Genomic DNA, 230,686 nt, shown 5'->3' on the forward strand with positions numbered 1-230,686 from the left:
ATGGCCTACATGAAAAAAGCCGTAGAAGAAAGCTTACAAGAACACGGTATTTCTGATTTTAAGGTAACCTTGAGTTTTGACCAGCCCTGGAACTCCAACAGAATTTCGGAAAAAGGAAAAAAGGCGTTGCAGCAATTCGGCCTGGCTCCCCCTCCCTCTTATGATCGCATTTTGGATTTAGAAATTTTAGAACAAGCTATTTGCCCTCATTGCCAAAGTACCAACACCACTTTACGAACGCCTTTTGGCCCTACCCTTTGCCGATCCATGCATTTCTGCCACAATTGCCACCAATCATTCGAGCAGTTTAAACCAGTTTAGTTGTTAGTTGCTGGTTTTTAGTTGTTGGATAATGGCTATGAAATTTACATTGCGGCAGGTTTAAACCCACCGCAACGCATGCAATTTACTATACTATCAAACTCTTACCAGTTGCAAACGGCTTGGCTGTATAGGTACCAGTTACGCGAAAGCAACTCTGCCTAAATGAGTTTAACTAACTATTTAACCATATATCCAACTAACAACTAACAACTAACAACCAGCAACTAAAGCTTCGCCATTTCCTGCCGGACAAAATCGGTCAGGCTTTTAATGTAGGCTTCCGAAAAATCAAATTTAATGTTAGCGGCGGCGTACACTTCGCCAATCGAAGCAGTATAGCCTAAAGCCAAGGCATTTTTGTAGCCTTGCAAGGCGGCTTTCGGATCTTCCTTAAAGTTTTTCCAGACGGCAATGGCTCCCAACTGCGCCATGGCATATTCGATGTAGTAAAAAGGCACTTCGTAAAGGTGTAGTTGCTTTTGCCAGATGTAAGGTTTTATATGTTCTAATCCTTCCCAGTTTACTTCGTGCTGATTAAAATCATCGAATATTTCTACCCATTTGGCTTGGCGTTCGTCTAAGGTGTGCTGCGGATTTTCGTAAACCCAATGCTGAAACTTATCAATGGTAGCTACCCACGGAAAGGTTTCGAGTACACTTTCCAGGTGCATTTTCTTGGCCCGGCGTAATTCATCGGCATCCGGGAAGAACAAATCCCAATGATCCATCGAAATCAATTCCATCGCCATAGAAGCCAGTTCCGCTACTTCGGAGGGAGTTTGTTTAAACGCGTTTAAAGGCAAAGTACGCGTTAAAAACGAATGCACCGCGTGGCCTCCTTCATGCAGTAAGGTCACCACATCCCGCAGCGACGAAGTAGCATTCATAAAGATAAAAGGCACGCCAATTTCTTCCAGAGGATAATTGTAGCCTCCCGGTGCTTTGCCTTTCCGGGATTCTAAATCCAAGTGGCCCATCCGCTGCATGGTTACCAGGCAATCACCCAGAAAGGGATCTAAAGCGTAAAAGCATTGAATGGTTTTGGCTAGCAACTCCTCCCCGGTTTTAAAGGGTTCTAAAGGCGGTTTGCCCGACTCATCTACGTCTAAATCCCAGGGCTTCAATACCTCAAGTTGCAAGGCTTCTTTCCGCTGTTTGTCTAATTCATCGTTTAAGGGTACTACGTATTCCCGGATGGCCGCGTGAAAACTAAAGCAATCCTGAGGGGTATAGTCGAACCGGCCTAAAGCCGCAAACATATAATCGCGAAAATTCGCAAAACCGGCGTTTAAAGCTACCTGATGCCGTAATTGAGTCAGTTCGGTAAATAAATTATCCAGCTGATCTTTGTCTTGCAACCGTCGGTCCTGAATAGCTAGGTAGGTTTCCCGCCGAACATTTTGGTCTAAACTTTTCAAACGGTCGGCTGCGCGCTGCAACGTCATTTCCTGGCCGTCTAAGGTAACGGTCATGGTGCCGGTAATGGCCGCGTATTGTTGCTGTTTGGTAGTTATTTCGGTTTTAAGCGGAATGCTTTCTTCCCGGAAAATTTCCAGTTGCCGCTGCACCGAACGTAAATAAATGCGGTACTTTTCCTGATCTAATTCTTTCAGGTAAGGCGATTGTAGTAACTTCTGATTGAGGGCGTGGTCGTAAGGGGCTACTTTCGGTTCAATTTCCGTAACAAAGAATTGGAAAGCTTCGGTGGCTGCTTCGTCCTGGGTATCAATGGTCATCCGGATATAACGCCAACCCATTTCTTCCCCGAAAATACTTTCCAGTTCGCTCCGGTCCAGCATCCATTTTTCTAATTCAGCCGCTGAATGGATGGGCCTATTTTGTAATTCCTGCAGGTAAGGCTCTAAGGTTGCCCATTCTTTCAGCTCAAATTGTTCGGGGATAAAAAAGCGCGGTGGTCGCTTTGGTATTTGGAGGGTTGGTATCGTCTCATTCATTGTTTTAGAAATTAGTAAAAAACTAATGTTAACAGAAAAACCATTGTACCAATTCTTACTATTTTACCAATTAAAATAGATTTTGATTAAGGCTTATTACTATTTAAAATATACTCTCTAACTTATTTATAGCATTTTTATTGTTTTAAATAAAGGCCCGTTCAAACTTCTAGTTAGAGCTTGCTTCTCTAATTTAAGTTCAGGAGAATAATGCTTATCTCTCCTTTTTTAATTAATAATCTAAGAAAAATCAGCCAATTTCAATAACAACATTATTAGTAAGCGGGTGGCCCACGCAAGTTAAAACGTAGCCTTCGGCCATTTCGGCATCCGACAAACCTTCGCGTTCATCTAAGTGTACCTTACCCGAAAGGCATTTACCCCGACAGGCCGTACATAAACCCGCCTGGCAGGAAAAAGGCAAATCAATATCCTGGTTAAGCGCGGCTTCTAAAATAGTTTCGCTCTTAGGCACCTCTAATACATATTCACTGCCTTCGTATAAAATAGTTACTTTTTGGTCCTGAATTTCATTCGATTCCGCTCCTTCTAAGGCAATTCCAGCTCCGGCATCCGCAGCGTTATGACCCGTACTCACAAAGCTTTCTTTAAAAATCTGGCTGGCTGGCACGTGCAGAATCTGCAAGGCCGCTTTCGCTTCTTCCATTAATCCATCGGGGCCGCATAAATAATAGTGCGTATTGGTAAGATACATTACCTGAAGTTCTTCTAAAATTTTGATCAGCATAGCCCGGTTCAAGCGCCCGGTGTAACGAGGTAAAATTTCCTCCGGCGAAATCTCTGTGGTTTCTTTGCTTTTGCCAAATAATTTGCTGAATAACGAACCAGAGGATTTGGTTGGGGTTTCGGCTGGTTGGCTGTAAATATGGGTAACCCGAAAACGATCGGGATATTCTTGTTCCAGAACTTTCAATTGTTCTTTAAATATGACGGAACTTTCGTTTCGATTGCCATAAATAAGCATTACTTGGCTAGCCGTTTCACCTTGTAAAACCGATTTAGCAATGGACATCAGGGGAGTGATGCCGCTGCCGGCCCCAATTAGCACCATGGTACGATTTGAGGTAGAATCCGGAACAAAGTTAAAATTACCCATGGGGGCCAGCACCTCCAGGGTATCGCCTACTTTCAGTTGGTTTAGCAAGTAATTGGAGAGTAGGCCGCCCATTACACGTTTTACCGTAACCGAAAGGCGCGGTTGCTCCCCCGGAAAACTGCATAACGAATACGCCCGCCTTTCTTTTTTGCCGTTAATGGGAACCATCAAAGTTAAAAATTGACCTGCCAGGTAGGGAATATTAATTTTATCGGGATGTTCTAAATGAATGGTAATGGCATCCGACGTTTCCGGGGTAATAGCCACCACCTTCAAAAAGAGGTTAGGTTGACTCATAATTCATTCTTTCCGCAAAGGTAATTTTACCTGCTGCAATTACCAATTAACGTTTGGTAAACTGCTTTTTGATTTAAAAGTTTATTTTTTTTTAACTTCCGCCGGTAATTTCACGCCTATGTCGGTTGCTTTATCTGCCTTATTAAGTAAAAATCAAAATTTCTTTGGCCCAGTTCTGCCTTTCAATTTAAATGGTCCGGAAGTATGCCGTTTAGATTTAACAGCCCAAAATTCCATATTAATCCATCAAAATTTAAAAAATACCAAGCAATTTGCATCTTTGATAAACCAACTACTGGAAAAACAAGGAGCTACTATAGGAGTGGGTGGCTACCTGGAAAATCGGATTATTTACCGCCGAAGCGCTTTATTTTCGGATAATCAACTAAATCGGAGTATTCATTTGGGGGTAGATATTTGGGCACCGGCCGGAACGCCAATTTTTGCACCCTTGCCCGGAGTAGTTCATTCGTTTGCGGATAATGCGCATTTCGGCGATTATGGCCCCACCATTATTTTGCAGCACTCCCTCCAAGACTGTACTTTTTACACGCTTTACGGCCATTTAAGTCGCTATTCCTTAACCGACTTACAGGTTAGTCAGCTGATAAATAAAGGTCAGGAATTTACTACCATTGGCCCTTATCCCGAGAACGGAGATTGGCCGCCACACCTTCATTTTCAGTTAATAACGGATATGCAGGGCTTAGCCGGAGATTTCCCGGGGGTTTGCCGCTTAGAAGAAAAAGCAGCTTATTCTCAAATTTGCCTGGATCCTAATCTTATTTTGCAGAGCCGTTATTTAGCAGCTTTTTAATAATTACTTGCGTAAAAGGCTTCATTAAACCTACAAAAGCATTTTTTTAATTACCGAAAACATGAATGGTCTGTTCGATTTTGCCAAATACCGCGAAACTTTAACTACTTTTTTTATTACCTACGGCGCTCGCTTTTTAGTAGCCACCTTGCTATTATTTATTGGCTTGTGGGTAATAACCCGGCTGGTTAGGTTCCTCGACCGCGAAATGATAACGCATCACGTAGATCCCTCGTTGCGGCCTTTTTTACGGAATGTGTTAAATGTGTCCTTAAAAATATTGCTGCTCATTGCCGTTATTGGTCAGTTAGGGATGGAAATGACGTCCATTTTCGCGGTGTTAGGTTCGGCAGGTCTGGCAATTGGGTTGGCTTTGCAGGGGAGTTTGGCAAATTTTGCGGGTGGCGTTTTAATTTTGGCTCTTAAACCTTTCCGGGTGGGCGACTACATCGAAGCGCAGGGAGTAAGCGGTAATGTAAACCTGATTAACATTCTAAATACGGTTATAAAAACCTCCGACAACAAAACTATTTATATCCCGAACGGACCTTTAGCTTCGAGCACCATTGTAAATTATGACGTGGAAACCAATCGCCGGGCCGACGTTCGGATTTTGGTACATTACGGCAACGACATAACATTGGCAAAAGAATTAATTACCCAAATTATTACGCACGATTCCCGGATTTTACCCCAACCTGCCCCACAAGTGGTTACCGAAAATACCGATTTAGGCGTAAATATTTTTACTCGGGTTTGGGCCGAACGCGGAAATGTCGGGGGCATAACCAATGATTTGCACGACTGGATTCGGGCTGCTTTCGAGAAGAACGGAATTACAATTGCTTACCGGGAGCCAGTTGTTAATAGTCGATAGACGATAGTCCACAGACGATAGACGATGGTTGAATTGCTGGATGGTTAGTTACTTTATTTAATCCCAATCCGTCAGCTACAAACTGGCAATTACGTTTAGGTACTAGTTGGGCAAAATGGAAATAAGTAAAGGGAAATTAAGCACATTGAATAATTAGGCTAATGAAAAACTGTCAGGCATTCTTATTGGCTTTTTTATGCTTAGGCTGCAAAATTCATCAATCAAATAAGAATCAAGCTGTAGGTATTGTGTATGATTGCCGTTTAGTGAGTGCTGAGTTTGATGAGCTGCCTTATGTGTTAGGAAAAGCTATTGAACCTGCTTACCGTAAATTCAAGAACAGCGTTGAAGATGGCGTGTTTTTTACCAGCCGTTATTTCAACCATTCAAACTCTACTAAAGCCATTGTGATGGATTTAAAGATGCAGGAACAATGGAATTATAGTACAGATAGCACGACTAAATCTTCCATGAATAGTCAAACAAATTTTGATATAAAGGAATTAGTAGCGAAAGTAGAAAAAGGCTCTTTTCGGCAAGCTTGCATTCAGGGGTCAAGTGAAGGTTCTATGTCCCTTTTACTGGTAAAAACAAATGGCAGAATAACTTTCAAGTTTGAGGCAAGCCAACATGATTATAGTTATTTAAATAAATCGGAGAAGGGAGAAATTAAGAACGCATTAGAACTAATCAGCCTTTTAGATAAATAAAATTAAAAATCACTTTTTCCAACATTGTGTAAATGCTAGCCTTCGGCCGCCGCTTACAAGAGACCGTTACGTTGCGCTAAACTAGCGCCAAATAAAACTTACCTAACCATTCAACAATTTAACCATCGTCTATCGTCTGTGGACTATCGACCATGGACCATCGACCAACTAATCAAATTTAATAGCGGCTACTGGTTTTATTTTAGCAATCATAAAAGTTGGAATCATGATCGCTAACATCGTGAGGAGAAGGGTAATTACATTTAAAATAATAACTATAATGGGGTTCCAGGCAATGGGTACCGTATCCATGTAATAGTTTTCCGGATCGAGGGGAATAATTTTAGTAAAATATTGAAAAGCACAAAAGCCCAAGCCAATTAAGTTGCCGTAAATCAGTCCTTTTAAGGTTAATTGCAAACCTTTAAAGAAGAAAACCTGCCTGATTTGCGGATCGGTGGCTCCTAAGGCTTTGAGTAAGCCAATCATGTTGGTCCGTTCCAGAATCATGATAAATACCGAAGAAACCATGTTAAAGGTCGCCACAAAAATAATCAGGATAAGAAAAATAATCACGTTTTGATTCAGGAGCTTCATCCAATCGAAAAGTTGCGCGTACTGGTCGGTAACTTTTTCGAGTTGTAAATCATAGTTCATGTGGTTAAAAACCGTAGAAGCCACGGTATCAATTTTATTAAAATCTTTCAGCATAATTTCGTAGCCGGTAACCACGGTATCGCTCCATTTATTTAAATCCCGGATATGCTGCATGTCGGCTAAAACGTAAACCTGATCAAATTCTTCTAAACCGGTTTTAAAAATACCGGTTACGGTAAACCGCCGCGCCCGGGGTGGATTCTGAATAAAAAAGAAACTAACCTTATCGCCTAATTTAATACGTAGTTTATTGGCGACCTGGCTGCTGATCATGATATCGTTAGAAACCGCCGTATCGGAAAACGCAATAATTTTACCCGCTACCAGGTTTTGCTGCATGGGTTTAAAGTCATAGCTTTTATCTACTCCTTTTAATACCACACCGTAAACTTCTTCGTCGGTTTTAATAATGGCCGTTTTAAAGGCGTACGGCTGATAATGCTGAATTTCCGGAATTCCTTTTAAATTTTTTACTACCGCACTGGTACTGATCGGTTTGCCTTCGAAAGAATTATTGGTATCGTACTTACTAATTTGCAGGTGAGCCCCGAAAGAAAATATCTTACGTTGAATTTCATTCCGGAAACCTTGCAGAATAGAGAAGGAAACTATCATGATGGCCAAACCAACCGCTATGCTAATAATGGCTATTTTGGTAACCGAAGAGGTAAAAGAATCGCCACCAGTCTCCCCTATCTTGCGGGATATATATTTGGAAATGTTCACGCGTCTGTTTTAGGTACCAAATATAGGTATGAATTTCTACTTATAAGTAAACGACTAAATCAAAGTTATCCGGTAATGAACCAGAAATAAGAAAAATTTACCCTTTAATTTTTGAGGCAAAAGCATCTGATTTACTCGTTTACATAACTTAAATCGGATTAAAAGCTTTTAAGATTTTTTTTTCAAGGTTTGACTATTAAGCGATTAGTCCGCCTCTTCCTACGCAAATTCTTCCGAAAGTTGCGTCCGGAACTGTTAAAAATTTGCTTTTATGAAAGAGTACTATAAAAAATAATCGTTTACAACTTGCTTCGACTAGCAAATTTCGCTTGCGATTAAAAAGACAGGTAAAATTTTGTAGTTTATTTTTACCGGAACCTGAAGTAGCCCGTTAAATTTTTGAATAAATTCTTTATTAACCTAGTTGGTACCCCTACCTTGCGAAAACAAATTTCAGCGGACAAAATTGAAGAACAATTCAAAGCGGATGGAGTTACGGTTCTTTAATAATGTTAAGAAAAAGCTCCGCCCATATTTTCTTTACCCGGATTTTAAATAATTGCTATGCCACAAGCCTTCAGAATTATTTTTATGGGTACGCCCGATTTTGCCGTACCAACACTACAAAAACTGGTCGAAAATCAGTACCCGGTGGTAGCTGTAATTACCGCCCCGGATAAACCAGCCGGACGCGGCTTGAAGCTGACTCATTCCCCGGTGAAAGAATTTGCTCTTTCCCAGGGTATTCCGGTGTTGCAACCGACAAATTTAAAATCAGAAGCTTTCCAGGAAGAGTTACGTAGTTATCAGGCTAACCTGCAAATAATTGTGGCCTTCCGGATGCTGCCCGAAGCAGTTTGGAGTATGCCGGCCCTTGGCACGTTTAACATTCATGCTTCTTTATTGCCGGATTACCGCGGGGCAGCACCCATTAACTGGGCATTAATTAACGGCGAAAAAGAAACGGGTGTCACTTCTTTTTTCCTGCGTCACCAAATAGATACCGGGGATATATTGCTCCAGGAAAAAATTATTATTCAGGAAGAAGACGATTTTGGGTCGCTGTACGATAAATTAAAACACCTGGGTGCTGATGTGGCACTGAAAACAGTCCGGGCCATTGAAGCGGGGAATGTACAGCCCCAACCGCAGCCGCAAAGCATTGAGTTAAAGGAAGCGCCTAAATTATTTAAAGAAACCTGTGCGATAAACTGGCAACAATCCGCCGGGCAAATTCAAAATTTTGTGCGGGGTTTATCTCCCTTTCCGGGAGCCTGGACCCTAATCAACGATAAAATTGTAAAAATTTACCGTGCCAAGGTTTTACCAGAATTATCCGCTGAAGAAGAGCCACAAGAACCGGGTTCCTACCGAACCGATAATAAAAAGTATTTGCATTTTTACACCGGTCAGGGAATTTTAAGCATTACAGATTTACAACTGGAAGGCAAAAAGCGCATGCACATCGACGAACTGCTGCGCGGGTATAAATTTTAATGAGTGAATGGTAGAATGAGTGAATTTTGAATGAGTGAATGAGTGAATTAGATTGAATAAGAAGTTTTTATATTCATACTTTTTTATTACAATTCCCCTGACTATTCATTGACTCAATTGCTCATTCTACCATTCACTCATTCAACCATTCACTCATCCACTCATTCCAAAATCACTCATTAAAAAAATGATCGCCTCCATTTTTGCCATGTCGGAGAACCGGGTAATTGGGTACCATAACCAGTTACCGTGGCATTTGCCCGCCGATTTAAAATATTTTAAATCGGTTACCACGGGCCACCCGATTATTATGGGCCGGAAAACCTTCGAATCTATTGGCAAACCTTTACCGCAACGTACTTCTGTTATTATAACCCGGCAACCCGATTACTCGCAACCCGGTTGCCTGGTCGTAAACAATGTAGCGGCAGCCATTGAAACTGCTCAGAAAATAAATAACGACATTTTTATTATTGGCGGAGCCGAAATTCTGCAACAAGCCCTGCCTTACATCGACACCATGTTTCTTACCTTGATTCACGAAAAGTTTACCGGCGATACTTTTTACCCGGAAATTAATTCAGCGGATTGGCAGGAAGTAAGTCGCCAGGATTTTGAACCCGACGAGAAAAATAAATACGCCTACAGTTTCATAAAACTGCAACGAGTTATTTAATTAAACATTTTGCTTTTACTGCAACAAGTTGAATTTAATGAGATGTATTTGATAACTCTCTTATCAACCAAGATAAACGGCAGCTAAGAAAGATAAACACTAGTTTGGCGGTGGAGGGTCTTCTAAGGTTCCGGTGTGGCGTTTAACCACATTCCGCAGCAAAGCGAGGGAAGGAGGCTTAGACCAGCATATAAGCTCCCCCTCTCCCCCGGAGCTACGATTAGTGCATAAAAGAGAAATAAAGTAAAAATCAGGAAAGCAGGAGCTAAAAGAAGTTGACAACAGTCGGGCAGCGAGGCCCGCCGGCCTAGAGGCGAACTTAGGCAGTTCCATCCGCATAAGCGCTGTTCAATTGAGACTGGCACAGTCTCAACGGATAAGCAGTTGATTTTAGCAAAACCACTTTCGGATTTCAATCTTGTATTAAGGGTACTGGAAAACTCGAAATTCAAACAAAGAAGTTTATTTCAGAAATGTAGCTGGAACTCACCTTTCTTGCACTGCTTCTGTTACCTGCTTGCGGGTGCCGCGGTACAACTCATACTTTAATAACCGGCATTCAATAGGGCCATTGTACAAAGGAATGCGACGCGAAGTTTTCAGGCCGATATGCTTGGCTGCGTCCAGGTTACCGGTAAAAACAAAAGCATCATAACCGGCAAAATTAGTTTTAAAAGTGTCGCCAATTAACTTATATAATTGATTTAAGTTTTCCGGATGGATCCGTTCCCCGTACGGAGGATTAACTAACACTACTCCTTTCTCTCCGATTCCCTGCGCGTCTTTTAAATCCCGAACGTGCACGCGTATATAATCCTCCAGACCGGCATAGGTGATGTTTTTTCGGGCGGCCTCAATGTAATCTTTATCAATATCGGAACCTACAATATCTACTTCTTTGTCAGGTAGTTGAGCGGCTTCGGCGCTGGCCAAAACTTGCTGGTATACATTCTCGTCGAAGTCGGGCCAGTTCATAAAACCAAAATGATTCCGGCGGTACAGACCGGGAGCAATATTATGCGCTAACAGAGCCGCTTCGGTTAAAAACGTTCCGGAACCGCACATGGGATCAATCAAAGGCACTTTTTTATCCCAAGCCGTTAACATCAAAATACCGGCGGCCAGTACTTCGCTTAAGGGCGCTACGTTGGTTTGCTGCCGGTAACCGCGCCGGTGCAAAGAATCGCCGGAAGCATCTAATGAAATCGTTACTCGGTTTTCCAGCATGTATAAATTCAGGCGTACATCGGGGCTTTCTACGTTCACGGAAGGCCGCTGCCCGGTTCGATTCCGAAACTGGTCGACAATAGCATCTTTTGTTAATTGCGATACAAACAAGGAATGTTCAAAGGTAGACTGGCTCACTACGCTCTGGATGGCAAATGTTTGATCAGAATGTATATAATCCGACCAGTTTATTTTACTAACCTGCCGATATAAATCGCGTTCGTCGCGGACCGTAAACGTGCGAAACGGCTTTAAAATTCGAATGGCCGTGCGGCACCAAATGTTCGCCTTGTATAATAATGGCTGATCGCCGCTAAATTCTACGGCTCTATTCCCAAGGCGGATATTCTGGGCACCAAGCGCCTCTAGCTCCTGGGCCAATACATTTTCTAAACCAAACAAAGTAGTAGCCAGGTAAGGAGTTAAAACCGGGGAAGAAACAGGAGAAAATGCCATAGGAAACTAATTAGACGGTAAAGGTGCAAAATAAATTTAATTCGAAGCCAGGACTATTCCGGTACAACAACTAATTTAGGTTACTCCGTTGTACTGAGCTTAGTTTAGGATTGCGTATTTTTGCCCAGGAATTTTTATTATGGAATTACAAAAAGATATATCGCTTAAGCCCTACAATACTTTTGGGATGGAGGTGAAGGCGCGGTATTTTGCTACGTTTTCGAGTGTGGCCGAACTGCAGCAATTATTGCAATTACCCGAAGTACAAAACCTTCCCAAACTTATTCTAGGGGGAGGCAGCAATATTCTATTTACCCAGGATTTTGACGGTGTTATTCTAAAAAATGACATTCTAGGCATTCGAATCACTGACTTAACCGACGATTTTTCCTTAGTAAAGGCCGGTAGCGGAGTGAACTGGCACGAGTTGGTGCTGTATACAATTGAGCAAGGCTTAGGCGGACTCGAAAACTTATCGCTTATTCCGGGAACTGTGGGGGCTGCGCCTTTGCAGAATATTGGAGCCTACGGAGTAGAGTTGAAAGATATGTTTGAAAACCTGGAAGCGGTGCATATTAGCACCGGCGAGTTAAAATCGTTCACGGCGGAGGAATGTAAATTTGGTTACCGCGAGAGTATTTTTAAACATGAAGCCAAAGGCCAGTATATTATAGTAAGTGTAACATTGCGGCTGCACCGGAAACCGGTATTTAATACTTCCTACGGCGCTATCACGCAAACTTTGGCGGCCATGCAGGTAGAAAACCTTAACCCCAAAGTAATAAGCGAAGCCGTTTGTCAAATTCGTCGCAGCAAACTCCCCGATCCGGCTCAAGTTGGAAATGCAGGCAGTTTTTTTAAAAATCCGGAAATTCCGTCAACTCAGTTTGCGGAGCTTCAAAAGGAATATTCTACTATCCCCAGTTATCCTACTTCGCCGGGTAGGGTAAAAGTGCCCGCCGGCTGGTTAATTGAACAGGCTGGTTGGAAAGGTCGCCGGTTCGAATCATATGGCGTGCATAAAGATCAAGCATTGGTATTGGTAAATTATGGCGGCGCTCAAGGCACCCAAGTACGGGAATTAGCTTTCCAGATCATCGATTCGGTGCAGGAAAAATTCGGCATTCAGTTGCAACCGGAAGTGAATATTTTATAGTTGGTATTACAGCAAAAAAGCCCGTTACGTTAAAACAAGCCTTTTTGCTGTAATTAAAACAAGGATACTACTAAATAAATAACTGCAGCTGCCCAATGTAACTTCCTCGTCTGCCGTTAACCTGGTTATTAAGATTAAAATAAGGCCGGTTCTGGTAATCGAAAGACAGCTTCACTTTATGACTGCTGATCAAATAATTGATTCCTATATCATACACATTTACCGGATCGTTCAGTAAGTTAAAATTAGCGCGGTAAAAGGTGGCGTACGGCTGCAACTGACCATGTCCTTGTCCCAGTAAATTTTTGTTCATTAAATAGCCTAATTGGCCGTAAATAATATTTCCCGTACCCATCATCGGAAAACCATTACCTCCTCCGCTCACCGAACTTACATTTGGGTCGATGGAAGCAGCATCGGCCGGGTTCATTTGCGCTACGGTCCGGATATAATTGGGGCCGAAATCATAATTATAATAACCCAGGTAAGCGGTTAAAGCAGTACCCGCCTCGGTATTGAGCGGAGTATCTATAAACGCCTCCGTTGACCAGAGCAGCATATTATGCAGTTTCGTAGAGCCATTCGCTTCTTTGGTCCATAGAGCATTTTTCTGGCTCATTATTCCTGCGGCTACGTTCAAAACTTTCTTTTTACCTAAATAAGAACCGGTCATATATGGCGTGTTATGGCCTTCCATTTCCCAGAAGTTATAAGCCAAGTAGCCTTGATATTGTTTATGATGGTCTCGACCAGAAAAAGTAGCATTGGTACTCGCTACCGGCGTACTGCCATTAGTGTTAATCGGGAATGGATCGCTGATAACGGCCCGGTAATCGAATTTACCAATTTGGCCCCGCGCAAAAACACTTAATTTACGCGAGAATTCATCCGTTTGGTCTACGGTAGCCTGGGCAAAAACCGGTGCGTCCAGCGCTAAAAGGGTACCGATACTGGGCTGCGAAAAACGCGATAATCCGTTGGCAATGGTTAACCCTCCTCCCAGTTTCAGTTGGTTACCTTTGGTAATCCGGTACTCTCCCATGGCATCGTGAAAGAAAGCGGCTATTTTACGGTTACCGGCAATTTGGGAATTAAAATTAAAGTTGTTTTGGCCAAACTGAAAATACAAAAAAGCCCGATCTGAGATTTGTCCGAAAAGTTGAATCCGGGTGCGGCGTAAACCAATATCAAAAGTATGAGCGGCGGGTTCGCCTACAACGGTAGTACCCGGATTACTCTCGTTATACCGAAACCAAATCTGATTTAAAAAAGTAGCCTGAAAGTAGTGCGTACCGTTTTCGTTAAGGTTAAATTTTATAGGTTTATCTTCGGTAGCAGCATTTTTAACAGGAGTTATTGTTTCTGGTGCTGGGGCTTGTTGCGTAGAATCGGTTTGCGCTTGTAAAGTACCCATGCTAATGGCAGCGCCAAAAAGCGAGAAAAGTAATTTCTTCATTACGTAATTAATTGAATTCTTATTGGAGAAAAGTAAATACTGTGGAAAAGAACCGGGTAGAAAATTCCGGATTTTCCATAAATTTTTAAGGTTTTCCGGGTCAGTAGAAAAGGATTGACCGATAAAAAGAGAAAGGCAAAAAGTACGTAAGGAATTACAATCGCAGGAGTCGATTAAGTAAAAAAAGCGGAATGCCTGACAAATAGCCCAGGATGAAAGTATTACCCTCGGACTTACTTAGGTAATTATTATAAGCAAACGTAAAAGCCTGAAATACTACTGGTCCTTTGTAGAGCTTACTTATTACGTTAGGAGATTTTGCAACTTCTGGTGAAATATAAACTTTAGTTGCCTGAATAGGTGGTGTATTAAATTGCCAATGGGCAAAGCTTACCTCCGACGCTAACTGACTGGATGCTTCTACTACAACAAAATCAAAATCCAGATAAAAAAATTCGCCTACCTGGAACAGGAGCAAGCCCAAAAACCAGGTTATGAAAAATAGAAGCCAATTTTTCACGAATTTTCTGTTATCAAGTTAAGTTTTAACTGGTAAAAGTGGTCGCAAACATACGTAAGTTAAAACCAAATTCCTGTTCAAAATTCTAATTTTTGTATTCTAGAAAATTATCTGGCAGCAAATACCAAGTGCATAAGGATCTGCTTTCATAAGTCTTACTTTGAACAAAAAAAGCTTCTCCCGACGTACGAAAGAAGCTTTTAAGAAAATAGATTAGAATTAAAATATTACTTAAGCACTACCAGGCTAACGCCATCGCCACCCCGCTCAATGTGCTCGTCGCTGATACTGGCGACTTCGCGTTGCGAGCGGAGGTAATCCCGAATGGTTTGCTTTAAAATGCCGTTTCCGCGGCCATGAATAATTTTAATTTCCGGTATTCCCAACATAACGGCATCATCCAGAAAACTCATTACCCGGGTTAGCGCCTCTTCGGCTCGTTCCCCGCGCACATCTACCGTGGTACTAAAATCCGACATCCGCTGGGTAAGATCCATACCGCGGGCAAAACCAGGAGCAACTACTTCTTTTTCTTTCTTGGCTTTCTTAACCTGTCCTTCTACTCTTTCCAGGTTAGCTATTTTCACAATTGTTTTTAAATCTCCGAAAAGAACCTCAGCGGTATTTCCTTTCACGGATACAATTTCTCCCACCGATTCCTGGCCGATTAAAGCTACTTTATCGCCGGGTTGCAAGGCTTTGCTGCCCAGGCCAGTCCGTAAAACCGTTCTGGGTTCCAGTTTTAATTCCTTCTCGACGAACTGTTCCAGTTCCTGCCGGACTTGCTTGGTAGTTTCTTTCTCCGCGTTGGCATCCCGTATCTGCTTAATGGTAGCCTCTATCTGTTTGTTTGTATCCTTAAGTAAAACCTTGGCCTTTATTTTTGCTTCCCGCAGAATATCATCTTTATTTTCTTCGATGTGCTTTTTTAACTCGGTATATTCTTTGGCCGAAGCCCGTAATTTACGTTCCTGGGTTTCCAGTTCAAGGTTTCGCTTTTCAAAAATATTCTTTTCGTTTTCCAGCTCTTCTAACAACCGGTCGTACTTAATTTTATCTTTACCTACCAGCTTACTCGCTTTATGCACTATTTCTTTAGGCAAACCAATTTTACGGGCAATTTCGATCGCGAACGAAGAACCAGGTTTACCAATATCTAACTGATATAGCGGTTGTAATTCTTTCGGGTCGTAACGCATGGCCCCGTTTACAATGCCGGGAGTGCGTTCGGCATAATTTTTTAAATTGGTATAGTGGGTAGTAATCACTCCGTAGGCCTGGTTCTCATTTAATTTTTCCAATACGGCTTCGGCAATGGCTCCGCCTAACTGCGGTTCGGTACCCGTACCAAACTCATCGATTAAAATCAAACTTTTTTTGTCGGCAAACAGCACAAACTGCTTCATGTTTTGCAGGTGCGAGCTGTAGGTACTTAAATCATTTTCGATGGATTGTTCGTCGCCGATATCAATAAAAAGATTTTCAAAAATCCCTGCTTCCGAACCTTCCGCTACCGGAATCAGCAACCCGCATTGCACCATGTACTGCAGCGTACCCACCGTTTTTAAGGCAACCGATTTACCTCCGGCGTTCGGTCCGGAGATTACTAAAATGCGTTGCTCGCCGTTTAAAGATATGGTAAGCGGTACCACTTGCCGTTGCTGCGCTTTTAAGGTTAAGTATAATAGTGGATGCCGCGCTTCTTTAAAAGCCAGCCGGGGTTGTTTATACAATACGGGCAAAGCCGACTCGGTACGATTGGCAAAAATAGCCTTAGCCCGAATAAAATCGAGCAACCCTAAATACTGGTAAGCTTTACGCAAATCCGGAATGTAGCCCCGTAAAAGAGTGGTTAGTTCGGTTAAAATCCGGATCAACTCCCGGTTATAGGCATTTTCCAGTTCTTTAATATCATTGTTTAAACCAAATACCACATCTGGTTCAATGTAAACGGTTTGCCCTGTAGTAGATTCATCGTGAATCAAACCTTTTACCTTGCGCTTGTACTCGGCAATAACCGGAATAACAATGCGGCCACTCCGGATGGTTGGTTCGGCATCACCAGGAGTCCAGCCTTCATTTTTGGCGTGCCGCAAAATGCTTTGGATTTGCTTACGCAGAACGCCTTGCTGCTGAATCAATTCGCCTTTCAAACGGCTTAAAGCCGGCGAAGCCGAATCTTTTACCGCCCCGTTATCATCTATTACCTTATCCAGGCTAATGGTTAATTTTTTATCAATTTCAATGTTCGCGCCCAAACTTTTCAGGTAAGGATACAGACCATCTTCCGATTCGTAAAAGAAGCCTAAAGCCTGCCGGATGGTACGCAACGACATTTTAATCTGAAAAAAAGCATTCACATCCAAAAAGCTGCCTTCTATAGCGGCCCGGTTTAAAGATTCTGTCACATCAAAATAATATTGCGTCGGAAAGTCCGCATCAGCAGCCAATAAACTCTTAAATTCGTGAGTTTGCTCCAGGAGCTTATGAATTAAATCGTGCCGGGTTAAGAACTGCATCCGGGCCACAAATTGCCGCCCCAAAGGACTTAAGCAAGCCTCGGACAAAATTTCCCGGATTTGGGTAAAACCTATTTTTTGCTCAAAATTCTGAGGATAAATCAAAGCTTATATAAATTTGTTTAGTAACCTTATGTAACGTTTAGAGGCCGGTATTATGTTCCGGTTTTATTTGGTTTTCGCTTTAAAATCAACAATCATCTTGTAACCGGAAGAATCGCCTTCGTAATCTATTTAATTATATTCCATTAATTTACAAAACTATGATTTTTGACCATTTAAATAATGCCTCCCGCTACCATGCCTTGCACCCTGATTTTGCCCTAGCTTTTGATTTTTTAAAAAATCAGGATGTAACCCAATTAGCTACCGGTAAACATGCGTTGCGGGACGAGGAAGTATTTGCTCTTCTTTCGGATGATTTTGGTTTTGGCGGCCGGGAACAAGCGCGCTTGGAATCGCACCGGCGTTACCTGGATATTCAGGTGGTATTGGCCGGCACCGATTATATGGGCTGGCAGGATATTGCTGCCTGTCAAAACGTAACGGAACCTTATACGCCTGAGCGCGACGTTATTTTTTACGGCGACCAACCCCGCGTGTGGCTGGAAGTTCCCGCGCAGCATTTTGTAATTTTTTACCCCGAAGACACGCACGCGCCATTAGCAACTGCCGAAAAAGTTAGAAAAATCGTGTTTAAAATAGCGATTAAGGAATAATCGGTTGCCTATTTACAAGCTAAAGAAAGTTACGGCTGGCTTCGTAATTCTTGTTCCGGATATCTGTTAAGGATTAACGAAAGTGAAAAGACAATTGCAAATAGCAGAGAATTTGCAACTTATTTCATTTGTCGGTTAGCCAACGTTTATTTTAAGAAATTAAACATCTAAATTTAGCTAATAAATCAGGTTTAGTTGATCTATATCTGTTTTATATAGTTTATACGTTAATAGAAACAAATTCACAGACCCTTAACATGCCTAAAATCCTGATTATAGATGACGAACGCAGCATTCGCAGCACTCTTAAAGAAATTCTGGAATACGAAAATTACACGGTTGATGAAGCTGCCGACGGCGAAATTGGCTTAGAACAACTGGGCAAGAATAAATACGACGTAGTACTGTGCGACATAAAAATGCCCAAAATGGACGGGCTGGAAGTACTGCAACGGGCCCGGGAGGTAGCCCCCGATGTACCATTTATTATGATTTCGGCTCACGGCACCATTGATACGGCCGTAGATGCCACTAAGAAAGGCGCCTATGATTTTCTGCAGAAACCACCGGATTTAAACCGCTTACTGGTAACCGTACGGAACGCCTTGGACAAAGCTAATTTGGTTACGGAAACTAAAGTTTTAAAGAAAAAAATTTCGAAAAACTTTGAAATGGTGGGCAACTCGCCGGCCCTGGAAAAAGTGCGTCGCGCTATTGATAAAGTAGCCCAAACCGATGCCCGCGTATTAATTACCGGCCCGAACGGCGCGGGTAAAGAAATGGTAGCCCGCCAATTGCACGAAAAAAGTAATCGGGCCAGCGGCCCAATGATTGAAGTAAACTGCGCCGCTATACCCAGTGAACTCATCGAAAGCGAATTGTTTGGGCACGAGAAAGGCTCTTTTACTTCGGCGGTAAAACAACGGATTGGTAAATTTGAGCAAGCCAACGGCGGTACCCTGTTCCTCGACGAAATTGGGGACATGAGTCTATCGGCCCAGGCCAAAGTGTTGCGGGCGCTGCAGGAAAATAAAATTACCCGGGTAGGCGGCGAGAAAGAAATCTCGGTAGATGTGCGCGTGGTAGCGGCTACCAATAAAGATCTGCTGAGAGAAATTGAAGAACGTAACTTCCGGGAAGACCTTTACCATCGCTTGGGCGTTATTCTTATTCACGTACCGCCTTTAAACGAACGCCGCGAAGATATTCCGGATTTGGTGCAAAAATTTCTGGCCGACATTGCCCGCGATTATGGTTCCAAACCCAAACGCATTACTCCGGCGGCTCTCACCTTCCTGCAGCAACTAGACTGGCGCGGTAATATTCGGGAACTGCGCAATGTGGTAGAACGCCTGGTAATTATGAGCGACGACGAAATATCAGAAGAAGATGCCCGCTCCTTTGCCCGCCCGGCAGTTTCTTAGTTTTTAGCGTTTGAACGTAAGTTGTTACTATTATTACAATAATAAAATTATTATCATAATTGTCCTTCAGGAGAATTCTATTTTGCCTTACTGCAAATAATTTCTTTTGAAGGACTTTATTATTTAATGGTTAAGGATGTCTTATACAAATAAACTTTAATTAACGGCATCTTACATGCAAAGCCTGAAGCAAACAATGGTTACGCATGGACTATTAAATAAACATAAATTTTATAATAGGTCATTAGCTATATAATATTCTCTGTCTTCTTTTACAAAATTAGGTTCTTTATAGTACTTATTGCTGTTTTTCAAAGCATTCCGTTTATAATCAACTGGCTCGTCAATATATTCTTCTACATCTCTGAGATTGATAGCAATTGTGTCATTTACTTTATTCTTAAAGTCAGGAATAAGGATGAGTAGTTTATCTTGATGTACCTCAATGTCACCTACGTAAGGAGTCGAGTAAGATCTAAAAATCAGGTCTTTACTGCTTTCTCCTTTTTCAGAGAACATTATTTTCCAAAGGTAGGAAGTGGTGGCTCCTCCATCTAAAACTTCCCATGTGATAGTATTTCCTTTCCAGTTAACTGTTTTCAGCACTTTAGTCTCTCCACATGAGATTAAGAAAATCAAAAACCACAAGTATCTTACTTTCATAAACACTCTTAATAACTAACTTACCAATAAATTACACCCCCTAATATCCGAATTATCAAAACGACCCAGTACTTCAAAAGAACCGTCCGGGTGCTGTTTTCCTAAATCCTTCGTTTCGATAAAGGCGCAGGAATCTACGTTGGCTAAATCGATAATATTAATACCTCCGGTTTTTAAGCTAGAATTTCGGTCTAAAGGATCATTTGGGTCACGCAATATAATTTGCATGGTAGGTGAGCAATAAAAAACTCCCCGTTCTTTGGAATAAGCCTGCGACAACAACTCCGTCATGCCGTATTCCGAATGAATGGAATGAACCCCGAAAGCTTGCTGCAATAAAGCGTGTAATTCGCGGCGGATCATTTCCCGGCGCCGGCCCTTCATGCCCCCGGTTTCCATAATTATTACTTCCTGAAATAAGCTGGATTGATGATTCTCTTGAACAAAATCGGCTAAGTCGAGGAGCGCATAAGTTACTCCAAATAAAACTACTTTTTTGCCACTCTGTTTGGCTCGTTGTAATGCCGTCAACAAAGCATTTTGGTCATGCAGGAAAAATCCGGGTTCCGCCTGACCAGATTTTTGCATAAAATAATCGACCATTGCAACCAAAGACGAGTTTCCTTGCTCTATATAAGAGGGTAACAAAGCTAAAAACACGTAATCGGCAAGTGATCCGTATTGACTCTCGAATAGCAATTGGGTGTTATGGAGATAAAAAGTTACCTCCGGTAACAAATGGCGGCTCCGTTCCGTTTGGGTAGTGCCGCTACTCCGGAAAATGGTTTGTGGCGTGAAAGTACCCGTTTGGACGGCTTGCGTTTTAAAGAATTCGATGGGTAAAAAAGGAATTTCGGCTAGAGATTTTACTCTTTCAGGCTTAATTCGTAATCCGTTAACATAAGCCTGGTAAACCACATTATGGCGTACCTGGTACTGAAATAAGGTTAAGGCTCGTTCTTCAAAATCACTTTTACTCGCAGGAATTTGAGAATGAAGTTGATACTTAAAATTTTGTTTAAAATCCATTAAGCGGCGGTAAAACAATTACCCTTTTCGATCGTTAAAAATTTAGTAAATGTAACTGTCTTTAAGCTTAATTTAGTATTTTACTAAAATTAGAATAGTCTTTAAGAGTTTTAAATAACTAGGCGATAACTTAGTTTAAACGTATACTTTACAGCGTAAAACGTACTACTTACTTAGAATGAAAAATACTTTATCTGTTTTTTCTTTGCTCTTGCTTTTTACCGGCCTGTTGGGTTCTTGTCATAACCCACCCAAATTTCCCATTGAGCCAAATATAAGTTTTAAAAAGGTGGTGCCGTACCATTTCACCGAAAACGGTCAGCCAAAAGATTCTGTGGTGGTTATTATCCGGTTTGAAGATGGGGACGGGGATTTAGGATTAACCGATGCCGATAACCAACCACCCTTTAATCCCTCCGGGCCACTTGTTCCTAATGGGCCTGTTGTACCACAGGGAGAGTTTTTTTACAATTACTTTATCAAAATGTTTATTAAGCGAAACGGTCAGTTTGAGGAATTTCAATTTCCGAGCGCGGGAGGTTTAAACGGTCGTTTTTTTCCTTTAGCGCCGGATGGTCGTACCGGGCCTTTGGAAGGTGATTTAAATTATGGCTTTATTATTCGACCGGGCCGGAATTTTGTGGTAGGCGATGTGGTAAAATTTGAAGTGTACATTGTAGATAAGCAACTGCATTCAAGTAATAAAATCACCACCGACGAAGTAACCCTGTTTCAGTAACTTACTTTCCTCTGTAAAAACAAAATGCCACTCTACTAGGGGGTGGCATTTTGTTTTATAATCCATTACGGATTTTTCAAGAGATTTTAAAAACGTTAGGCAGAATACCTTTGGTGGTAAAATTAACTTGCATCCCGAAAAAGTAAATTATATTTGCCGCCGCACCGAACCGACCGGCCTTAACCCCGTACAGGGTATCCGGTAACTAAATAGACCTACTTGTACTTTATGATTGAAGCAGTTAAATTCTGGAACGAACCAAACAATAAATCACACTGGGATCCTTTGCTCGACCCCGAATGGCGCATTTACGGCGAAATGGTTAAATTAGCCGCTGCCGCCGTTAAAGCCGAAAAGCCCGCTATTTTACGGGTTTTAGGTGGTATCTCTCCCATCGACCCGTTTTTTATTCAACGATTAATAAATTACGGCACCTTAGAAAATTTAAATGCCGTAGCGGTGCACGGCTTCCCGCTGGACTGGAACCTTTGGCAAATTCATGAATGGCCAGCTAAAATTGCCGAAATTGAAGCTGTTACGCATTTACCCGTGTGGGTTACCGAAGTGGGAATTTCTAGTTTTGGCGCCGAAGAAGTGCAAGAGTTTGGGCTACGTCGTACTGCTGAATTGTTGTTAGGCCGGGTAGACCGGGCGCATTGGTATAGCCTGTACGATTTACCGCGCAACTGGGAGGCTACTACCCGCCACCGCGAAGCCGAAGGTTCGTCTTATTACCGTCATTTCCATATGGGTTTGCTGCGGGAAGATGGCTCGCCGAAGCTCGCTTTAAAGCACTTCTCCGATTTTACCCCGGAATTTGGTATTTGTCAATGGTTTCATTTTGAGGACCACCGCCTGGATGATGCTATTAACTGGCTGCGGAAGTTAGGAGTAAAACGTTTGCGAACCGGCTTAAGCTGGGCCGACTGGTTAAGACCCAACGCCGAAGTATGGTTTGATCATGTCATGAAAAAGCTGGATGAATTCGATTTAACGGTAACTTTTTGCTTTACACCGGAATCGAAGGGAATTCAGCCACACCATACCAGCCCACCGCAAAACATAGAAGAATTCGCCGATTTTTGCGTTACGATGATGCGCCGTTATGCTTAAAAAGCCAATTTTCACCTTAACGGGTAAATGGTTAAATTTTTTAATTAAATAACGGAATGAGTCAAGAAGTTCAGGAAGCCCTTACCGACTTGTGGATGTATCACATGCGCCACGGGGCGTTTGAAGAAGCCTGGAAAAAAAGTGATAAAGACCTGAAAGCCCGGGTCGGCCAACCCTGCTGGCATTGGCCCCGGCATTTTCAATATATTTGGGACGGTACTCCGCTCGCCGGCAAACGGGTGCTCGTAAGGTGCTACCATGGTTTAGGCGATACCATTCAGTTTATCCGGTACGTGCCATTATTAAAGGAAATGGCCAAAGAAGTAATGGTGTGGGCTCAGGCACCTTTGATACCGCTTTTAGAAACGGTACCGGGCATTAACCAACTTTTACCCTTACACGATGGTACCCCCGAAGTTGCTTACGAAGTAGATGTAGAAATCATGGAACTGCCGCATGTTTTCCGAACTACCCTAGCTACCATTCCTGCTCAATCTCCCTATTTGCACGTAGACTCCATTCACCTTTCTCCCAATAACGGACTAACCAAAGTGGGACTCGTTTGGAAAGCAGGCGATTGGGATGAACGCCGATCCATTCCGTTTTCCTATTTGGCGCCTTTAGCTGAGTTAAGTGGTATTCAACTGTATATCCTGCAGGCCGATGCCCCTGCCAATGGCTGGGATGGCAAATCGGGTATTTATCCGGGCAATTTTAATCTTTCGGACTATGCTCGTTTGGTAAAAGGCTTAGACTTAATGATTACCGTTGATTCTATGCCGGCGCATTTGGCGGGAGCTTTAGGTATACCGGTTTGGACGTTGCTGCACCTCGAAGCTGATTGGCGCTGGATGGTTAACCGAAACGACAGTCCCTGGTACCCTACCATGCGGCTCTTCCGGCAAACGGAGGCCAGCGATTGGACAGGTGTTATCCAGCGAGTGGCGAACGAGTTAAAGAAAATTAGTAAATAAACATTTCTTAGTGAGCTGCCAATTAAAGAAGCTACCATTATTTTAAAGCAGCTTTAGGCTGATAAACTGTTGCTAACTGCACGAATAAAGCAAGCTGCTCTCGCCGAGGAACAATAGATATAGGCTTTTTATCCCAGCATTGCGGATTTTAGTTTACTTCACTCTCTCTATTAAACTACCTACTGGAATTTCGGCCCCAAATGTTAATTACCAAACCTAAGCTAAACACCGAATAACCCGCTGTTAAAGCTTTCCGGTTTTTCAGACCAAAATTACCCCCACTGGTATATTGCAACTGTACTGCCGGGCTAAAGGCCAAACGGGTGTAAAAAATGGGTTCTACAAATATATTATCTTCGGTTGGCTTTATTTCACCGTTGCGTACGTGGCGGTACATATCTATGTAACTCATGCGCAAAGCAGTACCATAATTAAGCGGAAAACTATTCCCGAATAGGCGCAAATCTTTTTTCTTTTTAGAAGTAAAGTTTACCTGCAGAAAGTATTTGTCGTAGTTACCCGATATCCGATTGTAAGTAGTTATTTCTTCGGCACCGGTTTGTTTTTCGGTGCGGTCGCTACTACCCCGGCCAATACCGGCATACGCTTCCAGCACCCTGTTTTTATCTGTACCAAAGCTGGTAAAATAACCTCCGCCTACTTCAAACAAGTTATGCCGGAAATCTTCTTTCTTGCGGTGGTTATTTAGCCGGGAACCGTTCATCATGACGCCAAAGTGATTTGAAACCGCGTAGGCGCCATTAATACTAAAATTTCCTTTAAGGGTCGCGTGCCCTCCCGCGCTAATTTCGCCCTTTTGGGTAAACATGGGAGTGTTGGGTACATTAGGCATATACACCGAGGAACATCCTGATAATAACCAGGCACAACCCACTAAAATGCTCAAAAATCGATAAGTATTTCTCATAGCGGCAGACGATTTAACGGTTCTATCACGCTGCTAACTTGCAACTAAAATCGCAACCGGCCTCTATCCTAAGGTTCCTATTTATACAATTTTTATACAACCGTTATCCACCTATTTACAAACATTTAATTTTCAAAATATTCAGGAGTTTAGTCCATAGACTACCGTTATAATGTATTACCTGCAAGTCTGTTACAGGCTAAACAAACCGGTATTTTCTACTAAACTGCATATTTGAATTTTGCCGCTTTTACTAATTATCTCTTCCAGCAAACAACTGGTGCTAGTTAAGTACAGCAGGTTTCTGGATATGTTAACCAGTTAACAATTGGCTATCCAGGCAGATAGTCCGAGCAGAAGAAACTTTACCAACACTAACTTTCTACAATAAAAAAGCCCTGCTCTCGAAGAAAAAAGCAGGGCTTCACTAAAATTTAAATCTAACTTATTTCGCGTAGCTCACGGAACGCATTTCCCGGATAACCGTAATTTTTATTTGGCCGGGGTACTGCATTTCTTTTTCTATTTTTTGCGAAATATCAAATGATAGTTGCTGAGCGCGTTCGTCGGTTACATTATCGGCATCTACCATTACGCGGAGTTCGCGACCCGCCTGGATGGCGTAGCATTGGTTTACGCCTTCAAAACTTACGGCGGTTTCTTCCAATTCTTTTAAACGCTTGATATACGATTCCATTATTTCGCGGCGGGCACCCGGGCGTGAACCCGAAATGGCGTCGCAGGCTTGCACAATTGGCGAAATCATGGCGGTCATTTCCATTTCATCGTGGTGGGCACCAATGGCATTTACTACATCCGGATGTTCTTTGTATTTTTTAGCCAGCTCCATCCCTAAAATAGCGTGCGGCAATTCAGGCTCATCGGGGGTTACTTTACCAATATCGTGGAGCAAGCCGGCGCGTTTAGCGTGTTTTACGTTTAAGCCCAATTCCGCGGCCATAGTGGCGCACAGGTTGGCTACTTCGCGAGAGTGCTGCAGTAAGTTTTGCCCGTACGATGACCGGAAGCGCATACGGCCAACCATTTTAATTAACTCCGGATGCAAACCGTGAATACCTAAATCAATAATAGTCCGCTCCCCAATCTCTACAATTTCTTCTTCAATGTTTTTCTTGGTTTTCGCTACTACTTCCTCAATCCGGGCCGGGTGAATACGCCCATCGGAAACTAAACGGTGCAACGATAAACGGGCAATTTCGCGGCGAACCGGGTCAAAACCGGAGATAATAATGGCTTCCGGAGTATCATCCACGATAATCTCCACCCCGGTAGCGGCTTCCAAAGCCCGGATGTTCCGACCTTCCCGGCCAATAATTTTACCTTTTACGTCGTCGGATTCAATGTTAAAAACGGATACGCAGTTTTCAATGGCGTGCTCGGCGGCTGTCCGCTGAATGGTTTCCAGAACCACTTTTTTCGCATCTTTCGAAGCAGTAAGCTTGGCTTGGGCTACTACATCTTTCACGTAAGATGAGGCCTGAATTTGAGCTTCATTTTTCAGAGTTTCCACGAGTTGCTCGCGGGCTTCGGCGGCGGATAAGTTGGCAATATGTTCCAGTTGCCCGATAATTGACTGGTGTTCTTTTTCTACTTCTTCTTTGCGTTTTTTTAGACCTTCGGCTTGAACCGCTAGTTGCTCTTTTAAAATATTTAATTCGTTCTCCTTGCGTTTTATCTGCTCGAGCTGCGTATTTACCTGTTGTTCCCGTTGTTTAACTTTAGCTTCGTTTTGAATAATTATTTGTTTCTTTTTGTTTGAATCTTCTTCAAATTCGGCTTTCAGGCTGAGGAATTTTTCTTTGGCTTCGTGAATACGATTTTTTTTGATGCTTTCGGCATCCAATTCAGCTTCTTTAATAATGAGCTTGGCCTTTTCGCGGGCAGCATCCTGGTGTTTCTTAAACACCTGGTTTAATAACACCCGGCCAATGTAAACGCCCACGCCGAGCGCCACCAAAGCCGTGATGATAATATAAAGAGTAGTAGACATAACTATAATTTTTAGGGTTTATTAAAAAATTATAGCAATAGGCCGCCATTAACAGGGTAACAACCGGTAAATAAACAAGAAAAGGACAAGTGGCAAAACTCGCTAATCTAATTTAAGAGAGGCTAAAAGCTTGTTTAAATGAGTAAGTTTATCGACCAGGGTGCTTTCATTCTCCGCTTTACTTTGCGCCGAATGTATTTTATCGGCCAAGGTTTCCAGAGCAACCATGGCCAATAAGTCTTGTTTATCCGCAGTACCGAATTGTTCCCGAAACGCTTTCAGGCGCTCGTTGAGCATTCGGCCCGCGGCCCGTAGTCTTTCTTCTTCTTCCTCATTTACCCGCATTGGATAATCGCGATCCGCTATTCTTATTTTTATAGACAATTCACTCATTCCGTTGCGTTTTACTGGTTGTTTTTGGGTTGCCTGTTCTTTTCGCCCGTCAGTCAGGGCAAAGTGTTTGGTTTAAAACTGAATGCTTACTTTCTTTATATTCAACAACAAACAATTTATTTATTCCGGTTAAACAACCAGGTTTAATCTCTTAGATAAGCTAAGCACTTATCAATCTCTCTAATATACTCGTTTATTTTAAGTTTTAATTCTGTCGACTGGGCAGGCTCTGCTGCTATTGTATTTACAATTTTAGAAATATTATCTTTATTTTGAAAATTTTTTATTTCTTCGTCTTTTGTATCAATTACTGTCTGTAAGTTATGAATAATATAACGGGCCTGGTCCAAACTTTCCCGCACGGAATGATAACTAGCGATTAACTGCGTTATTCGCTGTTCTAAAAGCGCTATCTGTTCTAACTCCTGACCAGTACTCATACTATTTTCGAATTACAGCTCCTAATTGTCGTTCAAATTGTTGCATTAACCGGTTCATGGTACTGTCAATTACTTTATCAGTCAGGGTTTGCTGTTTGTCCTGCAAGATAAAGCTCATGGCATAGGCCTTTTTACCGGCCTCAATTTTATCGCCTTCGTACACATCAAATACATTTAATTGCTGCAGCAATTTGCGCTCAGTGCGCCAGGCAATGGTTTTAATCTGCTCAAAGGTAATATTCTTATCAATTACCAGCGATAAGTCGCGGCGTACTTCCGGGAATTTGGCTAATTCTTCGGCTACCAAATTATTCGAATAATTCCGGATCAAATAATCCCAGTTTAACTCGGCATACCATACTGGTTCCTTTACATCCAGCTTCTTCGTAATAGATTCGTTTAACAATCCCATCTGCACCATCGGCACCTCATTCCGGTAATAAGTTACTCCATTTTTAATATAACGATGCTCTACCGGTTGTACGTTCATTTGGTCGCGGGTAAGTTTTGTGAATAGATTTTGCACCACCCCAGCCAATTGGTGAAAAGTTGCTTTTTGCGAGGCTTGCTGCCAGGTTTCGGCGGTGGCGTTGCCCGTCACAAATAACGCTAGTTGCGTTTTTTCCTGATATTTATCTCCCGCTTTAACATACACTTTACCTAACTCATAAAATTTTAAATCTTTCTGCCGGCGGTTCATGTTGTGCCGCAAAACTTCTAATCCCGAAAACACTAAAGTCTGGCGCAGCACATCCAAATCGGCGCTGTTATAGTTCACAATGCGCACCAAAGAGGCATCCGGCTCTCCGCCAGCAACTTCGTAGTAATTTGAATTGGTAAGCGAATTGGTAATAATCTCGGAATAACCAGCGCCGGCCAGCATCTGACCCATGCTTTGTTTAATTACTTCCGGGTCAGGCTTCGGGAATTTAGCCAAGTAGCTCGTAGCCAAGTTAGGTGAAAGTGCGATATTGTTATACCCGTAAATCCGGAGAATTTCTTCTACAATATCGGCCTCGCGCTGCACATCTACTTTAAAAGGCGGCACCGAAAGCGCCAGTTCTGTTTCTGATTCTTCGGTAATACTAATGCCTAGATCCGTTAAAATTTCTTTGATGCGTTCCTGACCAATAGGCTGACCGATTAATTGGTTTATCCGGGCAATACTTACTTTTACCGTAAACGGCTGCACTGGCTGCGGATAAACATCTACTATTTCGGAACTTACCTCTCCGCCGGCTATTTCCTGCACCAAAAGCGCGGCGCGTTTCAAAGCCAGAATTACCCTATCCGGGTCGGTACCGCGTTCGAACCGGAACGATGAATCCGTTTTAATGCCGTGAATTTGCGAGGATTTACGGATAGAGGCCGGCTGAAAATAAGCAGCTTCTAAAAAGATGGTAGTAGTTTCAGAGGTAACGCCCGAATTTTTGCCGCCAAACACTCCGGCTATTACCATAGGTTCTTCGGCGTTGCAAATCATCAGGTCGGTAGAGCGCAAGGTGCGTTCCACGCCGTCCAGAGTAACAAACTTGGTTCCTTCTTTGGCTTTCTGCACAATAATTTTATCACCCGTAATTTTATCGGCATCGAAAGCGTGCATGGGTTGCCCGAGTTCGTGCAACACGAAATTAGTAATATCTACCACATTGTTAATCGGTGATAAACCAATAGCTCGCAGCCGGTGCTTTAGCCATTCTGGTGATTCGGCAACTTTTACCCCCGAAATAGTTAAACCCGCGTAACGCGGACAAGCTTCCGAATCTAACACTTCCACCGAAATATGGCGGCTGGTAGTGTTAATTTGAAAGCTATCTACATTGGGTAAAGTATAAGGTACTCGTAAAAGCGCTTGTACGTCACGGGCTACCCCCAGGTGAGAAGCGGCATCGGCCCGATTAGGAGTTAAGCCAATTTCAAATATCTCATCGGATTGCAAATTAAAATACTGGGCAGCCGGAGTACCGTTCGGTAAATCGGTGTCCAGCACCATAATACCGGCGTGCGACTCTCCCAAACCAATTTCATCTTCGGCGCAAATCATTCCTTCGGAAGCCGCGCCTCTGATTTTAGATTTTTTAATCTGGAAAGGTTCGCCGGTGAAAGGGTATAAAGTTGCTCCTTCGGTGGCTACCACCACTTTTTGACCCACCGCCACGTTAGGCGCGCCACACACAATTTGCTTGGGAGTTTCACCTCCAACATCAACCGTAGTCAGGCGTAGTTTGTCGGCATCCGGGTGCTTTTCGCAGGTTAATACTTCGCCGATTACAATGCCTTGCAGACCGCCTTTTACCCGTTCGTACGGGTAAAGTCCTTCTACTTCCAGGCCCGCACCCGTAAGTAAGGCTGCCACTTCAGCAGCCGGTTTATTTATTTGAATTAATTCTTGTAGCCAGTCGTATGAAATCAGCATGTAAATTTAGTCGCTAGTCAATAGTCCACGGTCGATAGTTGATAAGCTATGGTTTGTGAACCGCGAACTATTGACCGTATTAAAAAACAAATTTAGATAATTTAGAATTATTACCGGTTAATTTATTTTTTGGCATAACTCTTTTCGCCGGCCCGTACCGCGATAGGCAACCGGTTTTCGGCGGGAGGAATAGGACAACTATAATTGTAATTAAACACGCAGAAGGGATTATAAGCTTTATTGAAATCTAAAGTAATTATAGATTCGCCGGGAGCCGGCTTGGGAATATCCATAAAACGGCCACCTTCGTAGGTTTCGGAGCCATTCGTTCTATCCGTAAAAGGCACAAAAAAAGTAGAATCTTCTGCATTTGCCTTCAAAAATAAGGTAAGTCCTACCCGTTGCCCATCGAGGTTAAAGTGAGCCTTGGCAAATCGTAAATACGCTTCGGAGTTGCCGGTAGTCATGGGAATTTTAATCGTATCCGGTTTAGGCAATGGCTCATAATCGGCATCGACCTGAAATTTACGATCGGCGGGAAAGTAATTCAAACTATCAAAAGTAACTCTTTCGGCTTCTTCTAAAGGGGAAGACGAGCTTTTAAAACTTTGATTTTTTTCTATGCGTCCTTTTTTAATACTCGCCAGGTACGCGTCGTCGCTGAATACAGCCTCTTTGAGAAAATAACCAATAATAATAACCAGGCCAAGCAAAACTATCAGGCGGAGCGGTTTGGACATAGCAATACAATTTAGAAGAATACAAATATAACCAGAATCTGGTAAACCCGTCTGCCCTGAAGGGCATCTTCCCTAAAACAGGGGAGAAGATGCGGCCTTAGCTGCGTAGCTAATTTATGATGTACGCTGAATATAATGTCTCTGAATAAGTATTCAGGGATTGCGGCAAGCTTGGCTGAAAGACAGATTTACACCAGTACACTTGTTAAAATTCAAAAAATTAAACTAGCAGAAACAAAAAAGACGCAAATTATTGCGTCTTCCGGATAGAAGTTTATCCACTTCTACAACCTTTTACCCTTTCAACTTTCCAACCTGCAACTTGTAACCTGCAACCAACTACAAAAGTCCTTCGTCGGCAAAGCTGTAGTACGATTGGTCGGCAAAAATAAGGTGGTCGAGAATGGGTAAATCGAGCAAAGCGCCGGCTTCTTTTACTTTTTTAGTTAAAGCTATATCGGCGGCGCTGGGCTTTAAATTCCCGGAGGGATGATTATGGACCAGAATAATGGCGCTAGCCAAATGCTCGATGGCGTGTTTAAATATAATTTTGGGATCGGCTACCGTACCGGCTACTCCGCCCATACTTACCGGTATTTTTTTCATAATCACGTTCGCCCGGTTTAATAAAATAATCCAGAACTCTTCGTGGGGCAAATCCAGCAGGTGTGGCTTCATGTAATTATAAATATCGGTAGAGCAAGTGATAGTGGTACGGGCAGCGGCAGCGGTTTCTTTCCGTCGGCGCCCTAATTCCAGGGCACTTACAATACTAATAGCTTTGGCTTCGCCGATGCCTTTATGCCTCATTAAATCCTTTACCGACAATTTGGCCAGTTCATTCAGGTCGTTACTGACAGCTGCTAAAATTAATTTGGCTACATCTACCGCGGTGAGCTTCGGCGTGCCCGAACCAATTAAAATTCCAATTAATTCCGCATCGCTTAAGGCAGCTTTGCCTTTTAGAAGTAGTTTTTCGCGGGGACGGTCTTCTTCGGCCCAGCTTTTGATGGCGAGTGATGGAACTTGACCGTAGTGGTTAAGAGTGTCTGTGATTGTCATAAATATTTTTGCAAGAGAAACCTTATTTAGGCAAAAACAGTGCTTTTTTAGAGTAATTAGAAGCTAAAAACTCAACTTTTCGGGCTATTCTTGGTTAAATCATACACTTACATTTATTATTTCCTTACACGATGCAACGTTTCTTATTTATAGCTACTGCCATTTTATTAGTATTTGTCGTCGACTGGTACGTGTTTCAGGCCATCCGGACAGTAACGCAACATGCTTCTATTCGCACCCAAAAAATAATTTATATCATTTACTGGGCCTTATTTTTAATTACGTCGGGTACTATTCTTTTATTTAGTCTTACCCGCGGCACCCCTCCTACTCCTTTTCGCACTTACCTAGTTAGTACCGTTTTTATTTTATTTGCCAGTAAGTTAGCCGTGATTTTATTTCTGCTGGTAGATGATGCCATGCGGTTGTTGAAATTTATTGTGTTTTATTTATTTAAAGGTCCGGAAACCACTACTTCCGAAGTAGATAAAATTACGCGTAGTGAGTTTTTAAACAAATTAGCTTTAATTGCCGGCGCCATTCCGCTTACTGCTTTTATTTACGGCATGGTACGGGGCGCTTACCAATACCAGGTAAAGCGGGTAACGCTGCGTTTCCCTAATTTACCCAGCGCTTTTTCCGGTTATAAAATTTTACAGATTTCGGATTTACATACGGGTAGTTTTAATTCGACGCATCCTCTGGAGAAAGCAGTGGCGTTAATTAATAAACAAAATGCCGATTTAATTTTCTTTACCGGAGATCTCGTAAACAACGTAGCAACTGAGGTAGTACCCCATATTCCTACACTGCAAAAGATTAAATCTAAAGATGGAATTTTCTCCATTTTTGGCAACCACGATTATGGCGATTATGTCAGTTGGGAAAGCCGGGAAGCAAAAAGCCAAAATCTTCAAACTCTGGCTAAGCACCACGCCGAAATTGGCTGGCGCTTGCTCCTGAACGAGAACGTAGCCATCCGTAAAGATGGGCAGCACATTTCGGTACTCGGCGTTGAAAACTGGAGCACCCGCATGAATTTTCCGCGGTACGGGAACCTGGCGAAAGCTTATACGGGTACGGAGCAATCACCTTTTAAAGTTTTACTGTCGCATGACCCATCGCACTGGGATGGGGAGGTAAATCAAAAATACCCCGACATTGATTTGATGTTAGCGGGTCACACGCACGGCATGCAGTTTGGTATAAATGTTTCAGGCATTAAATGGAGCCCGGTACAGTACGTATATAAACAATGGGCCGGTCTGTATAAACAAGGCATGCAACACCTTTACGTAAACACCGGGCTAGGATTTTTAGGCTATCCGGGGCGGGTAGGGTTTTTACCTGAAATAACCGTATTTGAACTACAGAAAGCCTAAACACAACTTACAATCAGACTTGAATAGAATTTGCAATGGAATGCACAAAAAATTTAAAGGTGCAACTCAAAACTTTTTCTTAGCTCGACTTTGGTTGAATTTATTTAAATGTATTCCAACTAAGGATAGGTTAAACTTAGACGTGTTATCTAATTAGCTCTTCATTTCCATCAGTAGTCCCTCCAAAATAGATTTTATGGTAAGTCTTATGAATAAAGTAAATAGTAAGTCTCCTATTCTTATTTCTAATTTCTGATTTTTTAAATTTGGATAAGAACTAGGTAAGCTCTTTTATTTTTTAACTCAACGGGCAAAAAGCCTCCCCGATAAAGTTATATTTAATAATTTTACTAAAAGGGCTGATTTCTATTCTGTGGCTTGGGTAAAAAGATAAATCAAGCAAAATTAATCGTTGGGTAACCAGCCATATTCATTGCCATTATTTTAAGTAAAACATTCTTTATTTGTGAATTTAGCAGGACAATTGTCCGTATAAATACTTAAAATTGCGAATTTTATTGTAATATTTCTTACCTGCCAAAATAAATTGCGTAAGAAGCCTAGAATCAAAACAAAGAGTTACTTCTAAATTCAAACACTAAACTTAAAAATCAAAAACTATGAAAAAGGCAATGTTGCTGTTATGTTGCGCAGGCGCGTTAACATTTTCTTCATGCAGCCAGAATAAATCAACGGAAAGTACGGATACTTCCGGAACTGGTACCGGTTCAGAAAGTGGGATGAGCAGTGATTCCAGTATGGGTGCTGGCTCCGATATGGGAGCTTCTACTTCCGGTGATGCCGGAACTACCGCTGGCGGCACTACCGACGGTACTACTACCGCTGGAACTACTGGCGGAACCACATCGGGCGGTACAACAGCTGGTGAATCTACCAGCGGTACTACCAGTGGCACAACTGCCGGCACTACAACCGGTACAACTGGAACGGATGGGGGTACTGGCGGCACAACTGCTGGTAGTGGAACAACTGCTGGTGGCTCTACCGCCGGAGGCTCTACTGGTGGAACAACCGGTTCTTACTAATTTAATACGTTTTTTTAAACTAGAAAGGCTTGTACTCCCGGAGTACAAGCCTTTTTGTTTTTAACCTATATCTTCTCCTTACTTGATTTCAATTAAATTTCTAACACACAAATCAAGAATTTAGGTAGGCACCCACCAAGAAAATATTAAACTTTTGTAAACGGCATGCAACCAAAGGCAAAAAGAAAATAATGAGAATAATTAGAATAATATTTTTAAAGTCTTTAAACCAAATCTGCATTTAGGCATCGAAGTATAACGCACGGCAAAGGCTTAAACTCTGCTCTGAACCTGGAAAGTGCTTTTGCTTTTATAGCGATAAAAAAGGATATTTAGAAAATTTTAAATTAGAGAGTTACTTTATCATTCTTTTTTGCATCTGGTAGGTAATTAGCTATATTTTGCTTTGTATGCAGCGTCAGTTTTTATTTTTTTTGGTTTTTCTGGTTTTAGGCTTATTTGTTACCGGCCGCGCGTGCGCTCAACAAAGCACCAATATTCAAGTGAATGGTACGGTAGTAGCCGCTACTACTAAAAAACCACTGGCTAATATCACGGTTATCAGTAAGCGGCTATGGCGCGGAACCATTACGAACGAGTTGGGCCAGTTCCGGATTACGACGCTGCCCGGCGATACCCTTTATTTCCGGTCGGTGGGTTACATAACCAAAATGTACCCCATTACTAGCAGCACCCCCGACGAAACTACTATTACAATTAACCTGGAAGAAGGCAATGTAATGCTGCAGGAAATTGAAGTAACCATTGGTCCGGATTATGAAAAGGTAAACCGTTACTTACGCAACCAAAAGAAAAAACCCGAGCCACGGGCAGTAGTTAAACCGGCGCCTCCCAAACCGCTTTACGAAGAAAAAGTGTTCACGCCTCCGCCGGCTTCCATTGCCAATCCCATCAGTTTTATTTACGACCAGCTCTCGAAAGAAGGCCGGGACCGGCGTAAACTACAGGCCATACTGGACGAAAAAGCAGCAGTTGAAAAAGGAAAACGCGACCGAGCGGCTCAGCAAAAATACGACAGCCTTTTTCTGGATCACAACCAAGGTTATAAACATCCTGAATAATCCGGCCAGATTATACCCATCTTTACAGAGTTTACCCAGCATTATTTACGTAAGCTAAATTAGAAATTTTAACCAAAACTCGGATCGTGCGTTTGTTAAACCACTAAACTTTCTTATTTAAATAAAACACCTTATGAAAATTGGGTATCCGTGCATTAACAATGGAATGGACTGTACGCCGGCCACTACCTTCCGGCTGGCTTCTTATTCCGAAGAACGCCTTATTTCCACTACCGCCAATAATTTTGCCTGTTTAAAAAAAATCCTGGAATATAATGTAAAGCATAATCTGCTTTTTCTGCGGATGAGCTCCGATATGGTGCCTTTTGCCTCGCACCCGGTAAATACCTATAATTGGCAAACTCACTTTCAGGGTACTTTAAGAGCTTTGGGTCGTTACATAAAAGCGCACCAAATGCGGATTTCCATGCACCCCGATCAGTTTGTGGTGATCAACTCGCCGAATACTACTACTTTAAACAATAGTTTTGCCGAATTAGAATACCAGTGTGCCATTATGGATATAATGGAGCTCGACGAAACGGCAAAGTTGCAAATTCATGGGGGCGGCGTATACGGCGACAAACCAGCCGCTATAAAACGTTTTGTAGAAAATTATTTTTTACTGTCCGAAAATGTCCGTAAACGTTTGGTAATTGAAAACGACGACCGCTCGTACAGCTTAAGCGATTGCCTGGAAATTCACGAGCAAACCGGTATTCCCATTTTATTCGATAACTTTCACCACGAATGCCTGAATAACGGCGAAACCATGACGGAGGCTCTGCACCTGGCCGCCGCTACCTGGCAGGAAAAAGATGGCATAATGATGATGGATTATTCCTCGCAGTCGCCGGGGGAGCGCAAAGGCAAACATACCGCCAGCATCGTAGAAGATCTTTTCCGCGATTTTATTCAACAACTCGACGGGCTGGATGTAGATATTATGCTGGAAATAAAAGACAAAGAATTAAGCGCGTTAAAGGCCGTTGAGATTTTAGAAGAAATGGGAGTGATAAAAGTTTAAATATTGGCAGGAAGAAAAATACACCCGTTACTCTGCCAGCAATTTAATTGGAAAACTACTCGGGAACAACCGGTGTATTTTGATTTTTATTTACTCCGCACTGGCTTTATCCAGTAAATCAATAGCTTCTCTATCTAACGGCACATTGGCTGCTTGTATTAACGATTGTAGCTGATCCGGACGGGTGGCACTAGCAATGGGAGCCGTAATACTGGGCCGGGCAATGAGCCAGGCAATGGCAATACGGGCCTGGTCCGTGGCATATTGTTTCGCTAATTTATCCAGCACACTTAAAATCCGGAAACCCCGATCGTTGAGGTATTTTTTATTCCCCTGCCCTCTTTTACTTTTAGCTAAATCGGCTTCGGAGCGGTATTTACCGGTTAAAAAGCCGCTGGCCAGCGAAAAATAATTAATTATGCCTATATTATTTTCCCGGCAGAGCGGCTCCAGTTCTTTTTCAAAATTAGCCCGGCTGTACAAATTATATTCCGGTTGCAGGCTGTCGTACCGCGGCAAGTTATTTTGTTTACTTACTTGCAAAGCTTCGGCCAGCCGCTCGGCACTATAGTTGGAAGCGCCAATAGCCCGTATTTTACCTTCTTTTATGAGTTCGCCGTAGGTCTCCAGAGTTTCTTCTAAGGGAGTAGCCGGATCGTCGTAATGCGATTGGTACAGGTCGATGTAGTCGGTTTGCAATCGTTGCAGCGACTCTTCTACCGACTGCCGGATGTGCGCTTTGGAAAGGCCCTTTTTACCCGGACTCATCTCCCCTCCTACTTTCGTTGCAATCACTACTTTATCTCTTTTGCCCGATTGTTTCAGCCAGTTGCCGATAATAGTTTCGGATTCGCCGCCCTGGTTGCCTGGTACCCAGTTGGAGTACACATCGGCCGTATCAATCAAGTTAAAACCAGCTTCGGTAAAGGCATCCAATAAAGTAAAAGAAGTGGCCTGGTCAATGGTCCAGCCAAACACGTTGCCGCCAAAGGCCAAAGGTGCTACTGTTAGCCCGGAGTTTCCTATTTTTCTTTTTTCCATAAGTTCTGCTTTAAAAGTGGCTTTTGTTTACGCAGAAAACAAGCTGGAGGTATAGAAATCAAGCCTCAATCAAAATCGGAGCGATTTACAGAAGATTTTACCAAAAAGGGTTTGCGGGCAGCCATTTTATTAAAAAATGGCAGAAATAATGAGTAACCAAAGAATATTGGGGCGCTAAATGGTAATAAAATAATTGATAACAGAAGAATTTACCAAACTTTGAAGTTATATAACCAATTTCTCAAAAGGAAAGGAACCTATGGCGCTAATACATATATGAAAATTCTTAATAAGTAATACCCAATAGTATGAGTTACCTTCCATCAGGTTGATTTAAAAAATTGCGCCAACCCGCCGGGTTTTATTTCCTGCGTTATGGCCGCTCCTTGAAGCGACTGGGTATAAATGGACAAAACGAAATATACTTGTTTGTAACAAATTAAAAGGTAAAAACTCCCCGTATAAGTTTAGCAGGGACAGTTGATTTTTAAACACGCATTATATAGTTTAGTTTGTCCTCGTACTTAGGTCCATCTTCTATAAATAAGCCATAACGGTTTCGCGGCATGTGAAGTTGCCAATGGATTAAAACTGTGTGTTTTCGGCAACTGCGAAGCAAGTTATGAAAAAACCTGTAACGGCTTAACGCTCGCCGGCAATTTCATATACGTGTGTTAACGGGCGTTTGCCTAATCTACATAGGTTTCTTTAATAACTTCTTTGACTTTTACAATTTCTTTTTCATTCAAGCTATTGAAGACTTTTATAATACTTTGTCTATCCACAGTTCTTATTTGATCCAAAGCAATTTGACCTTTTGTATTATTATGCAAAACTTCAACTCTTGTAGGATGTGATTTGTCACTGCTCGTCATCGGTGCGACAACGATAGTCTGTAAATATTTATTCATTTCGTTTGGCGAAATTATAGCGCATGGTCGAGTCTTCTTGATTTCGCTTCCAACAGTTGGATCGAGATTTACCAATACGATTTGATATTGCTTTAATTCCATTCATCCAGATTTTCGTCTTCAAAAACATCATTAATAAGCAAGTTGTCATCACCATTTTCATGCATTTTTTTGAAAGCCTTTTCCCAACCGTTTCTCGGTTCTGATTTGGGTTTTAAAATGATATAACCTTTTTCCAAGATAAGTTCAACCTTATCGGTTATATTATATTTTTCAAGTAATGTTTTTGACAAACGAATGCCTTTTGAATTACCAATTGGAATGACAGAAATATCCATAGTTCAATATTATTTAGTAATCACAAAGTGATTACTTTTTTTTGAAAGAGCCAAATTTTTAGGAGAAAGTTTATTTAAACGCCCATAACGTATGTGGCTAAGAAGTGCTTTAGTGCTTTTTAGGTGTGGTTGGAGGTAGTTGTTTTTTATTCTTTTCAGTTTCTGTATCTTCCGCTATACTTAAGAGCGTATACTTATCATAAGCCATGACATCAAACACTTTTGAATATCCCGTTTTCAACCACTTTTTATAGATTATCTTACCATTTACGTATAGGTAAAACTCATCTCCAATAATTTCTTTTTTTAAAGTCATTTTGAATTTCAATTGCTGCCAGCGTTTCGACGCTTAAACAAGTAGCTGAGTTCGGAGATAGTTTTCTCTGCATAATAGAAACTAAGTTATGGAAATTGGAGGTTCAATTTACTGTAAATGAGCCATTTTTTTAGTGGCTGTTGGCGATAGTTGATTTTAGTAAACTATTTTATTGATATAGAAAAGGAATTCTAATCCACAAAACAACGAAAAAATCAAATAGATTAAAAACAAGTAGAAAAAAGGATATTTCTTGAAAACACCTTTTAAAATATTTTTAAACAATAAAAAAACTATAGCTGAAAACAGCAACGCTAGAAAACCTTGTTCAGAAAACCATTCAGCAATAAACTGAATATACGCTTTATGGGAATAGTTTTCAATCAGTTGTTCTGAGCTAGGTGATAATGGTCTTATTGATAGAAAATAGATTATGTAACCAAACAAAAGATTAACTGGCCAGAATAAAAATTTCAAAATTGTAGCCATACCTTTTATGCTAGTTCTTCAGATTCAATTACCGCCAACGGTCGGGCTATGGTGCGTTTTAATGCGCTCTAGGTTTTGTTGGCGAGAATTATTTTTTATAATCCTTAATGAATCCCAAATTCTTTTCTAAACTTTTCAGGTATATCTGTATGCTTTTGGGCAGCAAGTACCATGTATTTTTTAGCTTTACCTTTATTGTTTTGTTCGTAATATACAAGTCCTACCATTAAAGCTGCATCACCAGAAGCCATAAGAGTAGAATCACGTTGTTCTTCCTTTTGGTAAATTTCAAGGGCTTTAAGTGAATTTGCAAGTGCCTTATCTAGTTGGTCCAATTTTAAATATGCCTCAGCAGTCCCAGAATAGGGTACAGGGTCATTCTTATAATATCTACCAAGTTCCTTAAATTCTTGTATGGCTTCATTGTACCTTTCTTGGCGGGTATATAAAGCCCCAAGGTTTGCCCGTGAAATCCAAGCGGAAGGATTGTGGTTTAGAGCTTGCCTTAAATAGAATTCTATTGAGTCTGCTTGATTATTATAAGAATAAACCTCAGCAACTTTTTCATAGGAGTCAATAAATCCAGAATCAGTAGCTATTGCTTTCTTATAAAGTCTGATTGCTTTAGAATAATCCTTTTCTTCAAATTGTGCTTTCCGACCAAGTAAGTGAAACCTTTCTGCTTCGGAAGCTAATTTTTTGCTTTTCACTTCTTCGTCCTTACCTTCCTTGCTGTTGTCATATTGCCCACAATTAGTTAACAGAAGAATCAGACTTAGAAATAATAGAGAAAGGTGTTTTGTCATAATTGATTTTATAATAGTGTAATTACCGCCAACGGGCCGTGGCTAAACGACGGACGAGGCCATCGGCCGATGGATGACGTTTAGGCGTTGTTAGCCAAAGTTGTTTATTTTTAATTTATACTATTGCAGGGCTGAATACTTCTTTTATACTTAATCGTGTCTTGTTTTGGGATAAAAGCATAATTCAAACCCTCACCAGTCCATTTTACTATATTTTTTTGCTTATTCATGTACTTCATTGAGAAAGTAACTGCTTGGGATGTATCAAAAGGTAAAACAGTTTTAAAATTAAAGCTATCACCTTGAAGAACGATATTCCTGATAGCATACCATTGGCTCTCTGTTCCGAAATTACATAACAAAGCATCTTGGCCGTCAATTTCAGTTAAATCAACTGCGAATAATTCTCTGTTATTCTTACAAGGAATTGAATAAACAAAATTGTCTTTGTTATCAGTTATTTCAATCCATTGTTTTGGTATATCTAGCTTAGAAAATGAAATTTCTTTTAACATAGAGCCAATCTTTTCTTTTTTACTCGTTTCTGATGAGCACCCAAAAAGAAAAGCTAAAGAAAAAATACAAATTGCTTTGTTTATCATTTTACAATTATGGCTAATGGGCCGCGGCTAATAAGCGTTTTAATGCTTTTTAGTCTGTGTTATGCCCAGGTATTAATCTCCTGTTGTTACAGATTCAAATTTATTACTCTTCCAATAATAGGTTACAGCCGCTGTTTCAAAGAAACTCACTTGTATTCCGGGGCATTTTAATTTAATCGGCTTTGGGTTGTCATTTTCAAAGTCGATGTAAAACAATGGTCCTTTAGGTACCAATTCTATTCCGAACTGCAATGGTTGTTCAGATTCTCCTAAATCATGTAATTTTATAACCGATAATTTTCCTTGTTTAGATTGCAAAACCCAAACAGCATATTGTTTATTGTTTTTATTTTGAAGTAAAAAAGCATAATCAGATTTACTATCACAATTAAAGTCACCTGAAAGATAGTTTACTAAAACACTGTCATCTTTATACTCTTTGAACCAAAAATTCTCCCATTGAATTGGCTCTGGTAGTTCCCAGTCGGGTAAGCTTTCTCTTAATTCTTGGAAAACGGATCCACTGATATACTTTGTATAAACCTTATTATCATAGCTTTTAATAGTGTCAACAAGATTGAGTTTAGGTTCAACTATTTCAAATTTTGAAGTATTAGTTGAAAGAGAAGCTCTTTTAACTTTGGGCTTAACCTTTCCTTCCCCACAAGCCAATAAACCTATTGCAAGAATAAAAATTAATAGAAGTTTTCTCATTTATATAATTAGGCATAACGTTCTTGGCTAAGACACGCCTTGGTGTGCTTTAGGTGTGGTTAGTGGAAGTTATTTTTTCACAAATACCATTGTGTCATCATAGCATTCATAAGCATATGAAGGTTTGGTCCGACATTCAAAAATGATTGAATCTCCAACTATCTTTCCTTTGAACATCTGCCTATAATTGCTTCCTCCTAATTTAGGATTACCTTCAATTCTATTAAAGTTATTTAAATTAAAAGGTTTCTGATAATAGGTCTTTTCGACGAAGCTGAAAGAGATAGTATTTTGTTCAACCATTAAACTGTCCAACGATTCGCTAAAGTAAAAAAGACCATGCTCCTCTGCTGGGTATGGTCCGAACATGTTAGCCCCTACTTTACCATTTGTGCATTTGAACACTATTGTAAATGCTAAACTATCTGGGTCACGAGGTTCTCCTTTATACTGATAAACTTTCTTATCCCAATCTCCACAATTTAACGCTGTAACGGATTTAGCATCCATTTTAATTAAGCTTTGGCTTTTTGTTTCTGTTTTATTACATGAAAGCATTAATAAACAAAATGGAAACAGGAGAGCCTTATTCTTTGACATTCTTTTTTAACTTTTATTACCACTAACGAACGGGTATATGCCAAGCCCTAATCAGAGCAAGGGTTTGGTATATATTGTGTTAGTGATTGATATTTTATCTTATTTTATTAAATTTTTCGGAAAATCTTTCTTTCCATTCTTCCGCATTTAGCCACTCTATACTTTTTATATGGGGGCTTAATCGAAGTATATCATCAATTATTTGAATTAACCCCTTGTACTCTGATTCGTCATTCTTACCTAAAATCTTTTCAATTTTATTCAAGGTAGATGTTATGGATAATGCAAACCTTTTTTCAAGAATATCGACAGCTTTAATTATTAAATCGAATTCAAAACCATTAAACTTGGAGCGAAACACAAAACCCCAATCTATGAATGATTCTAAACTTACGACTAATCCCCTTGTTGCAATCTCATTTGCTATGTTTTGGCCTAATAATTCTTCCTGTTCTATATAACCATTCTTCTCAATTATTTCGGGGTACTTACTGCATTGAAAGGTTACATAATTTTTTACCATCTTAATTGATATTAACCACTAACGTCTCTGCTAAACGACGGGTGAGGCCGTCGGCCGAAGGCTGAAGTTTAGGTTTTGTTGCCAGAAGTGTTTTTTACTTTATCTGTTTGCTTATCCACCTGTCACTCGGTCCTTCTCCCTCGTAATAGACCATATTTGCGTTTCCAAATACTAGAAGTGTTCCAGAGCCGTGACCAATGATTTCGCTAAGGGCAAGCTCAATATTCAACCTTCTTGCATCGATTTCTCTGTTTTCTGAAATAACGTAGCAGTCAGTTGGATTCCTAAGTTTCTTTAGTTTCTCTTCTAGTACTTTCCACACATTACCTTTAATTTCTTCAAAGTCCTTAAGTTGAGAAGTAAAGTGAGATAATTCGTCTATGAATTTACTCCTAGTTTTTTCCGCCTGGATAAATGTTAGATACCTTTCTTGCTTTTTATTTATAATAAATCGCTTGATAACTTTTTCTTCTAGTTCTAGGTCCATTTCTGTTTAACATTACTGGCAACGGTTTGGCTAAAAGTAGTGCCGGAATTAATAGCACTTCCCTGTCCTGCCAGTACTAATGTAATAAATTGCCGAACTTTTGCCTACGCACAAACCTCCGGCGTTACTTTTAGCCTTTGTTAGTTGATGTTTTTATTTAATAATCAAGTCTTTTGAAGTCCTTTTTATTCTCGCCATACCAGTACGGCTAGAATTGCATTCCTTTCTAACTATACGTAAACTAGCTTTTTCGGTATGATATTTCCTAAACTCATTTGTCCAAGATTCGTCCTTGAAAACAATATGATTTTGGTCGTTTGATGTATACTCAATAGACTCTAAGTCAATTCTATTTACTTCTTTAAATCGGTCAACAATGATAGAGAAGGTATTTGGTTGTCTGTGGTCGACTACTAACTCGGTCCATTTTGAAAGTAAGCCCGTTTCTTGACATTTCACCTGCCCTTTAATTGAATGGTTGTCAAAATGAATTTGCTTTACAGACCTAATATCACTATGAATTGCGTTTCTACAAGCGATGCTAAACAGTTTTTCAGGACTGTGTTGAGTATTGTTAATTATCATTAAGTAAGAAATGTAACAGCTTGTCTTGTCATTATATACGATTTCAAAACATTTAGTATTGAACTGCACACGAGCCACTCTAATTTCTTCGATTGACAAGCCTTCATCGGCTGATTCTTCAGTTGACGCTTCGTTACTTTCAATTTCTTCGTTACCATCATCTCCAGTTGATTCAAGTTCAGCTAGGTAATTGAAATGCTCATAGTCCAAAAGGTCAATTAAGTCGTTAAAATCTGCATCATTCAGTGATTGTCCAAAGTCATATGAGTTCAAAATAGTCCTGTAGTGAGCAACAGCGTCTTTTTTGAATTTATATTCTTTCTCTCCGATTTTGAAGGGTTTTCGCATTGGTCAGGTTTTTTAAAATATCAACTAACGTCTTGTGCATAAGACGTGCAAGGCTGGCAGCCGCAGCATGGTTTATGCGCTTGGTTAGGCACCGTTATTTCTTTTTCATGGAATATTTAAAGTATTGATGAAAAGCAGTATCGTATTGCAATCCTCTTTTATCCTCAAATTGGCAAAGAGTAGCAACAGCCCAAGTTTTTGTAGCAACATTTTTCAATTTTAGAGAATTGTTTAGATGAAATATGTATTCTGCCGTATCTTTAGGAGAGGTGTCCACTTTAAAAGCCTTATCCCACCCAAAATCTTCAGATTGTCTTACAGTATCAAGATAGAAGGTTTTTTTATACTTAAGTTCTTCTTGGTTAGATAAACGCTTAAAAATAGAGTCATCAAGCCAAAACTTGAAGTTTATAGTTTTAAAGACAGCTATTGTATCATCAATAAAACCTCTTTTTTCAATTCCTTGGCCTATACTTGCTTGCACCATCGGTTGATGGACAGGATAGTGAATGGATTTGGAGATGTTCAAATATTCTTTTCCGTTGATTGTAACTATAGGAAGGAGTTTTCTTTCAATAGGAGGTTTGTCTTCTATTCTTGTGGGAGAATTGCATGACATTACCAAAAATGTAAACCAGGCAATCAAAGAAAAATTTTTCATGATATTTATGTTGCCTAACTATCAGATATACGGAACTGTTCCGGTTATCGGCAATATAATTTAGCTACTTATTCCATATATCCGCCCAAAAACAACCGATAACCGGAACTGCAAACTCAAATATACTTTATATTTAAGAGCTAATACTAAGCTAATCCATTTCGTAAATTAATCTTTTTCCAAAATGAAATAGCTAAATAATAAAATAAAGGATAGTTGTAGTACCTACCAAACCGGGGCTAATTTATTATCTTTTATTTTATTTAATTACCAGTTGTTAAAATTACTAACTTAACCGGCTATGAAATGGATTACGCGGGAGTGCCCTAAAATAGACCGGATTGCCTGTCCTTGGCTGATTCGGCGGTTTATTGACCCGGAGGCCGAAATTATTTTCGCGCCTTTCGCGGATATACCTCGGTTAGCTACCGAACTTGCCGCTACGCCTTTTGATATTCCCGCTACCGAATTTACCCACTACGAAGACCGCTGCACCTTTGATTATTTCCTGGAAAAATACCAGCTCACGGACCCGGCTCTGCAGCGCATAGCCTTAATTGTGCGCGGCGCCGACACCGACGATCACTCCGTAGCCAACGAAGCAGCCGGTTTATGGGCCATCTCGGCGGGCCTGGCCTACAATACTACCAACGACTACGAACTGCTCGAAAAAGGCATGGTTATTTACGATAGCTTATACAGTTGGGCAAAGCACTTGTACAAAGAAAAGCATACCCAAAACCCCACCGAAAAACTGCTGCTCCAAATTTTTAATACCTACCTGCATCAGAAGAAAACCGAAAAAAAGAAAATACCGGCTTGGGCTACCGAACTGAAAGATATTATTCAGGACCAGATGGATACCAACCTGAGCTTGAGTTTAAAAGAAATCTCGGAAGACTTAAACGTTAACCCGGCGTATTTATCCCGGGAGTTTTCGAAGTATTTTGATAATTTAACGTTTGGCGAGTACATCCGGAAGCTGCGCATCGAAAAAGCCGTGCAGTTACTCAACTCTCCCGGAAATTCTCTTTCTGAAATTGCTTACCTCACTGGCTTTTCGGACCAGAGCCATTTTACCCGCATTTTTAAAAAACACACCGGTCAGAATCCTTCGGAGTACCGCAAAAATAAAGTAAAAAGTAAAACAGATACAAAAGGTTAATTTTGTTCTATTTTACCAGTTATTCTCTTGCTACACTTGTAACAGGATAAATGGTTGCACCTGATTTATTATGCGTAACTCTTTAAGCGAAACCCCCACTATTAATAAACCCAGCTTTAAAGAAGCTTTTCTCTTCTGGCTGAAATTGGGTTTTATCAGTTTTGGCGGTCCGGCCGGTCAAATAGGTATTATGCACGAATTTTTGGTAGACCAAAAAAAATGGATTTCCGATAAAAAGTTTTTGCACGCGCTCAATTACTGCATGTTGTTACCGGGTCCGGAAGCCCAGCAATTAGCTACCTACATTGGCTGGTTATTACACGGTACTATTGGCGGTTTAGTGGCCGGTATATTTTTCGTATTGCCTTCGGTTTTTATTTTATTGGGCCTGAGCATTGCTTACGTTTTGTTCGGGAAAATTGCCTGGGTTGTTGCTTTGTTTTACGGCTTAAAACCAGCGGTAGTAGCTATTGTAATTCTGGCTTTAATTAAAATCGGAAAAAAGTCACTCTTAAGCTTATTCCACTATGTTATTGCCGCTTTAAGCTTTATCGGTATCTTTTTCTTCGATATTCCTTTTCCTTATTTAATAATTGGAGCCGTGCTGTTAGGTTGGCTGGGTAAAAAAATATTGCCGAATTTGTTTAATCAGAAGCAAGGCGGCGCCCAAAAACAATCCGACGAAAGTGGCTATTATTTACACTCCGGCAGTAATATCCCGGGTACCGGCTTTTCGACTAAACGGCTTGTGCTGCAGGTAGCTATGGCCTTGTTACTCTGGGTGGCGCCCTTTGCTTTCTTTTACACCAGCACCGGCCAGGTTTTCTGGCAGCAACTAGCTTTGTTTTTTACCAAAGCAGCCCTGGTTACTTTTGGCGGCGCATACGCCGTATTACCCTACGTAGCACAGGTTACCGTTGAAAAATTTAACTGGCTGAGTAACTTACAAATGATAGATGGCCTGGCTTTGGGTGAAACAACCCCCGGGCCGCTGATTATGGTGCTGGCTTTTGTGGGATTTATGGCGGGCTATCATCATTTTCAGAATTCAGTTTTAATGGGCAGTCTGGGCCTTTTCTTAACCACCTATTATACTTTTTTGCCTTGCTTTTTATTTATTCTGGCCGGGGCACCTATTATTGAAAAAACGCAGGATAATCCGCAGGTGAAAGCTTTACTGAGTATTGTAACGGCGGCAGTGGTAGGTGTCATTTTAAACTTAACCATCTACTTTGCGCTGGCGGTAGTAGCCCCACAGAAAAGCATCAGCAACATCGATTATTTTAGTCTGGCTTGGATTGTTGTATCGTTTGTTGCGATGTACCGGTTTAAAATCGGCATGATTACCTGGATTGGCGTAAGTGCCCTGGCGGGCTTCATGCATTATCTGTTTACCAACTATATCTTTTAATTATTAATCATCCAGCCAGCTAAAAATACTCTTTAAACAATTAAGATAGAGATTAAATAAAATCAGATATAAATAAAAATTCTTTCCTGAAAAGGTAAAAATTCTACAAAAGGTTAATTGTATTCTATCTTTCTAAAAGATGGTTGCTTAGCATTGCAATGAAAAATTATTTATCGTATGCTTCTGGAACACGTTTCATTTATCCAACTACCTTATGTTACTTTTTTTAAATTTTTATTCAGATTTCTTCTTTTAAGTGTATGGGGACTGCTGCTTACACCTAATGTAAGCCAAGCCCAGGCACCGCCACCCGTTACTTACCCCAAAGTAGCCGGCTACGTGGGCATTATTCATCCGCTGGTAACTTTTAGCAACGAGGGTACTTCCACCAATTTCGATGGCTACTACGTAGTGGGGATGCCCACCGGGATTAATATCTGGAAAAGTGCCAAGATTGGATTTTCGGCGGAGTTTGTCCCTTTTGTCCGGGCCGAAAACGGTACGAGCCGCATGAGTAATTTTCTATTTCATCCGGGGGTATTGGTGGCCCTGGGACATGGTTTCACCTTTGCGGGGCGAGCGGCTTTTGAAACCTCGGGGCGTTACGGATTCACGCCGGTGTTAAATTATGCGGTGAAGAAAAACGCGAATAGCAATTACTTTGTAGCGGTGCCCCTACCCGTGCGGTTCGGCAACGACCACCCAACGAGTTTAACCATTGGCTTTCAGTTTGGCTTAGCCTTTTAAGACTGGCCTTATAAAAAGCGCTTTTAAAGCAGTAATTTGTTTAGAAGCGCCTTCTAGAAATTATAAAAAATAACTTAGTAGAAAAGCGTGAAGCTAAAATACCAGAATGATGAGAGTATAGAGGAACCGAAGCAATTAGATTAACTCATCCTGCCTGTTTTTTAAATACTGTCCTATTCCTCAGTAAACAAGGTTATTTTGTTATATATAAGCAAGTTAAATAAACGCATAACCTGCCTCTTGCTCATCAAAGCAGTTGTTTTAAAGCTTGCCCAAGCTGCGGATATTTAAAAGGAAATTGTTTTTCGGCCAAGATTGTAGATACCACTCTCCTACCAGATAGCACCAGTTCGGCTTCGGTGCCGATAAACAAAGCGCCGAAGCGCGTTAAGAAAGCCGGATTAGGTAACCCGATGGGTACTTTTAAGGCCTGCCGGATTGCCCGCATGAATTCTTTGTTCTTCACCGGAAAAGGACTGGCCGCATGTATGATTCCGGTTACCTCATTGTTAATTACCCAATGGATTAAATTCACAAAATCTTCTTCGTGAATCCAGGTCATATACTGGTCGCCGGAACCAATTTTTCCACCGAAGCCGGTTTTAGCTAGGTTAGCAAAAGGTTTTAATACGCCTTTATTCGCTTGCAGCACCAAACCAATCCGCAAGAAAACTTTTCGGGTACCGGGAGTGGCTACACTAAAAAATGCCTGCTCCCACAACTTACAAACCTCCGGCGAAAAGCCTCCGCCCGTTTTCGAACTTTCATCTTTCAGCTCCTCGCCCGAATTGCCAAAAATAGCCGTAGAACCAGCGTTTATCCAAACGGCTGGTTTTTGCTTTAAACTTTGAATGGCTTGCCCAATGACTTTGGTGGAATCTACCCGCGAACGAATAATTTCTTGTTTATTTTTGGCGGTATACCGGCAATTTACCGATTTACCCACCAGATTAATGACGGCCGTACTCTCTTCCAACTCCTGGGCCCAAGCGCCGAGGGATTTAGCATCCCAGGCCACATACCGGATGTTTTTATCGGTTGGCTTAGCAGTTCGGCTTAATACTATTAATTCGGTTTCGGTATTGTAATATCGTTGGATGATGGCACTTCCTAAGGCACCGGTGCCGCCGGCAATCAAAATTTTTCGCATGGTATTCCATTAAATTAGCAGGAGCATAAAGCTAGTTTTTCTGCCTTAAAGGCAAAGTAGTTTTGTTGATTTTTAATGGCGCGAGCGTCCTCGCTCGTGCTTACTATTTGCGAGGCCTCTGGCCGGGCGAACAGATAAACTTAAATTAAAATAATAGAATGCCATTACCGGCCAGAGGCCGGACAATGAACATCACGAGCGAAGACGCTCGCGATAGCTAAAGGTTAAACTACTCTTTCTTAAAAAGCACTGAGGGTAGTTTGTCTGCCTTCCACCAATGGGTACTTTTTATCTACTTTATCCAGCACCACGTAAATAGAATCGTTAAATTCATTCCGGCCAGTTAAAATAATGCGGTTAGCACTTGGCCGGCTGTAATGTAATTCCTGGGTTTCAGTGGCGTGGTTTTTATTTTTGTTCTGCAAATGCAATACTTGTTTTTCCGGGTCGGCCTGGTAAAAGAAATAACGGCGCTCACCGGCCATTCCCCCTACTTCCCAACGGGTAACGCCTAAATCGCGGTTCAGTTTCTTTTTGGCGAGCTGGTCAGAATCTTGGGTATTTACCTGGTTTAATTTGGTGTTCTTTTTATCGTTTTTCACGCGCAAAGGCGAATAGCCAATCATGCGGTCGGCAATGGCGCCGCGGTTGGTGCGGTAACTTAACGACGACCAATCTTCGAAAATAGCATCCTGCCACCGGATAGAATCGGTGGGCGAATACGGCAGCACCTGGTTGTTTAAACGAAACTCCGTAACGTTATATAGACCTTTGGTACTGGGTAAACCGGGCGTACTCGGAATATTATAATTATTGCCGTTAAAAAATCCGTAAGCCCATAAGCCCGCAGCCACCGGCACAAACACAATATTAAAAGTCCATTTTACCCCGTTTACCAGGTACTTCTGCCATTTTTGGGTGAAAACCGGGTTAAAACGGTAAGGCTGCAAGATGTCTCTTTCGTTAACCAGTAAGTTCCAGATTTTAGGCAAATCGTACCAGGCAATAAAAATCCCGATAATGGCAAAATAAGCGGCTGGCACGGCTACTCCGGCATCGTAGGCGTGGTTGGCAATGCAAATATTAAAGGTTACCACAGCGGCCAGGGCGGCTCCTAAAACAGAGGTTTTGCGGTACAATAAAAGTAAGCCGGGTAAAATCTCAGCAAAGCCTAGAAACACGGTATATTCAAAGGAAATACCTACGTGCGACCAGTATAATTTTTTTTCCGCGAAATCGATAAAAGGGGTATTGAGCATACCCACCGTGGGGTAAACCATTTGCATCGGGAACGCTTTTTTCAATCCCCAGCCTATCATGCCGTAAGCCAACCGGTAACGAGCCAGCACCCGAATCCAATAATACAATTTGCTGTACTGGGTCGATTTTTTATCCAGCAGCGTCCAGATAGTACCGCCGATTACGGCTCCCACAAACACTAAAATTAGGTTAATGTAATTGAGAATACCAAATACGCCTTCTTCCGACTCAATCAATACAATTTGCGGCGGCCAAAAAGCCACGATACTTTGCCAATCGTGGTAGGTTATTTTGGAGAATTTTAGCTCCAGCAAATCCGTGTAGAATTTAGGATAAGTGGGAATACATAAAAAGAGGATGTACAGAAAAGCAATCCGGAAAGCAATTTTTTGCAGATTAGTCCATTCACTTGGTCTTTTTATTTCCGTTACGGTCTTAGCGACTGGTGGCAATTTCTCCACGTAAGGAGCCTCTAAGCTTATTTCGTTTGCTGCCATAATAATTCGTTTATAGATAACTGAATGGTTTTTTAAATTTTCACCTCTTTCCGCCGCCCTTCGAAGAACATGTATTTTTTGTTTACCTTATTCAAAACCACGTGAATCGAATCTTTATTTTCGTTAATACCCGCCAGCACCAGGGTACTGTCGTTGGGTTGTTGGTAAGTAAGAAAAAGCTTTTCGGCGCGGTGATTTTTGTTTTTATTCTGGAGAGCCAATCTATGGTTTACCGTGTCGGCTTCGTAATAGAAGTAATGCCGGCCCGCATGCCCGGCCAGTTCGTAATTGCGGTCAATATCTTTTTCGTGCACGGCTTCACCGCTGGTAAAGTCAATTTTTACCGGCCGGTTTACTTTAATGGTTAACGTCGACCATTTTTCAAAAATAACATCCTGCCAACGGTTGGGGTCGGTTTTGGAATACGGGATGGTGTCCTGGTTTAAAATAAATTCTTTTACCCGGTAATAACCGTAAGCATTATGCAAGCCCGGCGTGCGCGGAATTTTGTACGGGTCGGTAGTATAATTTTCAAAAGTTTTGTAGGCGAAAAGAACTACAAACACCAGAAATGCGCTTCTCAAACCCAACCGGAAGTTCCTCAGTACATTATCGGAAAAATCAGGAATAATTTTGTTGGCGTACGTAGGGCCTTCTTGAATTAATAAACTATACAACCGGGGCACATCGTTGGCCAATAAAAAGGCGGCCAGCAGCACAATAAACGTACTGAGTACCTGCTCGCCCACATCGTACAAACCATTTACTACCGCCACGTTCCCGATAAAGCCGAAAATTAAACCAACGCCAAAAGTAGTGGTGCGCCGGTTGAACAGTAAAAAGGCGGCCAGTATCTCCACAAAACCCAGAAAGGATTGGTATTTAGGAGCAATGCCCACGGTCTGGAAGTAAATTTTCCAGGCAAAAAAGTCGCCGTAGTTCGTAAACAGATTGCTCAGCGACGGGTACGGCATTTGTAACGGAAACACCTTGATAAAGCCGTAAGTAATTAAAACGATAGCCAGTCGGTAACGCACTAGTACCCTCAGCCAGTAATATAAAACTGTGTATTCTTTCCGGTTAAAATCTATCCTACTCCAAATAACGGCCCCTACTAAGGCAATTACCAGGGCGATAGTCCAGTTCGCAAATTGGCCGATTCCCCATTGCGGTAAATGCTCCGCCGAAATAAACTGATTCTGGTAGCGGGACAGGCGGAATAAATCGTGAAAATGCAAATGTGCCCAGTCGATGGAAAAAAGCTCGCGATAAATTTTCCAATCTATCGGAAGAATGAGTAAGCTGAGAAAAAGGAAAAAAAAGCGAAACAAGTGCTTTTCCCAAGGCTTCCATTCTGGTTTGGGTTGGTTGGGCTTGATAATGCTCCCGAAGTGACGCCGCACTTTCGCCCAAACGGAATTGGTATTTGGTTGTATACTGCTCATAATCAAGTAATCAGTTTTATGTTTTAAATATTTTAAAATTTCGCAAACTGAGCTATGCTCTTGGCGCGAGCGTCTTCGCTCGTGTCTAACTATGTGGTAGGCCTCTGGCCGGGTTAACTGATAAACAGTAATTAAAAGCACATCAGCCGGCGAGTTCCAACCGGCCAGAGGCCGGACGATCATCATCACGAGCGTGGACGCTCGCGATAGAATTAAAACTTAAATCTCCTACTATAGGCAAAAATTTAAAAAATCAATTGCCGTAGCCGGGATTTTGAGTTAAAGAAGGATCCGCTAAAATTTCACCCGCTGGAATCGGGAAGATGTATTTATTCGGATCGTTCAGGTTATAAACCGCCGGAGCCCGGCCAGTTCTCACAATATCAAACCAGCGGTGCGGCTCCAAAGCAAATTCTACCCGACGTTCGTTCTCTATGGCTAGTAAAATTTCTTCGGGAGTAAGGGCGGTACTGGTAGGCACATTGGCGCGAGCCCGCACGGCGTTCAAATCGCTTAATGCACCAGCTACATCCGGATTCGCTTTTTTCACGCGGGCTTCGGCTCTTATTAAGTATAATTCGGCCGTCCGGATGCCATAAGCCGCAGAGGTATTCGTGGGGTAGATACCGCCAATAAATTGGCCTAAGGCATTTTGCACGGATAATATTTTCCGGTCGCCGCCTACATTTGAGTCATTTAACAAGTTATGCAGCTCGGCTTTAGGTTCTAATTGGCGGTTGCTGGTGTTCCATAAGCCATAACCGGTATTTAAATCGGTAACACTGTATGAAAACTCCAGCACTGACTCAGTGGTACCGGCGGCCAGGTTAAAGGGCTTTACAAGTTGATAATTGGTATTCGCTAAAATACTGTTGGCGTCATTTTCGGCGGCTTCAAAGTTATTTTGGTAGAGGTGCAAACGCGCCCGGAGCGCATAAACCGTGAATTTGGTAGCCCGGTTCCGAACCACCGTGGCGGGCAGGAAAGTTTCGGCTTGATTTAAATCGGCTAGTACCTGGGCGTACACCTCGGCTTGCGAGCTTTTAGGTACTCCCAGTTTATCGGCTACTACTTTGGTGGGCGTCAGGAAAACTTGAACGTTGCCGAATACCCGGGCCAAATCGAAATACGAGTACGCCCGGATGAAATAAGCTTCGCCCAGAAGCTGGTTTTTCAAATCAGGGGTGAGTTTTACATCATTCACCAAAGGCACCTTTTCGATGACGTGGTTAGCCCGGTTAATGGTATTGTAAAAGTTGGCCCAGTACGTTGATAAAAACCCGATATCCGAACGTAAATCATAGTTTATGACATTTAAGTCGGTTTGGGCATTGTTTAACGACCGAACATCGCCGCCCGATTGCAGAATGGTATTCTGAAAACCACTGCTGTAGTTTAAACTAGCCAAAGAACGGTAAGCGCCTCGTACGGCAGTTTCGGCGGAGGCTTTGTCGAAGATGGTATTTTCGTCGGATACTTTGTCGTAAGACTCTACATCCAGATAATTTTCGCAGGAGGATAGCAAGATGCTTACGAAAAGCACCGGCCAGATAAGTAGCTTCTTCATGGTAATAAATTTTTAAAAAGTAAGGTTCGCACCAAATTGAAGTCCGCAGGGTTGCGGTGGCGTAGCGGTATCTAAACCATCCAGGTTTTGCCCCGCGCTACCCGAGGATTCGGGGTCAGCTCCGGTATATTTGGTAGCAATCCAGAGGTTGGTGCCTAAGGCGTACAGCCTTACTTTATTTAACTTTAAGCGATTGGTTAAACTTGGCGGCAAGGTGTAGCCCAACGTAACAGTTTTTACTCTTACAAAAGAGGCATCTTCCAGGTAGCGGCTGTTTTGCTCCATGTTGTAGTTATTGCCCACGCTTGTTACCCGCGGGGTATTGGTAATATCACCCGGTTTCTGCCAGCGGTCTAGTTGGCTTTTCAGAATAGAACGGGAAGCATCGCGGGTACCGCCGCCTTCCAGGATGTATTTATTAAAGTTAAAAACCGAGTTGCCGTACTGGTAGGTGAGTAAAACGTTTAAATCAAATCCCTTGAAAGAAAAACTGTTGGTAAAGCCGCCGTAGAATTTCGGAATTAAATTACCTAATAATTGCCGGTCGGCCTGGGTAAGTTTGCCGTCTTTATCTACATCATCAAATACCGCATTTCCGGTTTCCGGGTCAACGTACAATTGTTTATATAACCAGAAACTGCCCAGAGCGGCGCCTTCCTGGGTGCGGCGGTATTCGCGGGCTTCGAAGGTGATGGGGCTCACCAGCTTTTCGGCGCGGTTTACGTTGCGGGCAAAGTTAAAATTAGACGTCCAGCTAAAGCCGTTGCCCTGGTTTTGGATGTTTATCGTAGAAATGCCGAGTTCAATCCCTTTATTGCTTACCTCCCCGGCATTAGCCAGAGTACTGCCGTAACCCGTAGACGAAGGTACCGGCAGGTAAAGTAGAGCATCGGTGGTATATTTATAGTAGGCATCCACATTCACGAGCAAGCGGTTGTCGAATAATCCTACATCTAAACCAGCGTTATAGGTGGTGGTTTTTTCCCATTTTAAATCCGGGTTTTCGAGCTGCGAGGGAGCAATACCCGGCTTAGGGCCACTGGTTAAATTATCCGGGTACTGGGCAATGCCCGTCCATAAGCCGCGGGAAGCGTAATCGTTAATGCCGTTTTGATTACCCGCCGAACCGGCACTCACCCGCAGCTTTAATTCGGTTAACTGGTTTAAATCCTGCAGAAAATTTTCTTGTTTCAGGCGCCACGAAGCCCCAATTCCCGGAAAATATCCCCAGCGGTTATTTACGCCAAACTTGGAAGAACCATCGGCCCGCAGGGAGCCTTCCAGAAAGTATTTATCCGCAAAACTATAATTAATCCGGCCGAAAAAAGAAGAAATGGTAGACTTTGATTTTCGTTGCTCCGAAGTACGAATTGAAGCCGCCGATATTTGCTGAAAAGAATTATTGGGAAATCCAGACCCGGTTTGCGCTGCTAACTCCTGCGTCGTGCTTTGAGTACTGTTACCCAACAAAACGGTAATAGCGTGTTTAGTGCCTAAGTCTAAATTATAAGTTAAAGTCTGCTCATTTTGCAGTAAGGTTAAATTGGTAAAAACCTCGTTCACGTACCCCGGCGGATTGGGCGCTCCCCCAATAATGGTTTGGTCGTTAAAGAACTCGCGTTCGTTGTAATGGTTATAATCCAGGCCCACCGAAGTTTTAAAGCGAAGCCCCGGCAAAATGGCCACTTCCACAAATTGGTTACCAATGTAGCGGATGCTGCGGGTAGAAATATTGGTAATATCGGTATTGGTTAAATTATCGATGTTTTCGTAAATGGACCCCCGGGCGGGTGTCCCATCCGGATTGGTGAGCGGCAAATAAGTGGGATGATGCAGCGCGGCCAGTAAATGCCCGGCTTGTTGGCCGGCCCCGCCCCTTACCTGCTGCCGGAACGAACGGTAAGCCCCATTACTGGAACTAAAGGTTATTTTTTTGCTTAGTTTGGTATCCAGGTTAAGTTTAAAACTAGCCCGTTCAAATTTGGCCGGTTTTAATATTCCTTCCTGATTCGTATAACCAGCGCCTAAATTGTACCGGATATTTTCGCTGCCGCCCTGAATGTTTAAATCGTAATTTTTAGTTTGCGCCGTCCGGAAAACCCGGCTCATGCGGTCGAAGGTTTGCTGTTCTTCGGGAGTGCCGCGACCCGGTACGCCATTAATTACTTCTTCTTTTGGGCGGAAAGGCCGGTTAGCGTAGGTTTGATTTAAACTGGGCTTATCAATGCCGGAATTTATCCATTGCTCGTTCACGAGTAAAGCGTGTTCCGGACCGGTAGTTAATTCCCATAACCGGCTTTTATCGGCTTGTTGCCATCCCTGCGAAACATCCAAGCTATATCGGGTTTTACCGGCATTATACTCGCCCCGCTTGGTAGTCACTAAAATAACGCCGTTTGCTCCCCGCGACCCGTAAATGGCAATGGCACTGGCATCTTTCAATACTTCAATGCTTTCAATATCGGCGGGGTTGATATCGGCTAGCGGAGAAGTTTTTTTATTTCCCAGGTCAATGGAAGCCAACGAGTTATTATTAACCAGTACCCCATCAATCACATACAAGGGATCATTACTGGCATTAATGGAAGCGGTTCCCCGAATTTGAACTTTCACGCCTTCGCCGGGAGTTCCGGAAAACGTATTCACCTGGATACCTGCCGCTTTGCCCTGGAGTTGGGCATCGAAACTAGCTACCGGGGTTTGTTTGGTTTCGGCGGGGTTTATGGTAGTAATGGCACCTACCAGGCTTTTCCGGCTCTGGGTTCCGTAGCCTACCACCACCACTTCGTTTAAAGCCTTGGTATCTTCCTGTAAGGTTATTTGGAAATTACTTTGGTTTTTAATTGGAATTTCTTTGGCAACGTAGCCAATAATTGAGAAAACCAGTACATCAGAAGGATTTGGAACCGTTAGTTGGAAGGAACCATCAGTAGCAGTAGTAGTACCTATATTTGTATTTTTAACCAGCACTGAAACCCCGATTAAGGGTTCGCCGGCTTCCGTTACTACTTTACCGGAAATAGTTTCTGTAAAGGAAAACTTTGGTTTTAAAACTCTTTTCGTTTTAGCAAGTGGAGGAAAAAAATTGGCTGTAGCCGCTAAAGAAGTAGATTCATAAAGTGCCAGCAATAGCAATAACTTACTACTCTTTTGTAGTAGTTTTTTCATATTTTACGTATTTTTGGGTTAACAATTATTTACCGGCTTTCCCGATTCTTTGCCTGGTCCAGAGGCGTTGCAGTCGGGAAAGCTATTTTTTATCATTACCGGCAAACCACTTCTTGCTGGTAATTTTTTAACGTCTGTCTAACTTGTATTTTATAGCATAGGCATCTTTCAAATCAGGTTATTTATAAAAAAAGAATCATCCTCCGAAATTTTATCTCCGGCTACAATAATCTTTATAAGTACGGTGTCTAAATGAATTTACCTACTGCGGATTAAGCATTTGGCTAGGAATAAACCAAAATAGATAAGGCAAAAAACGCCGGTTACGGTGTAGATAAGCGGGTTTTCAACAAAGAACAATTTTAAATTTTACACTTGTCTTGTCGATTAATAGGAACTCAAAAGTAAATGTTTTTACAGTAACCATGTTCGTATAAAATTTATAGAGAAAGTTTCTTCTCTGAGGTTAAAAGTATAATTCCTGAATGCTAATCTGCGCCCTGGCATGCCCTACTTAATTAGGTTGCGGGGTAGTACGTAGGTAGGGCTTCACTATCTTAAACCCTTTTGGAAAAGTAGTGGCTAATTCTTCGTCTTTTACGACGGGCAGCACGAAACAGTCATCCCCATATTCCCAATTAGCCGGGGTAGCTACCTTAAAGCCATCTGTCAGACGTAGCGAGTCAATCATCCGCAATATCTCGTGAAAATTGCGGCCGGTATTGCCCGGGTAAATTAATATGCTCTTAATGCGTTTATCCGGTCCTATAATAAAAACCGACCGGATAGTATCGTTGTGACTGAAAAAAGGATGAATCATATCGTAGAGGTAAGCTACCTTTTTGTGCGGGTCGGCAATAACCGGAAAATTGACGGTAGTTTCCTGAGTTTCTTCAATGTCAAAAATCCAGCGCCTGTGCGATTCTAAGGTACCAATGCTGATGCCCAAAACCTTAGTCTTTCGTTTATCAAATTCAACTTTCAATTTGGCAACCGCGCCTAGCTCGGAAGTACACACCGGGGTAAAATCGCTGGGGTGAGAAAACAAAATGGCCCAATGGTTATGAATATACCGGTGAAAAGATATAATTCCCTGGGTAGATTCGGCTTTAAAGTCGGGAGCAATTTCTCCAATACGAAGTGCCATAACTATACTTTTAAATGAAAAAATAGATTTGCGTCGCGGAACGGACTCGAACCGTTGTACAAGATTTGGCGAACCTTTGCCTAGCCACTCAGCCACTGCGACGGGTTTTATTTTGTTTGATTTTAATTATTATTTGAACAGTAACCAGCAATTTTAACAACTTGCCAGACCGTAAACATATTGGTAATAGGTTTTCTTTAACCGGGAAAAATAGACAATAGAAAGTACCAAGTAAAGCAGAAGCACCACCGGAATAATTAAGTAGGAATGGTACATATAAATGGTAAATAAAATGAATATAACCCGGCTGTACTCCAGGTAAAACACCCAGGCCCGTTGCTCCAGAATGGCGCCGCAATTAATAAGGGTAAGTAAAATGCACACACCAACGGCTACGGAAAAACCCAGCGATACCTGATATTGAAAAAAGATAATTCCAAAAGAGCGGCTAAACTTATTATTAACTGTCCGCTTACATAGCGTCGTAAATTAGCAGTAATCGGAAAGGTAACTTTAGGCGGCAGTAACTGTTGCTCTAACCGGTCGCGCCAGTATTCGGGTACCTGGTCTGGCTTGCCGAATAATATCCGGATTTTGTGGCGCCATCCCGATGCTTCGCCGGTAGCAAAAAGCAATTCGAGTAAAAAATGAAAATGCTGCCACAAAAAGCTGTGGCTTTTTAATGGCTTGGTTAAGCCATAAACGGGTTCTTCTTTTTCGGGGGCAAAGGTGCCAAATAAACGGTCCCAGATAATTAAAATGTCGCCGTAGTTTTTATCGAGGTATTGCGGATTTGAGGCATGATGTACCCGGTGGTGCGAGGGCGTAACGAAGAACCACTCCAGAATACCTAAATTTTTAATGTAACGGGTATGCAGGAAGAACGGATAAGCCCCATGCATCAACAACAGCACGGATAACATATGGGCCGGGAAACCAATTAGGGGTAAAACACTCCAAAAGGCGGTACGGAAAATCGACTGAAAAATGGTAATACGGGCCGATACCGTTAAGTTAAATTCTTCGCTGGTATGATGCACAATATGCGCGCTCCAACCAATATTTACTTCGTGCCCAAACCGGTGGTACCAGTACCAGATAAAATCGACCAGGAAAAACAAAAACACCCAATTGTAAACCGAAGCTTTTATATCAAATAAAGCGTAATTGTCGTGGAGGTAATCAAAAATGCCGTAAAAAGCACCGGCCACAAATAAGTTCATCAAGCGATCGGCAATTCCTACGCAAATATTTAAAACCGAATTCTCAAATTTATAGTAGCCTTTTTTCTGCCGGATACTCCAAAATAATTCCAACCCTATGAACAGGAAAAACACGGGAATAACAAAAGCCATGTAGTTAAATTTCATCTGTCGGAGGTTTTAAGTTTTAGGCGATTGACCGGGGGTTCATTTAAAAAATCTTAAATCCGCAGGTCTAGGTTTCTATTTTTAACTTAATCTTTTCCTTGCAAAATAATTAATTCGGGTATTCTGGTTATTACTGCCCCCTCACTCCTACAAATATCCAAAACTGCACTTGGGTTACTTCTGCGACAAATATATAAGTCACTTTTGTAAAAACAAATAATCTCTATAGAATTAGTAGAGAAATATCTGTTTTTATTTACTTTTGACTCCATCAAATCCTTTATTCTCCAAAAGAAAACTATGAAACTAGTATTTACCTTCCTTCAATTTGTAGGGCTGCTAACTTCCACCAGCTTATTAGCGCAGACTAATCCTTTGTGGCACGAACAAAAAATTAAGAATTACTTACCCCACATGACCGTACCCGAAGTGCGGGAATTACTAAACAAAACCGACATGGTAATTATTCCGGTAGCGGCTTTGGAGCAGCACGGCCTGCATTTACCCATCGGCACCGATTTTTTAAACGGCGTAGAAGAAGCCAAATTAATTGCCCAACAAACTGATGTATTGGTAGCTCCCGTTTTACTAGCGGGCCAATCGCCTTACCATATGGGCTTCCCGGGTACTATCTCCATTTCTTCCGAAACTATTGTGCAGGTGCATCTGGAAGCGGTGAAGTCTTTGTTGCAGCACGGTTTTAAACGTTTTTTAATTTTAAATGCGCACGCCGGTAACCGGGCCACCAGCTCTTTTTTAATAGATAGAATTAATCAGGAAACCGCTGGCATTGCGGTAGATTTAAGTGAAGGCGCCGCTCCTTTCCGGCAAAAATCCGCTACGCCCAAAAGTACCGTTTTCGACCGCCACGCCGGGGTAGGGGAAACTTCGTCGGCCCTTTATTTAATACCCAGCCTGGTAAATTTACCACAAGCCGAAAAAGCGAAACTGACTTTACCGCCTCACCTGCAAGCTATGCTGCCGGCCGTAGTAGCCGGCGACCCCACGGCTAATTTAGTTTTTCTGGCCGAAGGATTAAAAGCGAAAGAAACCGGCAAAAAAACCTCGTCGGCCGAAATGTCTACTACGGGAGTTTGGGGAATACGAGATCCCAAAGAAGCAACCGCCGCGCAGGGCCGCGCCGCCACTGAAAACTTTGTGAACGCCGCCGTAGCTTTTATTCAAAAATGGAAGGAATTAAGACCCACTAAATAATCTGCCTTTCACTTTAATGATTCGCTTCTGACTCAAACCTGCATGGAAAATATAAATTTCAAAAAATTACTCTTCACCCTTATTTTTTCATTTACTATTTGGTTTTTACCGGTACCCGTTGGCTTAAAGCCGGAAGCCATCTATTTATTAGCGGTATTTCTGGGTATTATTCTGGGCATTATTTTAAAAGCGGCGCCTATGGGAACCCTTTCGATGTTAGCCATTGCCGTGGTTACGCTTACCGGAATGCTGGCCCCCGATGACCCGGAAAAAGCCATAAGCCTGGCCCTAAGCGGCTTTAGTAATACCATTATCTGGTTTATCACGGTTTCGGTATTTATTGCCCGGGGATTCATCAAATCAGGACTGGGAACCCGCATTGCTTATTTTTTTATTAAGAAATTTGGCCGCACCCCGCTGGGTTTAGCCTACAGTTTAAGTTTCGCCGACTTTATTCTGGCGCCGGCCATTCCGGGTAATACCGCCCGCGCCGGTGGTATTATTTATCCTATCATGCAGTCGATTGCCGATAGCATGGGCTCTACCCCCGACTCGGAAGAGTCGCGGCACCGCATCGGCACTTTCCTGACACTTTGCTGTTACAACGCTACCTTAATTACCTCGGCTATTTTCCTGACGGGTACTTCCAGTAATTTGATGTGCCAGAAGTTTGCTGCTGATTTAGGGATATCTATTTCCTGGGGTTATTGGGCTTTGGCCGGCATTTTCCCGGGTATCATCAGCTTGTTTGTAACCCCCGTAATTATAAAAAAAATAGTACCTCCGCAAATAAAAAGCACCCACCAGGCCGTAACCGCCGCGGCTGAATATTTAAAAAAACTAGGCCCTTTGCAGCCCGAGGAAAAATGGATGGTAATAACCTTTTTAGTTTTATTGTTTTTGTGGATAGCTGGTCCGCTCTGGAAAATAAACGCCACCACTTCGGCTTTTGTGGGTTTAGCCTTATTGTTACTCACCCAAGTATTAACCTGGGAAGATGTGAAAAAGGAACAAGCCGCCTGGGATAGTTTTATTTGGTTTTCGGCTTTGGTGATGATGGCTAGTGGCTTAAATACTTTAGGATTTTTTAACTGGTTAGGAGAATTGATAAAATTGTACCTGGCGAATTTATCGTGGTTGATTGCCTTTCCGGTTATTGTACTGGTTTATTTTTACAGTCATTATTTATTTGCCAGCGCCACGGCGCACGTGGCGGCCATGTACGCGGTTTTATTGGGTTTAGGCGTTTCGCTGGGAGTACCGGGCACGCTACTGGCTTTAATGCTGGGATTTACCGGCTCTTTGTACGGCACGCTTACCCAATACGGCCACGGTCCGGCCCCCGTGTTGTTTGGCAGTGGCTACGTAACGGTAACCGAATGGTGGAAAACCGGTTTTTTGTTAAGCGTGTCTTTTTTGTTAATTTGGTTGGTGTTGGGAGGGGTTTGGTGGAAAGTAATTGGTGTTTTTTAAAATTTAAACGCTAATTCGTGTTGCTGATTTTAGGTAGTGTCCGTGAAAAATAAATTAAGCCCGCATATAAGGCAATTCAGGTACAGTTTGTTTTTGATTAGTTTGTGGTGGATAGCCTGCAATAAACCAAACAAACCAGAGGTGGACCATCCCCGCCGAAGAATGGACTATATCCGAAAAATTCCCGGAGAAAGTAAACCAATTCCCGCCGAGGCAGTCCAGAAAGGAGAAGTTTATATTGCTTATTCCGATTGTTATACCTGCCATAAAGAAGACAAAGATTCGGTAGGTCCGGCATTTAAAGATATTGCCGAAAGATATCCGGTCCAGCAAGCTTATATAGATATGCTGGCGCAAAAAGTAATAAACGGCGGAAAAGGTTCCTGGGGACATGCCACCATGAGTGCTCACCCGAAAGTATCTAGGGAAGAAGCCAGGTTCATGGTCAGTTATATCCTTTCCTTAAAGAAAAACCAGTAAAATAAATCTTTACTAAATTGTACCTGGCTGATTTTGAGTAAAAATCAATATTTTGGATTAGTTACTAAAAACATAAAAGCTACAGCTCAGAATAGAAAAGTCTTAAAATCAAGAAACTCAAAAGTAAATCCATGGAGGTAACCAACTGGAATGAACGACTTAACGAAACAGAATTAAAGGTGCTTGGCTTTGTAACAAAACACCATGGCGAACAGAAACGGAAGTACACCCATGAGCCTTATGTAAATCATTTAGTGAGAGTGGCGCTACTAGTAAAAGATTATCCCGATGACAGCCGAATGGTAATGGCAGCTTTATGCCACGATTTATTGGAAGATACCGAGTGTACGATGGCGGAACTTTATCAATTTCTGTCCGGCATTGGCTTAAATGGTGCGGATAGTGATTATATATGCTTTTGGGTGAAAGAATTAACCGACGTGTTTACCTCGGAGGCATATCCTCAATTTAACCGAAAAACCAGAAAAGATTTGGAAGCAGCCCGACTATGGGAAATCTCACCGGATGCCCAAACCATTAAATATTGCGATTTGATTGACAATACTACTTCCATTGTGGAACATGGAGGTGGGTTTGCCAAAGTATATTTGAAAGAAAAGAAACGGATACTGGTTAATATGAATAAAGGCAACCAGGAACTTTATCAGAAAGCTAGTTCTATTGTGGAAAAGATATAAACGTCGTTGAATATTCCTTTTATACTTCTGTCCTTCAGGAGGAAACTATTTGGCTACGAAGCAGAATAGTTTCCTCCTGAAGAACAAATATTTTAAATTTTTGAACTGCACTCAGCCTGATAAATCTTACAAAATTCCAAAATCACAGCCTAATATTTTGCTTACCGCAGATGCTGTAAATTATCCACTCCCAAAAAGCGTTGGCAGGTAAAACCTTCGGCGAACGGGGCGTTAATGTACTTGCCAAATTCCCGGGCGCGGCCTTCGTGAATGAGGAAAAAATCGGGCGCGGAAATATAGGTTACAGCGGGTTCGTTGTAATCCGGGTGGTAAAACTGACTCCGATAGGCCTGGATAGCAGCTAATTTTAAATCCCAGTAATTGGTAATATCCACCAGAATATCGGGTTTGATGTAGGTATTTTGGATGTATTGCAGTACCAGTTCGGGGCGCCAGGCTTCCTGGGGTTCGCCGTCGAGTTCGGTTTTAATTTGCGGTAAGCCCGCGATAAAAGCGGCTTCAGTTACTAATTTACAGGCCCGGCCGTGGTCCGGATGCCGGTCGTGGGGCGCGTTAGTCAGTACAATTCGCGGTTGGTATTTGCGTACCGCCCGGATAATCTGCATGGTATGGGCTTCGTCGATCACGAAAAAACAATCCCGCATCCATAAATTTTCACGCACCTGCAAACCCAATAATCTTTTTGCTTCTAACGCTTCTGTTGCCCGGATTTCGGCGGAGCCGCGCGTGCCCAGTTCACCACGGGTCAGATCGATCATGCCTACTTTATCGCCGAGCGCTACTTGTTTTAAAATGGTACCGCCGCAGCCCACTTCCGCATCGTCCGGATGCGCCGAAAAAACCAAAATATCTAACTTCATAAAAGCGCTGCTTCTGCTTGCCCGGCAAGATACTCTTTTTTATTTATCCGGTTTGTTTAAAACCTGACCATCCCGTTGAATCAGCCAGGTAGTAATGGGGTTGAAATGGTAGCCGCCTTTGTTGTCGCCGCGGGCGGCAACTAATTGGCTAAAGGTGGGTTGGGTATAACCGGTTTCATCGACGGCCCGGCTCATGATTTCGGTTTCGTTGCCGTTCCATTGCCACAAATGCCGGAAATAGGTATGCGCTTTGTCCAGCACCGGGTCTTGCAATCGGGCCAATTGCCAGGTTTTGCCGGCGTCGGTACTTACTTCTACTTGGGTAATTTTGCCCCGACCGCTCCAGGCAATGCCGCGGATTTCCATCCAGCCTTTTTCGACCTGCACCGGGTAAGCCGGGAAGGTAATGATGGAACGGGCATCCATATCGAAACTAAATTGCCGGATTTTGCCGTCTTTTACGGGTTCGGTGTATTTAGAAGTTTCTTCGCGCGTCATAAACGGCGCATCCGAAAACTCAATACGGCGCAACCATTTTACGCTGGTATTGCCTTCCCAACCGGGTAAAAACAAGCGGGCCGGATACCCTTGCTCCGGACGAATAGCTTCGCCGTTTTGGGAGTAAGCAATCATCCCGTCCTGTAAGCCTTTTTTTACCGGAATACTGCGGGTCATGACGGCAGCATCGGAACCTTCGGCCAAGAACCAGGTAGCATTGGGTTTTACGCCTACTTCCCGGAACAAGGTAGAAAGCAGCACGCCGGTCCATTCGCTTTGGCTGGTTAAACCGGCAATTTCCTGGGGCGTTATTTTACCGGCCGGGTTACTCCGGAAATTGCCCGAACATTCTAAAAAGCAAATCCGCGAAAAAGCCGGGAACCGCTTTAAATCTTGTAAGGTGAATTTCATGGGCTTTTCCACCAATCCGTGAATATACAATTCGTACTCTTCCGGGTTAATGGTGGGCACACCGCCGTGGTGCCGTTCGTAATGCAAGTCGGCGGGCGTAATGGTGCCGTACAAATCCTGCAAAGGCGTGCGCGAGGACGTGTCGGAGGGTTTCCGGACCGGCTTTTCGTACCCCGACCGGGTGCCTAATTCACTAGGCAAAGGCCCTTGTTTTTTAGTAGGATCATCTGGTATTACGGCGGCTTCCGGTATGGCCGCCTGCACGGTTTTCCCAACTGCAGTTTGTACCAATACTACCGCCGCAGTTGCCGCTCCGCCCAACAATTGCCGGCGACTCAGCGGTTTATGAAACAAAGGCGTATCTTCCGTTTCCGACTTCACTTTTATTATGTTTTTTAAATATTTTTAAATTTTCAGCTTGCTACAAACTTTGTAAGAGTTTGATTTAACGAACTTCCGGACCACCTTTTCGGTCGTCGGGCACAAAAAGCTTTTGCGCCGGCATCACTACTTTGGGTAAAGTTTCGGCGTTCATGAAGGCTTCCGCGGGAATAATTTTATTCGCGTTGAGCAGAAAAGCCGTTAAGGCATACACTTCTTCGTTGGTTAAAGAACCGGGAGCGTTAAACGGCATGGCCCGGCGAATGTAGTCGAACAAGGTGGTGGCGTAAGGCCAGTAATTGCCAATAGTTTTTTCTTTATTATTCTCGGTTCCGGCAGCATCGGTTTCCACAACCGAAACCAGGCGGTTATTAGGTCCTTCCACTCCGGTTTTTCCGTGACACGCCGCACATTTCACGGCGTAAACGGCCTTACCGGCCAGTACCGTTCCGGAGCCGCCAGGTAATCCTTTGCCATCGGGCCGCACATCTATGTCCAATAAGGCTATTTCCTGAGCAGTGGCCGGTTTCCCAAAACCAAAGCTAGTCGGCCAATTTTCTGAATCAGCTTTTGTTACTTGGGTTGATGGAACAACAGCAGTGGCAGAAGATTTATTTGCTGTTGGGGAACGGGTACAGGCTGCTCCTAGCAAAATCAGTCCGGTTAAAAGCCAGTTGAAGCCCGAATTTTTTAAAATTTTTAAATTTTTCATTAACTGTTTAGGAGGATAGCTTGCTTTTATAACCAAGCTAGTTTTTAATACAATTTTCTGCTTTTCCGTGGTTAAATAATTGACGCTGCAAACATTAAGTTTCATCTTGAATATCACTTAGCTAAGTTTTCTGATATTATTTGCTTCGTCAACTCTTGATGTTCTCCTAATTCCAACTTATTTGTCGGATTTAAACAAACACAAGCCAGTAGCAGCCGTAACAAGAAGAGTGAATCATTTATTTTCCACTTAAAAGTTATAAGCCATGACCAAAGGACACAATAAAGACATGCACGAGGATGAAAATACATCTCAAACAAACAAAGACAAAGGCCAAAGCACCAAGCTGAAACACTCCAAAAAAGACGACAGCCCGAACCAGGGCCGCCATGCCAACCCGGACCAAAGCGGTGGTACCAAAGGAGCCAACAGCATTTAAATTTAAAAAATTTGTTTTAAACCCAAGAATCTAGTTTATTCTGGTTCTTGAGCTATTTTTAAATTATTTAAAGTTTTACAATCTTGGAGGTAGTCCCCCTTTGGAGGGGGTAGGGGGAGAATTTATATATTTGATAATTTAAAACAAGTTTTAATCCATGCAGCTTTCCAGAATAAGGCCTTTTATTGATCACGTTAATTTATCCTCCCCCTACCCCCTCCAAAGGGGGACTTCTCTCCTGGATCAAAAATAAAAGTAAATTGTTACTTACCGCCGAATAAAACAAAAGCAATTACCAGCGTAATGAAAATGTTAAAAGTTTGCGCAATTAAAAAGGCGTAAAGCGGTTTCTTGCTTTGCTTGTTAAATAAATCAGCAAAATTGGTTTCCAGGCCAATGCTGGTGAAAGCCAAGGCAAACCACAAGCCTTGCAGGTTTTTTAAACTATCTTTCACCTGAGCGGTAGTTTCGGGCGAGATGAAGAAAGAAAAAAGCAACGAAGCGCCAATAAAACCCAGTACAAACTTGGGAAAACGTTCCCAGATTACCCCTAAAGTTGGCTTGCTGTTTTGCTCTTCTGAATTGGGATGTTTGGTATAGGTCCAGTAAACCGAAATAGCGAAAGCCGCTAAACCCAGCAATACGTTCTGCGAAAATTTTACAATCGTACTGATTTTTAGAGCCGTTTCGCCCACCAGCGTACCCGAAGCCACTACGGCTCCGGTAGTATCAATGCTGCCGCCTAACCAGGCGCCGGTAACTTCCTGCGGAAAGTTAAAATACTGGGCTACGTACGGCATAAATAGCATCATCGGGATGGCCGTAATTAACACCATGGAAATCACGTAGGACAGCTTTTTGGAATCACCTTTAATCGCGCCGGAAGTAGCAATTGCCGCTGAAACCCCGCAAATAGAAACGGCGCTGGAAATCATCATGGTGAGTTCGTCGTCTACTTTCAATTTCTTGCAAGTCCAGTAAGCCAGATACCACACCGATACGACTACCAGCAAGGCCTGAATTAAACCTAAGGAACCCGCCTTTAGAATATCGGAGAAAATAACGCTGGTACCCAGCAGCACCAAACCAATTTTCACGAATAACTCTGTCGTTAGCGTAGACCGAAACCAATCGGGTAATTTGAAAAAGTTGCCGATGATCAAACCAATGGATAAACTAAAAATAACGGCTTCCAGGTTTAAGGCTTTTACCTGCTTGTTCCCAGCCAGAATTAAGGCCAGAATAGTTAGTACATAGACCACCGGAAAAACGAGCAAATACGATTTCAAGGGCTTACCAATCAGGGTGGCGCCCAACCCACCAATGGTAAATACCAGCAAAAACTGCAAAGCAATTAAGCCTAGGTTACTGGCATTTAAAACTTTAGCGGTTAATTCCGCAGGATTACTCCAGCCAAATACCGGCACCGGCAGCAAAAATCCAGCAATGGCTAACAAAATGATTAATCCGCCTAAAATTACAACGGTCCAATCTTCCGAAACGGCAAACCGGGTTTTGGGCGGAGAAGTAACTGTTGCTTGGGTTGAAGACATAAATTTTAAATTTTCTTTTATGTATATAGATGTAGTAGACAAATCTATTGCATAGTTGCCACTTTCGCTATTATTTCTTACAAAAGTTGTTTAAAGTTATGGTATGGGTTCTGTTTGTATTGGTAATTTTACTCTTCCGCCCGAAAGGGCACCTTCCCTAAAAACAGGGAAGGAGAGGCGGCTTTTTACATTTACCAATTACCATTTACCAGTTAATAAGTACCAGTTTGTAATTTAACTGAGCAACAGATAGCTAGGCAACAAACTCCTATGGCGCGGATTTACTTCCGTGACTTGCTTATTCTATATTAGAAATGGCTGCTTTTTCCTAAGTTAAAAAAGGCACGGAAGTAAATCCGCGCCATAGTGCGGCTATAGGAAAGCTCCCCTCCTAATCTTAGGAGGGGCAGAGGTGGTTGACCCTTTGCACAATAACTTTTATACTTAACTTATTTTAAAAACATCCTTTAAAGCCCGGTTAGCCGCATGAAACCCGCACATGCCGTGTACTCCCCCGCCTGGCGGCGTGGAGGAAGAACAGATATAAATACCTTTGGCCGACGTGCGGTAAGGTGATAAACTGATGGTAGGACGGGTATATAATTGCTGCACGTCGATAACGCCCCCGTTAATATCGCCGCCAATGTAATTCGGGTTGTACGCTTCAATCTGGGCGGTATTCATTACGCTGCGGCCAATAATTAAATCGCGGAAACCGGGTGCAAAACGCTCTACTTGTTTTTCAATTATTTCGGTCCGGTCGAGGGTGGAGCCGTTGGGTACGTGGCAATACGCCCAGGCCACCTGCTTGCCGGCCGGGGCGCGGGTTGGGTCAAACAAACTTTGCTGCGCTAATAACACGAATGGCTTATCGGGGTGCTGCCCGCTGGCATTTTGCTTTTCTGTGGCCGCAATTTCTTCGAAGGTATTGCCAATGTGGATGGTGCCGGCGTTCCGGCATTCGGGGGCGGTAAACGGAATCGGACCGTCCAGGGCCCAGTCAATTTTAAAAACGCCCATGCCGTAGCGGTACCGGTTAAGCTGCCATTTATAAATGGATGAAAACTTGTGACCGGCAATATCTAATAATTGCCGTGGCGTTACATCTAGCAAAACAGCCCGGGACGAAGGCAATTGCTCTAATTTTTTTACATAGTAACCTGTTTCGATCTTCCCGCCCAAAGAAACAAAGTAAGAAGCCATGGCATTGGCCATTTGCTGCGAACCTCCTTTGGGAATCGGCCAACCGCGTAAGTGCCCTACGGCCATTAATACCAATCCAATGGCCGAAGTAGCCAGATTGTTTAGTGGCTGAATGTTATGTGCCGCCATTCCGCCCCAAAGCCCCCGGGCTTCCATGGTCCGGAAACGTTTGGCCAAGAGAGTAGACGGCGGCAAGGCTTTTAAACCAAACTCCGCCATGGCAATCGGGTATTTGGGAATCGGCAAAGGCCCTAGAACATCCGGAGCCAGCTTAGGCCAGTCCCGCACGGTAGGCTCCATCAGACTGAGGTAAGTCTGTTTATCTGCCCCCAACAATTCAGCTGTTTCTGTTATCGATTTTTTTAATACGGCGGCGGTGCCGTTATCAAAAGGGTGCGCTGCAGCAATTTCCGGATAAATAAATTCCAGGCCGTGTTCGTGCAGCGGCAAGGTGCTCATGTAAGGCGAACCGGCCGCCATGGGGTGAATGGCCGAGCACACATCGTGCACAAAACCGGGTAAGGTTAATTCTTTTGACCGTAATCCGCCCCCGATTGTGTTATTGCCTTCTACTAATAATACCGAAAGTCCGGCTTGCTGCAACCGGATACCGGCGGCTAGTCCATTGGGTCCGGAACCTACTACTACGGCATCAAAATCTGTCTTCGTCACAAATAATGTTTAGTTGGAATAGGTTAAGCCATTTAACTGTACTTATCCTATTCTCTTAATCTGGTTTGGGAGGATAATGTTTCAATAAACTTTTACGCTACAATAAGCGGTTTGCTCTTTTTTTAAATTTTTAACCAGAAAGTCGACCACCCCTGCCCCTCCTTATCCCAGGAGGGGCGCTTAAACTCAAATAATCCAATGGCATTAACTTTTAATAAAACTATGGCGCGGATTTACTTCCGTGACTTGCCTAAACTTAGCTACTTTGCATGGTAAAGAAAATAGCACCACTTTTATAGCAGCAGATTCAACTTTCTTGTTTTAATCTGTTAGGCACGGAAGTAAATCCACAGCGTAAATACTATAGATAAGATATTTCTAAAATTTTTATCTTTTAAACGGCAACTTTAAAAACTTCCCTCCTTGAATAAGGAGGGATTGGGGTGGTTGATCTTCGAGTTTAGCTTTTTATCTCTTACTAATACTTACCGGCTTCCAAAGTGCTTGCGGAAAGCGCGTATTGCTTATTGGCTTTATCCAGTACAATGTACACGGAGTTTTTCCGGTCGTCGGTGCCGGTTAAAATTACCCGGGAACCATCCGTGGTCGCGTATTTTAAAATCATGCGATTGCGTTTCTCGTTTTTAGGAGCATCGGCAAACTCGCGGTCGCGGCGGGTAGAAGCGGCTCTTTTATCAATTTTTGAATTTTCGTCGCCAATGTTGGCCAAAGCTTCTTTAGGTATCCAATTATCATCGTACACCGGCGCTGCTTCTTTTTTCTTCTGTTGTTTTTTTGCGTTATCCTGGCCACCATCGCCACCTACTCCGGCTACTTTGTTTCGGCGACCTTGGAACAGGAAATACTTATCCTGCAGGTATAACACCTGGTTCACCGTATCGGCCTGGTAGTGGAAAATGCGTCGGCCGCCGCCCACCCCGGAAATTTCGAAGGTACGGTTAATATCGCGCATCGGGTCGCCGCCACCATTCGACAAATCTAATGGCAAAGGCCGGTTTACTTTATACGTCAGGGTGGTCCATTTCTCAAAGGTTACGTCTTGCCACCGCACCGAATCTTCCGGGGAGAAAGGCAGGACCTGATTGTTAATTCGGAACTCCGTTACATGATACGTACCACGCAATTTCTTTACTCCTGCCGTTGAGGGCTGCTTATACGGGTCGTACAAAAAGTTAATGAGTTGCAAATAAAACAACACTCCCAGAAATAAGACAATCACGGCAGTTTTTAAACCAATGCGGGTATATTTCTGCCAGGTTTGCGCGAAAGCGGGATAAAAATTAACCGGTACCGTAAAGCGCTCCTGAATGAGCAAGCGGTATATTTTCGGAATATCGTGTACCAGTAGAAAGGCCGCCAATAAGACAAAATAAGAGCTGTACACGTGCACGCCGCCATCGTACGCAAAATTCACGTACACAATATCGCCCAGAGCGCCAAATAACAAGATAGCGCCCAGCGTAGTAGTTCTCCGGAAGAATAATAAAGTACCCGCACTTACTTCTACTACGCCGGCAAAAATTTGGTACCAGGGCACAATGCCGATCGATAACCAGTAAATTTTTTGGGCAGTAAAATCACCCAGATTGGTTTCCAGCAAACCAAAAGAAGGATATGGCATTTGCACCGGTAGTAATTTGGTAAAACCAAACCCGATAATACCAATACCGGCCCGGTAGCGTACAATTACCCGCAGCCAGTAGTACAGTAAGTTGTAATTTTTAGGCGTCGGAATTCGCTTAGCATCTACCCAGGTCCAGATTAAGCCGCCCACTACGGCTACCAAAAAAGTAACAATCCAGTTGGCATAGCCATTCAGCCGGCTACCAAATAAAGTATTGCCGAACAAATCAATGCCCGAGCCGAAACGGGCAATGTCGTATAAATCGCGGTAATGCAGGTTGGTCCAGTCCAGGTTAGCGACGTGCTTGTACCACTCTACACCGTTCGGAATGGAGAGGCAAACAAAAAAGATAAAGGCCACCCGGAAAATTACTTTCTGAGTTCTGGTCCATTCCGAGATTATCGGAGAATTCGATATGGTTCCAATCCCGTTACCCGTATCCGGGTTAGTCTGCCGGTTGGTAATAGGCTCGATGGTTTCTATTGTAGCCATGGTAATTTTTAAAAATTGTAAGGGGAATTTATCTACTTATAACTTCATCGGTTTTTGGCGGCCTTCGCGGGCAACTTCATCCAGCAGGTATTTTTTATTTATTTTTTCCAGGACTACGTACACCAGCTCATTCTTCTCATTCAGACCCGACAAAATAATCTGGTTAGCATTTGGTCGCTCGTACTTCAAAGTTAATTTCTCGTTCTGCCGATTTTTGTTTTTGTTTTGCAGAATCAAAGTTTGATTAGCGGCATCGAACTGGTAAGAATAATACTGCCGACCGCCGGAACCGGCTTCTTCGTAATTCCTTTCCTGGTCGTTCAGAAAAATTTCTTCGGTTTTGGCGTACTCTAATGGTGCTTGCTGGTTAGAGCGGATACTGATAGTAGCCCATTTTTCAAAAACTACATCCTGCCAGCGAATGGGGTCGGTAGCCGAATAAGGTAAAACCTGGTTATTAACCCGGAACTCTTTTACATTGTACAAGCCACTAGTATTCGGTAAGCCGGCAGTTTTCGGGAAGTGATAAGAGCCTTCTTTTTGGTAAACCGCGTATGTTTTATACCCATACAGCAATACAAACACAAACACAAAGCTGCTTTTTAGCACCAAACGCGCACTTTTTTGCCAATCAGTAAATTTAGGATGAAAGCGGTTGGGCAGCGTAGGTTGCTCTAGCGTGAGTAAGGTAAAAAGCCGTTTGCCATCGTAAGCAAACAAATATAAGGCAATGGTAATCAGGTAAAAACTGTACACGTATTCGCCGCCCTCATAAGCCAAATTCGACATAAACACGTTACCGGTAAAAGGTAATACCAGAAAAGCCCCAATGGAAGCGGTTTTGCGGAAAAATAACAAACCCGCCGCTAATAACTCCACCAAGCCTAAAAATGACTGGTAATCCGGCACAATACCTAAAGTAAGCGAAAATATTTTCCAGGCGTTGAAATCACCGTAATGCGTATTCAGGTTACTAATAGAAGGAATTGGCGCCTGCATCGGGTATATTTTAATGAAAGCATAGGCAATTAAACCAATGGCTAAGCGATAACGCAGAATAACCCGTACCCAATAATACAATTGATTATATTCTTTTCGATTTCGGCCCACAAGCGACCATACCACTGCTCCTACCACCGCAATAGCCAAAACTATTCCCCAATCAGCAAAAGAGCCGATGCCCCAGCCACTGGTATTTTCCGGGGTAGAAAAAAACTGCGGCGTGTACCGGCTCAAATAAAATATATCCCGGAAATGTAAATCGAGCCAGTTAATGGAAAACAGATTGCGAAAGTACTTCCAGTCGAGTGGTACCGCTTGTATAAAAAAATAAATAAAGAAAAAACGAAATGCTGCTTTCTCTAATTTATTCCAATCGGAAGATGGAACCGGAGGCTCTGGCACATTCACCTTTTCAAAGGCTTTCTTTTTAGAAACAGGTAACGAAATTTCTGCAGTAGCCATATTTTTTAAATTTTTGGAGTATCAGATATCAGCACTCTATTTTTTTAATTACTGGTTCTGTCGCAAACGTCTTCGTTTGTGACGACTTTAGGTAGGCGTCCCGCCTACGCTGGCCAGAGGCCAGCCCATGGGAACCACGAGCGAGGCGTGCTCGCGGTATGCGAAAAACTTAAAAATTCACCTCAATTAATAACCCGGATTTTGTTCCAAAGCTTTGTCGGCATTTAGCTGGTCGATCGGGATGGGCAGCACATATTTATTCGCATCGGTCACTCCCAGAACTTCGGCCACGCGGCCGGTCCGGATTAAATCAAACCAGCGGTGTGGTTCAAAAGCAAATTCTACGCGGCGTTCGTTTTCAATGGCCAGCAATACTTCGGGTTGCGTAATGGCCGGACTAGGCGCTAAATCGGCGCGGCTGCGTACTGCGTTTAAATCCGCTAAGGCTTCCGGAAGTTTATTCAATTGAGCCCGGGCTTCGGCCCGGATTAAAAACAATTCGGCAATCCGGATGACGAAGGTAGGATCGGTAGCGGGGCTGCGGTAATACATGTTGCCGTACCACAATCCTTGCGCAGTTTTCGCGACTAAGGCGTTGCGGTTCCCTCCTACCGTGGGGTCATTTACCAAGTTTACAAAAGCATCGTTGGGCGCCCATTGCCGGGTACCGCCATTGGCGGGTGGTTGCCAGCTGTTGCGGTGCGTGTTGGTGGAAGTCGGGCTATAGTAAATTTCAAAAACAGATTCTTCGGTACCACGGGCATTGTTGGCGAAGAAAGCGCTGTAGGGTTTTACCAGTTTGTAATTCGCGGCGTCGTCCACTAGTTTGCTCGCGTAGGTTTCGGCTTGGGCCCAGTCTTTTTGATACAAATAATAACGCGCGAGTAAAGCCCAAGCCGTTTTTTTGGTGGCCCGGTAGCGGTTGGTCGTTTCGGATAATAGTTTTTCGGCCTCGGTTAAGTCTTTTAGAACCTGGGCGTAAGTTTCGGTTACCGAACTGCGGCGAATGCGCTCGTTGTCGGTGAGTTCTTTGGTGGGCGTGAGTACTAACTGTACACCACCCCAGGTACGCGCCAAATCGAAATAAGCCAAAGCCCGCACGAAGTAAGCTTCGCCTAATAACTGGTTCTTTTTCTCCTGGGTAAAAGTAGCATCCGTTACGGCCGGCACTTTTTCGATAATATGATTCGCGCGGTTGATGGTCTGGTAAATAGCGGCCCAGGTACTGGCTACCGTAGCATTATCGGCGGTTACGTTATGATTGATAAATTGCGCCACGATAGACTGCGAACCCGTCCATTGAATATTATCGCCCTGAAAATAACCGATGGATTGAAAATTGGTGCCGTAATAGTTTGCCCCCGCCAGCGCTCCGTATAAACCCCGCACGGCCGTTTCGGCGGTTACGCCATCCACAATGGTTTGGTCGTCCACGATGGCTTGGCGCGGCTCTACTTCCAGGAAATTATCGCAGGAAGCTAAACTCAGGGTCAGCACGAAGGGCAGTATATATCTGGTATTTTTAAAAAATTTCATTTTTCTAGAAACTTAAATAGAAACTTAAATGGTAATGTTAATTCCGAATTGAATGGTGCGCGGCTGCGGCGGCGTTCCCAGGTCAAGCCCTTGCGTATTCTGGTCGGTGTTGGTCACGTTCGACTCGGGATCCGGACCGGTGTATTTGGTGAGCAGGAACAAATTGCTACCCACTACGTACAGGCGCAGATTGTCGACCTTAACCCGGGATAAAAGATTTTTGGGCAGCGAATACCCGAGGGTAAGCGAACGAAGGCGCAGGAACGAGCCATCTTCTAAAAAGCGGCTGTTTTGCTCTAAACGGTAATTGTTGCCGATGCCGGTTAAGCGGGGAACGTCGGTTTCGTCGCCGGGCTTTTGCCACCGGTCTAGCTGGCTGGCAAAAATTACCCGGTTGGCATCGCGGGTACCGCCACCTTCGCCGAAGAACCGGTTGTGGTTCCAGACTTTATTGCCGTATTGGAACGAAATCAGCACACCGGCATCAAAACCTTTGTAAGTAAAATTGTTGGTGAGTCCACCAAAGAACTTAGGCGATGCGGTACCTAAAATTTGGCGGTCGGCGACGGTGATCTGGCCGTCTTTGTTTACATCTTCGAACACCGCGTTGCCGGTTTGCGGATCTACGTACAGTTGTTTGTAGGCCCAGAAGGAATACATCGGGTAACCTTGCTGCGCCCGCAGTAAATCGCGGCTACCGTAAACGGTCGGGATGGGCAGTTTTTCAATTTTGTTGCTATTCCGGGCCAGGTTGAAATTGGTGTTCCAGGTAAAATCGCCGGCTTGAATGTTAACCGTGTTGAGGCCTAACTCAAAGCCTTTATTACTGATTTCGCCGGCGTTGGTAATGTAGGTCGAGAAACCGGTGCGGGCGGGTACGGGTAATTGTAACAAAGCGTCAGTAGTATATTTGGAATAGTAATTAAACTCCAGACCAATACGACCCTCGAACAAACCAACGTCTACCCCGGCGTTTACCTGGCGGGTCCGCTCCCACTTTAAGTTCGGGTTAGCCACTTGCTGCGGGGCAATGCCCGGTTTATCGCCGCTAGTCGCATTATCGACGTAACTGACGCCACCGGCCCAAAGACCCAGTGGGGCGAAATCGTTAATACCGTTTTGGTTACCGGTTACCCCGAAGCTACCCCGCATTTTTAAATCGCTCAGGGCCCTTACATTTTTCAGGAAATTTTCTTCTTTTAAGCGCCAGGCGCCACCAATCGACGGGAAGTAGCCCCATTTATTATTGCCCCCGAAGCGGGAAGAACCATCGGCCCGGATCGTAAACTCCAACAAATATTTTTCATCAAAATTGTAATCCAACCGGGAGAAGAAAGAAGCCAGCGAATTTTTCGTCCAGGTTTGCGTAGAGGTACGGGTAGCTGCATCCGAAATTAGGGTAAACGAGTTACTCGCGAAGTTACTGCCTTGGGCCGAAGTATTATTCAACACATCGCTTTGCAAGGTATTCCCCACTAAAGCGCCAATGGTATGTTTACCGCCAAAGTTTTTGCGGTAAGTAAGGGTTTGCTCGTTCAGCCAGGAAGTTTTTTGGGTTAAGCCGGATGTGGCTAAACCATTAGTAGGAGCTGCGCCGAGCTGGGTTTTATCGTTCCAGTATTCCGATTCGTCGTAGTTATTATAATCTGCTCCCCAACTGCTCCGGAATTTTAAACCCGGAATAATTTCGGCATCCACGAACAAGTTGCCAATGTACCGCAAGCTGGTAGAGTTTACGTCGTAGTTATTCAGGAGTACATCCAGGTTATCGAAACCGGCGTACCGAGCCGGGCTGCCATCCGGGTTGTTCTTGGGCAGGTAAGTAGGCGTATGCAGCGCCGATTGCAATAAACCACCCTGCGGACCGTCGCCGGCGCGGGCCTGGTTGCGGTAAGTGCGCGACACGGTATTACTCACGCCTACTTGCACTTTGTCGTTTACCTGCTGGTCGATGTTTACTTTAAAGCTGGCGCGTTGCAGGTAAACGGGCTTAATGATAGCTTCTTGTTTGGTGTAACCGCCCCCGATGTAATATTTGGTATTGGCGTTGCCGCCCTGCAAAGATAAATCGTAGTTCGACAAGGTAGCCGTTCGGAATACATCGCCTAAACGATCGTACGTTTTTTGTTCTTCGGGCAAACCTCTGCCACCTTCGGCCACGGGCCGGAAAGGGCGGTTTTCAAAGGTTTGCTTTAAAGCCGGATTGTCCAGGCCGGTATTTATCCAATATTCGTTAATTAAAGCAGCGTGTTCCGGACCAGTGGTTAAATCCCAAAGTTTGGCGGCTTTGGCCCAGCCCTGCGAGGTGTTGAAGGTAACTTTAGGTTTGGTATTGTAGCTGCCGCGTTTGGTGGTAACAATTACTACCCCGTTGGCTCCCCGGGAACCGTAAATAGCGGTAGCATTGGCATCTTTCAACACTTCAATGCTCTCTATATCGGCGGGGTTAATATCCGCAATGGGAGAAGTAGCTTTACCACCGGTGTTTACCGTTTGTAAACTGGTGTTATTCACGAAAACCCCGTCAACTACGTACAGCGGGTCGTTGCTGGCGTTAATGGAAGTAGCGCCCCGCACCCGGATAAAAATTCCCTCGCCGGGTACGCCGGTGCTCGACGTAATCTGCACACCGGAGGCTTTACCCTGCAACTGAGCCGCAAAGTTACCACCCGGTATGTCTTTGGTTTCGGAAGGGTTTACTTTACTAACCGAACCAACCAGGTTTTTGCGCTCCTGGCTACCATAACCAACTACCACTACCTCGTTCAGGGCTTTGGTATCTTCGGTTAAGGTAACCTGCACGGAGCCTTGGCCATTTACCGGAATTTCTTTAGTGGCATAACCAATAAACGAAGCCACCAAAGTACCCGAGCCATTCGGTACGGTTAACTGAAAGGAACCATCGTTGCCGGTGGTAGTACCAATGGTAGTATTTTTTAAAACAATGGTTACGCCGGGTAATGGTTCGCCACCCGGACCGGTTACTTTTCCGGTAACCGACACGTCGGGCAGGTTTAATTTCCGGATAGTAAAACCAGCAGGAAGAGCGTAAAAAGAATTGGCTAGTAAAGGTGTTCCATAGAGTGTCAGCAATAAGAAGACTTTACTGCTACGGGAGAGCAGCTTTTTCATAAGTTTTGTATATTTGGTTTAACAATTAATTCTTGGACTTTCCCGGTAATGCCTGGACCAGAGGCGTTGTAACCGGGGGAGTCCTTTTTTTATTTAGAGGCTATTTGTAGCCGATTATATTCACTTATTTTCTAAAAATTCCTGCTTGTCCTCTACGCTTCAGCGGTTTTGCCATTATCTAGTACTGGAATCGGCATCATCTCTTCATCTATTGGTGGACGAAGCCCAAAGAAGCTGGCTTTTTTGTGTAAAAGGACCAGTAAGCTTAAGAATAAAGTTAGGCTGATAATATCCATTAGGGTATGAGAATAAAATTTAAAATCGAATAATTAAGTAATTAGAAAGCTGTATGGTTTTACTAGCATGAGCAACAACCGCGCATCAGAGGGCAACCAATTAAGCCAGGTAATTGGTTTTTATTCCGGAAAGTAGTTCTTCCCGCCTTGGCATGTAAAGCTATTTGCGTAGTAAGTTCCGGTTTATAATATATTGTCTATAGAAATTATAGACAAATAAAGAGAAGCTTTTTTTTACTTCCAAATTTTATTTTACTTTTTTCTACTTATAACCCAATGCCGTATTTGTATTTAATTATCGCATGGAAGTTTATGGGCTTTCCTTGGGCCTGGATATTTCTTAGCCTAACCGCTATTATTTAATAAGTGGGTATGGCATTGCGCTACGAAGGGGTTAGAGTTTTCCATTTCCCAACAGCTTGGCAAAGGATTATAGAAAGCTAAAGTAACCGACTATCCCGTAATAGTTAATAAAATAAAGTAAGCTAAAGAGCGGCTGATTCGGCCATCCGATGCTGATAATCTTTCAGTACGGTTAACAAGAAATCAGCGGGGGACAGGTTATGAGTTACACGCATGGTTTCCTGCGTTTTTTCGGCTACCCGTTCCAGTAAAAGGGTATTTTGGTGTTGGCGGGCTTTAAAGAATAATTTGCGAATAAGGGCCACATCGGCATCGGTCAGTTCCTGCACTTCCGGAAAAACTACTTGATAATTTTCTTCGGGTTGAATAGCCAGTAAGGGATTACGTTTAATCGCGCGAGTACGAATGACGGTGGTGCCGGCCGCCAAATCGCCTAAGCGCTGCCCCCGCCCGTTGGCAGCCAGGGTAATAATAGCAATAATCCCGAAAGAAGCGAGAGTATCCACAATCAGGAAAACCCACCGGAGGAGGTAATCGCCGATGCTGGGAGAGCGACCATTGAGTTTAATTACTTTTATATCTTGAGCTTTCTTGCCAATAGTTTGGCCATTCAGAAAAATCTCGCATAATAAACTGTAAAATAGTAATGGCAGGTAAAATAAAATAACCAATATAGGGCCATAACCTATTTTAAACACGGCAAGAATCAGCCCAACGGCCATGAACCAGCCCATGTAAACGGCATAATCTATCAACTGGGCCAAAATGCGATTGCCAATACTAGCCGGTTCGTATTCCAACTCCACGTTCTGCGACGTGTTTATACGAATAGTATTCATTAAATTAAATATAGAGCTTTAATAATTAGGCTAATTTAAGTATATTTGACAGGAATAAAAACCCAGACGGATGCGTGAAGCTGCTTTTATCAAACAAAATTCGGCAAAATGGAAATCTTTCGAAAACCAGGACTTTCTGGACCCCGACTTACTGGCCGACCGTTTTATTCAACTAACCGACGATTTATCTTTTGCCCGAACTTTTTATCCTGACTCAGATAATACGCTGTACCTGAATGCTTTGGCTGCCAGAGTGCACCAGGCCATTTACAAAAATAATCGTACGCGCCGTAATAGGTTCGGGCAATTCTGGCGTTACGAGTTGCCATTCCTGTTCTGGCAACATCAAAAGCAGTTAATTTTTGCCTTTATTATATTCACCGCCGGGGCGGCCATTGGGGTGCTCTCGGCGGCCTTCGACGATACCTTTGTCCGGTTAATTTTAGGCGACGGTTACGTAAACCAGACTATTGCCAACATTAAAAAAGGAGATCCCATGGCCATTTATAAGCAAGACGGGCAAACCGAGATGTTTTTATTCATTACCCTCAACAACATTAAAGTGGCTTTTTTTGCTTTCGTTTATGGAATTTTCTTTTCGGTGGGTACTTTCTGGATTTTGCTGAGTAATGGTATTATGCTGGGGGCATTTCAGTATTTTTTCTATAAACAAGGGTTGCTCCTCCCTTCCGTGCTCACGGTATGGATTCATGGTACTTTAGAGATATCGGCCATTGTAATTGCGGGTTGCGCCGGGTTTGTACTGGGCAACAGTATATTATTTCCGAAAACATATTCGCGCCTGGATTCGTTTAAACGGGCTTCCCGCCAAGGATTGAAAATAACCGTTGGCCTGGTACCAATATTTATAACCGCTGGCTTTCTGGAAAGCTTTGTAACCCGCCATACCGAAATGCCTCTGGCGCTAAGTTGTTTTATTATTCTGGCTTCTTTGTTTTTTATTCTTTTGTACTTTATTTATTACCCGCAGGCCCTTCACGCTAAAAATACCCATGCCCAGTTATCTTCTTAATTTCCGCGAAGAACGCGATTTAAGCCAGAAAATAAACGCCACTTTCGGGTTCATCAAACAGCACTTTAAACCCCTGTTCCGACTCTTGCTATTTATAGTAATGCCATTCGCCTTAATTGGAGGCGTATTTCTGGGTATTTACCAGCGGCGGGCCCTCACGCTGAACCGGGGCGAACGCGATATTGAATACGGTACTTATGCCGAGTACGAATTTTATAATCAGATTAGCTCGTTTAATTATCTGATTGGGATTTTCTGCGCTTATGTGAGCTTCCTGCTCATTAGCCTGGTTATTTATAGCTATATTCTGGAGTACATGGATAACGAGGGACAGATTGCCCCCGGAAGTGTTTGGAACCGCGTGAAAGACAATTTTCTGCGGGTGTTTTTTGCCTCCTTCGGAATATTTTTACTTTGTGCACTTGGTACTGTTTTGCTCGTTGTACCCGGTATTTACCTAAGCGTAGCTTTAAGTTTTTTTATGATGGTAATGCTGCGCGAAGATTTGGGTTTTGTAGATACCGTGGAGCGTTGTTTGTATTTAATAAAAGGTAATTGGTGGAGTACCCTGGGAATGTTGTTTATTGTTTCTTTTATACAGGCTCTATTAGCGCTGGTATTAGGGTTTCCGGTTTGGGTGCTACAGATTATGCAGGTACTAAACTTACCCGGGGTAGATAACGATTTACTAATGATTAGTGCCAATACCTTGTCGTCGGTGTTGAGTATATTTATGTACGTCATTATTATTGTGGCGCTGGCCTTTCAATATTTCAACCTTGTCGAAATAAAAGACGGTATTGGCTTCCTCGAACAAGCCGAAATGATTGGTACTCGCCGTACTCTTGTAGCCGATGAAGGGGATTTTTAAATATTTTATAATTTTTCTGATGTTCGGGGTATGTCGTTCGGGATACGCCGTCTCCGTTCGCTCACTTACTGATTCTATTCATATTGCCGCTGATACCAGCCGGGTAGTGGTGCGAACTTTGTCAGCCGACCAGTTAAATGCCTACCGCGCGGATCCTGATTTTCAGTACGGTACCGATGTACGCCCTTTGACCTCCGCCTGGGATCGTTTCTGGCGACAAGTTCGGGCGTATAGCTGGGAAATTCTGCGCAACCGTTCCTACGAGGGTTTCTGGAAATATGTGATCTACGGGGTTGTGGTTGGTCTCACGATTTTTGTGGTGCTTAAATTACTTAAAATAGAGTTTACTGGGCTTTTGGGTAAAAAGGCAAAGGCATTTGCGGTACCCTACGAAACCCACGCCGAAAACATCCACGCACTCGATTTTACCTCCTTGCTCGACGAAGCCGTCCGGCAAAAAGATTATCGCCGCGCTATTCGGTTGTATTATTTACACACCCTGAAACAACTCACCGACCAGGCGCTCATTGATTGGCAACCCGGTAAAACCAACCGCAGTTACATTCGCGAAATCCAGCCCCAGACTCTCCGGAAAGACTTCGAAAAAATTACGGCTTTGTTTGAATATGTGTGGTACGGTGGTTCCCAGGTAAATGAAGCGCATTATAATACCACGCGTCTGGCATTTATAACTTTTAATCAACTTATCGGCCGCCATGCGTAATTACCGGATGAGTTTGGCTTTGCTGGCGGTATTATTTGCCACGCTCGTAGCCGTTGAATATTACCAGCCCAAACCCGTCGATTGGCGGCAAAGCTTCGCGAACAAAGATAAAATACCGTACGGTACCTACGTGCTGTATCAGTTGCTGCCCGATCTGTTCCGGAATCAGGATATCACCACCGTACGGCAACCTATTTTAAACCATTTAGAAGAAACCCCTGTCCGGCATACGAATTATATTTTTATTAACGACGAGTTTGTTTTAGATTCTTTAGACCAACAAGCCTTACTGGCTCACGTAGCCCGTGGCAACCAAGTTTTTATTGCTGCCGAATCTTTTGCCGAAAAGTTTAAGGATATACTTCATTTTGATAGCCACTTTACCTATACAAAATCGGTTAAAGATCGTTTAGGGGTATACTTTGTCAACCCTAAACGGGGTAAGCAGCGGTATTATTTTGAAAAAAGAAAGTCGGAGGGGTATTTTACGCTCCGGAAAGGAGCGCAGGTAACGGCCTTAGGCAGAAATTCGGCAGGTTTACTTAACTTTATTTCCATCCGGTTCGGGAAAGGTGTATTCTATTTAAATACCGTGCCGGCCGCATTCACCAATTATTACGTACTCTCGCCCAAACACACCCGCTACGCCGCTACGGCTTTATCTTACCTGCCCGTGCAACCCGTTTTTTGGGACGAGTATCAGAAACAAGGTGGCATGGGTGAGCAATCGGTTTTTCGGGTTCTATTGGCGCATCCGCCGCTGCGTTGGGCTTACTACATTACATTGGTTGCCTTGGTGCTATACGTGTTGTTCGAAGGGAAACGTACGCAACGTATCATTCCTATTCTGGCGCCATCCACCAACGAAACGCTGGCTTTTGTGCGGGTAGTCGGTAACTTATATTTCAATAATCGTAATCATAAAAACATTGCCGAGAAAAAAATTCGTTATTTCCTGGAGTATCTGCGGCTGCACTTCTACGAATCATCACCGATCAACGATTCTGAGGCCCAGGAGCGCATTGCGGCCCGTTCGGGAGTTGCTATTACCGAAGTAAACAATTTATTTTATTTGCTGCAGAAAATCAGCAATGTACCAATTATCACCGACGAAGATCTGAGGCAACTGAACCAACAACTTGAGGCATTTTATAATCAAACCAATCGTTAATGAATGATGAAACATAACCTTTCATCGGGCAGAAAAGTTAAGTACCTCTCACTATTCTGAGTTACTTTACCGGCTAATTAAAAAACATAGGTGTCTGGTGTAAATACACTTGGATAGTACATGTAACTTTTAAGTAGTTGTGGGTTATTCGTTGTTCGACTAATTAATTTTTGAGGATCAGTAAGTTATCTCAAATGGTAGTCTCAACTAATTTCGTTGAAGTACTTAATTCTTTTTAAAACAGGATAAAAGATAAAATCCTGAACTAGTAAATAAATACTTAATAAATATATCTTTAACCGCCTTAAGCTAACTAAAATAAACTCTTACCAGCCAGCCGGAACTGCGGCCGCGCCACTACCTGTAGCTTAGTTATATTGCCTTTACTTTTATGGAAGAAACCCTCACTGAATTAGAACCCCGCGCGCAATTTTCAGAATTACAGGAATCTGTGCAAGAGATAAAACAAGCCATTGGCCGGATAATAGTTGGGCAAGAGGAAATGATTGATCTGCTTCTGGTAGCACTGCTCGCCGACGGTCACGTATTGATTGAAGGCGTACCCGGTATTGCCAAAACACTAACGGCCAAACTGCTGGCCCGCACCATTGCCGTGCCGTTTAGCCGCATTCAGTTTACACCCGATATGATGCCTTCGGATGTGCTGGGCACCTCGGTGTTTCATCCCGGTACCGCCTCCTTCCAATTTAAGCAGGGGCCGATTTTCTCGAATATAGTCCTGATTGATGAAATTAACCGGGCGCCCGCCAAAACCCAGGCTTCGTTGTTCGAGGTGATGGAGGAACGCCACATTACCCACGACGGCGTAACCTATCCGCTCACCGAACCATTTACCGTACTGGCTACTCAAAACCCGATTGAACAGGAAGGCACCTACCGTTTGCCCGAAGCCCAGCTCGACCGGTTCATGTTTAAAATTATCGTACCCTACCCCAACCTGAACGAAGAAGTAGCCATACTAAAAGTACACCACACCCAGCCTGACCTCAAAAATGACTTGGATACTATAAAGCCGGTACTCAGCGCCGAGAAGATGGCCTCGTTGCGCCAGCAGGTGAAAACGGTGCATCTCGACGAAAAACTCCTGGAGTATATTGGTCAATTGGTCGTACAAACCCGGACCCACAAAGCCTTATACCTGGGTGCTTCGCCGCGGGCCTCGCTGGCTATCCTTCATAGTTCCAAGGCGTTGGCGGCTACTCGGGGCCGGAGTTTCGTAACCCCCGAAGATGTGCAGGAGTTGGCGCCCGCCGTGCTGCGCCACCGCATTTTGCTTACGCCCGAAAAAGAAATGGAAGGCGCCCAACCCGACGACATCGTAAAACAAATTATTCAGAAAACCGAAGTACCGCGCTAGTGCAGTTTGTTCGTCAGCTCTATTTTACCTCTCGCTGGTACTACAGCCTCGCAGCTTTAGTAGGTTTGTTGTTGCTGGCTTTTTTCTTTCCGGCTTTATTTGGCGTTGCCCGGGTGCTGTGCGGTGTGTTAGCGTTGCTGGTGCTGCTGGATGGAGTGTCTTTGTTCCGGACCAACCGGGGGGTATTTGCCCGCCGCCAACTAGCCGAAAAGCTTTCGAACGGCAGCGATAACGATATAACTATTTCCCTCGAAAACCATTACTCTTTTCCCATAACAGTAGAGGTGATTGATGAATTACCGGTGCAACTGCAGTTGCGGGATACTGTTTTTAAAGTACGCGTACCTACCGGCGAAACTCACCTGATTACCTACCAGATCCGACCGGTGAAGCGGGGAGTATATTCTTTTGGGGCAATAAATGCGTTCGTGCGCAGCCCTTTGGGTTTGGTGCGCCGCCGTTACCAGTTTGCGCAGAACCAGGAAGTGCCCGTTTACCCATCTTTTATTCAGATGCGGCAGTTTGAATTGCGGGCTTTTACGAGTCAGTTAGCGGAACATGGCCTGAAAAAAGTACGCCGCGTGGGCCACCAGGCCGAGTTTGAGCAAATCCGGCCGTATACCCCCGGCGACGACCCCCGTGTGATTAACTGGCAGGCCACGGCTCGCCGTTCCGAGTTGATGGTGAACAGTTTCCAGGACGAAAAATCCCAACCGGTTTACTGCCTCATTGATAAAGGTCGGGTTATGAAAATGCCGTTTGAAGAGTTAAGTTTACTGGATTATGCTATTAATGCTACTTTAGTGCTAGCCAATGTTGCCCTTAAAAAACAGGATAAAGCTGGTATTATTACTTTTGCCGAAAGAGTAGGCACTGTTTTACCCGCCGAACGAAAAGCGGCTCACCTGCAAAAAATTCTGGATTTATTGTATCACCAGAAAACACGCTTCCTGGAGTCGGATTTTGAAAGCTTGTACGCGACTGTGCGCACCAAAATAAAACACCGGAGCTTGCTGGTATTATTTACTAATTTTGAAACCTTACAGGCAGCGCAGCGCCAATTACCTTATCTGAAAAAGCTGGCTCGCTACCATCTAATACTGGTAGTATTTTTCGAGAACACGGAACTGCGCACTTTGCTCGATGCACCCGCCCGCACTACCGAAGAAATATACCTGAAAGCCATTGCCGAAAAGTTTGATTATGAGAAACGGCAAATTGTAAAAGAATTTAACCGCTACGGACTGCACGCCTTACTAACTGCTCCTCATTCGCTTACAGTAAATACCCTTAACAAATACTTAGAGTTTAAAGCGCGCGGTTTATTATAGAAAGGTAAATTTTTGATGCCAACAAATTCTTCGTTTTTTGAAAACGGAAGTTCGCTCTAGTTGCATTTAAGAAGGACATTTAAGCTCTGTTTTAAGTCCTGAGTTTGAAAAGAAAGAGATTGGGAAACAACTCCCCCGTAAAGTGCTTAGTTGGACTTTTCTCAATCAAAAAATCAAGGTAGAAGTGAGTACGTCACTCGATACCAGAGCGGAAGCTTTTTTATAGAAAAACTTACTGTCAGGGAGCGGGTAGTAACGGGAAAGCAAATTAAATTTATAATAACTTTTGATAACTACCTTGAACTAGTTCGTATATGCTAAAAACTACCTGCTTCCTTTTCTTGCTCTTGGTTAGTTATTCCTCGTGTTTTAGTCAAAAATTAATTGGCGGTACTGCGGTTACTCCCAGAATGCGGGTTATTATAGACAATGATTTTAGCGGCGACCCGGATGGATTGTTTCAATTAGCGCACCTTTTGTTATCACCTTCCGTAGAAACCCGGGCGATTATTGGTTCGCACTTGAAAGTGGGAGATGGTTTTGATCCTTCCAAAACCCAGGCTCAAAATGCGGCCAACCAAGCCAAAGAACTAGTAAAAGTAATGGGCTTAAAAAGCAACGTTCCGGTTATTGCCGGTTCCAACATGGCTATGCCCAACGATAGCACCCCGGTAAAAAGCGAAGCCGTAAATTTTATTATAAAAGAAGCCTTACGCACCGACACAAAATTGCCATTATACCTGCTTTGCGGCGCCGGGCTCACCGAAATTGCCTCGGCTGTTTTAACTGACCCGCAAATTGCCGATAAGCTTACCTTAATATGGATTGGCGGTCCGGAGTACCCCGATTTGGCAGTTCCCCCACCTAACTATTCTAACCCCGAATACAACCTTAATATTGATATAGCCGCGGCTAGAGTAGTATTTAACCAATCCACTATCCCCATCTGGCAAGTGCCCCGAAACACCTACCGGCAAGCGATATTACCTTATTCGCAACTACTTCTAAAAATAAAACCCCAAGGTAAAGTAGGCAGTTATTTAAGCGGTATACTAGAAAACTTAATGACCCGAATTCAAAAGTTTGTCAACATTGGTGAAACGTACATTCTGGGCGATAGTCCTTTGGTTTTACTTACGGCCCTGCAATCTTCTTTTGAGGCCGACCCTTCCTCGAGTACCTACGTTATGAAAATGGCACCGAAGATTAACCCACAAGGAGCTTATGATTTTAACCATAAAGGCCGCCCCATTAGAGTGTACACGCAATTAGATAGTAACCTTATGTTTAATGACTTTTTTGCCAAACTGGAATTGCTAAACCAATAAGCCCACTTGATTTACCCGCATAGAATCTGGAAAAAGGTAACAAAATTCCAGCATAGTGGAATCCATTCCGATGGACCTTATCTAAAGGTAAAAGAGTAATCCTAGCTACATAATTTAAATCAGCATAGGGTTCCTTCCGGGAGTATAAGAAATAAAAAAAGCCTTCCTGGTTAGGGAAGGCTCTCCACAAAAAACATTTTACTATACTTACTTATTCATCGGTATCTCGATGTCGATGTTGTTGAATTTGATTTTATCGTCTTCCAGCACCGCTTCTACTACCGCATCTTTCCGGATTTCGCCGGACAAGATGGCTTTCGACAACTCATTCAAAATACGGGTTTGCAACACGCGTTTTAGCGGACGAGCCCCAAACTGCGGATCGAAACCTTGTTCAGCCAGGTACTCGAGTACTTCCACGGTAGCCTCCAGACGAATACCGGCTTCGTTTAAGCGCTGCTGAATATGACGAAACTGAATTTCCACAATTTTGTAGATTTCATTCTGGCTCAATGGCCGGAACATAATCAGTTCATCAATTCGATTCAAAAATTCCGGCCGCACCGTTTTCTTCAGCAGTTCAAAAACTTCGTCTTTGGTGCGCTCAATTACATCCTCGCGGTTGTATTGGTTCAGTTCCGCAAAATTCTCCTGAATAATGTGCGCGCCAATATTCGACGTCATGATGATGATGGTGTTCTTAAAGTTTGCTACCCGACCTTTGTTATCGGTTAAACGGCCATCATCCAGCACCTGCAACAAGATGTTAAACACATCCGGATGCGCTTTTTCAATTTCATCCAACAATATTACCGAATAAGGCTTGCGACGTACCGCTTCCGTTAACTGACCACCTTCGTCGTAACCTACGTATCCCGGAGGCGCACCAATCAACCGGCTTACCGCATGGCGTTCTTGGTACTCGCTCATATCGATCCGGACCATGTTGTTCTCGTCGTTGAACAAGAAATCGGCTAACGCTTTGGCTAATTCAGTTTTACCCACCCCGGTAGTTCCCAGGAAGATAAACGAACCAATCGGGCGTTTGGGATCTTGTAAACCCGCCCGGCTCCGGCGTACCGCATCCGAAATAGCCGCTATGGCTTCTTCCTGACCAGCTACCCGTTTACCTAACTCTTCTTCCAGGTGCAATAGTTTTTCGCGGTCGCTTTGCAGCATTTTACTTACCGGAATTCCTGTCCATTTGGCTACTACTTCGGCAATATCTTCAGCCGTAACTTCTTCTTTCAGCATGGGGTTACCATCTTGGTTGGCTTCTACTTGCTGTTGCAGTTCTTTTAATTTCTGCTCGGCTTCGGTAATTTTACCGTAACGTAGCTCCGCTACCCGGCCGTAATCGCCTTGACGCTCGGCTTGGTCGGCTTCCAGTTTAAATTGCTCAATCAGCTCTTTTTGCTTCTGAATGCCTTCGATTACCTGCTTTTCGTTTTGCCATTTCGCTTTTAGGTCGTCACGTTTGCCGCTTAAATCCGCAATTTCGCGGGACAATACTGCTTCTTTATCTTTATCGTTTTCGCGCCGGATAGCTTCGCGTTCAATTTCCAGCTGCATAATGCGCCGCTGCAATTCGTCTAATTCAACCGGCAAAGAATCAATCTCGATGCGCAATTTAGCGGCGGCTTCGTCCATTAAGTCGATGGCTTTATCCGGCAGGAAACGGTCGGAAATATACCGGCTGGACAACTCCACCGACGCAATAATAGCATCGTCTTTAATGCGCACCCCGTGGTGCAATTCGTATTTATCTTTAATACCACGTAAGATCGAAATAGCATCCGGAATGCTGGGTTCATCCACCGTTACGGCCTGGAACCGGCGTTCTAAGGCTTTATCTTTCTCGATGTACTTTTGGTATTCTTTTAAAGTAGTGGCACCAATCGCGTGTAACTCACCGCGCGCTAATGCTGGTTTCAACAGGTTAGCCGCATCCATGGCGCTTTCACCGCCGCCACCCGCGCCAATCAAAGTATGCATCTCGTCGATGAAGAGAATAATTTCGCCTTCGGAATCGGTTACTTCTTTAATTACCGCTTTTAAACGTTCTTCAAACTCACCTTTGTATTTGGCCCCGGCTACGAGTAAACCCATATCCAGGCTCATCAAGGTTTTAGATTTCAGGTTTTCGGGCACATCGCCGGAAACAATACGCTGCGCTAAACCTTCTACAATTGCGGTTTTACCAACGCCGGGCTCTCCCAACAATACCGGGTTGTTTTTGGTACGCCGCGATAAAATTTGTAGCACTCGCCGGATTTCTTCGTCGCGGCCAATTACCGGGTCTATTTTACCGGACTGGGCCAGCTCGTTCAGGTTCTTGGAATATTTTTTAAGCGAATTATATTTTGTTTCGGCGTTTTGGTCGGTAACTTTCTCGCCGCCGCGCAGCTCTTTAATCACCGCTTTTAAATGTTTTTCATTAAAGCCAACGTCTTTTAACAAGGCAGCTACATTATCGCGACCCGCCAGAATACCTAACAAAATATGCTCGATGGCCACGTACTCATCCTTAAACTCTTTCAGGTAACTGGTAGCTTTTTGCAAAGCCGCCGCGGCATCATTACTTAAATAAGGGCTACCGCCGCTTACCTTCGGGTACTTCTCGACAATTTCGTCCAGCTTGGTGGTCAGAATATTCTGGTTCACGCCCAGCTTCTTTACCAGGAACGTAATTACGTTCTCGTCAGTCTGGAGAATGCCTTTTAGAATATGGCCGGTTTCCACGACCTGCTGCTGGTTACCACCCGCAATTTCGGTTGCTTTCTGGATGGCTTCCTGCGATTTTATGGTATAATTATTAAAGTTCATAGCTCTATTTTCCTACGCTCACAAGTTTTACCTCTTATTATCAAATTACTTTCCAAGGGCCATTTATGTTTAAATCCGGAAAAATTGTCCTAAAATTTTTAGCAAAATTTAGGGATTTAAGACATTTTGACTGCATCTTTCCGCCTAAAGGCACCTCCCCTAAAAACAGGGAAGGAGAGGCCGTTTATTGCATTAAAGGTCCGCAAAATACCGCAGATTGCGTTCCCGGAAATGAGGAGTAAAGGCAGCTTGTTAAATTAAAGGAAGTTGTTCCAGTTTAATAAATATTAGATATGCATGTTTGGGCTTTATCGACTAAATCTTTGAGAATTAATCCTCCGAAATTTTAAATTAGAATTACGTGTATAAATAAACCATAAGTCTAATCTACGCAGCTTAGACGGCCTCTCCTCCTCTGTTCTTAGGGGAGGTGCCTTTAGGCGGAGGGGTTACCCCATGGCAGATGAGCCAATAGCATAACCAATAAAAACCAAGGCGTAAATGGCCAAGATAACAAGGAGAAATATGCCCCAGAATTTAAAGAAAGACTTGAGCCGGGAAAAGGCATACGCTAAGTTAACCTCTTCGCCGTATAGAAGGGCGGCTTTGGTTTTGGTGGAAAATTGGTATAAATACAAAGTGGGAAAAAAGTAGAGAACCGCGAAAAACAGCAAATAGATGGTCATGATGACACTGGAACCACCGGGTATACTGGTAGGAGCGCCGGGAAAGTTTGCCATCATCGAACGCATAATGGCGCCAAAAGTAAAAGCCCCAATTACCATCAGGCCAATAAATACAAACCCGACAATGGCCAGGAATCTCGTCCATTTTGCCGTTAGAAGTAAATAATTCCGCATTTGAGCAGTTACCTGCAGCTCTGACCGAAGTGGTTCTAAACCACCTCCTGGCATCTGGTTATCCATTTCCATATTTTTTAACTTATTTGGTAAGCTACTAAAATTTCAGGAGGGTAATTTCTAAATTTTACACCTAAAGAGATTCATTTATCATTCGCTAATAACTAAAAATTTACGGAGCTAAAATGTAAAAAAGCTTTCGGATAGATAACCGAAAGCTTTTTAGTGTCATTATGCTGCAAAAGAAAGGTAAATTTTTTCTTATTGCGTTTTCTTGGTGCTTCTTTTTGGCTTAGGAGTAGGGGTTGAAGCTGCTTCTAAATTAGTAGCCGTTAAATCAGCGGCGGTTAAACCCGTTGCGGCAACGGTAGGATCTAAAGCACCGGTGGTGTCTAAATTTGTAGTGGTGGTACTTTTAATGTTTTTTTTCCGGGCAGTTGAAGCTGGAGCGGGTGTTTCTGTTACGGGTAAGCTGGCACTTTCGGGAGCTACCACCGGTGTGGTACTAGCTTTTTTAGACGAAGATTTCTTGGGTTTGGTGGTCTCTTCTGATTGTTTGTGCATGAGAGTAGCATTCAAGGCATCGGGCAAAATAGCACTTTGCGCCACCTGCAATTTGGCTTTAAAAGTAGGTATGGCGCGTTTGTCGCCGGCCATTAAAGCTTGGTAAGCAGTGGTGGCCACTTCTTCGGGAGTAGCCAGGTTGCCCTGGGCTATTTTACTGTCCTGGGCGCCTGCCACGTTAAAAAAGTTGGTATCGGTAGCCGGTGGGCACAGAATAGTAACGGTTACCGGCGAGTCTTTTAATTCTTCCTGCAAAGCTTCGCTGAAAGATAAAATAAAGGCCTTGGTAGCGCCATACACCGATTGTAATGGAGTAGGCGTAAACGAGGCGACGGAACCCACCTGCAATATTTTACCGGAACCCTGATTAAGCAGGTAAGGCAAAAACAATTTAGTAAGATGTACCAGCGAGATAATATTCAGGTGAATCATGGCTAATTCTTTTTGCAGATTCGATTCTGTGAAAAGACCATATTCCCCGAAACCAGCGTTGTTTACCAATACATTTACCTGCCAGCCTTGTTGCCGCACGTGATCGAACAGCCGGCTGGGGGCATCGTCTTTACTTAAATCTATCGCAATAGTATTTAACCGGACTCCGCTGAACTCACTTTGCAATTGCCAGGCCGCCTGGTCCAGTTTATCTACGTGGTGCGCTACCATAATAAGGTGGTAATTATTCCGGGCAAATAACCGCGCTAGTTCGTACCCAATGCCGCTGGAAGCGCCCGTAATTAAAACTGTTTGACTTTGTACCGTTTCCATAGTTAATATTTTATTTAAAGGGAAAAGCTCCCGGTACGAAGCCAGGAGCTTTTAGGTTTTACTCTTTTACGTTTTCTAATTGTTTCTTGGTTATTGCCGCATTCCATGAATCCGGCAAAGTAAGGCCTTGGGCGGCGTACATTTTGGCTACCAAGGTTGGCAATACGCGGGCATCGCCATTCATTAATCCTTTGTATCCTTCTTCGGCTACATCTACCGCCGATTGCACCTGCGAAGAATTCGCAATTTTGGTATTTTCCATGTGCGCTACTTCAAAAAAGTTGGTTTCAGTGGGCGGCGGACACAGAAGGGTTAACGAAATACCGGTATCTTTTAACTCTACTTGCAAAGCTTCGGTAAAAGAAAGAATAAAAGCTTTGGAGGCGGCGTAAACGGATAACAGCGGATGCGGAATAAACGAGGCCACCGAACCTAATTGCAGTATTTTACCTGAACCGCGTTTTACCATATCCTGAACAAAGAATTTAGTTAAGGACACCAGGGCAATTATATTCAGGTGAATAAGAGCGATTTCTTTCTCCAGGTCCGTTTCCAGGAAAGAGCCGCGTTCGCCGAAACCCGCATTGTTTATTAAAAAATCAATTTGCTGGCCACGTTGCTGCACTTGCTCGTACAATTGCTGCGCTGCGCCATCCTTACTTAAATCGCAGGCAATGGTATCGACCAGAACTTCCGGAAATTCCTGCTGAATTTTCTGGGCGGCATCGGTTAATTTATCGGGGTAATGTGCTGTCATGATAACGCCGTACCCATCGCGGGCAAAGCAGCGGGTAAGTTCAAAACCTATACCGCTGGAGGCTCCGGTTATTAAAGCTATTTTACTTTGTGTTGCATTCATAGTTTTTTAGAAATTTTAAGTTCACTGATTTTACCTTTACGGGATATTTGGCTCAGTGATTCCTTTTTTTGCCGGAAGATTTTCTCAAATAACACAAAATCAGCCTGCTGCCAGCCTCAAACAAGCCTAGCAAATCAATTAGAAAAGAAAACGTACCTGGAATAATTCAAATCCTCAGATGATCAGGTAACCCTGAAATGTTTTTCTAGCTTTTGAAAACTATTTTTTTAACGTATTAGCCATAGTTACCAGTACGGCTTACTTTATTGTAAATCTTGGAAATAGAAAGCTGCTAAATATTACCATAGAAGGTAGTTTTTGTCCCATAAAACAAGCTCCCACCTATTCTATCTTTGTATCATAAATAGGTACAATAAACCATTAAAACTATGACTAATTATAAGCAAGCTTGGATATATAGTGTAGCCACGGCAAAATGTCCGCGCTGCCGGGAAGGACGAATGTTTCCGGCAGGAACCTTGTATAGTCGTCGGTTCGCTGATATGAATACCCATTGTTCTTGCTGCAGCCAAAACTTTGAACCCGAACCAGGTTATTACTACGGCGCTATGTTTGTTAGCTACGCTTTTAGTACGGCTATTTTCCTGGCGGTAATTTTTGGTTTAAGTTTATTCGTGAAAGAAGTAACTACTACTATGGTTTTCATGACCATTCTGGTGATTGTAGTGGGTTTGCTGCCCGTTACTTTTCGTTTATCCCGGGCCTTATGGATTAATATTTTTATTCATTACGAAGGTCCCTGCCCCTCATTTGCAAAAAACAAGATAGGTGTAAACAGATTGAATAATGGCTGATTCTTCCGCTTTTTACTTTATTTAATATTGGTATATTTAGGCGGTACAAACTGCTTTTTATTTTATGCCGAATAATCCGTTACCACTGTACAATATTCAAGATTTTGGCAAAATAGACGCGACTCAAAAACCGGAATTTTACCTGAATCGTTTTGAAAAGCATTTACAGGAGCACGCTTTTATTCAACCGGCTCATAAACACGATTTTTTTATTATTCTCCTGGTTACTCAAGGTACCGGAACCCATACCATTGATTTTAAGTCGTATCCGGTAATTCCCCAAACAGTATTTTTCCTGAGCCCGGGGCAGGTGCATGCCTGGCAGTTATCTGATGAGTCGGCGGGTTATATTTTGTTCTTTAACCGGAATTTTATTTGCACCCAACCAGAACAAAAAGAAATTTATAGATTTCCTTTTTTTAATGGGTTGCTAAATAAGCCGCTGGTTTATCTGCCTGCTGAACAGCTATTACCCGTTACCAAAACAATAGAAAACATGGAGCAGGAGCATCGCCAACACGGGTTCCGGTGGCAAGATGCAGTTCGTAATTATTTAAACATTTTGTTAATCCGATTACACCGGGTTTATCAAATGCAACAGCCAGATCCGGAAACAACAATTAATCATCATTCTCTTTGGCAACAACTGGATAACTTAATAGAGCAACACTTTAAGCAACACCAACAGATAAGTTTTTACGCCGAACAGTTACATCTTACGGATAAACAATTAAACGAAGCCTGTAAAAGTACTTTCGGTAAAACTACTTCTGCGTTGCTACAAGACCGGATTATTTTAGAAGCAAGCCGTTTGTTAATTCATTCTTCGCTTACCATTACCCAAATTGCCGCCGAGTTAGGTTATTTTGATAATTCGTACTTCGGCCGGTTTTTTAAAAAACACACCGGTAAAACGCCGGAACAATTCCGCCAGACAGGTTAAGTAAGCGGCTAGTGCTTATTTTTAAACTTACGGCTCCCGAAAACTTATACCTTATACAGATTGGCTAAAAAACCAGGATAAGAATCGGATTGATTTGATTGCAGGCTCGTAACGTTTATTTCGGGTAGAATGTAATTAAGAACCTGATCCAGATTTTGTTTTTCCCGCTGGGTCTTGCTGAAAGCTTCCAAGCCAAACGTATAATATTCCTGCTGGTTCACTTTAATTTTCGTTAGCTCTACACCGCATCCCTCGTCCGGCCAGGCATCTTCCGAAGTTACAGAAAGCGTGTCGTTAGCCTCATTTAGGGAGTATTTTACCAATAAGCGTTCTTTCTCTACCCGCACCCAAAGATTTTCTTTTGTCTCCGCTAATGGCTGACTAAATTGTTCCAGTAAAGCTTTGTTTTCTGCATCCGTTTCTTTCAGCTCAAAACTGTACTTCACCCAATCATTGCCCAGGCCGGAGTTTGTGGAGGGAATGGTTACTACTCCCCTATCTTGCAGTAAAACTTTTACCTCTACTTTGCCTTCTCTAATTTTTACACTATGCGTTCTTAAATCGGCTTGCCGCAAATAAATATCCGCCCGGCCCCATTGCCCGGAGAAAAATTTTTGCTGCGCGTTAAACCACTTTTCGATGGTAGAAACTTCGGCTAGCGCATTAAAAAACCAGCGGATTTCGGAACTGTAAACCATATTTTTTTTAAAATCTTAAATAATCAAACCTGGTAAAATTAATTAACAACCAATAAGGCAATCTTGATAAATCTTAGACCTTAAAATCAACTAACCCGGAATCGGCTCTTTACTCGTTGGTAAATAGGTTTTTCGAATAAATAATAAATAAGGATGGCTATTGCCCAAAAAATTACAAAAAGCAGCAAAGCAGAATGGGTGTAGTTTATTTCGAGCCAGTTGCGCACCCACCCAATATGAATCAGATAAAAGGCGTAAGAGGCATTTCCTAATACTTTAAATAACCGGGTGCTTAAAATTTTACTCACAAGAGTTTTTTCCTGAATTAAGCCGGCTAACCAAATAAAACCGCTCACAGGCATGAATGCATGATGCAATACTAAACCAGGCCAGTTGTGAATGCCGGTAGTTAATGATAATAGGCAAGTACTAAGCACAAATAAAACTATTCCTCCATACGTAAGTGGCAAGCCAAATGGTAAAGGAAATGGCAAGTGTTTTTTGAACCTTACAACCTGAGCTAAGTACATCCCGGCAAAAAACTCGGGCGCTCGCCCAAAAAAAGTTTGCCAGGCCGTAAAAAGAATATCCGGCATAAAGCCCAAAATATTCCCATCAAGTTTAGTTAAAATAACACCCAGGCCCGTTAAAAGTAAACCCGCTGAAAAGGTAAAAACTAAAGTAAGTAGATAAGAAAATTTCCGGACCAATTGAAAAAGCAGCGGGGCCAGAGCATAAAAAGTAAGCTCTACCGTTAACGACCAAGCTTGCATTACGCCGGTAGAATTTAATTTCTTAAAAAAGCCCATGAGCAGGCTGACATGCAAGAAAAATTCGGGAACAGTAAATAACCATTGTGTGTATAATACGGCCAGAATTAGTCCGTAAACCGGCCACAAACGTAGTAACCGTATTGTTAAATACGCTCCATAAATTTGGATGGTAGGAAAGGAAGTTTGTTGATAGCGATGAGCAATCAGGAAGCCGCTGAGGACAAAGAAAAGGCTTACCCCAGTATGCAAGTTGGCTAAAAAAGGCGCGAGCAGTTCCGCCAGACCCGGCGAAAGTTTATCTTGAAAATGATACAAAAAAACCAGGGAAGCCGCCACCATGCGTAGACCCGTTAAAGCAGGAAAATACGTGGAGGTAGGCGGCACCGGCAAAGGTTTAATCATCGTCGCGGTCGCCGCGGCGGAGTTCCTGAACGGAGCGCATTACTTTTTCGCGCAAGGAATTCCGGTGTTTTTCTAACCGGTCGGCAATAGCGGCATTATACGTTCCTAAAATTTGCGCCGCCAATAAGCCGGCATTTTGAGCCCCGTTTAAGGCTACCGTTGCCACCGGAATTCCACTGGGCATTTGCAGGATAGATAACATAGAATCCCAGCCGTCTATTGAATTAGTTGATTTTATGGGTACTCCGATTACGGGAATGGTAGTTAAAGCGGCTACCATGCCGGGCAAATGCGCAGCGCCACCCGCACCAGCTATAATTACCCGCAAACCTCTTTTACGGGCATTTTCGGCGTATTCTACCATACGGTGGGGAGTGCGGTGCGCCGATACAATGGTTAGTTCAAACGGGACTCCCATTTGCTCTAATATTTCAGCCGCTAATTCCATAACTTTTAAATCAGACTGACTTCCCATAATAATGCCTACTAAGGGAGTTGTTTGGCTATTTCCGGATACCTCGGTCATGCTTTTACTTTTATCACTTCTTTAATACTAGTTGCTTTTTGGGTAGCCTCCGCTACCGTGCCAGCAGTAATGGTAACGTGCCCCATTTTGCGGGCCGGACGGGTAATTTTTTTTCCGTATAAATGAATGCTTACGCCCGGAACAGCCAAAGTTTCCTGCAAACCTTCGTATTTCGCCTCCCCGGAAAAGCCGGGTTCCCCGAGTAAATTAAGCATTACCGCCGCACTGTGTTCTTGCGGATTGCCTAAAGGTAAATTTAAAATAGCCCGTAAATGCTGCTCAAACTGCGACGTTAAATTAGCTTTAAAGGTATGATGCCCGCTATTATGCGGCCGGGGCGCTGCTTCATTTACCAAAATCTGGCCGTCTTTGGTCAGAAACATTTCTACGGCGAGTAAGCCTGTCATGTTAAAGGCCTGAATTACCTGCTCGGCAATTTCCTGGGCCTGTTGGCTTATTTCGGCGGAAATATTAGCCGGAGCAAATAAATAATCTACTAGGTTATGAACCGGATGAAAAACCAATTCTACCACCGGAAAGCAACTTACTTCCCCTTTTTCATTACGGGCTACCAGCACCGCTAGTTCTTTTTCGTAATCCACCAGTTTTTCCAGTACCGAAGGCGCTTCAAATCCTTTGGCAAAATCGGCGGAGCTGGCAATTCTGGTTACCCCGCGGCCGTCGTACCCCAAAGTCCGCAATTTCTGAAAAGCCGGGAGAAAATCTTCGTGCTCCGGTAATTCCATTTTATTCTGTAATAAACGGAATGCAGCGGTGGGGATGCCATGTTGCCGGTAAAACTCCTTTTGTAAACCTTTATCCTGAATAATTTTAATTACTTCCGGTTCCGGAAACACCCGTACTCCTTCTTGCTTTAAACGAAGCAGAGCCTCGGTATTTACGTGCTCAATTTCAATGGTAACCACATCGCATTTTTTTCCGAAAGTATAAACAGTATTATAATCCGCGAAGCTACCCACGTGAAATTCATTACACAACGATTTGCAGGGTGCTTCCGGATCCGGATCTAATATTAACGTGTATAAATTTAAATCAATCCCGGCTTGTAACAACATGCGGCCTAGTTGTCCGCCGCCCAAAATACCGAGTCTGGTTTCTCCGTGCATGCTAATTTTATCATTATTACCTGTATCAGGCAAAAGTAAGCAATTTAATTAAGTTGCCGAGGATGCCATAATCAGCCGTAAATTTAATTTGCATTTCCTTTTGGTTCCCGGTGGCTTTAGAAACTCTTTTTATCCGGCAGGTAAGAATAAAAAACTAGCGGGCAAAACACCCGTATGTGCCAAATAAGTAATACTATTGCTACTGGAACTTAAACTTACTGCCGCCAATGGAAATTTTACTGGCTACTTTTTCTGCTTTATTTTCCGTGGTAAACCCTTTTGGAGCAATGCCGGTTTTCCTCACGCTTACCCAAGACGATACCCCGGCCCGACGTCGGCAGCAAGCCCTAAAAGCTTGCTTTTACATGATTGGCATTTTAACCGTTTTTTTTCTGGCGGGTCAGTATATTCTTAACTTTTTTGGTTTACGTATTCACGATTTGCGCATTGCCGGCGGCATTATGATTTTAAAAGCCGGAGCCGATTTATTAACGACCAAATCCGATGCAGGTCGTAAAGTTTCGAAAGATGCGGTAGAGGAAAGCATTGCCAAACCGGATATTTCCTTTACCCCGCTGGCGATGCCGATGCTCTCGGGACCAGGAGCCATTGCTGTGAGTATTGGATTATTTACCAAATCGCTTTCGTACCTGGACATGGGATTAATTATTCTTGCTATAATTTTATTAGCTATTCCTACTTACTACATTTTAATATTTTCTCCTACGCTGATAAAAGTAATGGGGAAAGCCGGCCTCGAAGCTTTATCTAAAATTATGGGTTTTATTGTGCTTTCGCTCGGCGTTAATTTTATTACCTCGGCCCTCATTGCCTTGTTTAAATAGTCCATAGTCCACGGTTCACAGACCACAGTAGATGGTTTTCAGTTCATAGGTGATCGTTGCAAGACAATAGGTAATTCACAGTGTTTAAAAGAGAACGGATATATAGAAAATACTCACCCGAAAAGGCTAAATTATCTTATTAAACAACTAAAAACAGATTTTGCAGTTTGTTTTTAATAATCTGATAGCCCTTATTCATGAACCATGAACTATTATCCTCGGACCATTAACTAAAAACTATTAACCGTGGACTATGGACTGTCGACTATGGACTAATTGTATTACCTTTGCCGCATGGAGTTAAAGAATGATTTGATATTACGGGCCGCAACCGGCGAACCTACCGAGCGAACCCCCGTTTGGCTCATGCGGCAGGCCGGGCGGATTTTACCGGAATACCGCGCCGTTCGGAATAGTGTAAGCGGATTTAAAGAATTAGTAGAAACCCCGGAGTTAGCTTCCGAAGTAACCATCCAACCGGTTGATATTCTGGGAGTAGATGCCGCCATCATTTTTTCGGATATACTGGTAGTACCCGAAGCCATGGGCTGTATGTACGAAATGCTGGAACAACGCGGCCCCATCTTCCCCAAAACCATCCAGACGCCGGACGATGTTAAACAACTACGCGTAAACGAAGCGCATTACCAATTGCATTACGTATACGAAGCCATCCGGATAACCAAGCGGGCATTAAATGGCCGGGTACCCATTATTGGTTTTGCCGGGGCTCCCTGGACCATTTTGGCTTACATGGTAGAAGGCAGTGGGTCGAAAACGTTTTCTAAAGCCCGCAAACTCCTGTATACTTCGCCGGAAATGGCGCATACTTTACTCGATAAAATTACGACGGTAACCATTAATTATTTACAAGCCCAGGTAGAGGCCGGAGCAGCCATGCTGCAGATTTTCGACTCCTGGGCGGGAATTTTACCACCAGCGCACTACCGCGAATTTTCGACGAGATATATTGCCCGGATTTGCGAAGCCATAACAACGGTACCTATTACTGTTTTTGCCAAAGGTGCTTTTTTTGCTTTAGGAGATTTTGCCCAGTTAAACTGCCACACCATTGGTCTGGATTGGAACAGTAACATTGCCGATGCTCGTGCTACTATTGGCAATAATAAAACGCTGCAAGGCAATTTAGATCCTTGTGCTTTATACGGTTCCTTCGACAGCATTCGTCAGGAAACCATAGCCATGCTGCAAGCCTTTGGTCCGACCCGCCATATTGCTAACCTGGGCCACGGCGTTTATCCGGATACCGACCCCGAAAAAGTGAAATGCTTTGTAGAAACGGTAAAAGAATATACTAGTAAATTTAACGCACCGGTTACTATAACTTAAGTATTTAGGCTTAGTACGAGGAAGATTATTGCAACAAAACCATAAAATCCTGTAAACAAAAGAGCCGCTCTTGGGAGCGGCTCTTTTATTTAGTGAGTTAATCTTTTAAACAGAATCATCCTCTTCTTCCGTATCCGGATTCTCTTCGTTGTCTTCCTCTCCGGGCTGCTTCGGAATGGTAATACCGGCATCGTCGGCAATAGCCTCGAGTAGTTTATTTACTTCGGTAGCTTTTTCCGGTTCGTTTAATTTTTCAAACGAAACCGCTAAATTCCGCAGCGCTCTTTTTATAATATCCAGGTTAGAGCAAGGCTCATAAAAAATATCCACCGGATGTAAATTTAGCTGCAGAATATACGAATCGATATCGGCTTTCGACAGAATAAGCCCCCGGTTATACACATTAATGTAAAACTGGTATCCTTCCTTTTTATAGGTGAGAATAAATAAATTGGGCAAATTTACCCCGTATACCGGCATACCCAGCTTTTGCGCAATGGTTAAATAAATAACGCATAACGTTAAAGGATTGCCGCGTTGGGTTTCCAGAGCCAGGTGCAACATGGAATTAGCCGGCGAATGGAAATTTTTAGTATTTGCCGAAAACTTATATAACCGGAATAAAACATGATTGAGCGCCTTGATTTGATCGTAAGGGTGCATATCCGGTTTAATGTGCAGCCAGGCTTCGTAATAAATTTGATCCAGGGTTTTATTAATGGTTGCCAGATCGGCATCCGGGTATTGATAGGTATTCACCAGCCACATCCCTTCAATTAAACTTTGCGCTCCGGTTTTTTTCCAGTTAGCCAGCCTATTATAAACTGATTCATACTGTAGTTTATGAATCAAATCTTCAATCCGTTTCTGCACATCGGGGTTAATACTTTCTTCCCAGTGCTCTTCCAGAAAAGGAATTACAGGTTCACCCAGCGACACAATTTTATCTTCTACGTGTTCCGATATTTCCTGATCCTCATCGTCGAGTAATGATATTAAGGCTTTTATTTCTTGATTTGTCACGCTTTGTAAAATATGAATTGGAAATTATGAGTTAGAAATTAGAAATGAAATGTATCCCGTTTTCTAATTCTTAATTCGTCTTAACAAATTTAATTAAACGTTATGTTTCCTTTTTGTTGCTGTCTTTAAAACTTGATTTCAATTATTTGAAGTAAAAATAATTGAACAGTTACAAACAACTAATAATAAACACGTTAGGATAACTTAAAAAGTTAGAATTCCAAATTTTTAAGTTAGATTTTCAGGTTTGAATAATGCCCACGTTAAAAGGCTTTTCGATAGGAGCCTGGTTAGCGGCCGCAATTCCCATCGAAATTACCCGCCGGGTTTCCAAAGGGTCGATAATACCATCCACCCATAATCGGCCCGCCGCATAATATGGCGATAGTTGCTCGTTATAACTAGAGGTAATTTTCTCTAATAATTCTTTTTCCGCGGCGGGGGTAATTGTTTCTCCTTTGCTTTTTAAAGAAGCTACCTGAATTTGCAACAAGGTATTAGCCGCGGCAGCCCCGCTCATAACTGCAATTTGGGCAGTAGGCCAGGCAAAAATCAGCCGCGGATCATACGCTTTGCCGCACATAGCGTAATTACCTGCCCCATAAGAATTGCCAATAATAAAGGTAAACTTAGGTACTACCGAATTAGCCATGGCGTTCACCATTTTAGCGCCATCTTTAATAATGCCGCCATGCTCGGCTTTGCTGCCCACCATAAACCCGGAAACATCCTGCAGAAACACCAAGGGTATTTTTTTCTGGTTACAATTCATAATAAAGCGAGCCGCTTTGTCCGCTGAGTCGGAGTAAATAACACCCCCCATCTGCATTTCGCCTTTTTTAGACTTTACAATTTTACGCTGATTCGCTACAATACCCACAGCCCAACCATCTATCCGGGCCAAACCACAGATTAACGTCTGGCCGTATAATTCTTTATAAGGTTCAAAATCCGAGTTATCTACTAATCGCCGGATTATCTCTAGCATGTCGTAAGGCTTTACGCGATCGGCGGGAAGCAAACCGTATATTTCGGCTGCGTCTAATTTTGGCGAAGCGGGTGCGGCGCGGTTAAATCCGGCTTTGGGAGAATCGCCAATTTTATCTAAAATATTGCGGATAGCCTCCAGGCATTCCTGGTCCGACTGAAACTTATAATCGGTTACCCCGGAAATTTCGGTGTGCGTGGTAGCTCCGCCTAAAGTTTCGTTATCTACTGTTTCGCCAATCGCCGCTTTTACCAGGTACGAACCGGCTAAAAAAATGGAACCCGTCTGATCCACAATCATGGCTTCGTCGGACATAATCGGCAGATAAGCGCCGCCCGCCACGCAGCTACCCATAATGGCCGAAATCTGAATAATTCCCATGGCCGACATGACCGCATTGTTCCGGAAAATACGACCAAAATGTTCTTTATCCGGAAATATCTCGTCCTGCATGGGTAAATAAACGCCGGCACTATCTACCAAGTAAATAATGGGCAGCTTGTTTTCCATGGCTATTTCCTGGGCGCGCAAATTTTTCTTGGCGGTAATCGGGAACCAGGCCCCGGCTTTAACGGTAGCATCGTTGGCTACTACTACGCACTGCCGACCTTTTACGTAACCTAGTATTACCACTACGCCCGCGCTAGGGCAACCACCTTGCTCCAGGTACATATCTTCTCCGGCCAGAGCTCCTATTTCAACAAACTCCGTCTCCTCATCCAACAAGTACTTTACCCTTTCGCGGGCCGTAAGTTTGCCTTTGTCTCTTTGTGCCTCCTGGCGGCTGGCACCGCCACCCAGATATACTTTTTTCAGCCGGTTTTTCAGCTGGTACACCTGCTGTTTTAAAACATCTTCGTTTTTATGAAAGTCAATATCACGCTCCATAGATTTGGAAGGATATAAAAAATCCGCCTGAAGAGCGGATTTCTAAGTTTAAGGTTATGGGTTACAAGTTGCAGGTAAAATAAGTATTATAAAGATTTTCTATCCTAAAATTGTTAGACGTAAAACTTACAACTTACAAATTTTTACTTTTTATTTACTTCGCCTACTACGCCCGTATTTTCTACGGTGGTAGCATTGCGTACTTTATCCGCCGATTTTACATTATCCGCTTGTTTTACTTTGGTACCGCCACCAATTAACGAGAAATGCACGTATCGTTTTGGATTGGCCTTGAGATCTTGCAGCAAAGCATTTAAGCTTTCAGTAGAAGCATTCATGTTCCGGTACAAGGAATCGTCGTTCATTATTTTACCTAACGTACCGCTATCCTGGTTAAACTTTTTAATCATAGACTGAGCTTCTGCCACCGTGGCGTTTAATTGCCGCACGGTAGTATTAATAGGAGCTCTTTTTAAGGTATCCGTTATCTGGCTTAAGTTAGTGGCTAATTGACTGAATTTTTGCTCCGTGGTTTTAAGAGAAGAGGTTAAATCGGCTACGTTAGAAGTAATACGATTAATATTGCGTTGGTTAGCTACCATCAAATTCTTAACTGCTTCGGTAGTAGCCTGGGTATTTAAAATAGTGGCCTGAATGCTGCGTTTAGCATCTTCCCCAAAAAAAGCATTTAATTTAAGTAAGGTAGAATCAATGGTACCCAATACCGGCATAGCTTTCGCCGTCAGCATATCGGTAATACTTTTTTCTACGAAGGGGGTTAGGGTTTCGCCGCCGGTAAACTTTTTGGTATTAGGCCGCAGAAAGAAAGTAATCGCTTTTCCGCCCAATAAGTCGCTGTTCGATAAACTGGCAATAGTCGAATCGCCTACGGTTATATCATCATCCACCGCCAGAGTTACCCGGATTTTGTTATTCTTATCTTTCAGAATATACATATCCTTTACGGTACCTATTTTAACCCCGTTTAATACAATCGGCGCGGAAATGTTTAAGCCGTCAACGGTGTCATATTCAACGTAATAGGTGGTGTTAGACGAGAAAAAGTCGGTTCCTCGCAAAAAGGTATACCCAAAATACAGCATTACAATGGCAACAACGGCCAATAAGCCTACTTTTATTTCTTTCGAGAATTTCACGCAGTGTAGATTAGTTTGAATTAGTTCATGGCTTCGAGCTCTTGTTTGTATTCTTTAAAAGCCCGGTATATGCCTGATGCAATATACGATTGCCCCAATTTATCGTTCAGATATTTTTCTTCCGCCGGATTGGTTAAGAACCCGGTCTCTATTAATACGCTAGGCATAGCCGATTTCCAGAGGACAATAAGCCCGGCTTGCTTTACCCCCCGGCTTTTCCGGCTTACTTTATTTACAAACTGGTGTTCTACTTTTTGAGCAAAACGCAAGCTGTTATCCATGTAAGCGCTTTGGCGCAGCGACAATAAAATATGGCTTTGCGGCGAATTCGGATCAAAACCGTCGTAATTTTCTTGGTAGCCTTCTTCTTTTAAAATAACTGAATTTTCGCGTTTCGCTACTTTTAAATTGGCTTCGGAAGTATGCAGTCCCATGGTAAAGGTTTCGGTACCATAAGCCACCGCAGGCCCGGAGTTACAATGGATAGATATAAACAGGTCGGCGTTGTTTTTGTTTGCAATGCCGGCACGATCTATTAGTTCTACAAACACATTAGACTTACGGGTATACACTACTTTTACGTCCGGCAAGTTTTCTTCAATTTGGTCCCCCAATTCCAGGGCCACTTTTAAGGCTACGTCTTTTTCTTTCGAAAAGCGGCCGCTACACCCATTATCGTGGGCACCGTGGCCGGCATCGATTACTACGGTACGCACTCGGTTATCGCGGCGGGGAGCATTGGTACTAAATCCGGAAAAAACAAAAATAAGAGCGGGCAGCAAAAACAAAACAATATTTCTCACGACTTACGTTACATTAAAGCTAATGATATTACCTTTACAAAAATATATAAAAAGATAGTTAATTCTGAATCGTTTCCCACACATTTTGCGGCTATTCTTAATCTTACTGGTTTCTTTAACCGGGTGGGTGAGCGCCTGGGCGCAACAAACGCCGAGCCGGACAACCACACCTCAAACCCCGGAAATTACTATTGATACAGCTTCTATAAAACAAGATTCCATTAAAGGCGATATTACTACTACCATTAAATATACCGCTAAGGACTCTATCGTTTTAAACGTACAAAACAAGTTGGTTAATATGTACAACGATGCCAATATTGAATATGGCACCATGTCGTTAAAGGCGCATACCACCCAACTGGACTACAAAACCAACTTAGTAAATGCTATTGGCACCAAGGACTCTACGGGTAAAGCAATGGGGACACCGGTTTTTAAAGATGATGCCGAAGCGTATGAGGCCGAACAGATTACCTATAATTTTAAAACTAAAAAAGGTAAAATCCGCAATGTAGTTACTCGGCAAGGCGAAGGCTTTCTGCACGCCGAAGTAGTAAAAAAGACCCAAGGTGATGCCATGTATGGTATAAATTCCAAGTACACTACCTGCGATTTACCGCACCCGCATTTTTACATTAATTCCAGTAAGATGAAAGCTATTCCGGGCAAAAAGATTTTTACCGGACCTTTTAACTTGGTTTTCGGAGATATTCCTACTCCGTTAGGGTTTTTATTTGGTTATTTCCCGACGCCTAAAAAGCGAAGTTCGGGTTTAATTATTCCTACTTTCGGCGAAGCGCGGCAACGCGGCTTTTACCTGCGCAATGGGGGTTACTATTTTGTTTTAAACGAAAACATTGACATGCGTTTAACCGGCGATATTTACTCGCTGGGAAGTTACGGCGCCCAGTTACAATCGATGTACCTGAAGCGTTATAGATACCGCGGCAACGTCAGCATGAGCTTTAGCGCTAATAAAAACCCTACTACCGCGGCTAATGAAGCGACCCTTGGCCCCGGCAACTTTAACCGGGTAGAACCTAAATCTTTCTGGATTAGCGCCAGTCACACGCCCACTACTTTGCGGCCCGGGGGCAAATGGTCGGCGAGTGTAAATGCCGGTACGCAGTTTTACAACCGCCAAAACCGGTACGATAATCCGGCTTTAGCCCTCAATAACACATTTAGCTCCAGTGTACAGTACCAATTTGCGAAACCTACCTCGCCCGTTACTTTTACAACTTCTGCCTTGCACAACATGAATACATCCACGGGAGTGCATAATTTTACCTTGCCAGATGCTAGTTTTACCGTAAACCGCCAAACTCCGCTCCGGTGGTTTAAGGAAACAGGGACCGGTACTTGGTTTGATGATATAGCCATTAGCTACAGCGGTAATGTGCGCAACTTAATTTCCACGCAGTTGAATCGTAGTTCGCTCAGCGGGGCTTCTAATTTGGTGGGAGGTATTCCTTCCGATACTATCTTAAAGCTAAACGGGAAAAATTTCCGTCGTATTCTGGCCAACGCCGATTATGGCATTCAGCATTCGTTACCCATATCCATGAATAGTATCCGGGTATTTAAGTATTTTCAGCTATCACCTGGTTTGAGCTATAATGAAACTTGGTTTTTCAAGAAATTTAATTACAACTACGTTAAAGATTTAAACGCCGTAAAAATAGATACTACCAAAGGTTTTTACCGGGCATATTCTTATTCGGCCAGTGCCAGCATGAGTACGCGTATTTACGGTACGTACATTATTAAAGGAAAAAAAATAGAGGCGATCCGTCATTTAATGACGCCTAACATCAGTTATTCGTATAATCCGGATTTCTCAAATAAATATACTCAGGCTATACAGGTGGGTCGGCCGGATATCGAAAATAATATTCCAATTTATTATTTACCTATTTACCGTAATCTTTATGGCGCTCCCACTACGTTAAGGCAAAGTAACATGAACTTTAGCTTAACGAACAACGTGGAAATGAAGGTAAAAAGTAAATCGGATACCGCCAGCACCTTCGAGAAAGTTAGTTTAATTGATAACCTGGGACTTACTTCCGGTTATAATTTCGCGGCCGATTCGTTTGCCTTGCAAAACATTAATATTCAGTTCCGGACTTTGTTATTTAAAAAATTAAACCTGTTCTCGAATGCTGTATTTGATCCATACCAAATTACTACCACGGGTCGGCGAATAAATAAATACAGTTTAAGCGAAGGTAAATTGGCGCGTCTGGTTAATGCCAACTTAAACATGTCGTTGGAGTTGAACCCGGAAGCACTAAATAAACAACAACAGTCGAAAGAAGCTCCCCGTACCAACTCACCATCGCTGGAAACAAATCAGAACCTGGTAGCGGAGTACGTTGATTTTAAAATTCCCTGGACCTTAAGCTTAACTTTTACGGGTTCTTATTTTAATAATCCTCAGCCTAGCATTAAAGATCAGATTTCTAAATCGCTGCAAGTAGATGGATCGGTTAATTTGACGGAAAAATGGAAAATTACGTACAGCAGTGGTTACGATTTTCAGTTTAAACAAATGACCTATACCAGCTTAAATATTTACCGCGACTTGCATTGCTGGGAAATGAGCATTTCGTGGGTGCCATTTGGTCAATATCAATCTTACTCCATTAATATTAACGCCCGTTCTTCTATTCTGCGCGATTTAAAACTGAGCCGTAACCGGGGCATTAATTGGCGCTAGAAGGGCAGGAATTATGAATTAGAAATTAATAATTAGAAATTAAGACTTAATATTACGCCTCTTTTACTATCTATAGGAGAGGCGTTTTTATTCTGCTTACATTTTACGGTAGAATGCGTAAGAAACATACTTTAAAACAATTCTTTTTTTAAGGAAAATTCTAATTCATTATTTCTAATTTCCCTACTCATGTCCGTTCATAAAAAAGAAGTTAAATTAATTACCACGCACCAGTTGCAAGCCATGAAGGAGCGCGGCGAAAAGATATCGATGCTTACGGCTTACGACTTTTCGATGGCTACTATTTTGGACGGGGCCGGCATTGACGTCTTGCTGGTCGGGGATTCGGCTTCTAACGTAATGGCTGGCCATACTACTACTTTGCCCATTACTTTAGACCAGATGATTTATCACGCTTCTTCGGTAGTTCGCGGAGTGAAACGGGCATTTGTGGTCGTTGATTTACCGTTTGGCTCTTATCAAGGTAATTCGTCGGAGGCATTGCGTTCCGCTATCCGCATCATGAAGGAATCCGGCGCGCATGGCATCAAGGTAGAAGGCGGCGGTGAAATAAAGGAATCAGTAGTGCGGATTTTAAGCGCCGGCGTACCGGTAATGGGACATCTGGGTTTAACACCGCAATCGATTTATAAATTTGGTACGTACACCGTTAGGGCAAAAGAAGAACAAGAAGCAAATAAGTTATTAGAAGATGCCTTACTGCTTGAGGAAATAGGATGTTTTGCGCTGGTACTCGAAAAAATACCTTCGGAACTGGCCCGCAAAGTAGCCGAAGGTTTACGAATTCCGGTAATTGGAATTGGAGCTGGTCCCCACGTAGATGGTCAGGTACTGGTCTCCCACGATTTATTAGGTATTACCAAGGAATTTAAACCCCGATTTCTCCGCCGCTACGCCGATCTCCACGATATCATGACCAAAGCCGTCCGTAATTACATTCACGACGTAAAATCCCGGGATTTCCCTACCTCGGAGGAAGCGTATTAGTTGCAGGTTACAAGTTAGAAAGTTGGTTTAATTTTATACAATTATCCTCCATTTAACAGTTCAACAATAAATTCCATGGTCTATCGAGTATGGCTTACGGACTAATAATCATGACGGATTTTGGGCGGTTAGTAGTGTACGAAGACAATCATATAATTGTAGTAAACAAGCCGGCTGGTCTATTAGTACAAGGTGACGAAACCGGTGATGTTCCTTTATCGGAACTCGTAAAACATTATTTAAAAGAAAAATACCAGAAAACGGGTAACGTGTTTGCTGGGGTGGTACACCGCCTCGACCGGCCAGTAAGTGGGGTGGTTCTATTAGCCAAAACATCTAAAGCCTTAACCCGATTGAATGAAATGTTCCGAAGTAACAAAATTCAAAAAACTTATTTAGCTATAACTGCTCGCCAGCCCATATTGGAGCAGGCTCGCTTAATCCATTGGCTAACCAAAGACGAAAACCGTAATATTTCTAAAGCCCACACGAAAGAAGTACCCAAGAGCTTACGGGCTGAGTTAAGTTATCGGGTAATTGCCCAAACGCAAGATTATTATTGGCTGCAAGTAAACCCAATAACGGGTCGGCCCCACCAAATAAGAGTGCAGCTAGCTACCCAAAAAAGCCCGATAGTGGGTGATGTAAAATATGGCGCTCCGGCTCTGCTGCCCGATAAAAGTATTTGCCTGCACGCCTATAGCCTGGAATTTATTCATCCTATCCGCCAGGAAAAGATGTTTGTGCGAGCTTTACCACCCGAAATTCCCCCCTGGAGTTTATTTAAAAAGGTATTGCCAGATGCGCTATCCTAATTATGATTTTAATCATTTAATACACAATTTTCTATTAAAATTTTAAAAATTAATTTTCGGTGTTGTAGCTTTGTGAACTTAATAGTCCCAGAACTGTTTAAAACTTAACCTAACTATTATTGTTTTACCCCTATATCATCCTTTAATTTAACATGCCCATCCTTATATTTTTTGTTGCGCACTGGTATTTATCCTTATTTGTTCAAACTTTTTACCTGCATCGTTACGCAGCGCATAAAATGTTTACAATGAACCGGTTCTGGGAAAAATTCTTTTTCTTCCTTACCTACTTGGCGCAAGGTTCTTCTTTTTTATCGCCGCGTGCTTATGCTATTTTACACCGCATGCACCATGCCTTTTCCGATACCGATAAAGACCCCCACTCGCCGCATTTTTCGAATAATGCCTTTACAATGATGTGGAAAACCAAAAACATTTATAATAACGTGTTGCACAAACGGGTGGAAGCAGAAGCCCGCTTTGAAGGCAGTTATCCCTTATGGAACGCCATAGAAAAATTGGGTGACACCTATTTTTCGCGGATTGGTTGGGGCACTTTTTACGTATTATTTTACATTGCCTTTGCTACCCAGTGGTGGATGTACTTGTTATTACCTTTGCATTTTTTAATGGGTCCTATTCACGGAGCTATTGTTAACTGGAGCGGCCACAAATATGGTTACCAAAACTTTGATAATAACGACAAATCCCGTAATTCACTGTTCTTCGACTTTTTAACCGGCGGTGAATTGTTTCAGAATAATCATCATAAATTGCCAAACCGCGTTAACTTTGGGGTAAAATGGTGGGAGATTGATCCTACTTATCCGGTTATCTGGGCCTTAGACAAGTTGCGGATTATTCGCTTGAAAAAGGTTCGGGCATAATTAAAATTCAACTTTTATAATTCAAGTCTCTCTGCGTTTTGTAGAGAGACTTTTTTATTTCTGATTATTTCCGTAGCAAGTAAAAATATCCATTACTTTTATTTAAAATTTAGTAAAGGGTGCCTCAAACCAATTTATTTTCTGCTATTAGTTACCTTACGGCTGGTCCGCTGATTTTTCTTCTTCACACCCATTTAATCTGGCAAACTGGTTTCTTCGATTATGATTCTGCTCACAATTGGCAAATAATACAGGAAATAAGCCAAGGTAATTATCAGCATTTATTTCAGCACGCCAGCCCTTCTTTCTTTTTATTTTACGCAGCTTTCACGCCTGTTAGTAAGGATTTTCATTTTTACATTTTACTTAACTGCTTGTTTAATGTTTTAGGCATTCTACTTACAGTTAAGTTTATTGAACGGCAATTTTCCTTGTCCATTCTTAATACTTTTTTGCTAATACTGTTCGCCGGTTTATCGGGTTATTTAACTGCTAATAGCCGGTATTTTACCATAGAAGCACCAAGTTTGTTTTTTTTCGCGCTTTTATTACCTCTGTATTACCAACGCTTTACGGAGCAAAGCCGTAAGGCTTTTTATCGGGTAATAGCCCTTGTGGCCTTTGGGCTTACAATTAATTATAAGTTTTTACTTCTTTTTCCCGTTGCTTTGCTATTGGAATTACTGCATCCCGATAAAGTAATAAACAGCCGGCGGATTATTTATAGCATACTTATTCTACTTTTGCCTTTCTTGGTTTACGGCTTAGTAGCATTCTTAGTAGGTTTGCCTTTTTACCGTTTCCCGGCGGCATATGCCAATCTATTTTACAATTTTAAGGTTCCTACCCCCGGCTCCCGACTTGGTTTCTTTAACTTTGATGTATTCTATTATGGGCGGTATTTTCTTCGTTTCGAATCGCCTTTATTATTGGTTGGATTAGTGTTATTTCCTTTGCTTTTTAGAAGGCAGATTTTCGAAATTAAGCAAAACAAAGAAATAAATATTTACCGGTATCTGTTCCTGCTGATTTACCTGTATCTAGCCGGTATGCACGTGTTACAAAAAGCACCCCGGGGTTTATTTTTAGTTTATACCCTACTCTATACCATTACGCTTATAAGTTGCGCGCAAACGGTACGTTCCCGAAAATTAACTTTTAGCATCCTGGTTTTAAGTTTCATTTATCAAAGCTTTGTGTTACAACGAGAGTTTTATGCTTACGCCCACACTAACTATCCGCAGGTAGTAGCCTATCTACAGAACCGAAAAATCACCAAAATAGCAACCACAGTAGGTTTAGGTATTACTCCCTATGCCCAAACGGCAAACCTGGAAATAACTCCGGTTTTTGATGAAACGCAATTAAACAGCTTAAAAGTTAAAGGTTACCGTTACGTATTGCTCGATGATTATTACTTAGCCGCCAATATTCGTAAATTTAAAAACCTAGAAGTTACTCCGCCTTTGGCTAGTTGGCCGGAACCGAGTTTAATTTCCCCGTTTTTGTATTTAGATCAATGCGAATTTACTGGCTTTTCCTACCAACAGGCATTGCAATCGCAGCAACAGGTTGCCCAGGACTCTATTCAATTACGGCTCTTGCGGATTCCTTGACTTTTATTAAGTTAAAATTTAAAACTCTATGCCAAAACCTGCTTGATCTGATGACAGATGCATTCAATTTCTTCATCGCGCAGTTCATAATAAAAAGGTAATCGCAAGAGAGTATCGGTATATAAGTCAGCGTAAGGAAGCTCCCTCCCATCGTGCTTTTCGCGAAAAAAAGGACTTTTATGTAAAGCTAAATAATGAAAAACGGCTAAAATATTTTTTTGACCTAGGTGCCGGATAATATTCGTCCGCTGTTCTGTATTCTGGCATAACACGTAATACATAAAGCCGTTGTTCGTGGCCGATTCCGGAATAAAAGGCAATTGCAGCTTACCTGACTGAGCAATATCTTTCAGGCAATCCTGGTAAATGCCCCAAATAGCTTTGCGGCGCTTTTGAATACCATCTAAATTTTCTAACTGCGCCCATAAAAAGGCGGCTGTTATTTCCGAAGGCAGGAAAGAAGACCCCACATCCACCCATTCGTATTTATTCATTTCGCCCCGAAAAAAAGCAGCCCGGTTAGTACCCTTCTCCCAAATTATTTCGGCCCGATTAATAAATTGTTCCTCGTTTATTACCAGCATTCCGCCTTCGCCGGCAATAATATTTTTTGTTTCATGAAAACTAAATGCCGCCAAATGTCCTAAACTACCTAAAGGCTTTTTCGTACGATCGGGTCCAATATAATAACTATCCAGAGCATGAGCGGCATCTTCTACTACAAACAAGTTATATTTATCGGCAATGGCCATAATTTGCGGCATATCACAGGCTACACCCGCGTAATGAACCACCACAATCACTTTGGTGCGCGGCGTAATCAAACTTTCCAGAAGGTTGGCATTCAGGTTAGGATGGTGGGCACTACTATCCGCGAACACAACTTTAGCTCCCCGCAGTACAAAAGCATTAGCCGTAGAAACAAAGGTATAAGCCGGTACAATTACTTCGTCTCCGGGATTAATATTCAAAAGTAGAGCCGCCATTTCTAAGGCATCTGTCCCAGACGAGGTCAGGAGTGTCTTCTTGAAACCATAGCGTTCTTCAAAAAATGATTGGCATCGTTGCGTAAAAATACCATTTCCGGAAATTTTGCCCGAAGCTACAGCCTGCTTTATGTATTCAGTTTCCTGTCCCGTCAGAAATGGTTTATTAAACGGAATCATGGTAGGCGGCTGATTTGCGAAAAAGACTGACTGCGGGCAGGTTTAGAACTATAAGGGATTATAAAAGTAAAAACCATGGTTCTAATATATGGTAATTGAAAACTTGTATTACTATTAAAAAATCACTACTCATAGGTTTAGAATGCTTTACAATGGAATTCTGCAACTAGCTTCCACCTTTTTACAATCCTACAAATTTTAACTAACTTTGGTGAAAAGTTTTTTTCCCATGTCTGAGTCCACCTCTCCTTTTATTTCTGTGGTAAGTCCAGTATACGGGGCAGCAAACTTAGTGGATTTATTGGTAGCTAACATTAGTCAGGTTCTCCAGACAATCACTTCTTCGTACGAAATTATTTTAGTGGATGATGGTAGCCCCGATGCAGCCTGGACTAAAATTGAACAAAATGCCCACCGGCTACCACGAGTAAAGGGCATCAAATTAAGCCGGAATTTTGGTCAGCACCAAGCTATAATGGCTGGTTTAAAATATAGTACCGGTAAATGGGTAGTGGTTATGGATTGTGATTTGCAGGATAACCCCCTTGAATTTCCGCGAATGTTCCAAAAAGCTCAGGAAGGCTATAAAATTGTGCTGGCTCAACGAAATAACAAAAAGCACAATTCGCTAATAATCTTTCTTTCGCAAATTTTTAACCGAATATTATCTTATTTAACAGGTACTACATTTGATAGCCGCATTGGCAATTTCGGGCTTTACCACCGCGAGGTAATTACAACCATCTGCCAAATGCCCGAAAGCATGCATTATTTTCCGTTGATGGTACAAAAAGCAAAGATAGAGCGAGCTATTTTAGCAACGGAGCACCAGAAACGCCCTCTTGGAAGCAGTTCCTACAGCTTGGTTAAAAAACTGAAACTAGCGTTCAAAGTATTATCTTCTTATTCTTCCAAACTCTTGAAGTTAACCATCCGATTGGGTACTATCCTAGCACTTGTGGCTGTTTCTACTACTCTCCTGTATTTTATTTTTATCCCATTCAACTCCTTAACTACCTTAGGTGCCATTTTTAATTTTGTTTCCATTGGTTTTTGGGCAGGCTTCGTCTTGTTTTTACCAGGAATAATGGGGCTTTATCTGGCCAAAATTACTACCGGAACAAAAAAACAGCCTTTATATCGGATTGAAGAAAAAGTAAATTTTGAGCCCGGATTATAGCTAATGGAAGATAAACCCTACGAGCATTTAGCCTGGGATACATCTATTTTTGGTTACAAAGTAGCTCGCATTACCGCTACTAATATCAGTCCGGCGACTATCACCAAACTTTTAGCTTATTTAAAAGAAAATGATTATCACTTAGTTTATTGGTCGGTAAAACCAGAGAATATTTTTTTAAAAATTTTTGCTGAACAAGCGGGCGGATTATTAGTCGACGAAAAAGTTACTTTCGCCACGCAACTCTCCCCTACTTTATTAAGCAATCGAATTATTACCTTACCCATAGAGTCTTATACCAGAACAGAACCCTCCGCTGAATTGCTAAGCCTGGCTTTTCAAAGTGGTACTTATTCCCGTTTTAAGCGCGATTCAAATTTCAAAGATCAAGAATTTGAGAAACTATATACCGCCTGGCTGAAAAATTCACTAAATAAAGAGTCAGCCCGGGAAGTATTCATTTATCGCCAAAAGGAGGCAATAGCTGGCTTTATTTCTTTAACGGATAAAAATAAAGTGGGTCAGATTGGCCTGTTTGCTGTTGCAGAGCAGACCCGCCGAATGGGTATTGGTTCTCAGTTAATAGCGGCTAGCCTGCAAAGATTTTATGAATGGGGATATGTACAAGTACTGGTTAGCACGCAGCAGAAAAATCGACCAGCATTTAATTTTTATAAAAAGAATGGCTTCCTTATTCAAAACACAGAAAATATTTATCATTTCTGGCTGTAACTTACCATAGAAATACAATAATTATCGTCTCTTGCTCCTGCTTTATAAGAAAATTTACTTATCTTTGCAAACTCAAAAAAGACGGACGGGTTCCGTCGCTTAACAAACGTTAGTTATATTATGCCTGTTAAAATCAGACTGGCCCGGAGAGGCCGCAAAAAAGCTGCAATGTACGATATCGTTGTAGCTGACTCCCGATCACCACGTGATGGTAAATTTATTGAAAAATTAGGCACTTACAATCCCAACACGAATCCAGCTTCGATCAAATTCGATCAGGACAAGGCTTTTACTTGGGTAATGAACGGGGCACAACCTACCGATACGGTTAAAGCCATGCTGTCGTACACGGGAGTATTGTTCAAAAAACATTTACAAATTGGTGTTGCGAAAGGCGCCATAACACAAGAGCAAGCCGACTCTAAATTCCAAACCTGGAAAGATGAGAAAGAAGCCAAGATTCAAGGCAAACGCGATACGCTTAGCCAGAAGAAATCGGATGCGGCTAAAGCAGCTTTAGAAAACGAACGCAAAATTAACGAAGCTCGGGCCGAAGCGCTCCGTAAACGGGCATCTGATGCTGCTAAGGCTGCTGAACCAGCTGCTCCAGCTGAAGAAACTCCTGCTACCGAGGAACAAGCTTAATTATTTTTTACCATGAATATTGATGCCTGTTACCAGTTAGGTTACATCGTCCGGACGCATGGTATCAAAGGCCAGGTAGTAGCATTTTTTGATGTAGATTACCCGGAAGATTACGAAGAATTGGAATCAGTTTTCTTGCTTATTAGCGGAAAGCTGGTTCCTTTTTTTATTCAGTCTATTGATTCCCAGGCTAAAGGGCGTTTTCTAATTAAATTTGAAGACACCGACACAATAGAGCAAGCAGAAAAACTAAAAGGTCTTTCCTTGTACCTCCCCCTTGATTCTTTACCGGAACTCGATGAAGACCAGTTTTACTACCATGATTTAATTGGCTACACCATCGTCGACGAAACCTTAGGAAAATTAGGATTAGTAAAAGAATTGTTTGAACTGCCCCACCAAGATTTAATGGCCATGGATTACCAAGGTGCCGAAGTGTTGATTCCCATGCAGGACGAAATTATTCTTCGGGCGGATAAAACTACCCAAACCTTATACGTGAACCTGCCCGAAGGACTGGTAGATGTTTACATGCAACCCAGTAATCCCGACGAAGAAGAACGCAACGACGATGCGGTTTGATATTATCAGTTGCCAGCCCGATTTACTGGAAAGCCCCTTTAATCATTCTATTTTAAAACGTGCCCAACAAAAAGGTTTAGTAGAAGTACACATCCACGATTTGCGCCAATTTGCCATAAACAAGCACGGCCAAATTGATGATTATGCCTTTGGGGGCGGAGCAGGTATGGTAATGATGATTGAGCCCATTGATAAATGCCTGGCGCAATTAAAAGCGCAACGTTCCTATGATGCCGTTATTTACATGACTCCGGACGGGGAAACCCTGAACCAGAATAAAGTAAATCGCTTCTCCTTGCTACAAAACGTGATTATTTTATGCGGCCATTATAAGGGCGTTGACGAAAGAGTTCGCGAGCATTTTGTTACGCACGAAATTAGTATTGGGGATTATGTACTTTCGGGCGGTGAATTAGGAGCGGCAGTTTTAACGGATGCCATTATCCGTATTTTACCGGGTGTTTTAAACGATGAGTCTTCTGCTTTAACTGATTCTTTTCAGGATGGTTTATTAGCTCCGCCAGTTTATACCCGTCCTGCCAACTATAATGGCTGGACAGTACCCGAAATTCTGCTTTCTGGTGATACTCCCAAAATTGACCAGTGGCGCTTTGAACAAGCAATAGACCGCACCAAACAACGCCGTCCGGATTTGCTGCATTAGTCAATAGTCCATAGTTGATAATCCACTGTTTATAATTTTTGTAAGAGAAAAAGAGTAATGGACATATTCTCCTTTAAAAATAAGAATCAATTTTTCAATGATCTTCCTGTCGACGCTAGACTATGGTCTATTGACTATTTTTTTATTTAAATTTTTTTTCTATCTTTGCAGTCCGAATTTTGAAGATACTTTATAATCCATTATAAGAGCCATGAGCCAATTATTAGATCTCATTCAACAAGAATACAATGAAAAGCGGGCGGGTATTCCTGATTTCGCAGCTGGTGATACCATAAATATTCACGTAAAAATCCGGGAAGGTAATAAAGAGCGGATCCAGCAGTTTCAGGGAGTAGTTATCCAGCGCAAAAACTCGAATACAAACGGTGAAACCTTTACGGTTCGTAAAGTTTCTAACCAAATTGGTCTGGAGCGTATCTTCCCGTTATTATCGCCCAACATCGAAAAAATTGAAGTTATTCGTCGGGGTAAAGTAAGAAGAGCCCGCTTATATTATCTGCGTGGTCTTTCTGGTAAAGCTTCCAGAATCAAAGAACGTCGTTATAAAACCGCTTAATTTAAAATTCTGTTGACTTACTTAATAAGTTAATTTCTAATTAATAAAAACGGAAAGCTCTGATTTGTAATAAATCAGAGCTTTCGTTTTTTATACCTAATTATGGTTGCTAGGTACGATAAGGAAATAACTCTTTATCTTAATTGTTCCTTGTGTTTCTTAGGACATTTGATAGAGCCAAGTAAAGGCAAAAAAAGCGTAACCCGATTAACTTAGATTAGGCGGTTATAGATTCGGCTAATACTATAATTTTGTTATTCAACACTTCAACCACTCCACCGTCTACCTGAAAGAATTGCTGACCGGCCGATGTAGTAACCCGAATTTCACCATTCTCCAGGGTACTTATAATAGGGGCGTGATTGTTAAGCACTTCAAAAGAACCCTGAGTACCCGGAAACTTCGCTCCCGCTACTTCGCCTTCAAATACTTTTTTATCAGGAGTAATAATTTCTAAATACATATTTTTAGTTATTGGTTATTGGTTGTTGGTTGTTGATTAATCGCTACTGTATCGAACAAAAAATAACTAACAACCAACAACTAAATTACTTTGCTTCAGCCATTAAACGTTCGCCTTTGGCAATTGCGTCTTCAATAGATCCAACCAGGTTAAAAGCTACTTCCGGTAAGTGGTCGTACTTACCATCCATAATTTCATTAAAACCTCTAATAGTATCTTTAATATCAACCAGAACTCCTTTTAAACCGGTAAATTGTTCGGCCACGTGGAACGGCTGCGACAAAAAACGCTGCACCCGTCGCGCACGATGCACAATTAGTTTATCTTCGTCGGATAATTCATCCATCCCCAGAATAGCAATTATATCTTGGAGCTCTTTGTAACGCTGCAAAATTTCTTTCACCCGCTGGGCGGTGTTGTAATGCTCGTCGCCTAAGGTTTGCGCATTTAAGATCCGCGACGTAGAATCCAACGGATCCACCGCCGGGTAAATACCTAATTCCGAAATTTTACGGGAAAGTACGGTAGTAGCATCTAAGTGGGCAAACGTAGTAGCTGGTGCCGGATCAGTTAAATCGTCGGCAGGTACGTAAACCGCTTGAACCGAAGTAATAGAACCGCGTTTAGTTGAAGTAATCCGCTCCTGCATGGCTCCCATTTCGGTAGCCAAGGTAGGCTGATAACCTACTGCCGATGGCATCCGGCCTAAAAGAGCCGATACTTCAGAACCAGCCTGGGTAAAGCGGAAAATATTATCGATAAAGAACAGAATATCCCGACCTTGACCGGTACCATCGCCATCGCGGAAGCTTTCGGCAACAGTTAATCCAGATAAAGCTACGCGAGCACGGGCCCCCGGTGGTTCGTTCATCTGGCCAAACACCAAGGTTGCTTTAGAATCTTTTAATGCTTCGTCATCTACTTTACTCAAATCCCATCCGCCGCTTTCCATTGAATGTTTAAATTCTTCGCCGTATTTAATTACGTCCGATTCTAAGAATTCGCGCAACAAATCGTTTCCTTCGCGGGTACGTTCCCCTACTCCGGCAAACACCGATAAACCACCGTAAGCCTTCGCAATGTTGTTTACCAGTTCCATAATTAATACGGTTTTACCCACTCCAGCCCCCCCAAAGAGACCAATTTTACCGCCTTTAACGTAAGGCTCGAGTAAATCAATTACTTTAATACCGGTATACAATACTTCCGAGGAAGTAGCTAAATCTTCGAAGCGTGGCGCACCTCTATGGATAGATAAACCGCCCGCGCTAGTTGGCTGAGCAATACCGTCAATGGCTTCGCCTACAACGTTAAACAACCGACCTTTAATACCATCGCCGGTTGGCATTTTAATAGGAGAACCCATGTCCATTACTTCGGCTCCCCGGGTAAGGCCTTCGGTAGAATCCATGGCAATGGTCCGAATGCGATCTTCGCCCAAATGCTGCTGACATTCAAGCACAATTTTCTGGCCGTTGGCTTTTGTTACCTCCAGCGCGTCCAGGATATTTGGTAGTTTAGAGTTTTCACCCGAGAAGCTAACGTCCACTACCGGACCGATAACCTGGGTAATTCTGCCAATATTTGCCATTTGTATAAATTAAGATAGATAGAATCAGATAGTTCTGTTTTCAAGGTGCAAAACTAATGCTTATTTCTTTTAATTCAAATTACTCTATTTGAAAAGTTTCGAGGACAATTTTTCGATTTTTATTAACCTTTCTTACCAAAAGCACATCTCATTAATAGACACTTAGTAAATAAAACAAGTAAATAAAAGTTATATTAAAGCAGTTTGTTTAGTATTTGCAGTTGAAGATAACCTTTTAAGCTGGAATTCTATTTTAATTTTATTTTATACCCCAATAAAGGGAGAAATTCCTAATTTTGCGGCAAATCAAAACCAGTACCCGTGGAACAACATCTCCCAACTGTAGAAACTGCTAAAAAGCTGGGTTTGCTACCCGAAGAATTTCAAAAAATTCAGGATATTTTAGGTCGCGTACCCAACTTTACCGAACTAAGTATTTTTTCGGTAATGTGGTCGGAACACTGCTCCTATAAAAATTCGATCGTTTGGTTAAAAACTTTGCCCAAAGACTCGCCCCGTATGCTAGCCAAAGCCGGCGAAGAAAATGCGGGTCTGGTAGATATCGGAAATGGTTTAGCTTGTTCTTTCAAAATCGAGTCGCATAATCACCCTTCGGCTATAGAACCTTACCAGGGAGCAGCTACAGGCGTGGGCGGTATTAACCGCGATATTTTTACCATGGGCGCGCGCCCTATTGCTCAGCTTAATTCCTTGCGTTTTGGAAATTTGGCCAGCGATAAAACCAAGCGACTGCTACGTGGAGTAGTAAAAGGAATTGGTGATTATGGCAATGCTTTTGGTATTCCTACAGTAGGCGGCGAATTATTTTTTGATGATTGTTATAACGTTAATCCTCTAGTTAACGCCTTTTCGGCGGGAATTGTAGAAGTGGGGAAAACAGCTTCCGCTACGGCCCACGGAGTAGGAAATCCGGTATTTATTATAGGCTCTGCCACCGGAAAAGATGGTATTCACGGCGCTACTTTTGCCTCGGAAGATATTAGTGAATCCTCGGCCGAAAAATTACCTTCGGTACAAGTAGGCGACCCTTTTCAAGAAAAATTATTACTTGAGGCAACACTGGAAGTACTGCAAACGGGTAAAGTTGTAGGCATGCAGGATATGGGTGCGGCTGGCATTACTTGTTCTACTTCTGAAATGAGCGCCAAAGGTGAAAGTGGCATGGATGTGTGGCTCGACAAAGTTCCTACTCGCCAAGCCAACATGCAACCTTTCGAAATCTTACTTTCCGAAAGCCAGGAACGCATGCTGGTAGTAATGGAAAAAGGAGCAGAAGATTTGATCTACCAGATTTGTGAAAAGTGGGATTTGTACTGCGCCCAGATTGCCGAAGTGACCGATACCAAACGCTTACGCTATTACTTACACGGGGAACTGGTTGCCGACGTACCCGCGGAAGATTTAGTATTAGGCGGTGGCGCTCCCGTATATCACCGCGAATACCGCGAACCCGCTTATTTCCAGGAAACTCTTAAATTTAATATTGACCAGGTAGCCGAACCAACTACTCTAGCCGAATTAAAGGCAATTGCAAAACATTTAGTACAACACCCGAATATTTGTTCCCGGCGCTGGGTGTCGCAGCAATACGACTCAATGGTAGGTACCGCCACCATGACCACCAATACTCCTACCGATGCCGCCATTGTAAAAGTAAAAGGCTCCGATAAGGCAATTGCGATAACGGTAGACTGTAACAGCCGCTACGTAAATGCTAATCCCGAAGAAGGTTGCGCTATTGCCGTTGCCGAAGCGGCCCGTAATATTGTGTGTTCCGGGGGCGAACCTTTAGCCATTACTAATTGCTTAAATTTTGGTAATCCCTACGTACCAGAAGTATACTGGCAATTTGTGGGCGCTATTAAAGGCATGAAAAAGGCTTGCGAAAAATTTGGGACTCCGGTAACGGGTGGGAACGTGAGTTTTTACAATCAATCCTCCGACGAAGGTCCGGTATTCCCTACTCCTACCATTGGCATGTTGGGTTTAGTAGAACAAAAAGAAAATGTTACCTCTTTAGTTTTTCAGGCAGCGGATGATTTGATTTACTTGGTCGGTGAATCGAAAAACGACATTAATTCTTCGGAGTATTTGTATTCTTATCATAGCGTTAAATTGTCGCCTGCGCCAGCCTTTGACTTGGAAGAAGAATTTAAGGTGCAAACAGCCGTAAAAACCCTTATTCAGCAGAAATTAATTGCTTCCGCGCACGATGTGTCGGATGGTGGTTTATACATTACTTTAGCGGAAGCAGCCATGCCCAATGAATTGGGATTTGCTATTAAAACCAATAGCAATTTCCGGAAAGATGCGTATCTATTTGGTGAGAGTCAGAGCCGGGTAGTAGTATCGATAAAACCGGCTAATCAAGCTGAATTTGAATCGTTGCTGACCGAAAAAAAGGTAAATTTTGAACTGCTCGGAACGGTACAGGAGGATATTTGCCGTATCGACGACGAAGATTTTTACGAAGTTAAAGAGATTAAAAACCTGTATGATACGGCTTTAGAGAAAATCATGCAGTAAGCTTTAAAAATTTTATACAGAAATTTTGAATCTAAAATCTTCGCCGTATATTTGTGCTCCCAAACGATAAAAGAGCGGGAAACTGTCCGATGGTGTAACTGGCAACACGTCTGATTTTGGTTCAGAAGAGTCCAGGTTCGAAACCTGGTCGGACAACGAAAAAAGAAATTAACAATGTGCCACTTTGGTTTAACCGAACGAAGCGCATTGTTAATTTTGTTAATAGCCGGGTGGTAATTAAATAAAAAATAGAGCGTGCACGATTGCGGTTTATCCTGTACTTTTGCCCCTCTTTTATGGAGCATTAATTTCAACCCTTAGTTTTTAAAAATGGCGCAGGTCAAAATCTTTTCGGGTTCGCAATCGGTCCAACTGGCCGAAAAAATTGCTGCTGCCTATGGCACCACACTAGGAGACATCAGCTTACAAAAATTTAGCGATGGTGAAATTTCCGCAAGTTTTAACGAATCGGTGCGGGGATGCCACGTTTTCCTGATACAATCTACTTTTCCGCCATCCGACAACCTTATGGAACTCATGCTGATGGTAGATGCCGCTAAACGCGCTTCCGCCACGCAAGTAGCGGTGGTAGTACCTTATTATGGTTATGCCCGCCAAGACCGCAAAGATAAACCCCGGGTAGCTATTGGCGCCAAAGTAGTAGCTGATGCTATTCAGGCAGCTGGAGCCGATCGCCTGATGACTTGCGATTTACACGCGGGCCAGATTCAGGGCTTTTTTGATATCCCCGTCGATCACCTGGATGGTTCTGCCATTTTTGTGCCTTATATTAAAAGTTTACAGCTCGAAAATCTAACGTTTGCTTCGCCTGATGTAGGAGGCTTGGTTCGGGCGCGAACCTTTGCCAAACGCTTTGGCGCAGAATTAGTCGTGTGCGATAAGCACCGGGCGCGCGCCAATGAAGTGGCCAGCATGCAGGTAATCGGGAACGTGGAAGGAATGGATGTAGTTTTAGTAGATGATATGGTAGATACGGCTGGTACCATTACTTTAGCCGCCAATTTATTAATGGAAAAGGGAGCCAAAAGCGTACGCGCCATTGCTACGCATGCCGTTTTATCGGGACCGGCTTACGAACGCATAGAAAACTCAGTACTGGAAGAATTAGTAGTTTCGAATACTATTCCGTTACGTCAGGATTCTACTAAAATCAAAGTTTTATCTTTTGCCGATTTATTTGCCCGGGCTATTAGTAACGTGGTAACCCACGAATCTATTAGTTCGCTGTTTTTGTGATTGGTTGGAAGGTTATGCGTTTGGGTTGAGAATAAACTATTAAGCTGTTTAACAATAAAATAAATTTTACCCGTGGACTATCGACCATGGACTATCAACTAAATTAACATGGATTGTCGACCATGAACTATCGACTACATACAAACAAATAAATTTTTATTAATGAAAACATTAGAGATTATAGGGTTTAAAAGAGCAAATCTCGGTAAAAAAGAATCTAAAGATCTGCGTGCCGAATCAAATGTGCCTTGTGTATTGTACGGAGGCTCCGAGCAAGTAGCTTTTTACGCTCCTGCTATTTTATTCCGTGAATTGGTTTACTCGCCGGAAGTACACATTGTTGATTTAAACATTGAGGGCACTCATTTTAAGGCTGTCTTGCAAGATTTACAGTTTCACCCGGTAAATGAAATGTTGCTGCACGTGGACTTTTTGGAACTGAAAGACGACAAAGAAGTTAAAATTGAAGTTCCGGTTCGTTTTGTGGGTGTTTCTCCGGGTGTTCTATCCGGAGGTAAATTAGTAACTAAGCTCCGTAAACTTAAAATTAAAGCTTTACCAGCTAATTTACCCGATTACATTGACGTTGACATTTCAGACCTGGAACTAGGTCGTTCGGTAAAAGTTAATAAAATCAAACCAGCCAATTACACTATCTTATCTAATCCGGCTTCACCGGTTGCTACTGTAGCAATTCCACGGGCCCTGAAACAACAGCAAAACGAAAAGTAATTTTTTCGACTGTTCTAAAATCCCATTTGCTACAGCAGATGGGATTTTTTATTTACCCCAAATCTTACTATTAAAGGAACTATCCTTCCTCTTCTCCTAAAAAAACTTGGTAGTAAATGGAAATATCTCAGCTTTTGGTCCTGGTAAAAGTTAGTATTACCGCTAATTTCTAATTTTTGTTGGTATTTTTTACCTTTACTTCTTTCTATTAACTCACTTTTTTTGACAAATTTTTTTACGCATTTATTTAGCAAAATGGTTAGTCGTTCCACACGGCAACCAGCTCTGGATAACGTACCGTTTAGTATGAAATATTTACTTGTTGGTTTAGGTAACATTGGCCCTGAATACGCCCATACACGTCACAATATTGGTTTTATGGTGCTCGATTATTTGGCAAAAAAACACGACACCTCTTTTGATTCAGGTCGTCATGTTTTTGTAACTGAAATAAAAACGAAAGGTCGCTCTTTTACTTTGATTAAGCCTACTACTTACATGAACTTAAGCGGTAAGGCGGTGAGTCATTGGCTAAGCACTTTAAAAATTCCGGCCACTCAAATGTTGGTCATTACCGACGATTTGGCTCTGCCTTACGGTAAATTACGAATGCGCGCCAAAGGCTCGGCTGGCGGACACAACGGCCTGAAGCATATAGAAGAAACCCTCGGTACCACCGAATACCCGCGTTTGCGTTTTGGGGTAGATGCTCAATTTTCGAAAGGCCGCCAAGTTGATTACGTACTCAGTCCTTTTAATCCGGATGAGCAAATAGAATTACCAACACTTATAGAAAAAGCGGCTGAGATGAGCATTTCTTTCGGCACTATTGGCCTGGAGCGAACCATGAATTTCTATAATACCAAGTAAACTAAGCTGATAACTGCTAAGTGGGAAAATCCAGATTTTTACTTGGCAGATTTTACTTTAGTGGTACTTACAACCGGATCAACGTAAGTAGGTTTGGTAATTGCCCGGATAAGAATAAAAAGGCCAATAATGATTAAGGGAATACTTAATAACTGGCCGATATTCATGCCGATTGTATTTAACAGAAAGTTTTCTTTATCTACCTGATTCTCTTTGAGGAATTCGTAAAGAAAACGTAAGGTAAATAAGATAACCACGAACAAGCCAAATAATAAGCCACGGGGTGTAAGCGATTTGCGGCGATTCCAAAGAGAATATAAGAACAAGAATAATAAAAAGCTAGAGATAGCTTCGTATAACTGGGCCGGATGCCGGGGCTGCAACGAAGCCTGTACCCCATTTATAAGCTCATGATTGCGTTCAAACTTAAAAGCCCAGGGCAAATTGGTAGGTTTACCAATAATTTCGGAATTAAATAAATTACCTAGCCGAATTAAAGAACCACCTAAAGCCACAACAATAACAATTCGATCTAAAACCCACAAATAATCAAATTTATGCTTTCTACTGAACAGGAATAAGGCGAGCAAAATACCAATGGTTGCCCCATGACTAGCTAAACCACCTTCCCAGATTTTTAGAATCCGAATAGGGTCTTTTAAATAAACTTCCGGCTCATAAAATAAACAATGCCCCAGGCGAGCACCAAGCACAGTGCCTACAATCATATACAGCGTGATAATATCTACGTCTTCCTCCGTACGACCTTCCGCTTTGTAAATACGGGTTAATATACGCTGGCCGAAAACAAAACCTAACGCGAATAATAAGCCGTACCAGCGCAACGCAAAAAAGCCAAAATCAAAAATTTCCGGAGATACATTCCAAACAATCGGATTCCAGAGGAAAAGGTTAGCTAAGGTCATAGTAAATGGATATGCGCCAAAATTACACAAATTAAGGTAATTTTGAGCCTATATTTTATTTAAACCAAGGTCTGAAGCTTAGTATTAAAAATCAAGTTCTTCCTGGTAGCCACCGCTCAGAATAGGGAACCGTAGCCAGCTTCTGGGATCGAGGTTATAATCGTCGAGATGAAAAGAGGGGGCATACCGCTCCCGTTTCCACTGATTACGAGACCACAGAGTGAAGAACCGCTTAATGTGCATTTTAAGTAATTCATCCGGTTCTATCCCGCGCATTTTCTCAAATATCTGCTTCGGCGACAAGCGTTCGTAAAAACCTAACCGTTCAATCTGGTTCAGTATTTTGTAGGGCATTAAATCTTTCTCATCCGTTTGGGTTTGTTCGGCAGGCCGCAGTTCGGCGGTGGGTTGCAGATTATTTACAAAGCGCAAACCTGCGTACCCTAACTCACGTTCGGCCCATACCAGCCATTGCCGCAGAAAATCTTTGTCAATGCCCGCCAAAGGCGAAATACTGCCGGCTGTATCGCCGTCCATGGTAGCATACCCCACCGACGCTTCGCTGCGGTTAGAGGTAGCCATTAGTAAAGAATTATTTAAATTGGCCAACATCCAGATAACGGGAGCCCGCACCCGGGCCTGAATATTTTGTAAAGTAATATCGTCGGTTTCCCAGGTAAGTTTTCGACCAATGGATTTTTCAACTTTTTCGGTATACCCGGCTACCTCATCGTCGATGAACCAGTGGTAAAAGGTAGCACCAATGGATTCAGCTAAGCCTTTGGCCGAATTAAAAGTATCATCGGAAGAATTCCGAGAAGCCTGATATGCGGTAATTAGCAAGCGACCCGTAACCACTTTTACTTGATCGGCTTCCGCTAATGTTTTATAACGTGTTATTTCTTCGGGTGAGAATACATTTAATTTTTTAGCAAATTCATCCACCCCGATCTCGCAAACTGCCCGCCTAATCATTTCGGCTACGGCAATGGCACAGGCACAGGAATCGGCACCGCCACTTAGCGACAGCACAAAACCTTTACTGCGGCTTTTGCGCATGTAATCGAAAAGAGCTAATGTAAGAGCGGCAATGAATTCCTTAATTTCATCAATCGGCCCTAATTCAGGAATAGTTTCGGCAGGCGATAAGGGTTGGGCAAAATTAACTTCTGCGGCTTCTACATCTACACTTTTAAAGCTAAGCAAAACATTACGGGTAATTAAATTACCGTTTTGCGCAATTAAAATCTCGCCGTCGTAAATCATCCGACCGGCCTCATTACCTAATAAATTAACGTACAAATAAGCACAATGGAATTTCTTAGAAGCATTTAGCACCAATTTATAGCGTACATCGGTTTTGCTCATCGCAAAATGACTAGCGCTCGGGTTTATAATTAAATGCACGCCTTTGGTTAAGTGCCGGGCCGCTGGCCGGTCATTATCCGAACGCCAGGCATCCTCGCAAATCTCGAAAGCAAATCTTACGCCCTGTTCTTCGTAAATAATATCTCCTACTTCGTACCTATTGCCATTTTCTTCGAAAGTATGGATTTCATTGGCTGGCCAGGAAGTAAACCAGCGGGGTTCATAATGCACCCCATCGTTGGCCAGGAATTGTTTGGCCGTAAAACCTATGATTTTCTGATTTTTAATAACGCAGGTAGTATTATAAATGTGGTTGTACAACCGCAAAGGCAGGCCCACACACACAATTATATTGGTACACCATTCTTTAACCTCCAGTAATTTTTCAAAAGCCGCTTCCGGTAACCACGAACTCAGAAACATATCTTCGCAACCATATCCGGTAATGGCCAGTTCGGGCAAACAAAGTATTTCTACTCCTTGCGCTTGGGCTTCGGTGATAGCATTCTTTATATTAGTGAGATTATTTTTCCAGTCGAGAGGCGTTTGATTAAGAGCCGCTCCCGCAATTTTAAGGCTAGTCTTCATGTAGTCTTTCAACGAAATATACACCAGCCAAGTTAACAGAAGTTTTGGAATTTAGGTAATTAGGTAAGATTTAACTAAAATGTAGAGGGTAATTTTGGGAGTAAAACTCAACCATTAAAGAAAAAGATGGGTATACCAAACCGTCACAACTCTTATTGAAGCCATAAATAATAAAGAGCTTAAAACAAACTTTTTAGTAGTACCAAGGCACAACTAAGTATTAAGGTATCTGCAAAACCAATAACCCTTTTTCAGCGGCGGCTTGTTCGGCTTTTTTCTTAGAATAGCCGGTGCCAACAGCAATAGCTTGCCCATCAATCGTTACCTCGGAAGTAAACTCGGTAGTACTGCCAGATTGCTTTTGATTAATGATATCGAATCGCACCACTTTATTTTGCGACTGCGCCCATTCAATCAGCTTTGATTTAAAGTTTTTAGTAGTGCTTACCAGTTCATTTAAATCAAAATGAGGTTTAATAAGTTTTTCTAGGATAAAGAGTTTGGTTTGTTTGTAACCTTTATCGAGGTAAATAGCACCTACTAAAGCTTCTAAGGCATTACCATTAATAGATTTATACCGGGCAGAATGACTCGCCTGGTCTACTTTTACTAAGGTATTAATCCCAATCCGTAAGGCAATGTGGTTTAAAGATTCCCGGTTAACAATGCGCGACCGGATTTCCGTAAGAAAACCTTCATCTTTGTACGGGAATTTTTTATAAAGGAAATCGGCAATAACAGCTCCTAAAATAGAATCACCCAGGAACTCCAACCGTTCATTCGTTTGGTGGCGTTCGTTGCTCTGAGGCTTACCGTAAGAAGTATGCGTTAAGGCTAAATGATACAAGCGCATGTTACCGGGTGTAATACCCGTTACGCTGGTAATGGACCTTTCTAGGTTCGGCCCTAGCCTAAATATCTTGCGAAATAATTGTAACACCAATTTAATCAAGCACTTCTATTGTACCTTACGGAAAATAACGGAAGTGTTGTGTCCACCAAACCCAAAAGTATTGCTAATAGCCACATTTACCGGTCTGGCTTGCGCTTTATTGAAGGTAAAATTCAATTTAAGGTCAATGGTTTCATCATCGGTGAAGTGGTTGATAGTGGGAGGCACGATACCATTCTGAATAGCCAGAATAGCGGCTACCGCTTCTATACCACCCGCACCACCCAATAAATGGCCCGTCATACTTTTAGTAGAACTAATATTTAACTGATACGCATGCTCCCCAAAAACTTTCTGAATAGCTGTAACTTCTGCTCCATCCCCTAACGGGGTACTGGTTCCATGGGTATTTATATAGTCTACTTCGTCCGGCCGGATATTCGCATCGCGTAAAGCATTCTGCATAACAATTACTACTCCTTCGCCATTCGGGTCCGGAGCAGTTATGTGATACGCATCCGAAGATAAACCCCCACCAATTACTTCGGCGTAAATTTTAGCGCCGCGAGCTATGGCATGTTCATAACTTTCGAGTACCAAGGCACCAGATCCTTCTCCGAGTACAAATCCGTCGCGGTCTTTATCGTACGGGCGCGAGGCAGTTAAAGGATCCTCGTTGCGTTCGCTCATGGCTTTGAGGGCATTAAAACCTCCAATGCCGGATTCGGTTATAGCCGCTTCGGACCCGCCGGTAATAATTACATCGGCCATACCTAAACGGATATAATTTAACGCGGTAACGATAGAATCGGAGGAAGAAGCACAAGCCGAGGTAGTAACAAAATTAGGCCCGCGAAAACCATTTTTTATAGAAATGTTACCCGACGAACTATCGGCAATCATCTTCGGAATAAAGAAAGGATTGTAACGAGGCGTACCATCGCCCCGGCCAAATTGAATGGATTCTTCCTGAAAAGTTTTCAATCCTCCAATACCTGAGCCCCAGATAACGCCCACCCGGTCGCGGTTTACATTGTCCAGAATGCCCGAATCGGCGATAGCTTCGTTACTGGCGATTAAGGCAAACTGAGTAAACATATCCATTTTCCGACCTTCTTTTCGCTCGAAGTAATTATCTGGATTGTAGTCTTTTACCTCACAAGCAAACTGCGTTTTAAACTTGCTGGCATCAAAGCGAGTAATAGGCGCAGCGCCGCTCACACCATTAGATAAACCATTCCAGTATTCTGAAACAGTATTACCAATTGGAGTGAGTGCACCGAGTCCTGTAACTACAACTCTCTTAAGCTCCATAAGCGAATGTAGAGGGAAGTAAAAATGAAGAAATTAAAAAGAAATTTTGATTTTAAAGAGAAGGAATTATTTGGCATGCTCTTCCAGGTAGCTAATAGCCTGGCCTACAGTAGCAATATTCTCTGCTTGATCGTCCGGAATCGACACGTTAAATTCTTTTTCGAATTCCATGATAAGCTCTACAGTATCTAAAGAATCAGCTCCTAAATCGTTGGTAAAGCTTGCTTCGGGCGTTACTTCTGATTCTTCTACTCCTAATTTATCAATGATAATTGCTTTTACTTTTTCTGCGATTTCTGACATTTTCTTAGCTTTTTTTGAAATACTGTGCAAATTAATAGATTTAAATAGACAATTTCAAAAAAATTATCTTAATAACTTGTGGAAAAAAGTTTTTCCACTTTTCGGTACATTTATTAAAGTGAGTTTTTAATTTTAGCACCCCGAATTATTGTTTACCTTGCATCCAATTAATATGAAAACTCTCCGCCTCGACCTGGATTATGATTACGATTTTGAGCTGTTCGGACTGGTTTCGTCGAGCAGAGAGCATAAACTAGCCTGGGCTTTAAACAAATATTTAAGAATAAGATTAGTAAAACAGAAAGATATCTGCTTTGATTTTTTAAATAAAGGCAGATTGGTTATATCCAATTACTTACATTGCACCGAGTACCGCACTTTCCGGTTGTTGCGCAATAAATCTGCAGATTTAAGCACCTTAAAGAAACCTTTTCTGGCTCCCGACATAAAAGAATACGATTACTTGTTACAAATAAACGGGGAAGTGAATGATAATTGGCACCAGGATTTAAATTCTATTTTTAAAGTGGTGCCCCTCATACAATACGTAAAAAAATTTGATCCGAACACTCTTAAGTTCAAGGAAAATCTGATGTTTTAATATGGAAATAAGCTTTAACAAGACCAAAATTATTGCCACCGTCGGTCCTGCCAGTAATCAATATGATATGCTTAAAGCGCTCATTTTGGAAGGTGCCGACGTTTTTCGCTTGAATTTTTCACACGGAAAACATGCCGATCATCAACATGTGGTAAATACGGTCCGTCAGATAAACCAGGAACTAGGCACCAATGTTTGTTTAATGCAGGATTTACAAGGCCCTAAAATTCGCTTGGGGGATGTAGAAAATGGCATGGTGCAGATTCATGCCGGCGATAAAATTAAGTTAGTTTGCGACCATTCTGTTAGTACGGCTACTCGTTTATCCACTATTTATTTAGAACTGGCTAAAGATGTAAAACCTGGCGATGCTATTTTAATCGACGATGGTAAAATAGAGTTGAAAGTATTAGCTACTGATAACGACAAAGAAGTAGACGTAGAAGTTATATACGGCGGGCCGGTAAAACCTCGTAAAGGCATTAATCTCCCTGATACGGCTGTTTCGGCGCCTTCTCTTACCGAAAAAGATGTAGAAGATCTACATTTTGGCCTGGATAACGATGTAGAATGGGTAGCTTTATCGTTTGTGCGTCGGGCCGAAGATATTCACGAAATAAAGCGTATTATCTCGGAACGCGGTAAAAAAACCATGGTTATCGCAAAAATTGAGAAACCAGAAGCTATCCGTAACATTGATGAAATTATTGCGGTTACCGATGGTATAATGGTAGCGCGGGGAGATTTAGGGGTAGAAATTGCGGCAGAAGAAGTACCTATGCTGCAAAAGATGATGATTGACAAATGTAATAAGGCCGGCAAACCCGTAATTGTAGCTACCCAGATGATGGAAAGTATGATTACGAACGCTCGTCCTACCCGAGCCGAGACGAACGATGTAGCCAATGCCGTATTGGATGGCGCAGACGCTGTTATGTTGAGCGCAGAAACAGCAGCGGGTTCTTACCCTCTGGAAACTGTTCGCAGCATGAGCCGCACTCTCGCTTCCGTTGAAGCCCAGCCTGGAGTGTTTAATAAAGTTATAACTCTGGCGCCTAACGTACAATCGTTTTACAGCAAGATGGTAGTTGCTAATGCTTGCGCTTTAGCGCGGGATACTAATGCTAAAGCTATCATCTGCATGACCCGTTCCGGTTATACTGCTTTCCACATTGCCAAACATCGTCCTAAAGCCAATATTTTTATTTTTACGGATAATCAACAGCTACTTAATCAACTCAATTTAGTTTGGGGAGTACGGGGCTTTTATTACGAAGGAACCCCGAATTCTACGGATGAATTAATAATAGATTTCCGGACGGTACTAACGCAAAACAACCATCTGCAAACCGGTGATATTTATATTAATGTAACTAGTATACCCGTGCGGGAACGGCGGAGTGCTAATACTATAAAATTAAGCATTGCCTGATGTTAGTTTAGAAGCTATCGAATACAAAAAGCAAAAAGTCCGAATAGTAGTAAGTTCGGACTTTTTGCTTTTTTGGCTGGATGGGGTTATACGTAATTTGAATTTGCTGAAATTTAAAATATCGTAATTATTAAAAAGTTAAAACTAATACAATCACAGCCTCTATTATAAATTATTCTAAAAAACGGATTAAATCCAGAAATAAAAAAAGCCTTACCGGAAGGTAAAGCTTTGAAGAGTATAAAATAGAGCTATTAATTTACAATTAAGCAGCAGCTAAAGCATTTACGTGTTTAGCTAATTTAGACTTATTATTAGCAGCTTTATTTTTATGAATAATATTGCGCTTAGCTAATTTGTCGAGCATAGAAGAAACTTTTTTGAACAGTTCTTGTGCTTCTGTCTGGTCCGTAGTACCTTTCAGCTTTTTAACAAAAGTACGGGTAGTTTTTGCCTGGTATCTGTTTAATACGCGTTTCGCGTCGTTTGCTCTAATTCTTTTTAATGCCGACTTATGGTTAGCCATGGTACGTTAATATAATTTATTTCTAGTGTCTTTTCTAAACGAGTGGGCAAAGATAACATGATTTTATGTTGTTTCCAAAATTATAAAACAATTTTCTTGTAAGTCTAAGGAAGTAAGCTTTCCAGGGTTTTGAAGAAGCCTGCTTGTTCCGGATAGGACCTGTGATTATCTAAGTAAGAATATTAACTTTAATACCAAAGTAGAATATTACGGCTTAACTTTGTATGAGAAGTTATATTTATGTTGCATGCCAGTAGTAAAAAGCTTATACCGGGCACCGCTCTACTTTTTTAACGGTCACATCCAAACAATTATTCCAGCTTTATTTCGCGAAGTACCCGAAGTGCTGTACCAACGCGAACGCATTAACACGCCCGATGGTGATTTCCTGGATTTAGATTGGAGTAAGAGTAAAATACCCACTAAAAAGCTGGTAATCTTATCGCATGGTTTAGAAGGCGATGCCAGCCGACCTTATATAAAAGGGATGGTGAAAGCCATGAACGCAGCAGGTTTCGATACTTTGGCCTGGAATTTTAGGAGTTGCAGCGGCGAACCAAACAAGTTACTTCGCTCCTACCACATGGGCGCCACCGATGACTTGGACTTGGTAGTACAATATTCTCTTCAGCCTGGTTACTACCAGGAATTATACTTGGTTGGCTTTAGTATGGGCGGAAATATTACTTTAAATTACCTGGGGCAAAAACCAGAGCAAGTACCGGAGCAAGTGAAAAAAGCAGTCGTTTTTTCCGTACCCTGCCATATTAATAGTGCTTCCCGGAAAATGGCTCAATTGGAGAACCGCGTGTATATGCAACGTTTTTTGAAAAGCTTGCGCAAAAAATTAACGGATAAAGTATCCTTAATGCCAGCTACTATGACGCTGGATGGTTTCCACCAACTCCGTACTTTTCCCGAGTTCGACAACCGTTATACGGCTCCTATTCACGGTTTTAAAGATGCCCATGATTATTATTCGAAATGCAGTTCCCGACAGTACCTGCCTAACATTCGCATTCCTACTTTGCTCGTGAATGCCCAAAACGACCCTTTCTTATCACCGGAATGTTTCCCGGTTGCCGAAGCCGAAGCGAATCCTGTGTTCTTCCTGGAAATGCCCGTAGATGGAGGACACGTTGGTTTTGTAGAAAATTATTATCGCAACTTATATTATTCCGAACGGCGAGCAGTAGCGTTTTTTACCCAAGATTATAAAAATGAATCTCATTAATCCGGCATAAGTTCCGGTTCAGGTAACTGTGCTGTTATTAACTGTTCAGCGGTACGGTTTAAATCTATCTCCGGCAGGAAATCCTGCGCAATGGTTAAGATAGAATATAAATATCTTTTTAATAAATCCGGCTTCATCTGTTCACCAGCCACTGAAGCCTGCACTAAATGCAGCGACAAATCAGCCGCCGTTTGTTCAACCATTCTGCTGAGCCTTTGGGAGTTGGGGCTTGCAAATATAGTTTTTTCTACTAAACTATGCGCCTTATTTACGAATGCCAGAACTTCCTTTTTTTCTGGAGCTTCCATTTTTTAAATTTTAAAGAGGGTTAACGGGTAATATTAGCTTTACTATCGTGCACGTATAAAACCGAGATAGCCGCACAAATCATAAAAATACCTGCTAATACAATGGCGTAAATAGCTTGGCCGTGGTATATCTGTTTCACAATCATTCCACTGAAAAGGCCATTCACAATTTGAGGGAAAGTAATAAAAAAATTAAATATTCCCATGTACACGCCCATCTTCTTGGCCGGAATAGAACTGGATAAAATAGCATACGGCATTGCCAGTATACTTCCCCAAGCCATTCCTATTCCTACCATAGACACTAGCAGGTAATCCGGATTTTGAATAAAGAAAATTGATAACAGACCCAATCCACCGGCGATTAGGGAAATGGCATGCGCTATTTTACGGCTGGTAGCACGGGCAATAGCCGGCAGAAACAAGGCGTAAATGGCCGAAATGCCATTATAAATACCGAATAAAAAGCTTACCCAGTTACCGGCATCGGCAAACCTGGCGGAAGAAGTATCGCCTGGGGTAACATGATAAATATGTTGGGCAATAGCGGGCAAGGAATATACCCACATAGAGAACAAAGCAAACCAGGAGAAAAACTGCACTAAGCCTAGTTGCCGCATGGTAACGGGCATTTTGGAAAAGTCGGTAAAAATAGCCATTAAGCCTTTCTGTTCTTCCTCTCCTTCCTCATCGGGGTGGTATTTGGCATATTCGGCGGGGGAATATTCTTTGGTAGTAATTACTGTCCAGACAATAGCCCCAATCAAAAAAGCCGCTCCGGTGTAAAAGGAGTAAATAACATTATCGGGAATCTGACCAGGTAAAGCAGTTTTAGAAACGCCTAGAAGTTCGGCCATAATATAAGGTAACCAGGAACCAGCTACGGCTCCTACCCCAATCAGAAAGGTTTGGACGGAGAAACCAGTACTACGCTGTGCATCGGGTAAATTATCGGCCACTAATGCCCGGAAAGGCTCCATGGCTACGTTAAAAGAAGCATCCATAATCATCAGCATTCCGGCCCCAATTAAAATAGGAGGAAGTAAATTGGCCAGCACCGCCGAATTCGGCATAATAATTAAAGCCAATGCCGACGAAACAGCTCCCGTCAGAAAATAAGGCCGCCGACGCCCCAGGCGGTTCCAGGTACGGTCGGAGTAATGGCCGATGATGGGCTGTACAATCATGCCGGTAATGGGAGCGGCTAACCAAAACAAAGAGAGATGTTCTACATCCGCCCCAAAGGTTTGCAGAATGCGCGAAGCATTACCATTTTGCAGAGCAAATCCAAACTGAATTCCCAAAAAACCGAAACTCATATTAAAGATTTGCCAGAAAGATAACCGTGGTTTCTCAATGGCGGTTTTGGAGGAGGATGCTGGTTGAAATACTTGTGCCATATTGTTTCACATAAAGTTCTTAATTTTAATTACTCCATTTAAAAATGGGGACAATTCATCCAATAGTTGAAGTTATAAGCAGGGTTAGTCTTCAATGAATTTCTAATAGTAGCTTTGTCCCATACTTAGCACAAATAGACTTAGCTAGTTTCCAGTCAGGCAAAATGCATCCAGATAGCAACGCATCAATCTGGAGACTGACTTTTGTCTGTGTGGCACAAGTATCCGTTTATAGAATAATGAATTGCCATTAGCTTCAGCTAATATTTAAAATTCTAATAACAAAGCATCTGCAGGCAAGACGTTTACCGGAATACCCGCTTGAATATCAGGGATAAAGAAAGATGCATCCGTTAAAAGATTCTTAAAAGTTACACCTTTTTCGCCGGATATTTTCAAGATTTTTAATACTTCGGCTGGCAAATGGATGTACGTTTTTAAGGCTTCGTTACGGTCGAAATTAGCAACAGCTAATACTCTTTGCTCATCGGTGAAACGCAGGTAACCATACTGCTTATGCGAAAATCCGGACAGGTTGTTTAGTTCATAAAACTTACCTCGGCGAATAGCTTCTTTTTGGGCAGAAGTAGTGAGCAACTTCCGGTAAAATTCCCGCAGCTTTTTTTGGTCCTCACTTAATTTGCCGCCATCAAACTGACCATCATTCATCCATTTCTGATGCTCCGGTACGCCCCAGTAATCAAATATTGTAGTACGATTGTCTTCGCCGCCAAAACCTTCATTGCCTCTGCCAGGTTCACCTACTTCCTGCCCGAAGTAAATCATAATCGGTCCGGAAGATAAGGTTGCAGAAATAACCATTGCGGGTTTAGCCAACCAAGGATTACCGGCGAAACCAGCCGAAGCAATACGTTCTTCGTCGTGATTTTCGAGAAAGCGGACCATTTGAGAAGAAAATCCTCGGCTTTCCTGACTCCAGACGTAAGTAATATCTTTTACGTGGCCGTTCGACTCATCCCGGATAAGGCGTTTTAAACCATCATACAAGCCTACTTTGTCGTATAAAAAATCAAATTGACCCGTAGTAAAATACTTGCTATATTCCTGTGGATTATAAGCTTCGGCAATGAAAATAATAGCGGGATTAACTTTTTTTACAGCTGGTATTACCCAGTTCCAGAATTCTACGGGCACCATTTCGGCCATGTCGCAGCGGAAGCCATCTACGTCTTTTTTGGCCCAGAAAATAAGAATGTCGCGCATTTTTTCCCAAACCGGTGGAATAGGGTCGAAATACGTTCTCCGGTTATCCTGGTAATCTACCCCATAATTTAGCTTTATTGTTTCCGACCAATCGTTCAGACTAGGAGTAGCGGAAAAAACATCGTTGCCCGTGGCTTTGGCCGGGTTTTCGTCAAATCTCCCATCTTTCAAGGCACTTTTAAATGCATCGCCACCCGCATTCGTACCCGCAGGCACTACAAACGGCTGATTAGGAATATAATAAAAATCGTTTTGCGGACTAAAAGCTTTGGTTTTATCATCGTTAACTCCAAAGTCAAGTACACCCGCTGGTTTCCCATCCGAATTGTAAGTGCGGGCAACGTGGTTCGGAACAAAATCAATAATTACTTTTAACTGATGCTGATGCGTGCGACGTACTAAAGCTTCAAATTCGGTCATCCGGTTGGGCACGTTTACCGCTAAATCCGGGTCCACGTCGTAGTAATCTTTAATGGCGTACGGCGAACCAGCGATGCCTTTTACAATATCCGGGTCGTCGGGTTTAATGCCATAAGCGGAATTATCGGTCATGGTGGCGTGTTCGATAACGCCTGTATACCAGATATGGGAAGCGCCTAAAGCTTTTATTTCGCTCAGTGCTTTATCGGTGATATCATTAAACTTACCAACCCCGTTTTCATCGCGGGATCCGTAGTGTTTGTTGGTAGTATTTTGGTTACCGAACAAGCGCACCATTATCTGGTAAATAATAAATTTATTATCCTTGATGGGTTCTTCAGTGGTATGTTGAGTATTCATGTTTATTTCAGGCACAACTTTGGGAGTACATCCCGCTAGAAATAGGGCAACTCCCATTAAACCGCAAATTAGGTTTTTAGTTAATATTCCTGGTAGAAATTCTTTGTTAAGCGGCATACTCGTGCTCGGCTAAAATTTGTGCCTTCGCTTTTATTTCGTATAGTTTGTCGTAAACCACCACCGAAATGTCTTTATCTGATTGATTTAATATCTGCACGCCTTCTTTGCTTACTTTTATGTTTAGTAAAACGCCCCGGAACCCTATCTTAAAAGAAAATGACTGCCATTTAGCTGGTAAGAACGGATTAAACCGCAGCTGATTTTCTCGTACTCGCATGCCGCCGAAACCTTCTACCACGCTCATCCAGGTGCCCGCCATAGAAGTAGTATGGCAACCATCTTCGGTATCGTTGTTGTAATCGTCGAGGTCGAGACGGGAAGTGCGCAGGTAGAATTGGTAAGCCCGTTCTTCATCGCCGAGTTTAGCTGCCAGAATAGCATGCACACAAGGTGATAAAGAGCTTTCGTGGACGGTGCGCGGCTCGTAAAAATCAAAATTGCGGCGGATAGTTTCTAAATCGAAACGGTCTTCTAGGAAGTATAGCCCTTGCAATACATCGGCTTGTTTAATAAACGGCGAACGCAAAATGCGGTCCCAGCTCCATTTTTGGTTCAGCGGCCGGTCGGCTGGTCTTAAATCTTTTACAAGAATATTTTCTTTATCTAAATAACCGTCTTGCTGCAAAAATACTCCTTTTTCCTCATCTACCGGCAAATACATATTATCGAGAATGTGCTGCCACTTCGCCATTTCCTCCTGCTCCCGAAAATTTGTTCGCCGCACAATATCAGCGTACTTTTCCGAAGCACCAGTTTTAACTATTCCAATAGCTTCCAAAGCATATTCGAGGCACCACATTGCCATGGTACTGGTATACCAGTTATTGTTTACATTATTTTCGTACTCATTAGGACCTGTTACCCCGAGCATCACGTATTGTTGTCTGGCTTCGCTCCAGTTTACGCGCTGCGACCAGAACCGGGCAATTCCCAGCAATACTTCTAAGCCATATTCACTCAAATAGGCGGCATCGCCAGTGTACCGCACATAATTATAGATAGCAAAAGCAATAGCCGCGTTCCGGTGAATTTCCTCAAAAGTAATTTCCCACTCGTTGTGGCATTCTTCGCCGTTAATAGTTACCATTGGGTACAAAGCCGCACCATGGGTAAACCCTAATTTCTCGGCGTTTTCAATCGCTTTCTGGAGGTGCTTATAACGATAAATGAGCAAGTTGCGGGTAACCTGCGGGTCGGCAGTAGCCAAGAAAAAAGGCACGCAATACGCTTCGGTATCCCAGTAAGTAGTTCCTCCGTATTTCTCCCCTGTAAATCCTTTCGGCCCAATATTTAAGCGGGCATCTTCGCCGGTATACGTCTGGTTGAGTTGGAAAATATTAAAACGGATGCCTTGCTGAGCAGTCACATCTCCTTCAATCACTATATCACTTTCTTCCCATTTACTCGTCCAGGCTTGCACCTGCTCCTGTAACATTTGTTCAAAGCCTTTCTGAGTTATTTTTTGGATTACTTCCCGGCAATGTTGCAGTAACTTATCTTTGGGATAATTTTCGGATGATAAGTTAGCGGCAAATTTACAGATAGTCGTTTCTTCATTCTGGTTAGCAGAAACTGTAACCAGACTGGCCACATACTTTTCTCTTTGGATAGACTCGGGATTAAGTTCTAATGCTTTACCGTTTTGGTAAATAATAAATTGCATGCCAGTGCACACCTCAAAAGCGGTTTTCTTGGTGCGCATAGTTAAGAAAGCCGTACTTTCGTTCACTTCTTTTGTTACTTCTTCCCAGAACTTTTCGTCGTAATTGGCATCCTGATTTTTTACATCCCCATCAATGTAAGGCGTTAGGGTAAGATCGCCCGAGAAATTCAGGGGAGTGATGCGGTAACAGATAGCACCGGCTTCGTCATCAACAATACTGCAAAAACGTTGGGAATTTACTTTCACTTGTTTGCCACTAGGTAGTTCGGCGGTAAAGGAGCGTTGTAAATAGCCTTCGTGCATGTTCAGCACCCGGCGAAAATCCGATACTTTAGCGGTATGTAAATCTAACGTTTCTCCGTCCACTTTTACGTCGATACCAATCCAATTGGCCGCATTTAACACTTTGGCAAAATATTCCGGATAGCCGTTTTTCCACCAGCCCACGCGGGTTTTATCCGGATAGTATACCCCGGCCACGTAATTCCCCAGTAAGCTTTCCCCGGAGTACGTTTCTTCAAAATTGGCTCGTTGGCCCATCCGGCCATTTCCCAGGCTGAAAATACTTTCGGATATTTTGTTCAGATGTGGGTCGAAGCCTTCTTCGATAATATTCCACTCATCTACTTTAATATAATTTTTCATGTTGATTTGATGCTAGTATCTAAAACCAGGCATTAACATACCTAGCCGTTCATAATTAATTGTTACTATTTAAACCTTTAAACTTCTTGCTCTTCAGCAGAAAAACTTTTGCTGCTGAGTTAAATAGCTTTCACCCAAAAAAGAGCGAAAGAGTTATTTGAATTAAGTATTTAATTAGTTACTTCTGCATAGGTGTAATTTCTAACTACATTTATGTATTAATGCCTAATGTATCAACCAGGCCTAACTTTCGTAATTTTTACAATTAAGCCTCATCTTTCTTCATTAGGCGCTTTAGTTTGAAGCTTTTACAATTTACTTTGGAGCCTTTTCCAGTCTCCAGGCTAAGGTGCTGATGCGGCTTGTTCCGTAACCTGTTTGCCTCCTGGCCGGCGGCCTCGTCGGGGCACTCGGACGGGCTACTTTTCCTTTCCTCCTGACGTCGGAATGCCTATCGGCACCGGAAAACTAGCAGGTCCTCGTTGTCCCGACTGCTGTCTTTTTCTTCTAAATACCGCTTCCCAGACTTCAACCTTTATTTTAATTTTCTTATTTTTCTTTTGGTATTCTTATCGTAGCGTCAGTGAAGCGAGGCTTCTTCTATTAGAATTTTACTTAGTTGAAATAGAATCTAATGCCTGTAATCTCGCAATGGTCATTTCGTGTAATCCAGGAACAACTAAGTCTGCTCCCGTTAATATTTCCGGCGAACCAATACCCACTACTTTCATATTACCCGCTTTAGCAGCCTGTATGCCGGCAATGGCATCTTCAAAAACTACGCATTCCGATGGATCAGTACCTAAAGCCTCCGCTCCTTTTAGAAACACTTCTGGGTCTGGTTTAGAGGCAGCTACGTGATTACCATCCACAATAGCATCGAAGAAAGGCAGTAAGCCTACTCTTTCCAGGATGGTAGAGGAATTTTTACTCGCTGAACCTAAAGCAGTTTTTAACCCGGCAGCTTTTGCCGCTTGCAAGAATTCTTTAGCTCCCGGCAAAATTTCGGAAGGCTGCATCCGGTTAATCATTTCCACGTACCACTGATTTTTGCGGGTAGCTAATTCTGTTTGTTCGGTTTGAGTTTTAGTTACCCCACCCCAACCCAGAATTAACTCCAGAGACCGGACCCGGCTTACTCCTTTTAATTGTTCATTTTGGTGTTCGGTAAAGTCAAATCCCAGTTCGTTCGCCAACCGCTTCCAGGCTTGATAGTGATACAAGGCAGTATCTACTATAACTCCATCTAAATCAAAAATACAGGCTTTAATCATACTTTTAGTCGATAGTCCATGGTCGTTAGTCCATAGACTATCGACCATAGGCAAGGTTAGTTTTTTAGCAATAATTTAAATTATAGCCAGGAGCTAATATATAGAATTTTTAATTATTAATTTTATTACTTTTTAATTCCAAAACAAGTGTTGTTTTAGCGGGCACTTTTAAATTATCTTTTAAGGATAAGGTTTCGTCGTTAATAATATTTTGCCCTTGCGTGTAGTTGCCCATCCGTTCGGAGAATCTATTCAGGGTTACCGTTTCTTCTTTCTCACTGGTGTTCATTACAATCATTACAGTTTTGTCTGAATTATACCGGAAGTAGACGTAAATACCATTTTCCGGCACGTATTGCATGAGTTTACCTGTTTGCAGTACCGGGTTCTGTTTGCGGTAATTAGCTAGTTTGCGCACGTAATTAAATACTTCGTTTTCTTGAGGGGTACGGCCCGTTGCCGTGAATTTATTTACCTTATCTCCGGGCCAACCGCCTTTAAAATCTTCTCGCACCTTCCCGTCAGGATTTGCTAAGTTCTTCATCAGTATTTCGGCGCCGTAGTAAAACTGCGGAATGCCCCGGGTGGTAAGTAACCAGGCAATCGCGGATTTATACTTGGCTACATCTTCGTTTACGAGCGAGTAAAACCGGCTTAAATCATGATTATCTAAAAAAACGACATTACGGGTAGGGTCCTGGTATTGATAGTCGCTGGCTAAGGTGGTATATAATTTTGTAACCCCATCGTTCCAGCCAAATTTACCGTTCATGGCTTCGATAATAGCCCAGTAGGTTTGAAAGTCCGTTACCCCTTGTAGTTGGGTATCAAAACCACGGTTAACCGTATTGCCTTGAGTAAAAAATACCTGGTTCGGAATACCTTGCACCCAGGTTTCGCCAAAAAAAGTAAACTGCGGATATTCGGATTTAATAGCTTTTCCCCATTCGGCCATGTAATCGGCATCATTATAGGCGTAAGTATCCAACCGGAAACCATCCAGGCCGGCGTACTCAATCCACCAGATATGGCTTTGGGTGATATAATTCCGAACAAAAGGATTCTGTTGGTTCAGGTCGGGCATGTGGGTATCGAACCAACCGTCGGTCATGCGTTTTTTATCTTCCTGGGCCGCGTACGGGTCAAATAATACTTGGTCTTTATAAGAAGTACGGGTAAACTGGGGCCATTCGTGTACCCAATCCGGCGCTGGCATATCGCGGATGAGCCAGTGCTGGTTGCCTACGTGGTTATGCACCAAATCTTTAATTACTTTCATGCCGCGTTTATGGCACACATCTACCAACTTTTTATACAGTTCATTCGTGCCAAAGCGGCGGTCAATTTTATAATTTTCGGTATTGGCGTAACCGTGATACGAGTATTTAGGCTGGTCATTTTCCAGAACCGGATTAATCCACAAAGTAGTTACCCCCAAATCTTGCAAATAATCTAAATGGTCGATAATACCTTGTAAATCGCCTCCGTGCCGGGTTATTAAAGTGTCGCGGTTAAGGCTTTTTTCCTGCATTCCTTTTACCACGTCATTGGTTTTATCGCCATTGGCAAAGCGGTCGGGCATAATCAGGTACACAAAGTCTTTACTGGTAACTCCCTGTATGCGGTTAGGTGAAGAGTCGCGGGGTTTGAGTTCGTATTTAAAAGAAAGCGCTTTTGTTCCGGCTTTCTCGAAAGTAATTGGAAACGCGCCTGGTTTGGCGGTAGCCGAAACGGTAAGGTCCAAAAATAAATAATTTGGATTTTGTACTTTATGCACCTGCATTAACTGTACCCCCGGATACACCAACTTTACCGTACGCTCCGAAATTTTATCGCCGTGAATAACTAATTGCAGTTTTGGGTTTTTCATACCTGTCCACCAAAAGGCTGGTTCTACTCGCTCTAAGGCTGGCATCTGAGCATAACTAGGCCCCCTTAAAAGTAGCAGTGTAACCGTCAGTAAAAGTAATTTTAGTTTCATTAGATAGTTTATTATAATCCTAATTCTTTGCTTAGTATAATCACCATTTCACTAGCTTTTTTACCACGGTGCCTTTATCCTGGGTAATTCTTAAATAATAAACTCCGGCTTTTCTTTGCTGTAGCGGAATACTATGCGATAGCATTTCTTGTTTTTTTGAAATTTCTTGCTTCTGGAGCAAACGACCTTGCAAATCATAAAGCGTCAGGGTAACAGGACCACGGTAATTGCTCTTAAAACTCAGGTAGCTTTCCTTTGTAGTTGGATTAGGATATACCCGTAAGCTTTCGTTTAGCAGGTCGTCTTCTATGGCGGTAACTACCCCGGGAATGCCTTCCCAAGGTACTAAGCCTGCTTCCGGAGTGGATAATTTAACAGTGGTATACACGTGAAACTCGCCGGGTTGTAAAGTAATGCGGGCAGTTGGGTTACTTACTTCCAATTCGGTGCCGGTAAAGTAATCGTACCATTTTCCGGTATTAGGAAAACCGAATTCGGCGGTTTGGGGCTGCACATCAAAATTACCCAGAATATGCACGTTCATGGAGGCATGCTGTAAAGTAATGCGCTTCACAATATTGCTTGTATTTAAAATAAAATCTTGGGTCTGGAAAACCGGTTGGGTTAATTTGAGTTTTATCAATTCAGCGTAAACCCGGTAGAGCTTTTGCCGGTTAGAATCTTGTTGGTACTCCCAACGAATAGGCTTCGCCCCGGTTCGGCCGTTTTCGTTAATCGAAACATCGTATCCCAGTTCGCCGAATTGCCAAATTAGTTTAGGTCCGGGGACCGGTAGAAAAAAGGCAGCAGCCAGTTTAGCCCGTTCCAAAGCTGTAGCTAAATTTCGGGTATTATAACTGCCCTGCGAGCGGCCATTCTGACGGACATCGTATAAAAGTCGTTCTTCGTCGTGGCTTTCCAAGTAACCTACCACGTTCGGTTGTTGCCAGCTTCTTTTCTTGTAAGAAATCCAATCCAGATTGGCAGCATTACCTTTTGCGGCATTGCGGTAGTCATTATTACTATTGCCCCAGAAAAGCATACCGTAATCCGCTAATTCTTTTTCTTCGGGGTTATCGGCAAAATGCTCTAGAAGTACGTAAGCGGTCGGGTCATAGCTTCGGATTTGGTCGTAAATGCGTTTCCAGATAGCAATGCGGCTGGCATCGTAATTACCCCAGGCACTTACATTATCACCGGTATTTTTCTGAGTAAAGCCTTTCGATAAATCAAACCGAAAACCATCAAATTTATATTCTTCGAGCCAGTAACGGTTTACTCGTTCTACTAAAGCTTTGGTAGCTGCCGCTTCATGGTTAAAATCAAAAAAAACGCTGAACGGATGGGTAGCTTGTGGGTTAAAAAACGGATTATCGGGGCTCGGCTTGCTCCCATCCCAGTACATTTTTACATAAGGAAATTCATAATCGGCCTGGTTTAACACCATATCCAGAATAACGGCTATTCCGTTTTGGTGGCATTCATCGATAAAAGCTTTTAAATCGTTTTTCGTACCGTAGGCCTTATCCGGTGCGAAGTAAAAAATGGGATTATATCCCCACGAATCATTACCCGAAAACTCCATTATCGGCATCAGCTCAATGGTATTTACTCCGAGGCGCTTAAGGTAAGTTAAAGTATCGGCGAGAGTTTTGTAATTATGAGTAGCTACAAAATCGCGTACCAGGAGTTCGTATACTACTAAATTCTTAGCTTCAGGTCGCTGAAAGTTAGTTACCTGCCAGTTATACGCGGCTTGATTGGTTTGCAGAACGGAAACAATACCTGTAGCCCCGTTGGGGTAAGATTTCAGGTTGGGGTAATTTGCCGGGGTTAAGAATTTATCGTTATTCGGGTCCAGAATTTTATCGGTGTACGGGTCAGCTACAGCCTGAGTGCCGTTAACCAGGTACTGATAGGCGATTTCTTTTCCAGGTTCCAGGTCAGATAATTCCAGCCAATAACGCGTTCCATCAGGGGTGCGCTTCATAAGGAAGTCTGCGGAGGGAGTCCAGTTGTTAAACTCTCCAATGGCGTACACAAAATCTTTTGCCGGAGCAAATAATGACAGCAGTACTCGATTGGGTCCCAGGTAATTAATGCCATCTTTCATGCCAGCTGGCAGTTCCGCAATAGGGGCATTTGGTTTTACGGTGTAATAAAAAGTATCCGCGGCAGTTTCAGTAGCAGTAGTAGCTTTAAAGATAACCATCTGCCGTAATCCAGCTTGGGCACCGCTGTTAAGCGAATATACCAGCGAATCCTGGTTAGCAGTAGTTTGTAAAACCTGGTTGTTTTGTTGTAAAGTTAAAGTAGCCTTAGCCGAAGAATACCCTTTTACGTTAATAGTTGCATTAGCCTCGACGAAAAATTCGCGTTGTTCTGGTTGCCGGAAGGTTACGTTTAATCTATTTTCGTAAACCTGCACGATGAAGTCTTCGGTTTGCGCGGTGCCGGCGCCATTTTTTAGGAGTACACCTAATTGCACCGCATTTTTACCAGCCGGAATATTAAAATACGTGCGAGGAGTAAGGGTAATCTGCCAACGGTTATTTCCTAATGAAGTCATTTTGCCGGGCCCAAATGGCTGAGCAAAGTTTGTTTGACCAGTCGGTTGAAACTCAAACGCATTCGTTAAGGTTGTGCCGGCTCCTGACCATAAATACACATCATCTGTTTTCCCCAATAATTCGGCAGCCCGACTATCTTTAGCCTGGCTTACATCAAACAGTAAGGTTACGGGTTGGTCGGTGGTAGGGAAAAGCGGCTTTGTAACTACTACCTGCCCCAAAAGCGAAAAAGCATTACCAAGGCATACTAGTAAAAAAAAAGTAAATTTTTGCATCGTACTAACGGGTAAGAACTATCTATTTTTAACAACCAATGCTTATTATTTCTATTAAACTATTTATAGAATCGTAAGCTTTTACAAAGAGTACTTTAATTAAGAGACCTAAAAAATTTAGATAAGGAAAAATCAGACCTTTTCACTGGGCAGGATTTCTGGACCGTATACCGGCAGGTAGGGGATTCTATTCGGCAGCCATTTAAGGAAATACAAATGGCTGCCAATAGAATAGGATATTGTTAATAAACAACTTATGGTTGCTTTACCAAGAGGTAATAACCCGTAAGGTCGTTGAAATAGATTTGGTATTTACCGGCTTTTACGGCAATGTTAGGTCCATCGCGTTTGCCTTTATCGTAGGTGCGGGCCTTGGTAGCATCCGAGTCGGCTCCCCAGTTAACACTCCAGCCTTCGGCAATCCGGAACTTCATTTCGGTATCTTCGGCAAAAGTGTATTCTGTAGACCAGATATGCGGGTTCAAGGCAGACTTGGTCATGGGAGCAATATTTTCCCAATTGGTAAACGGCCCGATAATCCCGATAGAAGCATACGCATCACCAGTAGCTTCATAAGGCTCAATGGTAATGGTATTGCTCCGCAAGTTTAATTTCACGGTGTAATACCCATTAGTCGGAATAGTAAAAGAAGATGGGTCAGGGTCTGCTTCAGTAGCCCGGAAAGCCAGGCCTCCGGTGCTGTTGGCTCCCCATTGCGGCGCCCACTTACCTAAATAACCCAATATCTTAAAGGCTCCGGCTTTAAAATTACCGGAATAAGTGTACACAAACGGGTCGGTTTCGTCGCGGAACATCGCGGAGGCTTTGGTATTTTCCCAACCATTTTCCACCGCCTCACCTACTAAGTACACCGTTGGATACTCCGGTTCTGATAAGAATGGCGTAACGGATATGGTTAGTACATTAGAAGAAGTAGGCGCATATTGGTCGGATATGCGCGCAGTAATGCGCACTTCCAGGTCGCTGGGGGAAAATCCGGGTAATTCTAACTCGGTGGCAATATTGTTTAAGGCGCTTACAGTATAAGTCTTTACGAAACTGTTACCAATTTCTTCGGTTTTCGCCGTAGCGAAATTATCGCCTTTTTTACCGAATTGCAGAGAGTACTTTACAGCAGCGTCGTAGCCAAAATTGGCGGCTTTCCAGGAAAAGGTAACCGCATCTTTGCCCTTATCCGCTTCGGTTAAAACAATGTTGGTTTGGGAAGCCGCCAGCGAAGCATTCGCTTTCGGCGAGATAACGACCTTATCCTCGTCTTTTTCGCAGGCGAATACAAATAAAGCTAAGGCTAAAAGAGTGAGTATATTTTTAAAAGTAGATTTCATAATGATAAGTTATTTTAAGGCTAAATTCGGGAGGTAGCATAATGGAGAAAGCAGCTACCTCCCTGATTATTAATATCCCGTATTTTGCACCAGATTAGGATTTGCCGTTAAGTCGGAGGTAGGAATAGGATACAGATTCCGGAAAGCTTCTACGGCTCGGCCTTCTTTCACGCCGCCTTTCCAGGGCCATACATAACTACCACTTACAAACCGGCTAAAACGAATTAAGTCGGTTCTCCGGTGACCTTCCCATTTTAACTCCCGGGCTCTTTCGTCCAGAATAAAATCGAGCGTCATTTGATTAGCGGTAATGTTACCGGCAGTACTACCGTACGCTCTTTGCCGTAACTGATTTATGTATTGCAATGCCGTGGCCGCATCGCCTCCCGTGCCGCCGCGTAAAACGGCTTCGGCGTACATTAAATACACATCGGCCAAACGGAACATGGGATAATCGGTATCGGTATGCGTACCAGAAGGGTCAGAGCCGGCCTGACCGGCAGAATTTACATTCCGGTATTTGGTAATAGAGTAACCTTCGGTGAAAGTAGCAATATCATTAATTTCCAGGTTCTGGCCATCGCTATGGAACATGGACCGCTTGTCGGCGGTGCCGGTAACATCCGGAAACAAATTTACAATGTTTTTAGTAGTCCGTAAACCACCCCAGCCACCGTTCACGCCGAATTCTGCCGCCTTCATATTTCCCCCGATGGGGGCGTGTACCAGAAAAGTAGTGCCACCCCAGGTTTTGGTTTTCTGACCATCAAAAGCTACCAAGAAAATAATTTCGTTGGAAGTATTATTATCCGCTAAAAACAGTTTGCGGTACTCTGGCTCCAGCGCATACCCCGCATTAATTACTTTATTTGCGTAGGTAATGGCATCGGTGTAACGGGCAGTACCGGTATAAACTTCGGCATTCAGATATAATTTGGTTAACAAAGTCCAGGCCGCCGCTTGGTCAGCGCGGGCGTATTCATTTTGGCGAGCCGGTACTAATTCTGTTTCCAGAGCTTTCAGTTCTGATTCTACGTAAGTGAATAAATCCTGGCGGCTAATTTGTTTCGGAAAGAAAGCTCCCACCTTATCTTCCTCTGTTACAAAAGGTACACTGCCAAATAAATCCAGAGCGTGCCAGTAGCTCATGGCCCGCAACAACCGGACTTCGGCGCGGTAATGTTTGGCATCTGCTAAGTTATTACCGGTAATATTGCGTCCGCTGAGTTTATCATCCGAAGTTTCGCGGATAAATTCGTTACAAATAGAAATCTGATAATAAATCCGGTCGTACATCATGCGTACATATTCGTTATTAGAAGTCCAGTCCATATCGTGAATATCGAAGATGGTACCATCATTCCAGGCAATAACGGCTTCATCGGTTGATAATTCCTGTAATTGCCAGTACGCCCGGATGTAGTTGGATTTACCTTCGTCAAAACCGCTCACATCCGCTAATCCGTCCGGACCTTTCTGGCCGGTAACCGCGTAGCCCGCGTATAATTTGGCTAATACAGACTTATAATTGGTAAAATCGTTGTACACGCTGGCCGAAGTAAGTTCGTATTTAGGGGTGAGTTCCAGGTCATCGGTACAGGCCGGCAGCGTACAGGCCAGTACCCCAGTAAACAGTAAACTCTTTATATAATTATTTTTCATTTTGCTTCTTGTTTGTAATTAAAAATCAAGGTTAACGCCCAGCGAGAAGGTACGCGGCCGTGGATAATAGTTGTTATCAATACCACCGCCAATGTTGTTGTTATTAAATTGCGATTCCGGGTCTAAGCCAGAGTATTTCGTGATTAAAAACACATTTTGCCCGGTAGCCGATAACCGCAGATTCACCTTTTCGTTGATGATTTTGCCGAAGTTGTAGCCTATAGTAATATTATCCAGGCGCAGGAAGGAAGCATTCTCAATATAATAATCTGAGAAATACTGGTTGTTCGTAAAATTAGTGCTTAATACGTCCGAGGCCATGTTGGACAAATACGTACTATTGGAAATGCTCCGGTAAGTACCATTGTTCGACTGTACGTTGTTATACATGTAATTGCCCAGATTGGCCCGTAAAACAACACCGGCATTCCAGTTTTTATAAGTAATATTAGAATTAAAGCCTAAGAAAACTTTGGGCTGCGGCGACTTATAATGATATAAATCCTGTTCGTTAATAATACCATCTTTGTTTAAATCAACATAAGCGCCTTCTACGGGTTTACCGGCTTCGTCGTAAACTTGCTTGTAAGTGTAAAAAGTATACGGAGCGTACCCTACCGAGTGAATTTGCAGCATGTTACCGGTACCGCCGGAGATTGCCCCGCGGGCCAGACCCGGCGAAGACGGATTGCTTACATTGCTGAGCTTGGTAATTTTACTCTCGTTATAGGTTCCGTTCACCCCAAAAGACCAGGAGAAATTCTCGTTGGTGATAGGGTTAAAAGTTAGCGCCACTTCTACCCCTTCGTTTTCCAAATTACCCACGTTGGTAAAAATCTGATTCGTTAAATTAGTACCCGCGGCCGGGGAAATTTGAGAAATTAAGTCTTCGGTTTTCTTAAAATAATAATCGACGGTACCCGATACTTTCCCGTTGAATAATCCAAAATCTAAGCCGGCGTTGTAAGCTTTGGTTTCTTCCCATTTAATGTTTTCGTCGTACCCAGCTGGCCGTAAGGTTAAGTAATATTGGTCGCCGAAAGGATAGGTGGCGGTGCCTTCGCTGTAGCGGTAACGGGCTAAGTAAGGATAATTATCGTCTAACAATTCTTGTTGACCGGTAATACCGTAACCTAACCGCAGTTTTAAATCCGTTAAGGTGTTGTTGCCCCGTAAGAAAGGCTCTTCAATAAGGCGCCAGGCTAACGCTAGCGAAGGGAAAGTACCCCATTTATTATTCGGGCCGAAAGCCGAAGAAGCATCCCGACGCAGGTTGGCCGTTAATAAATACCGGTCTTTAAAAGAATAATTTATCCGGCCAAAGAAAGCCAACAGGGTTTTTTCGGTTTCGAAAGGAAAGGCGGCCGCGGGAGTTAAAGTATCTCCGGCCGCATTTAAGCCCGCATAGCTAGGTTCGTGGCGCAGGAAATTTTGGTACGAATAACCGCCCATTACTTCTACTCTACTCTTAATAGCGGTCAGTTCTTTCGAATAGTTCAGGTAAAAATCCAGCAGTTTGTTATCTTTTTCCTGCGAATACTGGGTGCGGTTACCGCCCTGGTTAAATACGCCGGCCAGAGTAATAGGCTCGGTGGTTGAACCTTCGCCCCGGACAATATCATACCCTAAGTTTAAGTTAGCCCGCAGCTCCGGTAAAAAATGAAAACGGTAATCCAACTGAATATTACCAATACTTCTTTTAACCTCGCCAATGTCGCGTCTTTGTTCCAAGGTACTCAAAGGGTTGCGAGGAGCTAAGGTATTCGGTCTGCCAGAGGCATCTAACCATTCAAAATAGCCGCCGTATTTGGTTTCGCTTACGTTTACGGGTTGGGTAGGGTCAAAGGCAACCGCCGAACCAATAACTCCTTCGCTGGCGAACCGGCTTTTCGATAAAGTACCTTTTACGTTTAAATTAACCGATAAATGTTCCTCCAGAAAGGTGGGATTCAAGCTTAAAGCCACCGAATTGCGCTCTAAATTAGAAGTTTTAATTATTCCATTCTGATCGAGGCGCCCTACCGATAACCGGTAAGGAACGGATTTATAAGAACCAGTAAAACTCAGGTTATTATCGGTACTAAAGGCTCTCCTAAAAATTTGGTCTTGCCAATTGGTGTTAGCGGCGCCTAATAAAGCTTGCTGCGCGGTTGTGCCTCTTTCGTTTACCACCGCCCGAAATTGGTCGGCCGATAATACATCGATGGTATTCGTAACCTGGGAAACAGATGCCAGCGAGCTGAAGCCTACCGTAAATTTATCGCCGGCTTTTCCTTTTTTAGTGGTTATTATAATTACGCCATTAGAAGCCCGGGAGCCGTAAATAGCCGTAGCAGAAGCATCTTTCAGGATATTAAAAGACTCAATATCGTTCGGGTTAACTAAACTTAAAGGGTTCGGCGAGCCGGATATTTTTTCGTTATCTACTGGTACGCCATCAATTACAATAAGGGGGTCGTTGTTGGCATTTAAGGAAGCCCCACCGCGAATCCGGATTTGGGAACCGGAACCGGGGGCGCCGCCATTAGTAGTAATTTGAACGCCCGGCACTTTACCCACAATTAATTGTTCGGGCGTATTTACGTTACCTTGGTTAAAGTCTTTGGCGGATACTGCCGCCACCGAACCAGTTAAATCGCTTTTCTTTTGGGTACCGTAACCTACCACCACTACTTCTTCTAAAGCCTTGGCATCGTCAGTTAAGGTAACATTGATGCTACCCGGACCCGTATACGCTTTTTCCTGGGTAGTAAAACCAATAAATGAAAAAACCAGCGAGCCCGCTGCTTCGGGTACACTAATAGAGTAAGAACCATCGATGCCGGTAGCAGTACCGTTAGAAGTGCCTTTTTGCAATACCGTTACTCCGGGAATAGCCTCGCCCGATGCTGTAACTACTTTTCCGGTAATGGTCCAGGCAATTGGTTGAACAATCGTTGTTTTTGTCTCGGACGGAGACATACTAAAACCAGTGCTGCTGGCGGCTAATGCGAATAGCAGCAAGCAGCTTTTACGCCGCCATAGGTGAGAAAAATTCTTCATACATGCTTTTTAATTTGGTAGTAAATAGTTATTATAATAAATAGATAAAGATTAAAACTGGTTCTTCCGTTAGTATCACAATCACTCAGAAAAATGAGAGTTCAAGAGTTTCTGCATAAAACTATTGCTGTGCCGCCCGAGAACAATAGCTGGCTGATACCGAAATCAGTTCCGTGAGAGATTCTTTGTAAATCGAAATAGCTTTTATTTCTAAAAGATTTACTTAAAAGTATAAATGAATTGGTCAACAATTTACGTAATATAATTTTTCCTTGATACCTCATTAAGCTGCTTAGGGCAGAACTGGCGTTCTTTCATCAATTTTGTAAAGCCATTTCACATTTCCAAATAAGGCTCTCACCGTTTTTTATCAAATAAGATATTTATTCTAATCTTTCAGGCCTTTTATAGCAAAATTTAAGTTTAAGAAATACACCCATAAGATTAAATTCATTGATTTTAAGGTAATTACATGAATTTAATACAGCATAATATTGTACAAAAAAATTTATTAAAAAATTTAAGAATTATTGGGAACGATGCCGGTAACGTTCCCTAATTCAACCTGTAGGTAGATAATACGCATTACCGGGAACGATGCCGGAAATTGGGTTAAAATAAGATTTTAAGGTTTAAAGGGCTATTTGTTAAAATTACAATAATTAGGATTTTTTGCAGAACGCTATGATTTCATTTTTTACAGCCGCAACCCCAAATAAATGTATTCTATTCAAGAAAGCAGCTTGCTTATTAAATAAATTGCATGATTTAGGGCAAATTACTGCTCCAATATTTCCGTTAATGGGTATTTAGCCAGAATTCTAAAAAGTGCTTCTTTTCTAAGTTACCTTGGCTTTATAAAAAATGATTCTAAGAATGGTTTCTAAAAGTAACTAGGCTAGTAGTTGAAAAGCTTATTTACCGTTAAATTTTGGTTAACCTAAGCTTGTACTCCTGGATTTTACCGCTGAAACAAGTTAATTACCGGTGATTCATTAGCCGTTGATTGACGTTTGATAAGCTTGGATTTTAATATAATATGCTCGGTTGGTCCTTCCATCGAACCAGTTTCTATGCTTCTGAATAACAAGGCGGCGGCTTGGGCGCCCATTTCATAAGCGGGCTGGGTAATAGTAGATAAAGAAGGATTAAGCAAGGGCGCAATCTCTAAACTGGAAAAACTAATAATTTTTAAATCCTGAGGAATCGAAATACCTAAATCGTGGCAAACGTAGTAACTGGCAATAGCCAAACGCTCCACCGCGGCTAAAGCTCCATCTGGTCGCAACGTTTTAAAAGCCTGACTTAATATCTTATAATTTTCTTCCAGGTTATTACTGCAATCAATTACGAGCTCATCCTGGTAAGGCAAATGGTGTTTTAATAAAGCATCCTGGTAACCTTGCATGCGCATTTTACCAATAGATAAACTTTTGTGAATCACCAGAAAGGCAATGCGCTCACAGCCGCTTTCAATTAAGTGCTCCGTGGCGGCAAAACTGCTTTCGTAATCGTTGCTGGTAACCCGGGGTGCATCTATATCTTCGTAAATCCGGTCGAAGAAAACCAGCGGAATGTTTTTATTTTTGAGCCGGTGTAAATAACTGTGCTCCTTCGCCGATTCGCCCGAAACCGACATGATAATACCGTCGGCGCGGCCGTTGTGCAAATCGTTGATAAAAGCTATTTCTTTTTCGTATTTATCATAGGTCAGGTAAATCAGGATGTGGTAGCCTTTTTCGCTGGCTACCCGTTCGAGGCCATTTATAGCCTGCAAAAAAAAGTTATTCGCTAACTCCGGCACAATTACCGCAATGGTATGGCTTTTCTTTTCGCGCAGATTACTGGCGTAATGGTTGGGCTGGTAGTTCAGTTCCCGGGCCTTGGTCAGAATACGTTCTTTCGTTTCCTTGTTGATATCGCTGTTGTTCCGGAAGGCCCGCGAAACGGTAGAAGTAGATAGATTAAGTGCTTTCGCTAATTGTTTAATGTTAATAGCATCCATGAGTATTTTGCCGTTACCTTTTAAGATACCGGAAGATAGATTCTTTGCAAATTAAATCAGTAACAGCAACTTTAGAGTAAATACTATGCATTAGTCTATAAGATTTTATCATTCTGGTTTTACGCGCCAACATTACTTTTTCACTTTAATATACTGCTCTATATTTTCCCGGTTAATTGCGGTTCCTTCCACCTTTTCCGTTCCCCGTTGCGTAAGGGTATCGCCTTTTATATCTATCGTAAATTTAAAATTATTTCCTTCCCAATCGCGGGCGCTGCAATATTCTAAATGCTCGGTGTATATATTATTGTGGAGCGAATAAGTACCTCCTCCCGCCACGAAAACGGCCGAATCTTTTCCTTTATTTAAGTCATGCTGTAGAAAGGCAAAATGCGATTCGTTAATAACCTTAATGAACGAAGTATTTTTGGTGTAATCTGTAACCGTAGTATCGCCTTTTTCAATTAAAGTCCCTCTAATTAACTGCCAGGTTCCTATTATAGGCTTAGGATTTAGTTGTGCTTCCTGGTTCATTTTTTCGGCTCCGCAAGCCATTAAAAAGGCACTTAATACTACAAAAGGGATTTTCGTTCGCATGTTTAGAGTTGTTAGTAATAGTTTAGGTTTTCTTTTTAATTAAATGTCGCTGCTACGCAAGTTTTTTATTTATTAGTTATGATTTTTCTTCAACCTTAAATCGGCCTATACAAATTTTTTAGTTGCAGGTAATGATATTAGCGGAGATTAATCCTGCTTCTTCTTTTTTAGTAGATAATGATAAACACTTTGCTCGTCTTCTATAGAGGTATACGCTTGAACAAACTCAAAGCCATTTCTTACCATGAAGTTTAAGGCCTCTATCATGTAGTTAAATTCCAAAACGTTTCCTTCCGCATCTTTAATCTTGGTATTTTTATAGGGGTACAGTAAGGATGTCTTCTCTTGTCCGTACTCTATTCCAATGAACTGTTTTGGTGATAATGATTTTGCTTTCCCAACAATCTCCAGGTATTCTAAATCTTTAAAGGCGATACCATCAATCGTTTGAGCGTAACTTTTTGTACAACCCAACCAGAATAGTATCAACAAAAATAGGGTTACTCTCATTTTTTATCGGCTTATAAATTTTGTTTCTAATTCAATGTTCATTCGTATTTTTAAAATTAATAAAAATTGCAATTGAATATCTCTAATACAAATACACCTTTTTAATTAGTTATCTACAACTTTCTAAAATAGCAGATAATATATTTTTAATTAAAAAACTCTAAAGTTCTAATGCGTAACGGGTACGAAAACTACTTTCTTGGTTTCGAAAAATTCTTCGGTAAAGTAATCTTTTAAATGGAATATTTTTACTACTAAGCCCGACTCGGCAATTTCTTCGGTAAGGTCGCCACCTTTCAGGTAGTACAAACCATTACTAGTTGAAGTTGGTTTTTTGTAACTATTCCGAATCCAGGGATGAAATTCGGCCAGGCGCGTAACGGCGCGGCTCACCACAAAATCAAACTTTTCCGGCATCTGTTCGGCGCGGGTGTGCGAGGCTTTCACGTTGGTAAGGTGCAAGGCTTCGGCAATGCTTTGCACCACATGAATTTTTTTACCGATAGAATCTACCAAATAGAATTTTACTTCCGGAAACATAATAGCCAGCGGTAAACCGGGTAAACCGCCCCCCGTACCAACATCGAGCACAGAACTACCCGCCGGAAACTGCACTACTTTGGCAATACCCAAGGAATGTAAAATGTGATGCAAAGCAATGGCATCGGTATCCTTCCGGGAGATAACATTAATTTTTGCGTTCCACTCCCGCAGCAAAGGCTCCAGCTGCACCAATTTTGAAAGTTGGCTGTCGGTTATATCCGGAAAATAATGCTTGATAATATCCACTTCAGACAATTAAAAATTAGAAATTCAAAATTAGAAATTAAGTTAAGGGATTCACCTTTAATAATCAATCATCCACTACCCTTCACCTATTAAACGAAAAAACCCTGACCAAAGCCAGGGTTCTATATACTATACAAAATCAAAAATTTCTAATTCATAATTTCTAATTTAATATCAAATAAGGTGCTTTTTGTTTTTAATCATGTCGTAGAGTAACTCGCGGGCGCGGTGCAACTGGGCTTTTACCGTTCCCAGGGGAGCATTTAATTCAGTAGCAATTTCCTCGTACGACAATTCATCGAAATACCGCAGTGTAACTAAACGCTGGTATTTATCGGGCAGTTTAGCAACTACAAACTGCATAATTTCAATTTTCTGGTTTTTAATCGCGTTTTCCTGCGGCGTTAAGTTAGTATCTTTAAAATCAATATTAATTTCATCGCCATTATCAATTTTTATAGCGGAGTCAATACTCATGGTTTTGATTTTATTTTTCCGAATAAAATCAATGCAATTATTAGTAGCTATCCGGAACAACCAAGTACTAAACGCATATTCCGGGTTAAATTTATGCAGGTTCCGGAAAGCTTTGGCAAATGCTTCAATGGTTAAATCTTCGGCATCGTCGGGATTCCGTACCATTTTTAACACCACGTGGTATACCGGTTTTTTATAAATGCTCATCAGTTCGGCGTAGGCTTTTTCGTCACCGTCCTCTACTGCCGATTGAATTAATTTAAAATCGTGTTTTGCTTTCGCAGAAAATTGCTTATTTACTTCCATCTTACTTTTTTAAACATTAAAACAGATACGCCCAGAAAAAGGTAGTGCAAAAAATAAGCCGCATCCAGGGCTAGCATCTTTATAACCGACTGCTCTTCATTAAGTTTCCGGGCAATACGAGCGTACCCTACCCATAGAACGATTCCCCGTACCAGAAACAATATGCATAGCAGCCATAAATATTGCTGCAATAACAGCATAAGTAACCAGATTAAATAAAAAAAAATGTTCGATAACATAAAAGTTCCTATCCGCAGCCGGTCGGACAGTTTATACTGCAAGCCCACCCGCAGGTGGCGTCGTTTTTGGGTAATCCATTCGGAATAGGTTTGTTTGGGTTTACTTATGGTTTGCGCATCTTTACTTATTTCAATAACTATGGTGCTCCGGACTACGGCATCTTGCACAAATAAATCATCATCGCCTCCTAATATTCTTATATGAGAAGCAAAGCCTTTGTTCTGATAAAAACATTTTTTGGTGTACGCTACATTCCGGCCAACAGCCATGTAGGCGTTATTTTTTAAAGAAAATGATAAGTACTGAATTGCCGTCAGCAAAGTTTCATACCGGATTAAATAGTTCAACCATCCGGGTTGCTTCAGGTAAGGCGAATACCCGATTATAATATCTGCTCCCCGGTTAAACCCCTGCTGCATGCTATTTATCCAGTTAGTACTAAATGGTTTACAGTCAGCGTCGGTGAGCAAAACATATTCGTAACGGGCCACCCGGATGCCTAACGTTAAGGCATATTTTTTTGGGTTAAACCCAGCGGGTGTCTCGTTAATATTTACTGACCGGATTTGATAATATTCCCTCTGCCATTGCCGGATAAGATGGGCCGTTTCGTCGGTGGACCGGTCATTGATTACGATTACTTCGAATACAGCATACTCTTGGGCTAAAACGGCGGGTAAAAGCTGTTGCAAGTTCTCGTACTCGTTGTGCGCGCAAATTATTACGGATACCGGAACCTGCGTGGCCTCCATTCTGGGAGCTGTATAATTAGCTAAAGGATAAAAGTAATAAAAAGCATAAGCAGCCTGCACCAACACACACACCAACAATACCAATAGCAAAGTTACCGGGAGCAAGAATTAAGAACTTAAATTAATTTGCGCATAAAGGTAATACGAAGTAAGATAATCCGGAAAAGTATCTATTCTTTTTACTTCCATAATTTTTGCCTGAATTTTTAATTACCTGTATAACCTTGTATGCCAGACAAGTTGTGTTCAAATCACGAAAGCAAGAGTTACCTAAGATTCAACCAATCCGATAGTAGCTTTAAAAATCTAATTATATTACTTTCTTTTGTTTGTCTACTCCTTTCTGGCGCACTTCCTGGCAATAATTGCAGAGAGCACACAAAGGACATTCCTGGCATTTAGGGCCTTTCCAGGTGCAAATGCGCTGGCCGTGCCAATACAAATGCTTATGAAAATTAAACAATACGGGAGCCTCTTTGGGCAACATATCCAGCAAAATGGTATGGGCTTTTTCGGCGGTAACCTTGGCGCCAATTAAACCCACCCGCTGGCTCACCCGAAATACGTGCGTATCGACGGGTAACACCGGTTTATGAAAATTAAACAACAATAGCAACGTGGCCGTTTTTAAACCTACGCCCGGTAAAGCCATGAGCCAATCCATGGCTTCCTCCACGGACATTTCTTCCAGAAAATGCAGCGAAAAATCAGGGGCTTTTTCTTGAATCAAACGCAAGGCTTTCTGGATGTTTATGGCTTTGGGACCTGGATATTGGGCGGTTTCGAGTACTTTGGTGAGTTCATCAACAGGAGCAGTCATCACCTCGGGCCAGGTGGGATATAGTTCGCGCATGCGGTAATAAGCCGTTTCTTCGTTGGCATGGGTAGTGCGGTGCGAAAGCATCGTGGAAATAAGTTCGTGAATGGGTTCGCGCCTGGGTTTGCGCAAGTCCAGCACCCCGTACAGTTGGTTCAGAGCTTCGTGGGTTTGCCAGGTTTTCTCGGCCGGGCTTAACTGCTCATTCTGTGGAATCATTTTTTAATCAATTGGTTTCCAGAAAACAAACGTATCCTTAGCCGGAAAGTTAAGGTAGCAGCATCCCGGACTTAGAGCTTTACGTTACCTAACACAAACCCAAGCTAAATTCTATTATGAAAATTAAATTTCTGGGCACCGGCGGTGCTTTTGAACCTACCTTCGGCAACTCCGCCGCTATTTTAGAAATTAACCGAAAAAATATCTTAATAGATGCCGGCTTTACCGTTTATCCTAAGTTAAGCCAACTGGGCTTGTGGCAGCAATTAGATTATATAGTACTTACTCATTTGCACAACGACCATTGCGGCAGCCTGGCCAATATTTTACTGCACACTGTTTTTTACGGCAATGGCCGCAAACCCATAATTTTGTATCAGACAGAAGATTTTAGAAATCAAATCATTCAGTTTCTAAATATTCAATTAAAAGATGCGGAAAAATACGCTGAGTTTAAATTAATAACCGAAATACCCGGTTTATCTTACCTGGATACCTATAACCGCCATTCCGAAAATTTTCAGACGTACAGTTTCGTTTTTGAAGAATCCGGGGAGCGCTTGGTGTATTCCGGCGATTTAGGTGATTGTCATTTTTTGTTTGATTTCTTAGGTACTCTCCCTGCGCTGCCTACCCAAGTTTACCACGATATTTCTTTTGATCACGAAAACAAAGGCCACGCCTATTATACTGATTTAAAGGCTTACCAAGCCCAATACTTTATTTTAGGTTATCATTGCGATGCTACTCAAAAGCCATTTGATAACACCATTCCTTTGGTTTACGACCAAGCTGGTTTATGCTATTAGCCAACTACTATTTTACTTATTATTAGTGATTTAGCCAATTTCTGTTTTAGTTAAGTATTGGTGGGGGAGCCTTAAAATAAACTTTGACTAGTTACATCTTCAAGAGCAATTACACGTAGAAGTACTTTTATTTACTATGAAACTTCTGCCAGACCTGTATATTTGAAGTATATTGTACCAAGCCGCTCCCACGGTTCCGCTACCCGACTATGATATTAAATATTCTGCTCACGATTTTACTCGTATTACTTAATGGTTTTTTTGTTGCTGCCGAGTTTGCCATTGTAAAAGTACGCGCCTCCCAAATTGAGCTACGGGCCCAAGCCGGTAATAGCCTGGCCAAAGTAGCTCTTTCTATGATCAATAATCTCGATGCTTATTTATCGGCCACTCAGTTGGGTATTACCTTGGCTAGTTTAGGTTTGGGCTGGATTGGCGAAAAAGTGGTAGCCAGTATTATTATCAATATCATGGTTTGGGCAGGTTTTCAGGGCAACGAAGCCCTAGCGCACAGCATTGCTTTACCCATTGCGTTTGCCGTAATTACTATCCTGCATATTGTATTCGGGGAGTTAGCCCCTAAGTCGCTCGCCATTCAGCGATCGGAGGCAACCAGTTTAGCTGTTTCTATACCGTTGCGGGTGTTTTATCTTGTTTCCTGGCCAGCTATCTGGTTTTTAAATGGCTTCTCTAATCTAATACTGCGAGCTTTCGGTATTACACCCATGCACGGTTCCGAAGTGCATTCATCCGAAGAGCTACGTTTACTATTTGAGCAAAGCAAGGAAAGCGGTGCCATTCAGGATTCGCAGCACGAACTAATGGAGAACGTGTTTCAGTTTAACGACCGAATGGTAAAACAAATTATGGTACCGCGCACCAAACTGGCTGCCTTAGATGTAGATTCTTCGGAAGATAAAATTCTAGACATGGTATTCCACGAGGGTTACTCGCGCATACCAGTATATAAAGAGACTATCGATAATATTGTGGGCGTGTTGTATGTAAAAGATTTGTTGATCGTTATCCGGCGCAACGAGCCCATTGACCTGAAACAATTAATGCGACCCGCTTACTTTGTGCCGGAAACTAAAAAAATTCATCGCTTGCTGCAGCATTTTCAGCGCAGCCACATGCACATGGCTATTGTTTCCGATGAATTTGGCGGGGTTTCCGGGCTAGTAACCATCGAGGATATTATGGAAGAACTGGTAGGCGAAATTCAGGATGAGTACGATGAAGAAATTCCGGTAGTAGAAAAAATTAACGATTACGAATACCGGGTAAGCACTGCGGCCTCCATTCTGGACGCGAACGATTTTCTGCCCTATTCTTTGCCCGAAGGCGAAGATTACGAAACCGTTGGCGGACTGATTAATGTTATTTACGGCGCCATCCCCGAAATAGGCGATACGGCTATCTTTAATGAATACGAGTTTAAAGTGCTCGAAAAATCCCAGCGTAACATTGAAATGGTGTTGCTGAAAGTAACCGAAGATAAAAGAGACGATATCTTATAAATAAATCGGGTAACCCATCATTTACTTCATCGCGCTAAAGAATTATTGCCAACATTTTCCCTGCTTCTTTGGTCTTTAAAACTTGATTTCTGCTAATAATTTTTTTAGTAATTTTATACTTTTTAAGTGTAGCATTACCTAAATTTAATGCTTTAAAATCAAGTGTATTATAAAAATATAAATGTATATAACGGCAAAATAGCTAATTAAGCAAATTAAACCAGAAATATTTATATAACATTTTACAATAAATTTCAGTATAAAAATAGTAAAATTGAAAGATTTGGGTAAGCTTCGGCTTTTGGTTGGATATGAAACGTTGGAACAACTTGAAACTGGAATTATATAGTTTAACTTCTAAAGCTCGTAAAATATTTAGCAGGGCTTACGAGGATATAACTCTATGTATTTTTTACGACGTGCGCGAAAGGTTTAAATTGTTAATGGTCGATAAGGAGGAAAATATTATCTATGAGCGCGAAATTACCCGGGCCGAAGCCTTCCGGATTATTAATACCCGTCCTTGATTCCAGTAGTTCACATTCCGGCATAACTGTGTTTCACGCGTAATTCAGTCTTCTTTTTTATCTACCTGCTTAATTAGGCAAAATTTTCCGGGATTGTTTAGTTTCTATATGTAGCGAATCTTAGGAGACTGATCCTGATGCCATTCGCTCTTATGCTTCAAAATAAAATCGTCGGTTAAATAATAATCAGCCAAATGGTATATATGTTCCGGATTAACGAAGTGGATATAATCTTTAAGGAAGTTATTAAATAATTCCTCCATAAACGGGGAGTTTGGTACGCTTTGCAGCATACACAGGACTACTTCTAGTAAATATTGCACTTGCCCGTCCTTGGTAATAGCTTCTGACTTTAGTTCTTGGCAAGATTTATCACAAAGAGCCACTTCCGGAATATAGCTATACTTTGTAAAAGTAGCTCTTAGTTTTTCCCGGATGTCCTGATATACTTTGTCAGAAGCAGAAATTTTCAACATCTTCGATTTTTCCAATTCGCTCATAGAGCTATTTACGCAAAAATCGATGATTTTGATGTACATATTTGACCTAAAAAACTATTCTGAATACATTTTTAGTTTGTATTTTATAAAGAATAATGCTCAAGCATGTATCGGAAATATACCATTACCAACAAGTCACCAGTTCCTGATTCTCTTTCGGAACTGGTGACTCTTGCCAATATCTTTCTTTTAGAAACTCATAAAAATAAGTTCTTCAAAAAATATAAAATTGGAAACGCTCGTAAAAGTGCCAGGAGTAAATATGATTTTTTTTATGAATATGCAGCTTTTTATTTACTCCTTTTCCGCTGACCTATTATCTCACGAAATAAAATACTTTATTTTGACTTAACTGTTGCTTTCGTTTTGATCTCTGCCCGTACCCCGTACAGCTGGATCATTAGAGCGGGCATTATAACCGGGAGGCGCGTCGGGGCGGGCAGAGTTAGACCGGTAATTAGGGTCACCTTTGGCTTTGTTTCTTACGGTTATTACACCAATAATTATGGCAATAACCACAGCAATTATTACAACAGTAGTAAGCATATCAATATATTTAAAGTAGAACAAACGTGCTTCCTAAATATTTACTCTAAGAATCATTTGGCAGTTTCAGAAACGGTTAAAATAAAAGTAAAAACTCCTTTAAAAGTAGTTTAGCTGTAGTGTGATATCAGTTAAATCCGAAATTTTTACTGAACTCTTACTTCCTACCTAATTCTTTCTCTTTTATATTTTCTTTTTCGGCAGCTTCCATGGCATCGTAAATTACTTGCTGTATCTCCGTGGGTTTCTTCAGGTCAAATAGTTTGCTATTATTATGGCTGGGATATATACGGTTCGGAAAGAAATACATACACCAAATCATATTTCGGATCCATCCAGGTGAAGGTACCGGTAAAGCCACTATGCCCAAAGCTTTCAGGGCTGGGGGCAATGGCAATAATTAGTCGCATAAATTAAAAAGGAGAGTTCTTTATTTGGATAATAGTATAATGGGCAGTCAACGAGCTACTTATTCGGATGTTAAACCTTTTTAAAGTAGATAATAGAACACGTGTTACTGTGGTTATGCTTATTCAGATTTTTGAAAATGTTTTAATTATTATCCTGCCCCTATAGTTCTAAAAAACCTAGCACGTTATATAAATTCTATTTTATTTACTAATTTCTTACATTCCTACCAAATTTATCGTAACTTTGCGCTGCAAATAGGAACCCTAACGTATTTGCAATGCTTACCTACCAATCCAAAGTACTTTTTGAAGCCCTCACCTACGACGATGTGCTTCTGCTCCCAGATTATTCGGAAGTTTTACCTAAGAATTGCCAGACAACTACGCATCTCACGCGTAACATTCGGCTGAATATTCCTTTTGTTTCGGCAGCGATGGATACGGTAACCGAAGCAGAAATGGCGATTGCCATGGCCCAGGAAGGCGGCCTTGGCATTATTCATAAAAATATGTCGGTAAAGCAGCAGGCCGAACAAGTACGCAAAGTTAAGCGCTCGGAAAGCGGTATGATCATGGATCCAGTAACTTTAGACGAGAACACCACCTTGGCGGATGCTTTCCGGATTATGAAAGAGTTTAAAATTGGCGGCATTCCGGTAACAAATGGCAATGGTAAACTAACCGGTATTATTACCAACCGCGATTTACGTTTCCAAAAAGACACTACGCTAAAGGTATCGGAGGTAATGACTAAAGAAAACCTGATTACGGCTGAAAAAGGAATTGATCTGGCCAAAGCCGAAGATATATTACATCAATACCGGATTGAAAAATTGCCGGTGGTAGATGATAGTGGTAAGCTGATAGGCTTAATTACGTACAAAGATATTCTTAAAAAGAAAAATCGTCCGAATGCTTGTAAAGACGAATTTGGCCGTTTACGCGTAGGCGCTGCTGTTGGCGTAACGCCCGATGTTTTAACTCGGGTAGCCGCTCTGGCCGAGGCTGGCGTAGATGTAATTAGCGTGGATACGGCTCATGGCCACTCTAAAGGCGTATTGGATGCAGTAAAAGAAATAAAACACCACTTTCCTAATCTGGATTTAATTGCGGGTAACGTAGCCACTGCCGCAGGAGCAAAAGCCCTCGCCGAAGCCGGTGCGGATGGAGTAAAAGTTGGAGTTGGACCGGGCAGTATTTGTACTACCCGTATAATTGCTGGAATAGGCGTACCACAGCTCTCCGCGGTAATGGAAGCCGTTCGTGGTTTAGAGGGAACCGATGTACCGGTAATTGCGGACGGTGGAATTAAATTCTCCGGCGACGTGGTAAAAGCCATTGCGGGAGGAGCCAGCACTGTAATGGTAGGTTCGTTACTGGCCGGCACCGACGAGGCGCCCGGCGAAATGGTTATTTACGAAGGCCGCAAATTTAAAACGTACCGCGGCATGGGCTCGATTGAAGCCATGGAAGAAGGTTCGAAAGACCGGTATTTTCAGGATGCCGAAGACGACGTTAAAAAATTAGTGCCGGAAGGAATTGTGGGCCGGGTACCGTTTAAAGGCTTAGTGGCCGAAGTAATTTACCAAATGGTGGGCGGATTACGGGCCGGTATGGGTTATTGCGGCGCACCGGACATTGCTCGTTTGAAAGAAGCCAGAATGGTAAAAATATCCGCCGCCGGTTTACGTGAAAGTCATCCGCATGACGTGCAGATTACGAAAGAAGCGCCTAATTATACCCGTTAATATTTTTTAAGAATTATTTAGCTGTACCTTATAGCTCTGCGCAAAAGAGCCCCGATTTTTAAAGAATTCATTTAAAATCGGGGCTCTTTTGCGCCAAAACTTTTATCCTATTTTATTTGCTTTAAATAATAAAACAGCTTTGCCGCTCCAGCTTTTTAGGCTAATTTTGTTAGAATTTTGAATCCTATTTAGTAAAATTTATATTTGAATCAATTGGCATTCTCTTTCATTGAGTTTGCAGAAACCAGTACTATCCCGTATGCCTTATTCTATCCATTATAAAAGGTTATATACTGTAGCTGCCACGGTTAGCTGGGTTTTATTGCTTATTAATTCTTTGTTTGTTAATTCTAGTTCTTACCCGTCTGCCTTAGCACCGTATGCTCCTTTATTAGGAAAGTTTTTTAAAGTTTGCTTTATTGCCTTTACCTTTTTAACCCAACGCGTATCCGTAGAGACCTACCGGGGCACTGATTTTATTGGCTACTTGTGGAAACTGTTTATCCGGGCGGGTAGTACTGCTTACGTTTGCGCGCTCTTATATTTTGGTTATTTACGCTACGAAAACAACTCTCCGGGCAGCCATCCTATTTTACTCGGATCCATTTACTACCTAAATTATGCCTTTCTGATTTACTTTTTAGGTAAAGCTTTCTACATCTGGCGCAACATGATTTTGTTTCAGAAAACCCGGGCGTTGCAGTACGAATGGAAATGGTTTGAAATTGTTATCTATGCTACTCTGCTTAGCAATTTTTTTCCTTTGTATTTACCTAATTTTGTTCCCCTTCTCGGATTGTTTTTATTGTATACTCTTTTCTTGTGTATTCATTTGCGGTGGGTAGCCTATCTTACCTCCACTAAAAAATGGCGGTCTATATTTTTGCTGATCGGTATTATTTTAAGCTTAATAACTTTCTATAACATTTTTACTAATTTCTCTCCTCACCAGCAATCCACGGGCAACCTCTTTGAAGACCCCTTCGTGATGCTTACCTGCACCTTTGTGGGGATGTACACTTTGGCTTCGCTTTTAGTAGCTGTTTTTAACTTACCAACTTCGTCCGTATTCGAACAAAAGCGCGAAGACTTACTCAATTTTCAGCGCCTGAGTCAGTCCATTCAGCAGGGTGAAGACGAACCTCATGTTTATAAATTAATGTTCGAGAGTGCTATTAAAGCATCTAGCGCGGATGCCGGCTGGCTGGAAACCCAAGACGATTCGGGTGGTGTTTCCATAATCGAAGCGGAGAATATCGACCTGGAAGAAGTAGAGCAGATCCGGCAGGCTCTGGATAAATACCATGTTTCGGCGGTAGAATATGTAAACAACAATCTGGACCACAATGCAGGTTTTAAGGCGCTCAATCTACCCTGGCGTTCCTTAAGTGTTACTCCGCTTCGTTCGCAGCAACGCACTTACGCTACTTTGTATTTGCTGAAAGATGTAGAACAAGGCTTCGATCGGGAAATCCTGAACGTTATCCGTACGTTTACCAGTCAAACCATACTCACCATCGAAAACTTACGCTTAGTGGCCGAATCGCTGCAAAACGAACGGGTGAAAGAAGAACTAAAAATTGCTTCTTCGGTGCAAGAGAGTTTAATTCCTAAAACCTTCCCGAGCGACAGTTGGTTTGAAATTAGTTGTTTTAGTCAGGCCGCCAAAGAAGTGGGCGGTGATTTCTACGACTTTCTGCAAGTTAGTGAAAGCCGGATTGCCATTATTATTGGCGACGTGTCGGGGAAGGGAATTACGGCTGCTTTTCACATGGCCCAAATGAAAGGAATTTTTCATGGTTTGATGCAGGACGATTTGCAACCCGTAGAATTCATGCAGAAGGCAAATAATGCGCTTACTCACTGCCTGGAACGCACTTCGTTTATTACCGCTGCTTTATATATTATAGATTATAAGTTAAAAGGTTTCTTTTTTGCCCGGGCAGGTCATTGTCATACCTTATATTACAACTCCATGACCGAAGAAACGTTTTACTTTAACACCGAAGGTTTAGGATTAGGGATTATCCGGGATAAATCGTACGGTAAACGCATCCATAACATGCATTATGATTATAACCCCGGCGACGTAATGGTAATTTACACGGATGGCATTGTAGAAGCCCGCAGTTCTAACCAGGACGAATACGGCGAAGACCGTTTGCGGGAAATGTTGAGTAATACGTACCACTTAGAAGCAGATGATATTAAAGCTGCCATCATCAACGACTTAAATAATTTTAGCGGAGAGCACATTCACGACGATCAAACTCTCATTGTGATTAAATTCAGAAATGATCAACCAAATTTAATTTTGTGACGTAATTAATGGCGATGAAAATAACACACGAAATCAAAGACCAGACGTTTACCATTCATTTAAATGGTGAACTAGACGCCAGCTCTTCTGTTTTGCTGGATGAAGAATTATCTAAACCAGAAATTATGCTGTTTAAAAAAATTCTGGTGGATTGTGATCGCCTCAACTATATCTCATCGGCAGGTTTAGGGGTGTTTATTTCACACCTGCAACGTTTCGAAGATGCGCAGATTAAACTTATTTTTTACAACATGCAGGATAAGGTTAAAAATGTTTTCGAAATTTTGGGCTTAGACCTTTTGATGACAATAGTCTCTTCTTACGACGAAGCTATGACGATTGCTAATGAATAACTCTATCCGGATTAGCTGTGACCTGACCAATTTAATAGAAGTCCGAAATTTCGTCCGGGAGTTCTTGAGTGCGTACGCCCTGAAAGAAAGCGTACGGGAGGATATTATTTTAGCGGTGGATGAGATAAGTGCCAACTTAATCATCCACGCTAATAAAAAAGACAAAAGTAAATTCATCAATTTAACCATTTTTAGCAGAAATGGCGATCTATTGTTTGAATTTACCGACCAGGGAATTTCCTTTAATCCAACTACTTATAAAGTACCGGATGTTAAAAAAAAGATTAAAATAGGGCAAGCGGGCGGTTTAGGCATGTTTTTAGTCCATCATATTATGGACAAAGTAGAATTTATTACGGATAACGGTACCAATTATAGCCGGCTCTATAAAAAAGTGCCGGTACCACCTAAAACAAACAAGGTACTGCATTAATCGTCGTCAAAAAATTTGTTTGCTCATTCTACATAATTGTTGCTTTTGGTTAGGTTAGCCCTGCCTGAATTAATATTTATACCCTACCTGCTAATTGGCACTTCATTCTATTTTTCTTAAATAACGGCTTATCCTATATACCAAAAAACGATAGTACATCGTTTTGGCTAAAAATCCGTGCAATCTTGTAAATGCATGTAAATCCGCGATTAAAAATTCGTAAATTGCTTGTCGTTAATCTTACTCTATTAACACCTTTGTACTAGCCGTTTGTTTAAATTTTTATGCACAGAAGTCTTTTCCTTATTGGTGGTACGCTCTTATTACTTGCCGGATGTAATGCCTCAAAAACCCCGGAGAACAAAGAACCGGTGCTTTTTACAGTAGCCGGAAAGCCCGTAACTACCGCCGAATTTAATTACGTTTATAATAAAAATAATAGTCAGCCGGATAATGGTGTGGCGAAAGGCAGCGTTCAGGAATACCTGGATCTGTACACTAATTTTAAATTAAAAGTTACGGAGGCTGAGAAACGCGGTTTAGACACGACTACTGCTTTCCGGAAAGAACTAGAAGGTTACAAAGAACAACTTGCTCAGCCTTATCTTACCGAAAAGAATGTAACCGACCAGTTAGTAAAAGAAGCTTACGAGCGGATGAAGCAAGAAGTAAATGCTTCGCACATTCTGGTAAACGTGGCCCCGGATGCCGACCCTAAAGATACTTTGGCGGCATACAATAAAATAATGGAACTCCGCCGCCGTATTGAGGCCGGCGAAGATTTTAATACCATAGCCCGTACCCAGTCCGACGATCCCTCGGCGAAAGAAAACAGCGGCAATTTAGGCTATTTTACGGCCTTGCAAATGTTGTATCCGTTCGAGAAAGCAGCGTATAATACAACCAAAGGGCAGCTTTCTATGCCTATCCGGACTCGCTTCGGGTACCATTTAATAAAGGTTAACGATGTACGACCGGCTCAAGGAGAAATAAAAGTAGCGCATATTATGGTACGTGCCACCCCAGGAATTCCAAAAGCCGACTCAGTAGTGGCTAAGAGAAAAATTGATGCTATCTATAACCGGTTAGCCCGGAAAGAAAACTGGGATAAAATTACGGCTCAGTTCTCCGAAGATGCCAGTTCGGCTACGAATGGCGGGGAATTACCTTGGTTTGGTACCGGACGGATGTTGCCTTCCTTTGAAGAAGCCGCTTTTAAATTAACTGCCGTTGGTGATATTTCTAAACCCGTTCAAACGCCTTATGGCTGGCATATTATAAAATTAATCGAGCGCCGTAGCTTGCCGGCTTTCGAAGAAATGGAATCTTACCTGCGCAGCAAAGTAGCCAAAGATTCTCGTTCCGAACTAAATAAAACCGCTTTTCTGAAGCGCATTAAACAGGAAGATAACTTTCAGGAAATTAAAGCCGCTAGAGACTTTGCTTTGAGTAAAGCTACCGATTCTTTAACCACTGGTACCTGGCACTATACCGATTTGGACAAAGAAACGAAGGAGTTAAATCAAACGCTCTTTACGCTCCAAGATCGGCAATTTACCGTTAAAGACTTTTTCACGTACGTTCAAAAAAATCAAAAATCGGTTCTTAACGGCTCTGCCGGCCACGTAATGAATGTACTTTATGATAATTATGTAACAACCACTCTGCTTAATTACGAGCGGGAAAACCTGGAGTCGAAATATGTAGATTATAAAATGCTGGTAAACGAATATCGGGATGGTATTTTACTTTTTCAATTAATGGACGAAAAGGTGTGGTCAAAAGCCATTCAGGATACCGTTGGCTTGCAAGCCTTTTTTGAGCAAAATAAAGAAAATTATAAGTGGGATATCCGGGCCGATGCCATTGTAATTAATGCCGCAAATAAGGATATATTGGCTCAAGCTCAGCAATTGTTAGCTACCGGTAAATACGAACTAAAGAAATCGCGTCCGGAGCCAATTTTATTCTCTGTTGGTAAAGACGTTCTTACCCCGGAAAATACCGAGCAACTAACTACCCTTTCCGACCGTTTAATCGGCGATCCCTTGTTAACTATTACACTAACCGGCAACGCCGATATGAAAGAAAGTAGCGGCAAAAATGCGAACCTGGCCAATCGGCGGGCACAGCAAGTAGCCACATTTCTTAAAGGTAAAGGAGTAGCAGATACCCGGATTACCGTTACGGCCAATAAGCCTAAATCAATTAATGCAACGAACAGAAATGTTTCCTTTACATTGTATACCAGTGATATAAAAGGAATTGAAGAAACCCTTAATATCACGAATCCACTGGCTGTTCAGGTACAAAACAAGCGTTTTCAAAAAGGAGAAAACAAAATTTTAGATGAAATTACCTGGCAGGTAGGCACTTATAACTTGGAAAAAGATGGCCGGTCGGTGTTTATTAAGATAAATAAGATTCTGCCACCCGGATATAAAAATCTAAACGAAGTACGCGGAATTGCTACCTCTGACTACCAGACGTATTTGGAAAAAGAATGGTTAAAAGAACTGCGCCAAAAGTATTCGGTACAGGTAAATCAAGCTGAAGTACAGAAACTTACTCAGAAATAATTTTGTCAATAATCTTACCCGATAAAAGCGCGCCAAGCCGGAGAGCGCTTTTATTTTGTGCATTAATTACCGTACCTTTGTAGTTAATGCTGCTACACATAAAATTTATTAATAACTTGTACGTTAGCGTTTTTGCGGGCAACCCCGGCATTAGATTTAACATCTATTTATTCATGAAATATATTATTTTTAAAGACAGTTTTTTTAGTCGGCTTCTACCAGCCTTGCTCTTGTGCTTAATGTTGGGTTTTTCTGCCCAGGCCCAGCAGCGCACTTCTAAAGCCGTGGATGGAATTATTGTAAAAGTAGACAATCAGATTATTTTACGCTCCGAGCTCGAAACAGCTCTGGCACAAGTAGCTAGCGAAGGACAATCCGTTACTCCGGAATTACGCTGTAATGTATTACGCTCTTTACTCATGAACAGCTTAATGCTGGCCCGTGCCGAAATTGACTCCGTGGTAGTGGAGGAAGACCAGGTAAACAGCGAACTAGACCGGCGGATGGCTTATTTTGTCCAACAAATTGGCAGCGAAGAAAAGCTGGAAGAATACTACAATAAAAGTCTTCGCCAATTAAAAGATGATTTGCGCCGCCAGGTAAAAGACCAGTTGACGCTACAAAAGATGCAGGCAGAGTTAACCGAAAAAATTACCGTTACGCCAAACGAAGTAAAAAAATATTTTAATAAAATCCCGAAAGACAGTTTGCCTTACTTTTCTACGGAAGTGGAAATCGGACAAATTGTGAAACTAGCTCAAATTGATAAAAAAGAAAAAGATAAAGTACGGGCCCGCCTCGAAGAAATAAAAAAACGCATCCAGAACGGCGAAGATTTTGCCACTTTAGCGAAGGAGTTCTCCGAAGATCCTGTTTCGGCCAAAGATGGGGGGAACTTAGGCTTTTTTAAGAAAAAAGAACTTGTACCCGAATACGAAGCTGCCGCTCTTAAATTGGAGCCCGGTCAGTTATCCGAAGTAGTAGAATCGCAATTTGGCTTTCACCTGATTCAATTAATCGAACGTCGGGGCGAACAGTATAACACCCGCCATATATTATTAAAACCTGGTTCTACGGACCTGGACATGGAGCAAACCGCTCAGGATCTGGAAAAAATCCGGCATCGCATTCAGGCCGACAGCATTACTTTTGCAAAAGCAGCCAAAGACTTTTCGGACGATGCTGCCACTAAAAACAACGGTGGCTTATTAGCTAATCCGCAGGACGGTAGTACCTACATTCCTCTGGATAAAGTAGATCCGGGAATTTTCTTTACCATTGATACCATGAAAGTAGGTAGTATAACCAAACCGTTGCCTTATCGTACCGAAGATGGTAAACAAGCCATGCGTATTCTTTACCTTAAATCGAACATGCCGCCCCACCAAGCCAACTTAAAAGATGATTATCAAAAAATATCAGCGGCTACCTTAAACGAGAAGCGGCAAAATGCGCTTAATACCTGGTTCAACAAAAATAAAAGTACTGTTTTTATTGATATTGACCCAGAGTTTGATGCGTGTAACACTTTGCAATCGATAAACAACTGACGTCCTTCATGAAGCAATTTCCCTCGGATAAAGAAGCAGCCGATGCTTTGGCACAAGCTTACAAAAATCTAACCCGCGAAATTTCAAAAGTAATTATTGGTCAAGACGAAGTAGTACGGCTGGTATTAACGGCCGTGTTTAGTCAAGGCCATTGTTTGTTAGTAGGGGTGCCTGGTCTGGCTAAAACCTTGTTAATTCAAACAATTGCCTCTTCGCTGGATTTATCGTTTAACCGCATTCAGTTTACGCCTGACCTGATGCCTTCGGATATTGTGGGTTCCGAAACCATGGATCAGAGCCGGAACTTTCAATTTGTAAAAGGTCCAATTTTCGCCAACATTATTCTGGCCGACGAAATTAATCGTACTCCGCCTAAAACGCAGGCTGCCTTGTTAGAATCGATGCAGGAATATTCGGTTACAGTAGCAGGTCAGAAATACGAGTTAAACCGGCCATTTTTTGTGTTAGCTACTCAAAACCCGATTGAGCAGGAAGGAACTTATCCCTTACCCGAAGCGCAGCTCGACCGGTTTATGTTTAATATATTGCTTGATTACCCTAGCTTTGATTCGGAATTGCAAATCGTAAAAAACACAACTTCCGATGTGAGCTACCGGTTACCTACTCTACTACATGCCGATGAAATTACGGCTTTTCAGCACTTGGTGCGTCGCGTGCCGGTAGTAGATAATGTGATAGAATATGCGGTAAAATTAGTACATCAAACCCGGCCCAATACCGCTATGGGTGCTGCTCAGGCTTCGCAGTATTTAGAATGGGGTGCTGGTCCTCGGGCTTCGCAACATTTAATTGTAGGAGCAAAATGCAATGCGCTGCTCAATGGCAAATACTCTCCCGATATTGAAGACGTACAGGCCGTAGCTTTACCTATCCTTCGTCACCGGATTGTTCGCAACTTTAAAGCCGAAGCTGAAGGTATTACAGTAGAGAATATTATTAAAGATTTAATGTAAAATTTTTATTGTAGTTCTACCAAGAAAGCCTGGCATCCGTCGGGCTTTTTTAGTTTATAATAAAGAATGAATGTATTAAGTTCACTTAATTAATCCAGCAAATATTTTTAATTAGCAATATAATTAGAATGCTTATGATAGAAAATTACATAAAATTACTTCAGCAATACAGGAAAGTACCGAAACAAAAGGTTCAACATACATTTTTTGAGATATCTGGATTCCCTCACTACGAAAATGTTTGTAGTAATATTTTAAGTTATTATCTAAAACCTTCTAACGAGCATAGCTTAGAAGATTTAGTTCTAAAGTCCTTATTAACTTCAGCTGATAAGGATTATAGATTTGATATTTATGATGAAGTAGAGGTTGAAAGAGAAGTAATTACTTCCATTGGAAACAGGCTCGATTTACTAGTGCAGACAAGTTCTTATATTATAGGAATTGAAAACAAAATATTTCATTACTTAAATAATGACTTAAAAGACTACAGGCGGCTCCTGGAGAGCCGCAATACGCTTAACAATTCCAAAGAGATAATAGGTATTGTTCTTACGCTACAAAAAATTATTAAACCAAGTGAAATCCGCCTACTATCTGAAAATGGATTTATCAATGTTACTTATGACGATTTATTCCGGGAGTTAAAACAAAATTACTCCAGTTATGCTTTAAAGGCTAACATAAAGTACCTTACTTTGTTAAATGAATTCATTTTATCAATAGAATCTTTAACAGGCAAAAGCATGAATGATAATAAACTATGGAAATTCTTTAGTGAAAATGCAGCTATTCTGGAAGATTTCAGCAAAGATTATAATAGTTATATTAACTATTTAAACGAAAAAATAAGTTTTTTGAAACAGAATATAGCTATCGATAGCAATGAGGTAAGAATATGGATTTGGAAAAAGTTTTGTTTAGTAACTGATTTTACTATTCAAGCATATAAGTTTGCTATTGACACTTATATAAAACCTCAAGGTTGGGAAATTCAAATCTTTGGCAGAGATGATGAATCTCATCAATATGTAAAATCACCACCTTTTCGAAAAATCGTAGATCTAAACTCAGATTCTTATCAAAAATTTAATAACGAAAGAATTATTTATTTGACCTTTAAAGTAGATGAGAGTGTTGAAACAGTAAAAAAAGCTTTAGAAGATTTAATTCATCAAATACTTCATGGAACTCATTTACCCAAACAAACCAGCGATGAACAGGCAATTAATGATTCAACAAACCCTAAATAACCTCGCCAAACTTCTCGGTCAAAAGCTAAAAGAAGTAAATTGAACCACACCTTATAAAAGAGGCCGATTTTAATACAGCTAATCCTTTCGCCTATGAAATACTGACTTCCGGCATAGAAATAAAAACAGAAGCTTAACGAAGGCTTTACCCTAGTTTAATTTTGCTGTTTTATTCTTGATTTCTAAATAGCAAATTCTTCTAAAATAAGAGGTTTGCTATTGTATTTATATTAATTCTTATTTGTAAAACTCTTATATCCAGCGGCTACATGAAACAGGCAAAAAATCTCTTTTCCGCTCAAGCAAAAGAATATAAACGTTTTCGGCCAACCTACCCGACAGAGCTTTATCAGCGTATTTTGCAGAAAGTTAAAAATAAAGATCACGCTTGGGATTGCGGTACGGGAAACGGACAAGTAGCAGCTCAACTAGCCAATTATTTTACAATCGTAACGGCCACCGATATTAGTCAATCGCAGTTAAACCAGGCAGAGCTCAAAGAGAATATTAGGTATCAGGTTTGCCGGGCGGAGCAAACTAATTTTGCCAATAGTACTTTTGATTTAATTACGGTGGCTCAAGCCATTCACTGGTTCGATTTCGATGCATTTTACCAGGAAGTAGCTCGCGTTAGCCGGCCGGAAGGTTTGTTAGCCACTTGGGGTTATGGCTTGTTAAGTTTGAGGATAAAATTAATTCTATAATTACTCATTTCTACCGCGATGTAACCGGACCCTATTGGGACGCCGAACGCCGGTACTTGGATGAAGCTTATAAAACCATTCCGTTTGACTTTCCGGAAATTAAAGTGAAGGAACAATTTGCAATCCGGCAGGATTTTACCTTAGCTCAATTAGGTGGATATTTAAATACATGGTCGAGCATTCAAAAATATCAAGAAGTAAATAAATCAAATCCTGTTAAAATCCTGCTTGCCTCCTTGGAGCCATATTGGCCGGGAAATATTCAAAAAACCGCAACTTTCCCCATCTTTATACGCTTAGGAAGAATCATAAAGTAATGCGGATTAGTACATTAAACAGTTAATTTACTAAAATTCTCTAAATAAGTGCTTGTAAAATTATTTTTTTTCTATAATAAATCTTAAGTATAGCGCTTTCCGGTTAAGAATAACTGTGCTTTCATTTATTTGTTTTGATTATTTAAAACTTTAGAATCTTGTTAGCAGTAAAGGAAAAATAAATTAAATAAGGTTTCATTCATCCAAATCCGTAATTTTACTTGATTAATGTATCAAAGACAGAAGTAGCTTTAACTTTATGGAAGCATCCGCTTTATTTGCCCGTTTTGAAGAAAATTTAAATAAGATTCTTTCTATTCTGCAAGCCAACAAGGTTGATATGAGCCGTACTCCTTTCGAAACCGTTATTCCTTTAGAAGTAACTCGGCTGTGCGAAATATTAAATACGGCGGGCGCGCACTTTTCAGTAACCGGTGAAGGCTTACAAACTTTATCTAATTTCCGGGACCAATATATGCAGCATAACCAAAGCGCTTCTGATGCTATGGCTAAAATCCTGAATGATAAAAGATCGTACCTGAAAACTCCTGAAGGCACTATCCTAACCAAAGAATTACTTATTCGCCGATTAGAATATTTTAATGAGGTAGCCCGCACGCTTACAATTATGATCACCCAGCAACAACTTGGGAGCCCACTCCAATATAAATATCCGCATTTACTGCAATAATTAATGTTTTATCCGTAAAAGAGCAGGCCCGGTTTAATAAATTAAACCGGGCCTGCTCTTTTACGGATAAAACGGGGGCTATCTTCTTCTGCTTGCGCCGTAAGAAAAATACAAGTATTGCTATTGAATCTTATTGGGCATTAACATGAATTTAATTATTCCTACTGAGTTACAAACAAATCGGTTATTACTTCGGCGTTATCAAGACACGGATGCAACTGAATTTTTAAATTTGCTTTTAACGAATCAATCCCGCCTGTCTTTAGCTTTTCCGGGTCGGGTAGAAATGAATAAAAAGCTAGAAAATGCCGAATACTTTGTCCGGCAGATGCGCGCAGATTGGCAATTTAAAAAAGTATTTGAATTTGGGATCTGGCGGTTAGATACCAAGCAGTACATTGGCGATATTGCCCTCAAGAATTTAGAAAAGAGAGTACCTAAAGCAGAGATTGGCTATTACCTTGATGCGGCGGCGGAAGGGAAAGGATATGCTTCAGAAGCGCTACGAGCAGTTATTGTTTTTGGCTTTGACACAATGGGTGTAAATAAAATTTTTATTAAAATGCCCGTACAGAATCAGCGAAGTTATCGTTTAGCCGAAAGATGTGGTTTTATCCGGGAAGGTTTACTTCGGCAGGATTTCCGTTCAGATGAAAAAACCGGCTTGGTCGACGTCTACTATTATGGTATGACCCAGAGCGATTACCAGAGTTTTTTTAACAAACTCAAATAAGTATAGTTACCCTGAAAAATAAAAGCCTGCTGAGAATACAGCAGGCTTTTGTTTGTTGAGCAGAATAAAAACTAATTAACCAATTGCCACTCGCTTAAATTCGCTTACAGTTAAACCTTTGCTAGTTTTGTCCAGCAATTGCGCAATTGTTAACGATGAATCTTTCACAAACTCCTGGTTCAAAAGAGTATTGTCTTTGTAAAATTTATTTAGTTTACCTTGGGCAATTTTTTCCAACATCGCTTCTGGTTTACCTTCGGCGCGAGCCTGCTCTTTACCAATTTCAATTTCGCGGGCTACCGTTGCGGCATCTACTCCGTTTTTATCTAAAGCTATCGGTTTCATGGCCGCAATTTGCATTGCCACGTCTTTACCTACTTCCGTTACATCCGTACCATTCGTATTTTTTAAGCCTACCAACACGCCTAGTTTACCATTGGAGTGATTATAAGCTACTACTTTATCGGCAACTATAGATTCGTAAGTTACTACGTCCAACTTCTCCCCTATTTTACCCATCAGGTCGGTGATATGGTCTTGTAAAGAACGGCCATCTGCTTGAGGAGTAGCCAGTAATTCATCTTTGGTGCTAGCATTCGTTGAAACAGCCGCTTCCAACACTGCTTTTGCCAAGTTCTGGAAATCAGCTACTTTAGATACTGGTTCTGTTTCGCAGGCAAACGCAATTACTTTCCCGGTAGTACCGTCGGCACTTACTTGAGTTAAAACAATGCCTTCGGATGTAGCATTGTCGGCACGTTTACTGGCAATTTTTTGTCCGGCTTTGCGTAAAATATCTTTAGCTGCTTCAAAATCTCCGTTCGCTTCGGTAAGTGCTTTTTTGCAATCCATCATACCAGCTCCGGTTTCCTGACGAAGTCTGTTAACGTCTTGTGCTGTAATAGCCATTCTTTTATTAGTTATGAGTTAAAAGTTATAAGTTATGAGTTGAATGCATTTAAACATTATTGATCTAATGTCTAACATCAAACGTCTAACATCCAATTAGTTATTTAAAAAAAACTGAACATCAGAATATTAGCTCCGATGTTCAGTTGTAGAAAAGCGTTCAATAAATTTAGATTATTCCGCAGCAATTTTTTCGGCTACCCCTTCTTCTTCCGAACGTTTTCTTTCGGTTTCTTCTTTATCTACTTTTCTTTCCGATAAACCTTCTTCGATGGCTTTGCCCATTACACCCACAATCAGGGAAATAGACTTAGAGGCATCGTCATTTGCGGGGATAGGAAAATCTACTAATTCTGGGTTAGAATTAGTATCCACAATGGCAAATATCGGTAAGTTTAATTTTTGTGCTTCTTTAATTGCAATATGTTCGCGTTTCACATCTACTACAAACAAAGCTGCCGGTAAACGGGATAAATCAGCAATACCACCTAACACCCGGCCTAATTTCTCGCGCTCCCGCGATACCATTAAGCGTTCGCGTTTCGCCAAGTTGGCGTAAGACACGTTATCTTTGATCATTTTATCGATGGTCGACATTTTTTTCAAAGACTTGCGCACCGTAGCAAAATTGGTTAGCATGCCACCTAACCACCGATCCGTTACATAAGGCATTTTCAGGCGTTTCGCTTCTTCGGCTACAATATCCTGCGCTTGTTTTTTAGTAGCCACGAACATAATTTTACGACCCGATTTAGCAATCTGGCGGATAGCCGCTGCTGCTTCGTCTAAAGACGCTACTGTTTTATTTAAATCAATAATATGGATACCGTTTTTCTCCATGAAAATATACGGTGCCATTTTTGGATCCCATTTCCGGGTAAGGTGTCCGAAGTGAACACCAGCATCCAACAATTCTTTATAATTAACACTTGCCATTTTGATACACCTTTAAGATTAACGTTTAGAGAACTGGAACGAGCGTCTAGCTTTTCTTTTACCAAATTTCTTGCGTTCCACCATGCGAGGATCACGGGTAAGAAATCCTTCTTTCTTCAGGCCCGGACGGTTGTCGGCACTTTCTGAAACCAATGCTTTCGCAATAGCTAACCGGATTGCTTCGGCCTGGCCGCTAACACCGCCACCTCTGACGTTGGCTTTTACGTCGTATTTACCTATCTGATTCAGCGTCTGGAACGGCTGATTCACGATGGTTTGCAGTACTTCACTCGGAAAGTACGCTTTTATATCTCTATCGTTAATAGTGATATTCCCTTGCCCGGCCGTGATATAAACACGAGCCACCGAGGTTTTTCTTCTACCAGATGTATTGAGAACTTCCATTAATTAGTATATAGTTAAGATATTTTTACTTGTTTTGGTTGCTGCGCTTCGTGCGGATGCTCGGCTCCGTCGTAAACGAACAAATTACGAAATTGTTCCCGGCCTAAACGGGTTCTGGGCAACATGCCCCGTACAGCTCTTTCTATTACTTTAGCGGGAGATTTCGCTTTTAATTCACGTACAGTAGTTTGTTTCTGACCACCAGGATAGCCTGAGTGCGTCACATAAACTTTATTGTCTAATTTTTTACCGGTTACCCGCAATTTTGAAGCGTTTACAACAATTACGTTGTCGCCGCAATCGGCATTAGGAGTAAACGAAGGCTTATTTTTGCCTCTTAAAATATTGGCTACCTGGCTGCACACACGGCCTAGGCTGGCGTCTCCGGCGTCTATCACTACCCAGCCTTTATTCGCGGCCGCTTTATTAACTGATAGCGTCTTATAACTTAAATGATCCATTTTTTGTGCTTTTAAAGCGATTTAGATGTAAAATTAATTCTTCTGTTTTCAGAAAATGAGCACAAAGATAGAAGCATTAGTTTGCAAATCCAAACTAATTTGCTATTTCTCTGTAAGTAAGGGTATTTACGTGGTTATGTAATTCAAGATTTTACCAGAATATATTCTTCATCGAATAACCAGATTATATACTTTTAAATGCTAATTCATTTTTGTTCTACTGTTTAGTAATAACCTAGTATCTTACTTCCGTTTTCTATAAGAAGAATAATCGTTAAAGATTATCTACTTGTTTTCTTTGATTACCTCGTACAAATACGGATATCATTTATAACCTAACTGAAAGCAGACTAACTTTTCGGCGATTTTTACGTATTATCTGCAACTGTTTAAATGTGAGCAGCTATTTTGAATTATTTGTGCAATGTACATTGTAATAAATGAACTGGAAAAAGATGTTCTAAGAGAAATCATTAACATAAGCTTAGCGCGGGCGGCTGATTCTTTTGCTAATTTTTCTAAAAAAGCGGTATTATTGGCCGTACCTGAAATTAAGATTATTGAGCCGCGTGTTTTACCGGATGTAATTGATGAATTTGAAGACGAATATCAAATTATTCGGGCGGAAATAGAAGGTGAACTAAGTGGTAAAACATTTTTACTTTTTTCGGAAGAACAAACCGAAAAACTTGCTGAGGCATGCTTGAATAATACTTCAAAAATAGATATTCAAAGTAAAGAAGCTCTTTTAATTACTGTTAGCCAAATCATTACACGGGCTATTGTGGATGAGTTGCACCACTTGTTACAACTTCAGTTAAAGGCTCTTCCGTCAGAAGCTTTATTTGATTATGAGCAACTTCCTATCTCCTATATTTTAGAAGATTTACCGGCGCATCAGCCTTTTGTTATCGCTATAAAAACACAGTTTCAAAAACTAGTTAATCCCCTGGAGCTGCCTTTAATTGTTGTCCTTCACGCCAACTCCGTTTCAAAATTATTGCACATTCTTCGCCAAAACAACCTTTACGATTTTAGACTTTTACAGGATAAAGATTAACCTACTGTAGTTTACCAAACGGATCAGGAATATTGCTGCAGCGTTTTTACCAACACCTGAAAATCTTTTGGGTATGGAGACTGTATTTCTGTTGGTTCGCCGTTTAATAAAGTAAAGCCTAGTTTAGTAGAATGTAAAGCAAACCGTTTAATAAAAGGCTGCTCTTCGGTGTCTTTACTTAAATTAAATTTTCTTTTCAGATCTGATAAATAAACGTGCGCGCCTCCGTAAAGTAAATCGCTCACAATGGGGGCATTTAAGTAAGCCAGGTGAAGCCTTATTTGGTGCATACGGCCGGTTATGGGTTTGCAGGCTACCAGCGTGTGTTTCGGATACTTTTCTAAGGTAGTAAAATACGTTTCAGCGGGTTTGCCTTTGTAGGCTAATTTGGCCGTGCCTTTTAAACCCGGTTGAATGGAACGATCTACTAATTGTTCCTCGAACTGGTGCACTCCCCAAACCACCGCGTGGTATAATTTAGCTACCTCGCGGTGTTCAAACTGCATCGATAAATGCCGGTAAGCTTCGTTATTTTTAGCTAAAGCTAAAGCTCCGGAAGTTTCTTTATCTAAACGATGGCAAGCTTGTACATCCGGATGGTATTGGCGAGCCAATTTTAATACATTCGTCGTGTGTAAGGCCCGGTCTTCGAGAGTGGCTAAAAAAGGCGGTTTATTTATGATAATATAATCGTCGTTCTCAAATAAAATTAAATCTTTAAAAACCGGGTATTTCATAAAGTGGCTGTACCGATAAACATTTAGATGAAATAATTAAAAAATCTGCCAGACAGATTTTAGTAATGTAAGTTACTGTACGAAGGTAATTGTTTGTAGAGTAGCTTTTTGGTTTTGTTTTTATTATCGGCTCCGCTTTTACAAATAAGCATTAGGTTACGGGTAATTTAGCCTTTGGTTTAGATAATTTAAATTTAAGCGACGTACCCTTCCCCAATTCACTGCTAACCATTATGGTAGAGCGGTGCGCTTCTATAATGTGCTTCGAAATAGCTAAACCTAAACCAGAACCGCCGCTATCGCGGGAACGGCTTTTATCGATGCGGTAAAATCGTTCAAAAATCCGAAGTTGGTGTTCTTTGCCAATACCCGGACCATCGTCGGCAACGGTAACTAATACTTTCCGTTTCCCATCGAGCAGAGCTACCCAAATATTCCCGTTTTCGCTGCCGTATTTAATAGCATTATCCACTAAATTAATGAGAACTTGTTTAATGCGGTTACGATCGGCGTAAACCATTATTTGCTGATGACCGTTATGTTGCAGGTGTAGTGTTATTTTTCGGGCTTGGGCTTTCGCATCCAGTTCATCAAAAACTTCCCGGCAAAGCGTAAGCAGGTCCATGGCGTGCTTATTCATCTTCACTACTCCTTTTTCGAGTTGCGAAATACTGATTAAGTCCTGCACCAAAGCATCCAATCCATCTAAACTTTTGGCAGCTTTCTGCAGAAATTTATCGCGTACGTTTTCATCGTCCATGGCGCCATCCAGTAAGGTGTGAATAAAGCCTTGGGCCGCAAAAATGGGGGTTTTCAACTCGTGCGATACATCCGCTAAAAATTCGCGGCGAAGTACCTGTAATCGTTTCAGTTCGTCAATTTCTTTTTGCTTTTGTTCGGCCATAAACAATATTTCGTCCTTAATCCGTTTTAACGGATCGGGCCGAAACAGAAATTTATTACTCATCCTCCGAAACTCTTTGCGCTTAATGTGCTCTAAACCGGCGTAGATATTATTAATTTCTTTAAAAATTAAAATTTCAAAAGAAAAGTAGATAAGTAAAAAGCAGGCCGAAAAAGCAATAGCCAAGGTAAGGACCCGCGCCCGAAAAGGAAGGTAAGGACCAAAGAGTAAGCCCGCGGCAATAACCAATGCTACTGCTCCCGAAATTAGAAGAGCAATGGTGCGGGAAGAAAAGCCCATATATTTTAATCGGTGTTAAACTTATAACCGACGCCTTTAATTGTTTTTATATGATCTTCCCCAATTTTTTCGCGAACCTTCCGGATGTGAACGTCTACGGTGCGGGCAATAACGTACACATCGGTACCCCACACATTATTTAAGAGCTCTTCGCGGTTAAATACTTTGTTGGGAGTGGCAGCCAGAAAGGAAAGTAACTCAAATTCTTTTTTCGGTAAGGTAATGCGTTCGTCGCCTTTAAATACCGAAAAACTAGTACGATCGATGCGAATATTGCCGATTTCAATTACCTGGTGATCGTCACCGGTTTGCTGATTATCGCGCCGAACGTGAGCAGCTAAACGACTTAATAATGCCCTGGGCTTAATTGGTTTCGTAATAAAATCATCCGCTCCGGCATCAAAGGCGGCTATTTCAGAAAATTCTTCGGAACGGGCGGTTAAAAATAAAATGTAGGTATCCCGAAATTCCAACTTTTCGCGTAATTGCCGGCAAGCGGTAATTCCATCCATAACCGGCATCATTACATCCATTAAGATAATATCCGGATTAAATTTAGCAGCGGTATCCAAGGCTTCTTTGCCATTTTCAGCACAAGCAACTTCGTAACCTTCTTTGGCTAAATTGTATTGCAACAATTCGGTAATATCCGGATCGTCGTCGACTACCATAATTTTATACTGATTTGTATTCTGCACGTCTTTATTGGTTAAGTAAGTGGTTGTTTTAACAAGTAAGGGGTGAGAATAAATTTAATATTTAAAACAGGTAGTCTCTGATTTCGAAACAAAGATAAGAGAAATCGTTAATTTTAGTACAACCGGACGAAGTACTTATATTTTTGACAGGAAAGCCCACAAATTCTACCCATAAAAAGTATTCCAATCGTCTATATTATTCGTTGCGGGCCAGGTTTAAACGATATTTTAAACCACTATATTCGTATAAATCTACTTTCACAGCTCCCACCAATAATTCGGCCTTTATCAAAACCGGAATTTTATTTTTATCATCCGATAGATAAACGCTTACCGAATTTTCTCCCGCAAATAAATCGGTATCGGGCATTTTAGGCACTAGTTTGAAAGCTCTAAAAGTACCAGCTTTGGTCTCCACCGTTTCACGGCCCTTGTATACCACTTGCATGTCGTACACTTTTTTATAAAAATAACCTTTTATCCGGATTACATCCCCTACCCGATAGCGATCCAGGTTTAAGGTACGCAAATAATAGAAACCGCTCACCACGTCCTGTACCCTATCCGGCACTTTTAAATTTAGAACTTGCTTTGTTTCTACCAGAGCGGTATGCACATTGTGGTTAAAAGTTACATTCTCTTTTTTCCGGTATTTTCCTTCTTCTACATTACGATGATACTTTTGAGGCACCATTAAGCTAGTATCAATGTACGACCGCCAGGTATCGCGAATGCGAATAAAAAAATCAAAAGAACCAACGGTTTTACCAAATACATTGGCCCTATAGCAAGGCCGGTCGTTCACTCGATGAATGTCGGGGGCAATTTCTATTTCTGCTTCGGCCGCATTGATTAAACCATAATGTACTTTGTATTTTAACGTTTCGCCGGTAGTAAAACTTGGTCGCTCTGCCGGTAGTTCGAGGGGTTGCTGTATTACGAAGCCAGAAATAATCAGGAATACCATAATAACAGCCAAGTAAATTTTATTCATAAAAGCCGGAATATAATATACCAGTAGCTTTAGCTAAGTATTATTTTTACAAATTACTGGTAAATGTATAACGAATTTTGCTCGTTCGTATTGGTTTACCATACTTAAATTCATAAAAAAAGGTGCCATAATTGGCACCTTTTCCTTGTAGAGAGTTAAAATTTATTACTCATCACCCATTAAGGCAGCGGCTACTTTTTCGGGTTCGCCTTTTACCATACTACGGATTTTGGTTTCAATTTCTTCCATTAGGCCTTCATTATCGAGTAATAAGTTCTTCACCGCATCGCGTCCCTGGCCTAACTTTTCCCCGTTATACGAGAACCAGGAACCAGATTTTTGAATAATGCTTAACTCTACGCCTAAGTCAAGGATTTCACCTACTTTAGAGATACCCTCGCCGTACATAATGTCAAACTCTACTACTTTAAACGGCGGCGCTACTTTATTTTTAACTACTTTAACTTTGGTGCGGTTACCGGTAACATTATCGGCACCTTCTTTAATCTGACCAATCCGGCGAATATCTAAACGTACCGAAGCATAGAATTTAAGCGCGTTACCCCCAGTAGTAGTTTCAGGGTTACCGAACATAACCCCGATTTTCTCGCGCAGCTGGTTAATAAAAATACAGCAGCAACCGGTTTTGTTAATGGTACCGGTCAATTTTCGAAGGGCCTGGCTCATTAAACGGGCCTGTAAACCCATTTTGCTGTCGCCCATATCACCTTCCAGTTCGCCTTTTGGTACCAGCGCAGCCACGGAGTCAATAACAATAATATCAATAGCGCCGGAAGATATTAAATGATCGGCAATTTCTAAGGCTTGTTCCCCATTATCGGGCTGCGAGATAAGTAAGTTAGTGGTATCAATACCCAATTTCTCGGCGTAGGCGCGGTCGAAAGCATGTTCGGCGTCAATAAAAGCCGCTAAGCCACCTTTCTTTTGTGCTTCGGCAATACAATGTAAGGTTAAGGTTGTTTTACCGGACGATTCCGGACCGTATATCTCTACAACGCGGCCCCGGGGCAGGCCCCCGATTCCTAAAGCAATATCCAGTCCAAGGGAGCCTGTGGAGATAGCCGGAATATCTTCTACTTTATTATCGCTCAATCTCATAACAGTACCTTTACCAAAGGTTTTGTCGAGTTTGTCCATGGTTAACTGGAGAGCTTTTAATTTTTCGTTGTTTGCACTCATATTAGTGGTTTTAATAATTGCTTATTTTTAGGTGAAATTAAGATTTTTTGCGCCAACTTGCAAGCATTTCGAGGGGTATATTGCCCTGCTTTTTCGCTATTAGGAAGGTTTCATTTAAACAGATTACAGTCGCTTTTTGTGCCATTTACCTGCACTATTTTATGTATAAATACCCGTTTTTTTCTTTTCTTCTCAGCTTACTGATAGTCAGCCAAGTATACGCCCAATTAGACAATTCAGCTCTTGAATACCGTTTGGCGGTAAAACCCGAATATAACCAAAACTTCCGGATTGGCCTGAATGCTTTTGGATTTACGCGTAACAACGAATATTTTAACGCTATTGCCGATGGGTATACTTTATTCGGCTATCACTTAAATCCAAAGCTGGTTTACTTTCCGGCAGAATTTGTGCGGCTGGAAGGAGGCGTTTTTCTCTGGCAAGATTTCGGTAATAACCGATTTACGCAAATACGCCCCACCTTTACTTTAAAAGTGCAAAAGAAGAATTATGCTTTGCTGTTTGGCAACCTCGAAGGAAATTTAAACCACGGCTATATTGAACCACTCTACGATTTTGAGAAAGTAATTAATGATAACTTAGAAACCGGCGTTCAGTTTCTTTTAACCCGCGATCGCACCAAACTCGATGCTTGGATTGACTGGGAGCGCATGATTTACCCCCGCGATCCGTTCCGGGAAGAAATTGCCGGCGGTTTAACACTGGAACATACCTTATGGCAAACCGAGAATGGCTGGCGATTGGGTTTACCCGTGCAATTTACCGCTCAGCACAAAGGTGGCCAGATTGATTCCAGCGACTTGCCTTTACTTACCGTTTTTAACGGGACTACCGGCTTTAATCTGGAGAAAAAACTGCACACTACATTCTGGCAAAGCCTTTATACCAAAAACTATTACGTGGTAAATAAAGAATTTTCGAATGTGCCGCAATTAGCGTTTGAGCAAGGCCACGGCTTGTATTTAAACGCGGGCGTACAAACCAAGTTAGCTAACGTAATGCTCAGCTATTGGCACGGACAAGATTACGTAGCTGAAAAAGGCGGACGTTTATTTCAGTCGGCCACCACGTCGTTTCTGCATCCTAGTTACTTGGAACCAGACCGAGAATTATTGATTCTACGTATTATAACGGATATTAAGCTGCTGGATAACTTGTTTTTATCTATCCGTTTCGAGCCGATATACGATTTTCAGAACCCAAAATTTGAGTTTTCCAACGGCTTTTATATTCACTACAACACGGATTTATTTGTTAGTAAGGTAAAGCAATAGATTGTTTAAAGTTAACTTTAGTTCTTTGGAGACTTTTCAAGTTTCCAGGCAATGGTTCTGACGCAGTTTTAAGAGTACCCTGATTGCCTCGTGGCCGACGGGCCTCGTTTGGCTCTCTCGGGCGGTCTAAGCTATCTTTCCTCCTAACGTCGGAATCCCAACAGGCGTCGAGACTGGAACCTTAGAAGGCCCTCTATAGCCAAACTGGGGTAATTTATTCTTGTTACTGTTTTGCCAAATAATAGAATAAGAATATTAACAGTTCCTTTTGTTTGATTAAGGAGGAACTCAAAGTAAACTACCCTGAATTTACGTAAGTAACGGAGGAATACATCTCTGGAAACGTGTAACCTATAACGTAAAACTTTCTACTTACTCCGTAATAAACCGGTTTTCTAGGAGTTGTTCTTGCCGGAAATAGGTTATTTTAAAATCCGGGTTAAAGCGAACGCGCACGGCTGCCTTTGTTTCTTGTTTTTGATTTTTTGATTTCCGGAACGCCGATCCGTTTTCCAGGTAAGTTAGTTCGTAACTATTATTACCAATACTAACTACTGCCATAGAACCTTCCTGAATGCTGCTTTGCCCGTTTAAAAATTCCGGAAAGTGGTACGTATTTATATTTTCGTTTATGGCTGCCGGAGTAGTGTTCGTTAAAGTATAGTACCGTTCCACTTGCGGAGCAAAATAATTAGCTGCTTCAAAAGGCGCCGACTGCATATCATTGTAATAAGCATTTAACTGTTCCTGAGCCTTCCGGATAACTTCATCTTTATCGGTTAGCAATCCCGTAGGGGCAGTATTAGATGCTTCCGCAGGTGTTGTTACAACCTCATTAGCAGATTCCGGAGCAGAAGCAGTCGGCGTAGTAGCCGTACTATCGGCACCGGCCACCGGAATTCGATCGGCGCGGTCGGTGAAAGTGGCCGTTGAATCAACAGGAGAATCTTCCTGGGTAACATCAGCGGGTATTACCTCTTCGGTGTCCGGTCCCGATTTACTGGTTAAACGTTCCGATTGGGGTTTATTAAAGAATTGATACGCCAGCAAACCCAGTAATAACAAAGCTCCTAAAACAGCCAACGAAATTAATAGCCAGTCCTTTTTAGGAACGGGTTTTACCCCCATCGGCGACTCACCTTCTTCGTCATAGGTATTTTGTTCTACAACCGGCGGGGTTGCTACGGGTGGTTCGGGAGTTTCCGGACGGGTAGGATAAATTACTTTAGTCTCAATGGGATTTACCGATTGCGGCGAAGAAGATACGACCGGCGCTACTGGTTCCGTTGCTGGCGATTCGGGAGTAGAGTTGCCAAAAATAATGCGTTTCTTAAGTGCATCGTATTCCTCCGCCGTAATGGCACCCGAGTCGAATAATGTTTTAAGTTCGTTCAGCGATCGGATCGTGGAATTTTCGTTATTCATGTTTTTTAAATTTCCGTTCGTATAATAGCTTTTACGAGTAATAATCTTTTTTCAGATACACAATCGATCTAAAAACGATTCTTTATTCTGCCCGCTCTTGGGCGGCCATTAAGTTTTGGTGCATCTGCTGAAACAAGCCTACGGCTTCGTTTATAAAAGTTTCATCGAGAATTTGCTTCAAGCCTTCATCGCCCAGCACATCCATCTCGCTTATTTTATAAGTTTGTTCATAGGGCCCTCTTTCCAGTTTAATAAGGTATTTCCCGTTCCAGGAAAAAACAGTTATTTTAAATGAGGCATGAGGTATTTCAGCAACTACGCGCATTTTAATAAGTATTAAGTTTTAGGTTATACGTGGTACGTTTACAAAGCTTGTACTAATTACCGGAACTATCTGCTACTATTTTTATTTACTCAATATTTCTCAAACGTAAAATCTACTACCTTCCGCTACCAGAACTGTTCGATGGTTTTTAGTCGGTGATTTTCGTTGATTTTGTAGGTTCGGCTACGGCTGGTATGCGTTAACAATTGCCCAGCCACGAAAGCGCCCAACGTGTATTTTAAAAAAGTTAACGTGTTATCGCCCGGCTCTTTATCTAACAGGTAATTCCCCCCTCCCACTACCGAGAAAAATAAACCGCCATTTTTCAGAAGACGGCCTAAAAACTGAACCCCGGAAGAAACCGTACTGGTACTTGCCATTCGTATCTTCCGAATATCCCGCAACGGAATTTCCGCATCCCACATAACTATAGAATACTTTTTAATGTTGGTAATTTGCCCCGAATAACGCTGTTTTTCCCCGGTTAACTTAAAATTAATTTTATTACCCGTGTAAAAACGGATGCGGCTTACTTTGCCTGGTTTATCTAATACCAAATAATACTTTACCTCGGCGGAAGTCGTTTTCTCCGGTGATAAAACCTGGGTAGAATCAGCAGTTTGGCTAAAGCAAATTGTATTGCCAAAAAATAACCCAATGGCGAGTAACCCTAAAACTTTAGCCATAATTCGTATAATTAGAAAGTTCTTTTAATTGGTTAGCATAACCAGAATGGAAACAGTAGCAATCTTAATTTTTAATTTTATTCCATTTGAATGCCCATTTGCTGCATTAATTTACTGGCATTAAAGCTATTACAAACCCCAGGATGCAACTTATAATCGAATAAAATTTTATCTTCCTCAATGGTGCTGTTAAACGAATAATTTTGAATATAATCGGGATTTTCTTCTTCCATATTTCCCAACTCTAAATCGTGGGTGGAAACTAAACCCGAAGCATTTTGCTGATGCAATTGGCGGATTAAAGCTTGCGCTCCCAAGTGTCGGTCGCGGGAATTGGTTCCTTTTAAAATCTCATCCAGAAAATAATAAATAGCCGTGCCGGTAGCCGTTAAATCAATCAGCATTTTTAAACGTTTTAGTTCGGCGTAAAACGAGGAAGTACTTTCGGCCAGGTTATCTTCGGTACGCATAGCGGTATACACCTGGGCCGGAAACGCGCGGAAACGCCGGGCACAAACCGCTGATCCGGCAAAGGCTAGTACCAAATTAATGGCTACCGTTCGCAGGAATGTACTTTTACCCGACATGTTAGAACCCGTAATAATCAAGGTTTGTCCTGGTCCCGCCATAGATAAATTATTAGTAACGCGGTTAACTACAAAAATAAGCGGATGCCCCAACTCTTCGGCTTGCACCTCAAATGCTTGCGGACTTAACTCAGGCAGTGTATACGAAGGGTTTGCGTATTGAAATGCCGCCAAGCTCGCCAGGGTTTCGGTTTCCGCCACTACTTGTAAAACGGGTTCCAGGTTAGTAGCCATGGTTTTTTTCCATTTTTCCAGCCGGTACATCCAGAAATAATCCCACATTAAGGTACTGTTCAGCAGCAGATTCATGTACACATTTAAACGGGCCGAAATGTATTCAATAATAGAAGCTAACTCGTTAAAATATTCCGAGGCCGTTTTTTGTTTAATGCGCAGTTGTTGTTGCAGTTCCACTAATTTTTTAGCTTGAAACGAATGCGTTTCGATGTGCGTGAGCAGGACAGTATAACTTTTGAGTATTTCGTACATGCCGCTGCTTTGCTCGTAGTATTGTTCCCGGAAAAGGGCATAACGAATATTTAATACATACTGGACCAACATTAACCCAATCACGAAATAACCACTTATCTCATCCAGCCACCAGGCTATAACTGTTCCGAAGGTTAAGGCAGGTAAAACAAAAATTAAGATTTTCAGCCAGAGTTTATTGCGGTAAAAATCCGGGGCGTGTAACCATTCGAAGAAAGACGAAGAATCCTGCCGGTCTTGTTTGTAATGCATGGCTTTAGCCTGTAGCTCTTGCCGCCAGGAGAGTTGAGGAGCTAATTCGGCTACGGCCGCTTGCCGTTCCAGAATTACCTCTGCCTTAGCGGGAGTTTGTAACCAGTTAGCCAGTTTATCTTTACCAATAAAAGTTACGGCCCGGATTAATAACTGAAACAAAGAATGCTTCCCAAAAATATCTAAATCGGAGGTGTATAAATGTTGCGGATTAGCGTAACGTTCGCCGGCATCAAAAGCTAATAATTTACCTTGCAACCGATCCGTTTCTTCGTTATTAATCCGTTTTAAAAAACTATGATGGTGCTGGGTATACCGGAGCCGCTGGTGCCAGCGCATTACTACTATAAATACAATGTAAAATAAAAGTAAACTTACCCAGGCCGCAGAATTTAAATCTTGCCGGAACAAATAAATAACAGTACTTACTCCCGCAATAAATAATGTTAGCCGCAACCAACCAACCTGGCTGCATTTGTTTTTATAAAGCAGTTCTTGTTTTCTATTTTCTTCGGCTAAATTTTTAAAAATTTCGGGCGGTAATGGCTGTATCATTCCGGAGATTGTTTTGCGCACAAAGTAACAACACTTTCGCGAAAGAAACCGAGCAACAAGGGAAAGTTCTTCCGGGTAAATACTTTCGTAGAATTGTTTTTATTAAGCCTTGATTAACAGGTTGTAATTAGAAACATTATTTTAGAAAATTTAAGGCTAATTTCTCGTTGCTCTAAAGTTTAACTTATAGATTCCAGATGCTCTTCCTCGGTTGCCTCTATTTTAAACTTTTTAGCCCATCATTAATTAAAATTACTGGCAAAACACAGAGGCAAATTCTTTTGTAATCTAATTGTAGCTTATATTTACTTATTCAAACCCGCTACATTAATTAATTTTGAGTTCTGCTATCCGGAAAATTATTCATATTGATATGGATGCATTTTTTGCGTCGGTGGAGCAGCGCGACCACCCGGAATTACGCGGAAAACCCGTGGCCGTGGGAGGCTCCCGGGCGCGCGGGGTGGTAGCGGCAGCCAGTTACGAAGCCCGCAAATTTGGGGTACATTCGGCTTTAGCTTCGCGCATAGCGGCTCAGAAATGCCCGCAATTAATTTTTATAAAGCCCCGGTTTGACGTATACAGCGCCGTATCACGTCAGATTCGCGAGATTTTTTACCGTTATACCGACTTGGTAGAACCTCTTTCCCTCGACGAAGCCTACCTTGATGTAACGGAAAACAAAATAGGTATGCCTTCAGCCACTATTATCGCGAAAGAAATAAAGGCTACCATTCTGGCGGAAACAGGTCTTACGGCTTCAGCTGGAGTATCTTTCAATAAGTTTCTGGCTAAAATTGCCTCCGACCTGAACAAACCAAACGGTTTTACCCTTGTTACGCCCGATAAAGCTGATGCTTTAGTAGCCAGTTTATCCATTGATAAATTTCACGGTATTGGCAAAGTAACGGCCGCTAAAATGCAGCAATTGGGCATCAACACCGGTGCCGATTTACGGGAACGCTCCGAAGAAGAATTGGTCCGGCATTTCGGCAAAACCGGTCTTTATTATTATCGCATTGCCCGCGTGCAAGACGACCGGCCCGTACAACCGCATCGCATTCGTAAATCCATTGGGGCCGAGCGCACTTTCGACGTAGATTTAGTGGAAGAAGAAGATTTACTGGAGCGATTACATTTTCTGGCGCAGGAAGTAGCCCAAGACATGGCTCGCTTGCAAACTTCGGCTAAAACCGTAACTGTAAAGCTAAAGTATTTCGATTTTACCCTCCAAACTCGCAGTAAAACCCTACTTAATTACCTAAACTCCGCCGACGCATTATTTACAATTTCCCGCGAATTGCTCCGTACTCCAGCCCTGCCGCTGTTTCCGGTGCGGTTACTAGGCATCTCGGTTTCAAATTTACTTTATCCGCAGGATCAGCCTGCCTCCCATCAGCTTACTTTTGATTTCTGAATCGCGGATTTTTGCGGATTACTCGGATTTCGCAGATTATATTTTGAAATAGTTTTATGATAAAAGAATGGCTTTTAAAAGAGAAAGGTTAACAGCTTGAATTATCCTTTTTCTTACCCAATTTTCTATTTCTTCACCTTATTTTTCTAAAAAGATAGTTTATAATTTTATATGATAAAAAATTCGCGTAATCCGTTTAATCCGCGCTTCTAGTTGCCTAACCGCAAAAAACTTTCGGCCCATAATAAATCTTCGGGGGTAGTAATTTTCAGGTTTTCGTAAGCTCCGGGTACCAGATAAATCTTTTCGCCTAACCGTTCTACTACCGAGGCATCATCGGTGAAAGAGGATTCTTCTGGTAACTGGTAAGCTTGGCGGAGCAAAGAAAGTTGGAAACATTGGGGTGTTTGCACGAGCCGGTACTGATTGCGGTCGAGTGCTTCACTGCCATTTTCACTTACTATCCGGATAGATTCTTTTAAAGGCACGGCCACTACCGCATTTCCTTTTTTGGTGGCTACCGCAAAGGCTTCCCGGATAATGGAAACCGGAGCAAACGGACGAACGCCATCGTGAACGGCGACTACCCCTCCCCCGAAATAACGGCTAAACCATTCTTAACGGAAGCAAACCGGGAATTTCCACCCGTTACTACCTGGTGCGGTAAGAAAAAAGCGTGTTCGGCGCAAAGTTGCTGCCAGAGCAAAATCTGCTCGGTCGGTAACACCAAAATCAACCTTATCTGTGCATTATAGGCAAAAAACCTTTTAATGGTGTGCATTAAAATGGGTTGTCCACCGATAGAAATAAACTGTTTAGGCACTTGACTTTGCATGCGGGTGCCCGAGCCGCCGGCCACCAGAATAGCGTATTCAGAAGTTATACCTGACATAATGCAAATATAAACAAACAAAAAACCCGCCGGTACTAAATGTCCAGCGGGTTAAACTTTTAGAATCTGTTTGTTAGTATCTAACTACTAACGCATTAAACAATCAACATGGCATCGCCGTAGCTGAAGAAGTTATATTTTTCTTTTACGGCTACATTGTAGGCTTCCATAATCAATTCGTAACCACCAAAAGCGGCGGTCATCATGAGTAAGGTAGACTCGGGCATGTGGAAGTTAGTAAGCAGAGCATTCGCAATCCGGAAATCGTGCGGCGGAAAAATAAACTTATCGGTCCAACCCTCATTCGGCTTCAAGCGGCCGTTGGCCGATACCGACGATTCCAGCGCCCGCAAAGTAGTAGTACCTATCGAGCATACCCGTTTTTTATTATCCAGCGCTTGGTTTACTAAGAGCGCGGTTTCCTCGGGAACAATAAAACTTTCCGAGTCCATTTTATGCTTCGTCAAATCTTCTACGTCTACCGGGCGGAAAGTTCCTAAACCCACGTGCAAGGTAACGGGAGTTACATTTACGCCTTTAAACTCCAGGCGTTTTAAAACTTCTTTTGTAAAATGAAGACCGGCAGTGGGAGCAGCTACGGCACCAACGTGCTTGGCATAAACGGTTTGATAGCGTTCGCGATCTTCGGGTTGCGCTTCGCGCTTAATGTATTTGGGCAGGGGAGTTTCGCCTAATTCATTAATGGTTTTATAAAATTCTTCGTCGGTACCATCGAACAAAAATTTAATGGTACGCCCCCGCGAGGTGGTATTGTCAATTACTTCCGCTACCAAATCACTTTCGCCAAAATATAATTTATTACCTACCCGGATTTTGCGGGCCGGATCTACTAAAACATCCCACAAGTGAATGTCTTTATTTAACTCCCGCAGTAAAAATACTTCTATTTTGGCACCGGTTTTTTCTTTGTTACCGTACATCCGGGCCGGAAACACTTTGGTATCATTAATTACCATAGCGTCGCCGTCATTAAAATAATTTAAAATATCTTTAAATATTTTATGTTCCATCTTGCCGCTATCACGGTGAACCACTAGCATGCGGGCTTCGTCGCGTTCTTTGGCCGGGTGCATGGCCAAAAGATTAGCGGGCAAGTCAAATTTAAATTCAGAGAGCTTCATATTTACTAATTATACTATCTAATATTACGGTATTAAATTTTAAAAACGAGGCGCAAAGTTAGTAGGTTTGCGGCAATTATTAGTATTTTTAGAAAAATTACTTCTAAAAGCTCTATCAGCTAATGATTTACCTGCGGCTTATTCTGGAAAGTTTTCGGTTTGCCTGGCAAGCTTTAAAATCTAATTTGTTACGCACTATTCTTTCGCTGCTCGGCGTTACCATTGGTATTTTTGCCATTATCTCGGTATTTACCATTGTTGATTCGCTGGAGCGCAGCATTCGTAACAGCATGAATTTTTTAGGTAATAATGTAATCTACGTACAAAAATGGCCGTGGTCGTTTGCGAACGAAGAATATCCGTGGTGGAAGTATTTCCAGCGACCGGCACCTAGCATCCGCGAATTTAAACTTTTAGAAAGATACTTAGAAAATGCGCAGGGAGTAGCTATTTTTTGGGATACCGGCAATAATACTTTAAAATACCGCAACAACAACATTACCGGCATTAATTTAATGGGAGTGTCGTACGCGTATAATTTGGTTTCGGATATGCCCACCGCCGAAGGACGTTATTTTACTACCCAGGAAATTGATGCGGCCCGTAACGTAATTATTATTGGCGCTACTATTGCCGAAAATTTGTTCCGAAACCAAGTGGCCATTGGCAAACCCATCCGAATAAAAGGACAAAAATTTACGGTAATCGGAGTAATGGAAAAACAAGGCGAAAACATGCTCGGAGCGCCCACTAATGACAAAAACGCGATAATTCCGTACGGTGCTTTTAGTAAATTATTTTCCATTGGCCGCGGCGGCGTGGAACCCACTATTGCCGTAAAAGGCTTGGACACGGACCCCGGCTTACAGGAATTGGAATACGAGATTAAAGGGGTGATGCGCAACATTCGCGGCCAGCGACCCCGCCAAGAAGATAATTTTGCTTTAAACCGGCCCGAAATGGTGGCCGAAGCTATTTCCAGCTTATTTAAAGTTATTGGGGTAGCAGGTTGGGTTATCGGCGGTTTTTCGATTTTGGTAGGCGGCTTTGGTATTGCCAACATTATGTTCGTATCGGTAAAAGAACGAACCAACATCATCGGCATTCAAAAATCATTGGGCGCCAAAAATTACTTTATTCTCTTTCAGTTCTTGTTCGAGTCGGTTTTTTTAAGTTTAATCGGGGGGGAGTAGGCATATTTATTGTTTTCCTGATCACGCTTATTCCGCAGGATGCTTTAAAACTTTTGCTGAGCTTGGCTAATATATCGCTGGGTTTGGGGGTATCCGTGGTGATTGGCGTTTTATCGGGTATCATTCCGGCCGTGCTGGCTTCTAACCTCGATCCGGTGATTGCCATCCGCTCGAAGTAGTACGCTTGTAATCCTTCATAATCCCTTAAAATTAATTATTTGGCAGTTTTGCTTTGTTTAAATATATTTAACTTAAAATATTTAATTCAAAATATATTTAAACCTGTGTTATCTTTGTGCTTTAGAAAAAAGCAAAAGATAATACAACGATGCCGAAACAAATACTATTTATTTTCATTAGTTTACTTTTTTATCTTCCGGTACATAGCCAGACTATTGATAGTTTAAATACGGGTGCACAACCAAAAGGCGGCCTCCAGAAATTAGCTTTAGCGTATTACAAGATTGATTTTACAAAAGAACAGCGAAGGTAATTAGAGAAAGTTTCTCTCGAATTTATTTATAGCATTGATACCGTAGGTACCGCCATTCTGGAAGAAGTGAATGGTATAAGCGATGCAGCTATTCTAGACAGCTTAAAACGCACTCCCATACCAAGCTTTTATCCTAAAACAGTGGACGGAGTAAAGGTAAATGCTCCTTACTTCATGCAATTCAACTTTCCCAAATACAGAATCAGGGAAGAACCGCTTTATCCTTCAAATAATCTAAGTTATAAAGAATATACCCTGGAAGATTTTGAATACATCCGGAAGGCGGGTAGGCGAGTAGATTTAGTTTTTGGCGGGGTATTTAATGGATTTATGGGTAATGCCGGCAAACATTTAGGCGTTGGTGGGGCATGAAAATGGATCTGATGTTTACGGGTAAAAAAGGAATTAGTGGTGGTTTAATTATGAGCTTTTACGGCAATAAACTAAAACAAGAATATCACCTTTTTACTAGCCGCGACCAAAACAGCGCTCCGCCAACCATGCTGTTGGGAGTAGGAGTGAATAAATTTATTTTTCAGCAAGAACACCGTGAATTTAATTTACAGTTAGCAGTATGTTATGCCATTCAGAACATTACTCCCAAGCTGAATGAGTCTGACCAGGAATGGACCCAATTAGAGGGATTCAGTCCGGGTTTAGTGGCTAATTATTTAGTCAAAATAGGTAAAGATAAAGTTGGTTATTATTATGGCAGTCCGCTTTTACGAAATAATTATCTTAACTTCCACGGAGCTATACGGCCCGTTTTCTTTCATCTAAAACAAGCTTCCGGTTTAATGTTGGAATTAGAAATTTCGTACCGCATGGGCTTACACGCTGTAAGTGAATATAAGTTGAAGCCCTGATTTTAAAATTAGTGCCAGTGTTAATACATACTTTTGTAAAGCTGCTGTTTTACGCTAGAAATTTCCGGTAAATCCTTTAACAACATTCGCTGGTAAGAACCGACAAAAGCACTATTTGTAATGAAAAATGGTTGATAAGGAAAGAGAAGACAAGTAGAAAACAGAATAAATCCTGACCAAGATTTTACAAATAAATAATTTAGCTAGATAATTAGAAAATACCTACCTGATTATAGAAACTAGTGGCGAAGTAGTAATGCTCTGCACCTACTGTTTACCTGCTTGGTATTTCTTATCCAGTATTTATATAAATCCTGCCTAACTATTTAATAACACTTCTGGCTGTAACTTTTCGCCGTTATTCTAGTTCAAAGAAATTGGCTCCGTCTGCTCCTGGATGTACTAAAAGCAGTCGCACGGCCGGTTAGTAAATACTGTAAAAATAAATTTTAAAGTATTCATTCATTTTATCACGTTTGCGCAGCCCGCAGGTTGCGCCCGATTTTTAATTACTTATGACCAAACTCCGTAAAACCAGTAAAACGAAACTTCACGAAGAAACCGTTAACGAAGGCAGTGGCCAAACCATTATTCAGCCGGAGATTAACGATAATAAAGCGAAATCCATAAAAGAAGCCCGAAAGCAAGCTCTAAAGGATAACCGCACAATTTCCGACGACGACAGTAAAATCCGACGCGCCTTCGTTGATAAAGATTGGAACGAAATCCGGATTGCCGATTCATGGCAAATTTTTAAAGTAATGGCCGAATTCGTGGAAGGCTTTGAGAAACTGTCCCGCATTGGCCCCTGTGTTTCCATATTTGGCTCGGCTCGCACCAAACCCGACAACCCGTATTACAAAATAGCCGAAGAAATTGCCGCTAAGCTCGTGCGCCACGGGTATGGGGTAATTACCGGCGGTGGCCCGGGTATTATGGAAGCAGGTAACAAAGGTGCCCATTCCGAAGGGGGAAAATCGGTGGGTTTAAACATTGAATTGCCGTTTGAGCAATCGCATAATATCTACATTGATCACGACAAAATTCTCGATTTTGATTATTTCTTCGTGCGTAAAGTAATGTTTGTAAAATACGCCCAAGGTTTTGTGGTAATGCCTGGCGGTTTTGGCACCCTCGACGAATTATTCGAAGCGATTACACTTATTCAAACCAAGAAAATCGGTAAATTCCCGATTATTCTGGTGGGAAAACAGTACTGGCAAGGTTTATTCGATTGGATTGAAGACGTAATGTTGCATAGTGAGAATAACATTAGCCCGGAAGATTTAAACCTGGTGCACTTGGTTGACAATGCCACCGATGCGGTTAAAGTAATCGATGACTTTTACGGCAAGTATTTATTATCACCAAATTTTTAATTAAAAACAAAATGTGAGTAATTGGCATCCAGAATTAATACCAATAACGCGTGAAGAAGATTATTACACGCATTATCTGGGAGAGACAGAAAATGGAATTTTGTTTTTTGGCTATGATACTTTTGTGTTTCCTAATGGCTTTTCAAGTGGTAATTGGGAAGATGAGAGACTTGAATATGCATTAGTTTACCTCTTTGACAAAAAAGGGAATCCCATAGAGACAAAATATAAGTACGCAGGCAAAACAAGTGAAATTCAGCCGGGCAAAACCAATCAATTGCTGGAAGAATTAATAGCTGAATTAGGAAAGCTGGAATTTAAAGATATTGAAGTAAAACCATTTAAAACAGAAATAGACGGAATTGATTTTGGGTTGATTCCAAATGATGAAATTCAAATGATTGAATTACAGCCTAGTTCTACAATTGCTTTTAGCGAGCCTTGGGATGGTGAATATTACACCTAATAGTAAAATGTGCAACAAGACCATCTTGCTCGTTATTCACACAAGAGAGTTAGGTAATTAGAGCTTACACCCAACTAGCTGTGTGATTCAATTTATAATTTAATAAAACTTCCTCATGACCCAGCCAACTCCTTACCTCAAATACTTGTTTTTTCTGGCTTGCTTGTTAGGAGTAGTAAATTTATGCAGCCAGCAGGTAACTCCGGCTCTTACGGGTGTGAACAGCTACCGGCCTTTCCCCCTCCCTAAAACCATGAGTTTCGCCGGTGAGCCAGTACCCTTAGAAGTAACCGATGTGGCCGAACGCCTGGATCGGGAATTACAATCGAATGCGTACTTTCACTCCAATGTTTTACTCGCTTTAAAACGTTTGCAGCGCTCCTTACCCGAACTGGAACGGGTACTCGAAGCCAATGGTTTACCCGCCGATTTTAAGTACGTAGCCCTGGCCGAAAGTTTACTCGGTAATGTTATTTCTCCGAAGGGTGCGGTGGGAGTCTGGCAGTTTATGCCTTCTACGGCCCGGGAGTTAAAACTTACCATTAACGATGAAGTAGATGAGCGTTATCATTTCGAGAAATCGACCATTGCGGCCTGTAATTATTTTAAAAAAGCCCGGCAGCGCTTTGGCTCCTGGACCAACGCCGCTGCCTCCTACAACCGGGGCATGGGCGGTTTACAGGCCGCCTTAAAAGCCCAAAAAGTTACCTCCTACTACGATTTGTACCTGAACGAAGAAACCTCGCGGTATATGTTCCGGATTCTGGCCTTAAAAGAAATCATGGAAAACCCCAAACGCTATGGTTTTGACTTACTTCAGGCCGATGTTTACTCCTCGGTACCTACTCGGCCGGTAACCATAAATGCTACCATCGAAGATTTGCCGCAGTTCGCCTTAAATCAAGGTATAAATTACAGAATTTTACGCTTGCATAATCCCTGGTTAAAAGGTTACAAATTAACCGTAGCCGATACGACGGCCATCTACTCTCTGCAACTTCCGCAAACCATAGTAAACCCTACCCGCGATTATAGAAGTAGCCGCTTTTAAATTTTTAGGTTATTCGTAAAACTTACTTCGTGGTGGTAGTTGCTTGTATATTGGCTAACAAAGCATTGGCTCAAGCAATTAAAGACAAATAAGCCAGGTAAAACAAATTCGGCCCCTGGCTACGGAAATTAGCATTTTGTGGGATACTGTCTTACTTACGCACTATTTTAGCAGGAATTAAATGCTTGTTTTACCCAGTATAAAATTTAATAATGACTTTACCTAAGTCAAAACAAACAATTCCAATATCTTAAACCAAAACTTCTCAAAAACTGTTTAGATAAGATTAACCTTAACCTGCTAATACGCTTAGTTTTGCGTATCTTTGCAGATTAATTCAGTTTGGCAATGGCCCCAAAAAAAGAAGCACTTTCCTCTAATAACGATACTCTTACGGCAACTGCAGTTGCCCCTCCTCCTACCCCCACCGAAGCACCTTTAATTGAGGTGTATGGCGCCCGGGAGCACAATTTAAAAAATATCAGCCTGCAAATTCCGCGGAATAAGCTGGTGGTATTTACCGGCATAAGTGGCAGCGGCAAATCGTCGTTGGCTTTCGATACTATTTACGCCGAAGGACAACGCCGCTACATGGAAACTTTCTCGGCGTATGCCCGCTCTTTCCTGGGCGGGTTGGAACGGCCTAACGTCGATAAAATCGAAGGCTTGAGTCCGGTTATTTCCATTGAGCAAAAAACTACGAGCCGCAACCCACGCTCTACGGTAGGCACCATCACTGAAATTTACGACTTTCTGCGCCTACTGTATGCCCGTACCGCCGAGGCCTTTAGCTACGTAACCGGTGAACGCATGATCCGGCAGTCCGATGATCAGATTGTAAACCACATTCTCGAAAACTTTGATAAAAAGAAGCTGATTATTCTGGCCCCGGTGGTAAAAGGCCGCAAAGGCCATTACCGCGAGCTATTTGAGCAAATCCGGAAAATGGGCTTTGTGCGCGTGCGGGTAGATGGCGAATTGCTGGAATTAATGCCTAAAATGCAGGTAGACCGCTACAAAATTCACGATATCGAGATTGTAATAGATAAGATTATTGTACATGCCCAAGACCGCTATCGCATTTCGAGTTCGGTGCAAAACGCGCTTACCCACGGTAAAGGTACCGTTACCATCCTGAACCCGGATACGAATCAATCTTACTTTTTCTCGCGGCACCTCATGGACCCGGCCACCGGCATTGCCTACGACGATCCGGCTCCGAACACGTTTTCCTTTAATTCGCCTTACGGTGCATGCCCGACTTGTAATGGTTTAGGCGAAATTCAGGAAATTACCGAAGAATCTATTATTCCGGATAAGGGTTTAAGTATTAGCCGGGGAGGTATTTCTCCACTCGGCGAATTCCGCGATATCTGGATTTTTAATCAGATTCAAACGATCCTGAAACAAAATAAACTTAGCATTTCCACCCCCATTCAGGATATTCCGGCTCCCGTATTGCACCAGTTGCTTCATGGTATCGACGAAGATATTATTGTAAAAGCCAAAGGTCAGAATTTTATTACGCAGTTCGAAGGTATTATCAACTTTCTGCGCAAGCAAATGGATTCTGATTCAGATGCCATTCGCACCTGGATTAACGAATATACCCAGACCAGCACCTGCCCCGAATGCCAAGGGTACCGGCTTAAAAAGAATCACTGCATTTTAAATTAGATAGCCGGCACATTGGGGAATTAGCGCAGTTTAACATTGGCAAATTAGCCGACTGGTTCCATAACCTGGAAGACCGCCTAAGCGAACGCCAAAATTTAATTGCCCGCGAACTGCTGAAAGAAATCCGGAAAAGGATTAAGTTTTTACTCGATGTAGGCCTGGAGTACCTGAATTTACACCGTTCGGTTCGTACTTTATCGGGCGGGGAGTCGCAGCGGATTCGGTTGGCTACCCAAATTGGTACTCAACTGGTGGGCGTTTTGTACATAATGGATGAGCCCAGTATTGGCTTGCACCAGCGCGATAATGAAAAGCTGATTAATGCCCTCAAAAATCTGCGCGACATTGGCAACTCAGTAATTGTGGTGGAACACGATAAAGACATGATTCTGCACGCCGACCACGTGTTGGATATTGGTCCGGGAGCGGGTATTCACGGCGGCCATATTGTTGCCGAAGGTTCGCCCGCAGAAATATTTAACTCGGGTAGTCTTACTTCACAGTATTTAAGCGGCCAGAAACACATAGAAGTACATACGGCGAAACGACCAGGAAATGGTAAATTTTTAGAATTACGGGGTGCTACCGGGCATAATTTAAAAAATCTTACAGTAAAATTTCCGTTGGGTAAATTAATTGCGGTTACCGGTGTTTCGGGTAGCGGAAAATCCACGCTCATTCACGATACTTTATTTCCGATTCTGAACCAGCACTTTTTTAATGCCAAGCGCGATCCGCTTTCTTATAAAGCCATTGAAGGCTTGGAAAATATTGACAAAGTAATTGAAGTAGACCAGTCGCCGATTGGTCGGACCCCACGTTCTAATCCGGCGACTTACACGGGTATTTTCACTGATATCCGGGCTTTATTTGCCCAGTTGCCCGAGGCCAAAATCCGGGGTTATTCGGCGGGTCGTTTTTCTTTTAACGTAAAAGGTGGCCGTTGCGAAACCTGCGAAGGCGCCGGCATGCGCACCATCGAAATGAATTTTTTACCGGATGTATACGTACCCTGCGAAACCTGCAAAGGCAAACGTTATAACCGCGAAACTCTGGAAGTCCGTTTTAAAGGTAAATCCATTACCGACGTGCTGGACATGACGGTAGAAAAAGCCGTGGAGTACTTTGATAATCAGCCCCGGATTCTGCGCAAGATAAAGATACTAAACGAAGTAGGTTTAGGTTATATTACCTTGGGTCAGCAGGCTACTACCCTTTCGGGCGGCGAAGCGCAACGAGTAAAACTGGCAACCGAACTGGCAAAAAAAGATACCGGTAAAACGTTTTATATATTGGATGAACCCACCACCGGATTGCATTTTGAAGACATTAAGCATTTGTCCGATGTAATTCACCGGCTCGTGGATAAAGGCAATACCGTATTAATTATCGAGCATAACCTCGACATGATTAAAGTAGCCGATTATATTATTGATATTGGGCCGGAAGGGGGCGATGCAGGCGGCAACATTGTAGCGCAAGGCACTCCCGAAGAAGTAGCTGCCTGTGATAAAGGTTATACGGCTCGGTTTCTGCGCGAGGAATTGCGCACCAGTCATTACGTACAGTAAAAATTAACTAAATACACCATCCAAAACTACTTTTCTCTTTTATAATATAATTAAGAAAATTAATCATTAAATCCTTCTCTACTGAGAGAGGGATTTTTTATTTCAGTCGATATCCAACTGTCAACTCTATTCTTTAATTTACCTAAAAAACAGAATTCTGTCAAGCCGAAACTTATAAGCATAGTTCTTTGCAAATCAAATATTTATAAGTATTTTGTATACTAGATTTAGACCTCCACAGTAGTTCTTATTTTAGCAGGATAAAAATAAAAATTATATCCAAAATGAATTTCCTGCGTAACTGTTAAGAATTTATTTTGCAGTATAACTTCCAGGTAGCAATAATTACACTTACGTTAGACTTAATTATTGAGGAGAATCGCTGAGATGAAGGATAGGACCCAACTAAATTTAATCACTACTGATTGCGGACAACGCTATGTGATTGATCATTTGGATCAGGTAGCATTAGGAATTTTAACCAACGATGATACTACTTCCAATCCGGGCTTTATACCCACTACTTATTCCGTTTATAAAACGGTAATGGTGAATGAATACTTACTAGAAATTACCCAGTACGATAGCGACGAGGACACTTTAAATACTAGCTATAAACTTATCTCGGATGAAGAAGCAGTGCCTTATTTAGAAAACGGTAACCAGAACGTGCTGTTTTATTAATCTTACAAAAGATGCTGCCTCCGCCTATCTGATAATTCTTAATCTATTTTTTAAGTTTTTTCAACTTGCTAGTGGCAATAATTGATACCCGGGAAGTTACCCGTATAACTTTAATAACCGGTAATCTAAAACCAAATCATAAAAAAAGCCGAAGCTACTATTGTACGCTTCGGCTTTTTACCTATTAAGTTAACAGTTAACTTTACTTATTTTGATACTTTTGCATTTGCTTTTTGAGCCATATCTAAGTGCATTTTTAATACGGGCAGAGTTTTAGAGGCAAATCCTTTCACCTCCGCATCTTCGTTCTGGGTAGCTTTCTCAAATTCAGCAATATCTTTCTTGTGATCATCCACCATCATGCTCATATAATGCTTATCGAAATCAGCGCCCGACATGGCTTTCATGGCATCTACATGTTTTTGGTGTTCGGCGATCAGATCTACCGGCAGCGTTACATTTTTAGCAGCGGCCAGTGTTTTTAATTCTGCATTCGCTTTGCCGTGATCTTCCACCATTTTCTGACCAAATGCTTTTACATCGGCGTTACTGCCTTTTTCCTGCGCCATTTTACCTAATTCTACTTCCATCATGCCCCCACTGGCGGCTTTCAGCATAAAGTCATTAGCGGATTGGTTAGTGGGAGTAGCGTTCATAGTAGAACTAGCGGTTGTGTCCGAAGAAGTCATGCCGCTGGAATCGGAAGCAGTTCCCGAAGCGGAGGTGTTGTCGGTTGAATTTTCAGAATTGCTTTTGTTTGAATTACAGCCAAAGCCCGTTACTAACATAAAGGCAATCAGGCTGCTAATAGTTAATTTTTTCATAATTTTTCAGTTGTATTATTTTTTTACTCTATACGCAGCTAGTCTTATTACGTTATAGGGCTTTTATACACCTAATTTCCGGTAAAGCGGGCAGTTCGTTTTTCCAGGAAAGCCGCTACTCCTTCCCGAAAATCCGTTGATTGGCCTGCAATATCCTGGCAATAGGCTTCGTAATCAAGCATATCGTTTAAGGTGGCGCTCCCCGATTTTTGCAGCATTTTTTTAATTAAACCAATCGCTTTGGTAGGTGCGGCGGCGTACCTTTCGGCTAATTGCTGCACTGTTTTATCGAGGGCCTCGGCTGTTACAACCTGGTTCACCAAGCCTAATTCCAGAGCATCGTGGGCATTTACTTTAGTACCGAGGGTACATAACTCAAAAGCTTTTAAAGAACCAACTAACCGCGGTAAAAAAAACGATGAACCGGAATCGGGTACCAAGCCTATATTTATAAATAATTGACTTAAACTGGCCGCTTCGGAAGCTATTATCATATCGCAGGCCAAAATTAAGGAGCAGCCTGCCCCGGCCGCTACCCCGTTTAATTTACCAATAATTGGTTTCGGTAACTCCCGCATAGCCCGAATAACCGGATTATACCGTTTATGCAAAGAATCGGATAAGGAGCGATTTTCCAGTTGAGCGGCTTCTTTTAAATCCTGGCCGGAACAAAAGGCTTTACCCGATCCGGTGAGTACCAGTACCCGAACCTCGTTATTACGGGCTATTTGTTTTAAAATATCCTGCAACTCATCCGTAAGCTTTTCGTTGACGGCATTATACACCTCCGGCCGGTTTAAAGTAATAGTAGCAATACCATCCGATATTTGCAGCAGCAGCGTTTCGTACATGAGATATCATTAAGTAAAAGATAAATTTGGCTGTTCTAAAACTAAACATTTCTGTTCTGAATAACACTGCTTTTTAAGTATTTCTGCATTGGATAAAATAACTTATCTAAGATAATAACGAAAGCAGGACGAGGAATAATTTTACTCTTTTACTTGGTAAGTGAAGGAAAAAATACCTTTACAGGCATTTTTGATGCAGCAAAGGTTATAGCTTTTTGGTAACTGCCCAACATAAAACTTACTCCTTAGTAAAAAAGAAATTACCTTAGATTTACAGCAATTAAGTGCGCATCTTGCGGCATGACTCAATCGTCTGGATTAGGAATAGTAAATCGATTTTGGGGAGTAAATGGGGCTTTACTCGTACTTGGCTTAGCCTTGTTACCCTTTGTAATGTTAGCCGTTTTTTGTCATCCTGCCGCCGACGATTTTTGGTTAACCAATTTAGTCATAGCAAAAGGCCCCTGGCAAGCTCAACTCGACATGCGGCAAAATTGGAGCGGCCGTTATACAGCTATGCTAATAGGCAGCTTTAATCCGTTAGTTTACCATTCTATTACTTTATACAAAGTTTTACCCATTATTTTTTTAGTGCTTTTTGCTGGCAGCCTGTACGGGTTCGTGGCAGCTATTATCCGCCCCCAATTACCTCGTAAAACTGTACTGACACTGGCGTTGCTACTACTAGTATTGTACCTGCACCAAATACCTACGGTAGCGCAAACTATTTACTGGATGTCCGGAGTTATTAGTTATCAATTAGCTAACATCTTAGGTTTGTTCTTACTCACTAATTTAATTCGCTATTACCAACGAGTACCCAGTAAACGTACTATCTCCCGCCAACTGCTGATTACTTTCTTATTAATTGCTACTATCGGCTGCAACGAAACCAATATGGCGATGGTAGCATTTTTACTTACTTGCTTCTTTCTGCTTTCTATTTGGCAGCACCACTACCCCGATTATTTTCTACTTTGGCTACTGGCGGTAACGGCTATAGCGTGCAGTTTTGTTCTTTTGGCACCCGGCAACAACATGCGGGCGCAGGAATATCCCTTACAACACGATTTTTGGTACGCACTTGGGCACGCTTTGCTGGTTCCAATCAATAATACATTGAATTGGCTACTTTCCTCTCCGCTTTTACTTATTACGAGTATTTTACTTTTTTCAGTTGCCGCCAAATGGTTACCCAAAACCCAGGTTTTTCCTAAGGTTCATCCTGTATTAGTTGCTTTTATTTTGTACGGATGTTTAGCCAGCGGGTATTTTGTGGCCTACTGGAGCAAACACATGCCTTCTCCTCCCCGAGCACAGAATAGTATTTATTTTGTTTTCCTGCTCGGTTGGGTAATAAATCTGTTAATCTGGGCCCAGTTCCTGCGAGACAAGCTGGTATGGTTGCGGTTACCGAACTATGTGGCAGGTGTGCTACTGCTTTGGGGAATACTTTTTCTTTTTTACAGTAAACAATCCAACATTCGCATAGCTTATTCTGATTTACTTTCCGGGAAGGCAGCCCATTATAACCACGAAATGCAGGCTCGATACGTAACTTTAAAAACCAATGCGTGCCAGGAGTGCCCGATTAAAACTGCTAAAAACCGACCTAAAACTATTTTTTTTGAAGAAGTACCAGCCGATTCTTCTTGGGAGAATACTTTTTACGCCCAATATTTTGGCAAAAAGCTGCTTTTAATTTCAGAGTAATTCTAGTCCGGAAAGGCTTAACTAATTTACTATGCCAGTCTACTAGACCTGTAAGTTTTAATTTGCTGAAAGTTTCAAAATAACTTTAATAAATTACTACTAGTCTCCCGTTTTTTTAAATCGGCGGTAGATTAAGCAGTGTTGCAATAGTTAAAAAAACTAATTTATCCGTATATTATCTAAAGTACCTTACGAAAACACAATATGATAACCAAAGCAGAATTGATAAATACCTTAAAAGATATGCCAGAGAAGTTTTCCATTGATGAATTAATGGATAAGTTACTGTTATTGCAAAAAATAGAAATAGGTCGGGAGCAATCGAAAAAGGGAGAAGTGTATTCTACTCAAGAAGCTAAAGAAATGCTGAAGCAATGGTTAAAATAAACTGGACCGCCAAGCGATCGAAAATATACATGAAACACGTGAATACTTTAGTTATCAATCTAGGCAGTTTGCTGACCAATTAACAGATAAATTATTTGAGAAAACAAAAAATCTGGAACACTTCCCTCAAATAGGCCGAATAGTACCGGAGATAGACAAACCAGAAATTAGAGAATTGATCTTTAGAAATTATCAAATTGTATACCTGATTGTATCCGACAGCCAAATAGATATACTTGCTGTGCATAATGGATTCCGCCCTTTAAAAGAAGATTCATTATTTGATTAAATAAAAGACTCTACAATCTCGGAGGTATCTTACCCTAAGCATTATCATTCTATTAACTTGTATATAAATATAAACAAATAAGCCCAATGCATGAGCAATGGGCTTGTTACTAAAATACGAAGGTCTATTTTCTAGCGTCTAGATACTAAAATCCCAAATTAAAACTCCGCGCTTTTTGGGAAGCGCGGGAATGGAATCACGTCGCGGATGTTACCCATACCGGTAATAAACAAAATTAAACGCTCAAAGCCCAATCCAAAACCGGCGTGCGGCGCGGTACCGAATTTACGCAGTTCCAGGTACCACCACAGTTCTTCTTCGTGAATACCCATTTCTTTAATGCGGGCGGCCAGCTTCTCGTAATTTTCCTCGCGTTGCGAACCACCAATAATCTCCCCTATACCCGGGAACAACACATCCATGGCCCGTACGGTTTTACCATCTTCGTTTTGCTTCATGTAAAACGCTTTAATGTGTTTGGGATAGTTGGTGAGAATAACGGGTTTTTTAAAGTGCTTTTCTACTAAATAACGCTCGTGTTCGCTTTGTAAATCAGTACCCCACTCTACCGGAAATTCAAATTTCTGCTTTGCCGATTTTAAAATTTCTACAGCCTGGGTGTATTCTAAGCGCTCAAAGCTGTTAGTTACTACAAAGTTCAGACGGGTAAGAAGCTCCTTATCGTACATGTCGTTTAAGAACTGCAAGTCGTCTTTGCAGTTATTTAAAGCATACATTACCAGGTATTTGAGAAATTCCTCGGCCAAATCCATGTTATCGTTCAGGTCGTAGAAAGCCATTTCAGGCTCAATCATCCAAAACTCGGCTAAATGTCGGGTAGTGTTCGAGTTTTCGGCCCGGAAAGTTGGTCCGAAGGTGTAAATTTCGCCTAAGGCCATAGCAGCCACTTCTCCTTCTAGCTGACCCGAAACCGTCAGGTTAGTAGTTTTACCGAAAAAATCCTGCGAAAAATCGACGGCACCCGTTTCTGTTTTCGGCGGATTGGCAACATCTAACGTGGTTACCCGAAACATCTGACCGGCACCTTCGGCATCGGAACCCGTAATAATAGGCGTTTGCACGTAATAAAAGCCCTTATCATTAAAGTATTTATGTACCGCGTACGACATGGCGTGCCGAATGCGGAATACTGCGCCAAAAGTATTGGTACGTGGCCGCAAATGCGCAATTTCGCGCAAAAACTCCAGCGAATGTCCTTTTTTCTGCAACGGATACGTTTCAACATCCGCTAAACCTAATACCTCAATAGTTTTGGCTTGTATTTCTACGGATTGGCCTTTGCCTTGCGATTCTACGAGCATACCCGTTACGGCTACACAAGCGCCGGTAGTAATATCTTTTAAGCTTTCTTCGTTAAACTGCTGCACATCAGCTACCACCTGAACGGTATGGATGGTAGAGCCATCGTTTACGGCAATAAAATTTACAAATTTGTTTCCGCGCTTGGTGCGCACCCAGCCTTTTATTAATACATCTTGCCCTAAAGCATTACCTTGCAGCAATTCAGCAACCTTGGTTCGTTTCATAACTTTTAATTAGAAATTAAAAATTAGAAATTAGAAATTTTAAAGAAGCAGAAATAGTAGAAACACACTAATAATGCTAAAAATTAGCTAACCCGTTTGACTTTAAAAGGGTTTACTAAGTAATAGACTAGCCAAATTTCTAATTCTTAATTTTTAATTTCTAATTAGCGACGCTGTCGCGAGGGCACAAAGTAACGATATTTTAACCTTTTTTTTAGAAGAGCAGTAAAAATATCATATTTTTGACAAGCCAACGATTCCGCCGGTAAGATGGCCCCAATATGCAAAGACTCGATTTAAAACAACTTTTATCGCAGAAGCTCTCGCCGCAGCAGATACAGTTTATTAAGCTGTTACAAATTCCTACGGCCGAACTGGAAGCCCGGATAAAAGAAGAGATGGAGATGAACCCGGCCCTGGAAGAAGGCCCGGACGAAGATAAAGAACGCTCCGATGAGGAGGAAGGAAATGACGACGATGATTTTGACTCGGACGATAGCTTAGACGAAGATTTCGAGGAAGGCAGTTCCGAGGACTCGTACGACAGCGCAGATGATAACGTGGTTGACGATGGTGGGGATCTGGATTTAGATGATTACCTCCATTCCGACGAAATTGCGGGCTATAAAATGCAGGGCGATGGCCCGGGCGAAGACGAAGACCGGGATATGCCTTTAGCCGGCACTTCCACTTTAATCGATTCGCTCCTGGATCAGTTGGGCTTTTTGAACCTGAACGAAGAACAGGAAGCCATTGGCATGCAGCTCATCGGCAGTATTGATAACGACGGCTATATCCGGCGAGAATTAAGTTCTATTGCCAATGACCTGGCTTTTTCGCAGAATATTGAAGCTACCGAAGCCGAAATAGAAGCCGTTTTACGTAAAATTCAAACTTTCGACCCGGCCGGAATTGGTGCCCGCGATTTGCAGGAATGTTTACTACTGCAACTGGAGCGCCTCGACCAGGAAGAATACACCGAAATTGCCGAACGTATCATAGACGAGTGCTACGACGAATTCACGAAGAAGCACTACGAGAAAATTCAGTCGCGGCTGGATATTGATGATCACGAATTGAAACAAGCCATTAATATTATTTTAAAGCTGAACCCAAAACCCGGTGGCTCGGATGCGGGAGCCGGCAAACCGCAGTATATTATTCCGGATTTTATTTTAACCATTGAAAACGGCCAGTTTAATTTAACGCTTAATTCCCGGAATGCCCCTGACTTGCGCATTAGCCGCGAGTACGCCGATATGTTTGATGCGTATGATAAAAGCGCCAAAAAAGATAAAAAGCTGAAAGAAACGGTAACTTTTGTAAAGCAAAAGCTTGATGCGGCCAAATGGTTTATTGACGCCATTAAACAACGCCAGCAAACCTTGTTACGCACCATGGAGGCCATTGTAAAACGCCAGCGCGAATTTTTCTTGGAAGGTGATGAGAGTAAGCTGCGCCCGATGATTTTGAAAGATATTGCCGAAGACATAGGCATGGATATTTCAACCATTTCGCGGGTAGCCAATAGTAAAAGTGTACAAACCGAATTTGGGGTTTATCCGCTTAAATACTTTTTCTCCGAAGGAATTGCCACCGATTCCGGCGAAGATGCCAGCAGCCGGGAAGTAAAACATATTCTGAAAGAAATTATTGATAAAGAAAACAAAAAGAAACCTTTATCGGACGATAAACTGGAGAAAATGCTCAACGAGAAAGGCTACAACATTGCCCGTCGCACCGTGGCTAAATACCGCGAGCAATTAAATATTCCCGTCGCCCGACTGCGGAAAGAGCTTTAAGGAATTATAAATCAGAAATTATGAATTAGAAATGGGTGGTTTTCAATTTTAGTTTAAGTTAATTTGCTATCTGCAAAATAACCTATTAACTATTAAGTTATAGCTCTTGATTAATTTTCTAATTTTTAATTCTAATTTATAATTCTCTTCAGTGAACCGAATGCTGGCAAAGTTTATTTCTTTTATATTTCACCCCTTGCTGGTACCGTCTTACTTATATTACCTGCTCCTGTATTTTATGCCGGTATCCTTACTTACTTTTCCGCTGGTTAGCCGCTGGTTAGTAATGTTGCTGGTCTTTTTCTCTACTTTTTTAATTCCAACCCTGGGAACGCTGGCCTTGGTACGAACCGGTTACATAAAATCTATTATGGCCGAAGAACGTTCGGACCGCGCTTGGCCTTTATTTTTTACTACTGTCTGTTTCGGGATGCTTACCTATATGTTCTACCGCGAACAGGTTTTCGACCCTTTGCTGTATTTGATAATGGTGGTAATAACCCTGGCCGTGTTTTTCATTTTCGCTATTTCTTACTTCTGGAAAATAAGCGCTCATGGCGTGGGTATAGGCGGAGCGCTGGGATTTATCATTCTTTTGCACACCTGGCAGCCAGAACAACGAACCTTATATCTGGTATCCGGCTCCATTTTGTTAAGCGGTGTCGTACTTTCCGCGCGACTGGCCTTGGACGCTCATACGCCTTTGCAGGTTTACACCGGTTTTATAATGGGCTTAGCTTTAGGTTTTGGAATTGGCATTTTAGTCTGAAACGCAAATTTTAGCGGTTTTACTTAGAAATATAATCGTCGGAAGTGGTGCCTACTTACTGGTAAACTTTCATTTCGATATTTTCCTAAAAAAGTCAGCTCATAACCTAACGGCAAATTATTATCATACAGGGTGACCAATCTCCCAGTGCAATCCGAAAGGATCTACCAATCGCCCTAATCGCCACCCATGCTCTTCGCCTACCGGATATATTTGGATTGCTCCGGCGTTTAAAGCCTGAGTGAAGAGCGCATCCGGATTGGGCACTGTTAAAATCAGGCGAACAGAATTTCCTCCTACCGATTCCGGATTATTGCTGCCTTCATCCGGCGCTCCATCGCTTATCCAGAACTCAGCGCCCTTAACGGAAAGTTTAACTACTGTTCCTCCATCGGGCACTTCCAGACGGTACGTTTCTACAGCGTCAAAGGCCGATTTGTAAAAGTCAACGGCACTGCCGCTATTCCGCACAGATAACCAAGGAGCAATCGAGACAGAAACACTAGCAGTATTATCAGAATTACTTGTTTCAACACTATTCATTTAAATCAGAATTAAAAGGGTGAATTAAAAAGATTCAAGTACTAAAATCAGCAATCTAAAATATTTTACTAATAATTGTTAGTCACGTCTTTAACTACTTTGCTTAATCCAGTAATTTTTTACACAACTATTGTCTTTTCTGACCAACTGTAGTACTAGTTTTTTCTTAAGAGAGGCTTTTACCTGCTGGTAAAAGCCTCAACGTGTTAAACAATGTACCAGCATTTCTGGATGCTCACCGTGAAAAAATCGCATACTTTTATGGCATAAAGCTCTCTAATGTAACAAGTTTAGCGTAACAACTACTATAAAGTCAATTTAGAACAACAAAATTGTTCTTGGTAAAACAAATTTCCCAACCTTCTCCTTCTACAATTCATCCGGCTAATTCTACAGTTGAGTAAGGTTAATTTTCAGGGCGTGCTTCTCCGGTTCATATTTGAATCATAAAGCCTGCTACTATGAAAAAACTCCTACTCCTTCCGCTGATTTTCGCCTCGGCTACAAGTTGGGCGCAAACCACTATTTCCGGAACGGTTAAAGATAACCAAGGTAAGCCCATAATCGGGGCCAACGTTTTTTTAAAAGGGCTGTACGATGGAGCTTCGGCGGATACCACCGGCCATTATACTTTTAAAACGGAGGCAAAAGGTTCTCAAATACTAATAGCAACGTTTATCGGGTACAAGCAAAAAGAGCTGTTACTTGAGTTAAAACCGGGAGCGCAACAACTAACAATTAATTTAGCCGAAGAACGGAACGAGCTTAATACCGTGGTAATTACGGCCGGTGCTTTCGAAGCTAGCGACGAAAAACGGGCTACGCTGTTAAAGCCGCTGGACATTGCTACTACGGCCGGGGCCACTGCCGATATTACCGGCGCTTTAAACACCTTACCGGGCACCACCAAAGTAGGCGAAACCGGAAAATTATTTGTGCGGGGCGGTGACAGTTACGAAACTAAAACCTTTATGGATGGGCTGCTGGTAAACAAATTTTATAATTCCAGCGTGCCCGATGTTGCGGCCCGAGGCCGTTTCTCTCCTTTTATGTTCAGCGGCACGGTGTTTAGTTCCGGCGGCTACTCCGCCGAATACGGACAAGCTTTATCCTCCGCTTTATTACTTACTTCAAACGACTTAGCTACCGAAAGCCAGACGGGTTTATCGCTAATGGCAGTGGGCGTAAGCGCTTCGGAAACGAAACGCTGGAAAAGTTCATCGCTGGCAGTATCGGCAGATTATTCTAATCTGGCTCCTTTGTTCGGGCTAATGAAACAAGATTTAAATTGGCAGAAAGCACCCGTTTCGGTGGGCGGCACTACGGTATTCCGGTATAAAACTTCTAAAACGGGTATGCTCAAAGTATTCGGCAGTCTAAGCCAATCAAAAATGGTTTTACAGCAACCAGACTTAGACCAGGAAAACAGCACTTTGCGAGTAAATTTACACAACCAGAATACCTACTTAAACGCGTCTTACCGGGAAATACTAAGTCCGAAATGGACCGTACGGTCAGGTTTGGCTTTCTCCCGCGACCAGGACCAATTGGGTTTAAACGTGAATAAATTAAAAACGCAGGAGTGGCAAGGCCTTGCTAAAACAGTTTTTACGTACCAAGCCAGTGAGGCAATTTCCTTTAAAGCAGGCAGCGAGTACCAGCAAAAAAACTTCGACCAGCATTATTTCATTGCGCAGCCGAAGCAAACGATAGGCGGCAATTTTACCGACCGAACCAGTGCGGTATTCTCGGAAGCCGATATTTACCTGAGCAACCGCCTGGTGCTGCGGCCCGGTGTTCGTGCTGAATACAGCAGCAGAATCAACCGGACTAATGTAGCACCCCGCGCCTCCTTGGCTTACAAAACCGGTAGCTACAGCCAGATATCGGCAGCTTTCGGGCATTACTATCAAACTCCCGAAAACGACTATTTAAAATACTCTCGTAACCTGAACTTTGAAAATGCCAAGCATTATATTTTAAATTACCAGCACATTCAGGAAAACCGTACTTTTCGGCTGGAAGGATTTTACAAGAAATACAACCAACTCGTTACCTTTCAGCAAGTAAACACTTACACCTTTTCCAACCTGCAAAACAGAGGTAACGGCTACGCGACAGGTATAGAACTATTTTGGCGCGACCAGAAAACCATTAAGCACGGCGATTATTGGATTTCGTACTCCTGGCTGGATACCAAACGTTACAATAAGTTCTACGAGTACGCGGTAACTCCTACGTTTGCGGCGAAGCATAATGTAGCGGTTGTATACAAACATTTTTTACCTAAACTCCAAACTTTAGTCGGGGCTACGTACAGCCTGGCGAGTGGCCGGCCGTATCATAATCCGAATCTGCCGGGTTTTAATCAGGAACGCACGCCCACTTATACTGATTTAAGCCTGAACATTAGTTACCTGACCAATATCAAAAAGCATTACACCATTTTGTACGTATCGTGCACTAATTTACTGGGTCATCAAAATATATACGGTTACCGGTTTGGCAATATCCCTAATGCCGCCGGAGAATACCAAAGTGCCGCGATTAAGCCACCCGCTCCTCGGTTTGCTTTTGTCGGGCTATTTATTTCCATCAATCACCCAACTAAAACGCAGTAACTATTATCAGCAGTAACTATTATCATTTATCAATTTCCATTTATCCCTTTTTCAATCAATCAGCTATTTAATTTTTCAAATTATTCCACCATTTAACTTAGAAAGACCATGAAAACTGTACTGTTTATTCTTAGCTTTATTTTAGTAGCTACTTCTACTTTTGCTCAAAATACTTTTGTTACTGCTATGGCCGGTGCTATTAGTGACTTGCAGAAGGCTAAAACGTCCGCTGAATTGCAAGGCACCGTTAATAAATTTGAACGCATTGCCAGCTCCGAAACAAAGGAATATTTACCCTTGTATTATGCCGCGCAAGGTTACATTCAGATGAGTTTTTTAGAACAGGAAGGAACTAAAAAGGACCAGTTGTTAGACCGGGCGCAGCAACACCTCGACCAGGCTTTGAAACTGCAAGCCAACGAATCCGAGATTTTTGCTTTACAGGGTTTATTGCACCAAGCCCGGATTCAAATAGATGCTATGAACCGGGGGGCTCAATACGCGCCTTTGGCCATGCAGGCCCTGGAAAAAGCTAAAAATCTAAATCCGGAAAACCCAAGAGCGTATTACTTAATGGGGCAGAACTTATTTTATACGCCGGCGATGTTTGGTGGTGGACCAGCAGCAGCCTTACCTTTACTCACTCAAGCTCAACAAAAGTTTGCTCAATTTAAACCTACTTCCGCTATTGCCCCGGATTGGGGTTTAACCATTAATAACTACCTGCTCGAAAAATGCCAGACCAACAGCGCCAGCGGAAAGTAACTCTTGAATCCCTAACTAAAGTTAGAGGCAATTCAAAAGGTACAGACTAAATACAGTTAAGAAAGAGTCTGCAATACCTTTAAAACAGTAATGGCTTGCTATTTAACCCTTTCATAAGTAAATTTTTCAATATATTCACACTGTGGTCTATGGACTATCGACTGTGGACTATCGACTAAATTTTAAACCATGAGTATTATTAACGGCCGAATGACTACCCGCTTAGACCGGGAATTTGTGGTGTTCTTGATTGGAATGCGCATTAATAAATTCTGGAGCATCGGGCAATGGTTGCCTGTGGCCATGTCTATGCCCCGCATGATTCAGGAACTGGTAAAAAATCCGGCTTCCGGTTTTCTGGGTAGTGAGCAATGGTTCGGGCGCACTACCATAATGGTACAATACTGGGAATCGTTCGAGAAACTGGAAGCTTACGCCCGCAACCCGAAGGCCGAGCATTATCCGAATTGGATAAAGTTTAACAAGCAAGTACGCGCTTCGGGCGCAGTGGGCGTGTGGCACGAAACGTACCAGATTGCGCCGGGCAAACACGAAAGCATTTACGTAAACATGCCGCCTTTTGGCTTAGGAAAGGTGAGTAAAAGCATGCCGGTAACCGATTACCTGGACGAAGCCCGTAACCGAATGAAGGTAACCGAACAACCTTAGTTTCCTGAGTCCATTTACCGTATGGGACCCGCAAAAATATTATCTTTCCGCCCCAAACCTGCACTAGTGTCAACTACTCCCATTAAAACTGTTTCTCCCCATAAAAGGCCGTCGGTTAAGTTCCTGAAATGGCCGGTATTAATTTTTCTTCTGCTTAATTTACTAAACTTTCTGCCTTATTTTCGCCAACCTGAGAAATGGCAATTAAAACCAGGACTTTTTAGCTTATTTTTTTCAACCGTTGCTTTTTACCTTCTCTGGACAGCTAACGACCAATTGTCCAGAGGATTGGACCGCTATTATCCGTGGCTCAGAAATCCGGGCCGGCGGTTATTCATTAGCTTAGTTGGTACCCTGGTAGTTTCGTTTCCGATAATTATTGGAATAAACGCCGTGATGCTACCGTTGCGTGGTTTAAGTTTAATGACTTTAACCACTAAAGATTGGCTTAATTTGGTTTACGGCCCAGTGGTTATTACCTTTTTCATTTCCTTATTCATGCACAGTCGTACTTTTTTATTAGGCTGGCGCCAAACTGCCATCGACGCCGAACGCTTGCAAAAAGAAAGTATTGCCTCGCAGTACGAAAGCCTGAAAACCCAGGTAAACCCGCATTTTTTGTTTAATAGTCTGAATGCTCTTACCTCGCTGGTAACCACCGACCAGGAATTAGCCGTGAAATTTATTAAGCAGCTTTCCGAAGTATACCGCTACGTGCTCGACAGCCAAAGCAAAGAAGTAGTATCGCTAGCCGATGAGATGAAATTTGTGCATTCATACATTTTTTTACAACAGATTCGGTACAGCAACAGCTTACAGATAAAATTAGCTGGTTTTCCCGCCACTAACTACCAGATTGCTCCGCTTTCGGTGCAAATGCTTATCGAAAATGCCATTAAACACAACATGATTCTGGAAGACCAACCCCTCCAAATAAAAATTTACCAGCCCGACGAGGAATATCTGGTAGTAGAAAATAATCTGCAAATCAAGAATGTACGCTCCGATTCAGTGGGTATGGGGTTAAAAAATATTCAAGCCCGTTATAGCTATTTAACCGGTAAGCCAGTAGTAATCGAGCAAACCACCGCGTATTTTCGGGTTAAATTACCATTGCTTCACTTTACCTCCTGATGCGCACGCTTATTATTGAAGACGAAAAACTGGCTTCCGACCGTCTGGCTAACTTACTGCAACAAATCAATCCGGAAATAGAAATTATAGGTAAAATTGAATCGGTACGAAAAGCGGTGCAGGAATTTAATGCTGGTTTGCATCCTGATTTAGCCTTCTTTGATATTCAACTAGCCGATGGATTAAGCTTTGAGATTTTTGACCAGACCACGGTACCTTGCCCCATAATTTTTACTACGGCTTACGACGAATATGCCATTAAGGCTTTCAAAGTAAACAGTATTGATTATTTGCTAAAACCCATTGATGCCGACGAGTTAGCGGCCTCTCTCCGCAAATTTCGGCAATTAACTTTACCCGCTACCCGCCCGCCGGAACCCACTACGCCTAACCTGGAGTTCTTGCAAAAAGCCATGCAGATGTTGGGCCACCAGCCTTACAAAAATCGGTTTGTAGTAAAAGTGGGAGAACACCTTAAATCTATACCGGTGGAGCAAATTGATTTTTTCTTTAGCCTGGAAAAAGCTACGTTCCTGCAAACGAAAGAAAACAAGCGCTTTGTTGTGGATTTTTCGTTGGAGCAACTCGAAAGCTTACTCGACCCGCAGCAATTCTTTCGGATTAACCGCAGCTACTTAATTGGTCTTAATGCCATTCAGGATATTGTTAGTTATTCAAATAGCCGCTTAAAAACTTTTTTAAGAAATTCTACCGATACCGACGTAGTTGTAAGCCGCGAAAAAGTAAACGCCTTTAAAGATTGGCTGGATAGGTGATTATCTAAATCGCCGATTTACACGGATTACATGGCACAGATAACAGCTAAATGAATAAATTCCAGCTCAATTTATTCGCCCTCTCGATGCTGTACAATGCAGGCTTGGCTTATTGGCTTCATTGATTTACGAAAATACAAACTGCCTCGTAGCTGCGCGCCAGATACTACCTATCCGTATGAAAAGGCTCATCCAAAAAGGAAGCTCCTGCGTAATGCTTACTTCTATTCCTGAAAAAATTGTTTATCGTATGGCTTAGCGCTAAAAAACAACTCGCATAAGGCTGAATTTTAAATTTATTTGCTCCAGAAACTCACCATTACAGAATGTTATTCAACTGCTCCTTAATTTTCTCGAGTTCTTCTTTCATTTCCACAACAAAGCGCTGAATAGCCGCATCGTTGGCTTTAGAACCAATAGTATTAATCTCGCGCCCAATTTCCTGCGAAATAAAACCTAACTTTTTACCAGTGGGCTCGGGTAAAAAAACCGTTTCGGTAAAATAGTGGAGATGATTTATTAGCCTTACTTTTTCCTCGGCAATATCCAGTTTTTCAATAAAATAAATCATTTCCTGTTCAAAGCGGTTTTCATTGAAGGCTTCGGCTGAACTTATTTCTGTTAAATGGGCTCGTAAACGATTACGAATATTTTCTACCCGGATAGGGTCTTGTTTGTCAATTTCGGCTAATAAAATACGGATACGATCCACGTAGGTCATAATTTCCGTGGTTAGAGCTTTTCCTTCGTCGGTCCGGAAATGGTTAAACTGCTTCAGGGCTTCCTCTAACAAAAATTGCACTTCTTCCCACGTAATTACTTCCGCTTCTTCTTCCGGATTTGCTCCCAGTTGCACAACTTCGGGCATTTGCAGTGCCAGTCGGAACAATTCACTTTTACCCGCTCCTACTCTATCGGCCGCTTGCTCCAGTTCGGCATAATACAATTGCAGCAACTCTGTATTAATGGAATTACGCGTTTTACCCGCCCGGTTCCGACTAAAATCTACCGTAAGGTTTATTTTACCCCGTACCAAGCTTTTTGAAAGTAAGTTCCGGATTTCGTGCTCTTTCTCGGCTAAAAAGCGGGGTAAACGGACCGATAAGTCCATACTTTTAGAATTAAGCGATTTAACTTCTACTGAAATGCTATACTGGTCGGTTTCGCGCTGGGCAAGGCCGAAGCCCGTCATTGATTTTAACATCCGATTTTATTTTGCTGTTTTGGATTTGGTTCAAAAGTACGCGAAAAAGCAATATTTATATTCTAATTTTTTCTTTGCACTATTCTAACTTCCATCCAATTGTACGTTACGGTTTAGCTTATAATGGAAACTATTTTAATAAAAAAATGCTTAATCTTGTGCGCTACGATCTAAAAGCGGAAAGGTTTGTTAATAACAATGAAACTGAATTCTTTTAAAACTCTAAAAACCAAATGCGGTAAAGAGTTTAATAAGGACATACTTAAAGTAATAGCTTTTACCACAAACAATTTTAAGTATTCGCATAACACTTACACCATTTATAAGACCCCCGGTGATGGTTATATGCGGTGCTTACATAATTACGACGCCATTACCGATTACACTACCATTATTTGTGAGCTTATCAGCGAACAAGAAGCATTCACTTATTTAAGTAAAACTTATTCCTGATTGTTCTTTGATTTTATTCTAAAAGACTACTCCCAAGAAGAGTAGTCTTTTTATTTTACAAATAAAGCTAATGGTCTATTACAGGTTTAGAAAACCAAGGAAGAATTGGTTTTACCTGGCGCAAAACCATTATATTTGCACTATGAAATTTGGAGTAGTAATTTTTCCAGGCTCTAACTGCGACCAGGATGTGATCGAAGTTTTAAGCCGTACCTCGCAACAACCAGTAGCCCGCCTTTGGCACAAAGACCACGATCTACAAAATTGTGATTTTATTGTATTACCAGGTGGATTTTCTTACGGTGATTATTTGCGCTCCGGTGCTATTGCCCGTTTTTCTCCTATTATGCAGGAAGTAGTGGCCCACGCTAACAGAGGTGGTTATGTATTAGGCATTTGCAACGGCTTCCAGATTTTGACCGAAGCCGGCCTTTTGCCCGGCGCATTGTTGCGCAACATAGAACAAAAATTTATTTGTAAAAACGTACACATAAAACCGGAAACCAACTCTTTGTTGCCCACCCGGCACTTAGATGTTAATAAAGCTTACAAAATTCCGGTAGCTCACGGCGAAGGCCGTTTTTTTGCGGATGCCGATACTTTAAAGCGTTTGAACGATAACGAACAGGTGATGTTCCGGTATTGTGATGCCAATGGAAATACCGAAGCAAGTTTTAACTGTAACGGTAGCCTAGAGAGTATTGCGGGAATTAGTAATGCGAACAAAAATGTATTTGGTATGATGCCTCATCCCGAACGGGCCGCCGATCCTGATTTAGGTAATTTAGATGGTTTAGCTATTTTCGAATCGATAATGGATACGGTTGCTGTTTCATAGAAATTTTAACGGCATAAAAAAAGCTCTTACTACCCAGTAAGAGCTTTTTTTATGCCGTTGATTTAAGCTTTTTAAACCATCAGAGTAATTTATTAAAAATCGTAACCTAATGTCAGGTAAATAATTGGACCGGTATCTTTAAAGTTTTCTTTACCCCAGGCAATATCCGCCTTGCCGTAAACTCCCAGTAAAGTAGTACGAACCCCAGCCCCGTAACCAAACAAGAATGGATTCCGGTAGTTTACCACCGTGGCCTGGAACGGATTGGTATTAAACTCCCCTTGATTTCCGCCTAAAACCTGGGTATTGTACGAATTTTTCCGGTTAAACGGACTCACCCCGGTATAAGCCGATCCAATATCGGTAAAGCCGGTAAACTGAAGATTACGGAAGAAACCGGAAGCAATGGGCGAATCTTTAAATAAATACTGAATAATTGGAATGCGCAATTCGGAATTCAGCAATAAGGCCGAAGTACCATTGCGGGCGTTGTATTTAAAACCACGCATATTGGTGGCAAATTGCAAAAAGAATAATTCAGCCGGCCGAGGTGGCGTACCATTATAAATAGAAGGGCCATTATCATCGTAAGAAGAGAAGAGCCAATTATCCATTCCGCCTAGAATAAATCGATTAGGTGATGCTCCAAAGTAATGACCATACGTTAATCGGTTGGCAAAAATAATCTGGCGGTGTACTTTTTGGTAGTGCCGTAAATCCAGATAAAATTTATTAAATCCTTCCAGTTTATTATCTAAACCACGCAGAGCCATAAAACCCGCCTTCATCCGGGTACCTTCGTACATGTTTACGCCCATGGTAACGGAATTGTCAAAAACAACTTCTGCTCCACCACCGGCAAAATTCATAACGCTATCTGCTTCAGCCAACACATTCGTAACCGCATAATTAGTATGGACAAACTTAGGCAGCAACCGTACACTTAGGCTATGGGTAAGCGGATAAATAATAGCCGGCGTAAATTCATGGCGGCCATACCGTAAATCTTTGGTTTGGTAAGAAGTAAAAATACTTTGTTTTTGGTAAGATACCCGCAAATCGTAGCGATGCTTTAAGTTGCTGTACTCGGTATAAAAATTACTTGATCGCAAATCAGTTAGTAAAAATACCCCGCCCCGAATCCGGTGGTCTTCAAACATATCCGACATTCCTACTTCGGCCACAATGCCAAAACCCATCAACGGGTCCTGATACACCGAAGTAATCAATTTATTAATGCTAAACCGTAAATCGTATTTTACTGGCCCGGCTAGTTGCACAGCTTCCATTGTCTGCGTTTGCGGTTGTGCCGAACGAGCACCGGTTATACTTCTGGGACGGGCCGGCTTTTGTTGGTCAGTTTCAAATTCGTAATTACGGGTATCTACTGCTTTATCTTTCGCTACTTCTTTGTTGTTAGTGGTACTTGTTTGGGCAGTATCAACGGGTGCAGTTGGTTGTGTGGTTTCTTTATTCACCGCAATGGCTGGCCGGATAGACCGCTGTTCCAGCGTTTGCTGCCGAACGGTTTTAAATTCCGGATTCACCTGAAAACTAAAACCCGGAAACATATACACAAAATCTTGGTCGCGATCGGCCGCTACTAAAGAAAGATTATTATTGTTCGGGTTAAAATCGTAGCTCTTAATATTTTGTAAAAACGCCGAAACTCTCTCATTTTGCCCGGATGCCAGATTGTACCGATATAGAGAACGAACCCCGCTCTCTTCACCTAAATACAAAAAGCTTTGCTCATCGAGTGGCCGGGGGTTAGATTCATTAGAAATGGACCGAGTAAGCTGCTTAAAAGCAAAACCTTGTTTGTTTAAGTCGTAGTAATAGATATCAAAATTATTAACAATCTTTTCAAATTGCGGTATTACTGATCCCGTTGAATCCAGAAAGCGGTTAGAAGAGAATAATAATCCTTGATTACCCTTCATAAAAACTACGTTGCGATCGTCGTATAAATCATTGGTAATTTGCTCTGCTTTCCGCCCGCGGTATAAGAATATATCGCTTTTACCATCGCGCACGGCACTCATTACCAGCATTTTACCATCGTCGGAATAATCCATATCCAGAATTTGTGTAAACTGGTTTAAGGCTCCTTCGGGTTTACCAATGATCGATTTAATGGTTTTAGAAATAGAAAAATTACGCCGGTCTAAGTAATAGCTGGACAAAGTAATAATACCTCTTTTTACTTCGGCAATACCTAATTGAGTGTTAGACTTCCAGGCCAGTAGAGGCATTTTCGTATCAATTTGCTGATCGGGTGTTTTATAACCACCCTTCCGGATAGTCCTTGACCGGCGTTTAGCAATGTCGTATAATTTAATTTCGTACTGGCCGCGATCATTTTCTACGTAAGCGAGTTTAGTACCATTTGGTGTAAATACTGGCTCACTGTAGATATTATCTTTTCGGTTTTTCTTGAATAATTGCCGGTTGGCATCTATCGGATTTAAACGCGTACTGGTAACGCTGTTCATTTGCAGATAATAATTACTCCAATCTCGCACAAAGCGGCGGTACGGAATATTTAAGCTGCTGGAAATACCAATTTCTACATCGCGGGTAATGCGGGTTAAGTTCAGAATATTCTGGATAGACGTATAGCCGTAACGCTCGGTAATATAATTCCAAACCGATTGACCAGCTAATTGCTGGTTCCGGACAAATAAGGCTTCGGGCTTTTTATTTTTGGTTTTGGTAACCATATCCCGCATGTAATTGTCCATATCCACGTTCCAGCCTTCGGTAATATAGGTGGCCGCCCCGGTGATAAACCAATCGGGTAATTTAAGCAAATAACTGCTTTGCAATACTTCTTTCAAACTACCCCCGTACATCATATCGTTCAGGAGCAGCATGGTAATATTGTAACTGATATTTTTCTTAAACCGGGTTTGAGTACCGTCAAAAGCTAATTCTACTTTATTTTTCAGGAACATGGTTTCGCCGCCGGTTTGGTAGCGATCGTCGTTCAAGCCAATGTTACTCTGGCGTAAATCGGCGATGGAATTATAAAGAATGAGCGTAGTTTTAGAATACGGATAATAGCCAATAATACTGGTAATGCGTTTTAGTTCTTTTTCGGCGTATTCGGCGGTATTAATAGCGGCTTGTTTGCCTCCGTTATAAAAGTAAACATTAAAATTTTGGGTGCTGTAAAATTGCCAATTAAAGCTTTTATACTGAATGCGGTTCTTGCCGAAGGCTTCCTGCCCTACCACTTGGTTCTGTGCCTGCCCGGCAAGGGTCATGAAAAATGTACTTAGCAACAGTAAGATTACCTTTTGCCAACCAAAAGGTAAAACGTGTTTAGAAGTGTTACTCATATAAAGTGTTCAAATACTTATTAAATGTTTTAAATACCGGGTAATATCTGCTTCTGGTTCTAATTTACCTCCGGTTAAATTTTGCGTAAAGTTACTGGCTAGATAAGGTGCCATCATTACTCCTTTGGAACCCATTCCGTTAAAAATACCTACGTTCGGGTGCATCGGATGCCAACCTATTAAAGGTCGCCGGTCGCGCACAGCCGGCCGGATACCTACGGCCTGATTCGTTACCTCAAACGGCTTTTTTACAATTTGTCCGGTACGTTCCCTTAATTCGGTCAGCGCCTCTACGCTTAAATCTTCATTTATTTCGCGCCAGTTATATGTAGCCCCTACTTTAAACCGGTTAGCACCAATTGGAAGAACGTAAACCGCTTTGTTATAGATACATTCCGCCGATAAATTATCCGTTTTAATCTCTAAAACTTCGCCTTTGTTCGGCGAAAAAGGTAACCAATTAAAGTACGGGTTATGTATGGCCGCATACCCTTCACAAAAAACGATTTTTTGGGCCTTAATAGTATTATTTTCCAGCGAATAGGTAACAAAATTCGGTGTTACCTGCAATTTTTCGTATTCAAAAGGCATTTTCACTAGATATTGCTGGTTTACTAATTCGGCCAGTAAACTATCCAGCAATAAATTTACATCTACGTAGCCACTTTGGGTTATTTCAATGGCGCCAAATTCCTGTTCAATAACTTCTGAAGCTGGTAAGTGTACATGCACCTTTTTAATAAATTCGTGCAGCGTCGGATTGCTGCTTTTCCCCATCCAGGTATTTTGCTCTTCTACCGACGAAAACAATTTTAAAATAGGTAATGGATGCCAAACCCGTATACCTAGCTCTTGTTCCATCTGTTGGTAAAAAGTAATAGCAAACGGCACCAGTTTCTCAGCTAACCACGATTTAGCGAATCGTTTACCCGCTAAGGGATTAATTAAGCCGGCTGCCACCCGCGAAGCAGCATTCGCTTTGTAGGTATCAAAAACGGCTATTCTATAACCCTGCTGACTCAACGTACGTGCTAAGATGCCCCCCGCTAATCCATGCCCAACCAGTATAAAATCATAAATCATTAGTGGTAAGATACTACAAGTATTCCTGAATTTAGTAACTTCCGGTCAGAAATATCGAGAACATAGCCTATTTTCAACAACAACTAGCTCGTTTACATTATACTAATTTATTTTTAAAATTCAAATGAAAAATAGGGAGGTATTTGCCGGAGAAAGGGCTTCTACTTACGATACCGGCATAAAACTTTGGTGCCCCGATTACGATTTTACGCAAGCCCTTATTCCATCTTTATTGGGATCTTATTTATCGTATACCAATGAAAGCTCCATTTTGGTAGCCGGTTGCGGTACGGGAACCGAAATGAAAAACATAGTACAGTATGCCCCCAAATGGCAAGTTATGGGTGTAGATCCTTCGCTGGAAATGGTAGCTTTAGCCGAAAAAAAATTAGCCATTCTACCGCCGGGCAGCTATCAATTAATTACGGGTACTACCGACCAATTACCAAACAGCACTCTATACGATGCCGCTACGTTGTTACTGGTACTACAATTTCTATCAGATGATGGCGCTAAACTGGCTTTGTTACAGAGCTTGGCCTTACGATTAAAAAAGGATGCACCTCTAATTATTTTTGATATTTTTGATTTAGCTGGAAGTTTTAGGCAACAAGTTAGCTTATTGAAAGCTTATTTACTGCAACAGGGAGTGGCGCCAACTACTGTAGAACAAGGTACCTCCCATATAATCCACGATATTAACTATATTACCGAAGACCGATTGCAAGAATTACTGTACGAAGGTGGTTTTGGCAAGGCCTTAAAGTTTAAGCAAACTTTTATTTTTGGCGGCTGGATAACCCAAAAGCAATAATCGTAAGGCAGCTTTTTAAATAAAAGTACATTTAAGTAGCATTGAAATTTAACCGAAATAAAAATATGTTCACTGTAGAGGGAGAAATATCATTACCACCTTTGTACCAAGAAATATTGCAACAAAGCGAAGCCTTGAGGTTTAACATGCTGTCGGATTTAAGAACTGGTTCCTTGCTGCGCACTTTAGCAGCGGCAAAGCCTCAAGGTAATTTTCTGGAAATTGGAACCGGTACGGGTTTATCCTTAGCTTGGTTAGCTGCGGGCGCCGACTCGGATACCAAAATTTTATCCATCGATAATGAAGCTTCTTACCAAAAAGTGGCGGTTAATGCTTTTGCTATGGATAAAAGAATAACCTTTATCTGTAAGGATGGTAACGAATGGCTGAACACTTACCAAGGTCCTTCATTCGATTTAATTTTTGCGGATGCCTGGCCCGGTAAGTTTAATGCCTTAGATGAAACGCTGGCCTTGGTTAACGTTGGTGGTTTTTATATAATTGATGATCTGTTACCTCAACCGAATTGGCCAACCGGACACGCGGAAAAAGTAGAAGTTCTGCTAGCCACTTTAAAACAGAAAGAAAATTTTGTCTTTACTATTCTGGATTGGTCAACGGGTCTGATGGTCTTTACCAAAGTAAAAAATTAAATTTAAATCCGGATCTTATTTTAAGAATCCAAATTTTGCTGCCTTAATACCGTATTTCTTTCCCTAATTTTGCCGTTTCAATTTCTGCCAATTTTTATTTGTTTATTGTTTGTACAATTCTTGCTGAAAACCGGTGGGAAAAATTCTGAATCTTCTATCAAAATGAACGTTACCAGCTTTACTTTTAATCCATTTTCCGAAAACACTTATTTGCTGCACGACGACACTAAAGAATGCATAGTAATTGATCCGGGGTGTTACGATAAAAACGAACAGGAAAATTTAACCAATTTTGTCGCGGAACAAGGCTTAAAAATTACAAAACTGGTAAATACCCATTGCCACGTAGATCATGTACTGGGCAACAAATTTATTTCCGATAAGTACCAAGTAGATTTGATTATTCACGAAGCCGATTTGCCTACTTTAAAGGCGGTAGCGGTGTATGCGCCCAGCTACGGTTTTACCCGCTACGAAGAATTATTACCCAGCAAATATTTAAAAGAAGGCGAATTATTACGTTTTGGCAATACCGAGCTGCAGATTTTATTTACGCCCGGTCACGCTCCCGGGCATGTAGTATTTTACCACGCTCCATCAGAACAAGTGATAGGGGGTGATGTTTTGTTTCATCGGAGTATTGGCCGTACCGATTTACCCGGTGGTAATTATGCGACCCTTATTCAGAGTATTAAAACTAAATTATTTACTTTACCCGCTTCCGTTACGGTTTATCCGGGTCATGGGCCAAGCACTACCATTGGCGAAGAAAAAAAGTTTAATCCGTTTCTACGTTAATTTTTTCAGGAATAAAGTTTTAATTATCTGGTTTTCTTAAATCCGGCAACTCTTTAATTATTATTTTTCTATCCATTTAGAACTTAAAATTCTATTCCAACCTTTATTCCTCTGTTCCCTGAAACATGAAAAAATTAATTCCGAATACAATTACCTGCTTAAACTTATTCACGGGTTGTGTCGCTATTTTTGCGGCCTTTCAGGATAGTTTGGCTTTTGCGGCTTTATTGGTTTACCTGGCAGCCATTTTTGATTTTTTAGATGGTATGCTCGCGAGGCTACTCCATGCGTATTCCGAAATAGGCAAACAACTTGACTCGCTCGCGGACATGGTTTCGTTTGGTGTATTACCCGGTGTTATTTTATTTAAGTTAATGCAAAAAGCAATTCGTTCTTCTGAATCGGCATCACTGCTAACGATGGAATTATTCCCTTTTTTTGCTTTTATAATCATTATTTTTTCGGCCCTGCGGTTAGCTAAATTTAACATTGATTCGCGCCAAACTTCTTCCTTTATTGGAGTACCTACTCCTGCCAACACGCTATTAATTGGTTCATTACCCCTAATTCTGGATAACGATATATTTCACCTGCATGATTTTATCTTAAACCCGATTACTTTAAGCCTAATAACCGTAGTGATGAGTTTTTTAATGGTTGCTGAAATCCCCTTATTTGCACTTAAATTCAAGAACTTAACGTGGAAAGATAATTCTATCCGGTTTATTTTCTTATTAATTGCTTTACCCTTACTGTTTCTGCTTAAATTTGCAGCCATTCCGGTGATAATTGCTCTATATATTATTCTATCTTTAATAAAACCCTCTTACTCATGAAATTTACGGCAGAAATTGATATTATGCCCCACACCGAATTATTAGATCCGCAAGGGAAAGCAGTAATGTTAGGTCTGGAACATTTAGGTTTAAAACAAGTAGCTGATGTGCGTATTGGCAAACACATAACCTTGGCTTTAGAAGCCGAAAATGAGGCAGCAGCTCAGGAAAAAGTTGAAATCGCCTGCAAAAAACTACTTGCCAATTTAATTATGGAATCGTATTCGTACCAACTTGTTGCTAATTAAGCAATAATATTGCCCTTTTTACAGTTCATTAGGATATAAGTAGAACTGAAAGCAGATAATCTTATATTTTTCCGTTTTTATAAGATTATCTGTTAATACCTTTAGCATATATGCTTAAAAGCGTTACCTGCTTTTTACTCTTCTTTTTTTCCCTTTCAGCTTTTGGTCAGAGCCGGTATGCTGATGCCTCTGTTTTGAGCAATGGCACCTGGTATAAAATAGGAATTCCCGCCACTGGTTTGTACAAGTTAGATAGAAATACTTTGCAGAACATGGGGATTGCAACGGCTAGCCTTAATCCCCAACATATTCGCCTGTTTGGTAATGGGGGCGGTATGCTGCCCCAACCAAATGCTACTGCCCGCCCCGACGACTTAATCCAGGATGCCATTTTTGTTGCCGGCGAAAGCGACGGGAAATTCGATGCCGAGGATTATATTCTCTTCTATGGCCAAGGTCCGCATACCTGGAGCTTAGATGTTAATCAACAAACTTTCCGGCACGAGTTTAAC

The 230,686-nt window shown here is 42.0% G+C and carries 205 protein-coding genes, 2 tRNA genes and 2 pseudogenes (2 of these 209 cut by a window edge); 98 read left to right on the forward strand and 111 right to left on the reverse strand.

Going from position 1 to position 230,686, the window contains the following annotated elements; genetic code table 11:
• Positions 1–321, forward strand: the 3' portion of a protein-coding gene (gene paaD, locus AHMF7605_RS12125) for a 1,2-phenylacetyl-CoA epoxidase subunit PaaD (protein ID WP_106929674.1). The gene continues 162 nt to the left of window position 1, outside the view; 321 of the gene's 483 nt are visible here — the last part of the coding sequence; its start codon lies beyond the left edge, outside the window; the stop codon is at positions 319–321.
• A 227-nt stretch (positions 322–548) separates the two neighbouring features.
• Here paaD and AHMF7605_RS12130 read toward each other — a convergent pair whose 3' ends face one another.
• Both AHMF7605_RS12130 and AHMF7605_RS12135 read right to left on the reverse strand, forming a co-directional pair.
• Entirely contained in the window at positions 549–2,279 is a 1,731-nt protein-coding gene (locus AHMF7605_RS12130; protein WP_106929676.1) for a M3 family oligoendopeptidase, read from the reverse strand.
• 250 nt (positions 2,280–2,529) lie between these two features.
• On the reverse strand, positions 2,530–3,693 hold the full coding sequence (locus AHMF7605_RS12135) for a ferredoxin--NADP reductase (protein ID WP_106929678.1): 1,164 nt from the start codon (positions 3,691–3,693) through the stop codon (positions 2,530–2,532).
• A 118-nt stretch (positions 3,694–3,811) separates the two neighbouring features.
• Between AHMF7605_RS12135 and AHMF7605_RS12140 the strand changes: the two genes are divergently transcribed.
• From AHMF7605_RS12140 to AHMF7605_RS12150, 3 genes are all read left to right on the forward strand, one after another.
• Positions 3,812–4,510 carry a peptidoglycan DD-metalloendopeptidase family protein gene (locus AHMF7605_RS12140; RefSeq protein WP_106929680.1) on the forward strand — a complete coding sequence of 233 codons (699 nt, stop codon included), beginning with the start codon at positions 3,812–3,814 and terminating at the stop codon, positions 4,508–4,510.
• A gap of 61 nt (positions 4,511–4,571) precedes the next feature.
• Positions 4,572–5,387 (forward strand): mechanosensitive ion channel family protein, encoded by an 816-nt coding sequence (locus tag AHMF7605_RS12145; protein WP_106929682.1) that lies wholly within the window; start codon positions 4,572–4,574, stop codon positions 5,385–5,387.
• 161 nt (positions 5,388–5,548) lie between these two features.
• On the forward strand, positions 5,549–6,097 hold the full coding sequence (locus AHMF7605_RS12150; RefSeq protein WP_106929684.1) for a hypothetical protein: 549 nt from the start codon (positions 5,549–5,551) through the stop codon (positions 6,095–6,097).
• A 168-nt stretch (positions 6,098–6,265) separates the two neighbouring features.
• On the opposite strand, the gene AHMF7605_RS12155 is transcribed toward AHMF7605_RS12150, so the two are convergent.
• On the reverse strand, positions 6,266–7,480 hold the full coding sequence (locus AHMF7605_RS12155) for an ABC transporter permease (protein WP_106929686.1): 1,215 nt from the start codon (positions 7,478–7,480) through the stop codon (positions 6,266–6,268).
• A gap of 564 nt (positions 7,481–8,044) precedes the next feature.
• On the opposite strand from AHMF7605_RS12155, the gene fmt reads away from it, so the two are divergent.
• Entirely contained in the window at positions 8,045–8,977 is a 933-nt protein-coding gene (gene fmt / locus AHMF7605_RS12160; RefSeq protein WP_106929688.1) for a methionyl-tRNA formyltransferase, read from the forward strand.
• Positions 8,978–9,164: 187 nt separating this feature from the next.
• Positions 9,165–9,653 carry a dihydrofolate reductase gene (locus AHMF7605_RS12165; RefSeq protein WP_106929690.1) on the forward strand — a complete coding sequence of 163 codons (489 nt, stop codon included), beginning with the start codon at positions 9,165–9,167 and terminating at the stop codon, positions 9,651–9,653.
• A 486-nt stretch (positions 9,654–10,139) separates the two neighbouring features.
• Here the strand turns inward: AHMF7605_RS12165 and AHMF7605_RS12170 are convergent, their stop codons facing one another.
• Positions 10,140–11,336, reverse strand: coding sequence for a THUMP domain-containing class I SAM-dependent RNA methyltransferase (locus tag AHMF7605_RS12170; protein WP_106929692.1), 1,197 nt, complete (start codon positions 11,334–11,336; stop codon positions 10,140–10,142).
• Between the two features lie 139 nt (positions 11,337–11,475).
• On the opposite strand from AHMF7605_RS12170, the gene murB reads away from it, so the two are divergent.
• The gene (murB, locus tag AHMF7605_RS12175; RefSeq protein ID WP_106929694.1) at positions 11,476–12,492 is read left to right on the forward strand and encodes a UDP-N-acetylmuramate dehydrogenase; all 1,017 of its coding nucleotides are present in this window, start codon (positions 11,476–11,478) and stop codon (positions 12,490–12,492) included.
• Positions 12,493–12,562: 70 nt separating this feature from the next.
• Here murB and AHMF7605_RS12180 read toward each other — a convergent pair whose 3' ends face one another.
• From AHMF7605_RS12180 to AHMF7605_RS12190, 3 genes are all read right to left on the reverse strand, one after another.
• Entirely contained in the window at positions 12,563–13,948 is a 1,386-nt protein-coding gene (locus tag AHMF7605_RS12180) for a hypothetical protein (RefSeq protein WP_106929696.1), read from the reverse strand.
• A gap of 154 nt (positions 13,949–14,102) precedes the next feature.
• Positions 14,103–14,468 carry a hypothetical protein gene (locus AHMF7605_RS12185; RefSeq protein ID WP_106929698.1) on the reverse strand — a complete coding sequence of 122 codons (366 nt, stop codon included), beginning with the start codon at positions 14,466–14,468 and terminating at the stop codon, positions 14,103–14,105.
• 227 nt (positions 14,469–14,695) lie between these two features.
• Entirely contained in the window at positions 14,696–17,092 is a 2,397-nt protein-coding gene (locus tag AHMF7605_RS12190) for an endonuclease MutS2 (protein WP_106929700.1), read from the reverse strand.
• Between the two features lie 158 nt (positions 17,093–17,250).
• Here AHMF7605_RS12190 and AHMF7605_RS12195 point away from each other — a divergent pair, with 158 nt between their 5' ends.
• Together AHMF7605_RS12195 and AHMF7605_RS12200 are read left to right on the forward strand one after the other, a co-directional pair.
• Positions 17,251–17,706, forward strand: a complete 456-nt coding sequence (locus tag AHMF7605_RS12195; protein ID WP_106929702.1) for a YhcH/YjgK/YiaL family protein — start codon at positions 17,251–17,253, stop codon at positions 17,704–17,706.
• Between the two features lie 257 nt (positions 17,707–17,963).
• On the forward strand, positions 17,964–19,130 hold the full coding sequence (locus tag AHMF7605_RS12200) for a sigma-54-dependent transcriptional regulator (protein ID WP_106929704.1): 1,167 nt from the start codon (positions 17,964–17,966) through the stop codon (positions 19,128–19,130).
• A 231-nt stretch (positions 19,131–19,361) separates the two neighbouring features.
• Here AHMF7605_RS12200 and AHMF7605_RS12205 read toward each other — a convergent pair whose 3' ends face one another.
• Together AHMF7605_RS12205 and AHMF7605_RS12210 are read right to left on the reverse strand one after the other, a co-directional pair.
• The gene (locus tag AHMF7605_RS12205) at positions 19,362–19,793 is read right to left on the reverse strand and encodes a hypothetical protein (protein WP_106929706.1); all 432 of its coding nucleotides are present in this window, start codon (positions 19,791–19,793) and stop codon (positions 19,362–19,364) included.
• 15 nt (positions 19,794–19,808) lie between these two features.
• The gene (locus AHMF7605_RS12210) at positions 19,809–20,822 is read right to left on the reverse strand and encodes an acyl-CoA synthetase family protein (protein ID WP_106933442.1); all 1,014 of its coding nucleotides are present in this window, start codon (positions 20,820–20,822) and stop codon (positions 19,809–19,811) included.
• A gap of 178 nt (positions 20,823–21,000) precedes the next feature.
• Between AHMF7605_RS12210 and AHMF7605_RS12215 the strand changes: the two genes are divergently transcribed.
• The 3 genes from AHMF7605_RS12215 to AHMF7605_RS12225 all read left to right on the forward strand — a co-directional run bounded on the left by AHMF7605_RS12215 (position 21,001) and on the right by AHMF7605_RS12225 (position 23,648).
• Positions 21,001–21,561 (forward strand): hypothetical protein, encoded by a 561-nt coding sequence (locus AHMF7605_RS12215; RefSeq protein ID WP_106929708.1) that lies wholly within the window; start codon positions 21,001–21,003, stop codon positions 21,559–21,561.
• A 228-nt stretch (positions 21,562–21,789) separates the two neighbouring features.
• Complete coding sequence (locus AHMF7605_RS12220; RefSeq protein ID WP_106929710.1) at positions 21,790–22,674, forward strand: glycoside hydrolase 5 family protein; 885 nt, start codon at positions 21,790–21,792, stop codon at positions 22,672–22,674.
• Positions 22,675–22,730: 56 nt separating this feature from the next.
• Complete coding sequence (locus AHMF7605_RS12225) at positions 22,731–23,648, forward strand: glycosyltransferase family 9 protein (protein ID WP_106929712.1); 918 nt, start codon at positions 22,731–22,733, stop codon at positions 23,646–23,648.
• Positions 23,649–23,823: 175 nt separating this feature from the next.
• Here AHMF7605_RS12225 and AHMF7605_RS12230 read toward each other — a convergent pair whose 3' ends face one another.
• From AHMF7605_RS12230 to radC, 7 genes are all read right to left on the reverse strand, one after another.
• Complete coding sequence (locus AHMF7605_RS12230; RefSeq protein ID WP_106929714.1) at positions 23,824–24,576, reverse strand: hypothetical protein; 753 nt, start codon at positions 24,574–24,576, stop codon at positions 23,824–23,826.
• A 445-nt stretch (positions 24,577–25,021) separates the two neighbouring features.
• Entirely contained in the window at positions 25,022–26,587 is a 1,566-nt protein-coding gene (gene rny, locus AHMF7605_RS12235) for a ribonuclease Y (RefSeq protein WP_106929716.1), read from the reverse strand.
• A 102-nt stretch (positions 26,588–26,689) separates the two neighbouring features.
• On the reverse strand, positions 26,690–26,980 hold the full coding sequence (locus AHMF7605_RS12240) for a cell division protein ZapA (RefSeq protein ID WP_106929718.1): 291 nt from the start codon (positions 26,978–26,980) through the stop codon (positions 26,690–26,692).
• A 143-nt stretch (positions 26,981–27,123) separates the two neighbouring features.
• Positions 27,124–27,420, reverse strand: a complete 297-nt coding sequence (locus tag AHMF7605_RS12245; RefSeq protein ID WP_106929720.1) for a hypothetical protein — start codon at positions 27,418–27,420, stop codon at positions 27,124–27,126.
• Between the two features lies 1 nt (position 27,421).
• Positions 27,422–29,836, reverse strand: a complete 2,415-nt coding sequence (gene pheT / locus AHMF7605_RS12250; RefSeq protein WP_106929722.1) for a phenylalanine--tRNA ligase subunit beta — start codon at positions 29,834–29,836, stop codon at positions 27,422–27,424.
• 122 nt (positions 29,837–29,958) lie between these two features.
• Positions 29,959–30,576, reverse strand: a complete 618-nt coding sequence (locus tag AHMF7605_RS12255) for a DUF1684 domain-containing protein (protein ID WP_106929724.1) — start codon at positions 30,574–30,576, stop codon at positions 29,959–29,961.
• A 339-nt stretch (positions 30,577–30,915) separates the two neighbouring features.
• Complete coding sequence (radC, locus tag AHMF7605_RS12260; protein WP_106929726.1) at positions 30,916–31,638, reverse strand: RadC family protein; 723 nt, start codon at positions 31,636–31,638, stop codon at positions 30,916–30,918.
• A gap of 131 nt (positions 31,639–31,769) precedes the next feature.
• Between radC and AHMF7605_RS12265 the strand changes: the two genes are divergently transcribed.
• The 4 genes from AHMF7605_RS12265 to uvsE all read left to right on the forward strand — a co-directional run bounded on the left by AHMF7605_RS12265 (position 31,770) and on the right by uvsE (position 36,175).
• The gene (locus AHMF7605_RS12265) at positions 31,770–33,020 is read left to right on the forward strand and encodes a metallophosphoesterase (protein ID WP_106929728.1); all 1,251 of its coding nucleotides are present in this window, start codon (positions 31,770–31,772) and stop codon (positions 33,018–33,020) included.
• A gap of 620 nt (positions 33,021–33,640) precedes the next feature.
• Positions 33,641–34,066, forward strand: coding sequence for a hypothetical protein (locus AHMF7605_RS12270; RefSeq protein ID WP_106929730.1), 426 nt, complete (start codon positions 33,641–33,643; stop codon positions 34,064–34,066).
• 410 nt (positions 34,067–34,476) lie between these two features.
• A complete protein-coding gene (locus AHMF7605_RS12275; RefSeq protein WP_106929732.1) occupies positions 34,477–35,148 on the forward strand; it encodes a carboxypeptidase-like regulatory domain-containing protein in 672 nt (223 codons plus the stop codon).
• Positions 35,149–35,281: 133 nt separating this feature from the next.
• Positions 35,282–36,175, forward strand: coding sequence for a UV DNA damage repair endonuclease UvsE (uvsE, locus tag AHMF7605_RS12280; RefSeq protein WP_106929734.1), 894 nt, complete (start codon positions 35,282–35,284; stop codon positions 36,173–36,175).
• Positions 36,176–36,265: 90 nt separating this feature from the next.
• Here uvsE and AHMF7605_RS12285 read toward each other — a convergent pair whose 3' ends face one another.
• The 12 genes from AHMF7605_RS12285 to AHMF7605_RS12345 form a co-directional block, all read right to left on the reverse strand.
• Positions 36,266–37,216 (reverse strand): aldo/keto reductase, encoded by a 951-nt coding sequence (locus AHMF7605_RS12285; RefSeq protein WP_106929736.1) that lies wholly within the window; start codon positions 37,214–37,216, stop codon positions 36,266–36,268.
• A 689-nt stretch (positions 37,217–37,905) separates the two neighbouring features.
• Positions 37,906–38,229: a type II toxin-antitoxin system PemK/MazF family toxin gene (locus AHMF7605_RS12290; protein WP_106929738.1), complete on the reverse strand. Its 324-nt coding sequence runs from the start codon at positions 38,227–38,229 to the stop codon at positions 37,906–37,908.
• Positions 38,220–38,465 (reverse strand): AbrB/MazE/SpoVT family DNA-binding domain-containing protein, encoded by a 246-nt coding sequence (locus AHMF7605_RS12295; RefSeq protein WP_106929740.1) that lies wholly within the window; start codon positions 38,463–38,465, stop codon positions 38,220–38,222. Before AHMF7605_RS12295 ends, AHMF7605_RS12290 begins: the two co-directional genes overlap by 10 nt.
• Before the next feature lie 109 nt (positions 38,466–38,574).
• On the reverse strand, positions 38,575–38,781 hold the full coding sequence (locus AHMF7605_RS12300; protein WP_106929742.1) for a hypothetical protein: 207 nt from the start codon (positions 38,779–38,781) through the stop codon (positions 38,575–38,577).
• 593 nt (positions 38,782–39,374) lie between these two features.
• Positions 39,375–40,076, reverse strand: coding sequence for a tetratricopeptide repeat protein (locus AHMF7605_RS12310; RefSeq protein ID WP_106929746.1), 702 nt, complete (start codon positions 40,074–40,076; stop codon positions 39,375–39,377).
• Between the two features lie 110 nt (positions 40,077–40,186).
• Positions 40,187–40,678 carry a hypothetical protein gene (locus AHMF7605_RS12315; RefSeq protein ID WP_106929748.1) on the reverse strand — a complete coding sequence of 164 codons (492 nt, stop codon included), beginning with the start codon at positions 40,676–40,678 and terminating at the stop codon, positions 40,187–40,189.
• Between the two features lie 72 nt (positions 40,679–40,750).
• On the reverse strand, positions 40,751–41,392 hold the full coding sequence (locus tag AHMF7605_RS12320) for a hypothetical protein (RefSeq protein ID WP_106929750.1): 642 nt from the start codon (positions 41,390–41,392) through the stop codon (positions 40,751–40,753).
• Positions 41,393–41,461: 69 nt separating this feature from the next.
• Entirely contained in the window at positions 41,462–41,992 is a 531-nt protein-coding gene (locus AHMF7605_RS12325) for a hypothetical protein (protein WP_106929752.1), read from the reverse strand.
• A 94-nt stretch (positions 41,993–42,086) separates the two neighbouring features.
• A complete protein-coding gene (locus AHMF7605_RS12330) occupies positions 42,087–42,515 on the reverse strand; it encodes a hypothetical protein (protein WP_106929754.1) in 429 nt (142 codons plus the stop codon).
• Between the two features lie 94 nt (positions 42,516–42,609).
• Positions 42,610–43,002, reverse strand: coding sequence for a hypothetical protein (locus AHMF7605_RS12335; RefSeq protein ID WP_106929756.1), 393 nt, complete (start codon positions 43,000–43,002; stop codon positions 42,610–42,612).
• A gap of 153 nt (positions 43,003–43,155) precedes the next feature.
• The gene (locus AHMF7605_RS12340; RefSeq protein ID WP_106929758.1) at positions 43,156–43,935 is read right to left on the reverse strand and encodes a DUF3223 domain-containing protein; all 780 of its coding nucleotides are present in this window, start codon (positions 43,933–43,935) and stop codon (positions 43,156–43,158) included.
• A 94-nt stretch (positions 43,936–44,029) separates the two neighbouring features.
• Positions 44,030–44,596: a hypothetical protein gene (locus AHMF7605_RS12345; protein WP_106929760.1), complete on the reverse strand. Its 567-nt coding sequence runs from the start codon at positions 44,594–44,596 to the stop codon at positions 44,030–44,032.
• 301 nt (positions 44,597–44,897) lie between these two features.
• Between AHMF7605_RS12345 and AHMF7605_RS12350 the strand changes: the two genes are divergently transcribed.
• The 3 genes from AHMF7605_RS12350 to AHMF7605_RS12360 all read left to right on the forward strand — a co-directional run bounded on the left by AHMF7605_RS12350 (position 44,898) and on the right by AHMF7605_RS12360 (position 47,919).
• On the forward strand, positions 44,898–45,761 hold the full coding sequence (locus AHMF7605_RS12350) for a chromate resistance protein ChrB domain-containing protein (protein WP_106929762.1): 864 nt from the start codon (positions 44,898–44,900) through the stop codon (positions 45,759–45,761).
• A gap of 70 nt (positions 45,762–45,831) precedes the next feature.
• Complete coding sequence (gene chrA, locus AHMF7605_RS12355; RefSeq protein WP_106929764.1) at positions 45,832–47,172, forward strand: chromate efflux transporter; 1,341 nt, start codon at positions 45,832–45,834, stop codon at positions 47,170–47,172.
• Between the two features lie 177 nt (positions 47,173–47,349).
• On the forward strand, positions 47,350–47,919 hold the full coding sequence (locus tag AHMF7605_RS12360; RefSeq protein WP_233219022.1) for a hypothetical protein: 570 nt from the start codon (positions 47,350–47,352) through the stop codon (positions 47,917–47,919).
• Positions 47,920–48,166: 247 nt separating this feature from the next.
• On the opposite strand, the gene AHMF7605_RS12365 is transcribed toward AHMF7605_RS12360, so the two are convergent.
• From AHMF7605_RS12365 to AHMF7605_RS12400, 9 genes are all read right to left on the reverse strand, one after another.
• A complete protein-coding gene (locus AHMF7605_RS12365; RefSeq protein WP_106929766.1) occupies positions 48,167–49,069 on the reverse strand; it encodes a TIGR01777 family oxidoreductase in 903 nt (300 codons plus the stop codon).
• A gap of 239 nt (positions 49,070–49,308) precedes the next feature.
• A complete protein-coding gene (locus AHMF7605_RS12370) occupies positions 49,309–50,826 on the reverse strand; it encodes a hypothetical protein (protein WP_106929768.1) in 1,518 nt (505 codons plus the stop codon).
• Between the two features lie 32 nt (positions 50,827–50,858).
• Positions 50,859–52,457, reverse strand: a complete 1,599-nt coding sequence (locus tag AHMF7605_RS12375) for a DoxX family protein (RefSeq protein ID WP_233219023.1) — start codon at positions 52,455–52,457, stop codon at positions 50,859–50,861.
• 67 nt (positions 52,458–52,524) lie between these two features.
• Positions 52,525–53,838 carry a RagB/SusD family nutrient uptake outer membrane protein gene (locus AHMF7605_RS12380; RefSeq protein ID WP_106929770.1) on the reverse strand — a complete coding sequence of 438 codons (1,314 nt, stop codon included), beginning with the start codon at positions 53,836–53,838 and terminating at the stop codon, positions 52,525–52,527.
• 12 nt (positions 53,839–53,850) lie between these two features.
• Positions 53,851–57,006 carry a SusC/RagA family TonB-linked outer membrane protein gene (locus AHMF7605_RS12385; RefSeq protein WP_106929771.1) on the reverse strand — a complete coding sequence of 1,052 codons (3,156 nt, stop codon included), beginning with the start codon at positions 57,004–57,006 and terminating at the stop codon, positions 53,851–53,853.
• 514 nt (positions 57,007–57,520) lie between these two features.
• The gene (locus AHMF7605_RS12390; protein WP_106929774.1) at positions 57,521–58,153 is read right to left on the reverse strand and encodes a peroxiredoxin; all 633 of its coding nucleotides are present in this window, start codon (positions 58,151–58,153) and stop codon (positions 57,521–57,523) included.
• 31 nt (positions 58,154–58,184) lie between these two features.
• Positions 58,185–58,255 (reverse strand) — tRNA-Gly (locus AHMF7605_RS12395).
• Positions 58,256–58,306: 51 nt separating this feature from the next.
• Positions 58,307–58,537 carry a hypothetical protein gene (locus AHMF7605_RS30515; RefSeq protein WP_233219024.1) on the reverse strand — a complete coding sequence of 77 codons (231 nt, stop codon included), beginning with the start codon at positions 58,535–58,537 and terminating at the stop codon, positions 58,307–58,309.
• An 8-nt stretch (positions 58,538–58,545) separates the two neighbouring features.
• Positions 58,546–59,523, reverse strand: coding sequence for a sterol desaturase family protein (locus AHMF7605_RS12400; RefSeq protein WP_233219025.1), 978 nt, complete (start codon positions 59,521–59,523; stop codon positions 58,546–58,548).
• A gap of 300 nt (positions 59,524–59,823) precedes the next feature.
• Between AHMF7605_RS12400 and AHMF7605_RS12405 the strand changes: the two genes are divergently transcribed.
• The 4 genes from AHMF7605_RS12405 to AHMF7605_RS12420 all read left to right on the forward strand — a co-directional run bounded on the left by AHMF7605_RS12405 (position 59,824) and on the right by AHMF7605_RS12420 (position 63,389).
• Positions 59,824–60,738 carry a creatininase family protein gene (locus AHMF7605_RS12405; protein ID WP_106929776.1) on the forward strand — a complete coding sequence of 305 codons (915 nt, stop codon included), beginning with the start codon at positions 59,824–59,826 and terminating at the stop codon, positions 60,736–60,738.
• Positions 60,739–60,780: 42 nt separating this feature from the next.
• Positions 60,781–62,211, forward strand: coding sequence for an anion permease (locus AHMF7605_RS12410; RefSeq protein ID WP_106929778.1), 1,431 nt, complete (start codon positions 60,781–60,783; stop codon positions 62,209–62,211).
• A gap of 162 nt (positions 62,212–62,373) precedes the next feature.
• Positions 62,374–62,691 (forward strand): c-type cytochrome, encoded by a 318-nt coding sequence (locus AHMF7605_RS12415; protein ID WP_106929780.1) that lies wholly within the window; start codon positions 62,374–62,376, stop codon positions 62,689–62,691.
• A 131-nt stretch (positions 62,692–62,822) separates the two neighbouring features.
• Entirely contained in the window at positions 62,823–63,389 is a 567-nt protein-coding gene (locus AHMF7605_RS12420) for an HD domain-containing protein (protein WP_106929782.1), read from the forward strand.
• Positions 63,390–63,550: 161 nt separating this feature from the next.
• Here AHMF7605_RS12420 and bshB1 read toward each other — a convergent pair whose 3' ends face one another.
• From bshB1 to AHMF7605_RS12435, 3 genes are all read right to left on the reverse strand, one after another.
• Positions 63,551–64,270: a bacillithiol biosynthesis deacetylase BshB1 gene (gene bshB1 / locus AHMF7605_RS12425; RefSeq protein WP_106929784.1), complete on the reverse strand. Its 720-nt coding sequence runs from the start codon at positions 64,268–64,270 to the stop codon at positions 63,551–63,553.
• Positions 64,271–64,309: 39 nt separating this feature from the next.
• The gene (gene soxC / locus AHMF7605_RS12430) at positions 64,310–65,560 is read right to left on the reverse strand and encodes a sulfite dehydrogenase (protein WP_106929786.1); all 1,251 of its coding nucleotides are present in this window, start codon (positions 65,558–65,560) and stop codon (positions 64,310–64,312) included.
• Between the two features lie 64 nt (positions 65,561–65,624).
• Positions 65,625–66,272: a c-type cytochrome gene (locus AHMF7605_RS12435; RefSeq protein ID WP_106933445.1), complete on the reverse strand. Its 648-nt coding sequence runs from the start codon at positions 66,270–66,272 to the stop codon at positions 65,625–65,627.
• Positions 66,273–66,537: 265 nt separating this feature from the next.
• Here AHMF7605_RS12435 and AHMF7605_RS30155 point away from each other — a divergent pair, with 265 nt between their 5' ends.
• On the forward strand, positions 66,538–66,711 hold the full coding sequence (locus AHMF7605_RS30155) for a hypothetical protein (protein ID WP_182412163.1): 174 nt from the start codon (positions 66,538–66,540) through the stop codon (positions 66,709–66,711).
• A 263-nt stretch (positions 66,712–66,974) separates the two neighbouring features.
• Here AHMF7605_RS30155 and AHMF7605_RS12440 read toward each other — a convergent pair whose 3' ends face one another.
• The 7 genes from AHMF7605_RS12440 to AHMF7605_RS12470 all read right to left on the reverse strand — a co-directional run bounded on the left by AHMF7605_RS12440 (position 66,975) and on the right by AHMF7605_RS12470 (position 79,906).
• Complete coding sequence (locus AHMF7605_RS12440) at positions 66,975–68,264, reverse strand: YeiH family protein (protein ID WP_106929788.1); 1,290 nt, start codon at positions 68,262–68,264, stop codon at positions 66,975–66,977.
• Between the two features lie 444 nt (positions 68,265–68,708).
• A complete protein-coding gene (locus tag AHMF7605_RS12445) occupies positions 68,709–70,139 on the reverse strand; it encodes a phytoene desaturase family protein (protein WP_106929790.1) in 1,431 nt (476 codons plus the stop codon).
• A 478-nt stretch (positions 70,140–70,617) separates the two neighbouring features.
• Positions 70,618–72,276 (reverse strand): hypothetical protein, encoded by a 1,659-nt coding sequence (locus AHMF7605_RS12450; protein ID WP_233219026.1) that lies wholly within the window; start codon positions 72,274–72,276, stop codon positions 70,618–70,620.
• 36 nt (positions 72,277–72,312) lie between these two features.
• The gene (locus AHMF7605_RS12455) at positions 72,313–73,740 is read right to left on the reverse strand and encodes a DoxX family protein (protein WP_233219027.1); all 1,428 of its coding nucleotides are present in this window, start codon (positions 73,738–73,740) and stop codon (positions 72,313–72,315) included.
• 186 nt (positions 73,741–73,926) lie between these two features.
• The gene (locus AHMF7605_RS12460; RefSeq protein WP_106929792.1) at positions 73,927–75,276 is read right to left on the reverse strand and encodes a RagB/SusD family nutrient uptake outer membrane protein; all 1,350 of its coding nucleotides are present in this window, start codon (positions 75,274–75,276) and stop codon (positions 73,927–73,929) included.
• Positions 75,277–75,300: 24 nt separating this feature from the next.
• Entirely contained in the window at positions 75,301–78,408 is a 3,108-nt protein-coding gene (locus AHMF7605_RS12465; protein WP_106929794.1) for a SusC/RagA family TonB-linked outer membrane protein, read from the reverse strand.
• Positions 78,409–79,189: 781 nt separating this feature from the next.
• On the reverse strand, positions 79,190–79,906 hold the full coding sequence (locus AHMF7605_RS12470) for an RDD family protein (protein WP_106929796.1): 717 nt from the start codon (positions 79,904–79,906) through the stop codon (positions 79,190–79,192).
• A 70-nt stretch (positions 79,907–79,976) separates the two neighbouring features.
• Between AHMF7605_RS12470 and AHMF7605_RS12475 the strand changes: the two genes are divergently transcribed.
• From AHMF7605_RS12475 to AHMF7605_RS12505, 7 genes are all read left to right on the forward strand, one after another.
• Entirely contained in the window at positions 79,977–80,939 is a 963-nt protein-coding gene (locus tag AHMF7605_RS12475) for a stage II sporulation protein M (RefSeq protein ID WP_106929798.1), read from the forward strand.
• Positions 80,920–81,810, forward strand: coding sequence for a hypothetical protein (locus AHMF7605_RS12480; protein WP_106929800.1), 891 nt, complete (start codon positions 80,920–80,922; stop codon positions 81,808–81,810). Before AHMF7605_RS12475 ends, AHMF7605_RS12480 begins: the two co-directional genes overlap by 20 nt.
• Positions 81,794–82,534: a DUF4129 domain-containing protein gene (locus AHMF7605_RS12485; protein ID WP_106929802.1), complete on the forward strand. Its 741-nt coding sequence runs from the start codon at positions 81,794–81,796 to the stop codon at positions 82,532–82,534. Before AHMF7605_RS12480 ends, AHMF7605_RS12485 begins: the two co-directional genes overlap by 17 nt.
• The gene (locus tag AHMF7605_RS12490) at positions 82,527–83,705 is read left to right on the forward strand and encodes a DUF4350 domain-containing protein (protein ID WP_106929804.1); all 1,179 of its coding nucleotides are present in this window, start codon (positions 82,527–82,529) and stop codon (positions 83,703–83,705) included. Before AHMF7605_RS12485 ends, AHMF7605_RS12490 begins: the two co-directional genes overlap by 8 nt.
• Before the next feature lie 391 nt (positions 83,706–84,096).
• The gene (locus AHMF7605_RS12495; protein ID WP_106929806.1) at positions 84,097–85,083 is read left to right on the forward strand and encodes an AAA family ATPase; all 987 of its coding nucleotides are present in this window, start codon (positions 84,097–84,099) and stop codon (positions 85,081–85,083) included.
• Complete coding sequence (locus AHMF7605_RS12500; protein ID WP_106929808.1) at positions 85,083–86,414, forward strand: DUF58 domain-containing protein; 1,332 nt, start codon at positions 85,083–85,085, stop codon at positions 86,412–86,414. Before AHMF7605_RS12495 ends, AHMF7605_RS12500 begins: the two co-directional genes overlap by 1 nt.
• Positions 86,415–86,728: 314 nt before the next feature.
• A complete protein-coding gene (locus AHMF7605_RS12505; protein ID WP_106929810.1) occupies positions 86,729–87,742 on the forward strand; it encodes a nucleoside hydrolase in 1,014 nt (337 codons plus the stop codon).
• A gap of 207 nt (positions 87,743–87,949) precedes the next feature.
• Here the strand turns inward: AHMF7605_RS12505 and clpB are convergent, their stop codons facing one another.
• From clpB to AHMF7605_RS12525, 4 genes are all read right to left on the reverse strand, one after another.
• Positions 87,950–90,568 (reverse strand): ATP-dependent chaperone ClpB, encoded by a 2,619-nt coding sequence (gene clpB / locus AHMF7605_RS12510; protein ID WP_106929812.1) that lies wholly within the window; start codon positions 90,566–90,568, stop codon positions 87,950–87,952.
• A 449-nt stretch (positions 90,569–91,017) separates the two neighbouring features.
• Positions 91,018–91,500 carry a DUF5362 family protein gene (locus AHMF7605_RS12515; RefSeq protein WP_106929814.1) on the reverse strand — a complete coding sequence of 161 codons (483 nt, stop codon included), beginning with the start codon at positions 91,498–91,500 and terminating at the stop codon, positions 91,018–91,020.
• Between the two features lie 189 nt (positions 91,501–91,689).
• Entirely contained in the window at positions 91,690–92,757 is a 1,068-nt protein-coding gene (locus tag AHMF7605_RS12520) for an SDR family NAD(P)-dependent oxidoreductase (protein ID WP_106929816.1), read from the reverse strand.
• A gap of 58 nt (positions 92,758–92,815) precedes the next feature.
• Positions 92,816–93,616, reverse strand: coding sequence for an SDR family NAD(P)-dependent oxidoreductase (locus AHMF7605_RS12525; RefSeq protein WP_106929818.1), 801 nt, complete (start codon positions 93,614–93,616; stop codon positions 92,816–92,818).
• 389 nt (positions 93,617–94,005) lie between these two features.
• Here AHMF7605_RS12525 and AHMF7605_RS12530 point away from each other — a divergent pair, with 389 nt between their 5' ends.
• Positions 94,006–94,431, forward strand: coding sequence for a DUF983 domain-containing protein (locus tag AHMF7605_RS12530; RefSeq protein ID WP_233219028.1), 426 nt, complete (start codon positions 94,006–94,008; stop codon positions 94,429–94,431).
• 64 nt (positions 94,432–94,495) lie between these two features.
• Positions 94,496–95,374: an AraC family transcriptional regulator gene (locus tag AHMF7605_RS12535; RefSeq protein ID WP_106929820.1), complete on the forward strand. Its 879-nt coding sequence runs from the start codon at positions 94,496–94,498 to the stop codon at positions 95,372–95,374.
• Between the two features lie 44 nt (positions 95,375–95,418).
• Here the strand turns inward: AHMF7605_RS12535 and AHMF7605_RS12540 are convergent, their stop codons facing one another.
• From AHMF7605_RS12540 to AHMF7605_RS12555, 4 genes are all read right to left on the reverse strand, one after another.
• Positions 95,419–96,072, reverse strand: a complete 654-nt coding sequence (locus tag AHMF7605_RS12540) for a hypothetical protein (protein ID WP_106929822.1) — start codon at positions 96,070–96,072, stop codon at positions 95,419–95,421.
• Positions 96,073–96,158: 86 nt separating this feature from the next.
• A complete protein-coding gene (locus AHMF7605_RS12545) occupies positions 96,159–97,247 on the reverse strand; it encodes an acyltransferase family protein (protein ID WP_106929824.1) in 1,089 nt (362 codons plus the stop codon).
• On the reverse strand, positions 97,240–97,773 hold the full coding sequence (purE, locus tag AHMF7605_RS12550) for a 5-(carboxyamino)imidazole ribonucleotide mutase (protein ID WP_106929826.1): 534 nt from the start codon (positions 97,771–97,773) through the stop codon (positions 97,240–97,242). The genes AHMF7605_RS12545 and purE overlap by 8 nt, the downstream gene beginning before the upstream one ends.
• Positions 97,770–98,900, reverse strand: coding sequence for a 5-(carboxyamino)imidazole ribonucleotide synthase (locus AHMF7605_RS12555; RefSeq protein WP_106933449.1), 1,131 nt, complete (start codon positions 98,898–98,900; stop codon positions 97,770–97,772). Before AHMF7605_RS12555 ends, purE begins: the two co-directional genes overlap by 4 nt.
• A gap of 227 nt (positions 98,901–99,127) precedes the next feature.
• Between AHMF7605_RS12555 and AHMF7605_RS12560 the strand changes: the two genes are divergently transcribed.
• The gene (locus tag AHMF7605_RS12560; RefSeq protein WP_106929828.1) at positions 99,128–99,745 is read left to right on the forward strand and encodes a MarC family protein; all 618 of its coding nucleotides are present in this window, start codon (positions 99,128–99,130) and stop codon (positions 99,743–99,745) included.
• A gap of 294 nt (positions 99,746–100,039) precedes the next feature.
• Positions 100,040–101,095 carry a uroporphyrinogen decarboxylase gene (gene hemE, locus AHMF7605_RS12565; protein WP_106929830.1) on the forward strand — a complete coding sequence of 352 codons (1,056 nt, stop codon included), beginning with the start codon at positions 100,040–100,042 and terminating at the stop codon, positions 101,093–101,095.
• Positions 101,096–101,200: 105 nt separating this feature from the next.
• Here the strand turns inward: hemE and AHMF7605_RS12570 are convergent, their stop codons facing one another.
• From AHMF7605_RS12570 to AHMF7605_RS12585, 4 genes are all read right to left on the reverse strand, one after another.
• Positions 101,201–102,118, reverse strand: a complete 918-nt coding sequence (locus tag AHMF7605_RS12570) for a transglutaminase-like domain-containing protein (protein ID WP_106929832.1) — start codon at positions 102,116–102,118, stop codon at positions 101,201–101,203.
• Positions 102,119–102,359: 241 nt separating this feature from the next.
• On the reverse strand, positions 102,360–103,994 hold the full coding sequence (locus AHMF7605_RS12575) for an acyl-CoA carboxylase subunit beta (RefSeq protein WP_106929833.1): 1,635 nt from the start codon (positions 103,992–103,994) through the stop codon (positions 102,360–102,362).
• Between the two features lie 143 nt (positions 103,995–104,137).
• A complete protein-coding gene (locus tag AHMF7605_RS12580) occupies positions 104,138–105,151 on the reverse strand; it encodes an MlaD family protein (RefSeq protein WP_106929835.1) in 1,014 nt (337 codons plus the stop codon).
• Between the two features lie 20 nt (positions 105,152–105,171).
• Positions 105,172–105,954 (reverse strand): N-acetylmuramoyl-L-alanine amidase family protein, encoded by a 783-nt coding sequence (locus AHMF7605_RS12585; protein WP_106929837.1) that lies wholly within the window; start codon positions 105,952–105,954, stop codon positions 105,172–105,174.
• Between the two features lie 85 nt (positions 105,955–106,039).
• Here AHMF7605_RS12585 and AHMF7605_RS12590 point away from each other — a divergent pair, with 85 nt between their 5' ends.
• From AHMF7605_RS12590 to AHMF7605_RS12610, 5 genes are all read left to right on the forward strand, one after another.
• Positions 106,040–108,679, forward strand: a complete 2,640-nt coding sequence (locus AHMF7605_RS12590; protein WP_106929839.1) for a putative LPS assembly protein LptD — start codon at positions 106,040–106,042, stop codon at positions 108,677–108,679.
• Positions 108,680–108,868: 189 nt separating this feature from the next.
• Complete coding sequence (panB, locus tag AHMF7605_RS12595) at positions 108,869–109,687, forward strand: 3-methyl-2-oxobutanoate hydroxymethyltransferase (RefSeq protein ID WP_106929841.1); 819 nt, start codon at positions 108,869–108,871, stop codon at positions 109,685–109,687.
• Positions 109,688–109,776: 89 nt separating this feature from the next.
• Positions 109,777–110,502: an RluA family pseudouridine synthase gene (locus AHMF7605_RS12600; RefSeq protein WP_233219029.1), complete on the forward strand. Its 726-nt coding sequence runs from the start codon at positions 109,777–109,779 to the stop codon at positions 110,500–110,502.
• A gap of 152 nt (positions 110,503–110,654) precedes the next feature.
• A complete protein-coding gene (locus tag AHMF7605_RS12605) occupies positions 110,655–111,389 on the forward strand; it encodes an acyl-CoA desaturase (protein ID WP_106929843.1) in 735 nt (244 codons plus the stop codon).
• Between the two features lie 119 nt (positions 111,390–111,508).
• Complete coding sequence (locus AHMF7605_RS12610) at positions 111,509–113,005, forward strand: hypothetical protein (protein WP_106929845.1); 1,497 nt, start codon at positions 111,509–111,511, stop codon at positions 113,003–113,005.
• A gap of 26 nt (positions 113,006–113,031) precedes the next feature.
• Here AHMF7605_RS12610 and rffA read toward each other — a convergent pair whose 3' ends face one another.
• Positions 113,032–114,171 (reverse strand): dTDP-4-amino-4,6-dideoxygalactose transaminase, encoded by a 1,140-nt coding sequence (gene rffA, locus AHMF7605_RS12615; protein ID WP_106929847.1) that lies wholly within the window; start codon positions 114,169–114,171, stop codon positions 113,032–113,034.
• 229 nt (positions 114,172–114,400) lie between these two features.
• Between rffA and AHMF7605_RS12620 the strand changes: the two genes are divergently transcribed.
• The 6 genes from AHMF7605_RS12620 (at position 114,401) to rplS (ending at position 118,551) form a co-directional block, all read left to right on the forward strand.
• Positions 114,401–115,351 carry a glycosyltransferase family 2 protein gene (locus tag AHMF7605_RS12620; RefSeq protein ID WP_106929849.1) on the forward strand — a complete coding sequence of 317 codons (951 nt, stop codon included), beginning with the start codon at positions 114,401–114,403 and terminating at the stop codon, positions 115,349–115,351.
• Positions 115,352–115,354: 3 nt separating this feature from the next.
• Positions 115,355–116,083 carry a GNAT family N-acetyltransferase gene (locus AHMF7605_RS12625; protein ID WP_106929851.1) on the forward strand — a complete coding sequence of 243 codons (729 nt, stop codon included), beginning with the start codon at positions 115,355–115,357 and terminating at the stop codon, positions 116,081–116,083.
• 120 nt (positions 116,084–116,203) lie between these two features.
• Positions 116,204–116,728: a 30S ribosomal protein S16 gene (locus tag AHMF7605_RS12630; protein WP_106929853.1), complete on the forward strand. Its 525-nt coding sequence runs from the start codon at positions 116,204–116,206 to the stop codon at positions 116,726–116,728.
• 12 nt (positions 116,729–116,740) lie between these two features.
• Entirely contained in the window at positions 116,741–117,310 is a 570-nt protein-coding gene (rimM, locus tag AHMF7605_RS12635; RefSeq protein WP_106929855.1) for a ribosome maturation factor RimM, read from the forward strand.
• A complete protein-coding gene (gene trmD / locus AHMF7605_RS12640) occupies positions 117,300–117,974 on the forward strand; it encodes a tRNA (guanosine(37)-N1)-methyltransferase TrmD (RefSeq protein WP_106929857.1) in 675 nt (224 codons plus the stop codon). Before rimM ends, trmD begins: the two co-directional genes overlap by 11 nt.
• Before the next feature lie 211 nt (positions 117,975–118,185).
• Positions 118,186–118,551: a 50S ribosomal protein L19 gene (gene rplS / locus AHMF7605_RS12645; RefSeq protein WP_106929859.1), complete on the forward strand. Its 366-nt coding sequence runs from the start codon at positions 118,186–118,188 to the stop codon at positions 118,549–118,551.
• Between the two features lie 217 nt (positions 118,552–118,768).
• Here rplS and atpC read toward each other — a convergent pair whose 3' ends face one another.
• Together atpC and atpD are read right to left on the reverse strand one after the other, a co-directional pair.
• Positions 118,769–119,014: an ATP synthase F1 subunit epsilon gene (atpC, locus tag AHMF7605_RS12650; protein WP_106929861.1), complete on the reverse strand. Its 246-nt coding sequence runs from the start codon at positions 119,012–119,014 to the stop codon at positions 118,769–118,771.
• A gap of 85 nt (positions 119,015–119,099) precedes the next feature.
• Entirely contained in the window at positions 119,100–120,605 is a 1,506-nt protein-coding gene (atpD, locus tag AHMF7605_RS12655; RefSeq protein WP_106929863.1) for a F0F1 ATP synthase subunit beta, read from the reverse strand.
• A gap of 321 nt (positions 120,606–120,926) precedes the next feature.
• Here atpD and purL point away from each other — a divergent pair, with 321 nt between their 5' ends.
• The 5 genes from purL to pth all read left to right on the forward strand — a co-directional run bounded on the left by purL (position 120,927) and on the right by pth (position 126,011).
• On the forward strand, positions 120,927–123,152 hold the full coding sequence (purL, locus tag AHMF7605_RS12660; protein ID WP_106929865.1) for a phosphoribosylformylglycinamidine synthase subunit PurL: 2,226 nt from the start codon (positions 120,927–120,929) through the stop codon (positions 123,150–123,152).
• A gap of 83 nt (positions 123,153–123,235) precedes the next feature.
• Positions 123,236–123,308, forward strand: a tRNA-Gln gene (locus AHMF7605_RS12665).
• Positions 123,309–123,482: 174 nt separating this feature from the next.
• Positions 123,483–124,409 carry a ribose-phosphate pyrophosphokinase gene (locus AHMF7605_RS12670; RefSeq protein ID WP_106929867.1) on the forward strand — a complete coding sequence of 309 codons (927 nt, stop codon included), beginning with the start codon at positions 123,483–123,485 and terminating at the stop codon, positions 124,407–124,409.
• A 162-nt stretch (positions 124,410–124,571) separates the two neighbouring features.
• Positions 124,572–125,141 (forward strand): 50S ribosomal protein L25/general stress protein Ctc, encoded by a 570-nt coding sequence (locus AHMF7605_RS12675; RefSeq protein ID WP_106929869.1) that lies wholly within the window; start codon positions 124,572–124,574, stop codon positions 125,139–125,141.
• Positions 125,142–125,447: 306 nt separating this feature from the next.
• Positions 125,448–126,011, forward strand: a complete 564-nt coding sequence (gene pth / locus AHMF7605_RS12680; protein ID WP_106933451.1) for an aminoacyl-tRNA hydrolase — start codon at positions 125,448–125,450, stop codon at positions 126,009–126,011.
• A gap of 38 nt (positions 126,012–126,049) precedes the next feature.
• On the opposite strand, the gene lgt is transcribed toward pth, so the two are convergent.
• From lgt to AHMF7605_RS12705, 5 genes are all read right to left on the reverse strand, one after another.
• Positions 126,050–126,937 carry a prolipoprotein diacylglyceryl transferase gene (lgt, locus tag AHMF7605_RS12685; protein WP_106929871.1) on the reverse strand — a complete coding sequence of 296 codons (888 nt, stop codon included), beginning with the start codon at positions 126,935–126,937 and terminating at the stop codon, positions 126,050–126,052.
• Between the two features lie 84 nt (positions 126,938–127,021).
• Positions 127,022–128,893 (reverse strand): NAD(+) synthase, encoded by a 1,872-nt coding sequence (gene nadE / locus AHMF7605_RS12690; protein ID WP_106929873.1) that lies wholly within the window; start codon positions 128,891–128,893, stop codon positions 127,022–127,024.
• 220 nt (positions 128,894–129,113) lie between these two features.
• Positions 129,114–129,833: a ribonuclease III gene (gene rnc / locus AHMF7605_RS12695; protein ID WP_233219030.1), complete on the reverse strand. Its 720-nt coding sequence runs from the start codon at positions 129,831–129,833 to the stop codon at positions 129,114–129,116.
• Between the two features lie 18 nt (positions 129,834–129,851).
• Positions 129,852–131,099 (reverse strand): beta-ketoacyl-ACP synthase II, encoded by a 1,248-nt coding sequence (gene fabF, locus AHMF7605_RS12700; protein WP_106929877.1) that lies wholly within the window; start codon positions 131,097–131,099, stop codon positions 129,852–129,854.
• Between the two features lie 66 nt (positions 131,100–131,165).
• Positions 131,166–131,402 carry an acyl carrier protein gene (locus AHMF7605_RS12705; RefSeq protein WP_007659745.1) on the reverse strand — a complete coding sequence of 79 codons (237 nt, stop codon included), beginning with the start codon at positions 131,400–131,402 and terminating at the stop codon, positions 131,166–131,168.
• 172 nt (positions 131,403–131,574) lie between these two features.
• Between AHMF7605_RS12705 and AHMF7605_RS12710 the strand changes: the two genes are divergently transcribed.
• On the forward strand, positions 131,575–132,003 hold the full coding sequence (locus tag AHMF7605_RS12710) for an IPExxxVDY family protein (RefSeq protein WP_106933452.1): 429 nt from the start codon (positions 131,575–131,577) through the stop codon (positions 132,001–132,003).
• A gap of 1 nt (position 132,004) precedes the next feature.
• Entirely contained in the window at positions 132,005–133,435 is a 1,431-nt protein-coding gene (gene pyk / locus AHMF7605_RS12715; protein WP_199200231.1) for a pyruvate kinase, read from the forward strand.
• A gap of 265 nt (positions 133,436–133,700) precedes the next feature.
• Here pyk and rpsT read toward each other — a convergent pair whose 3' ends face one another.
• Complete coding sequence (gene rpsT, locus AHMF7605_RS12720; protein ID WP_106929879.1) at positions 133,701–133,961, reverse strand: 30S ribosomal protein S20; 261 nt, start codon at positions 133,959–133,961, stop codon at positions 133,701–133,703.
• 247 nt (positions 133,962–134,208) lie between these two features.
• Here rpsT and AHMF7605_RS12725 point away from each other — a divergent pair, with 247 nt between their 5' ends.
• Positions 134,209–135,195, forward strand: coding sequence for a YheT family hydrolase (locus AHMF7605_RS12725; protein WP_106929881.1), 987 nt, complete (start codon positions 134,209–134,211; stop codon positions 135,193–135,195).
• Here the strand turns inward: AHMF7605_RS12725 and AHMF7605_RS12730 are convergent.
• The 17 genes from AHMF7605_RS12730 to AHMF7605_RS12810 form a co-directional block, all read right to left on the reverse strand.
• Positions 135,192–135,503, reverse strand: coding sequence for a hypothetical protein (locus tag AHMF7605_RS12730; protein WP_106929883.1), 312 nt, complete (start codon positions 135,501–135,503; stop codon positions 135,192–135,194). The genes AHMF7605_RS12725 and AHMF7605_RS12730 overlap by 4 nt on opposite strands.
• Positions 135,504–135,523: 20 nt before the next feature.
• A complete protein-coding gene (locus tag AHMF7605_RS12735; protein WP_233219031.1) occupies positions 135,524–136,903 on the reverse strand; it encodes an MFS transporter in 1,380 nt (459 codons plus the stop codon).
• 267 nt (positions 136,904–137,170) lie between these two features.
• Positions 137,171–138,907 carry an alpha-amylase family protein gene (locus AHMF7605_RS12740; RefSeq protein ID WP_233219032.1) on the reverse strand — a complete coding sequence of 579 codons (1,737 nt, stop codon included), beginning with the start codon at positions 138,905–138,907 and terminating at the stop codon, positions 137,171–137,173.
• 106 nt (positions 138,908–139,013) lie between these two features.
• The gene (locus AHMF7605_RS12745) at positions 139,014–141,335 is read right to left on the reverse strand and encodes a glycoside hydrolase family 65 protein (protein WP_106929885.1); all 2,322 of its coding nucleotides are present in this window, start codon (positions 141,333–141,335) and stop codon (positions 139,014–139,016) included.
• A 611-nt stretch (positions 141,336–141,946) separates the two neighbouring features.
• On the reverse strand, positions 141,947–142,657 hold the full coding sequence (gene pgmB / locus AHMF7605_RS12750; RefSeq protein WP_233219033.1) for a beta-phosphoglucomutase: 711 nt from the start codon (positions 142,655–142,657) through the stop codon (positions 141,947–141,949).
• Positions 142,658–142,718: 61 nt separating this feature from the next.
• A complete protein-coding gene (locus AHMF7605_RS12755; RefSeq protein WP_106929889.1) occupies positions 142,719–144,590 on the reverse strand; it encodes a glycoside hydrolase family 13 protein in 1,872 nt (623 codons plus the stop codon).
• 40 nt (positions 144,591–144,630) lie between these two features.
• Positions 144,631–147,435 carry an alpha-amylase family glycosyl hydrolase gene (locus tag AHMF7605_RS12760; RefSeq protein ID WP_106929891.1) on the reverse strand — a complete coding sequence of 935 codons (2,805 nt, stop codon included), beginning with the start codon at positions 147,433–147,435 and terminating at the stop codon, positions 144,631–144,633.
• Positions 147,436–147,689: 254 nt separating this feature from the next.
• Positions 147,690–148,781: a SusE domain-containing protein gene (locus AHMF7605_RS12765; protein ID WP_106929893.1), complete on the reverse strand. Its 1,092-nt coding sequence runs from the start codon at positions 148,779–148,781 to the stop codon at positions 147,690–147,692.
• Between the two features lie 69 nt (positions 148,782–148,850).
• Positions 148,851–150,443: a RagB/SusD family nutrient uptake outer membrane protein gene (locus tag AHMF7605_RS12770; protein WP_106929895.1), complete on the reverse strand. Its 1,593-nt coding sequence runs from the start codon at positions 150,441–150,443 to the stop codon at positions 148,851–148,853.
• An 18-nt stretch (positions 150,444–150,461) separates the two neighbouring features.
• Positions 150,462–153,485 (reverse strand): SusC/RagA family TonB-linked outer membrane protein, encoded by a 3,024-nt coding sequence (locus AHMF7605_RS12775; protein ID WP_106929897.1) that lies wholly within the window; start codon positions 153,483–153,485, stop codon positions 150,462–150,464.
• 961 nt (positions 153,486–154,446) lie between these two features.
• A complete protein-coding gene (locus AHMF7605_RS12780) occupies positions 154,447–155,490 on the reverse strand; it encodes a LacI family DNA-binding transcriptional regulator (RefSeq protein ID WP_106929899.1) in 1,044 nt (347 codons plus the stop codon).
• Between the two features lie 132 nt (positions 155,491–155,622).
• Entirely contained in the window at positions 155,623–156,087 is a 465-nt protein-coding gene (locus AHMF7605_RS12785; RefSeq protein WP_106929901.1) for a lipocalin-like domain-containing protein, read from the reverse strand.
• Positions 156,088–156,234: 147 nt separating this feature from the next.
• Positions 156,235–156,597, reverse strand: coding sequence for a hypothetical protein (locus AHMF7605_RS12790; protein WP_106929903.1), 363 nt, complete (start codon positions 156,595–156,597; stop codon positions 156,235–156,237).
• 168 nt (positions 156,598–156,765) lie between these two features.
• Positions 156,766–157,386, reverse strand: a complete 621-nt coding sequence (gene rsmG, locus AHMF7605_RS12795) for a 16S rRNA (guanine(527)-N(7))-methyltransferase RsmG (protein WP_199200232.1) — start codon at positions 157,384–157,386, stop codon at positions 156,766–156,768.
• Between the two features lie 174 nt (positions 157,387–157,560).
• Complete coding sequence (locus tag AHMF7605_RS12800; RefSeq protein ID WP_106929905.1) at positions 157,561–158,169, reverse strand: RNA polymerase sigma factor; 609 nt, start codon at positions 158,167–158,169, stop codon at positions 157,561–157,563.
• Positions 158,160–159,266 carry a glycosyltransferase gene (locus AHMF7605_RS12805; RefSeq protein WP_106929907.1) on the reverse strand — a complete coding sequence of 369 codons (1,107 nt, stop codon included), beginning with the start codon at positions 159,264–159,266 and terminating at the stop codon, positions 158,160–158,162. The genes AHMF7605_RS12800 and AHMF7605_RS12805 overlap by 10 nt, the downstream gene beginning before the upstream one ends.
• 205 nt (positions 159,267–159,471) lie before the next feature.
• On the reverse strand, positions 159,472–160,197 hold the full coding sequence (locus tag AHMF7605_RS12810; protein ID WP_106929909.1) for an endonuclease III domain-containing protein: 726 nt from the start codon (positions 160,195–160,197) through the stop codon (positions 159,472–159,474).
• A gap of 116 nt (positions 160,198–160,313) precedes the next feature.
• Here AHMF7605_RS12810 and AHMF7605_RS12815 point away from each other — a divergent pair, with 116 nt between their 5' ends.
• The 3 genes from AHMF7605_RS12815 to AHMF7605_RS12825 all read left to right on the forward strand — a co-directional run bounded on the left by AHMF7605_RS12815 (position 160,314) and on the right by AHMF7605_RS12825 (position 163,053).
• Positions 160,314–161,006: an MBL fold metallo-hydrolase gene (locus tag AHMF7605_RS12815; protein ID WP_106929911.1), complete on the forward strand. Its 693-nt coding sequence runs from the start codon at positions 160,314–160,316 to the stop codon at positions 161,004–161,006.
• A gap of 209 nt (positions 161,007–161,215) precedes the next feature.
• Positions 161,216–162,526, forward strand: a complete 1,311-nt coding sequence (locus AHMF7605_RS12820; RefSeq protein WP_106929913.1) for a hemolysin family protein — start codon at positions 161,216–161,218, stop codon at positions 162,524–162,526.
• Positions 162,527–162,837: 311 nt separating this feature from the next.
• Positions 162,838–163,053 (forward strand): hypothetical protein, encoded by a 216-nt coding sequence (locus tag AHMF7605_RS12825; RefSeq protein WP_146153580.1) that lies wholly within the window; start codon positions 162,838–162,840, stop codon positions 163,051–163,053.
• A 104-nt stretch (positions 163,054–163,157) separates the two neighbouring features.
• Here AHMF7605_RS12825 and AHMF7605_RS12830 read toward each other — a convergent pair whose 3' ends face one another.
• From AHMF7605_RS12830 to AHMF7605_RS30520, 3 genes are all read right to left on the reverse strand, one after another.
• Complete coding sequence (locus AHMF7605_RS12830) at positions 163,158–163,553, reverse strand: hypothetical protein (RefSeq protein ID WP_146153581.1); 396 nt, start codon at positions 163,551–163,553, stop codon at positions 163,158–163,160.
• Positions 163,554–163,901: 348 nt separating this feature from the next.
• Entirely contained in the window at positions 163,902–164,099 is a 198-nt protein-coding gene (locus AHMF7605_RS12835; protein ID WP_106929919.1) for a hypothetical protein, read from the reverse strand.
• A 272-nt stretch (positions 164,100–164,371) separates the two neighbouring features.
• Positions 164,372–164,509, reverse strand: coding sequence for a beta-lactamase family protein (locus AHMF7605_RS30520; RefSeq protein ID WP_233219035.1), 138 nt, complete (start codon positions 164,507–164,509; stop codon positions 164,372–164,374).
• Between the two features lie 278 nt (positions 164,510–164,787).
• Between AHMF7605_RS30520 and guaB the strand changes: the two genes are divergently transcribed.
• From guaB to AHMF7605_RS12895, 12 genes are all read left to right on the forward strand, one after another.
• Positions 164,788–166,257 (forward strand): IMP dehydrogenase, encoded by a 1,470-nt coding sequence (gene guaB, locus AHMF7605_RS12845; RefSeq protein WP_106929921.1) that lies wholly within the window; start codon positions 164,788–164,790, stop codon positions 166,255–166,257.
• A 259-nt stretch (positions 166,258–166,516) separates the two neighbouring features.
• Positions 166,517–168,577 (forward strand): PP2C family protein-serine/threonine phosphatase, encoded by a 2,061-nt coding sequence (locus AHMF7605_RS12850; RefSeq protein WP_106933457.1) that lies wholly within the window; start codon positions 166,517–166,519, stop codon positions 168,575–168,577.
• Between the two features lie 14 nt (positions 168,578–168,591).
• The gene (locus AHMF7605_RS12855) at positions 168,592–168,930 is read left to right on the forward strand and encodes an STAS domain-containing protein (protein ID WP_106933458.1); all 339 of its coding nucleotides are present in this window, start codon (positions 168,592–168,594) and stop codon (positions 168,928–168,930) included.
• Positions 168,923–169,363 carry an ATP-binding protein gene (locus AHMF7605_RS12860; protein ID WP_106929923.1) on the forward strand — a complete coding sequence of 147 codons (441 nt, stop codon included), beginning with the start codon at positions 168,923–168,925 and terminating at the stop codon, positions 169,361–169,363. The genes AHMF7605_RS12855 and AHMF7605_RS12860 overlap by 8 nt, the downstream gene beginning before the upstream one ends.
• Positions 169,364–169,647: 284 nt before the next feature.
• On the forward strand, positions 169,648–171,942 hold the full coding sequence (locus AHMF7605_RS12865; protein WP_106929925.1) for a peptidylprolyl isomerase: 2,295 nt from the start codon (positions 169,648–169,650) through the stop codon (positions 171,940–171,942).
• A 173-nt stretch (positions 171,943–172,115) separates the two neighbouring features.
• A complete protein-coding gene (locus tag AHMF7605_RS12870) occupies positions 172,116–173,492 on the forward strand; it encodes a peptidylprolyl isomerase (protein ID WP_199200233.1) in 1,377 nt (458 codons plus the stop codon).
• Between the two features lie 8 nt (positions 173,493–173,500).
• A complete protein-coding gene (locus tag AHMF7605_RS12875; RefSeq protein WP_106929927.1) occupies positions 173,501–174,466 on the forward strand; it encodes an AAA family ATPase in 966 nt (321 codons plus the stop codon).
• A 134-nt stretch (positions 174,467–174,600) separates the two neighbouring features.
• The gene (locus AHMF7605_RS12880; protein ID WP_158267507.1) at positions 174,601–175,719 is read left to right on the forward strand and encodes a PD-(D/E)XK nuclease family protein; all 1,119 of its coding nucleotides are present in this window, start codon (positions 174,601–174,603) and stop codon (positions 175,717–175,719) included.
• Between the two features lie 269 nt (positions 175,720–175,988).
• Entirely contained in the window at positions 175,989–176,423 is a 435-nt protein-coding gene (locus tag AHMF7605_RS30160) for a class I SAM-dependent methyltransferase (protein WP_199200234.1), read from the forward strand.
• A 56-nt stretch (positions 176,424–176,479) separates the two neighbouring features.
• Entirely contained in the window at positions 176,480–176,740 is a 261-nt protein-coding gene (locus AHMF7605_RS30165) for a hypothetical protein (protein ID WP_199200235.1), read from the forward strand.
• A gap of 259 nt (positions 176,741–176,999) precedes the next feature.
• A complete protein-coding gene (locus AHMF7605_RS12890; RefSeq protein WP_106929931.1) occupies positions 177,000–177,431 on the forward strand; it encodes a hypothetical protein in 432 nt (143 codons plus the stop codon).
• Between the two features lie 145 nt (positions 177,432–177,576).
• On the forward strand, positions 177,577–178,164 hold the full coding sequence (locus tag AHMF7605_RS12895; protein ID WP_106929933.1) for a GNAT family N-acetyltransferase: 588 nt from the start codon (positions 177,577–177,579) through the stop codon (positions 178,162–178,164).
• Positions 178,165–178,239: 75 nt separating this feature from the next.
• Here AHMF7605_RS12895 and tsf read toward each other — a convergent pair whose 3' ends face one another.
• From tsf to rplM, 4 genes are all read right to left on the reverse strand, one after another.
• Positions 178,240–179,073 (reverse strand): translation elongation factor Ts, encoded by an 834-nt coding sequence (tsf, locus tag AHMF7605_RS12900; protein WP_106929935.1) that lies wholly within the window; start codon positions 179,071–179,073, stop codon positions 178,240–178,242.
• A 174-nt stretch (positions 179,074–179,247) separates the two neighbouring features.
• Positions 179,248–180,009: a 30S ribosomal protein S2 gene (gene rpsB, locus AHMF7605_RS12905; RefSeq protein WP_106929937.1), complete on the reverse strand. Its 762-nt coding sequence runs from the start codon at positions 180,007–180,009 to the stop codon at positions 179,248–179,250.
• A gap of 18 nt (positions 180,010–180,027) precedes the next feature.
• Positions 180,028–180,414: a 30S ribosomal protein S9 gene (rpsI, locus tag AHMF7605_RS12910; protein ID WP_106929939.1), complete on the reverse strand. Its 387-nt coding sequence runs from the start codon at positions 180,412–180,414 to the stop codon at positions 180,028–180,030.
• Between the two features lie 14 nt (positions 180,415–180,428).
• Entirely contained in the window at positions 180,429–180,875 is a 447-nt protein-coding gene (gene rplM / locus AHMF7605_RS12915) for a 50S ribosomal protein L13 (RefSeq protein ID WP_106929941.1), read from the reverse strand.
• 424 nt (positions 180,876–181,299) lie between these two features.
• Here rplM and AHMF7605_RS12920 point away from each other — a divergent pair, with 424 nt between their 5' ends.
• Complete coding sequence (locus AHMF7605_RS12920; protein ID WP_106929943.1) at positions 181,300–181,935, forward strand: chemotaxis protein CheC; 636 nt, start codon at positions 181,300–181,302, stop codon at positions 181,933–181,935.
• Between the two features lie 23 nt (positions 181,936–181,958).
• Here the strand turns inward: AHMF7605_RS12920 and AHMF7605_RS12925 are convergent, their stop codons facing one another.
• The 5 genes from AHMF7605_RS12925 to recA all read right to left on the reverse strand — a co-directional run bounded on the left by AHMF7605_RS12925 (position 181,959) and on the right by recA (position 186,768).
• Positions 181,959–182,672: an RluA family pseudouridine synthase gene (locus AHMF7605_RS12925; protein WP_106929945.1), complete on the reverse strand. Its 714-nt coding sequence runs from the start codon at positions 182,670–182,672 to the stop codon at positions 181,959–181,961.
• Between the two features lie 151 nt (positions 182,673–182,823).
• Positions 182,824–183,876 (reverse strand): sensor histidine kinase, encoded by a 1,053-nt coding sequence (locus AHMF7605_RS12930; protein ID WP_106929947.1) that lies wholly within the window; start codon positions 183,874–183,876, stop codon positions 182,824–182,826.
• A gap of 5 nt (positions 183,877–183,881) precedes the next feature.
• On the reverse strand, positions 183,882–184,574 hold the full coding sequence (locus AHMF7605_RS12935) for a response regulator transcription factor (protein WP_233219036.1): 693 nt from the start codon (positions 184,572–184,574) through the stop codon (positions 183,882–183,884).
• Between the two features lie 196 nt (positions 184,575–184,770).
• Complete coding sequence (locus AHMF7605_RS12940) at positions 184,771–185,568, reverse strand: DUF3108 domain-containing protein (protein ID WP_106929949.1); 798 nt, start codon at positions 185,566–185,568, stop codon at positions 184,771–184,773.
• A 165-nt stretch (positions 185,569–185,733) separates the two neighbouring features.
• Positions 185,734–186,768 carry a recombinase RecA gene (gene recA, locus AHMF7605_RS12945; protein ID WP_106929951.1) on the reverse strand — a complete coding sequence of 345 codons (1,035 nt, stop codon included), beginning with the start codon at positions 186,766–186,768 and terminating at the stop codon, positions 185,734–185,736.
• A 161-nt stretch (positions 186,769–186,929) separates the two neighbouring features.
• On the opposite strand from recA, the gene AHMF7605_RS12950 reads away from it, so the two are divergent.
• Positions 186,930–188,063, forward strand: coding sequence for a hypothetical protein (locus tag AHMF7605_RS12950; protein ID WP_233219037.1), 1,134 nt, complete (start codon positions 186,930–186,932; stop codon positions 188,061–188,063).
• A 372-nt stretch (positions 188,064–188,435) separates the two neighbouring features.
• On the opposite strand, the gene AHMF7605_RS12955 is transcribed toward AHMF7605_RS12950, so the two are convergent.
• The 4 genes from AHMF7605_RS12955 to AHMF7605_RS12970 form a co-directional block, all read right to left on the reverse strand.
• On the reverse strand, positions 188,436–189,488 hold the full coding sequence (locus AHMF7605_RS12955) for an SHOCT domain-containing protein (RefSeq protein ID WP_106929953.1): 1,053 nt from the start codon (positions 189,486–189,488) through the stop codon (positions 188,436–188,438).
• Between the two features lie 82 nt (positions 189,489–189,570).
• Entirely contained in the window at positions 189,571–189,813 is a 243-nt protein-coding gene (locus AHMF7605_RS12960; protein ID WP_106929955.1) for a hypothetical protein, read from the reverse strand.
• 125 nt (positions 189,814–189,938) lie between these two features.
• Positions 189,939–190,499: a hypothetical protein gene (locus tag AHMF7605_RS12965; protein ID WP_106929958.1), complete on the reverse strand. Its 561-nt coding sequence runs from the start codon at positions 190,497–190,499 to the stop codon at positions 189,939–189,941.
• Positions 190,500–190,576: 77 nt separating this feature from the next.
• Positions 190,577–192,382 carry a MutS family DNA mismatch repair protein gene (locus AHMF7605_RS12970; RefSeq protein ID WP_106929960.1) on the reverse strand — a complete coding sequence of 602 codons (1,806 nt, stop codon included), beginning with the start codon at positions 192,380–192,382 and terminating at the stop codon, positions 190,577–190,579.
• Between the two features lie 334 nt (positions 192,383–192,716).
• On the opposite strand from AHMF7605_RS12970, the gene dinB reads away from it, so the two are divergent.
• A complete protein-coding gene (dinB, locus tag AHMF7605_RS12975) occupies positions 192,717–193,799 on the forward strand; it encodes a DNA polymerase IV (protein ID WP_106929962.1) in 1,083 nt (360 codons plus the stop codon).
• A gap of 209 nt (positions 193,800–194,008) precedes the next feature.
• Here dinB and AHMF7605_RS30940 read toward each other — a convergent pair whose 3' ends face one another.
• The 3 genes from AHMF7605_RS30940 to queA form a co-directional block, all read right to left on the reverse strand.
• On the reverse strand, positions 194,009–194,341 hold the full coding sequence (locus tag AHMF7605_RS30940) for an IspD/TarI family cytidylyltransferase (RefSeq protein WP_317046575.1): 333 nt from the start codon (positions 194,339–194,341) through the stop codon (positions 194,009–194,011).
• Positions 194,342–194,382: 41 nt separating this feature from the next.
• On the reverse strand, positions 194,383–194,691 hold the full coding sequence (locus AHMF7605_RS30945; RefSeq protein ID WP_317046529.1) for an IspD/TarI family cytidylyltransferase: 309 nt from the start codon (positions 194,689–194,691) through the stop codon (positions 194,383–194,385).
• Between the two features lie 95 nt (positions 194,692–194,786).
• Positions 194,787–195,833 (reverse strand): tRNA preQ1(34) S-adenosylmethionine ribosyltransferase-isomerase QueA, encoded by a 1,047-nt coding sequence (queA, locus tag AHMF7605_RS12985; protein ID WP_106929964.1) that lies wholly within the window; start codon positions 195,831–195,833, stop codon positions 194,787–194,789.
• A 122-nt stretch (positions 195,834–195,955) separates the two neighbouring features.
• Here queA and AHMF7605_RS12990 point away from each other — a divergent pair.
• From AHMF7605_RS12990 to AHMF7605_RS13025, 8 genes and pseudogenes are all read left to right on the forward strand, one after another.
• Positions 195,956–197,205: pseudogene (locus AHMF7605_RS12990) on the forward strand (ABC transporter permease).
• A gap of 380 nt (positions 197,206–197,585) precedes the next feature.
• Positions 197,586–197,891 (forward strand): hypothetical protein, encoded by a 306-nt coding sequence (locus AHMF7605_RS12995; RefSeq protein WP_146153582.1) that lies wholly within the window; start codon positions 197,586–197,588, stop codon positions 197,889–197,891.
• Positions 197,888–198,385, forward strand: coding sequence for a hypothetical protein (locus tag AHMF7605_RS13000; RefSeq protein WP_106929968.1), 498 nt, complete (start codon positions 197,888–197,890; stop codon positions 198,383–198,385). Before AHMF7605_RS12995 ends, AHMF7605_RS13000 begins: the two co-directional genes overlap by 4 nt.
• Positions 198,386–198,900: 515 nt before the next feature.
• Positions 198,901–199,764 carry an LOG family protein gene (locus tag AHMF7605_RS13005; RefSeq protein WP_106929970.1) on the forward strand — a complete coding sequence of 288 codons (864 nt, stop codon included), beginning with the start codon at positions 198,901–198,903 and terminating at the stop codon, positions 199,762–199,764.
• Positions 199,765–199,777: 13 nt separating this feature from the next.
• Entirely contained in the window at positions 199,778–200,230 is a 453-nt protein-coding gene (locus tag AHMF7605_RS13010; protein ID WP_106929972.1) for a hypothetical protein, read from the forward strand.
• A gap of 115 nt (positions 200,231–200,345) precedes the next feature.
• Positions 200,346–201,281 carry a lytic transglycosylase domain-containing protein gene (locus AHMF7605_RS13015; protein ID WP_106929974.1) on the forward strand — a complete coding sequence of 312 codons (936 nt, stop codon included), beginning with the start codon at positions 200,346–200,348 and terminating at the stop codon, positions 201,279–201,281.
• A gap of 348 nt (positions 201,282–201,629) precedes the next feature.
• Positions 201,630–204,529 (forward strand): annotated as a pseudogene (gene uvrA / locus AHMF7605_RS13020) (excinuclease ABC subunit UvrA).
• Between the two features lie 387 nt (positions 204,530–204,916).
• Positions 204,917–205,213, forward strand: coding sequence for a hypothetical protein (locus AHMF7605_RS13025; RefSeq protein WP_146153583.1), 297 nt, complete (start codon positions 204,917–204,919; stop codon positions 205,211–205,213).
• A 206-nt stretch (positions 205,214–205,419) separates the two neighbouring features.
• Here AHMF7605_RS13025 and AHMF7605_RS13030 read toward each other — a convergent pair whose 3' ends face one another.
• Both AHMF7605_RS13030 and AHMF7605_RS13035 read right to left on the reverse strand, forming a co-directional pair.
• Positions 205,420–206,037: a DUF4142 domain-containing protein gene (locus AHMF7605_RS13030; RefSeq protein ID WP_106929978.1), complete on the reverse strand. Its 618-nt coding sequence runs from the start codon at positions 206,035–206,037 to the stop codon at positions 205,420–205,422.
• Between the two features lie 71 nt (positions 206,038–206,108).
• The gene (locus AHMF7605_RS13035) at positions 206,109–206,888 is read right to left on the reverse strand and encodes an enoyl-CoA hydratase-related protein (protein ID WP_106929980.1); all 780 of its coding nucleotides are present in this window, start codon (positions 206,886–206,888) and stop codon (positions 206,109–206,111) included.
• A gap of 300 nt (positions 206,889–207,188) precedes the next feature.
• Here AHMF7605_RS13035 and AHMF7605_RS13040 point away from each other — a divergent pair, with 300 nt between their 5' ends.
• The 3 genes from AHMF7605_RS13040 to AHMF7605_RS31115 all read left to right on the forward strand — a co-directional run bounded on the left by AHMF7605_RS13040 (position 207,189) and on the right by AHMF7605_RS31115 (position 209,277).
• A complete protein-coding gene (locus AHMF7605_RS13040; RefSeq protein WP_106929982.1) occupies positions 207,189–208,601 on the forward strand; it encodes a DUF6056 family protein in 1,413 nt (470 codons plus the stop codon).
• 204 nt (positions 208,602–208,805) lie between these two features.
• Positions 208,806–208,988, forward strand: a complete 183-nt coding sequence (locus AHMF7605_RS13045; RefSeq protein ID WP_106929984.1) for a hypothetical protein — start codon at positions 208,806–208,808, stop codon at positions 208,986–208,988.
• 1 nt (position 208,989) lies between these two features.
• Positions 208,990–209,277 carry a type II toxin-antitoxin system RelE/ParE family toxin gene (locus tag AHMF7605_RS31115; RefSeq protein ID WP_106929986.1) on the forward strand — a complete coding sequence of 96 codons (288 nt, stop codon included), beginning with the start codon at positions 208,990–208,992 and terminating at the stop codon, positions 209,275–209,277.
• A 158-nt stretch (positions 209,278–209,435) separates the two neighbouring features.
• On the opposite strand, the gene asnS is transcribed toward AHMF7605_RS31115, so the two are convergent.
• Entirely contained in the window at positions 209,436–210,824 is a 1,389-nt protein-coding gene (asnS, locus tag AHMF7605_RS13055) for an asparagine--tRNA ligase (protein ID WP_106929988.1), read from the reverse strand.
• A gap of 281 nt (positions 210,825–211,105) precedes the next feature.
• Between asnS and rpoN the strand changes: the two genes are divergently transcribed.
• Together rpoN and AHMF7605_RS13065 are read left to right on the forward strand one after the other, a co-directional pair.
• A complete protein-coding gene (rpoN, locus tag AHMF7605_RS13060) occupies positions 211,106–212,626 on the forward strand; it encodes an RNA polymerase factor sigma-54 (protein WP_106929990.1) in 1,521 nt (506 codons plus the stop codon).
• A gap of 160 nt (positions 212,627–212,786) precedes the next feature.
• Positions 212,787–213,395 (forward strand): hypothetical protein, encoded by a 609-nt coding sequence (locus AHMF7605_RS13065; protein WP_233219039.1) that lies wholly within the window; start codon positions 212,787–212,789, stop codon positions 213,393–213,395.
• A 123-nt stretch (positions 213,396–213,518) separates the two neighbouring features.
• Here the strand turns inward: AHMF7605_RS13065 and AHMF7605_RS13070 are convergent, their stop codons facing one another.
• Positions 213,519–213,938, reverse strand: a complete 420-nt coding sequence (locus AHMF7605_RS13070; RefSeq protein ID WP_106929994.1) for a VOC family protein — start codon at positions 213,936–213,938, stop codon at positions 213,519–213,521.
• A 461-nt stretch (positions 213,939–214,399) separates the two neighbouring features.
• Between AHMF7605_RS13070 and AHMF7605_RS13075 the strand changes: the two genes are divergently transcribed.
• The 5 genes from AHMF7605_RS13075 to AHMF7605_RS13095 all read left to right on the forward strand — a co-directional run bounded on the left by AHMF7605_RS13075 (position 214,400) and on the right by AHMF7605_RS13095 (position 219,903).
• On the forward strand, positions 214,400–216,559 hold the full coding sequence (locus AHMF7605_RS13075; RefSeq protein WP_106929996.1) for a TonB-dependent receptor: 2,160 nt from the start codon (positions 214,400–214,402) through the stop codon (positions 216,557–216,559).
• 108 nt (positions 216,560–216,667) lie between these two features.
• Positions 216,668–217,324, forward strand: coding sequence for a hypothetical protein (locus tag AHMF7605_RS13080; protein ID WP_106929998.1), 657 nt, complete (start codon positions 216,668–216,670; stop codon positions 217,322–217,324).
• 189 nt (positions 217,325–217,513) lie between these two features.
• Positions 217,514–217,993 (forward strand): DUF4188 domain-containing protein, encoded by a 480-nt coding sequence (locus tag AHMF7605_RS13085; RefSeq protein ID WP_106930000.1) that lies wholly within the window; start codon positions 217,514–217,516, stop codon positions 217,991–217,993.
• Positions 217,994–218,014: 21 nt separating this feature from the next.
• Entirely contained in the window at positions 218,015–219,127 is a 1,113-nt protein-coding gene (locus AHMF7605_RS13090) for a sensor histidine kinase (protein ID WP_106930002.1), read from the forward strand.
• Positions 219,127–219,903, forward strand: a complete 777-nt coding sequence (locus AHMF7605_RS13095; RefSeq protein WP_106930004.1) for a LytR/AlgR family response regulator transcription factor — start codon at positions 219,127–219,129, stop codon at positions 219,901–219,903. The genes AHMF7605_RS13090 and AHMF7605_RS13095 overlap by 1 nt, the downstream gene beginning before the upstream one ends.
• Positions 219,904–220,222: 319 nt before the next feature.
• On the opposite strand, the gene AHMF7605_RS13100 is transcribed toward AHMF7605_RS13095, so the two are convergent.
• The gene (locus tag AHMF7605_RS13100; protein WP_106930006.1) at positions 220,223–221,107 is read right to left on the reverse strand and encodes a YicC/YloC family endoribonuclease; all 885 of its coding nucleotides are present in this window, start codon (positions 221,105–221,107) and stop codon (positions 220,223–220,225) included.
• A 198-nt stretch (positions 221,108–221,305) separates the two neighbouring features.
• On the opposite strand from AHMF7605_RS13100, the gene AHMF7605_RS13110 reads away from it, so the two are divergent.
• Positions 221,306–221,560 (forward strand): hypothetical protein, encoded by a 255-nt coding sequence (locus AHMF7605_RS13110; RefSeq protein ID WP_106930011.1) that lies wholly within the window; start codon positions 221,306–221,308, stop codon positions 221,558–221,560.
• 142 nt (positions 221,561–221,702) lie between these two features.
• Positions 221,703–222,398, forward strand: coding sequence for a phosphoribosylformylglycinamidine synthase subunit PurQ (purQ, locus tag AHMF7605_RS13115; RefSeq protein WP_106930013.1), 696 nt, complete (start codon positions 221,703–221,705; stop codon positions 222,396–222,398).
• Positions 222,399–222,490: 92 nt separating this feature from the next.
• Here purQ and AHMF7605_RS13120 read toward each other — a convergent pair whose 3' ends face one another.
• Positions 222,491–225,742 carry a hypothetical protein gene (locus AHMF7605_RS13120; protein ID WP_233219040.1) on the reverse strand — a complete coding sequence of 1,084 codons (3,252 nt, stop codon included), beginning with the start codon at positions 225,740–225,742 and terminating at the stop codon, positions 222,491–222,493.
• A 9-nt stretch (positions 225,743–225,751) separates the two neighbouring features.
• Complete coding sequence (locus AHMF7605_RS13125) at positions 225,752–226,825, reverse strand: NAD(P)/FAD-dependent oxidoreductase (RefSeq protein ID WP_106930015.1); 1,074 nt, start codon at positions 226,823–226,825, stop codon at positions 225,752–225,754.
• Positions 226,826–226,949: 124 nt separating this feature from the next.
• Between AHMF7605_RS13125 and AHMF7605_RS13130 the strand changes: the two genes are divergently transcribed.
• From AHMF7605_RS13130 to porU, 6 genes are all read left to right on the forward strand, one after another.
• On the forward strand, positions 226,950–227,639 hold the full coding sequence (locus AHMF7605_RS13130) for a class I SAM-dependent methyltransferase (protein ID WP_106930017.1): 690 nt from the start codon (positions 226,950–226,952) through the stop codon (positions 227,637–227,639).
• A 65-nt stretch (positions 227,640–227,704) separates the two neighbouring features.
• A complete protein-coding gene (locus AHMF7605_RS13135; RefSeq protein ID WP_106933463.1) occupies positions 227,705–228,292 on the forward strand; it encodes an O-methyltransferase in 588 nt (195 codons plus the stop codon).
• 162 nt (positions 228,293–228,454) lie between these two features.
• Entirely contained in the window at positions 228,455–229,090 is a 636-nt protein-coding gene (locus AHMF7605_RS13140; protein WP_106933464.1) for an MBL fold metallo-hydrolase, read from the forward strand.
• A 125-nt stretch (positions 229,091–229,215) separates the two neighbouring features.
• Positions 229,216–229,926, forward strand: a complete 711-nt coding sequence (pssA, locus tag AHMF7605_RS13145) for a CDP-diacylglycerol--serine O-phosphatidyltransferase (protein WP_106930019.1) — start codon at positions 229,216–229,218, stop codon at positions 229,924–229,926.
• Positions 229,923–230,174 (forward strand): phosphoribosylformylglycinamidine synthase subunit PurS, encoded by a 252-nt coding sequence (purS, locus tag AHMF7605_RS13150; protein ID WP_106930021.1) that lies wholly within the window; start codon positions 229,923–229,925, stop codon positions 230,172–230,174. The genes pssA and purS overlap by 4 nt, the downstream gene beginning before the upstream one ends.
• Before the next feature lie 110 nt (positions 230,175–230,284).
• On the forward strand, positions 230,285–230,686 hold the 5' end (the start) of the coding sequence (gene porU, locus AHMF7605_RS13155; RefSeq protein ID WP_106930023.1) for a type IX secretion system sortase PorU. 3,063 nt of this gene lie beyond the right edge of the window; the window shows 402 of its 3,465 coding nt (coding positions 1–402); its start codon is at positions 230,285–230,287; its stop codon lies off the right edge, out of view.

The sequence above is a fragment of the Adhaeribacter arboris genome (assembly GCF_003023845.1).
GTDB lineage: Bacteria > Bacteroidota > Bacteroidia > Cytophagales > Hymenobacteraceae > Adhaeribacter > Adhaeribacter arboris.

What these genes read in the sequence shown, in the direction of transcription:
- AHMF7605_RS12360 (WP_233219022.1), top strand. Translation starts at nt 47,350, where the DNA reads ATGCTTCTGGAACACGTTTCATTTATCCAACTACCTTATGTTACTTTT.
- AHMF7605_RS12755 (WP_106929889.1), bottom strand. Translation starts at nt 144,590, where the DNA reads ATGAAACTAAAATTACTTTTACTGACGGTTACACTGCTACTTTTAAGG.
- AHMF7605_RS12835 (WP_106929919.1), bottom strand. Translation starts at nt 164,099, where the DNA reads ATGCTTACTACTGTTGTAATAATTGCTGTGGTTATTGCCATAATTATT.
- AHMF7605_RS12265 (WP_106929728.1), top strand. Translation starts at nt 31,770, where the DNA reads ATGCAACGTTTCTTATTTATAGCTACTGCCATTTTATTAGTATTTGTC.
- AHMF7605_RS12540 (WP_106929822.1), bottom strand. Translation starts at nt 96,072, where the DNA reads ATGGTTTACAGTTCCGAAATCCGCTGGTTTTTTAATGCGCTAGCCGAA.
- AHMF7605_RS12505 (WP_106929810.1), top strand. Translation starts at nt 86,729, where the DNA reads ATGCTAAAAACTACCTGCTTCCTTTTCTTGCTCTTGGTTAGTTATTCC.
- AHMF7605_RS12340 (WP_106929758.1), bottom strand. Translation starts at nt 43,935, where the DNA reads ATGCGAAAACCCTTCAAAATCGGAGAGAAAGAATATAAATTCAAAAAA.
- AHMF7605_RS13085 (WP_106930000.1), top strand. Translation starts at nt 217,514, where the DNA reads ATGAGTATTATTAACGGCCGAATGACTACCCGCTTAGACCGGGAATTT.
- purS (WP_106930021.1), top strand. Translation starts at nt 229,923, where the DNA reads ATGAAATTTACGGCAGAAATTGATATTATGCCCCACACCGAATTATTA.
- hemE (WP_106929830.1), top strand. Translation starts at nt 100,040, where the DNA reads ATGGAGTTAAAGAATGATTTGATATTACGGGCCGCAACCGGCGAACCT.
- AHMF7605_RS12940 (WP_106929949.1), bottom strand. Translation starts at nt 185,568, where the DNA reads ATGAATAAAATTTACTTGGCTGTTATTATGGTATTCCTGATTATTTCT.
- AHMF7605_RS12825 (WP_146153580.1), top strand. Translation starts at nt 162,838, where the DNA reads ATGAAACGTTGGAACAACTTGAAACTGGAATTATATAGTTTAACTTCT.
- AHMF7605_RS12760 (WP_106929891.1), bottom strand. Translation starts at nt 147,435, where the DNA reads ATGCAAAAATTTACTTTTTTTTTACTAGTATGCCTTGGTAATGCTTTT.
- AHMF7605_RS13035 (WP_106929980.1), bottom strand. Translation starts at nt 206,888, where the DNA reads ATGTACGAAACGCTGCTGCTGCAAATATCGGATGGTATTGCTACTATT.
- AHMF7605_RS13120 (WP_233219040.1), bottom strand. Translation starts at nt 225,742, where the DNA reads ATGAGTAACACTTCTAAACACGTTTTACCTTTTGGTTGGCAAAAGGTA.
- AHMF7605_RS12140 (WP_106929680.1), top strand. Translation starts at nt 3,812, where the DNA reads ATGTCGGTTGCTTTATCTGCCTTATTAAGTAAAAATCAAAATTTCTTT.
- pgmB (WP_233219033.1), bottom strand. Translation starts at nt 142,657, where the DNA reads ATGGTCGATAGTCTATGGACTAACGACCATGGACTATCGACTAAAAGT.
- guaB (WP_106929921.1), top strand. Translation starts at nt 164,788, where the DNA reads ATGCTTACCTACCAATCCAAAGTACTTTTTGAAGCCCTCACCTACGAC.
- AHMF7605_RS13015 (WP_106929974.1), top strand. Translation starts at nt 200,346, where the DNA reads ATGACCCAGCCAACTCCTTACCTCAAATACTTGTTTTTTCTGGCTTGC.
- AHMF7605_RS13000 (WP_106929968.1), top strand. Translation starts at nt 197,888, where the DNA reads ATGAAAATGGATCTGATGTTTACGGGTAAAAAAGGAATTAGTGGTGGT.
- AHMF7605_RS30520 (WP_233219035.1), bottom strand. Translation starts at nt 164,509, where the DNA reads ATGCGACTAATTATTGCCATTGCCCCCAGCCCTGAAAGCTTTGGGCAT.
- rimM (WP_106929855.1), top strand. Translation starts at nt 116,741, where the DNA reads ATGAATATTGATGCCTGTTACCAGTTAGGTTACATCGTCCGGACGCAT.
- AHMF7605_RS12365 (WP_106929766.1), bottom strand. Translation starts at nt 49,069, where the DNA reads ATGCGAAAAATTTTGATTGCCGGCGGCACCGGTGCCTTAGGAAGTGCC.
- trmD (WP_106929857.1), top strand. Translation starts at nt 117,300, where the DNA reads ATGCGGTTTGATATTATCAGTTGCCAGCCCGATTTACTGGAAAGCCCC.
- AHMF7605_RS13140 (WP_106933464.1), top strand. Translation starts at nt 228,455, where the DNA reads ATGAACGTTACCAGCTTTACTTTTAATCCATTTTCCGAAAACACTTAT.
- AHMF7605_RS12930 (WP_106929947.1), bottom strand. Translation starts at nt 183,876, where the DNA reads ATGGGCTTTTCTTCCCGCACCATTGCTCTTCTAATTTCGGGAGCAGTA.
- AHMF7605_RS13075 (WP_106929996.1), top strand. Translation starts at nt 214,400, where the DNA reads ATGAAAAAACTCCTACTCCTTCCGCTGATTTTCGCCTCGGCTACAAGT.
- AHMF7605_RS12625 (WP_106929851.1), top strand. Translation starts at nt 115,355, where the DNA reads ATGGAAGATAAACCCTACGAGCATTTAGCCTGGGATACATCTATTTTT.
- AHMF7605_RS12245 (WP_106929720.1), bottom strand. Translation starts at nt 27,420, where the DNA reads ATGAGTACTGGTCAGGAGTTAGAACAGATAGCGCTTTTAGAACAGCGA.
- AHMF7605_RS13135 (WP_106933463.1), top strand. Translation starts at nt 227,705, where the DNA reads ATGTTCACTGTAGAGGGAGAAATATCATTACCACCTTTGTACCAAGAA.
- AHMF7605_RS12925 (WP_106929945.1), bottom strand. Translation starts at nt 182,672, where the DNA reads ATGAAATACCCGGTTTTTAAAGATTTAATTTTATTTGAGAACGACGAT.
- AHMF7605_RS12705 (WP_007659745.1), bottom strand. Translation starts at nt 131,402, where the DNA reads ATGTCAGAAATCGCAGAAAAAGTAAAAGCAATTATCATTGATAAATTA.
- AHMF7605_RS13045 (WP_106929984.1), top strand. Translation starts at nt 208,806, where the DNA reads ATGATAACCAAAGCAGAATTGATAAATACCTTAAAAGATATGCCAGAG.
- AHMF7605_RS12485 (WP_106929802.1), top strand. Translation starts at nt 81,794, where the DNA reads ATGAAGGGGATTTTTAAATATTTTATAATTTTTCTGATGTTCGGGGTA.
- purQ (WP_106930013.1), top strand. Translation starts at nt 221,703, where the DNA reads ATGAAATTTGGAGTAGTAATTTTTCCAGGCTCTAACTGCGACCAGGAT.
- lgt (WP_106929871.1), bottom strand. Translation starts at nt 126,937, where the DNA reads ATGACCTTAGCTAACCTTTTCCTCTGGAATCCGATTGTTTGGAATGTA.
- AHMF7605_RS12875 (WP_106929927.1), top strand. Translation starts at nt 173,501, where the DNA reads ATGAAGCAATTTCCCTCGGATAAAGAAGCAGCCGATGCTTTGGCACAA.
- AHMF7605_RS12285 (WP_106929736.1), bottom strand. Translation starts at nt 37,216, where the DNA reads ATGGAAAAAAGAAAAATAGGAAACTCCGGGCTAACAGTAGCACCTTTG.
- AHMF7605_RS12220 (WP_106929710.1), top strand. Translation starts at nt 21,790, where the DNA reads ATGATTGAAGCAGTTAAATTCTGGAACGAACCAAACAATAAATCACAC.
- AHMF7605_RS13080 (WP_106929998.1), top strand. Translation starts at nt 216,668, where the DNA reads ATGAAAACTGTACTGTTTATTCTTAGCTTTATTTTAGTAGCTACTTCT.
- AHMF7605_RS12725 (WP_106929881.1), top strand. Translation starts at nt 134,209, where the DNA reads ATGCCAGTAGTAAAAAGCTTATACCGGGCACCGCTCTACTTTTTTAAC.
- pheT (WP_106929722.1), bottom strand. Translation starts at nt 29,836, where the DNA reads ATGCTGATTTCATACGACTGGCTACAAGAATTAATTCAAATAAATAAA.
- AHMF7605_RS12275 (WP_106929732.1), top strand. Translation starts at nt 34,477, where the DNA reads ATGCAGCGTCAGTTTTTATTTTTTTTGGTTTTTCTGGTTTTAGGCTTA.
- AHMF7605_RS12770 (WP_106929895.1), bottom strand. Translation starts at nt 150,443, where the DNA reads ATGAAAAATAATTATATAAAGAGTTTACTGTTTACTGGGGTACTGGCC.
- AHMF7605_RS12225 (WP_106929712.1), top strand. Translation starts at nt 22,731, where the DNA reads ATGAGTCAAGAAGTTCAGGAAGCCCTTACCGACTTGTGGATGTATCAC.
- AHMF7605_RS12350 (WP_106929762.1), top strand. Translation starts at nt 44,898, where the DNA reads ATGAAATGGATTACGCGGGAGTGCCCTAAAATAGACCGGATTGCCTGT.
- AHMF7605_RS12810 (WP_106929909.1), bottom strand. Translation starts at nt 160,197, where the DNA reads ATGATTCCACAGAATGAGCAGTTAAGCCCGGCCGAGAAAACCTGGCAA.
- AHMF7605_RS12745 (WP_106929885.1), bottom strand. Translation starts at nt 141,335, where the DNA reads ATGAAAAATTATATTAAAGTAGATGAGTGGAATATTATCGAAGAAGGC.
- AHMF7605_RS12495 (WP_106929806.1), top strand. Translation starts at nt 84,097, where the DNA reads ATGGAAGAAACCCTCACTGAATTAGAACCCCGCGCGCAATTTTCAGAA.
- AHMF7605_RS12300 (WP_106929742.1), bottom strand. Translation starts at nt 38,781, where the DNA reads ATGACTTTAAAAAAAGAAATTATTGGAGATGAGTTTTACCTATACGTA.
- AHMF7605_RS12310 (WP_106929746.1), bottom strand. Translation starts at nt 40,076, where the DNA reads ATGACAAAACACCTTTCTCTATTATTTCTAAGTCTGATTCTTCTGTTA.
- AHMF7605_RS12860 (WP_106929923.1), top strand. Translation starts at nt 168,923, where the DNA reads ATGAATAACTCTATCCGGATTAGCTGTGACCTGACCAATTTAATAGAA.
- panB (WP_106929841.1), top strand. Translation starts at nt 108,869, where the DNA reads ATGTCCGTTCATAAAAAAGAAGTTAAATTAATTACCACGCACCAGTTG.
- AHMF7605_RS12855 (WP_106933458.1), top strand. Translation starts at nt 168,592, where the DNA reads ATGAAAATAACACACGAAATCAAAGACCAGACGTTTACCATTCATTTA.
- AHMF7605_RS12410 (WP_106929778.1), top strand. Translation starts at nt 60,781, where the DNA reads ATGGAAAATATAAATTTCAAAAAATTACTCTTCACCCTTATTTTTTCA.
- AHMF7605_RS12605 (WP_106929843.1), top strand. Translation starts at nt 110,655, where the DNA reads ATGCCCATCCTTATATTTTTTGTTGCGCACTGGTATTTATCCTTATTT.
- AHMF7605_RS13025 (WP_146153583.1), top strand. Translation starts at nt 204,917, where the DNA reads ATGAAGGATAGGACCCAACTAAATTTAATCACTACTGATTGCGGACAA.
- AHMF7605_RS12230 (WP_106929714.1), bottom strand. Translation starts at nt 24,576, where the DNA reads ATGAGAAATACTTATCGATTTTTGAGCATTTTAGTGGGTTGTGCCTGG.
- AHMF7605_RS12895 (WP_106929933.1), top strand. Translation starts at nt 177,577, where the DNA reads ATGAATTTAATTATTCCTACTGAGTTACAAACAAATCGGTTATTACTT.
- chrA (WP_106929764.1), top strand. Translation starts at nt 45,832, where the DNA reads ATGCGTAACTCTTTAAGCGAAACCCCCACTATTAATAAACCCAGCTTT.
- tsf (WP_106929935.1), bottom strand. Translation starts at nt 179,073, where the DNA reads ATGGCTATTACAGCACAAGACGTTAACAGACTTCGTCAGGAAACCGGA.
- queA (WP_106929964.1), bottom strand. Translation starts at nt 195,833, where the DNA reads ATGAAGCTCTCTGAATTTAAATTTGACTTGCCCGCTAATCTTTTGGCC.
- AHMF7605_RS12210 (WP_106933442.1), bottom strand. Translation starts at nt 20,822, where the DNA reads ATGGATTTTAAACAAAATTTTAAGTATCAACTTCATTCTCAAATTCCT.
- AHMF7605_RS12880 (WP_158267507.1), top strand. Translation starts at nt 174,601, where the DNA reads ATGATAGAAAATTACATAAAATTACTTCAGCAATACAGGAAAGTACCG.
- AHMF7605_RS12370 (WP_106929768.1), bottom strand. Translation starts at nt 50,826, where the DNA reads ATGGCAGCAAACGAAATAAGCTTAGAGGCTCCTTACGTGGAGAAATTG.
- AHMF7605_RS12240 (WP_106929718.1), bottom strand. Translation starts at nt 26,980, where the DNA reads ATGAGTGAATTGTCTATAAAAATAAGAATAGCGGATCGCGATTATCCA.
- radC (WP_106929726.1), bottom strand. Translation starts at nt 31,638, where the DNA reads ATGACAATCACAGACACTCTTAACCACTACGGTCAAGTTCCATCACTC.
- AHMF7605_RS12600 (WP_233219029.1), top strand. Translation starts at nt 109,777, where the DNA reads ATGGCTTACGGACTAATAATCATGACGGATTTTGGGCGGTTAGTAGTG.
- AHMF7605_RS12765 (WP_106929893.1), bottom strand. Translation starts at nt 148,781, where the DNA reads ATGAAATCTACTTTTAAAAATATACTCACTCTTTTAGCCTTAGCTTTA.
- AHMF7605_RS12145 (WP_106929682.1), top strand. Translation starts at nt 4,572, where the DNA reads ATGAATGGTCTGTTCGATTTTGCCAAATACCGCGAAACTTTAACTACT.
- AHMF7605_RS12870 (WP_199200233.1), top strand. Translation starts at nt 172,116, where the DNA reads ATGAAATATATTATTTTTAAAGACAGTTTTTTTAGTCGGCTTCTACCA.
- rplS (WP_106929859.1), top strand. Translation starts at nt 118,186, where the DNA reads ATGAGCCAATTATTAGATCTCATTCAACAAGAATACAATGAAAAGCGG.
- asnS (WP_106929988.1), bottom strand. Translation starts at nt 210,824, where the DNA reads ATGAAACGAACCAAGGTTGCTGAATTGCTGCAAGGTAATGCTTTAGGG.
- pth (WP_106933451.1), top strand. Translation starts at nt 125,448, where the DNA reads ATGAAATATTTACTTGTTGGTTTAGGTAACATTGGCCCTGAATACGCC.
- AHMF7605_RS12295 (WP_106929740.1), bottom strand. Translation starts at nt 38,465, where the DNA reads ATGGATATTTCTGTCATTCCAATTGGTAATTCAAAAGGCATTCGTTTG.
- rny (WP_106929716.1), bottom strand. Translation starts at nt 26,587, where the DNA reads ATGTCTACTACTCTTTATATTATCATCACGGCTTTGGTGGCGCTCGGC.
- AHMF7605_RS12380 (WP_106929770.1), bottom strand. Translation starts at nt 53,838, where the DNA reads ATGAAGAAGCTACTTATCTGGCCGGTGCTTTTCGTAAGCATCTTGCTA.
- AHMF7605_RS12800 (WP_106929905.1), bottom strand. Translation starts at nt 158,169, where the DNA reads ATGGAAGTAAATAAGCAATTTTCTGCGAAAGCAAAACACGATTTTAAA.
- AHMF7605_RS12575 (WP_106929833.1), bottom strand. Translation starts at nt 103,994, where the DNA reads ATGGAGCGTGATATTGACTTTCATAAAAACGAAGATGTTTTAAAACAG.
- AHMF7605_RS12480 (WP_106929800.1), top strand. Translation starts at nt 80,920, where the DNA reads ATGCCCAGTTATCTTCTTAATTTCCGCGAAGAACGCGATTTAAGCCAG.
- fmt (WP_106929688.1), top strand. Translation starts at nt 8,045, where the DNA reads ATGCCACAAGCCTTCAGAATTATTTTTATGGGTACGCCCGATTTTGCC.
- recA (WP_106929951.1), bottom strand. Translation starts at nt 186,768, where the DNA reads ATGAGTGCAAACAACGAAAAATTAAAAGCTCTCCAGTTAACCATGGAC.
- AHMF7605_RS12790 (WP_106929903.1), bottom strand. Translation starts at nt 156,597, where the DNA reads ATGAGAGTAACCCTATTTTTGTTGATACTATTCTGGTTGGGTTGTACA.
- fabF (WP_106929877.1), bottom strand. Translation starts at nt 131,099, where the DNA reads ATGGAGCTTAAGAGAGTTGTAGTTACAGGACTCGGTGCACTCACTCCA.
- nadE (WP_106929873.1), bottom strand. Translation starts at nt 128,893, where the DNA reads ATGAAGACTAGCCTTAAAATTGCGGGAGCGGCTCTTAATCAAACGCCT.
- AHMF7605_RS12270 (WP_106929730.1), top strand. Translation starts at nt 33,641, where the DNA reads ATGAAAAAGGCAATGTTGCTGTTATGTTGCGCAGGCGCGTTAACATTT.
- AHMF7605_RS13040 (WP_106929982.1), top strand. Translation starts at nt 207,189, where the DNA reads ATGACTCAATCGTCTGGATTAGGAATAGTAAATCGATTTTGGGGAGTA.
- AHMF7605_RS12815 (WP_106929911.1), top strand. Translation starts at nt 160,314, where the DNA reads ATGAAAATTAAATTTCTGGGCACCGGCGGTGCTTTTGAACCTACCTTC.
- AHMF7605_RS13070 (WP_106929994.1), bottom strand. Translation starts at nt 213,938, where the DNA reads ATGAATAGTGTTGAAACAAGTAATTCTGATAATACTGCTAGTGTTTCT.
- AHMF7605_RS13005 (WP_106929970.1), top strand. Translation starts at nt 198,901, where the DNA reads ATGACCAAACTCCGTAAAACCAGTAAAACGAAACTTCACGAAGAAACC.
- AHMF7605_RS12455 (WP_233219027.1), bottom strand. Translation starts at nt 73,740, where the DNA reads ATGGCTACTGCAGAAATTTCGTTACCTGTTTCTAAAAAGAAAGCCTTT.
- AHMF7605_RS13130 (WP_106930017.1), top strand. Translation starts at nt 226,950, where the DNA reads ATGAAAAATAGGGAGGTATTTGCCGGAGAAAGGGCTTCTACTTACGAT.
- AHMF7605_RS12420 (WP_106929782.1), top strand. Translation starts at nt 62,823, where the DNA reads ATGGAGGTAACCAACTGGAATGAACGACTTAACGAAACAGAATTAAAG.
- AHMF7605_RS12865 (WP_106929925.1), top strand. Translation starts at nt 169,648, where the DNA reads ATGCACAGAAGTCTTTTCCTTATTGGTGGTACGCTCTTATTACTTGCC.
- AHMF7605_RS12490 (WP_106929804.1), top strand. Translation starts at nt 82,527, where the DNA reads ATGCGTAATTACCGGATGAGTTTGGCTTTGCTGGCGGTATTATTTGCC.
- AHMF7605_RS12465 (WP_106929794.1), bottom strand. Translation starts at nt 78,408, where the DNA reads ATGAAAAAGCTGCTCTCCCGTAGCAGTAAAGTCTTCTTATTGCTGACA.
- AHMF7605_RS12390 (WP_106929774.1), bottom strand. Translation starts at nt 58,153, where the DNA reads ATGGCACTTCGTATTGGAGAAATTGCTCCCGACTTTAAAGCCGAATCT.
- AHMF7605_RS12435 (WP_106933445.1), bottom strand. Translation starts at nt 66,272, where the DNA reads ATGAAAAATTTAAAAATTTTAAAAAATTCGGGCTTCAACTGGCTTTTA.
- rpsB (WP_106929937.1), bottom strand. Translation starts at nt 180,009, where the DNA reads ATGGCAAGTGTTAATTATAAAGAATTGTTGGATGCTGGTGTTCACTTC.
- AHMF7605_RS12520 (WP_106929816.1), bottom strand. Translation starts at nt 92,757, where the DNA reads ATGGAAACGGTACAAAGTCAAACAGTTTTAATTACGGGCGCTTCCAGC.
- AHMF7605_RS12710 (WP_106933452.1), top strand. Translation starts at nt 131,575, where the DNA reads ATGAAAACTCTCCGCCTCGACCTGGATTATGATTACGATTTTGAGCTG.
- AHMF7605_RS13095 (WP_106930004.1), top strand. Translation starts at nt 219,127, where the DNA reads ATGCGCACGCTTATTATTGAAGACGAAAAACTGGCTTCCGACCGTCTG.
- AHMF7605_RS12400 (WP_233219025.1), bottom strand. Translation starts at nt 59,523, where the DNA reads ATGAAATTTAACTACATGGCTTTTGTTATTCCCGTGTTTTTCCTGTTC.
- AHMF7605_RS12950 (WP_233219037.1), top strand. Translation starts at nt 186,930, where the DNA reads ATGTATAAATACCCGTTTTTTTCTTTTCTTCTCAGCTTACTGATAGTC.
- rpsT (WP_106929879.1), bottom strand. Translation starts at nt 133,961, where the DNA reads ATGGCTAACCATAAGTCGGCATTAAAAAGAATTAGAGCAAACGACGCG.
- AHMF7605_RS12730 (WP_106929883.1), bottom strand. Translation starts at nt 135,503, where the DNA reads ATGGAAGCTCCAGAAAAAAAGGAAGTTCTGGCATTCGTAAATAAGGCG.
- AHMF7605_RS12830 (WP_146153581.1), bottom strand. Translation starts at nt 163,553, where the DNA reads ATGAGCGAATTGGAAAAATCGAAGATGTTGAAAATTTCTGCTTCTGAC.
- AHMF7605_RS12320 (WP_106929750.1), bottom strand. Translation starts at nt 41,392, where the DNA reads ATGAGAAAACTTCTATTAATTTTTATTCTTGCAATAGGTTTATTGGCT.
- AHMF7605_RS13100 (WP_106930006.1), bottom strand. Translation starts at nt 221,107, where the DNA reads ATGTTAAAATCAATGACGGGCTTCGGCCTTGCCCAGCGCGAAACCGAC.
- AHMF7605_RS12335 (WP_106929756.1), bottom strand. Translation starts at nt 43,002, where the DNA reads ATGGACCTAGAACTAGAAGAAAAAGTTATCAAGCGATTTATTATAAAT.
- AHMF7605_RS12440 (WP_106929788.1), bottom strand. Translation starts at nt 68,264, where the DNA reads ATGTCTTCAACCCAAGCAACAGTTACTTCTCCGCCCAAAACCCGGTTT.
- AHMF7605_RS12775 (WP_106929897.1), bottom strand. Translation starts at nt 153,485, where the DNA reads ATGAAGAATTTTTCTCACCTATGGCGGCGTAAAAGCTGCTTGCTGCTA.
- AHMF7605_RS12515 (WP_106929814.1), bottom strand. Translation starts at nt 91,500, where the DNA reads ATGGAAATGGATAACCAGATGCCAGGAGGTGGTTTAGAACCACTTCGG.
- AHMF7605_RS12545 (WP_106929824.1), bottom strand. Translation starts at nt 97,247, where the DNA reads ATGATTAAACCTTTGCCGGTGCCGCCTACCTCCACGTATTTTCCTGCT.
- AHMF7605_RS12375 (WP_233219023.1), bottom strand. Translation starts at nt 52,457, where the DNA reads ATGATGATCGTCCGGCCTCTGGCCGGTTGGAACTCGCCGGCTGATGTG.
- AHMF7605_RS12890 (WP_106929931.1), top strand. Translation starts at nt 177,000, where the DNA reads ATGGAAGCATCCGCTTTATTTGCCCGTTTTGAAGAAAATTTAAATAAG.
- AHMF7605_RS30155 (WP_182412163.1), top strand. Translation starts at nt 66,538, where the DNA reads ATGACCAAAGGACACAATAAAGACATGCACGAGGATGAAAATACATCT.
- clpB (WP_106929812.1), bottom strand. Translation starts at nt 90,568, where the DNA reads ATGAACTTTAATAATTATACCATAAAATCGCAGGAAGCCATCCAGAAA.
- AHMF7605_RS12315 (WP_106929748.1), bottom strand. Translation starts at nt 40,678, where the DNA reads ATGATAAACAAAGCAATTTGTATTTTTTCTTTAGCTTTTCTTTTTGGG.
- AHMF7605_RS12970 (WP_106929960.1), bottom strand. Translation starts at nt 192,382, where the DNA reads ATGATACAGCCATTACCGCCCGAAATTTTTAAAAATTTAGCCGAAGAA.
- AHMF7605_RS12530 (WP_233219028.1), top strand. Translation starts at nt 94,006, where the DNA reads ATGACTAATTATAAGCAAGCTTGGATATATAGTGTAGCCACGGCAAAA.
- murB (WP_106929694.1), top strand. Translation starts at nt 11,476, where the DNA reads ATGGAATTACAAAAAGATATATCGCTTAAGCCCTACAATACTTTTGGG.
- rplM (WP_106929941.1), bottom strand. Translation starts at nt 180,875, where the DNA reads ATGGATCATTTAAGTTATAAGACGCTATCAGTTAATAAAGCGGCCGCG.
- AHMF7605_RS12955 (WP_106929953.1), bottom strand. Translation starts at nt 189,488, where the DNA reads ATGAATAACGAAAATTCCACGATCCGATCGCTGAACGAACTTAAAACA.
- AHMF7605_RS12255 (WP_106929724.1), bottom strand. Translation starts at nt 30,576, where the DNA reads ATGTCCAAACCGCTCCGCCTGATAGTTTTGCTTGGCCTGGTTATTATT.
- AHMF7605_RS12475 (WP_106929798.1), top strand. Translation starts at nt 79,977, where the DNA reads ATGCGTGAAGCTGCTTTTATCAAACAAAATTCGGCAAAATGGAAATCT.
- uvsE (WP_106929734.1), top strand. Translation starts at nt 35,282, where the DNA reads ATGAAAATTGGGTATCCGTGCATTAACAATGGAATGGACTGTACGCCG.
- AHMF7605_RS12290 (WP_106929738.1), bottom strand. Translation starts at nt 38,229, where the DNA reads ATGGAATTAAAGCAATATCAAATCGTATTGGTAAATCTCGATCCAACT.
- AHMF7605_RS12535 (WP_106929820.1), top strand. Translation starts at nt 94,496, where the DNA reads ATGCCGAATAATCCGTTACCACTGTACAATATTCAAGATTTTGGCAAA.
- AHMF7605_RS13110 (WP_106930011.1), top strand. Translation starts at nt 221,306, where the DNA reads ATGAAACTGAATTCTTTTAAAACTCTAAAAACCAAATGCGGTAAAGAG.
- AHMF7605_RS12675 (WP_106929869.1), top strand. Translation starts at nt 124,572, where the DNA reads ATGAAAACATTAGAGATTATAGGGTTTAAAAGAGCAAATCTCGGTAAA.
- AHMF7605_RS12330 (WP_106929754.1), bottom strand. Translation starts at nt 42,515, where the DNA reads ATGGTAAAAAATTATGTAACCTTTCAATGCAGTAAGTACCCCGAAATA.
- AHMF7605_RS12620 (WP_106929849.1), top strand. Translation starts at nt 114,401, where the DNA reads ATGTCTGAGTCCACCTCTCCTTTTATTTCTGTGGTAAGTCCAGTATAC.
- AHMF7605_RS12740 (WP_233219032.1), bottom strand. Translation starts at nt 138,907, where the DNA reads ATGAATACTCAACATACCACTGAAGAACCCATCAAGGATAATAAATTT.
- bshB1 (WP_106929784.1), bottom strand. Translation starts at nt 64,270, where the DNA reads ATGAAGTTAGATATTTTGGTTTTTTCGGCGCATCCGGACGATGCGGAA.
- AHMF7605_RS12205 (WP_106929706.1), bottom strand. Translation starts at nt 19,793, where the DNA reads ATGAAAGTAAGATACTTGTGGTTTTTGATTTTCTTAATCTCATGTGGA.
- AHMF7605_RS12965 (WP_106929958.1), bottom strand. Translation starts at nt 190,499, where the DNA reads ATGGCTAAAGTTTTAGGGTTACTCGCCATTGGGTTATTTTTTGGCAAT.
- AHMF7605_RS13125 (WP_106930015.1), bottom strand. Translation starts at nt 226,825, where the DNA reads ATGATTTATGATTTTATACTGGTTGGGCATGGATTAGCGGGGGGCATC.
- AHMF7605_RS12195 (WP_106929702.1), top strand. Translation starts at nt 17,251, where the DNA reads ATGATTTTTGACCATTTAAATAATGCCTCCCGCTACCATGCCTTGCAC.
- AHMF7605_RS12555 (WP_106933449.1), bottom strand. Translation starts at nt 98,900, where the DNA reads ATGCACGGAGAAACCAGACTCGGTATTTTGGGCGGCGGACAACTAGGC.
- AHMF7605_RS12735 (WP_233219031.1), bottom strand. Translation starts at nt 136,903, where the DNA reads ATGGCACAAGTATTTCAACCAGCATCCTCCTCCAAAACCGCCATTGAG.
- AHMF7605_RS12450 (WP_233219026.1), bottom strand. Translation starts at nt 72,276, where the DNA reads ATGGCTACAATAGAAACCATCGAGCCTATTACCAACCGGCAGACTAAC.
- AHMF7605_RS12920 (WP_106929943.1), top strand. Translation starts at nt 181,300, where the DNA reads ATGTACATTGTAATAAATGAACTGGAAAAAGATGTTCTAAGAGAAATC.
- pyk (WP_199200231.1), top strand. Translation starts at nt 132,005, where the DNA reads ATGGAAATAAGCTTTAACAAGACCAAAATTATTGCCACCGTCGGTCCT.
- AHMF7605_RS12630 (WP_106929853.1), top strand. Translation starts at nt 116,204, where the DNA reads ATGCCTGTTAAAATCAGACTGGCCCGGAGAGGCCGCAAAAAAGCTGCA.
- AHMF7605_RS12130 (WP_106929676.1), bottom strand. Translation starts at nt 2,279, where the DNA reads ATGAATGAGACGATACCAACCCTCCAAATACCAAAGCGACCACCGCGC.
- rpoN (WP_106929990.1), top strand. Translation starts at nt 211,106, where the DNA reads ATGCAAAGACTCGATTTAAAACAACTTTTATCGCAGAAGCTCTCGCCG.
- purE (WP_106929826.1), bottom strand. Translation starts at nt 97,773, where the DNA reads ATGACCGAGGTATCCGGAAATAGCCAAACAACTCCCTTAGTAGGCATT.
- AHMF7605_RS12960 (WP_106929955.1), bottom strand. Translation starts at nt 189,813, where the DNA reads ATGCGCGTAGTTGCTGAAATACCTCATGCCTCATTTAAAATAACTGTT.
- AHMF7605_RS12780 (WP_106929899.1), bottom strand. Translation starts at nt 155,490, where the DNA reads ATGGATGCTATTAACATTAAACAATTAGCGAAAGCACTTAATCTATCT.
- AHMF7605_RS12215 (WP_106929708.1), top strand. Translation starts at nt 21,001, where the DNA reads ATGAAAAATACTTTATCTGTTTTTTCTTTGCTCTTGCTTTTTACCGGC.
- rpsI (WP_106929939.1), bottom strand. Translation starts at nt 180,414, where the DNA reads ATGGAAGTTCTCAATACATCTGGTAGAAGAAAAACCTCGGTGGCTCGT.
- rffA (WP_106929847.1), bottom strand. Translation starts at nt 114,171, where the DNA reads ATGATTCCGTTTAATAAACCATTTCTGACGGGACAGGAAACTGAATAC.
- AHMF7605_RS12150 (WP_106929684.1), top strand. Translation starts at nt 5,549, where the DNA reads ATGAAAAACTGTCAGGCATTCTTATTGGCTTTTTTATGCTTAGGCTGC.
- AHMF7605_RS12325 (WP_106929752.1), bottom strand. Translation starts at nt 41,992, where the DNA reads ATGTCAAAGAATAAGGCTCTCCTGTTTCCATTTTGTTTATTAATGCTT.
- AHMF7605_RS12460 (WP_106929792.1), bottom strand. Translation starts at nt 75,276, where the DNA reads ATGAAATTTTTTAAAAATACCAGATATATACTGCCCTTCGTGCTGACC.
- AHMF7605_RS13065 (WP_233219039.1), top strand. Translation starts at nt 212,787, where the DNA reads ATGCTGGCAAAGTTTATTTCTTTTATATTTCACCCCTTGCTGGTACCG.
- atpC (WP_106929861.1), bottom strand. Translation starts at nt 119,014, where the DNA reads ATGTATTTAGAAATTATTACTCCTGATAAAAAAGTATTTGAAGGCGAA.
- AHMF7605_RS12170 (WP_106929692.1), bottom strand. Translation starts at nt 11,336, where the DNA reads ATGGCATTTTCTCCTGTTTCTTCCCCGGTTTTAACTCCTTACCTGGCT.
- atpD (WP_106929863.1), bottom strand. Translation starts at nt 120,605, where the DNA reads ATGGCAAATATTGGCAGAATTACCCAGGTTATCGGTCCGGTAGTGGAC.
- AHMF7605_RS12850 (WP_106933457.1), top strand. Translation starts at nt 166,517, where the DNA reads ATGCCTTATTCTATCCATTATAAAAGGTTATATACTGTAGCTGCCACG.
- AHMF7605_RS12415 (WP_106929780.1), top strand. Translation starts at nt 62,374, where the DNA reads ATGGACTATATCCGAAAAATTCCCGGAGAAAGTAAACCAATTCCCGCC.
- pssA (WP_106930019.1), top strand. Translation starts at nt 229,216, where the DNA reads ATGAAAAAATTAATTCCGAATACAATTACCTGCTTAAACTTATTCACG.
- AHMF7605_RS12820 (WP_106929913.1), top strand. Translation starts at nt 161,216, where the DNA reads ATGATATTAAATATTCTGCTCACGATTTTACTCGTATTACTTAATGGT.
- AHMF7605_RS30160 (WP_199200234.1), top strand. Translation starts at nt 175,989, where the DNA reads ATGAAACAGGCAAAAAATCTCTTTTCCGCTCAAGCAAAAGAATATAAA.
- AHMF7605_RS12165 (WP_106929690.1), top strand. Translation starts at nt 9,165, where the DNA reads ATGATCGCCTCCATTTTTGCCATGTCGGAGAACCGGGTAATTGGGTAC.
- AHMF7605_RS12135 (WP_106929678.1), bottom strand. Translation starts at nt 3,693, where the DNA reads ATGAGTCAACCTAACCTCTTTTTGAAGGTGGTGGCTATTACCCCGGAA.
- AHMF7605_RS12345 (WP_106929760.1), bottom strand. Translation starts at nt 44,596, where the DNA reads ATGAAAAATTTTTCTTTGATTGCCTGGTTTACATTTTTGGTAATGTCA.
- AHMF7605_RS12560 (WP_106929828.1), top strand. Translation starts at nt 99,128, where the DNA reads ATGGAAATTTTACTGGCTACTTTTTCTGCTTTATTTTCCGTGGTAAAC.
- AHMF7605_RS12785 (WP_106929901.1), bottom strand. Translation starts at nt 156,087, where the DNA reads ATGCGAACGAAAATCCCTTTTGTAGTATTAAGTGCCTTTTTAATGGCT.
- AHMF7605_RS13030 (WP_106929978.1), bottom strand. Translation starts at nt 206,037, where the DNA reads ATGAAAAAATTAACTATTAGCAGCCTGATTGCCTTTATGTTAGTAACG.
- AHMF7605_RS12405 (WP_106929776.1), top strand. Translation starts at nt 59,824, where the DNA reads ATGAAACTAGTATTTACCTTCCTTCAATTTGTAGGGCTGCTAACTTCC.
- AHMF7605_RS12525 (WP_106929818.1), bottom strand. Translation starts at nt 93,616, where the DNA reads ATGAATGCAACACAAAGTAAAATAGCTTTAATAACCGGAGCCTCCAGC.
- AHMF7605_RS12200 (WP_106929704.1), top strand. Translation starts at nt 17,964, where the DNA reads ATGCCTAAAATCCTGATTATAGATGACGAACGCAGCATTCGCAGCACT.
- AHMF7605_RS12385 (WP_106929771.1), bottom strand. Translation starts at nt 57,006, where the DNA reads ATGAAAAAACTACTACAAAAGAGTAGTAAGTTATTGCTATTGCTGGCA.
- AHMF7605_RS12670 (WP_106929867.1), top strand. Translation starts at nt 123,483, where the DNA reads ATGGCGCAGGTCAAAATCTTTTCGGGTTCGCAATCGGTCCAACTGGCC.
- AHMF7605_RS12470 (WP_106929796.1), bottom strand. Translation starts at nt 79,906, where the DNA reads ATGAATACTATTCGTATAAACACGTCGCAGAACGTGGAGTTGGAATAC.
- AHMF7605_RS13090 (WP_106930002.1), top strand. Translation starts at nt 218,015, where the DNA reads ATGGGACCCGCAAAAATATTATCTTTCCGCCCCAAACCTGCACTAGTG.
- AHMF7605_RS30945 (WP_317046529.1), bottom strand. Translation starts at nt 194,691, where the DNA reads ATGTCAGGTATAACTTCTGAATACGCTATTCTGGTGGCCGGCGGCTCG.
- AHMF7605_RS12180 (WP_106929696.1), bottom strand. Translation starts at nt 13,948, where the DNA reads ATGAAGAAATTACTTTTCTCGCTTTTTGGCGCTGCCATTAGCATGGGT.